Raw genomic sequence first — 230,686 nt, 5'->3', positions numbered from 1 at the left:
TCACCAACTTGCGCATCGTATCCGACATTACCAAATGGGTCGGTCAGAGTTTCGATAAACTCATGGGCATGCGCTTGCTTAGTGGCTTTCAGCAAATCTTCTTCTGTCGCATCTGGATTGCCATACAAAATATTGTCTCGAATTGAACGGTGTAGCAGAGAAGTATCTTGGGTCACCATACCGATCTTTGAACGCAAAGAGTCTTGTGTGACTTCTGAGATGTTCTGTCCATCGATCTTAATGCTGCCGTCTTCGACATCGTGGAAACGAAGTAACAAGTTCACCAAAGTCGATTTTCCGGCGCCGGAGCGCCCAACCAAGCCTACTTTCTCTCCTGGTTTGATGTTGAGATCGAGATGGCTAATTACGCCTTTGTTCTCACCGTAATGGAAGCTGACGTTATCAAAGTGAATGCCTCCTTCAGTGACAACCAAGTCTTTTGCACCTGGTTTATCTTTAATATCAATAGGCTTAGAGAGTGTTTTCATTCCATCGACAACGGTTCCCATGTTTTCAAAGAGGGCGCCAACTTCCCACATTATCCACATCGACATACCGTTTACGCGCAATGCAAGACTAACAGCAATCGCAATCGCGCCAACGCTAATGGCACTATCCAACCACAGGTAAATCGATAAAGCAGCAACGGAAAAGACCAAAATATAGTTTGAGATCTCTACAGCGACGTCGAAGCCGGTCACTAGGCGCATTTGACGATAGACCGTATTCAAAAATCCTTTCATGCCTTGCTCGGCATATTGGGTTTCGCGCTGGCTATGAGAAAACAGTTTGACGGTTTGAATATTGGTATAACTGTCGACGATGCGCCCTGTCATTGTCGAACGTGCATCGGCCTGTGCTGAAGCGACGTCTTTGAGCTTAGGGACAAAATAGATTTGGATAGCGATGTAAGCGAGTAGCCAGACAATCATTGGGATCATCAAACGCCAGTCTGCCGTCGCTAACATAATGATCATGCTGGTGAAGTAAACCGTAACGTAAACAAACACATCCATAGCTTTCATCACGGTTTCGCGCACAGCTAATGAGGTTTGCATGACTTTCGTTGCGACTCGACCTGCAAAATCATCTTGATAGAAGTTCAAGCTTTGATTGAGCAAATACCGGTGTGCAAGCCAGCGGATAGACATTGGGTAGTTGCCCAATAACGTTTGATGAACGAGCAACGAGTACAAGATCACCAATATAGGCATGACAACCAGCAATAAGGCTCCGTAGAAAATCAAATCCGATTTGTTGTCTTGTAAGAACGTTTCTGGATTGCTGGTAGACAACCAATCAACCAATTGTCCCATGGCGCCAAACAACATTACCTCAACAACAGCCACAATTGTGGCCATCAAAGACATGATGATCAAAGGCTTTTCATAACCACGAGTGTAATAACGCAGAAAAGCGAACATCCCTGAAGGAGGCTGATCCGGTGTAGATTTGGGGAACGGCTCTGTAAAGCCTTCAAATCGTTTAAACATAACTCATCCTAAAGTTAAAACAGTGCCATTTGGGGTGGCTAAATCCATCGATTCACGCTGCTTTGGACGAAACCGCGTGTATGAGAGTTTCTTGCCTGCTCCTCGATAAAGCAGACCGATTGACGAGAGGGGCGAAAAAATAGTCTAACCGATTGTGTCTTAAATGTAACTAGTTGGTTATGAGTGTGATTGTCTATGGTTCTGATTCTTATGATGAATTCTTATCATGTTCATCACGGTGCAATAAAAGCTTAAACCTGCAAAGTGACAATAAAATTTAGGGAAAAATGAACTTAATGCAGCAAAAATTACTTTTGGGCAATTAAATTAATTGTCAAAACAGCAAAACTGAAGTTAACAATAAATTTACAATCTCCTCATTCTAGTGATAAGGAATGTATTGGATGCTATTACACGAATCAGTGACCCAATTTGCTAATGGGAAAGAAGAAAGCACGCAAAGTGCTCAGCGCCAAACCGCGAACTGCGTAGTGATGGTGCCACCGAAAGAGTTTCGTTTTAATGAAGAAACCGCACAAGATAATGAGTTCCAACATAAAGTGTCACTCAGCCAAGAAGAAGTCTCACGTCGAGTAATGGCCGAGTTCGCGAGTATGGTTGCAACGCTGCGTCAAGAGGGCGTTCAAGTTGTTGAATTTGATTATCCAACTTCAGATGTTGCAACGCCAGACGCGGTATTTCCAAACAATTGGTTTAGCACTACGCCAGATGGCACGTTGTACACCTTTCCAATGGCCTGTGAAAACCGTCAAAAAGAAGTACGTCCCGATGCACTTGTGGCAGCACTAGCGCAAGCAGGGCGAGAAGTTCATCGACGCAGCAGTCTAACTGAATATCTTGACGAGCAAGCGTATTTAGAAAGCACGGGTGTGATGGTGTTTGACCACCTAAATAAAACGGTCTACGCCGCACTCTCACAACGTTGTGATCGTCTGGTTTTAGAAGATTACGCCGATCGTATTGGCTATGAACGAGTGATTTCTTTCCAAACTCGTTTGCCGTCTGGTGCGCCGATTTATCACACCAATGTGATGATGGCGGTTGGCGAACAGTTTTGCGTGATTTGTGACGAAGTGATCCCAGAATTTGAGCGTCGTTTTGTAATGAAGTCACTCGCCAAAGACAAGCAAGTCATCTCAATTTCGCTTGATCAGATGAACCAGTTCTGCGGTAACATTCTGCAACTAGAAACGATCAACGGCGACAAGGTGATTGCGATGTCGCAATCGGCGTACGATGCATTCTCACCTGCACAAAGAAAGCAATTGGCAACGCACGGTAAATTGCTGCCATTCGACGTTTCTACCATAGAATCTATTGGTGGTGGTTCGGTTCGTTGCATGTTGGGTGAAGTGTTCTTACCGAATCGTAAAGCTGTGCTTTAATAAACTGCACATTTCTTTTCAGCCGCAGTGAAAGGCTGACGAAGCGTTCTCTTCAAGGGTTTTTAGCCGTTAGCTCTGTGGCAGTACAGACTAACGGCTTTTTTGCGCTTTTTTGTTTTCTGAAGATTTGCATCGGCGCCGCTTGGTTTAAGCGCCTAAAATAGGATGGTTCACCTAACAGATTGTGGTAAAGTCCGCGCCTGCGTTTTACCGCATCTTCATTGTTTTTATTGCCTCTTCAACCAAAAGTACAAGGTTTCGCTAATGCCATTTTCTACTCTCTCATTGAGTTCTGAGCTGATTCACGCACTGCCAAAAGACTTCAAGAAACTGACCGATATTCAAGCGTTGGCCATTCCTGAGCTGTTGGCTGGTCAAGATCTATTGGCTTTGGCAAATACAGGCAGCGGCAAAACCCTTGCTTATGGTTTGCCTTTGTTGGAAAAGCTGGGTGTCAATCCAGAGCAAAAAGCGCTGATTCTTGTGCCAACTCGTGAGCTGGCAATGCAAGTGAGTGAAGCAATTAACCAAGTTGGTCAAGTTCTTGAACTCAACGCAGTGTGTTTGTGTGGCGGCGTTGATAAAGAGCAACAACAGCAGGCGCTAGCGACAAATCCTCATATCCTTGTCGCGACGACAGGTCGTTTGGTTGATCTGGCAAACAACGGTTTAGACTTAAGCAATATCCATTACCTAGTGTTGGATGAGGCCGATCGTCTGTTGGATATGGGCTTTTGGCCTGACGTGCAAAATATTGCGGGGCTGATTTCAAACCAGCGTCAAACCGCAATGTTCTCGGCGACGTTTTCAGATGATTTGAAGGGTAAAGCGAAGCTGCTTATGCAGGCACCAAAGCAAGTTGCAGCGCATCAAGAAAACAGCACGAATCAAGACATCGTTGAAACGTTGTACATGGTCAATAAAGGCAGTAAAACCAAGGCATTGATTGAACTGATTCAAAAAAACGCGTGGACTCAGGCGTTAGTCTTTATTGGTGCGAAAGAGAATGCTGATGGCTTAGCGAAAAAGCTAAACAAAGCGGGCATCTCAACCAATGCACTGCATGGTGACAAGAGCCAAGCAGAGCGAGAAGAAGCACTGGCGCAGTTTAAATCTGGGCAAATTCAGGTGTTGATTGCCACTGATCTACTAGCGCGCGGCATTCACATTGAGCAATTACCTGTAGTGATCAACTTTGAACTGCCAATGCATGCAGAAACTTATGTTCACCGAGTAGGACGTACCGCTCGCGCAGGCGAACAAGGTGTGGCGATGTCATTGGTATGTCATGGTGAAATGGACGCACTAAACGCGATTCGTCACCTGACTCAACGTGCATTGCCAGTGCAAGATCTGGTTGGTTTTCCAGTAACGGATAAGCCATCAACTGGCGAGAGCAAACGCGCGCCACGCGATAAAAAAGCCAACCGCCGAACTAATGCTAAGAAGAGCATTAAGCAGTTCCAAGGTAAGTCGAAACGCCCAGCCCCGAGTGCGAAGTAAACCAAAAAAACACGCTCTGACGGCATAGTCGGTTCAGAGCGTGGCTTAAATTTTACTTTGGGGTGTTAACCCACAGTTGGGCCAACCAAGCGCATTTCCCAATCTTCAACTTCGCCAGTTTCTAGGCGGCGCTCGACCAACTTGCCCCAAGACTCGACTAACGGCAGCTCAGACAGCTGAGTGAGTTCTTTTCTATCTAAACAGCCAGTGAAAACCGCGCCCATGATGCGAGCCAGTGGCCATTCTGGATAAGGTCTTTCGCACAGAATAATCTCGTCACCTGCACCGATATCACCTTCTTCCAACACTCGGAAATACCAGCCTGTTCGAAGCGTATCTTGCAGTTTTCTCGCCATGTCGTGTTGGTCAAAACGTACGTTAAGTTTCCAACAAGGCATGCGACCTTGCGACACTTCCAGTAGTGTTGAGCCGATGCGAATTTTATCTTTCAAGCAAATCATGGATTCGGTGACGCCTTCGGAGCTGATGTTTTCGCCAAAGCCGCCGGCGGATTGGAAAATTGGTCTTTTGCCTAATTCTTGTTGCCAGATTGGGTAGTGCTCGCTTGGGTAAAGATGAAGCGCTTTTTGAATGCCACCATGAAAGCGCGGATCGCCTTGCTCATCACTGGTAAAACCAAGCTCTGTTGCGTGCTGGCGCTCAGGCAGCACTTGTTTGTTGATTGCGCTTTGCGCTCCATGAGCATAAGGGACGGTTTTCCCTGCTAGCACAGCTTTTACGACGCCGATTTTCTTCATATAACCTCCTTATTATTTGAATGAGAGATAAAGTGTTTACCTTCATTCACGATGCGGAGCATGATAGCCTAGAGAACTTGTGTCGGAATAGGGATGAAAAGACAATAAACAATGCTAACTCGCCAAATTGATTCGAAGTCAGGCGTCATCACCTCCAATGAGATGATGGCCGCGAATCCCCATTCTCCTGTTTTGGTGAAAACTATCGACATGCCAAAAGGTTACATTGATGCGCTGCATCAACACACTTGGCATCAAATCATCTTTCCTATCAAAGGGTTATTGCAAACACAAACGGAGCATTATCAGCATTTGGTTCCGCACACTTCTGCGTTATTTGTTCCTGCGGGTGTTCAACACGAGTCGATTGCTCTAAGCAATACGATATTTGTTGGTATTTACCTCAACCCTGAGTTTGGTGCGACGTACGAGCCACAAGTGAGAACCATTGCTTTAACGTCGTTTTTAAATGAGCTTTTACAAGAGATCCGCAGACAGTGTGAAGGTGAGACAAGCCACGAAGAAGTGTTGCATTTGCTGGCGGTGCTGCATGATCAAATTTTGAAACGCAACGTGCAGACATTTCAGTTATTGCTGCCACAAGACAGACGACTAAAACTGATTTTCGAGCGACTGACTGACGAGCCAGCGTTGAGCTGTTCGCTAAAAGAGTGGGGGGAGAAAATTGGGGCATCGGAGCGTACTTTATCACGGTTGTTCGCCAAGGAATTCAACACTTCATTTCTGCTTTGGCGGCAACAAATTCGGCTAATTTACTCGCTTTCTTTGTTAGATGAATCGTTGTCAATCCAAGCCATTGCAGACCTAGTGGGTTATCAAAACGACTCATCCTACATCAAAGCATTTAAAGCCTATTTTGATATGACGCCACAACAGTTTAGAGTGAACGGCGCATCGCGCAGGTAGAAATACAGAGCTTCGACTTCACTTAATGCTTTTGAGTAGAAGTCGCGAAACTTCCTTTTTGAATTTCAATTACATGGTATGAATAACAATGGCACCAACGATAAATACTCGAGTGAATCAATTCTGTTTTGGTCAACCCAAAACATCGCTGTCGTTGGAAAAAGAGCCCCTCAATCCGCTTGTTCAGGGCAAGGTTCGGGTGAGACTCGAAGCTACAAACATTAACCCAAGTGACTTGCTTTCCATTCATGGTGTTGGGCAATACCGCCGCGTTCACGTACCACCTCGCGTGCCGGGATTTGAAGCGGTTGGGCGTGTGGTGGAAGTCAGTGCAGTCGGTCAAACTGACCTTCAAGTTGGGCAAAAAGTGTTGGTGGCGATGAGTGGTACTTGGCAATACTACATAGATGCTTCGCCTGAGAATCTTTTTCCGCTACCTGAGAGTTTGGAGAACGGCTATGCCTGCCAATTGTACATCAACGCGCTAACCGCGTGGGTTATCACCACTAAAGTGGCGAAGTTGAACAAAGGCGATGTGGTAATCATCAATGCGGCAGGGTCAGCGATCGGTAAGATATTCGCCCAGCTTGCTCACTCACTGGGTTTTACACTGATTGCTGTGACTTCAAAGCCAGAAAAGTATCCGTACGATACGATTCCAGTGTTGGACGCAAAACAAGACTTACACGCGCAGCTGCAAACGCGCCAACTGCCACAACCAACGGTCGCTTTGGATGCGATAGGCGGTGAGGCTGGCACGGATCTCATTCGTACCTTGAAAGAAAACGGCCAATACATCAACTACGGAACATTGTCGTTAACGCCTTATACGCCTGAGTTTTTTGAATCGATGAAGGCCAACAACATCGACTTTAGTACATTCTTTTTGCGGTATTGGGAAGAATCGGTAGGTAAAGGCGGGAGAAAGACGGTGTTCGCTGAAATGTTAGAACACTTTATTAGCAGCGACATAAAGTTAAACGTTGCATATGATCTGTCGTTAGAGGACTTTCAAACAGCGATTGAAATGGTTGAGCGACGCTCGTCAGCAGTGTCAGGTAAAATCATTTTGACGCTATGATTTACAGTGAGTCTGTTGAGAAAAGGGAGGATAAAATCCTCCCTTTTTTATGGGTTTATTTGTAATGATAGGGCTATTTTAGATGGAAGATTTGCTCTGTTTCGAGCGATGTCATCGCACGTACTTGACGCCAAATGTAATAAAAAATACCGAACATCATCAACATACTTGGGATGGCAATCATTGGGTAACTGTACAGCGTCATTTTGCCTAACTCTTCGTTAAAGGCAGCAGTACCAGAAGGGCTAGTCACAATCCAAGTCGCAAGGAAGTAGTTCATTGCAGATGAGAACGCAAAAGTACTTGCAAACAGGTAGTTAGAAGACATAAGGCAACGTTCGAACGCATCGGTTTTATCATTTTCTTTTAAACGTTGGTTAATCAACGCGAGGTTCAACACTGTGTCATTCAGTACTAACTTCTGCATCAGCGGGTAGCGGGTAAACGTTGAACCCAAAACCGCTAAACCGATCAGGCCAGGAATCAGGGCTTCTTTTAGTGCTAACCAGCGTGTATCAAGCTCTAACAAGCCGATGCCACCAGTTAGTAGAACACTGATAAAGCCCAGAGCAGAAATAAAGTTAAATTTCTTGTTACGGACAAGGTCCATACCGCCATAAATGATAGGAAATAGCAAAGCGACAACCAGCGCCATTGCTGTCCCTAGATGCTCATCGCCACTAAACTTCATCAAAATGAAGGAAGGGATAAATACGTTGAAAAGGATTTCAAATAAGGGATTCGGCTTTTTCGCCGTCGTGTTACTCATAATGTTTTACTGACTCTACTCTATGTCGGCTGTTATTGTACTTTGACAAGAAGTGTTCATCTAGTCGCGCTTGATGTAAAGCGTTAAAGCGTCGAGTTGTGTAACGACTTATGAAATAGACCGGAGCATAGCCAGTTAGTTTACATGGTTGACTACTTTTTGTGTCTTAATGATTCTCCTTCTGTGCGATGATCTGATTACGCGCTCTGAATAATCGAGTCGCCACTGTGTTGTGGTTGAGCCTCAAGGCTTGGGCAATTTCATCATGATTCAACCCAGCCACTAAGCTCAAGAGCAACGGCTCTCGGTATTTGGGTTCGAGAATCATCATTTGTTTTTGAAGCCAATCTTGGGCCATGTCGTAGTCACTGCCAGGGTAGGTTTTTGTCTGTATTGCACACTCATCAATGTCGACAAAATCGTACTGTTTTCTATCAAAGCGCCGAGCATTCTCACGACGCAAAATAGTAATGAGCCAAGACTTCGCGGCGTTGGGGTCATTTAATTTATCAAAGAATCGCCACGCTTTCAGAAAGGTTTCTTGCGCTAAATCTTGAGCAAGGTGGTGATCTTTGCATAACCAATACGCGAGACGGTAGATCTCTTGGTATCGATCTTTCGTCAGTGCTTCGTAACGTTTATGTTTTTCCATAGCATTAAGATAAAAAGTTTGGAGAGCACGTTGTGTCTGCCAGATGAACGACAACCCTTTTTATCGCTTTTACAGTGATAAAAAGGGTTGTTCGATTAGGAAGATAAATTCGAAGAGTTAACCTTCGAAATATCGAAGGGTGGCTCTGATTACTTTCTTACACGCTTAAAATGGTTGGTTGGAAAAACGTGAGTACTGGATGGCATCTGCGACTTCCTGAGCTTTAGACTCTGAAGTCATAAGGTGAAGTAGCTTAAGAGCAGCTTGATAGCTAACTAGGCTACCGTTCGAAGTGATAACGCCATCATCAATGACAAAATTCTGGTCGACTTGTACTTTGACTGCAGGGTAATCTCTTTGAAAGCCGTTTTCACCTCCGGCCCAAGTTGTTGCTTTTTTGCCGTTTAAAAGGCCAGCTTCGGCTAACAAATACGCGCCAGAGCAATTACTTGCCATCCAATCTGCCGCCTTTGAGGTAGTTTTAATAAAGTGAATGAGATCTTTATTTTCGATTAGTGCATCCATGTCATAGCTGGATGTTAAAACCAATACGTCGAGTTCCGGCTGATCGCCAATCCAAGCATCCACACCAATTTTTAATCCTTCTTCAGTGGTGATGGTTTTCTGATCGGAGACGGAAATGGTGAGCACGTCATAATCACTAAACCAAGTGAGACGACTTGCGACGCCAAAAACCTCTAAAGGAGCAGTAACATCAGAGGTCAGTACGCCATCGTAAACTAGAATACCAATTCGTTTATCTGCGGCATGTGCTGTTTGAAGCACCCCAAAGAATAGGACTAGTGTTGCTATCAATAGTTGTAGTGCATTCTTCAATCCGATTTTACCCATGGTTTTTTCCTCGCTAACAGAGCATCAAGTTATTGAGGTTCATTATATTTAGGCTAATTAGTGATTGAAGAGCCACTTGGTCTTTACTAAAGTGAATAAAATTCATGAATAGAGTTCATTGGTTATATGGATAAGATACGGTCCCTACGATTTTTTATTGCCACTTTAGATGGCGGTAGTTTTGCTGCGGCTGCCAAAGTGTATGGCACTGACCCTTCGACCGTGAGCAAAGCCATACATCGTCTTGAAAGCGATTTGGGTATACAGCTTTTTCAACGTTCTACGCGACAGAGCCGACTGACAGAAGCTGGTCGTCGGTACGCAAATACTGCTAGGTTTGTACTGGAAGAGCTGGCGGCATGTGAGGATTCATTAAAAAGTCACAATGATGCACTTTCAGGGCAGCTTAAGATTAATGTGCCAGTCTCGTACGGTCGCCTCTATATTCGTCCTTTATTAAAAGAGTTTTGTCGCCGCTACCCTAACATCACTATCGATATTCATTACGATGACGCCTACGTTGATATTATTGAGCAAGGTATTGATGTGTCGATTCGCTCTGGTATCGTTCACGATAGTCAATTGATTGTGCGTCAGCTCAGCCCTATCGATTTTATCATTTGTGCCAGTCAGGATTACTTAGCGCGCCATGGTGTTCCGAGTGGCTCGGATGTATTCAATGACCATTCTTGGGTTCGTTTTCGTTTTAAACAAACGGGGAAACTGTTGCCGATTCGGATGCCAGAACCAGACGGTGCGAGTGAATATGACCCCGAAAGAAACTACATTGTAAATGACGGTGAATCTATGGCAGAGCTTTGCGCAGAAGGCTTAGGATTAACTCAGATCCCTCATTTTATCGCGAGAGACTGGCTTAAAGCGGGGCGTTTAGTGCCGATATTTCCGAGCATGCGCCAAGCAGGAAATGGCGTGTATCTTCTCTATGCCAACCGGGAATATGTGCCTGCCCGAGTTAGGGTGTTCATCGATTTTATCACTCAAGCAATACAGGATATGGATGAAACGCCATTCCATACTTGGGCTGAAACGTTGCCGATTTATCGACCGAACCAAGGCGATTGAAAACTTCATGTGAGTCTTTGGTTAAAAACCCCTAAGATATATGGTGCTTTTATTGGTTTTTGTTAGTTTATTGGGCGTTATTATCGAAAAGCGCAGTTTGCTCTTCGTCACTCATAAAGGAAATACAATGCCAACTAAGATCTTAGTGCCTGCTTTGGCCCTACTTCTCAGCGCATGTGGCGGCGATGGGGAGTCGTCAGCCCCAGCAGAAAGCGGCTCACAAAACTCAGGTTCCACATCGTCACAAGGCACATTTGCCGAGCAGATGCTTGCAGCGGTCAACAGCGCCCGCTCTACTACACAACAGTGTGGTGCAACCACCATGCCACCTGTTGGGGCCCTGACTTGGAGCTACGATTTGGAAAGCGCCGCTTATCGACATTCAAGCGACATGGCGAACAGCGATTTCATGAGCCACACAGGCTCTGATGGCAGCAAGATGTCAGATCGAGTTAACGCAACGGGCTATGCTTGGAGCGCCATTGGTGAGAATGTCGCCGTAGGGCAAAGCAGCATTAACGCCGTCGTTAATGCTTGGTTATCGAGTGAAGGTCACTGCCTTAATATCATGAGTGCGGATTTTGATCAGATGGGCGCGTCGCTTGTCGAAAATCACTCTGCACGCTACGGATATTACTGGACTCAGGTTTTTGCCAAACAGCGCTAATGCGATAAAGAAGCCTGATAGATAAAATAAAACGCCAGCAGTCACTATCTGCTGGCGTTTTATTATTTACATCTCTTTTAGCTTGTCAGGTTACGAAGTTTTGGGTCATCCGCCAGGTATTCAACAAATTCAATCTCAAAACCGGCAGGGTCAACAAAATACACATTTTTGCGGTATGGTTCATCAGCACCAGGTTGGGCAATCGGATAACCTGCATCGGTTAGTCTTTTGATGATTGCATCGACGTTGTTGGTCACATAAGCAAAATGCGCTAGCCCAACTTGGTGCCCGCTCAACTCGCGGTTTTCTCCTTCGCCATGGTCACTCATGGCTATGTATTGATACTCGTCGCCAAAATGTAGCCAGTTTCTTGGTTTGCCACTCCATTCGCCTTTACCTTCATCACGCACGTACCAATGTGGAAATGCAGTTTGGTAAAACTTCAGCATTTCAGGGATATCTTTCACGACTAAGTTAATATGTTCTAGTTGGATCATGATGTGCTCCTTTTTGTCATTTTCTAGCCAACGATGAATATGCTAAAACCTCAAGTTAAGTTTAGGTAAAGGGCTTTTTTAAAATTTTTTAGGGTTGATATCTTTGGATCTGGATACATTGAGAGATTCGGTGGGTTTGGTGCTTTGAATCTGAGAGTTGGGTTAGGGGCTTGCAACCTTGTTTCACCTTTTGTTTGTTCGTGTTCTTGCTAATCATTTTCGATCGAGTTTACGGTGAGTAGATTCCCAGTCTCACCTAGGTTCGCGGGAATGACGGAAAGAGAGTGTTAAACGAAGAGCGTCATTCTGAACGAGCCTAAGCGAGTATTTAGAATCTATTTGCAGCGCGTTTTGATGCCGGTGGAGTGAATTGAATTATCTGTGACTGTAAAACTTGCCACCTGCACTCGGAATGCTGAGATCTTAAGAGTTTGATATAAGCGAAGGTTAGATGGGATTGGTGGTTTGAGGTTGAGAGGAGGATCATGTTCATGAACCCTCCAACCGTTGATGCGTCACGTGTATGTGTGTGAATGTCTTTCGTTCGAGCTTTAGGTAGGTAGATTCCCAGTCTCACCTAGGTTCGCGGGAATGACGGAAAGAGAGCTAAACGAGCAGCGTCATTCTGAAGGAGCCTAAGCGAGTATTCAGAATCTATTTGCAGCGCGTTTTGATGCCGGTGGAGTGAATTGAATTATCTGTGACTGTAAAACTTGCCACCTTGCGCTCGGAATGATGAGATCTTAAGAGTTTGATATAAGGGGGAGGTTAGGTGGGGTCGTTGGTTTGAGGCTGAATGTTGGGTTAGGTGTTTGCAACCTTCTTTCACCTTTTGTTTGTTCGTGTTCTTGCTAATCATTTTCGATCGAGTTTTTGGTGAGTAGATTCCCAGTCTCACCTAGGTTCGCGGGAATAACGGGAAGAGAACGCTAAACGGACAGCGTCATTCTGAAGGAGCCTAAGCGAGTATTCAGTATCTATTCGCAGCGCGTTGTGATGCTGGTGGAGTGAACTGAATTATCCGTGATTGTAGAGCCATTCCCTCCAGTTTGAACTCGGAGCGCTGAGGGATTTGCTTACACCTCTCCCCAAACCAAAAAAGCCAGCAGTTAATATCTGCTGGCAAAGTCTTTGGGCTTCTAGGTTTTTTGATTTTATTTCTTGTTACTCATCGCTGTCACGGTGCCCCGATTGGTTTTCCGGGGAAGAAAACACAGCACCGTGCGCTTTGTGTTCAAGAAATTGGAGATTAACCTTGCTTACGGATTAGGTAGTCAAATGCGCCTAAGCTTGCTTTTGCACCTTCACCCATCGCAATGATGATCTGTTTGTAAGGAACGGTTGTTGCGTCACCTGCTGCGAACACACCTTCTAGGCTAGTATCGCCACGGCTACCGACTTCAATCTCACCGCGCTCAGATAGCGCTACTTCTGAATCTTTTAGCCATTCTGTGTTCGGTACTAGACCGATTTGAACAAAGATACCTGACAGTTCAATCTCTTTGATTTCGTCTGTGTTGCGGTCTTTGTACTTCAAGCTTGTTACGCGAGTACCGTCGCCTACTACTTCTGTTGTTTGCGCCATCGTGATGATGTCTACGTTTGGTAGTGAGTTCGCTTTGTCGATAAGCACTTGGTCTGCGCGAAGTACGTCTGCGAATTCAAGAACCGTTACGTGTTCTACGATACCAGCAAGGTCGATAGCCGCTTCGATGCCTGAGTTACCACCACCAATAACTGCGGTTTTCTTGCCTTTGAACAGTGGGCCGTCACAGTGTGGGCAGTACGCGACGCCTTTGTTGCGGTACTCTTGCTCACCCGGAACGTTCATTTCACGCCAGCGTGCACCAGGGCTAAGGATGACACTCTTACTCTTCAGCGTTGCGCCGCTTTCAAGTTGGATGTGAATCAAACCATCTTCTGTGTGTGCTGCGCCCATTAGCTTCTCAGCTTGTTGCTCAGTCACGACATCTACGTCGTATTCTTTTAGGTGTTCTGCAAGATCAGTCGCCAGTTTTGGACCTTCAGTACGTTTTACCGAAATGAAGTTCTCAATTGCCATGGTGTCCATAACCTGACCACCAAAACGCTTAGCAACAACGCCAGTACGAATACCTTTACGAGCGGCGTACAGAGCAGCTGCGCTACCACCAGGACCACCGCCGACTACAAGCACGTCGTATGGGGCTTTTTCGCTCAGTGCTTTCGCGGCTTTCTCGCTCGCGCCGTCATCCACTTTGTTTAGGATTTCAGTCAGAGACATACGGCCTTGACCGAATAGCTCACCGTTTACGAATACGCTTGGTACTGCCATGATGTCGCGCTGTTTCACTTCATCTTGGAATAAACCACCATCGATCATGGTTGCTTTTACTTTCGGGTTGATCGCCGCCATCATGTTGAACGCTTGAACCACGTCCGGACAGTTTTGACACGACAGTGAAATGAAGATTTCTACGTCTAGATCTTTGTCTAGTGCTGCGATTTGCTCAATCACTTCTGGTTCTAGTTTGATTGGGTGACCGCCAGAATGAAGCAGTGCCAATACTAGAGAGGTAAATTCGTGACCCATTGGCAAGCCTGCAAAGCGTAGTGCTGTGCCTTTTGCTGGGTTAGTTACCGCCATCACTGGTTTACGTGCGCTTGCGTTGTCGTCACGTTCAACGGTGATTAGGTCGCTCATCTCTGCGATTTGGTTCGCTAGAGACAAAATGTCATTCGATGCTTTGCTTTCATCTAGACTAACCACTAAACGAACTTCTTCTTTTACATTAGCCAGATATTGTTTGAGTTGTTGTTGGATCGCTTGGTCTAACATAGTTGTTACTACCTTAATTAAATAGTTACCAATCAAAACAAGTATTTGTTCATTCTTGCTAGCTAAAATCGTTGATAACTGCGTTATAGATTTTGTAGTTAGAGGAACTAGCTATCGAAAATCTATGCCTGGTTCTAAACGATTTTTTCTACGCAATTACTGCACACCTACTTATTCAGATAGGTAATAAAAAGTGGTTACTGTAGATAAAACCTGAGGGGGAGAGAGCAAATCAGGCAGAAGGTCGTCAAGGTATCTAACCTGAAGTGCTCTCTAATTCAGTTCTAATCAGAAAAAGGAAATCGGGAACTGATTAGAACTTAAATTTCAGTGGCTTAGATTTTGCCAACTAGGTCTAGTGATGGAGCTAGAGTCTCTTCACCTTCTTTCCATTTAGCTGGGCAAACTTCGCCTGGGTGTGCTGCTACGTATTGAGCTGCTTTCACTTTGCGTAGTAGGTCTTCTGCGTCACGACCGATACCTTCAGCAGTGATTTCCATTGCTTGGATAGTACCTTCTGGGTCGATTAGGAACGTTGCACGGTCTGCAAGACCTTGACCTTCACGCATCACACCGAAGTTGTTTGTGATGTTGCCTGTTTGGTCGCCAAGCATGTAGTACTGAATCTTACCGATTGTGTCTGAGCTGTCGTGCCATGCTTTGTGAGTGAAGTGTGTGTCAGTTGATACTGAGTAAACTTCTACGCCACGTTTTTGTAGCTCTTCGTAGTGGTCTGCTAGGTCACCCAGTTCTGTTGGACATACAAACGTAAAGTCTGCTGGGTAGAAGAAGAATACTGCCCATTTACCTAGAACGTCTTGTTCTGTTACTTCAACGAATTCGCCGTTTTTGTACGCTGTAGCTGCAAATGGTTTGATTTGAGTATTAATCATAATTTACTTTCCTTTGAATGTTTTAAGCTGAGCTGTTGTTGCTTTCGGAAAGTATATTCTCATCGGAGTGTGTTTAAGGAAAATCGCTTGTAACTATCCTATTGATAGCCATTTCCTATTTCACTTGATAGGGAAATCCGATGTAAGTGAGTTTGCTTTGATAGGTTTTATTGAAGATGAAGGCGGATTAGCAATAGAGAATACCGATGATTACTTTGAGTAGATCTTCTCGATAAGATCGAAGGAGCCTGCATCTCGGCAGGCTCTTTCTAATAGGAAGTGGTGAAGCGGATGCTTCTATCTTGTTAGCTCAGATTGTCGAGCACTTTGCCACACAACTTCTTCAGCATGATCATTTCATCCAGCTCTAGGGTGATTTTACACATCATGGCGTTTGGCACCGACTTAGCTTGCTCTTTAAGGGCACGACCTTGCTCGGTTAGATTGAGTACGCGAACGCGCTCATCGGTTTCACTGCGACCACGCTCTACATAGCCTTTTGCTTCTAAACGTTTAAGCAGCGGTGTGAGTGTGCCTGAGTCCAAATGCAGTTGTGACCCCAATTCTTTCACACTGGCACCATCTTTCTCCCACAGCACCATCATCACTAAGTACTGCGAATAAGTCAGATCAAGCTCGTCCAGCAACGGGCGGTAAGCTCGGATCACTGCATTTGCTGCGCTGTAGAGCGGGAAGCAAACTTGGTTTTCGAGTAAGAGTTTATCGTCGTCGGTCATGGTGTTGTCGGTGTAACACTGGCTCATTGGTGTTGCCTACCTGCTTACAGAGAAAGAGAGTTATAAAATAAATTGTGCACAATATAGTTGCAAACTATCTTCACTTCGATATAAGATTGTAAGCAATTAAATTGTGCGCAACTTAAATTAAGAAGGACACTCGCATGACTACTCTATACAAAACTCAAGCTACCGCTTTGGCTGGTCGTAATGGTCAAGTAAAAACTGATGACGGTCTTCTCGACCTAGAGCTGTCATACCCGAAGGAAATGGGCGGCACAGGCGCAGCAACTAACCCAGAACAGCTTTTTGCAGCGGGCTATTCAGCATGTTTTTCTAACGCGATTCTGCACGTAGCGCGTGAAGGTAAAGTAGACCTGAAAAGTGCACCCGTAACAGCGCAAGTGGGCATCGGTCCTAACGATAACGGCGGTTTTGCACTGACAGTGAGCCTAGCGGTAGAGCTAGATATGCCACAAGAACAAGCATTAGAGCTAACGCGCATCGCACACCAAGTTTGCCCATATTCAAACGCAGTTCGTGGCAACATTGATGTCGCAGTAACGGTAAACGGCGAAGCAATTTAAGCGGTTCTTATCACTGCACAAAGACAAGAAAGCCTGCAAGTACGCAGGCTTTTTTGATTGGTATGAGTCGAGAATACTTAACGCGACTCTAGCGGGTAAGAGCGGTAGCTCCACATGCCGTATGTACGCAGTGCATCGCGGTAGATACCAAGCAGCTCGCTATCGCTGGCTTTGGCTAAGTCTTTCAGTGGTTTGTCTGGGTAGCTTACGGTGTCGAAAGTGATGCCTTGCGGGCCAGTTTGCCAGCTTGCGATTTCAAACAAGGTTTGACCACGACGTACGTGGCTCGCTGAGCTTATGATGGTCGCGTGTTTAATGTTATGACGCGCCAATGCGTAGCTGCTGAATAGGGCGTTACCTACCGTGCTGGTGGCGTAGTTTTCTTCAATGATGCGATCTTTGCTGATGCCTTTTTCAATCAGCCAATCCGCCATTAACTTGCCTTCGGTTTTGTGGTTCTTCGGTACACCACCCGTCAATACGATCAATGCGTCTGGATTTGCTTTCGCCATTGCTAACGTGGTTTCCAAACGCTCAACTAAGATCTGGTGCATAGAACCATCTGGGTTCAGCGCGTATCCCAATGTGACGATTGCGCCTTTGTCATCCAATTTGCCTTTGTCGGCTTTCTCTTTTAGTGGCGTAGCAAGTACGCGGTCTACGGTGTCGAAGATGCGTTGGATGTCTGCCGCTTTACCTGCATTGAGCTTAGTGAGCGTCGCCATGTGTTTCGCTGATTCCGCTTGGTTGCCCTCAAAGCGTTGCCATACCGCTAAGTAAGCGTGCAAATCCACATCGTCTGGCGCAACAGAAAGGGCTTGTTCGAACAGTTCAATCGCGCGGTCTGCATTCTTGTTGTAGATCTGCGCGTTTGCCGCAGAAATCAGTAGGTCAGTGCGGTACGGCTCAAGTTTGTAGGCTTCTAGCAAGCGGTCGGTAACAATCTCCATGTTGCTCGGCATTTTGGCGGTAAAACCCGCATGCGAAATACGCGCAGGAGATTTGAATGCTTGTACCGCGTCATTCAGCAGTTGGTCAACAACCTGACGTTTGGTGACGATCTGTGAATAGTCCGCTGAAGATTGGATAGCAGCATCGTTAGCCGCGATAGAGTATGGGGCAGCAGTCAGCGCAATTACGCTACCAAGAGCAATGGCAAGTAAGTTCTTCTTCATGGAATGTCCTAGAGGTGCTGTAGTACCTAGTTTTTATTGTGCCTAGCGTTGTAGGTCGAACGGGGTCGATAGAATTTTTTCAGTCTAGGTTCGCTTCATGAATAATCTGTGAAATGAATCCCAACTCAGCCGAGCGAATGAATGCGCGTGGTCAAAACGCGAAGTAGGATCACGAAAATATTGAGGTATTCGTTCGTGTTCTAAGTAATTGGATTAAAAGATAAACGGCGTTTGGAAGAACGGATTTAAGCAACCAGAGTAAGAAATGACAAAGCCTGCAACGATGCAGGCTTTTGGTTTATTTGATGGCAGTGCAGAAGCTAACGTCTGCATGGTGCGTTTGTGGGTCGAAGCTGTGGTAAAGCTCAAAGCAAGGGCGGTCGTCGTTCTCAATACCGGATTCAATTACCTTGCTCATGACATCATCCCACGCTTTTGAGTATTGGCTCGGGTCAGTAATGTGCTGGCGCATCACCGCATATTGACCGCCGGGGAAGTCTTGCAGCTCAATGCCTTTCGGAACTTCCGTGTCTTCTGGCACCATCAAGCAGATATCAGTACGGCACTTCTCGTCTGGCGTGATTTCAGGATTGTCATGGTAGATGAAGATGCAGGTATTGCCTGCCAAACCTTTCATTCCTGCCCATTGATACAAGCGACCTGATGGCTCTTCATAGCCTTGGCCGTAAGGGCCGTTTACGCGAATGTAAGCCAGTTTTGCTTTTTCAAAGTTTTGCGTTTCCATTGTCATGCTCCATTTGGTGAGTTCAGAGCCAGTATATGAATCGCTTGGTGTTACTTCGTTTCCATTCTTGCGCAACGTGTGTCCAATCTTGCTGTTTCGTGCTAATTCAGAAAACTGCTGGTAGTTTTCGCAGTCACGAAAGGCCGTAGGTGTGACACCATAATGTTGTTTGAAGGCTTTGGCTAAGCTCTGTGAGCTAGAAAATCCGTACTCTAGGGCAATGTTCAATACCGGTTGTTTGGATTTGAATAAGTCATCGGCGGCGGCTTCTAGACGTAAACGTCGAATGAAGTCGGCCAGTGTTTCGCCTTGCACGGCTTTGAAGGTGCGATGAAAGTGATAAGGGGAAAGGTTTGCCAGCGCGGCCACTTCTGGCAGGTTGAGTGGTTCATTAAAGTGTTGTTCTAAATAACGAATCACAGGAACCAGTCGTTGGTGGTAGTCGACGCGCATCGGGGTATTTCCTTGTTCTGTTCAGCTTGTTTTCTCTGCTCAAAGCCTACCGCAATCCAACAAGCTTGCAAGGGAGCAGGGTGAGAAATGCGTGGCGAGATGCGCGTCAATCAGTCACACTCAACTAACAGATGTTTAAGCAAAAACGTTGCGCTTATTATCTTTACTAACCGCTAGGACAATCATGATAGCTTGGAAACACACTCTGCCAGAGTACGAATGGCTCATTCATCAAGTTTGGTACTTGGAAGTGCCAGAGGGTGAAGTCATTGACCCCAAGCCGCACCTTATTCCAAACCCGCGTGCTCATTTACTCTTTACGCCACTAGAGCAAGGCTACAGCTACGACACGGGAGACACAAAGCTTGCTGGCAAAGGCTGCCACTTATTAACGGCTAACGAACACTTGCTGTTGTTGGAAGATACGGCTCCTATCAAGCGTATCGGCATCACCTTTCGCCCAGAGGGTTTGTATGCCATTGAATCACGGTTTAGTGATGCACCCCAAGTAGCTGCAATTAACCAATGCGAATGGTTTGATTGGCTTAACGCGGCCTTTGATGAGCCCTTTCAACAAGGTCTATGGCAGTTAGAGTTGCAGGATTCACCGCAATGTTTGCTGGACTATATCAAGCGACATTTAGATGCTTTAGATATCGAACCTTGCCGTACCAAACCGTTTTTGGCATCGCAAAAAGCAGTGTCCGTGATGGATGCTCAAGCGCTACGCTCACCTGAGTTAGCGATGGATATTGATGAGATAGCCAAACAGTGCGCTTGTTCTCGCAGAACGCTTGAGCGCAGTTTCAAACAAGTGGTGGGGTTGAGTGTTAAGCAGTATCAACAAATGGCACGTCTGGAGCAGATGATTATGACCCTCTACAAGCAACAAGAGGCGATTGATTGGGCGAGCTTCTCACAGCAATTTGGTTTCAGTGACCAATCGCATTTGATTCGTACCCTCAAACAGCAGCTAAGAAAAACGCCGAGCAAATACTTGAAAAAGCGCGATTTAACCATCGATATCTATGGCGACTTTGAGTCGTAATACATTGCTAATCAGCCCGAAAGTTGTCGCAAAAATCCAATTTTTCTCTTATCCGCTGGGCTACTATCTTCAGCAGATAACGAGGTAACACATGTCATATCAAAAACTAAAACAAGGCGAAGCCATCCCATTTAATGAATCGTTGACTATCCAACTGATTCAAGGCTCTGATTTACAAGATATTATCGAGATGTTGAACGACGATAAGGTCAATCAGTATCTGTTCTTCGCACCTGCTGACAACAGCCTATATGAGGGTTTCTTTGGCCCTATTATTGAAAATACGGCACAAGCGATCAAAGAAGGTGTTTGGCCAGACAGTCCAACGTTCGTGATTCGTGGCCAACAAGGTCAGTACATGGGAATGTGTGCAGTGACCGCAGTGATGTTCTTAACTGGCAACTACGAAGTAGGTTATCAATTACCAACTTGTGCATGGGGTAAAGGCGTTGCGACTCGCGCTTGCCAAATGATGACCGAGATTGGATTTACTGAGCTAAACGCTCATAAAGTCAGTGCCGATTGCTACGCTTCTAATGTTGGCTCTTACAAGACGTTAGAGAAAAATGGTTTTACTCAAGAAGGCCGTCAGAAAGACTACTACAAACTAGAGCAAGGCTTTGACGATAAACTTTACTACGGTATGACCGCAGAACAATTCGCGTCTTTAAATCGCTAATAATTAGCTAACAAAAAAGGCTGTTAACCCACATGTTCGGGGTAACGGCCTTTTCTATATTCAGCGCTAAATGGCTAAGACTTAGTTGCCTTGGTTTTGGCTTTGAAGCTTCTCTTTTGCTTCTTCAACCTTTGAGAAATCCAATCCCAACTCGTCTACGGCTTCTTTAATTAGCGCAGGGTTTTGCATCACTTGCGCCATCAGCATTTGTAGCTTGTCTTGTGGCAAACCTAGTTGGCTGATTGTTGCCATTGCCGCTAGAGGGTTTTGCGTCAGAGTCTGAAAAATCTCGTTGATTTGCTCATCGCTGATGTTGTTCTCTTTTAGCAGCGCAATAATCGGGTTCATCGCATTTCCTTTTAATCATTCATTGGATGACACTGAGGTGCAGTGTATCACTCGGTTACCTGTGTTTGTACTAGCTGAATAATTGGGGTAATCACTCAACTTTTCAATACCCCGTTAGTTCCATATAACCAGTCCCAGAATGAGAGCCCTTAATTCGCACTGGACCTTCCCAGTAAGGCACCGAAAGTGGCATTTTCGCGCTCGGGTTGAGTGCCGAAACCGTAAGCTCGATTTGCTGGTTAGGAATCGACACTTGCCACTGGGTTGGATACTTTCGCCCTTGGATTTCTGTTTGCTTGGTCGCCTTTAACTGAATGTCTTTTTGTGGGATAGCGATACCAGAGCCATCTTGCTGCATCAGCCTTGCGCTGGAGTAACCGGCTGCTCCGGTTTTAGAATCCCGCAATTGGAACACCACCAAACTGGTCTCGTCACTCAACCTTAAGGCAAACCAGTCCCAGCCTTGTTGTGAGTCGAGTAAGAATTGCGAGCTCCACTCTCGATCTATCCAACCTTTGCCGGATACTTGATGGGTTTCTCCGTCGATAGTGACCTCACCGGAGACTTCAATAAACGGTTGGCTGTAATAATACGAAGCCACCTGACCATCGGCACTTTTGGTGCTGTACCCTTGCTCGCCTTGCTTTTGATAAGGTGCGCTGCTGGTAAGGGTCAGCGCATAGCCAAACTGTTCGGAGTTCGCCTTCAATGTGGCAGGGAAGAGGTCGTTGGTTGAAGAGGTCCACTGCCAATCATCGAGATAAACTCGAAATGGTGAAGTGTCGACGCCAGCGAGGGATGTTTGATCGCGCGACCATTTTTCATCGGCGTAGTGTTTGTCCGCGGTCGTGACTGCGCTGTGCGCCATGTAGATTTGTTGAGCTTGCCACTCGGTTTTCTTCACGTCATCTTCGTCCGTTGGCGGCGCAGCAGCAAAGCGAAATTGTGTCCATTGAACGCCAAGTGGGTTGCCATCTTCATCAATTACGTTAGCGGTTAAGTACCACCATTCATGACGAAAGTTTGGGTGCGCTTGATGGTCTGCTGGGAAGGTGAGTTCAATCCCTTTTTCTACGGGAGTGAATAGGTTGCTCTCGCTTTGCGTATCTCCGCTTCCCAGCAACGTGCCCATATTTTTTTGTTGGGGGTCTTCACAACCGAACAGGAATAAGCTGCTTATAAGTAGAGTAAGTTTGCTTGCCAATCGAACCATCACAACACCTCGCTTTGCAAACTGGACACGACAGGCTTGCTGACCAATCGCCACAGTGGAATCAAGGTTGCGATCACTGCCACCAAGATGGTGATTGCCGCAATGCTCAGCGCATCACTCCAATTCCACAGATAATTTAAGCTCCAACCAAAAGCGCGTAGGGTGACGATGTCTGTCAGCACATAACCCACCATGGCTCCGAGGGGCAGGGCGATAACCAGAGTAAAACTGACCAAAGCAACGATCTGTCCGACCACCATGGTCATTAATTTGCGACGACTAACACCAAGTGCGTACAGCCTTGCAATGGCGGCTTTGCGCGCGTCGAGCAACATAAAACAAGCACTGAACAAGCCAATCACCGCGACCATCAACGTCACGCCGTTGAGCGCACGCGTAATGGCGAAGGTCTGCGAGAATATATCCAACGCGATGGATTTGATTTGCGCCTGATCGTAGAGCTGACTTGGATGCAGATTCAATTGCTCGCGCAGTTGCTCGTAGACGATTTGTGGGTCACCCGAGACTTTAATGCCGAGGCTTGTTGGCAGGTCGGTAAACCCGCTCTCTTGCCATAACTTTGGTGCTAATAAGACTTCACCGTTGGGTGAGCCGTAATCATGGAATACCGCGCCCACAAGTAGGTTCTTATTTGGAACGGCATCAAGCGTGAGCTCGCTACCCAGTGATAAACCCAGTTTGACCGCGGTTGGCTCACTGATAGCGACTAACTCACCTTGGTAAAAGCGCGGCCAGAAGTTCTCCAAATGCGATTTGAACACCATGGTTTGCTCTAAGGTGTCTTTGTCTTTGGTGCCAAGCAAAATCGGTAAGCCTTGCAGATTATCGTCGACGTAGTATTGCTTGTAGACGGTCTCAACCTTGTCGAACTGCCCTAATGTTCGCTCTACATCAGCGATTTCTCCTTGGGCAGGGCTGACGTAAATGTCGGCGTGTAGCCTTTGTTCTAACCACTGTTTTAGGGTGGATTCAAAGCTGCCAACTAGCGTGTTCATCCCCATATTGGCAGTAACGGCGAGTAGCAGCGCCATCATGGCGAGAGAAAGCGGAGAAATCAGCTCGCGCAGCTCAGCAAACAGATACTGCATCAAACCGGAATTGGTGCGCTTTTCACACCAATTGGCTAACACGCTGAGTGTTTTGGGTAGGTACAAAGGAATCGACACCACAAGCACGCCGAGCCACGCCATGGTGAAGCGGTGATGCTCACTCAGCCATAACCCTGCGAGTGCGAGAGTCGTCAACGCAGCACCTATCACGAACAATTGGTTTTCGTTAGAAGCTTCAGGTGCTTGATAAAATCCGCCATGAGAGGAGAGCGGCTGGCGCACTCGCTGTTTAAAGTGCTGCCAACACGCCAACAGGGTGGCGGCTAACGTGAGCAGCAGGGCTTGCGCCCACCATTGCCACTGCCAAGTGCCGGGCAGCAGTGTCGCGCCATAAAGTTGTTCTAATGTCAGCGCCACGGTCGGGTGCAACCAATGGCTAAGCTGCATGCCCAAGACAAAACCGAGGGAAGCACCGATGGTAACGAGAATAGTGAGTTCAACTAACAGCGCAGAGAACACAATGCTCGGCGCAACACCCGCTTGTTGAATTTGCACTAACAGCCGATTGCGTTTCAGCAAGCTGTACTTTACGCCGTTGTAAGCGATGAACAGCCCGACTAAAAACGCGAGTAAGCTCATTGCGGTGAGGTTGAGGTGAAAGCTGTCGGTCAGCGAACCAAGGTCTGTACTTTGGTTATTGGAAATCCATTGCCCTTGATCGCTAATCAGCTTCTGCCAATTTGCCTGCGTGTCTTTATCCCCTTTATCACCCGAATGGAAAACTGCAATGTAACTGAGCTGCCCTTGTTTATTGAGCAGTTGCTGGGCAAAGCCAATGTCCATCAACATTCGGCTACCTAACTGCCATTCGTCTGGTAGCACCACCACTTGGGTTGGAATGTCATCCAGAGTTAGGGTTTCTACTTCCCCTAAGTTTTGATGTTGAGATTGGCTCATCATCACGATCGGCTTACCGGCCAAAAGCTCAGGTAAAGGTAAAGCACTGTCGAACAAAGACACGTTCTGTTGGTTATCTGATGACTTTTGCTTGTTATCCGTTGAGTAGCGCGAACGTGAAGAGATGGCAGCAATTAACTCGCTACCTTGTACTGACCAACGACGACCTTGTTCGTCTCTCACTCGCCCTTCGATTACAGGTAGTGCTGCACTGAGCCCGTTTTGTCTAAGGGTGAAATAAAGAGACTCGGGCAGATAGTTTTGCCCTGCTGGTGGAATAATTAAGTTCTGAGCTTGTGCGCTAAGCTGCTCGGTAGATTCCGCATAACTTCGTTTGGCATTGAGGTTGATGGCTTGCACCGCAACAAATAAGGTCACAGCCAACACGATACCGATCAGAATCGCGGCGGCTTGCAGTGGTGCTTGTCGATAATGTGCCGCAAACAGATCCAGGGCGAGTCGAGTATGCGTGAATCTGGTGGTTGATAGCTTAGCTTGCTTCATGGCGAAGCTCATGTTTGTTTACTTGATGACTGTTCTGTAGCTGACTGTTATCCAATCGCAGCCGTGCTTTCATAAATTCAGCGCATTCATGGCTGTGTGTTACCAATAGCACCGCCGTATTGCCCTGGGTGGTGATTTCACTGAGCAGTTTCATCACTTCCAAGCCTGCTTTTTGGTCGAGGTTACCTGTGGGTTCATCAGCAAGTAGCAGTTTAGGTTTGTGTGCTAAAGCGCGCGCAATCGCGACTCGTTGTTGTTGACCACCGGAAAGGGCAGAAACATGTCTATCAAGCAGTTGGCTGATGCCTAGAGTCTCGACCAAATAATCGCACCAGTCATTCCATTTTTGTTGATTCAAATGTAGAGGGAAGGCGATGTTTTGCTGCACGTTGAGCGGCATTAATAGGTTGAATTGCTGAAAAATAACACCGAGTTTTTGGTGTCGAAATCGGCTCCATTGCGGGTCTTTCCAAGCCGCCGTGTTATCACCATCTAACCACAACTCACCTTCGGAAAGTGGCTCAAAGCCAGCGATGACATTGAGTAAGGTACTTTTGCCGCTGCCACTTGCGCCTGTCAGCGCAACACTCGCTCCTGTGTTCAACGTAAAGTCGACGCCTTCCAACACGCGATGTGTCTCTTTGCCATCGACAAAGCTTTTGCTGGCGTGTTTGAGTGTGACAAGTGGGCTTTCCATTTCCTCTCCCTGTATTCAAAAGGTGTCGTTTCTTTTGGCAATGGCTATTGCAGTTAGTTCTCTAGAAACTTTAGACAACAATTAGATAAAAACAGCGATTTACATCGAGTTTAAGGTCTGTTGACCTTTCGAGCTGATTTTTGCAGCGAATTGTTGGGTATTTGTGCAAGGCAGAAGCTTTGATGTGTAGTTAGCCTACATGAAAAAGCTGATAACGCAGGAGAAATGACCAACAAACGCTGCCCAAAGGGTTCGGCTAAAATCGTTCTATGCCTTGTTAAGGAGTATTTACTTAGGATGCTAGGCTACACACTCCTTGCCTCGCCTAAAACGATTTTACCTCGAACAAAACTTAATCTCGAAAGATAAACAGACCCTACTTTGTACTGAAAAGAAGAGGGAAGAGATTAAATGAGGAAGGGATATGACAGGCATTAAAAAAGCCCGAGTCAGACTCGAGCTTTCAAAGATATTAAGCGTGGTCAGCTTACACGTAGTACGCTTCAACTTCGCCTTTAAGCTTGATTAGCATTGGGTTACCGAAACGGTCTTTTGCTTTAGGAGAAGCAATTTTTACCCAACCTTCGCTGATGCAGTATTCTTCTACGTCAGTACGCTCTTGGCCGTTGATACGAATACCGATTTGGTGCTCGAAGCATTCTTTGATGAAGAATGGGCTACGTGGGTTACCCGCTAGGCGATCTGGTAGAGCTGGTTTAGCTGTATCTGTCATTTTGTGTGACCTAAATTCCGTAAAAAGTGCGCTATTGTAGTCAGTGCACTGTGTGTGTTCAAGATATGTTGAGAGTGGATGCGTTGTTTAACTTTCAAGTACCGCCTACAACCCCTTCAAATACTGCGCGTTGGCTGTTGGTTGAATCATGTCATTCAGCGTTTGGACGGCTTGTTCACTGTGATCTTCAAGTAGAGCTAAGAACGCGTCAATCAACTCAGGTTTGCTTGCTGAGACTTTCGTTTCTGTCTGGATATCACGCAGATCGATCAACACATCGGTAAACAATTGCGGCAGATCGTGCAGCACTTGCAGGTTTAAGACGTTGTGCTCGCTGTAGATTGAATTGTGGCTGCCTTTTTGTTTTTGTACCACGTAAGGATTGTCTTTTAAGTTGATGATAGACGTGCGTTTATCACAGCGTTTCAAACAACCTTTGTTGACCTTCACCTTACGGCATCCTTCGGTTTGTTGGAACAAACATTGGCGGCTCGTGAGTAGGGTATTTGGATGATAAATGCTGTAGAAGCTGCGCATGTTTTTCGGACGCTTTATGTGACGCATCTGCTTCATATTCAGCTCGTTAGAAACAAACGCGCCACTTGCCGCGAACTCGTCTTGAAGGCATTTAAACGCGTATGAGTTCACCGTGTTCATTTGTGGGCCTGCCACCCAGCCTAAGCCGAGCTCTTTTGCGATCATGCCGACGCCTGAGTTGTTGGTGATCAACAACTCAGGTTGGATGGTTTCCAAAAATACGCGCGCGGCGTGGTAGTCTTCGCCAATCAAAATGGCCGGGAGCCATGGTTTGAGCATTGGATTGGCTTGGAATAACTCAATCATCGCGCTCAGTTCGCCAGACAATCCCATTGGCAATTGATAGTAAACATCAACGTCGTGGTATTCGCACAGCATAGCTTCTTGTGCTGACGAGATCAGAACCGATAATTTTGGCGCACTTTGGCGAGTTTCTGGTTGAGGTAACGCTGGCAGAGTTGGCACATCAATCGCCCCTTTCAAGCTGCTGCCGGATACTTGTTTCGAAGCGACATCGAACGACTTAGTTTGCTCTGCCACTTTCTCAATGATCGCGGTTTTGTCGTCGTAGAGTTTCTTTTTCACCGCTTGCACATCATCAGCAGACTGGCATTGATAAACCTTCGAAAAATGTTTTACAGCGTGGTCGCGCGGGTTGTCGATGTACATCGCCTTGCCGAAATCACCTTGCAAAAATGCGTTGGAGAAATCACGGTTGAACACCGTGTATAACTCTGTGGTGTCTTCAGAGAGTTCCAAACCCTCGCACATGCGATCGATTTGCTGACGCCAATTGTCGACCACGGCATAGACGTAGTGCGATTTCTTGATTCGCCCTTCTACTTTTAAAGAATACACGCCAGCATCGGCAAGCGCTTCCAAGTCCCCAAAGGCGGAGTTGTCTCTCATATTGAGTGGGTAGTTGTTGCCCGTTTTGGTCGTTTCGTACTGTTCGCGACAAGGTTGACTGCAACGTCCACGGTTACCTGATGCACCATTGCGAGCGGAACTGATATAGCAAATTCCGGAGAATCCGATGCAGTATGAGCCGTGGACAAACACTTCCATCATTACGTTGTGCTCGCGACCAAATTGCGCCAGATGTTTTATTTCATCGATGTTAAGTTCGCGAGATAAGTTTACTCGGCTTGCGGTGAGCTGGTTGAGAAAGAGGATCTGGCCTTCGTTATGCGTGTTCAGTTGTGTTGAAGCGTGCACATCCAAATCGGGAAAGTGATGTTTGAGAATGTAGGCCAGACCGAGATCTTGCACGATCACGCCATCGATTTTGGTGGTGTTCAGTTGGCTGAGTAAGCGAACAATCGCTGGAATTTCACTTTCTAAAATCAGCACATTCAACGTTAGGAAAATCTTACAGCTGTGCTGATGGGCTAACGTTAACACGCCATTTAAGTTATCTAAGGTGAGGTTGGTCGCTCGGTTACGAGCATTGAAGCGGTCGAGCCCACAGTAAATTGCATCGGCGCCAGCGGCAATGGCGGCTTTGATGGAATCTAAATCACCACCGGGTGCTAATAACTCAAATTGATCGCGTGTCACTACTTTTCTCTTTCTTACTAAAATAGGCTGCAAATGTTACGTATTTCACGCTTTTGATGCTCGGCTAGTTAATGCTTTATTAATCTGAATCAATTAATCCGTGTTACACGGTCGACTCTTGAGTGGGTAGAGTGCAATTCGCCATAGCGGAATCTGACTTCTATAGTTTTCCTACACTTGGTTTTTCTATATTTAGTTTTCTACTCAGAGAGAGGAAGGGACGACAAATGAAAAAAGTAATGATGGGGTTGGTAGTGGCGTTGGCGTCATTGAGTACGTTGGCTGGGGAGGGTGTGGTAACCGTTGCGAGCACGCATTCAGCAAAAGATACGGCGGATAAATTTGTCGCTATCGCGCAAGAAAAAGGGTTGAACGTCTTTGCGCGCATTAACCATCAAGAGAACGCCGTGAAAGTCGATATGACGTTGCGACCAACTGAAGTTATCGTGTTTGGGAACCCTAAAGTGGGCACACCACTGATGATCTGTGCGCAGGAGGTGGCGCTCGATTTACCCCAAAAAGTGTTGGTGTATGAAGATGCTGAAGGTAAAACGTGGTTAGCTTACAACGATCCGATGTATTTAAAACAGCGCCATCATATTGAAGGCTGCGACGAGGTATTGAACAAAATCAGCGGCGTGCTGGGCAATTTAACCAACGCGGCGGCGAAGTAGGGTGCAGTATTAGGGCTGCTTGTTATGTTGAAGAATAAAAAAGCCCCAATGATTGGGGCTTGAGTAAAGCGAAGTATGCTGTTTAAAAATAGTGGAAGATCGGCGGTTCATGCATCAAGAAGTTTTGATGGGAGATGTTCCACGCATAGGCGCCCGCTAAGGTAAACACAACATAATCACCAATATCGACGTGGGCGACGTGTTGATTGCGTGCCAGCACATCTTTGGGCGTACAAAGCTGACCGACAAAGGTCGCTTGTGTATGCTGAATTGGGTGAGAAATCTCATGGTGTTGCTCGCTTTTCAGGATGACGAATGGATGATCATGGCTCTGCGCTGCTGGCGTGCGGAAGTGGTGAGTTCCCCCGCGCGCGATGACAAAGCTTTCGCCAAGATTTTGCTTAATATCCAGCACTTCCATCACGTAATAACCGCATGCCGCCGTGATGAAACGTCCGCATTCAAAACGCAGTGTCCAATCTTGCACTTGCTCTTTGGCGATGAGGAATTCCAACTTGTCGCAAAACTCCATCCACGGAAAGTGTTGCTCAGGTTTTTGGTAGTTAATCCCCATGCCGCCGCCCAAGTTGATCATCAGCTCACCGAGTTCAAACTCTTGTTGCCACGCTTTCACGACTTGGAAATAGCGCTGCATTAACGCTAAGTGACGTTCAACATCGAGCTGATGCGACATCAAGTGAAAATGGAATCCTTTGAGTGACACTTGCGGGAAATCGCGCAGCAACATCAAAGCATTGCTCAGTTCGGACTCGTCAAAACCAAAAGGGGTCGGCTTGCCGCCCATCGCCAACTTGCTGAGCGTGATGTCGCCGATATCAATGTTCATACGCAAAAAGATCGAAGCAGGGCGGTTGAGGCGCTCGGTTAGTGCTCCAATGCGTTGTAGCTCGGTGAGGCTTTCGACGTGAATCGCATCGACATCAAGTTCAATCGCTTGTTGCAATTCACTTGGCATTTTTCCTGGGCCACCGAAGATCAACGGCTTATCGAGTTGTTGCTGGTGGAGGTGTGCCAACTCCCCGCCAGATGCCGCTTCAAAACCATCGACATACGGCGCGAGCGTTTTAAGAATCGGGCCCGATGGATTGGCTTTGGCTGCGTAAAATAGCTCGACATTTCTCGGCAAAACGTGACGCAGTTGTTTGATGTGTTCTTCTAAGGCGCTTAGGTCATACACGTACGCGCACAAGGGTTGATTTTGCTGCTGTGCGAGCGTGTGAACTTGTTGGCTAACGCGTGTCGGTAGAGAGAGTGAGTTAGGCATGTTGCGCTCCTTTTTCGTGTTGCTGCCAAGGCGCGGCGACTTGGGTATAGCCCGACTCTTTATCGGCTTTTTGCATCAAGCGCGTGGTGAAATTATTTTTGCTTGGGAAGTGACCGCCATTCAGCAACGCTTCTAGTTCCGGCTGTTTTCCATTCACGGATTGCCAACGCACAATGGCACTTTGCACCGCATTCCACAGCGTTTGCTCTAGTGGCTCATCACCTTCTGCGATGAAGAAAATCGCTTCGCTGATGTTGTTGATAAAGGTGCAGTATCCGATGCGATTCCAGCCTTGTTCGCGACTGTAGTAAACCGATTGTCGCGCGCGTTCAGACAAATCAGTTAATGTTTCTGCTGGCCAGAACTCCGGCAGTAATTTAGTGCCTTCCAAATCACGAATCCAAACACAACACGGCATCTCTTGCTCAAAGCCAATCAGGGTGTTTTGCAAATGCGGCTCAAACGCCACCCCGTGTTTGAAGTAGTAATTAAATACGCCCGGGATCAGGCAATGCAAATAGCGTTCAAACCAAAGTGTCGCGATGTCGGAATAGCGATTTTGCGTAGTACGCGCTTTGTTTTTAAGGCGTTGAGCAATGCAACTGTTGCCGTTATTGTCGTAAGCAAACAGAGCGCCAGCGAGGGTTGGTTTCAAGATGTCGACTTCGCTCAGCGAGAAATTTTCGCGATACAAAATCCCAAACGATTCGCGTGCTTTGGTGTTGTCGTCCCAGTTGTGCTCAGCGACACTTTCTAGATTCAACGTGGTGGCGTAAGGCTCTGTCATCACTTTAAATACGGGGTTGTGCAGCTGTTCGTTTTCTCTAATTGGTTTGAGAATCGACGTGAGTTGCACGGCGCTGTCGAGTTCGTACCACGCGTTTTTGCGCACGCAATTGGTTAATCGTACGTTGATGGAGAATTTCGCAAACCAGTCCATGTCAGGGTGGTAGAGAGTACGAACTGAAGAGGTCGGCTGCATCTTTTCACCACCTAAACCCAGTGGCGTGATCTTGCCTTGTTCAATGGCACGCTTCACGCTTGGGTTGCTCAAAATGGTGTAGCTTTCCCAAGGATGACAAGGGTAGAGGGTCTTCCCATCGCTGGTGGCGTGTTGTGGCGCGAGCTGTTGTAGCATGCGTTGCGCAGGGTTAGCTTCTCCGTCGGAACTCAGCACATCAAGTAAGGACGTATCCACTTCAAACCAGTACAGCGGGACTTGCGCGCCGACTTCTGGAGAAAACGCTAAGAGATCATCCATGGTGACGCCCGAACGACTTTTCGGGGTCGGATGGAAAGTATGCCCCCAAATCAGAGATTGTTCCGAAGCGATAAATTCGTTGTGATGCGATTTGGGCGCGACGTTGAGAAACTGCTCGGTAACCAGCACGCTATTTTCCAGTTGTTCGATCAGCTCATGGTTAAACGGGATAGCCAATACCTGCTTGAGATAGTTAAGCAAAAGCGTAAGAGTTTGCGTGGCATCCAATTTCGCCCAACCAGATCCCGGCATTTTCGCCCAAGGCAGTTCTGCCAATTTGATTTTGCCCAGTTTGCTCGCGTAGTGAATCGGCAAAACCAACACGCCATTTTGTTGAGAAAGATGAACGGCTATCCGCTGTTTAGCGGGATAGTTGCGTTTTAACGTTTGGGGTAGCGATGTCGATTGGTAGTGCCATTCCACTTGTTGATTCGGTAGCGCAAATTCACGTAAGTAACAATTAAGAACACCCATTATCGTGTTGAGTTGGGCTTTCTCACGGTTGAGCTGCACCTCATGCGCGCGCAACTCGCTAGTCTGAGAGGATTGAGTTTGTAACATGTTGATTTCCAAATTTTGAGTGGAGAACCAGCGCGATCAAGGTGATTACGCTGACTATCGCAGAAAGTAGGAAAGGAACCTCAAGTAGCCCCAAGCTGGAAATGAAAGAAGCGCAAAATCCCGCTGCCACGCCACCCCATTTGGACATGGCATCAAAGCGAGAAAATACTTTGCCACTGAGTTTGCGATCCAGATTGCTCGCAAGATGCTGATGCAATCCGTGATAACAACACACCATCGCGATGCCGAAGATAATTCTCGCAGCAATGAGTGCGGTTTCGGACGCAATCAAATGCAAGGCAGAGCTCACGGCAAGCAATGCAAACCCAAGCCACAACGTGCGCAGCGGTTGATGGCGATTCAACCCATCTGACAACACGTGAATTTTTCCTGCCAACAACAGATAGACGCCATGCGGCAGTGCGTACAAAAAACCGATCCATGCGTGGTTAGTGATGCCATATTGCTGCACAAACGGCGAGAAATAAGGAAAGGTCACCACCATAGAAAACGCAAACCCGAATTGAGCAAAGAAGATCCAACGAATGGCATGCATTGCGTTTTTCTGTGCAACCGGTTTTTCTTGCTGAGGTTCTGAGTTTGGCTTTTCGAGGTTTTGGTCGGCGGGTTTATCCGCTGGCAGTGTTAGCGTGATGCCCATCGCAATCAAAGGCAAAACGCATAACCAAAGGTACGCGTTGAGCGGGTTGGTCTCTGACAAGCTCCAGCCGAGCCCAATAGGCGCAACGATCAGCGCCAAGCGAGCAGATAGTTGGGTTTTATTGAGTGACTTGCCGAGTGTTTTGGCTTCTTTAATTTGACTAGATAAGTAGCTGTTCGAGGCGGCCATGGTGCCGCCAAAGGTTCCTTGAACAATAAGACCAAACACAAACATGGCGAGGTTGTCTGCCAAGCCGCACAGCGCAAACCCTGCTGCAAGGCCAAGTTGCGCACGCAAGAGTGAGCGGCGGCGACCGTAGCGATCGGCAAAGTTGCCCCAAAATCGCGCTGCCAACGCAGTACAAAACGTAGGTAGGATAAACAATACCCCTGCCCAGTCCGCATCAATGCTTGCGCCTAACGTTGGCAACACGACGGGTAGAAATAGCGGCATACCTAACGCGGCAAACGCAGCGATAAAGTGGCACAACAACACACTGTAGATGAGTTTGGTCATAATCGTTTAACGTACGCTTTTTTTGATGGCTTCTAAGTAGGCGCGCTGCGCTTCTTCGCTAGAAAGCAGTAAGAAGTTCGGGGCCGACAAACCATAGAACTTATTGATGTCACTCGCGCCGGAGGCTTCTTTCGAGAGCAAACTGCCAGAGCTCAACAAGTACTTGGCGTACAAATCAGGTGCCTCTTGCAGTAACTCGCGAGCCAGTTTTGTCTCTAACCCTTCGCCTTCCAATCGGTTGAGTTGCTCTGCAATGCTTTTGGCCACGATGGCGTAAAGCGATGCTGAAGAGGCAATGCCCTTCGCTGCCATGGCTTCTACAATCGCTGCGATATCCAATTGTAATGTGATGGTGGTAAACATCTGACCGAGCGCCAATTCATTGTCGACTTTGATGCGTTGATCGAGCAGTTCATCGCAATCCACTGGAAGTAGTTTTGCGCCGTGTTTTTGGGCAGCATGCTCTGTTGCAAAGTGGAAGCGCTCTGGCCAAATTCGCGCCGCGTCGTTGTCTTTCATCGCGAGCGTCATTTTGCCCTGTTGATCAAATGCAATGATGGCGTTTTGCTGGTTGGACTCCAATGCGATGCCATAACGAAGCCACAAGGTGAGGTGCACTTGGCATAATAGGTCGGCGTAATCTTGGAACCAAGCCAGCGTATCTTGTTGATAGTACTGCTCCGCCAAATGTTCTAAAAACAAGCGGTCGTCAGGCATTGGGCTTGCCAGTGCGGCAACCGGAACTAGCGCTTTGTCTTCGCAATGAATAAGTGGATACTCACGTACGATGTACGCAAAGGTCTTATCCTCGCCGACGTGTCCACCGTGTTTTTCGTTGCAATGGAACAAGCGACTGTTTAAATCGGCGTCCGTTTGTTCAAGGTGGCTGAGTAGGCGTTCAAACCAGTGGCCGTCATACAGTGTTGAAGGCTTGATTAAGCGAATATTTTTCGTGCCTAGCGATCGCATGATCAGCGGAACCTTGATGTGAATGTGCGGTGCCTCGTTGACGACCACAGTACGAACGGAAAGCGTCGGCGTCACGTCTAGATACGTTAAAGGCGCTTCTATCATACCTTCGGGTAAGGCTTCTAAAGATCGCAGGGTGAGCGGATGCGCAGGGAACAGTACGTGGCTCAGTGCAAAATCAGCAGGAAGCCCAACTTGCTCCATGGTTGGCCAGCAATCAGGTTGTTCGCTGGTTAATGTCACCAGTGATTTTTCAATCGCAATCCAATGCAGAGCAAAGCTTGGTGCAAACTCGGGCGCGTACTTAGCAAGGTCTTTATCGCTCAGACCAAACTTCGCCCGCGCAGTTGGATAGTACGGGTGGTCAAGGTAAGAAGCGATCTGGTCGGCTAGCAGCAGTTTTTGATGCCAAGAACCAAGCTCGGATATTGGTTGAGAAATGTGGTCTGCGTGATGATGAAACGCTTGGTCACACAGCGCTTTGTGTTTCTCTGCACATTCCAGTTCTTGAAGGTATCCCGCCAGCAACTCGTGAGAGCTCTCATGCGCCAGTGTCGTTAGTAGCGCAATCCACTCTTTGTAATGCTGTTGATGCTCGATTTGGCCATTTTTCTCCACCCACCAACCTGGTGGTGTTTCGTCATTGGCGTGACCGTAGCGCCAGTGCTGCATGTAATACGTTGGCGCAACAGGTAAATACAACGTGAAATCAGAGTTGGCAAATATCAGCCAGACTTGCTCGTCTTGAGGAACAATTACCCCTTTTGGCGCGTCTCTACTGAACTTGGCCTTCGACAAAATGCCAAACATGTCTTCGCGCAAGCAAGTGTCGATCAATCGTTGCGTTAGATACAAAGCGTTGTCATTCATGCTGCCACCTCACGAGTCGGAGCGAGATCGAAATTGCTAAGCGCGTTCTGCAGCGCTTGGTCGAGGTTTCGCCCTGATGGTGAGACAATCGAAATTCGGGCGAGATAATCCTTATTGGAATAACTCTGTTGGAAGTGTTCTCCAGCGGTTTTTAGTACCTGTTGCTGGGTGATGATATCGTCATCGTGTTGGATGAACGACGTCGAACCTCCGTCAATCACACCACTGTGTTCCGCAACTATGTAGTGCACGTGCGCTGACCCATGAATTTGGTAATCGCCGTCCAATCTTCGACCCAGATGCAGACCCAAAATCGTGCTAAACCAACCGAAGGGAGCGAGATTGTTGAGCAAGAATTCGCGGCCATCTCCAATACTGCGGTAGTTAATTTCCACCAGAACCGGGCCATTTTCCGTAATAATAAATTCGCTGTGGCAAACTCCAAAACCAACGCCGAACGCTTTCAGTTGAGCCAAGCAAGCTTCTCGGTGAGCAATGCCGTTTGGTCCGTTCCAGTCTGCGGCGGTTTCGATAAAGTAAGGCGGCTCAGAGAGCGACACATCAAAACCGCCCACGGCGATAAGTTGGTTACCGTCTCCTAAAGTTTCGAGCGTAACCAACGGTCCTTGAAGAAACTGCTCCACCAGAATGGCGGCGTTTGGGTGCTTTTGCCAAAACGCCTCGCAGTAAGCATCGAGCTCGCTTTGGGAGTCACAGCGCTGTACATCTAAACTTGCCACGCCTTCTTTGGGTTTTGCTACGACAGGGAAGGCCATGCCTAATGCCACATTCGAATGGCGATGCAGCAAACAGCTTTGTGTGTTGGGTAAGGATTTTTCATTTAACACTTGTCGAGTTAAGTGTTTGTTTTTGGCCTTTAACGTGACAGACCAATCTTTGGATGGGAGGCCAAAAAATTGCGCGCAGATGGCGGTGGAAGTTTGTAAGTGATCACTATTGCTGAAAATAGCGTCTGGCTTTAATTCATGCTCCGTGATGGTTTCGATGAGTTCTAATGGGTTGAAGACATCACATTCTAGAATGGTATCCGGATTAAAGTGACTATCATGACTCGCCAACTCTAAATGGCTGAGCTTATGGTCGGTGATAAGAACGACGTGAAGGTCCATCGCTTTAGCTGCAGGCACAAAGCCGTGAGTGACTGCATCGTTAACGACATGACTTACGATAATCATCGTAGATTTCATGAGCTTTCCTAATTTTCTAACATTTTCTTCTAACGTTGATAAAGTCGCTCACGGTCGTCTTCCAATGTGCCTCTCTCGAGACGGAGGGCAGAAGTTTTAGTATTTATTGTTATGATATTTGGTTTTTTTTGTTGTTAGTTGTGTTTTTAGGGTAAATAAATATAGAGCATAAAATTAATATTGCAAATAGAAATAATATTTGTTCTTATTTCCATCCGTTGGCTTTATAACAACTAAACGGAATTATGGAATGAATAAATTATTGACCCTGACCCCCTTGGCGGTCGCGATTGGTTCTTCATTAGTAGCACCAAGCGCAGTGGCTTCAGAAGAGACGAACTCAACCTCATCAGCAACTGAAACGATTCAAGTCTTCGGTCATCAGTACGAAGGTTATGCTGAACACATGCCTCAATCAGGCACCAAAACCGATGTGGAATGGCTTGATGTGCCACAAGCGGTATCCGTAGTAACGAAAACAGAAATGCAAGACCGAGGCGCGGTGCGTTTAGTGGATGCGCTAGATGGGGTAGCCGGGGTCAATAACACCTTGGGCGAAGGCAGCCGCGATCAGTTCATGATCCGTGGTTTTGATTCACTCAACGATATGTACCGTGATGGCTTGCGAGATGACGGTACGTTGCAGTCTTACCGCAGCTTAGCGAACGTTGAACGCGTTGAAATTGTGAAAGGCCCTGCGGGTGCTTTGTATGGCCGCGGTTCGGCTGGGGGCATCATCAACTTGGTGACGAAACGCGCTAACGGTGAGAATTTTACTCACGTAAACGGTAGTGTAGGCAGCAACAACCAGTATGTTGGTCAGGTCGACAGCTCAATGGCGTTTACAGATAAGGTCAACGGGCGTATTAACTTGGAATACCGTCAAGCCGACTCGTACGTTGATCATGTTGATTCAAACGATTTCTTCATTGCACCGACCATTCGTGTGTTACCAGCGGAAGGTCACACCATTGATATTGACGTGGAATACGCCCATCAAGAACTAGTGCCGTATCGTGGTGTGCCATCAAAAAATGGCAAGCCAGTTGATTTGCCAGTAAGCACTTACTTTGGCGGCACAAACGACTATCAGGAGTCAGACAGTCTCCGTATTGCGGTGGATTACGAATGGCGTCTGAATGATCAATGGGTATGGAACAACCGAGCGGCGTTCAACCATATCGAACTTGAGCAAAAAGGCACGCGTCAGGGCAAAGTGACGGGTAATGAAGTGTCTCAAACCGTCAACAACTTTGGTTACGATCCACGTACTACGACCACTTTACAATCTGAGTTGGTTTGGGAAACCAGGGACAATCAATTGATGGTGGGTGCAGATTTCAACCAGATCGATATCGACCTAACGTTGGCAAGTGACAAAACGCTTCCTCCGCAAAATATCTACGACCCAGTCGTTGGTCCAACGCCTGATCCGGGCTTTAAGCCATTTCGTGACAATACCACCACCACGACAGGTTTGTATGTGCAAGACGTCTATACGTGGGGTGACCTTTCTTTGATCGGTAACGTGCGTTACGACTCGATGGAACTCGAACAACAAAAAGCGGGCTCAGATAAGGAAAAATTGGATGATGACAAAGTCAGCTACCGTGCTGGTTTGGTATACCGCATCAATTCCGACACATCCGTATACGCCAGTTTAGCGCGCTCTTGGCAGTTACCGTACGCTGGTATCTACATCAATCCAAAATTGGCGGAATTCTTCCACACCGACTTAAAAGAGGTGGGTGCGAAAGCGTACCTTTTGGATAACGCATTAATGTTGAATGCGGCACTGTTCCAGATTGATCAAGAGCAACCACAAACTAACGTGGACGGCGATGTGATCGATAAAATTGAAGTGCGTCACCAAGGTATTGAATTAGAGGCTCGCGGTCAAATCACCAAACAGTGGGACATCTCTGTGGGTTACAGCTACTTAGATGCGGAAGACAAAGCCACAGGCAAAAAGCCTAACGATGTATCAGACCACTTGTTCTCTCTTTGGAGCACTTACCAATTGGATGACAACTGGCGTTTAGGCGGTGGTGTGAAGTACGTGGGCGACCGTTACGCAGGTAACGACGAAGCCGTCGCACTTGGCGATTACACAACGGTGGATTTGATGGCGGCGTACACCACTGGTCGTCACAAAATCCAAGCGAACGCTTACAACATTTTGGATGAGAAATACATTCTTGGCGCAACAAACGGCACGTCTGGCTTAAACCAGATTGGCTACGGCGCACCAGCCGAGTTCATGCTCAGCTACGGATATCAGTTCTAGGCTTTTTGTGCGTAGTTAGCGCCTGTTAGCCGATTTTTTCCTCATATTGAGGATGTTTAGCCCCGAGAGCCTACGGGATGTATTCTGCCCGAGGCTCAATTTCTCGCAAAGGAGATCTTAATGTCTTACCAGAATTTGGATGGTAAAGTGCGTGTACGTGCTGGTTTGTCTACCACTTACAGTGTGCTTGCGATTGCAATCGCTTCTGCCACATCCATGAGCGCGGTTGCCGCTCCTGCTAAAACAGAACAAACTACCGCGATGGAAACCGTCGTTGTCACTGGTAGCGTGATTGGTAAATCTGAAATTGAAGACGTCAAAGAGTACCCAGGTGCTCGTACCGTCATTACCCGCGATCAAATCGAGAAAACCGCCGCAGGCTCGATTGATAACGCGCTACAGCGCGTGCCGGGTATTAAAGTTCAGGATGAAAGCGGAACGGGCGTATTGCCCAACATTTCCGTACGTGGTTTGAAAGCAAGCCGTAGTGGTCATGCTCAGTTCTTGATGGATGGTGTACCGCTAACACTTGCGCCATATGGTCACACTGGTCAGTCTATCTTCCCAGCAACACTGTCGATGCTTGATCGTATTGACATTGTACGCGGTGGTGCTGCAGTACAGTACGGCCCAAACAACGTCGGTGGTGTGATCAACTTAGTGACCAAACCGATTCCACACACGTGGCAAACTGAAATCAGTAACCGCCTTACCGTGTTTGATGGCGGTGATGCGCCGCTGAATGATTTTTACCTACGCACGGGCGGCTGGTTAAGCGACACATTTGCACTACAGTTGGAAGGTAACTTCCTAAAAGGTGAAAGCTTCCGTGAACATTCCGATACGGACGTGAAGAACTTTCAAGCTAAAGCACAGTGGCTATTGAGTGACACTCAAGAGATTCAAGCATTCCTGCAACGTTACGATGCTGAAACGCAAATGCCGGGCGCACTTTCGCCACAAGACTACGAACAAGATCGTCACCAATCGAAACGTCCTTACGATGATTATGAAGGTAAGTCGACACGCTGGAGTGTTAAGTACATCCACGATTTGCCATTTGCCGACAGTGCCGAGCTAGAAGTGCTAACGTTTGGCCATAAGTCAGAGCGTCTTTTCAAGTGGGGCTTTAACAGCGCGGGTGGCCATTGGGCGGATCCGGCTCTGCCAGCGACGGACGTTCGTACCTCTCCACGTGAATTTACCGTGTATGGTATAGAGCCAAAAATGGCGATGTACTTTGGCGAAGGTAAATCCGTTACTCAAAACTGGATCGTGGGTACCCGTTATGTTAATGAAGACATTGACTACAAACTCACTCAGACTCCAATCGCCGGTGGTGCAACCAGCGTTCCGCGTGATTGGCATTTAGATACGGACGCGTTTGCTGGATACGTTAGCAACGAAATTGGTTTGTTCAATGATACATTGAAGGTAACGCCTGGGTTGCGTGTTGAGTCGGTTCGAATGACATTTACCGATCGTGGTAAAAAACAAACGGCAGACAACACCGTGACGGAATGGTTGCCAGGTTTGACGGTGGCATACAACTTAACTGAACAGTGGGTGACGTATGCGAACGCGCAAAAATCACTTCGTGCGCCACAAATTGCCTACATCCGAGGTTTGGGTGAAGAAGGTAGCGAACTGGCTTGGAACTACGAAGTCGGCGCGCGTTACACCCAAGATGCGACCAGCTTTAACGCTGCACTTTATCGCATCGACTTTGAAGATCAATTGCAATGGCAAAGCTCAACGCAGACCTTCGATAACATCGGAAAAACACTTCACCAAGGCATAGAGCTTTCTGCTCGTTACGTGCCTGAAGCACTACCTGCACTGAGTTTAGGCGCAAGCTACAACTATCTAGACGCTACGCTTGAAGAAGAAGGCACGAATAAAGGTAATCAACTGCCTTACACCTCTAAGCATCAGCTTGGTTGGGATGCAACCTACGCATTTTACGGCATGGACACCACGCTATCGGGCTTCTACTTTAGTGATTCGTATACCGATAACGCCAACACCAGTGCCGAAGATGCAACTGGCGCAACGGGTAAAGTACCATCTTACATGGTGTGGAATTTCAACTTGGGGACGGATTTATACAAAGACGACAAAGGCAAGTTACGCATGAATGTTGCGGTGAACAACTTGTTTGACGAGGAGTATTACTTCCGCGGGATTGATACAAGCCCAGTTGGTCGGTACCCAGCTCCGGGACGCTCTTACACACTGGATCTGAACTATCAGTTTTAAGCGTTTCGTTCACCGAGTTTGAAAAGAAAAGTCGCCAATTTACCTTGGCGACTTTGCCGATCTTAGGTAATGGAAAACTCTTAGCACTGGAAAAAAGCAAGATGAAAAATAAAAAACAATTTACGATCAAACACTTTTCAACCGTTTTGCTGATGCTACTGAGCTCAGCTTTGATGTCATTTAGCGCATTTTCTCAGGCGCGCAGCGTGCAAGATGAGCAAGGCACGTTTGAGCTAGAAGCGATACCTCAACGTATTGTGGTTTTAGAGTTTTCGTTTGTCGATGCATTAGCGGCAGTCGATGTCTCACCGGTAGGCGTCGCCGATGACAACGATGCCACACGAGTTATCCCTGCTGTTCGCGCTAAGATTGAACCTTGGCGATCGGTCGGCATGCGTTCACAACCGAGTTTAGAGGCGATTGCGGTGCTCAAGCCTGATTTGATCATTGCTGATGCAGAACGCCATCGCGCTATTTATCAGGATTTGCAGCGAATTGCGCCAACTTTGCTGTTAAAAAGCCGTGGTGAGACATATCAAGAAAATCTCGAATCCGCACACAAAATCGGCGTGGCAATTGGCAAACAAGCGAAAATGACACAACGAATTGAGCAGCACAAACAGACAATGGCGGAGTTCAAACAGCATTTTGCAACACAAGAAACCATTCAGTTTGGTGTGGTTTCTGACAAAGGGATGTGGCTGCATAGCCCGGTTTCTTACGCTGGGGGCGTTTTGAGTACGCTGGGCATCCAAAGCCCGCTGGCTCCATCTGAGCAAAAAGCGTATATCCCAACCAGTTTCGAACTTTTACTAAAAACCAACCCTGATTGGTTGTTAGTTGGACTTTACTCTCAACCAAATATTGTGGATGAGTGGCGCAAAAACCCATTATTTAAGCTGCTAACAGCTGCGAAAAAACAGCAACTTGTTGAGGTCTCTCCTGAACTGTGGTCGTTAAATCGCGGCATGTTGGCTGCGGAAGAAATTGCCCGCAATCTTGAAGCGTTATTGGAGCGCTCATGAGTGCGGCGATAAGCTCGGAAAGCGCGTCTTCGGTTAGCAAATCGCATTGGAAAGCGAGCTTGATTGTCTGTGCTATGGCGTTGTGTACGCTCTCAGGCTATGCAGCCTCAATGATTGGCTGGTCCAACTTTTCTTTGAGCGTTAATGATCTGACAAGCTATTGGTTTGCGTTTGATGAGGGTAATATGCTGCATCAAATCCTCGAGACGCTGCGTGCGCCTCGTACCTATGCTGGGTTACTAATTGGCGCTTCGCTTGCGGTATCTGGAGTGCTGATGCAAGGATTAACTCGTAACCCTTTGGCGTCGCCATCCATTCTCGGCATTAATGCTGGTGCGGCTTGTTTTATGGCCTTGGCGTCTATCGGCGTACCATTCTTTAGTCAATTGAACCCAATCATCAACGCAGTACTCGGCGCGCTACTAAGTGGTGGTGCGGTCATGTTGTTGGGCGGTTTTTTCTCCGCGCGTTCTCACCCATTGCGTTTAGTGCTAGCGGGCATTGCCATCAGTGCACTGCTGATAGGGTTAACTCGTGCGTCGGTAATTTTGGCGGATGACATGGCTTACAGCGTGTTGCATTGGTTAACGGGTTCACTCTCCGCGGTAGATTCTGAGCAGTGGCAGCAACTGTGGCCTTTTGCGACTTTAGGTTTGGTGCTCGCCATGGGCTTAGCGCGAAACTTAAATTTACTCGCGTTGGGGGACGAAGTTGCTGTTGGGCTAGGTGGTAACATTCGCCTTACGCGATTTATCAGTGGTTTATCGGTTGTGCTGTTGGCAGGAACTAGCGTAGCGATTGCTGGACCAATTGGCTTTGTCGGGTTGTTAGTGCCGCACTTGGTACGCCCGATTGTTGGTCACAACTATCACATTCTCATTCCGGTTTCCGCCTTGTGTGGCGCGGCATTAGTGACGTGGTCAGATGCTTTATCACGAGCGATTGCTTTTCCGGCTGAAACGCCAGTGGGCGTGATTACCGCGCTGTTGGGCACACCTTGCTTTATCGCGATTGCAATGAGGAAATCATCATGATGAATCAAACCAAACTGTTTGCATTAGTTGGATTGTTGCTGATTGCGTCTTCTCTCACGCTGTTTGTTGGCGCGGCGAACATGTCGGCTCAACAGGTTTTTGCATTGCTGTTTTCTTTCTCTGACTCGGACTTTGTGATTCACCAATATCGATTACCGAGAATGTTGCTCGCCATTGGCGTGGGCGCTGGGTTGGGGCTGTCAGGCGTTTTAGTTCAAGGCGTCATCCGTAATCCACTTGCCTCACCAGATTTAATGGGGATAAGCGCCGGAGCAGGACTGGCCGCTACCGCTTGTTTGGTGCTGTATCCGAATGCGCCAGTGGCAATGTTGCCGATGGTCGCCATGGCGGGAGGCTTGCTTGCTGCTGGCTTTATTGCTGTGCTGGCTTACTGGTCGAAACCAACACCAGCACGTTTGGCGCTGATTGGTGTTGCTGTCAGCGCATTTTTAGCCAGCGGTATCGATTTTCTTCTGATTGTGCACCCTATCGAAATCAACACGGCGATGGTATGGCTAACCGGCAGTTTGTGGGGACGAAATTGGCAACAAGTGCCGTTTATTTGGAGTGCTCTATTGCTGCTACTACCATTGGCGTTTTGGCTGGCTTGGCGGCTAGATGTTATGGGACTGGGAGAAGAAAGCGCCACTACACTTGGCACGAAACCAAGACAGATCCAAATTCTTGCGTTGATTGCTGCCGTGCTATTGGCGAGTATCAGTGTGTCTGTGGCAGGCACGATCAGCTTTGTTGGCCTGCTTGCGCCGCATCTTGCGCGTTTGCTGTTTGGCCACAACCACAAGTTGTTGATTCCAGCCGCTGCAACCCTTGGCGCTTTGTTGGTGATTTGCGCCGATGGTTTAGCGAGAGGCTTACAGCCACCAATTGAGCTACCAGCGGGAGTGCTGACATCTGTTATTGGCGCACCATATTTCATTTTTCTTTTGTATCGTTATAGAGGTTGGTAAGCATGTTACGAACGCAGAACTTATCCGTCGCGTACGGCAAACAGACCATCATTCCAGATCTCTCTTTGTCGATTCCTCAAGGTAAAATTACCGCGCTTGTTGGCCCAAATGGTTGCGGTAAATCGACACTATTAAAAACCTTGGTACGCATCAATAAACCCGCTTCTGGCCAAGTATTGTATGACGACAAACCTCTAAGCAACTACGGTGATAAACGCTTGGCGCGTTCGTTGTCTTTGCTGCCGCAGATTCTTGTCAGTCCTGAAGGTATTACAGTCAGAAAACTGGTCGAATATGGCCGCTCGCCTTATCTCTCTCATTGGGGCCGGTTAAGTCAACAAGACAAGACCTTAGTCGAGCAAGCAATGCAAGATACTGGCGTGATTGAGTTTGCTGACAAGCCAGTTGAATCGTTGTCTGGTGGCCAAAGACAAAGGGCGTGGATTGCGATGGTAATGGCGCAAGATACCGACGTAGTGATGCTTGATGAGCCAACCACTTACTTGGATCTCTCTCACCAAGTTGAGCTGATGAAACTCATGAGGCAGATGAACGACAAAGGCAAAACAGTGGTGGTAGTGCTGCACGATCTAAACCAAGCGTGCCGTTACTGCGATCATTTGGTGGTGTTGGAAAAAGGTCAGTTAGTCACGCAGGGAACACCGCAAGAGGTACTGACAGAAGGTATGTTGGCATCGGTGTTTGATTTACAAGCGAGAGTATTTAACGACCCAATCTCAGGCACGCCGATGTGTGTGGCGGTGTAGGTTTACGTCTTTCGAAAGCTATCTGCAATAAAAACGTCGATCCATAAAAACAAACCCCGCTAGTAACAAAGTCGCTAGCGGGGTTTGTTGTTTTTAAGAGCGTCCTTAATGTGGCGTTTAAGCCAGTTTAAACGTTGCCACTTTCGAGTTGAGATCCTCAGCTTGCGATTTCAGCTCAGCAGATTGATTCATCGATTCTTCGGCACCAACTACCAAGTGATCGGTCACATCTTTAATGGACGTGACGTTTTGCGTGATTTCATTGGTTACGTGCGTTTGCTCTTCGGCGGCTGTCGCAATTTGCGTTGCCATATCGCTGATCAGCGCAACGGCCGCGTTGATTTCATCCAGAGCCAGTGCTGCGCGATCAGCATCTTCCACCGAACCTTGCGCGAGCTGAGAGCTTGTATCCATGATAGTCACAGCGCGTTGTGTGGTTTGCTGCAAGGTCTCGATCGTCGAGCGAATTTCTTCGGTTGAGGTGTGTGTGCGTTGTGATAGCACGCGAACCTCGTCTGCAACAACGGCAAAACCGCGACCTTGTTCACCTGCACGCGCCGCTTCAATCGCCGCATTCAGAGCCAGTAAGTTGGTTTGCTCTGCGATGTCTCGAATCGTTGATAGCACGGTTGAGATGTCTTGCGCGTGCTGGTTGAGCTCACCGATGACAACGCTCGCTTGGTTGACTTCAGAAGACAAATTATTGATGGACGATTTGGAGTTGATCACCAACTCATGACCATTTTGTGTGCTTGCTGAAGAGTCTTGAGCGGCTTTAGCCGTCTGCTCTGCATGTGCGGCAATCTCTTGCGTTGCCGATGCCATTTCGGTCACAGCGGTCGCCACCATAGTGATTTCTTGTTGCTGATGGTTCAGATCAGAAACCGACTGATTCGCGCGAGTCGTGCTCAGTTCTGATTGCTGGCTTAGTTCTTCCGCTTGGTGACGAATATGACCAATAAGCTGCTGTAAACTTTCAACAAACTGGTTGAAGTTTTCAGCCAGTTCACCAACTTCGTCACGGTTTTCTACTTTGATGCGTTGAGTCAGATCGCCGCTACCGTTGGCGATTTGCGCAAGCGCATTCGAAACATTGTAGAGCGGACGGAACAAGATGTTACATAGCAGGTTAAACAAAGCCACACAGATAACGACGACGATAGTGGTTGCGATGATTTGATCCCAAACTGCATCGTAAAGTGGGGCAACCAACGAGTTTTGATCTAACACTGTGACCGTTGTGAGTTTGGTACCCTCTATGTGGCGCGCGTAAATCACATATTCGATGCCGTTAATAGAGACGCGACGTTCTGTACCTGAACGTGCGGCTGACGTAATGTCGTTGTTGTTGAGGCCTAGCTTGCTAACCGGTTGATTCAGCAGTTTACCGTTGTTATGAGTGAAAATATTGCCCTGTTCATTGGCAATAAACATATAACCTTCACCCGGTAGGATCACTTGGTTGAGGCTGTTCAGGATATCACCGATCTCTACGTCAGCACCCAGAACGACGGTTTGACCATGCAATTGCAGGGCTTTACCGAGCGACACCACATTCGCACCAGTTGCAGCAGCAACGGTCGGATTATCCATAAAGACTTTCGATGGATTGGCAATGGCGTTGGTGTACCAGCCCCACTTGCGAGGATCATTATTACCTGGTGGCAAAACCACCCCATTAGCGTTGTCTTGTGACCCGTCCGGGTAAGCGAGGAAAACGTTATCGAACGCGCCAGAGTCTCGGACTTGTTTCAAATGTGTAACCAGAGAACGTTTCTCTGAATCAGAAGAGAGTGAAGTCAGTGCGCGCTCTTTAGAGAGTAGCCAGTCCTTTACGTATTGATTGTAAGATGCGCTAGTGCTTTCTAGTCGCTGTGCGACTTCGACATCGAGCCTATTTAATGAATCTCGAAAAGACAGCCCCTCTACCAGCACTCCCCCTAGAATGATGGCGGCACTGGCAGAGATTGCCAGTTTGTTTTTTAATGATAGATTTTTGAACATAAAGCGAATAATAGATCTTTGAATAATAGTTGTTGTGTTTTTATTCTCATCAGTGCTCTCTGCGCTGTTGAATATGCAGCAGAAAGTCAGATTCGAATCTGTTCAATAATTATATTTTATTGCTCAAAATAAATACTGACTCCATGTCGCGAATTTGAGTTTTACATCAAATAAGCAAAAGCATTTGGGACGATATTATTTATGTATTTGTAAAGTAAGGATTTGTCGATTTTTGTAAATGAGAATTCATTTCAATAAATGGTGATCTTTATCACATTTGCGTATTTGATAATCCATTAAAAATGTGAAGGTTATAGCACCGGATATATATTGATTAGCTTAATCATTGTTATGGGCAATCGTTATGCGCAGTATATTGTTAGTCCCCGCGTTATTAGTGTCAGGGTGTGCTCTGATACAACAGTCGACGCCGATTCAACCTGACGCCAACTGGCACGTGGACCAGTTATCGAACGGTATGAAATACCATCTTTATCCAACAGAAGACCAAGAAGTCTCGGTCCGTTTGGTGATGAATATCGGCTCATTCCAAGAAACATCCTCTCAAAAGGGTTACGCTCACTTTGTTGAGCATATGGCGTTTAATGGTAGTGAGCATTTTACCGGTAACGACGTTGTCAAACTTTTCGAGCAATCTGGTGGTAGCTTTGGCGCTGATATCAACGCTTTTACCAGTTATCAGCAAACGTCTTACCAACTTGACCTTGCGAATAATACGAAGCTAGAAGATGCCCTGAAGTGGATGAGAGATATCGGTAACGGGCTTGAGTTTGCTCCTGAGCAAGTAGAGAAAGAAAAAGGGGTGATTCTCGGTGAATGGCGACGTGCTAATCCGGATGATAAGTCCTTTTCTATGCATGCTTACCAAGCCTCGATTGAAGGCACTATATATGGTGAGCATGACCCAATTGGTACTCGCGAAGCGATTCAAAATGCTTCCTCAAGTAAGTTAAAGGCGTTTTACGACAAATGGTACCAGCCACAAAATGCCGAGTTGATTGTGACTGGTAATATCGACGTAGATTCACTGTCCAAGATTATCAAAAGCAAGTTCTCGAACTGGGAAAGTACCTCGGATACGGTAATAGAGAAGCGCCGTATCCGAGTGAACAACGAAAACAGAATCTTGCCAAGTAACACGATGGAATCACCCAGTCTTCATTTAGTGATTGAGCGTGGTCTAAGTGGCGGCACGACGATTGAGCAACAACATGAAGTGTGGCGTGATGAAGTCGCAACACAACTCATTCAACAGCGTTTGATCCGTGTACTCAGTGATGCCGCTGAACCTTTTCAATACGCTTATGCAGAGCCCTATTACTCTAACTATCAGCGTATGATGTCGGCAGGGATTTCGTTTGCACCAGATCGCCGCGAACAAATGCACCAGACTTTCATTCGTACCTTGGCGTCGTTGAGAGATTATGGTGCGACTCAATCCGAGTTAGATAGCGTTATGTCAAATTGGCAAGGTGAACTTGCAAATATTGATTCAGATTGGAGTCAGCGTAAGCCAAACAGTTACGCAGAAGCACGTGTTTTTCAAATTGGACAAGACAGTGTCAGCCAATCAAAAGAGAATTATGCCCAGAGTTTGGCAGAATTCATCAACAACGAGAATTTAGAGAGCATTAACACACAATTGGCGGCTTTGTTATCTCAGCAGCCAAGCTTTTTTATTGGTTTGGGGAAAAGCGAAACGTCAGAACAGTTCAATGGTGTATTTGCCGCTCTAAACAGTGCCTATCTTCAAACTGGCGAAAAACCGTTAGAGATGTATGACAAAGTGGATGGATTCTTAAAGCCTACCCAGGAAGGCAGCATCACGAGCATGCGTCAGGAAGCGGGTGGTTTTCAAGTCTATACGCTATCAAACGGTGTCGAAGTGTGGTTCCAAAAAGATACTAAAGCGGGTGGTCGAGCGTATATTTACTATGCGAGCCAAGGTGGTAAAGCCGCTGTTGATCCGACGTTGTATGCCGCTTATGAAATCGCAGCAACAACGGCAATACGCAGTGGGTTAGGGGCATTTTCTGGTTCAGAGCTAGATAGCTACTTACGCAAAAACAACATTGCGCTTGGCGCGATGCTTGATGCGACCAGTCACGGAGCGCAAATTACGGCGCAAAATACGCACCTAACTGATGCTTTGAATGGACTATACAACCTAGCGACGGAGATTAAAGTCGACGAGCGCCAGATGGCAGCAGCGAAGCAAGAGTTTAAACAGCAGAGCGGCGCTTTTTTTGAATCACCGATGGGAAAACTGATTCAAAAAGCAAACGGCAATTCTTATTTGCCGGGTAGTCGTCATCGTATAGTGTCCAGTGATGATGTTGAACAAGTGACTTCCGAGCAGATACTAGCGGTGCATGAGCAACTTTTCAAAACCAATGATGGTTTTAAGATGGTTATTGTTGCAAACGTAGAGCCGGAAGAAATTACACCACTTTTGCGTAAATATGTGGCCTCTATCGAAATGAAACCGAGTCGTTCGATTGATTATCACGTTGCGTTTAACCCGGAAGTGCCGGAGCGAACTGTGGTTGCGGATGGGCATGAACCTTCATCGTTGTATGTAATGCGTTTGACTAATACGAGCGATTACCAACGTACGGCAAGAGACACGGTTATCGAAGATATTTTGCAACGTATTAGTAATGCACGTGTTTTGGATATTGTGCGAGAAGAGTCTAGCCTTGATTACAGCCCGAGCATTTACACCATGACACAAGATCGCGAACCCATCTCTGATTGGCTCTTGGAGTCTCAAGTTGAGCCCGAAGACGTGGCACTTTTAGAGAGTAAACTAGGCAAAGTGTTTGATGGTTTAGCGTCAAATATTACCCAAAAAGAAGTGGATACGGCCGCGAAACAACTGGCAGTCGCGATGCAAGGATTGGATGACAACCCAGCACAGAGATCATGGGCATATACTCGTTATTTGGTGCATGATTACGGCGTCGATGTGTTGCTTGACGTTGAGAAAGTGGCTAAGAGTGTGACGTTAGATGAAGTGAAAGCGCATGCAAAATCAGCTTTTGGTCCACAAGCAAAACGCTCGGTGATGGTTTTAAATCCGGCCGAATAATCACGTAGTTTCTGACGAAAATCGTGGCAATAGTAATAAAAAAGACGGCGTGAAAGCCGTCTTTTTTAAGCACTTTAATCAGAGCGTTTTATGCTGATTTACGCGCAAGTCGCTTTTCATTGTTGGTGTTGTTTTCTTTTGTGTTCGCACTGTCTTGAGCCTTACCCTTTAACGTTACCACTTCCTTTTCAGGTAATTCGGCTGCTTCACCAAAGAATTTGCCACCAGGTTCAATGCTGAGGTTATTGCTCCAGATCCTACCGCTTACGCGTCCCTTGGCAAGCACTTGAATGTGTTCTGCGTGACAGTTTCCGTCCATCATGCCGTTAATGATCAGCTGTTTAGCGTAGATTTCACCGTTTACTCGCCCGCTTTCTGCGACAACGAGAGTGCCTTCCACGTTAATTTGACCATCGACGATGCCATCAATCTGGACATCGTTTTCTACTTTGAGTTCTCCGCTAAGAGAACAGCCTTTGGCGATGAGAGTTGAAGCTGCTGAGCTACTCGTTGTTCCACTGTTTTGATTAAAGATTCCCATCGTATTCTTCGCTCCTTAGTAAAAATGTCTTCGAAATCATTAAGGCTCCAATCGACAAATGGTTTCGGATTCAGTGCTCGCCCAACAAATCGCACCTCGTAATGCAGGTGAGGGCCAGAAGAGAGCCCACTGTTGCCGGAAATTGCAATCAGCTGCCCTTTTTTGACGAACTGACCACTTTTTACTTTGAACGCTTTCAAGTGCGAATAAGAACTCGAAAAACCGAAAGAATGTTGCAGCCTGAGGAAGTTACCAGAGCCTTTATTACTGCGGCGGGTGACTTCCACTACCCCATCGGCAGGGGCATAAATTTTGGTGCCGATATTTACGGCAAAATCGAGCCCACGATGCATCTTGGCAACTTTTGTCACCGGATGGATACGCTTACCGAATCCGGAAGATAGTCGTACGTTGCCGACTGGAGAGCCACTTGGTATTTGGTTTAATAACACCATGCGAACGTTTGAGGTTATCGCTGCTGCATCGAGCCTAGCATCCAAGTTATTTGTCGAGGTATGTTCTCCAACCCCAAGCACTTTCTCTAATTCACCCAAACGTTCCGAAACAAGTTGTACCCGTTCTTCACGTTCTGAAAGGTCATTTTCTAGCTCTGATTTAAGTGTTTTCAGTGTGCTGAGCTCTTCACCCATGGTGCGTGAATGCTCTGTCAATTCAGCTTGTTTTAACGCTGCATTATCAACGCGAGTGTACAAGTGATGAATTAAGATTACGGTCGCGGCCAGAGCAACCACAAAAAAAACGAAAAACGTTTTTATGTTGCGTTGCATCCTTTTACTGAAGTACCAATGTCTTGAGCCATTGATAGTTGATATAGAGATCGTCAACTGGTCTTTCATCGTCTTCTATTGCTCGTATTTGGTATACGTCTCGTCACTGAGTTAGTAGGAATGTAAGGAAAACGAGTAGGGACCGCCAGAGGCAAATTGGAAAGAAGTGTCAGGTCGTGAGGCGTTTTCAGATATTAGATAAAAGACTCAATAAAGATTTAATATTCTGCTGATTTTGGTCGTAATTACTCCAAATCGCTTCATTTAACTGAATATTATGATTTTTAAGGCGGTTATCCGAGAAATTGGATTGTGAATATTGCCAATAGCATCCGCACGCAATTCAACTTACTTCACGGTTTGCCTTATAAATGTTGGATAATTTATCAAACCGACATTCATTACATCGATAACTTGTTTATGATAGCGGTTGATATAAAGCACTATTCATTGGCTTTAAACCTAAGCGTTACATTTCGTTTAGGAACACATAACTATGACAACGGAGTTGGTCGTGAAAAAACTACTATTGGCTACAGCAGTGGTCGCAGCAGCAGGGGGCGCTGGCTACCTGTACCAAAACAATACTACCGCGAGTGATGCAGGCTCACTGTTAACGCAAGTTCCTGCAGATTCACTTATGGTGACGTATCAGACAGAACCTTTTAACCATTATAAATACATGAACGCATTCGGTACGGCGAATCAAGGCTCGATTGCAGAACTTTTTGCCGATGAACCACTGTCTCCACAACAGCAGTTTGCAGTTAACTTATTCGATGGATACCTAGAGAGTGCTGCGTCGCCAGAAACATTAAAAGCTTATTTGGGCACCGGGGAAAACATTAATCCTGTGTTGTACACAATTGGTATGGTACCCGTGTACAAAGTGGATATTGAAGACCCTGCCGCGTTATGGAAAACACTGGATCATGAAGAGCAGATGAGCGGCGCTAAGCATGAGTTGGTTAAGCTTGGTGACGTCGAGTATCGTCGTTACGAGATGACTGATTCAATTGACCCGCAGGACGGTATTGGCTTGGTTGTAGCCGTGGTTGATAACGTGCTTACGTTAACGGTTGATGTTCCGCAACTGGGCGTTCAAAACCCGATTAAAATGGCATTAGGGCTTGAAGCACCAAGTCAAAATATTGCTGACAGTGGACGTCTTGAGGCGTTGCAAGCCAAATACGGTGAAAACAACAACTCTTTTGGTTACTTTGATCATCGCGAAGTGATTAAAGGTTTGACGACGAAAGATGGCAATATGTTTGCTCGTCAAATCAGCACGTTGGATGCAATAGATCCTGAACCAACGATTGAGGAAATGCGTTCACCAGCCTGCCATACTGAGCTTACTCAAGTTGCAGAAAACTGGCCTCAGTCCGTCGCGTTTGCAGAATACAAGATGAAAGGCGATCAGGCGTTCATTAAAGGTTCTTTTGTTGTTGAGTCCAACAATAAAGTGATTCTAGATGCGCTCAAGTCGATTCGTGGTGTATTGGCAGAGTCTAAAAGTGATAAGAGTTTCTTTAGTATGGCGCTTGGTTTAGACATTAATACGCTAGCGCCATCGATTGGTCAGATTTGGGCTGACTTGACCCAGCCTCAATACCAATGCTCTTTATTGACACAAATGCAGCAAGAGATGGGCGGCCAGAATCCAGCAGCCGCTGTAAGCATGGGGTCAGGCATGGTTAACGGCCTTAAAGGGTTAAGCCTGCAAATGTTTGATATCAAAGTAGATACTAATGCTCAGCATGGTGAAGTATTTAGCCAGCTAGATGGTATGTTGTCTCTTTCTGCCAATGATCCAATGATGCTTATTCAAACTGCGCAAATGTTCGTTCCTGAACTTGCTCAATTGCAAATTCAACCGGATAACCAACCTGTTAATGTCAGTGAGCTATTAGAAATGCATACTGGCATGAAGGTGGACGTGTTTGCTCGTCTAAACGAAAACCATTTCACCCTTTACAGTGGTGATAGTGCTGCGGAAGCAAGCAAAGAAGTGATGGCGCAATCACTTTCTCCAAATGGCTTGTTCAGCTTTGATTTTGATTCAGAGCGTATTTTGGAAGTGCTAGAGAGTGCGTCGTCAATCACAGGGGAGCCGGTTCCGGATGATGTTGTCAAAAGCTTACAAGGCGAGCTTGTTGGTGGTATGACGATGGACGTGACAGACCAAGGTATTGGTTTTGAGTTTGATTACCGCGGTGCAACTAAACCTGTAACGGTTGCACAGCAGTAACACATTGCGTAGAAAAAGGCGGCATATGCCGCCTTTTGTTATTATGTACCGCATTAAAAAGCGAGTGGGAAGAGCGACGCTTACTCATCTATTTGAGGATGAGAGTATTGCTGATATTCAGGTAACTCTTTTCTTAAGTTACTAAATGTCGCCCATGCACTTTCTTTTGAAAGTTTGTTGATCAGCCAGTTTGGCAATAGACCTCCGGGGTCAGCAAACGCCTTGTATTCCACGAGTGTTGTATCGTTTGTGAGTTTTTGTAACTCCCAAGTCGCATCAACCGAGCGAATTCGAACATAACCATTTTGTTCAGCAATATATGAGTCAGGTGCGCTTTTGATTTCTATCGTGAATCCCAGCTCATCGACCCAGTACTTTGAGTAGGTGACCATATCCCGATTTTTGGCAGGCCATGGTGCTTTAAACTGGGTGTAAACGATGTTCTCGGTGGCCGATATTTGATTTAAAACCCGGCTATGACTGGCATTGTCAATCCAGTTCGGGATATTGTCACTGTCTTCCAGTAGCGTTAAAAATGCACCATAGCTGGTGGGTGTGAACATCCGGGCACGGATCTCAACTAAACCGTCACTATGTTCTCGGGAGTAAATTGTGATTCCATTCTTGTCACTCTCGAACTGCCAGTTCTCGTTGGCGCTCGCATCAGTGCCAGCGGATATCAATGTGGCGAGTGTTAAGGCGCCCATTCTTAAATGCAACATCATGTTAGTATCCACCAACTTTTCCTAAATTTAAGTTTATACGATTTGTCGTAACTATAAGGACAATAGTATGTTTTTTGTTATCGTTCTGAAGGTTGCTCTGCACTGAAGCCACGTTGAATGTTGGTGAAGGTAAGCGATGCAAATATTACGATAACGATCGCTAGATGCCATGCTTGACTCAATCCAAGCTGCACCAGAGTTAAGCTGACCAATGAGGAGACGACCATTTGTCCACCACCAGACATTGCCGCTGCGGCACCTGCTTGCTTTTTATAAGGTTGCATTACCATCGCTTGTGCACAAGGTAGGGCAATACCATTACCCAAGATCATTAATAGCTGTCCTAGCATCAGAAATAGAGGCTCAACAGGACAGAAAAATAACCATATTGCGGCAGCGAGGTGAAGAAATGGGGTGCAGAGCAGCATTTTTTTATTGCCAATAATTGGCCTTACTCGGTTACAAATCGTGGTACCACATAACATACCCAAAGCGGGAATGAGCGCCCACATCGCGTATTGAGCGGAGGTCATGCCAATTTGATCTTGCATGATAAATGGCATCACAGAGACTGTCGTAATCATTAAGCTGAAGTTTAACCAACTGATACTGGCGAAACTCATAAAGTAACGAGACGTAAGTAAGCTCTTGTATTGGAGTAACATTTTTCGGGGTGACGGAATGACAGAACGTTTTGTGATGGTTTCTGTGAACTTAAAGGCGATGATTACCCAGGCCAGCGAGACATAGCCCAATAGAGAAATAAACACCATACTCCAACCGAAGTGGAAGTTGATAAAGCCGCCAATTACAGGTGCAATAAGTGGCGTGATTGAAGCCGCCATGGCGATGTAAGACATTGCCACAGGGAGTTCATCCCCGCTAAATCTATCTCGAGTCGACGCCCTAGCGAGTACCGCGCAGCATCCTGTACCTAACCCTTGTAAAAAGCGCCCCATCACCATCCCTGTAAATGTGTCACTGAAGAAAATAATCATCAGCAGACCAGACATCGCGATGAGTAAACCGGTAAGTAATACTCTTTTTCGTCCTAAAGCATCTGACACTGGCCCGTATATAAATTGAGAGGGGCCAAAGCCGAGCAAATAAATACTCACAAGTAGTTGAGCTTGGTCGAGGGAGATGGAAAAGTCTTTTGCTATCCATGGCAAAGAGGGCATAACTAGCCCCATGCTCAACTGGCCAACGCTAATAACAAGACAGGCGAGTATTATAGTATGAAAGTTGATTGGGCGACTCATGACTGGTCTCCATTCAAACAACCTTTTTGGCGTCGTGAGCTTAAGCCGCCTTCGTCATCCACTCCATTTAGCTTTGCTTTGACCCGCTTCACAGTGGATAGACTGACTTCGCATTGCTCTGCTACGTTTTGCAATGTGTAGCCTTCTAGCAGCAATGTTGCGATCTGTTGGTGTTTGGTTTTGTTTGCGGGGCGGCCGCGAAACTTCTGTTTCCATAATTCTGGCTGCTCTTTAATGGCCTGTCGCCCTTGCTCTGCGGCAAACAGGCGATGTTCAGTCTGCACTTTCCCATATCCAGATAACACTGTGAGTAGTGTTTGAGTTTGAACAGAACCTGGCTCAAAAGTTAGTGATTCACATACGGTTTTCAATGTTACCCCTTTATCGAGTAGCATTTTTATCGTGTTCAATGCTTGACTAAAGTCGCGACCAAATGCGGTCAGCCACCAGAGCACAATCGTATCCCCAGCTCTGACGGAATCGAGCAGTTGTAAGAATGCCTCTCTCTCGGTTGGAGGCATGCAACCACGAACCTTATCCTCAAAATGCTGAGCTTCGGGCGCAAAAGCTTTTAGAGTATTAAGGTGCTCTTGGTAAGCTCGATTTTTTGGCGAATAACGAGTGTAAAGATACGTGGTCATAAGGATTATGAGCCTTTTTTTGTTTGGTTCATATAGTGTAATGGCTCATAAATATACATGGGTTCATTAATGCTTACAACACTAAATGAGCCGTTTGGGAGTCAGAGGCAAATAAAAAAGCCAACCGAATGGCTGGCTATAGCTATTTAAGCTTTTGTTGTCTGTCGCTCGATTAACTTCACTGGCACCATCATTTTTACTAGGCTGCCGTTTTTCGTATTAATTTGATCAACAATGATCTTCACGCACTCGCGAGCGAGGCGACGGAAATCCTGGCGGAATGTGGTTAGTTGATAGCTCAACCATTCAGTCTGAGGAATATTATCAAAGCCAATGACTTGTAAGTCCTGAGGAATGCTCAACCCGCATTCTATACGAGCGATATCCATGACCGCCATCGCAAGGTTATCGGTTGCACAGAACACTGCTTCAGGCCGATTTTTGTCTGCCAGTATGGCACGGACTTTATCAAGTGAGCTCGCGTAGTCATAGCTGGCTTCAATGATGCGTGGCGTCTTGCCGGTTAGGTCTTCAAATTCAGAGCAGAAGCCGCTTTGGCGTTCGTCATTCGTAAAGGTTGGCACTTCTCCCGTCAAATAAACCGCGTTCTTCACGCCACTTTTGTGCAGAAGTTGCGCGGCTTGTTGGCCTGCTTCGTAGTTGTCACTGATAACGTAGCTACTCCTAGTACCTTCAACAACTCGTGCGTATTGAACAATTGGGATATTAAACTCTTCACATTCTTCATAAAGGGACTTATTGAAGGTTGCGGAAGCAGCAATGACACCATCGACGCGATACTGGAAGATATTTGGGATTGAGTGGCCCTCTTCTTCATCCACTTGCCATGGAATCAATACGGCAGAATAACCTTTTTTCTGTAACTCACTGGAAATTAACTGCAGTGTTTTCATATGGATAGGGTAATCCGCATCAGGAAACACCAAACCTATCAATTTCGATTCGTTTGTGGTCAGGCTACGTGCAAAGGCGTTAGGGCGGTAGTTAAGGGCTTTAGCCGCTTCAAAGACTTTTTGCTTGGTCTTTTCGGATACTGAGCTACCCGGAACAAACACGCGCGATACAGTAGATTGAGAGACGCCTGCCATCTTTGCCACATCTTTTGATGTGACTACGTGTTTAATTGATTTCATGAATAAAACTTAGTTGCCAGTAATTGAGGTCATAAGACTAGCATAAATAGGTACGTATTCATAAATGTTCTGACGGGGTATCCTAAGTAGAATAATGGCTTTGGAGTGTTAAAAAGCAAAATGTGGGTTAACCCATTCGATTTGATTTGAGCTAGCACTAGATCTAGAGCGTAGATACTGTCCGTTTGTTGGACGTACAGTATCTACGTAAAGAACATTAATTTGCTTGTTTGACTGCAACTTTACGTTTCGGGGAGAGGAGTGAATACCCCATGTATCCGATGCAAGCGGTAGCGACAAGAATAGAGCAGCCACGCATAAAGTTAATCAGCATAGGAGCGTTGTCGGTAAACGCGTTGATCCCCCAAAGCATCACGATCGAGAATACAAACATCACTAGTAAGCCATAACATGGAGCATCGATTTTGCCGGGAACGACATACCAACCATCTTCCTTGATTGGTTTATTTAGACGAGCATATTCCGCTTGCTGGCCTTTCACTGTGTAAAGATGCATTTCATCTTGTTTACCCGTCAGGAGAAGGCTAGCAATGTAAGCGACAACGGCATTCACAAGGACGCCAATCACGCAATACCAAGGCCACGCAATATCGGTCGCAACGGCTACATACCAGATCACCAAGAAGCTAGCAGCAACGCCAATTAACAAGCCTTTTTCCGTAATGTGTTTTGAGTAGAAACCAAGGACGAACATACAGAAGCTCGCACCGACAAAGTAAGAGCCTGCCTTACTCAGCACTTCCAGTACCGAGCCTGTGCTGGTGGCAAACATGATCGCTGGAATGATGACCAAAATCGCCCACGCCACCGTGAAGAAACGCGATACCTTTAAGTAATGCTCTTCCGACTCGTTTTGCTTGTAGAAGCGTTTGTAAAAGTCAGCCACAGAAACGGTCGCCATTGAGTTAAATGCGGAATCGAGACTCGACATACTTGCCGCCAGAATCGCAGCGGCAATGATGCCCATCAAGCCTGGCATTCCATATTCACTCGCATAATGAAGAATGATGGTGTTGCCGTTTTCAAACTCTTTACCGTCGTAATAAGCGTTGAACAGGACGCCAAGCAAGATAAAGACAAAGTAAATAAAGAAGGCCACGTAACCCATCATCAACATTGCCTTTTTCGCATCGCCCATGTTTTTCGCGGCCATACAACGTTGTACCATCATCTGGTTACCGCCATACACGGTGGTGTGGAACATCGTCATTGCGATAACGCCGGCCCATACAGTCGTTACTTGGCTTAGGTCAAAACTTGTCTGTAGGGCATCGGTCATTCCTTTCGCTTTGAGTTCTGCCATGACCTCCGTCATTGGAGCAGGCATGCCATTCCAAACGGCTTCAATGATGATGAATGCGCCAATAAATAAGATTACTGCTTGAATCACATCGGTCCAAATGACAGCCGCGATACCGCCCATTACGGTGTAGATAAGGGCAATTGCAGTGACGATCATGATGCAGTACATCACGTCGATACCAGTAATGAACTCTAAAATCATTGCTGTCGCGTAGAGTACGGCTGCCGAGCTCAATGCTTGTTTGATAAGGAAGATAAACGACAAAGTCAGTCGTGAAGCCTTGCCGAAGCGTCGTTCTTGATACTCGTAGATAGAGGTTAAACCGTTGTTGTAGAAAAACGGCATAAACACAGCCACGATGAAGAAGATCACCAGCGGATAATTGAGGTGAATCGCGATAACCGACAGGCCTTCTTTGTAAGACCAAGCTGGCCCGCCAAGGAAAGACATGGCACTCACGTAAGTACAAACGACAGAAATACCGATCGCCCACCAAGGGATGCTCTTATCACCCAAGGCGAATTGGCTAGCCGAAGTGACTCGCTTTCCGATTACTGCACCCAGTACTAGCGTGAGGGCGATGTATCCCCCAAGGATGCTCCAGTTAAGTGCGCCAAACTCATGCATAATTAGGTCCTTCTAACTGTTCTTTCATTTGTGCAAACACGTCATAGCCAAGTTGCAGCAGGATATGAACGATGTCGATCGCCACCCAGTTTTCTTTCAGTAAATCTCCTTCGCGTCGCCAAATGTCCATAACGCGAAGTTCGATGTGTTTTCCGGTTGGGGCAAGACCGAGCCAGCCACTGTGACCAGTGTGAGTACCATGCATATGTGGCCAACCACCTGTGGATACGTAGTCATTTTTGGCCAAAAAATTGACCTCAATATCGACACTTCGATCTGGGAACGCAAACACAAATGGCGCTTGGTGCTGGTTACGGAAACCTTTGATACCGCGCGTCGTGCCAATACCTGCTGGGCCGTACCACATGAAGTCATTGTGCCAGTAGTTTTCTAAATCCATCGAGAAAAGATCTTGACCATCAAAACGACCCAAGCAAGACAGCATATCTTCAACCAGCTGGGCGCTCTTTTCACTTTCTCCCAAAGACACAACAGATTGTTGAATACCGTCAGAAGTCGCAGGAGAAGGAACCAAGCCATCGTGACCTAAGCTTTTACGAAGAGGGTTGCAGCCTGCTTGATTCATCGCGTCGATGAAGTCTGGGATCATGTAAGATTCGGTGATTTGGTCGTTCTCCACACACACCATTTCGGTGTAACGCAAGTAGAGTGTTTTCCCTGTTGCTGGGATGCCAAACAGTGGTTGTTCAAATGTACCGATAAAGTAGCCGGTAGAGTTGTACCAAGTGCGGCCTTCGTATTCGCCGTGCATCACAATTATTGGTCGGCGCTCGGCGTCAGGCAAAGCATTCACAAGTGGTGAGAGGAAAGATTCGTGGGTTGCATCTGGGCCATTAAGATCGTTCACAGGGTGCGCCACGCACCATTTTACGTCAGGGTTCAAAGTTTGCAGAGCGGCCTGTTTTTGCTCGATGTCTGCGGCTTTGAAGTAGTTCTGGTAGAACTGTTCGATGATGTTGAGTGACATGTTGCTTCCTTACTGTCTGTGATTTTAATAAATAGTGTTTAGTCAGCCGTTAGCCTTGTTGTAGCAGGATTTGCTTCCAGATTGCGGTCTCGTCAAACAAAGTGAATTCGCGACGAAGACCCCAAGGGCCAAACTCAGCGTGGCTGATCCCCATGATGTAAACCTCTTTTCCTGAAGGCTTACCAAACATCCCGTATCCCTCATGCTTACCGTGCAAAGACCATCGAATTGCCGCGCGTGGTGACATCATGTCGTCATCTCGGCCAATACGATGGTGAACGGTAAATTGAGCATTTGGGAAAGACGCACGAAGTGCCATCCAAAAATGATCGACTTCCGAGTGTGATAGGGCAGTTTGACCGCCACTGTATTCGCCGATGCAAGCGCGGTCGTACTCTTTCGGTACTATAGAGAACTCGGCATTCATAAGGCTTCTGAGAATTGCTTCGTATCGCTGACCATATTCGTTGTCGTTGCCTACGCCCAAATAAGGTCCAGGAATGTCGACTTCAGGTGTGAACGGAAATGGGCTTGATTCCACGCCACCTTCAAATTCGATTTGTTGGCGTGCAAATGCTTCTGACGTCATGCCCAGTTGTTTCGCGATATCGGCTTGATCGCGAACCAACCATTCGTCATTGATTTGGTTATTGATGGCGTGGCAATCCGCGATGATACGGAAACGAAGTTTGCGGTTCGAGGCTTGCCCATAGAAGCCGTTGCCACTGTGTGTTGCAGTAGAGATGATTCGATGAGAAGAAAGCATGCCTTGTTCCGGGGTGCCTGACCAAATGACGTCTTCGCCATATAGCGTGCGATCGGGAAACTCGGCCAGTGTCGCCATTGTTGCACTGATCACCCCTTCGTTTCCTTGAACGATAGAGAGTGGAGTACGCACAACAATGTCGGGAGAGTAGTAGTGTTCTAAGGTGTTTACACCTCGGTCTTCCCAAATCTCTTTTGTGATACCAAGAATGTAGTCGGGAAAATCACGCCACTTTTCATCGAAGCCAACCATGGCCATAAATCACCTCCGTAATTGAATAATTATGTTTTGATTACGTATTCAAAATATATCATGTTGCCATTTTGTCAACGGATTGTTTTTCAATTGTTTAAATAGCGTGCTGATGATCAGATTTTTAACAATTGAGCGGAAAATAAACTAAAAAAGTACAGGAGAGATGGAAGCTATCTCTTATCGAGACGTGTTAATAAGAAAGGAGGTCAAAGTTTTTTGTATGAATTTCCTAATATCTTATTGTTTTTAATCGCTTAATTTATTTTTATCTGTTTGAATGGAAACAAATGATTAAGCCAAAACTGATAATCATGCAGATCAAGGCACCCAAATAGACTTTATCGCTAATATTCAGTTATTTTGGTGTCAATTATACTTATATCTTTCAAATTTTCCTTTTGCATACGAATGCTTAAGGGCTTTTTTATTAAATCGGAAGTAGATAAAGAATAAGCCACTAGAAAGGTGTTTATCTAGTGGCTATAACAGTCATAAGCGCTCTATGAGTGCAACGATCAGGATAAAAGCGCAGGTAACGATAGCGAGATGGCAGGGATGAAGGTAATCAACATCAAGGCCACTATCATTGCACCAATCCAACCCATGATGGCTTTAGAGAGCGACTCTATCGGTACTTTTCCTACCTGACTTGCCATAAACAGGTTAGCACCCAGAGGAGGCGTAACAAAGCCAATGGCTAAGTTCACGATCATCACGATACCAAAATGAACGGGGTCCATGCCGAGTGCTGACGTAATGGGTAACAGAATTGGTGTGAGAATAACAATCGCTGCCAGCGTTTCCATAAAGGTACCGACGAGCAACAACAGGACATTGATGCAAAGCAGTATCAGAAGTTTGTTTTCGGTAATCGATAGAATGAACTGAGCAATTTCAGTCGGCAGACGTTCTAGGGTCAATATGCGGCCAAACGTCACGGACGCACCCACAATGACGAGCACTGCGCCAACTAACAGTGACGACTCTAGAATGATTTTCACAACTTGCGCTGGTTTGAGCTCTTTATAAACAAACATGCCAAAGAATAAGCCATAGAGCACGCCAATCGCTGCGGATTCGGTAGGCGTGAAGATACCGGAATAGATACCGCCGAGAATGATTACGGGTAGTAGCATTGCCCAACTGGCTTCTTTTAGTGCATCAAGACGCTCTGACCAAGTGGCTTTGCGTTCGTTACCTGTGTAGCCCCGCATTTTTGAGACAATTAGACAATAGCCGATCAATACCATACCGACGACCAAGCCAGGAATGATGCCCGCCATGAACATCTTGGTGACCGAGACTTCAGCTGTGATCGCGTAGACGATCATCACCACAGAGGGTGGAATAATGACGCCAATTCCGCCGGAGGACGCGATTAAAGCACCTGCAAAGCTGCGGTCGTAGCCTTTCTTCACCATCGAAGGAATCATCGTCAAGCCGATAGCGGCAACAGTGGCAGACCCCGTACCAGAGATGGAAGCGAAGAACATGCACGCCACAATGGCGACGATGCCAAGCCCACCAGTAAAGTGGCCAAAGAAGACCTCCGCCACGTGTAATAATCGTTTTGAGATCCCTCCTTGGCTCATAAGGTTACCTGCCAAGGTAAATAGAACGACGGCGAGGAGAGGGAAGGAGTCGAGCCCTGTTACCATTCCTTGGACTAAAAACTCAATGTTAAGAAACGGCAGACTGAGTATCGCGACCATACTGGCTGCCGCCAGAGCAATACCGACCGGAACGCCAATGAGCAGAAGCAGACCAAAGCTGCCAAACAAAAGTGCAGACGTCATGCGTTAAACTCCAATAGTCGGTTAGAAGTACGGTACTTTGCTTTGATATGGCGATAGCGTTGGCGAGAAAAGCGAACTCGTTCATTGCTGGTGGAGCACGCGTTCACACGTTGATAAATGCTTGTCACTAGGCGCGCGCAGCTTAATAGTGCGCAAACTAAAACAGAGGCATACAAACACGCAATAGGAATTTCCATTGCGGGTGCAATCTGACCGAGTTGCAGGCTGCGATTGATCACCTTAAATCCAAACCAGGCGACAGTGGCACTAAAGGCAAGGTAGATAAGATCAGAAACAATCAAACTGAATTGCGTCCAATTGCCCGGAAGTTTATCGATGAACACACGAATGCGGATGTGTCGATCATCTCGGATACAATAGCTGATGCTCAGGTACATCGCCCATACGAATAAATAACGTGCCAGCTCTTCAGCCCACGCGATCGTTGCGTCAAATAGGCGTAGTGCGATTTGCAAGCACAGTAAAGTTGTCATCGTCGAGATCGCGATAACGATAAGGGTAGGTTCTAGGTATTTGTCTAGTAAGCGAAACCACTTCATGTTCACCTCCAAAACGAGAAAGCACGACCTGTTGCCAGATCGTGCAAAAGAGTGGGAGTTATAGGCGTTCTATCTCGGCAATCACGTTGTCAAACAAGTCTTCACCTGTCTTGCTACGCAGATCTTGGTACACGGCTGCATTCATTTTTTCTTTCATGATGCTGCGTACCTCGTCTGGGACGATGTTAACCGTCATGCCTTTTGCTTCGAGCTCTTTGATTACTTCTTGGTTTTGCTTAGCGGCGAGCTCACGCTGTTTTGCGATGGTTTCTTTGCTTACTTCACTGATCAGCGCTTGTTGTGCGGCCGGCAGTGAATCCCAAAACGATTTGTTCATGAACAACACGTAGTTGGTGTATATATGGTTAGTTAAAGAGAGGTACTTTTGTGCCTCGTAAAAACGTTCGGCATAAATAGAGTAGATAGCACTTTCTTGAGCGTTAATCAGGCCTTGTTGTAACGAGGTGAAAATTTCTCCCCAAGACAGAGGTGTTGGCGCAGTACCAATAGATTTCCACGCGCTTATTTGAGTGGGGTTAGATGCCGAGCGAATCTTTAGCCCTTTCAGGTCCTCAATACTATCAATTGGCTGTTTGTTGTTGGTCACGCTACGAAAGCCGACCTCCATAAAGCCAAGTCCATGAAAGCCTTTTGATTCCATAGCATTCAACAATGGTTGTCCGATCTTCTCACTGTCGAGCGCTTTGTGTGCTTGCTCTTCGCTATCAAAAAGGTAGAACACGTCGAGCACGTTAAACTCTGGGACGTAGGGAGAGAGTAAAACTGACGCACCAAACGTCATTTGTAAGTTGCCTTGCTGTACGAGTTCAGTCGTCTCACGCACATCGCCTAGTTGTCTCGCCGGATAGATTTCAACTTCTATCTCACCGTTTGAGCGAGCTTCCACTTCTTGTTCGAAATAGAGCATTGCTTTGTGTACGGGAGAGGTTTCTTGACTGTCATGAGCAAGACGAATAACACTGGTTGCAAACGTATTCATACTGCTAAATGCAAGCCCTAGTGCGGTAAGTGAAGTAAGGATTACTTTCTTCATCGTTCTTCCTTGTTTCTGGTATGACCTGCCATTGGCATTCGTCGGCAAGTCACACAACTTTTTATGTTTTTATAAACTAGTTGAGCAATTCATATCCATTTTGCATACGAATCCAAAATAAAACATTAAAGTAACAAGTCAATAACAAGATTGATGAATTGATGAGGAATTAAATAACGATTGGTGAAAATTTAATCGTGATCACAGAAAATGCCTTACTCGAAAGCAAGGCATTTTGTTTATGAAGAATGAATAAAAATGGATTTATTAAATGGTGCTACTACGTTCGATTAAGGTGCCTTGCTCGAAAAGGTATTCGCCAGTTGCATCCAGGTTGCCGTTGATTCGATTCATCAAATCTTCAACCGCTCGTTTAACAATTTTGTCGACTGGTTGAGCAATGGTGGTCAAATCATAGCTCGGCCATGCAGACATCGGAATGTTATCTACACCCATCACAGAGAAGTCTTGGGGGATCTTTGCTCCGGCTTGTCGCAAGCCATCCATCACACCCATGGCGAGGATGTCGTTTGCACAAAAAATTGCATCGGGTTTGCTAGTGTGCGACAAGATCGCTTTCGCCGCTTCTAAGCCTGCTTCAAAGCTGTACTTGGCTTGGATAAAGGTTGGTGACGGGGAGCCGAGTTCTTGCAATTTTGAAGAGAAACCTAGCCAACGCTCTTCACTGGTCATGGAGCCAGCATCGCCACTGATATAAGCACACTGTTTTGCGCCTTTCTGCGTTAAATACTCGGCTGCTTGTTGGCCCGCCAATCGGTTATCAATACCAGAGCTATTGGCATTAATACCCTCGGCGTAGCGGTTAATCAAGCTTAAATGAACGCCAAACTTTTCGCATTGGGCAAACGCGCGTGAGGTTAAACGGCTGGTGGCGATAACGAGTCCGTCCACTTGGTATTCAATGGCGCGTGAAATGGCGAGATCGAGGTCGTCCTTGTCGATAGGGCAAAGCACAACTTGTCCGCCTCGCTTTTGAATTTCGACAGCCAAAGCACGAGATTGCATGTCGTACATTGGGTTTGATTCGCTATCTAACGCAATCGCCACTAAGCCTGAACGATTCGAAATCAGACCTCGGGCGATGGCATTCGGTGTGTATCCGAGCTTAGCTGCGGCATCCATCACCATTTTGCGTTTCTTCTCGCTAATACTCGCAGTCGGGCTGAATGCTCTAGATACCGTCGATTGAGAGACGCCGAGCATCTTCGCGACGTCGATCGAAGTTACTTTCGCTTTAATGGTGATACTCCTTATTTAAGGCCATTGAACCTGCTCATACGTGCTGAGTGTATGGGCTAGGGGATTTCTGTGTCTAGAGCATTACATTGATAAGGCGTAAATATCAGAGAAAACTCAAGAATTCATCACATTTCTCTCTTGTTTGAAGCCATCAATGATCATTTTGTGTTCAGACCCAACACAAAAGAAGCTAACGCCGAGTTCACGCCATTCCCGAGCTTGTTGAGCCGTCGCGACAAACATGCCAACAGGTTTATTGGCGGCTCTGGCCGCTTCGATTACTCGCATACTTGCTTGTGCGACTTTCTCATCATGAACGCTATCAGCACCATAAGCGACAGTGAGATCAACTTGGCCAATGAAGAGCGCATCAATACCTTCAACATTGGCAATCGCTTCAACATTTTCGACCCCTTGAGGGTCTTCAATTTGTGCAATGACAATCGTATTCGCACGGCTGTCTTTTAAGTGTTCAACCATGGGCTTAGTGGCGTATTGCGCTGCTCGACTGGAACCAGCATACCCTCGGCCACCTTCTCCGTAATGGCAGATTTTCGCCAGTTGCGTCGCTTGCTCAGCAGTACAAACATGGGGAATTTGTACACCCGCCGCGCCACAGTCAAGCGCGTTCAAAATGGTTGAAGGAGCGCTGTCTTGTACTCGTACCACGCACGCGAGGCCATTCGCTCTGGCCGCCATGATGCACAGATCAAGCGAGGAACGATCGAAAGGTGCGTGCTCTGCATCCAGTACCACAAAAGGCAACTCTGCCAGTGCCAATACCTCGATAATGTGAGGATGAGGGGTTTTAACAAATGTACCTAATAGCGTTTCTTTAGTCAGACGTTGCTTAAAATTGCTCATAATTCTCTCCTTTGCAAAGGTATGCAAAAACTAACACGGTGAAATGTAAATGATGAGTAAAAATGATGTGATCTAAAACTCATTTTTGATTAAAAATTAAACTCAATCAAGGTCCTTATTACTTACTTTTATTTGTTTAAATTAATCAATACAAAGGCTTAAGGGTGGTTTTTTTGGTTTGTTGACTTAACTTGTCAAATGTTAATTAAGTGTTTAATCTGATTTTGCATTCGTATCCAAAAGCATAAAAATAACCGTTCGTCAGCCTCAATGTTCAAGGAGAAACCCAATGGCACGCATTTTAAAAAACGGAATCACTGAAGAAGCATCAGCATCAAACGACGCAAAAGTGCGTCAGATTGTTGAAAACATTCTTGCTGATATTGAATCGAAAGGTGATAGCGCTGTACGTGAGTTGTCTGAAAAGTTTGATAACTGGTCGCCGGAGCAATTCCGCCTGTCAGAAGAGCAAATCCAAGCCTGTGTGGATGCGCTTGATGAATCGACTCGTCATGATATCGAGTTCGCTCAGCAACAAGTTCGAAACTTTGCTCAAATTCAGCGTGACTCAATGAAAGACGTCGAAGTAGAAACCATGCCTGGTGTGGTACTGGGGCATAAAAATATTCCAGTCAACAGCGTGGGTTGTTACATCCCTGGCGGTAAATACCCATTGGTTGCATCCGCTCACATGAGTGTACTGACGGCGAAAGTCGCGGGCGTAAAACGTGTTATTGCTTGTGCGCCTCCGTTTAACGGCCAGCCGAACGTCGCGATTGTCGCTGCGATGGCAATGGCGGGTGCGGATGAAATCTACTGCTTCGGTGGTGTTCAGGCGGTAGGTGCAATGGCTCTTGGTACAGAGACTATTGCGCCAGTCGATATGATTGTAGGGCCGGGTAACGCATTTGTGGCAGAGGCAAAACGTCAGTTGTTTGGTCGCGTTGGTATCGATTTGTTTGCAGGGCCAACGGAAACCTTGGTCATTGCTGATGAGAAAGGCTGTGACCCGGAATTGGCAGCGGCAGACTTGCTTGGTCAGGCTGAGCATGGTTACAACTCTCCCGCTGTATTGTTGACCAATAGCGAAACATTTGCGCAAGAAACCATCAAAGAAATTGAACGTCAGTTAACCATTCTTCCAACGGCTGAAGTCGCGGGTAAAGCGTGGGCAGATTACGGACAAGTGATTGTGTGTGATAGCTACGAAGAAATGGTGGAAGTGGCAGACGATATTGCGTCTGAACACGTTCAAGTTATGACCGAAGATCCTAAATACTTCCTAGATAACATGACCAACTACGGTGCCTTGTTCCTAGGTCGTGAAACCAACGTTTCTTACGGCGATAAATGTATTGGTACCAACCATACACTGCCAACGAAGAAAGCGGCGCGATACACCGGTGGTCTTTGGGTAGGTAAATTTATCAAGACCTGTACTTACCAGCGTGTAACGGAAGCTGCGTCGCTAAAAGTCGGTGAGTACTGCTCTCGCTTGTGTGCACTCGAAGGTTTTGCTGGCCACAAAGAGCAAGCGGATATTCGTGTGCGCCGTTACAAAGGCAAAGTAGAAGAGGCGTAATATGTCGAAACTTGCCTTAGTCACAGGCGGCAGTGGCGGACTGGGTGCCGCCATTTGTCGCAAGCTGGCTCAATCTGGATATCGCGTAATTCTGACTTACAACAGTAATCAGAAAGCGGCCGAGGATGTGCTTTCTTCGCTGCCACGTAACGAGCATCTAGCATTCAAACTGAACGTGGCAGATTCTAGTGCGATTGAACAGCTTAAACATCAAGTCAGTGAAATAAGCGACAAGCTGGATTTGTTGGTCAACTGTGCGGGGATGACGAAATTCGTCGCGCACTCTGATTTGCAAAGCTTAGATGATCAACTGTTTGACCAAATTTTCCAAGTGAACGTCCGTGCGCCTTTTGCCATGGTTCGAGCGTTTGAGCCTTGGCTTAAGCAAGCCAATGGTTGTGTGGTGAACATTACTTCTATCGCGGCACAGACTGCGATGGGGAGCAACATTGCTTACTGTGCAAGTAAATCTGCCGCGGAGAACATGACCCGTTCTTTAGCTCGCGCTCTGTCTCCCGAGGTTCGCGTTTTGGCTGTTGCTCCAGGGCTTGTCGACACTGAGTTTGTCAAAGGCTTGGATGACGCATGGCGTAATCAACAAGAACAATCCACACCGCTTAAGCGTTTAGCCAATGATGAAGAAGTCGCTCAAGCCGTGTACGCCGCAGCAGAAGTTTTGACCTTCTCGACAGGCAATACCATCGCGGTTGATGGTGGGCGACCTTTAGGTCTGTAACACACTTTTGGTCTGTAACTAACTTTAGGCTTGTAACTAACAATTCAAAGGCTAGGTCCAAACAAGGACAACAAGGATTTACAATGACTCTACAATCTAAAATGAATAATAACCTGGTCCGCTACATGGAACTGATTCCGGGTACGAGTGCGTTTATTGATGCGCGCACGCCAGGCAGTGATCTCAAAGATAACTTTTGTATTATCGGTGCAGGGGTGGCAGAGAGCAGTCGTCAGCATGTTCATATTCGCGATACGGCGGGCTTTAATATTGGTGCTGCAGGCCAACCGCCGGGCATCAAAAATTCGTTACATTCTCATCGCACCGCTGAGCTTTTCTTGGTGTTCAAAGGTCAGTTCCGTTTTTATTGGGGGAACGATGGAGAGCATGAGGCGGTGTTGTCTCACGGTGACGTCATCTCGATTCCAACCAATCTCTTCCGTGGATTTGAAGTGGTTGGCCGCGATTACGGCTTTATGTTCTCGGTACTTGGCGGCGACGATTCAGGTGGCGGCGTTATTTGGCATCCAAACGTTATTAAAGACAGTCAAGGTTATGGTTTATACCTCAAAGCCGATGGCACACTCGTGGACACCATTAATGGCGACCCGGTGCCACAAGAATCAGAATTGATGCCGCTGCTTACCGAAGAAGAGCTCGCGACCTTCGATACCTACACCGCAGAAGAGATGATGCCATTTGTCGCTCTGCAAAAAGATTATCGTGAAATCAAAGGCGATTTCAGCGGAAGCAACGTGAAACAATACGCCTTAACGGGTCACCCTTTGGCGAGCTATGACTTCCAAGTAAAGAGTGAAGATGAAGTGAGCATCATGGCTTATGAGCTTTCTGAAGGTGGCTCGATTCCTCAACACTGCCGAGAAGAAAAACAAGTACTTATCAACTTTGATGGCGATACTGAAGTGGTCCTCACGCATCAAGGCGAACAAGCGAGTGTTGTTTTAACGCGCGGTGATGTGTTGAATGTTCCAGAAGGTGCGTCTTATTCACTGACGAACTTGCGTGGTAATAGTTTGACGTATTGTATTCTTGGGTCTGATCAACCAAAGCCGCTTGCAGGAGAATAAAATGACGCAACCCACCTCGTTAGTTTGGCTACCCGGACTACTTTGTGATGGCACATTGTTTGAGGATATTAACCGAGCGTTGCCAAGTTGGGTTGAGCCTTCATGCCCGACGCTGGCTTCATTGCCGTCAATGGAACAGCTGGCGCAGAGAGTGTTGCAAGACGCACCGCAGGAGTTTGTCTTGGGTGGCTTATCAATGGGTGGGATTCTTGCCTTTGAGGTGTACCGTCAAGCGCCAAACAGAGTCAAAGGCTTGATCCTCATGGATACCAATGCAGCAGATGAAAAGCCAGAGGTGACACAAAAGCGTGATGCACTGGTTAATCAGGCATTAAATGGTGAGTTTGAACGCATTACGCCTGACACTCTGATGCCTGTGCTGATTCATCCAAGCCGTTTGCAAGACAAAGCGTTAACTGAGCGTATAGAAGGCATGGCGGTCAATGTAGGTTTGGAGGCATTTGAAGCACATGCTAAAGCGTTAGCAACTCGCCCGGATGCTCGACCTTTATTGGCGGACATTCAAGCTCCTACGTTGGTGATAACAGGTAAAGAAGATAAGCTTTGTCCGCTAGACAATCATCTGCTCATGGAGAGATGCATCCCAAACGTCACGCTTCATGTTATCCCTGAGTGTGGGCATCTATCTACGCTTGAGCAGCCTTTAATTATTAGTGAAGTGATGACTACTTGGCTTCAAGATAACTTTGCTTTGTGTTGATAAGAACTTCATCACTCACCACCTTAAGGCTACTTGGGTATAGGTGGTGAGCGATGAGTATTATCAGAAGTAGTAGCGAATACCTGCCGCGAATTGATCATCACGGTTTTCGAATTTGCTGCCATCGTACTGATCTTTACCTAGGTCGAACTGGTATTCAGTCCAAACTAGGAATTTGTTCTTCTGGAAGTGGTATTCAAGACCAGGGATCAGCAAGTTACGCTCATAACCTTGTGTCTCGTCACCGCGATCTTCCATGTAGTTGTAGTTCAACGTTGGGCGTAGGCCGTTGTCGAAGTGGTAGTAAGTGTAGATTTCGCCACCTAGGGTATCGAACATTACGTCCGTACCGCCTTGGCTTACCGCTTCCCAGTTTTCGCCAACGTGGAAAGTCGCACCCGCGTAGAAGCCACCGTTGCTGTAGTTTGCGCCCAATAGCATGATGCGCATGTTGTCGCCGTTTTCTACGCCAACCACGCTTGCGTCTAGATCCGCAACTTCATTTTGATGGTAAGCCGCACCAAGTGTTACGCCATCAACGGGTTTGTAAGTGATAGACGCACCCATGCCGTTTTTCAGTGAGGCTGTCGCATTGCTTGCTAGAGCAACATCTTCACGCGTGGTTTGGTAAGTAAAGCCGTAGCTCACTTTGTCATTAATTGAATTACGGTACGTAATTGAGTTTTCTGCACGACCTGCACCTGATGCGATACCCCAGTCAGCTAGGTTGTAAACACCTGAGCCACGAGTACCGAATACACGACCTAAATCGGTGTACCATGCTACGTCGTAGAAGGTAGACCACTGCTTAGTACCCGCAGCAATCTTGCCGTATTTTTCGTGATCAACACCTGCGTATAGCAAGCGGTCGTAAATGTTGTCGCCGTTCGCGCCAGAGTTGTAGCCCCATTCCGCGTGACCGAAACCAGTCCAGCCGTTATCCAGACCCATTTGGCCTTTCAAACCGAAACGTGAGCTGCCGCTATTCCATTCGCCGTTGTCATCACCGCCACGGTCTTGGTAGCGAAGATCGAAACGGCCATCGATGGTTAAGCTGTCACCAGCGTCATTAACAAAAGTGTGTGCAGCAAAGGCTGAGCTAGAAGTAAGCGCTGCTAAAATCACTGCAGAAAGGGTCGACTTTTTCATCATCAATCTCATTATTCAGGGCGCAGAAAGCCACCGTGCGTTCATGCCCGTTGTGAATAAGGGTTCTATCTTGAGGTTGTGCCCCATCCTTGAGGCACGAGTTGGGAGCATGTCGCCTGAACCGAGAGGGGATTCAGGCAACATAAAGGCGGTTTGACAATCCGCCCCTAGGACTTCTTATAGAGAAGGGTTTAGGATCTGTTGAGTACGCTCGAACACGTCTAGACCTTGCTGTTTTAGCCAGTAAGGAAGGTCGATCAGTACCCAGTTCTCAGATAGCTTGTCGCCATCACGGTAGTAAACGTCAACCACTTGCATGTCTGCACGTACTTCACCACCTGTCATACCTAGGAAACCACCGATTGGCGTGTTAGATAGGTTTGGCCAGCCGAAGAAACAAGAGAAGTTACCTTCTGCGAAACGACATACGTGGCCGTTAAACTTCTTGTCTTTCAGGTTGTTACGGAACGGCAATTGGTGCTGCTGTTGGTAACGAGGAATTGTGTAAGACGCACCGATACCACATGGACCGTACCAGATCATGTCTTTAGACCAGCTCTTCTCAAGAACTTCTGGTGGGCAACCCATAGCGCCGCTGTCGTTCAGTGCAGATAGGTCATCAACCATCTTGTTCACTAGTGCTAGTGTTGCTACGCCTTCTTCTGGTGCTGCGTCTTCGAACAGTAGACCGTCGTGGTTACGAGGACCAGGGTATACGAAGTGCTTACCTGTTGATGGTGGTAGTGGGTAACAACCCGCTTGGTCCATCGCGCCTAGAAGGTCTAGGAATAGGCCAGTCTTAGTGATCTTGCCGTTTTCAACACAGTTAAATTCTGCGTAACGGATGTTCATGATTTTGCCAGTTGGGCGCATGCCTAGGTATTCAGCGTCGAATAGACCCATGAAGTGACCCATGCTCATTACCCAGATTTCACCTGATGTTACTTCGTTCTCACCACCGATGAAGATGTCTTGACGACGCTGCATGCGAGTCATTGATTTCATCAAAGGAGCCCAGAAAACGTCAGCCGCTGCTTGAGCGCCTTGTTGCTCACGGAATGGGTAAACACCACGCCATAGGTAATCTTCTGAAGTGTGTGCTTTTAGTACTTCTGCCACGTTCTCGTGAGTTGCGTTTTCCATTGCGCTGAAGTATTCACGTACAACGCGTTTCGCTTCTTGATATTTAGACATAATAAACTCTCTTATTTGCTGTCGAGTCGGCTTTGGGAACAGGACTCGAAATTAAGTTTTTTCATCCGGCCGGGGAGCCAGCCGGAGTTTTTGAAATTCAGTTACGCTTTTGCTGCTTCGGCTTTTTTGCTCTTATCGAACACGCCGCCTTTTAGTGTCTCTGGCAGTGATAGCCATAGAAGACCAGCAAGGATCCATACGATTGGTGAACCCCACATTGCGGTTTGTAGGTCGGTACGCTCTTGGATGAAGATAAGTACCATTGGTGCCCACATACCGAGGATACGACCACCGTGGAATAGCGCCGCGCCGTAGCTACGTAGGTGTGCTGGGAACAGTTCTGAGAAGTAACCACCCCATACCGCTGAAGAAGACAGGCCGAAGTTGTAAATCAGACCAAGTAGAGCCAGCATGTTTAGGCCGCCAATCACCATGTCGCCAGGTGCAACAAAGAAGATTGAAACCATGATGCCCGCTAGGATGAAGCCAAACGCGTTCACCTTACGACCGAATTTGTCAGCTACCCAACCCCAGAACCACGCACCAAACAGTGAACCAAATGCTGAGATAGAGAAGATGAGACCGATGGTTGCACCGTCGAACATACGTACATCACGTAGGTATGTGGTTACGAAGCCACCAAAGAATTGGAAACCGTAGAAGTTAAGGCCAGCCAGTAATAGACACGTTAGTGTGATCTTACGGTAAGGCTTGCTTAGCATTTCGCCCCAAGAGCCTTTTTTCGCTGGTGCATTTGATTCTTCTACTTTTGCTTGCTCTTCTTCACCGTAAGCGATCACTTTGCTGTCGCTAGGTAGTACAAAGATCATGACCACAGCGGCTGCCAATGGTGGGATACCACCTACAAGCATTAGGCTTTCCCATGGTGCATCAATGCTTGCAATAAATGCTGCATACGCACCCATTACCATCAGTGCTACAGAGAACATAGAAGACGCGAATGCCGTCAACTTACCACGTACCGTTGGCGTAAATAGGCCGATCATTAGGCTTACTGCCACGGTGAAGTAACCACCCAGTGACAAACCAATGATGAAACGCATTGCTGCCCATGTTGCGTAGTCGGTGAACATCATATTGATGATCGTTGCGCCACCGTTTAGGGCTGTGATGGTAATAAGAGTGGATTTCTTACCAAATTTTGTTGCGAACCAAGCACAGCTCAATGCACCGATAAGTGCACCAACCGACTGCCATGTATAGAACTGGGCAGTGTCTGACAGGCTAATACCATCATACGCTTCAACGATGTATGGGCGTACGTAGTCAATAATTACAAAGTTATAACAATAGAAAAAGTAACCAACCAGTATCGCTAGATAGGCAGCTACCCTTTGAATCATAGGAACTTCGCTCATGTGTCTTTTGGCATTCATGACCGATAAACCTCTATTTCACTTAGGATTTGTTGCTATTCAAACTTAATGAACACGATCTTATTTGGATCATCTTCGATTTCGTGTCGGGGTGAATCATAGTTTTTTTAAGGTTATTAGATCCGTGATCAAAATCAATTTTAAAATGAATGCGTACCCATTTTGTGGGTTTTAGTGACAAGGATCTCACTAATCGGCGTTTTTGGCGATTTTGAATACATTTTCGCCTATATTGGTGATAATAATCACACTTACAGTGGGATTGTCGTTTAAAAATGCCTTTTTACAGTAATATCTGGGCATAATAATTAGCTACCCAGAATTAGGAAAACCTTAAAATGGTTACGTACTCAAGTTTTGTGGTGATTGCGTTATATGTAGCAATTACCATACTAATCAGCTATTTAGTGAATAAGCGCTACAGCAATGGTGGCGACTTTTCCACGGGTGGAAAGCAATTTGGCTGGTTTACGGCGGGTGTTTCGATACTTGCGACTTACATTAGTGCGATGACGTTTGTAGGGATGCCTGGTTGGGTTTATAGCTCTGGCATGGAAGCGATGAGTATTCACCTTAACTATCCCATCGTTATCTTTTTCACTGTTATTTTCTTTGTGCCTGTTTTTTATAAGCTGGGTCTGACTTCGATTTATGAATACCTTGAGCACCGCTTTGGGGTGTATGCAAGAACCATCAACTCGATTGTGTTCATTGTGGTTCAATGTATCTCAGCGGGTGTGATTTTGTATGCCGTGGCGCTGATCTTAGTGCAAGTTCTGCCTATCAGTATTTCTGAAGCCATTATCTACATTAGTATTTTCACCGCTTGCTATACCTATGCGGGCGGGATCTCCACGGTTATCTGGACCGATATGTTGCAATCTGCAGTATTGGTGGCAGGCAGCATCGCTATCTTTGCCATTCTAATGACAGAGATTAATGCGGCAGATTACCTTTCTCGTGATCACTTGAATATCATCAACTTAGACTTTGATTTGGGCGTGGATACCACACTCTGGGCTGGCGTGGTTGCCGTGAGCTTTTTGCATTTGAGTGTGTACGGCACCAACCAATTGATCATCCAACGTACGTTAGCGACGAGATGTGAAAAGACGGCGCAGAAGTCGATGCTGTTGTGTGGTTACGGTGCGTTTTTCGTGTACTTGTTCTTCGCGGTACTCGGTGTTCTTTTGAGTGTTTTCTATCAAGATCAATCGTTTGAAAACAGCAACGAAGTGATTTTGGATTTTGTATTCAACCACACTAACCCTATTGTGGTTGGTTTGATCATTTCCGCATTGGCGGCGGCCGCAATGTCGACGCTGGACTCGACCTACAACTCGATGGCGACCGTCGCGACGTTCGATATCTACAAGCGTTTCGTTCGCAAGAGTGCCGATGATGAGCACTACGAAAAAGTCGCAAGAAAGATGAGTTTGCTCGCTGCGGCCATGGTGGTAGTGCCAGCTCTTCTGGCGGTATCGAATGAATCGGTACTCAAAACCATCGCTAGCCTGACTTCCATCTTTGTTGGTATCCGTTTGGGTTCATTCGTGCTTGGTTTATTCTGGGCGAAAGCCAATGAGAAAGGCGTGATCGTTGGCAGTATCATGAGTGTGATTGCGGTGTTTACTGCCATGTATCTCGACGTGGCTTGGCCATGGTTCGCGCCAATTGGTACGTTTGTCTTCCTTTTGTTTGGTGTGTTAGTAAGCCGTCGTTGGGGCGCTGTGACTGCCGAGCAACATATTTTTATCAATAATCAAAAACATCTTTTTGCAAAGCCAACCGCAAGCCATTACGGGCTATTGGTGTTCGCTGTGGCGACCATCGCTGCTTGTATGGTTCTCCCTGATTGGCTTTATGCTGCATTGTCGTAATAGGTAAGTTTATGCTGTCCATCTTTGATATTTACAAGATTGGTGTGGGCCCTTCTAGCTCTCACACCAATGGTCCAATGATCGCGGGTTACCACTTCACTCGTTTGATTGAATCGAACTTGGCAAAAGTGGTTCGTATTCAAGTCGATTTATACGGCTCACTCTCGTTAACGGGGATTGGTCACCATACTGACCGCGCAACGATTTTGGGTCTGTTGGGTAACAAACCAGATACCATCAAAATCGCTTCTGCGAATAAAGCGATGCGCAAGGCGATTGAAGAGGGCATGATGTCTGTCGATGGCCGTCATGAAATCGAATTCAACTACAAAACGGACATGTTGTTCCATGAAGAGAACCTTCCTCTGCATGAGAATGGCATGACGATTACTGCGTTAGATGCGCACGGCAATCAGGTTGGGTTTGAAACTTACTACTCAATCGGTGGTGGTTTCATCGCAACGGCGGATGAACTGCAAAATGGCAGTGCGACTGCTCCCGTTGAAGTTGAGTTTCCATTCTCCAGTGCGGACGAAATGTTGGCACAGGCAGAGAAGAACGGCATGAGCCTCGGCGGCATGATTCTGAAAAACGAACAAGCGTTTCAGGAAATGGAAGCCATCAATCAACGCGCAGAACAGATCTGGCGTGTGATGACGCGTTGCATGGAGCGTGGTTTCGAAACAGAAGGTATTTTGGATGGCGGTTTGAACGTGACCCGCCGTGCGCCAAACTTGTTGAAGAAGCTTGAAGCAAATGCAGCAATCGAAAACGATCCAATGGAAATTATGGATTGGATTAACCTGTTTGCTTTTGCTGTGAGTGAAGAAAACGCGGCTGGTGGACAAGTCGTAACGTCGCCAACTAATGGTGCGGCGGGTGTGATTCCGGCGGTATTGATGTACTACCATCGCTTCATCAAAGAGCTTGATACTAAACAGCTTAAAGACTTCCTTGCTGTGTCCGGTGCGATTGGCATTTTGTACAAAACTAATGCGTCTATTTCGGGTGCCGAAGTAGGTTGTCAGGGCGAAGTCGGTGTTTCTTCTTCTATGGCGGCAGCTGGCTTGACCGCGCTGCGTGGTGGTAGTAATGAGCAAATTTGTATTGCGGCCGAGATCGCCATGGAGCACTCACTAGGCATGACTTGTGACCCAATTGGTGGCTTAGTGCAAGTACCGTGTATTGAGCGTAATGCAATGGGTGCAATGAAAGCGATCAATGCATCTCGCATGGCACTAAAGCGTAATAGTAAATGTTTGATCTCGTTGGATAAGGTGATTGAAACCATGTACCAAACGGGCAAGGACATGAACAAGAAATACCGCGAGACGTCACAGGGTGGGTTAGCTTTGATTCACCTAGCGCCGCCTTGCGAATAATGAGTTAGGCACATCTAACCAACAAAAAAGCCGAAGCACTGAGATGCATCGGCTTTCCTTTTTTGGAGCGTTTATAACTTAGCTACGCGTTTGCTCACCTTTTGGTGTGCTTTGGATTGGTTGATAGTGCAAAATCACCATCGAGGTGGGTGACAGCAAGACTTCGCCTTCAGCATGTCCTGGGTTGAGGTTACGTACGTTTGTATCACAGATCGTCACCCATTCTTGCTTTCGCTCATTGGGGAGCTTAAAGCGCGCTGTGGCGTTAGTTTGGTTGATGAGGTAAACCAGCTCTTGCCCTTCTTTACCGATACCAAGGTGAAGTGCGACAGAGCTTAAACGGTTCCAATCATCGTGCTCCATTAAGCGACCGTCTGTACGGCGCCAGAAAATACGGTTGTTATTGCGGTTTTCGCCACTGAAAGCTCGGATAAATGGCACCATGTATTGATTTCGGTTGGCGACCATTTGTGACATCCATGCTTTGAAATGTTGCTTACGTTCTGTCTCTTCCCAGTTCAGCCAACTGGTTTCGTTGTCTTGGCAATAGGCATTATTGTTACCACCTTGGGTGTGAGACAACACGTCAGCAGTGAGAATGTGTGGGATACCGAAGGCAAACAGCAAGCTAGCAATAAGGTTGCGTTTTTGCTTCTCACGCGTGGCGATGATCATCAGATTTTCTGTCTCGCCCTCAACACCGTAGTTTTCTGAACGATTGTCACCGTGACCGTCGCGATTTTCTTCGCCATTGGCTTCGTTATGTTTGTGCTTGTAAGACACTAAATCTTGCAGTGTGAAGCCATCGTGATACGTGATGTAATTTACGGTGAGTTTGTATGGCCAGTTCGCTGCACTATAAATGTCACGAGAGCCCATTAATCGAGTGGCAAACTCTTTTAAATAGCCTTGATCACCGCGCCAAAAACTGCGGGAAATATCACGCAGTTTGTCATTACATTCGTTCCAACCAAATGGAAAGTTACCCACTTGGTAGCCATTTGGACCAATATCCCAAGGCTCGGCAATCAATTTGGTTTCACGCAAAATTGGGTCTTGCGCAACGGCTTTAAAGAAAGCTGCTTCTGGGTTGTAATCATCGCCCTGTCGACCTAACGTTGCAGCCAAGTCAAAACGGAAGCCATCGACTTTAAATTCGCTAACCCAGTAGCGTAATGTATCCATCACAAGGTTTAACGCTGGTTGGTAGGTGAGATCGACTGTATTTCCGCAGCCAGTGTAATTGGCGAAGTGGTTGCCATGTTTGATGTAAAAACAGGAATCGAGGGCCTTCAGGTTGAAGATTGTAGGCCCTTCACCACCTTCAGCAGTGTGGTTGTAAACCACGTCGAGAATCACTTCGATACCGTTTTTATGCAATTCGCGAATTGTTGTTTTTAATTCCGTAACGGCGTCTTGTTCTGCGTAGCGCGGATCGGGCACCATAAAGAGATAAGGGTTGTATCCCCAATAATTGACCTTTTCCATCTCTAGTAGGTGAGGCTCATGCATGCATGCTGCGACAGGTAGCAATTGCAGCGTGTTGATGTTTTGCTGTTTGTAAAAGGCCAGCATTTCAGGTGATGCAAGACCTAAGTAGCGCCCCTTCAGCTTGTCTTCAACCTCTGGGTGGCGTTGGGTAAGCCCTTTGACGTGCGTCTCAAACAACACCATCTCTTCTCTGGGTATACGCGGGTGATCCGTGTTTTGCCAGTCAAAATCATCTTCGATAACGACGCACTTCGGCATATCGAAACTTTTGGCTGGAGAGTAGGGAGGGTGATAGTGGAGGGCTTTATCTATTGATTTTGCGTACGGATCAGAAATTAACAGTGGCTCGTCCTTGTGGGAGACAAGATAACCGTATTTTTGCCCCGGCTTAATATCTGGAATAAAAGTATGACGTATGCCAGCGTATTCATTCGGTAAACCGCGAAGCTCGTAGCTGCCATCGTCTGCAAACAATGCCAGTTGAATGTCTTTTACGCCCGGAGCATGAATAGAGAAGTTACAGCCTTCTTTATTTAATGTTGCGCCCAGGGGGTAGGGGCGAGAGAGAAGTCGTGTCATCGGAGATACTTTATTTAATATTTATTGCTACCTTTAGGAAACTATAAGTTAAAAACTTTGTCTTACTAAGGTCAACCACCCTAAATATAAAAATATTCGTGTAATTTAATTACTTTATGTGACGGCTTAGAGTCAAAAATATGAAATGGCTATCACTTTGTAGCGGCTCAAAACCGAACAAACTTACTAATTCCTCCCTAGATTGGTGATCTGACTCGAAAAAACACCATTCGGTAAATTTTCTACTCCCTTCTCATCCCCCTTAAATTAGTTTAGGGCGGAGGAAGTCATCCTTGTACGCCTCGGGTAATCTCACAACTGTTGAAACAAACGGGGATTCGTTCCCATCTTACCTCTCTTTCTTTAGGTGTGTTTTTACTGCCTATATTCACCTAAAAGAGTGAGCAGGGAAGACAGAATTATAAATACCCTTAATGGAGTTAAGAATGAAAAAAGTAAGTGCAATTGCTGCTGCTGTAGCTGCAACTTTAGCTGCTGGTTCTGCATTCGCAGTGGATTTCCACGGTTACATGCGTGCTGGCGTTGGCGTGAACGCTGACGGTGGTCAACAATTAACATTCGAAAAGAACAAGATCGGTCGTCTAGGTAATGAAAGCGATATCTACGGCGAGATTCAACTAGGTAAAGAAGTTTACAACAACAACGGCAAAACGTTCTACGTAGACTCTATGGTTGCAATGACTTCTAACGGTTCAAACGACTGGGAAAGCACTTCTGCTAACTGTGGTTTGGATAACGGCGAAGTGAAATGTGTAGACGATGCACAATTCGCACTACGTCAGTTCAACGTTCAAGCTAAAGGCCTACTAAACTTTGCTCCTGAAGCAACGCTTTGGGCAGGTAAACGCTACTACCAACGTCACGACATTCATATCTCTGACTTCTACTACTGGAACATCTCTGGCGCGGGCGCTGGTGTTGAAGGTATCGAAGCTGGTCCTGGTAAAGTTTCTTTCGCTTGGGTTCGTAACGACCGCGGCGATATCGCAGACCCAGGCAACGATGGTGGCGCAACAAACGTAAACACTCTAGACGTACGTTACGCAGGTCTTCCTCTATGGGACAACGGCTCTCTAGAAATGGGCTTGAACTACGCAATTCTTAACGAAACTGACGCTGCGCCAAACGGCACTAAAGATGCGAAAAACGGCGTAATGTTCACAGCAGAATTGACTCAAGGTCTAGACGCTGGTTTCAACAAAACAGTGCTTCAGTACGGTACTGAAGGTTACTCTAAAACAATGGCATTCTACGGCGACGGTAGCTGGTACGGCGCAGAAGCTGACAACGGTGCATCTGGTTACCGCCTAATCAACTGGGGTGTAATCGGCATGGGCGACAGCTGGGAAATGGGTCACCAGTTAGTGTACGGTGTTGGTGAAGACATGTGGGCTGGCCAAGACAAGTGGGAAACAATGTCTGTTGTTGTTCGTCCAATGTACAAATGGGATGACAACCACAAAACTATTTTCGAAGCTGGTTACGCTATCGACGATAACGACGGCGAAGAAAACAAATACGGTAAGCTAACTGTTGCTCAAGCATGGTCTGCTGGCTCTAGCTTCTGGGCTCGTCCTGAGATCCGTGTTTACGCTTCTTACCTAACGGCTGACAAAGAAGACAACTCAAACACATTTGACAACGGTCGTTCAGACGATACGTTCCAGTTCGGTGTACAAGCTGAAGCTTGGTGGTAATCATCTAACCACTAAGTCCTAAATTGTCCTAGAATGATACAGCCAGAACTTATCTGGCTGTATTTATTTAAAAAACAATAAAGAGTCGAGGTAGACAGTAATGAAAAAATGGCTTGCTCCCGTACTGCTGGGCATGTTGGCTACTGGTTGTGCGTCTGTAGAACAAGTAGAGATGAGTCCAAAAGGTCAGCAACAAGTGATCACGCAATCGGGTGATATTCAATGGGTACCGCTTAACGTGCCTGTGGTTACTGAATTCGCTTTGACTGATAAAAGCCAAATGTTGTTGGATGGTAACAGTGCTGGCGCTATTGCAGCGTTTGCTCTTCCAGGTAACCGTGGCAGTCTCGATATCAAATTAGAGACATTCGTAAGTAAAGAACTTCAATTTTATGCTCCTAATGTCGCAGTGATGAACTCGGCAGGAGAAACCATTTACCAAGCAGATTTTTCAAAGTTTAAGTATGAACCAGCAAAACTGTTGGACAACGATAAATTCGTACTTGATCTCAATGTGATTCCAGACATGACAGGTAACGATCTGCATGTGTTGGTTTACACGACTTCCGCCGATCTAAAAGGAAGTACACAAGTTTTACACCCTGCAAAAGCCTTCGCCATGGCGCGTCACACTCAGCCGCCAGATATTGCAGACCCTCTAGCGAAACATAGCCCACTTGGTCAGTTCCGCTTTTCGGTATCCGCGAATGATATTGTGAATACTAAGATTGTTGCGAAAAACGATAACATTCCCCAAGGTACGGACCTTACTAGCTACTACTACAGCTCAATTGAAGCGGCAGTCGCAGCGAATGATATTCCGAAAGCGCTCACTTTGCTTGATGAAGCAAAAGAACTGGGTATCGAAGGTGCGCAACAAGTGTTTGTGAAAGCCGTAAATAGAAAATAATCAGATAAAAAAAGGTCAGCGAAATGCTGACCTTTTTCATAGAAAATAAACTAATAAAAATACCCCTACATAGAGTTACCTTATTCACATAATTATTTTTATTACTTTGTTTTTTATATAGGTTGGATCAATAATTAATGGCAGTTCCTAATTTATTTTGTGTACTTAGGAAATAAACAAACTTCTCAAAGTGATTTAAATTCGCAATCTGACGATATTTATTTGGCGTTTGATATTTCCATTTTAATAACGATTAATATTTCTTTTAACCGTTGAGTTTATTTTGCTTTGGATATACTAAAAAGGAATTACGTGAAATGAACATGATGAAGACCTCTCTTGCTGCTGCCCTACTTGTTGCCTTAGTAGGTTGTCAATCGACGGCAGAACCTGAAGCGGCCACAGAGCCAGTTGTTAATATGTCTCAAGACGAAGTGGTTGCTTTCATGAAAGCGTGTGACAACCCAGACAGCACGGCGAAAGGACCTATTTCTAAACCACTATTTGTGGTGGGTACTTTTGCGGATTCCGATTGGAAACACGTGCCTCAGCGTCAATACACCTACAAAGGGAATAATTTCTACCAAGCCGTGGTTCAAGAAAAAGTAGGCTCCTACAAAATGCAGTATGCGACCGAATTATGGTTCCCACAATTTACCGCAAAAGGTAATCGAATGAACGTTGGTGAATTAACACCATTAACATTTGGTGGTTACGGTACGGATACTTCGGTTGATATTAAAGAAGATGGTAAATATGTATGGAGTCTTCAGTTTGAAGGCAAAGGCAAACCTGTTCATGTCATGGTAAATAAGTGCCAATAATATTCCATTCAATTATTTAAAATCTATTTTTATTTATTAACCCCTGCATGAAACACATGTCGGGGTTAATTTTATTACTCAAATTTCCGTAGTTTATTTGAGTAAGTTAGGGAGAATAAAATGCGTAATATCCTACGTAACCATCGCCTGTCTCGATCGTTGCTTGCGTTAAGTGTGATTGGTGCTTTATCTGCGTGTAATTCTTCTGGTGGTGGCGACACTAATAGTAGCACTCCGCTACCGGATACCAGTTATGCTTGCCAAGCCAATGTCATGGCGCAAAGTAACCAACTTCGTACTTATCAAATCATGGTAGAGAGTTTTGTAGATGGTGATGCGAGCATTGGTCACGGTACAGGTTATGGCACCAGCCATCATAACGGCGATTTGCAAGGAGTGATTGATTCACTCGATTACATCCAAGATTTAGGGATGAACGCGATTTGGTTGACGCCAGTTTTTGAATCGGAAGCGATAGCGGGCCAAGAACACTGGGCCGATCGTCTGGATGCCACGGGCTACTTTGCTACGGATTACTTCACCATTGATCCACGTTTTGGTGATTTAGAAACGGCGAGAACCTTGGTCGAAGAAGCACACAAACGCGGTTTGTACGTGTTTTTTGATGGCGTATTTGGCCACCATAAGAATGGTTTGATCAAACCATCTCCCTCCGGTTTGTTGCCATCGGGATCGAGCAACCCCGTTGATTACCCAGCCAGTCTCGATTTCTACAAAGAAGTGGCAACGTATTGGATCAAAGAACTGAAGATTGACGGCTGGCGTTTAGATCAAGCCTATCAAGTTCCGACAGACGCTTGGACACAACTTCGTAAAGCCGTCGATGAAGCCTCACAAAGTGTGACGTACACCAATAGCAAAGGCGAACAAGTGAATCCGTTGGGTTACATGCTGGCAGAGATTTGGAAAGGGGAGTCTGAGATCGCGAATGAGGCGTATGGATCGAACAGCGATCCGGCATTGTGCTCTGCGTTTGACTTCCCTATGCGATATCGCCTCGTTGAAACTTTGGCCGTGAATGAGAGCGGCGTGGGTGGTCGCGGTGCGGATTGGTTAGACAACGGCTACAGCACACACAACCAATATCCAACACATGCGCAGCCGAATTTGATGATCGGCAACCATGATTTAGTGCGCTTTGGTGACTTGTTACAGCGCGGAAACTTGGCGGATGTGAATGATGCAGAATATTGGTTACGCCATAAAGCCGCGTTTGCTTTCCAAGCGGCGTACACCGGGCCAATCACGTTGTACTACGGTGATGAAATCGGGGATCAAGTGGATGGTTTTGCCGCAAAAGAAGACAACAGCACCTGCGCCATTCAAGGTTTGTGCGATGATCACGTTGCGCGCAGTAGTGCGAAAATTGAAGGCGTGACGGCGACGCTTGATGCAAACCAAGCCGATCTCAAATCTTATGTGACATCGCTGATGACAATGCGCGATGCGCATCCTGCACTTTATCAAGGGTCACGCACGAATTTAGTTGCGAGTAACGGCAGTTATGTGGACTTGAAACAATCTGGTTCGGACAAAGTCTTGTTTGCGCTAAATACCTTACAGAGCGCTAGAAGCGTCACTCTTACTCAGGAGAGTGTTGGTACTGGTGAGTTGGTGGATTTGCTCACGAATGAAAAAATTACTCCGAGTAATGGTCAATATCAGATTCTGATGTCGCCACTACAAGGACGATTCTTTGCGGTAAAACCTTAAGGAATTATCCAGAATTGATGCTCACCAGTTGAGCTGACCACAAGCTTTCTTATAAACAAGCCAAGTGTTGTTGCTGACCCCCATAGGCTCACACTTGGCTTTTTTCTGTCTGTTTTACTTTTCCCTTAATGGTTTTACGACGATGTAGCCAACAAGTTGCTTCGCTTTTTGTATTGGCATTTGTTTTCAGCAGATGGATATTTGTGAGATAAGCTGCACATTAAAAAGTAAATTAACACTTGTGCAACGTAAAAATGTGATTGAAGGATTACTTATGCCCCACTAATATGTTTATCGTGTTTGGGATTTATATAACTAATGGAAAAGTATAATGAAATCCATAACAAACTCCCTCTGTCTCCTTGCTGCTGTTAGCTCTCCGTTTGCATATAGCCAAATTATCAACGGTGACTTTGAGCAGTGGAATGGCAATGTACCTACGCAGTGGTCAGAGATTGACGCGGGCATTACAGTGTCGCCAAGCAGCGAGCAAATCAAATCGGGTGGTCTGGCTGCCCAGGTCGTCGTGAATACAGGTACCCAAAGTAACACCGACTTTTTGCAAACCATTAATGTGGAGCAAGGGAAAACCTATCCGTTTTCTGTCTCGGTTTATCATACCGAAGGAAATGTAAAAGCACGTCTGGTGGTTGATGGTTATCACAATTACTCGAACCCACAACAGATAAACCAGTGGCAAGAGCTCGCGCACAACTACACAGCGAGCTCGAACAAGACCATCAACGTCGGTTTGCGTTTTTACGATGAAGCCAGTTTTGATGGCTCAGAAGTTGTCTACGTCGATAATTTTCAACCGACCGAGACAAGTACACAACCTCCTGTAGAAAATTGTAGTGATCATGAGGTGGTTCTTACACTCACGACGGACAACTATGGCTCAGAAACTAGCTGGGAGTTGAAAAATAGCCAAGCGCAAGTGCTTTTCTCTGGTCAGGGGTATGAGTCGTCAACCTCTGTAGATAAGACCATGTGTTTGGCCGATGGTAACTACCAATTTACGATTCAAGACAGCTATGGCGACGGCATTTGCTGTGGCAATGGTTCGGGGTCTTACGCGTTGAAGGTGGGAGATAAGACTCTTGCTTCTGGCGCTGAATTCTCGAAAAGTGAAACCACCGATTTTAACTTAGGTGACACAACGACGACCCCACCAGTGGTTGATGGTTACTATCAAGCGGCATCTGGTAAGACGGGATACGCTCTAAAAACAGCGTTGTTTAACATTATCAATAATCACTCCAGCCGAGGTTATTCTGCGGTGTGGACCTTGGTAAAAGATGCCGATATTGATCGTTATTATGAAAATGATGGCTCTATTCTCGATATGTACTCTGAAAAGCCATCTGCTAGCGATACAGTAAGCTTTACCAAAGTCACAGACCAATGTGGCCAATACAAAACGGAAGGGGATTGCTACAACCGTGAGCACTCTTTTCCGAAAAGCTGGTTTGGCGGTAAGGTTGAGCCGATGAACTCAGACGGTCATCACTTGTTTGCAACTGATGGTTATGTAAACGCGAAGCGCAGTAATTGGCCATTTGGTGAAGTGGGCACCGCGACCTACGTGTCTAGTAATGGCTCTAAACTTGGCCAAGCAAGCACTAGTCTGGGCTACTCCGGTACGGTGTTTGAGCCGATCGATGAGTTTAAAGGCGACTTCGCCCGTGCTTATTTCTACATGGCAACCCGCTATGAAAATATTGTAGGTAACTGGGAAGGCAATTCAAGCAATGCGGATGCTGTCCTTGATGGTTCAAGTTCAACGGTTTTTGAACCTTGGATGTTAAACATGCTGAAACGTTGGCACAAAAATGATCCCGTTAGTGAAAAAGAACGAAACCGCAATCAACAAGTGTTTGATTTTCAGGGCAATCGTAATCCATTCATTGATCATCCTGAGTTTGTTGAACAGATTTGGGGAAACTAACACCTTTTTGATTTTGGTATCCACCATTTAGTGACGCCAACAAAACAAAGGGGAAGCGTGATGCTTCCCCTTTTTCATTACGGATGTTTTTAAATGAAACTAGTTTTTCGTTACCGTCACGATTGGCGCCGACTTGTCAGCCGCGTTGAAGTGGAAGTTGTAATTTCCTGCTTCTGCAATCGCAATTTTCAGGTTTGCACTACCGCCACCGACTTCCATCGTTAGCGCTTTACCAAGCTCAACACTGCCTTCGCCACCGAAGTTGGTGTCTGCTGCCCAGTCTGCGCTCGCAACTTTCATTTCGTAGTTGCCCGCCGCTAGGTCAATGTCTAGCGAATAAACGTCATTTGCAACATAGCTGAACTTCGCTGTTGAGTCTTGTGCTGGAGCATCCCATGTAGTGATAGTGCCACGTAAGTATAGTGCTGTTTCACCGAATGTTGGTGCATCTGCTGATTTGGTCACTGACACGACCGGTTTTTCTACGCTTTCATCTTGAACATGCAGCGCGTTCAGAGTGAAGTTGTACTTACCTGTTTCAGCAACAGACAGCTTACAGTTACCTTCTGAACCTAATTCTAGTGAACCAGAAGCTATATTCGCAGCATCACAACCGATGTTTGGATTTGCCCAACCAGAGTCCGCGAATTTGAATTCGTGCTCACCTGCTTCAAGAACGCCAGTTACAGAGTACATACCGTTGCCAATAAAGGTCATCGCCCAATCACTGCTATCAGACCACTCGTTCATCGTGCCTTTCACGTAAACAACGGTTTCGCCGTAAGGAGGAATACTCGATACGTCTTTGTTATCCGTGTTTACTGGTAGGCCAGCACCTTGTGCGCCGTTTTGTGGCTGCACGAATACCGCTGTTGTCAGTGCTGGTACTGTGAACGTTTCATTGGTGAAGCTTGCACCTTTCACGATGTCATCCGCAGAGTTTTGTTGAACTTCATGTAACTCGAAACTAGTTGCACCGGCAACTTTGAAAGATTTCTCAGTTGATGTTGAGTTCACAACCGCCACGATAGCATCGTAGTTCGAATCTAAATCGGCACCTGCTGATGTACCATCGTCGATAGACATCACAATCAAGCCTTCCATTTGGTTTTTCCCTACGTTGCGGAAGTCAACACGGTTCATCACTTCTTGCGCGGTATCTAGGCGGAACAGTTCGCTTGTGCTACGGATTTTTAGTAGCTCTAGGAATTGTTGCTTAGTCAGCTCGATGTCGGTTGAATCTGGTTTCGCAGTGCTGTCACCAACGATGGTTTTGATCAGCTCCCAGTTTGCCCCGTCTTTGTCTTCACGTGGTAGACCAACGTTCCAGTTATTGTCGCTTCCGTCGAAGAATACACGGTTGAACCAGTCACCAGAATCGTACGAGTCGCGCTGCATAGATTTAGAGCGCAATAGCTCAGAACCCATGTGGATGAATGGAATGCCTTGACCAAGCATCACCGTTGATAGGGACACAGACTGCATACGTGCACGCTCGGCAGATGAAGTGCCTGTCGCAATCTTGTAGGCGTTGTTATCCCACAATGTTTGGTTGTCGTGCTTAGACACGTAAGAGATGTTCTCTGATGGCACTTTTGTGTAGCCTGCAGGCGCACCATTGTAATCAACGTTCTTACCCAGCTTGGTTTCGCCTTTGTAATCAAGAAGGATGTAGTCAGCCAAGTTACCAGCCATACCTAGACGAACCAGATCTTGGTTGTGTAAACGACCATTCACCGACTCTGCGTCAGTTTTGGTTTCTTCGTTAGGGTAAGCGGCGTTACCAAAGCCTTGGTTAAAGCGAAGTGGGTGCTTACCTTCAGAATCTACACCGCCATCAAACGGGCTTCCGCCACGAACTGCGTCACGCAGACGATCAGAGAAAGTACCGATTTCTGTCCCCGCCATGTTGACTTGTGTCGCCTGATCGAAGCGAGCGTTTTGCGCGACTTCACCAAAGTCCCAACCTTCGCCGTAGAACAAGGTATTCGGGTCAATTTCACGGACTTTTTCAAGTGCGTAAACCATCACATCTTTCGGCTGGTGGCCCATAAGGTCAAAACGGAAACCATCGACTTTATAGTCATCCGCCCATACCATCAATGAGTCAACCATTAGTTTACCCATCATCAAGTTCTCGGTTGCGGTGTTATCACAACAGGTTGAGTTTTCGACGCCGCCAGTGTTGACGTTTAGGCGGTGGTAGTACCCAGGGACAATCTTATCCAGTACTGATTTTTCGTTCACACCAGATGCATTTGTGTGGTTGTACACGACGTCCATGACCAGTTTCAGATCCATTTTATGCGTCGCTTGAACCATTTCGCGGAACTCAAGAATACGCTTAGACCCGTTAGGATCGGTCGCATAACTGCCTTCTGGCACGGTGTAGTGGTAAGGGTCGTAACCCCAGTTGAAGCTGTCTAGCATGCGAAGATCGTTCATCAACGCTTGTGCTTTGCCCGTTGTTGGGTCGTAGCTATTTAATACCTCTTCAATCACTTTGCCGTCATCTTCGGTCTCACAAATGGAGGCTTCTGGCTTGATGCCACAAAGTTTACCCACGGTGTCGGTGATATCGACTCGCTTGTCAGCGTCTTCATCCACGGTTGCAATATCAAATGCTGGCAAGATATGTAGCGTTGTTAGGCCAGCATCTTTTAAAGCTTGTAAGTGAGATACAGACTCACGCTCAGGTTCTGTAAGCGCCAGATATTTGCCATCAAGACTTGGTGTGCCTTTGCTGTCGTTAAAGCTGAAATCACGAATGTGTGACTCGTAAAGGACGTGGTCTTCGTCTTTTTTAACCGTTGGGCGTGCGTAGTTTTTCCAATCTTGAGGCATTAAGCTTGGATCATCTAAATCAACCACTTGCGAGTATCGTGAGTTCTTAGACAAGCTCATTGAATATGGGTCTGTTACTAAACGCGTTTCAACGACGCCAGTTGTTGGGTGGTATACCTTAACTTGGTAGCGATAGTATTTGTTGACAACGTTGCTTTGTGCCTCAGAAACCCAGATACCTGTTGCTGGGTCTTCCGTCATGGCAACGGTCGCTTCTTCTGCTAAGTTTTCATCGTAGATTATCAGATCAACATCTTGGGCAGTTGGTGCCCATAGTTTGAAGGTTGCGGCACCGCCTTCCACAATCGCACCGAGTTCTTGACCGATCGCGTTACCTGCCTTGGAATCGGCAAACACCGCATCCAAAACGCCCGGTTTTTGCACTTCAGTTGCAGAAATGACGTCACCATTTGCGTTGTAAGCCACCATAACGATTTGTGACTTCAGGATCGTACGCAAGGTCGCGTCATCGACATCGATACCTGCAGCTTGAAGGCTAGCAAGGTGACGGAAGCGTGATTTCAGACCATCAGACAACTCACCAGCTTTTATCAGCTCAACCGCTGTACCGCCAGAGATTTGCTTATCTTCATCCATTTTGATGTCATTGCTAAGGCTGTAGAACAGCTTCATGGAATCCGCACTGGTCGCCGCTTCCCATGCAATGGTGTTGGCGTCTAACCAATGGGCTTTTTGACCATCAATATCAACAGGGCGCTCTTCTATTGGCTCGTAGTAAAGTTCACTGCTGCCGTGGAAGCCAAACAAACCTTTCGATTCGCCGATTTTCGTCAACTCTACTTTTGAGTTTGCGCTGCCGAACGCTTTCTCATCACCTTTGTGCAGAATGAAGTTCATGCATTCGTGTGGGTCAGAGGCGTCTGGGTTTATTTTCAGTACGTAGTAAGCACCGTAGGTGTCGTTGATGCCATCGAATGGGTGTGGCGCAGACCAATCCGTTCCTGTTCCCGGAATGCCCATTGCGTCTAAATCTGTGCTGGTACAGCCCTCACCGTTCCATAGGTGCAAGCCCCAACCTTCGTAGTCGCTTGCTGTTGAAGCTGATGCTACGTCACGTTTGTAATAAATGACGACTTCGTTCTCTCCCGCAGGGTACAAGCCTGAGCCAGGGTTCGTCGTATCTTCGTTCGTGCTATCACTACCACAACCGCTGATTACCGCGACGGAAATCAAAGGCAGTACGGTTTTGGCAATTGTTGATAATTTAAATGTCTTATTGTCCACGTTTACAAATCCATTGTTATTGAATTGATATTGAGCTGCGCGCTGCCTTCGCTGACTCAATCATCAAGAAGGTTTTGCACACGCTAGAAAGGCAGATGCCAAAAAAGGAAATGTTCAATTAGATGCTAATACACTGAATCATCAGCAAAATGTGAGAGCAGGCAGTTAAGTTTTTTACAAGTGAAAATTTTCTGTCACAGTCGATTTTGTTCACAAATTAAATAATAAAACAGACGCATAGTGAGAGGTTCTGCACATCATTAAAATGTAAATTTTTATGGGATGAGTAAGGGGGGATGATAGGGGATGAGAATGTCTCAGCCCCAAAACCGTGATTAAGTTCTATAAAAATGAGGGCTATATTTTTCTTTTAAAAATAAGTTGCAGTGATGTTGAGTAAAATACCGCCATTAAGTATTCGCAAGCTTCAGATTTTCGCTAAGTGGTCGTTATATAATGAAGGTAGTCGGCATTACGTCGGCGCGTAATCATAAGATTTCCCTGAAAGGGAGTTGAATTGGGCCCTGAAACCAAAAGAGGCTATTTATGAGTAGTATGGGCATTGCCATTGCGGCAACTGGCCTTTCACTCGTCCTGATATTTGTGTGGATGATCTCGTTGTCGATGCGGAAACAGAGACTCGAGGCAGAGAGGAAAGCTCGCGAAGCCGCTTATCGAAAGGCGATGCATAAAGCGCGAGAGCAAGAGCGTAAAGAGCGAGAGTTCAAAGCAGAAACCGGGCATATCCCCACCATTTTATTTCTAGCGAAAGAAGCCGAAAAGGACAACATTCGTCAAGCGCTGTATTGGTACGATAAAGCCGCTAAACTGGACAATGTGACGGGGATGTATGGCATTGTTCGCTTAAGTGAACGCATGCGCGAAGATGTGATTTTAAAAGAGCAGGCAAACTTCTGGCGTACCGCAATTGCGGGAATGGAAGGGGATACCGAAGCGAAATTTTCGACGGGCAAGGCCTTGGTCTTTGGTCGAGGAACTGAAAAAAATATCCCAAAAGGTAACCAACTGATTGAAACTGCCGCCGAAGAAGGCTGCATTGATGCCATGATTTATATGGGGGAATGGCAGCTTTCACCAGACAATAGTGCAGGACGCAGTGCAGATGCGCTTTACTGGTTTATGAAAGCGGCGGAAAAAGACAGTGCGGATGGCAAGATCCAAGTCGGCTTATGTTACCTAAATGGCATTGGTACAGAAAAAAGAGCATGGTTAAAGGTTGCTACTGGCTAGAACGGGCCGCGGAAGGTGGCAGTGCTAAAGCGATGTATCATGCTGGCGAAGCGTGGAAGGATAAAGGTAAAACGGGTAATGCAATTGCTTACGTTTGGCTGTTTCTTGCTGCCAATATGGGCTACCAACCTGCGCGTACGTTACGTGATGAAGTGGCAACCAATATTGGTGTTGATGTTGTCGTTGGATTGCAGTCCATAGCGAAGCCGTTGCAAAGAAAACTGGCCTCAGGAATGGTGAGAAAGCACTCTATTATTCGAGCCCTTAACAAAGTGTACAAACGCGAAGCGTATTTTCCTGCGGAAGAGGAGCTCAATGCGGTGTTGAATGATGAGAATAAAGACGCCTCCGAAGCTTGGGAGGAGACATCAACACTAGATTTTCAGCCTAAGATGACAACGGTAACAGCAGAAGACCAGGCAAGCACATCGCCCAACGAAAAAAAACTCTCTAAAGATGCGCTCGATTTCACTCAAAACTTCCTTCAACCATAACCTATCTTATCCAGAAGCCTCAAGATTGAGGCTTTTCTTTTGTCTTTAAAATGTTACGCCAATCCAAGTCAGCTCAACGTATTTGAGGCTAGACATCCAATGACGTGAAAACTCATTTTCGACATTTGGAGGACGAAAGATGATAAGTCAACCTGTTAAAATCGGTGACGACACCGCCGTAGTCATTCCAAGCGTAATCCTGGCTCAGCTCGGGATAAGGGAAGGAGATACCCTAGAAATCGCACTGAATAAAGACAAAATGGAAATTAAGAAGATGGTGTGAAAACCAACGCTCCAACTTACTCTGAAGATATTGAGGAGAATTGAGTTAGAGAATCTTGGTTTGTCGGATACACTACTGGTTTCGCAAAACTGGCGCTTGCCGCTGTCTTTGAACTATCGATAACTACAATAAGAGGTAAGGTACTATGCAAGGTATCCTCTCTATACAATCTCATGTTTCTTTTGGTCATGCTGGTAACAGCAGTGCTGTTTTCCCAATGCAACGCATGGGTTTCGAAGTATGGCCGATTCATACCGTTCAATTTTCTAACCACACGCAGTATCAAGAAGGCTGGACTGGGCGAGCGTTTGCGGCTGAAGACATCAGCGAGTTAGTTCGTGGACTTGGTAACATCGGCACGCTGGAAAAGTGCCAAGCGGTATTGACGGGCTACCAAGGTAGCGCAGAGCAGTGCCTTGCTGTTGAAGATACCGTGACGAAAGTGAAGAAAGCGAACCCGAACGCACTTTACGTTTGCGACCCTGTGATGGGCGCGCCAGACAAAGGCTGTATTGTGGCTCCGGGCATTGCTGAAAATCTTCTAACGCGTTTGATGCCAATGGCGGACGTGATCGTTCCGAACCAATTCGAGCTAAGTCAATTTGCTGAGATGGAAATCCACTCATTAGACGATGCGATCACCGCATGCCAACGTGCGCTAGAGAAAGGTCCAAAAGTGGTGCTAGTTAAGCACCTTTACTGCCTAGAAAATGGCAGCTTCAACATGCTATTGGCTACGCAAGAAGGCATTTACCTTGCGAAGCGTCCTCAATTTGAGTTTGCTAAACAACCTGTTGGCGTGGGCGATCTTATTTCAGCTATCTTTACCGCGGGACTCTTAAAAGGCTGGTCTCCTAAACAAGCTTTCCAACATTGTCACGACGCGTGTTACGGGGTGTTGAGTGCAACGTACCATGCGGGTGAGTGGGAACTGCAAACTATTGCTGCGCAGCAAGAGTTTGTTGAACCAAGCAAACACTTCCTGATTGAAGAAGTGGCTTTGGTCACCGCGTAATTGAGCGCAGTTAAACAAACAAGGGGAGCCATCATCGGCTCCCCTTTCTATTTGTTCTGTCAGTCTTACTGAGCTTTTTGCTGCTCTGATTTACAAACTGCTGCTGTAAAGACAACGTCTGTTGAGCTGTTTAGCGCAGTTTCTGCAGAGTCTTGAATCACACCGATAATGAAGCCAACTGCTACAACCTGCATTGCTACGTCGTTTGAGATACCAAACAGGCCACACGCAAGTGGGATAAGTAGTAGAGAGCCGCCTGCAACACCTGATGCGCCGCATGCAGAAACCGCAGCTACAATACTTAGAAGTAGCGCAGTCAGTAGATCAACTTCGATACCCATAGTGTGCACAGCTGCAAGCGTTAGCGTTGTGATAGTGATTGCAGCACCAGCCATGTTGATGGTCGCACCTAGAGGGATAGATACTGAGTATGTATCCTCGTCCAGTTTTAGCTTCTCACATAGTGCCATGTTTACTGGAATATTCGCCGCACTTGAACGAGTGAAGAACGCTGTTACACCACTTTCACGTAGACAACGGAATACAAGTGGGTAAGGGTTTTGTTTGGTTTTAACGAACACGATCGCCGGGTTTACAACGAGTGCGATGATCATCATTGCGCCAAGAAGAACCGCCAGAAGGTGTGCGTAGCTTGCTAGCGCGCTAAAGCCCGTTGTCGCAAACGTTGAAGCAACCAAGCCAAAGATACCAAATGGTGCAAGACGAATGATAAAGCGCACAATGTGAGACACGCTGTGGCTTAGATCTTCAAATACGGCCTTCGTTGTCGCCGATGCGTGGTGTAGTGCAAGACCCAGACCCACACCCCAAGCAAGAATGCCGATGTAGTTTGCTTCTACTAGTGCATTTACTGGGTTGTCGACCAGTTTAAACAACAATGTGCGTAGAATTTCAGCAATACCTTGAGGAGGCGTTGCACCTTCAGCGCCGGTGACAAGCGTTAAATTGGTCGGGAAAAGGAAGCTTAGAACCACTGCTGATAGCGCCGCGAAGAATGTACCCATCAGGTACAGTACAACGATTGGGCGCATGTAAGTGTGTTGGTTTTTCTTTTGGTTTGCAATTGAAGCGGCAACCAAAATAAACACAAGAATTGGCGCGATCGCTTTAAGCGCACCGACAAAAAGGCTACCAATTAATCCCGCGCTTTCGGCATGGCTTGGAGAAACTGTCGCGAGCAAAATACCAAAGACGATACCGACAAGGATCTGGACGACGAGGTTACCACGAGCATATCGGGCAACGAGGCTGTTGTGTTGCATACATCATTCCTGCAATTTTATGCCAGAGTGGCAGGGCAATAGTCCATCATTACACGGCGATAATGCCCTTGTATTGCAAGGGGTGAGCATTGCTTCTGGTCACTAAGACACATGATTATCAATTATCCTGTTTTTATAAATTCAGCCATTTTCTTGCTGAATATCACATATCTTAGCTTGGTAATATTTTGTGTCTAGTTTTAGTTTGTTTTTGGATTAAATGTTTGCTCAATGTTATTTAAATAAGATTTTTATGTTGAAAATTATCATTAGTTATGAGTAATGGTTTTTAATAAAGTTGTTAAAAAGGAGACTTTCGTCTCCTTTGATTTTATTGACAACTCAAACGCAACAAATTAATAACTTTGTTGGCGCCTGCGCTTATCACTCATGGCATTTCGAGTGAGTTTCCCGAACTGTCGACTTTGAGCTCGTTGCTCTGCCAAAGTCGCACCGTTAAAGGCTTGTTCTCGCAATAGTTTTTGATAGTTATTGAAACGACGAACTTCCAGTTTGCCATTTTCAATCGCAGTTTGAATTGCGCAACCCGGCTCAGTTTGATGCTGGCAATCACCAAAGCGACAACGCTGAGCGAGAGCCTCAATGTCAGAAAATGCCTCACTGACCCCCGATTCACAATCTGCTAGTTGAAGCTCGCGCATTCCCGGAGTATCAATCAAGATGCCGCCATCAGGTAATAGATGGATAGAGCGCGATGTAGTTGTATGTCGCCCTTTGCTATCGTCTTCACGAATATGCCCAGTTGCCTGTTCTTGTTGCCCGAGTAATGCATTAACAAGAGTTGATTTGCCAACGCCTGAAGAACCGATAAAAGCGAGGGTTAGTCCTTCTTTGCACCAGGTCATGAGTTTAGAAGCACTCTCTATTTCTAAGCCGTTGACTGCCTCTATAGCTAATAGAGGGTCGAGCTTCTGTACTTGGCTTTTTAGTTCATCAGTATTGTCACACAAATCGGCTTTGGAAAGCACGATGACGGGTTCGACTTCGGCTTCATGAGCCAAGGCAAGATAACGTTCAATACGACTTAAATTGAAGTCGTCGTTAAGGGAACAGACGATAAACACTGTATCCACATTGGCTGCGATGAGTTGCTCTGCCACTTTGCTGCCAGCGGCTTTGCGGCTAAAGAGGCTCAAGCGATCCAGTAAGCGAACAAATTGCTGATCTTCATTTAAGATTACCCAGTCTCCGACGGTCATGTTGGGTAAAGAATGGTGGGCATTAAGATGAACTTGCCCAGTTTCTGTTGCCAATAAATAACCACTTCGGTGGTGCGTAATCACACGAGCAAAGATAGTGTTGTCGTAATCGTCTAATGTCAGTTGTTGCTGAAAAAATGGTTTCCAACCCAATTGTTTTAGAGGGTTTGAAGTTGAAACTAATGTGTCACAAAAAGTATGTGTTTGATTCATTATTGAATTATCCCAGACGCAACAAAGCGCCTTAATACAAATCGCATTAGGGTCTAATTCGGATAGAGTTGACCCCGGTGAAGACCGGGCAGAGAAGGGGAAGTTGTGGTTATGCCACAGAGTTGGTGCTGTTGGGGTTACCCTTGCGATGCCCAGTTAGTGTTATTCAATACAATCATCTTGTGTCCTCTTCGTTGGTTAATAAATAAGTGAGTTAATTAAGCCAAAAGAGTATAGCCGCCGTTTTTTAAAGAGGGTAGCTATACTGCAAAAATATTAACTTTGTTTTGTGATGCGCTCTTCCATAATTTGCGAATACGTGTTGGCTTTTAAGCCGTATATGATTTGGACATGACGATCATCCAATATCACGACGCCATGCGCGCCATGATTTTTGAGTGCGTTCTTATCGATGACGGACGTCGCTCTGAGGGTAAGACGCAGCCGAGTCGCACATGCACCAGTTTCTATCAGGTTCTCTATGCCCCCAATGGCGTCAATGATCGTATCGACGTCTTGTTCGACATTGGGGTTGGTATGAGTTAGGAAATTGAAAAATTGCTTCAGCACTGACTTAACCGTCATTTGAAGAGCCTTCGGTCGTTAGTTTTGAAATGGCTTCAACAATCGGTGCCGGCGAGAGCGTATGCGGTACTTTAGTGATTAACGTGCCATCCGGCTTCAAGAAGTAAAAGTAAGAGCTATGATCCAGCGTGTACTTTAGTTCCGAGCCTTCCAATTCTGTCTTACGGAAAATGACACCATAGTTGTGTGCCAAAGGTGTCGTTACATCAAGTGGTGCCGATAGGCCTTCAATCATTGGATGGAAGTAATGGGCATATTTTGCTGATGCATCGGCCTCATCACGCTCTGGGTCTAAAGAAATGAACATCGGGCGTAGTTGTGCTTTTTGCGCGTCGTCAATTTGATTCAGTGCTCCTGCCAGCATTGCAAGAGAAGTTGGGCAAACGTCTGGGCAGCGAGTAAAGCCAAAATAGACGACTCGGATGCGAGGGTCATTCACATCGAAGATATTGACGGCTTGGTTATTTTCCCCAAACAATACCGTTTGTTGAGAGGTGGAACTGTCCACTTGCTCTGGCTTCGTTTTCTGGTTATCTAAATAGCTCTTTACGCCAAACCCGAGTGCGAAAGCAGCTACGAGAAATAGGGACCAATTGCGGCTCATAACGATTCCTTATCTTTGCATTTTTATAGCAGGGTAAACGGTATTCTCTCCATCACTGAGTTCACCAACCCAAGTCATTGCATCCTCCGTGCAAACCGGGAGAATGATGTCACCTTGATATTGGCCAGGAGCGATTTGCTTCAGCAAAAACTTAGGCTCACCCATCTCCATTTCTCTTCCTGAAAGACTTAGGATGAGTTGCTTAGCATCGCTTGTATGCCACTCAACATTTAGAGTGGTAGGAACCAAGGGTTGAGCAGTTTCTGAGTTTAGCGTCATCATAACATTTTCTTGGACGCAAGAGGTTGTAGAGAGAAAGCAGTATTCATCTATTGACTTGCTTTGAGTGGAAGAAGAAAAGCTTTTTATTAGAGTCGGGGCATAAAATCCCGCAACTAATGCGGCTGAAACAGCGGCGATTTGTAACAGTTTCATTAAGGTTCAGCATTTATCACTTAACATTACGAGCATCGTAGCACAGATGCGCCGCTCGCCAACTCGTGACCTCGGTAAATTGTGCGTTATACCTCGGTGACCAGCTTCTTAGTAACGCGACGGACTTTATTGCATCAAATACAGCAGAGTTTTCAATTGAGATGTTTTGCCCTTAGCCAATAGATAAAAACGGAGCCAATTGGCTCCGTTTTTATTTGGTTCAGTATGTGTTTGATACCAAAGTTATTTATCTGAATCTGCGAATTTCTCTAGACCCAAAACCAGAGCAATGGCTGCAAGCATCATTACGACAGCAAGTACTAACTGAGAAGGTTGTGATGTCACGTGTTCAAATTCAAATGGTGATAGGTTGTGCTGTAGCAATGGCACTTGTTCGCCCTTCGAATTGGTGCGCCAAGTGATGGTTTCTTTCCATGGCCAAATCTTTGGCAACGTACCAATCATTAATCCAGTCAAAAACATCAGGGTGAAATCACGGAACTTGCGTAGTAACCACGACAATAAGTGAGAGAAGGACAGTAAACCGATCACGCAGCCAGACAAAAATAGCGCTAATGTATCGACTTGAAAACCTTTCACTGCGGCTAATACAGGAGCATACATGCCAATCAGCAGCAAAATAAAACTGCCAGAGATACCCGGCAAGATCATCGCACAAATCGCGATAGCTCCAGCGAATAAGGTGTTAATGGCCGTTGGTTCCATGTGTAAAGGTTTGAGCACAGTAATACTATAAGCAAACCCGACACCAACGAGCAGAATGACAAAGCGGACAAGATCGCGTTGCTCAACCTGACGAATAATGTGATACACAGAGACCAAAATCAAACCAAAGAAAAATGACCAAAGTGGGATCGGGTGTGTGTCAAGAAGCCAAGTAATCAACTTTGCTAGCGTTGCAATACTGGTGAAAATGCCGGCAAACAGAGCGATAAGGAAGAATCCGTTGATGTGATTAAACGCGGCTTTAACCCCTTCTTTTCGCCAGATAGAGAAAAGTGAGGGGTTAATGCGTCGAATGCTTTCAAGCAGCGTATCGTAAATACCAGTGATAAACGCGATGGTGCCGCCAGATACACCAGGTACCACATCTGCTGCACCCATGGCGATTCCCTTGAAGAAAGTAATTAAGTAGTTCATTGCTCTAATGCTAAGTCGTTTCGATGGCAGAGAGTATACAAACATTGCGATGAAAAAAGTATGAAATAGTGCTGTAACTACTTGGTTTTATATCCAATCTATTGCCTATCTTTATTACCCGCCAAGAGACAATGCCGCCGTAACGAGCTTTTAATGCTTGGTTTACATTTTTGAGATGATTAACTCTACTATCAATTATCAATCTTGGTTGCATTATGCAATTGCAATTTGCGTTATGGAATTGCATTTTGATAATTTTCGCGTGAATAAATCCAACTTATATGAGATCTTGTGCCCAAAAATAAGTCTTTGCATTTTGGCATGATTAATGCATAATACTGCTCGACCCTTCTTAAGCCGAGGGTCACCTAGCCAACTGACGTTGTTAGTGAATACAATTTGTTCACACTAAATATAAGCCAATCGCGATTATTGCGGTTGGCTATTTTTTTATATGAACAACGTTACTTACGTGCTTTGCAAATTGCACTTCTCTTACTTTCAGTCATAAAAAAGGGCTGACGTGTTACGCCAACCCTTGTGTTTTACTTTACGTTTTAACCCGTTTATCTAGCAGTTCAGTATCCCATCAACTGCAGCAAATTTTCAGCTGTCACAATGGCTTCTTTACGATTAGCAATATTAAGCTTTTGGTACAGGTTGCGAATGTGGGTTTTAATTGTCGTACCTGCCACATCCAGCTCTTGTGCGATTTGCTCGTTACTAAAGCCTGAATAAATCAGTCCCAGAACCTGCCATTCGCGTTGTGTTAATGGGCTGGTACGTACTAGCTCTGGCACATTAGGGTGATTCACCAACTTTTCAATAAAGTCTTCATCAAAGTGAATCGACCGGCTACGTTGATTCGATGAAATGTCCTTCATTAACTGTTGAGCACGGTGACGCTCAAGATCGCCCAGTTCATGGCGGAGGCTCAACTTCTCCAGCAGACCGCCAATGGTTGCACCATCAATCAGGAAGTTTCCGACCATGCCAGTTTGGTTCGTCATTACTAATGCTTCTTTTAACAGAGCCTTGGCTTGCTCCTCATCTTTTTGGCGAGCAGAAAGGACCGCTTCAACCACTAAGTTGCGATTAGTATCTGTGATTAGGTTAGTGCGACGAGCTTCACCTTGGAGAAAATCTAACGCAGCACGAGCGTCGGTATATTGGCCTAAGTTAATGTGGGCGCGAGCAATGTTACGCCATTGCAATTGAGAAAAGTGGTTGCATGCCGATTCAGGACGAACCGCAGTGTTGAGCCATTCTTGCATTGCATCGGTATTCCCGCGCGCTTGCCAAAATAGAATCAACGATAGTGAAGCGTTTGCAGTCCAATCTACGTGGTAAGTCGACTGTTTCATCAAGTGCTGTATATGCTCAATGAATTTACCGGCTTTGTCTAATTCACCGCGTCCAATCGCAATACGCGCCAACATCGAATAGCTATGTAAGTGCTTGCTTGGTGAATGGTTTTCGAGAATTTGCAGACCTTTGTACGCGCATTCTTCCGCTTCATCAAGTCGGTTCCAGCACCAAAGTACTTGCGCGCGAATACGCAGCAAAAATTCATGAAGAGGAACATGCTGAAGCTGCTGATCTTCAATCAGACGGAATGCGGAATCTTGTAGTTCAAAGGCAGCTTGCACGTAACCTTGTGCAATTAAAATCTCGCTTTGCTGCAATATTGCCCATAACGCTTGGTGATATACCTGATACTGACGAGCTAGCTTTTCAGTTTGTTGCATCATCGGCAAAGCACGGTCTAGTTTACCTAGCACGTGGTTAACTTCACCAACAACCGAAGTCGCCACAATTCGGCTACGGTAAATTGTGTTATCAAGTTGGCTAAGCGCTAACTCCGCTAATTCGAGAGCTTTTTCTGGTTGGTTACTGTTGATAGCCACTTGAGCAAGCAACGCGTTTGCTTGACCTTGATAATGAATATCTAACGCAATGTTACGCTTTTTGTGTTCCTCTTCCGCTTCTTCAAGCAGGTGGCCCACTTGGTTATAACGATGCTGACTTTGAGCCAACCATGCTCGGAGCATCGTAAGTTTTGGGTGGCTGAACAACAGATCATCGTCCAACTTGTTAATTGAGCTTTCCAGTGTGCTGAGTTCGCCTTGGTTAAACATCTTCCAGCCGAATTCGTTTAGGATCTCTACCACTAAGTCCTTATCATTCGATTTTTGTGCATGATGAATCGCTTGGTGTGGTGCTTTTTGTTGTAACCAAGCGATAGCAGCATTGCGGTGGAGATCTTTTTCTTGCTGAGGAATACGAGCTTGGCGCTCATGCGATAAAAACTCGCCAAATAAGTTATGGAACCGGAACCAGTTCTGTTCCCCTTCGAGCGGGTAAATGAATAAGCCGTAACGGTTAAGCGATTCAATCATTCCCAGTGCATCTTCGCGTTGGGTAAGGGCAAACACTAACTCATCATTGAAGTGGTCAAGCACGGATACTTGCATTAAAAAGTGACGAGTTTCGTGATCGAGTAAGTCAAACACTTCTTCGACCAAGTAATCCCACAAGTGCGCGTGATTGAACTGCGATACCGACTCTACAGTTTGTGCCAATGTGCGGTTTTGATGTTGGGCTTGTAATGCGATTAACTGCATCGCCGATGGCCAACCTTCAACATAGGTTCTTAGGCTGTTCGCCATGTCTTCATCAATACCATCGGCGATACGCTGGTTAAAGAAGCGAGTGGTTTCTTCGGTATCAAACGCCAACATCTCGTTGCCGATTTCGATCATTAAATCACGAACACGTAAGTTTGCAGTGCCCAGAGGCGGCGCTGCACGACTGGTTACCACAACGGTGAGGTTGTCTGGCATGTGCTTTAAGAAGAAACGCATGGATTCATGGATTTCATCATTCGTGATTAAATGGTAGTCATCAAGTACCACGTAGCACTCTTGATGAAAGTCAGCCATTTCAGCGAATACTTCGCTAAATAGGGAGCGTAAAGACGAGATCTGACGTTTTTCCGCCAGTTTTTGTGCGTTAGCGCAACTGAAGTTGGTGGCTTTGTTTAATGCTTGAAGCAGATAGTTTACAAAGCGAAAGCCGTCGTTATCGCTGTCATCAATGCTGTACCAACCGACGTTTGGCTTATCGGATAGCCACTGCGCTGCCATTGTTGTTTTTCCGTAACCTGCTGGGGAGCGGAATAAAACCAATTTGTAGTAAGGCGCTTGCTGTAGTAAGTCCAACACTCGTGGGCGCACGATGGCATTGTGCAGGCGTCCTGGTCGAGTAAGCTTAGATGGAATCCACATTAGTAGTTATGTCCTTATTTATGTATACCCAAATGACAGCAACGTGATCATTCTAGTAAAGCCCCCTTGAAAGCCGTCTTACTGAATGATGTCATCAGCATCAAAAACACTGTTTGAATGCCGGATAATGTCGCTACTGTTGGGGCTTGCGTCCGTCTGAAAAACCATTCCATACGGTCACTTAGATATAAAAGCTAGCGAAAACTAGAAATAACTCACATCGCCTAATTCTAGTTTGTATAAAAAGCGTACAATCCTGTGAGCTGAGTGGGATGTTACGACATCAGAAATGTTCGTTACTTTGATCCACTTCCTAATTCTCAAGGGTTGATGGATTTACCATCAACTACGCCCTTTATTTGTGATTGTCGTCACTTAAATATCGTTTGTTTCGTTAGCGTTAAGATCGCGTTGCACATAGATTACGAAAAGTTCTTCTACGCTGACCGAGTTAATGTGACCGATATTACAATTTTCACATCATCAGATGAGTGGACTATAAAAAGCGTCATGAACGGGTTTTAACCTTTCTCACATTCCATTGTGATCAAAATCACTAAGAACTGGTGCAAAGTTCACTTTGTTGAGATTTGGATCACTAACCTAGCAATGGTACCCCCTCTACGCCCTCAGCCCTCCTCCTTCAAAGGATGAGAATTAGGAGGATGTTTATTCACAGAGGTAAATGCACGATGTATGGCAGATGAATTACCAAAAGACGTGAGAATTTCGTAATGAAACCTACTCAACAAAAACAATTTGACAAGAAGTCGTTCCAAGAAAGCGTAAAGAAACACCTATCTGTAACTTACGCTCATACGATTGAAAACGCAGACAGCCGCGCATGGTACCTAGCAATGGGGCATGCTCTGGCTGAATTTACTACTCTAGATTTGCTTGCGACAGAAGAAGATCCACGCATTAAAAGTGCGAAGAGCGTTAACTACCTTTCGCTAGAATTCCTTATCGGTCGTTTGACTGGTAACAACCTAATCAGCATGGGTCTGTACGAACAAGTAACAGAAGCAATGGCTGAACTAGGTTACAACCTAACTGATCTGCTAGAAGAAGAGCGCGACCCATCATTGGGTAACGGTGGCCTTGGTCGTCTGGCTGCGTGTTTCATGGATTCATGTGCGGCACAAGAATTCCCAACTGTCGGCTATGGTTTACATTACGAATACGGTCTATTTAAACAGTCATTCAAAGATGGTCGCCAGCAAGAAGCACCTGACGCTTGGCGCGGTGTAGAAGGCTACCCTTGGGAAATTGCGCGTCCAGAACTTGCGCAAGAGATCGGTTTCTACGGTCACGTTGAAGTGATTAACGAGAACGGTAAAGAAGTTCGCAAATGGGTACCAGGCATGACAGTAAGAGCAATGCCTTGGGATCTTCCAATTGTGGGTTACGAATCAGACACGGTTTACCCGCTACGTCTTTGGGAATGTCAGGCGATTGCACCATTCTCACTAGCAAGCTTTAACAATGGTGATTACTTCGAAGCTCAGCACGCACTGATCGACGCAGGTAACATCACTAAAGTGCTTTACCCGAACGACAACCACGAGAAAGGTAAAACACTGCGTCTAATGCAGCAGTACTTCCACTCAGCAGCGTCTGTACGTGACATCCTACGTCGCCACGAAGCTGCGGGCTACTCGCTAGCGGATCTACCTAAGCAAGAGACTATCCAGCTTAACGATACGCACCCAACGATTGCGATTCCTGAACTAATGCGCATCCTGATGGATGAAAAAGGTTTAGCTTGGGAAGCTGCTTGGGAAATCAGCTCTAAGACATTTGCTTACACCAACCACACGCTACTTCCAGAAGCACTAGAGACATGGCCAGAGTCGCTAATCCAGCACCTGCTACCACGTCATATGGAGATCATTTACGAGATCAACCACCGCTTCCTACAAGACGTACGTGCAATGTGGCCGGGTGATGTCGCGAAACAACAGAAGCTTTCTATCATCGAAGAAGGTTTCCACCGCATGGTTCGCATGGCAAACCTATGTGTAATCGGCTCTTACGCAGTAAACGGTGTAGCAGCACTTCACTCTGAATTGGTTAAGAAAGACCTATTCCCAGAGTTCCACGAAATGTACCCGACACGTCTACACAACGTAACGAACGGTATTACGCCACGTCGCTGGTTGAAGTTCTGTAACCCAGGTCTGTCTCAGCTTATCACTGAGAAAGTCGGCCCAGAATGGCCAGCGAAACTAGAGCAACTTGAAGGTATTGCGAAGTACGCTACTGACGCGACATTCCAAAAAGAATTCATGGCAGTGAAGAAAGAGAACAAAGAACGCCTAGCAACTTGGGTGAAAGAGAACATGGGTATCGAGCTCGATACTAATGCAATCTTCGATGTTCAAATCAAGCGTCTGCACGAGTACAAACGTCAGCATCTAGACTTGCTACACGTACTGTCTCTGTACCACCGTATTCTTAATGAACCAGGTTTTGAGTGTACGCCACGCGTTGTGTTCTTCGCAGCAAAAGCAGCACCGGGTTACCACCTAGCGAAAGAAATCATCTTCGCAATCAACAAGATTGCAGACAAGGTGAACAACGATCCTCGCATCGGTAACAAGCTGAAAGTGGTATTCATCCCTGACTACCGCGTGAGCATGGCTGAAATCATTATCCCTGCGGCTGACGTTTCTCAACAAATCTCGCTAGCGGGTAAAGAAGCATCAGGTACAGGTAACATGAAGATGGCGCTAAACGGTGCGCTAACTATCGGTACAATGGATGGTGCAAACGTTGAGATTCGTGAGGAAGTAGGCGATGAGAACATCTATATCTTCGGTCTAGATGTTGAAGGTGTGAAAGCGCTGAAAGCTCAAGGTTATAACCCATTTGATTACTACAATGCGGATCACTTACTCAAAGCGTCCATGGACCTACTACTGGGTGAAGAATTCACTCCAGGTCAACCGGGCTTACTGCGTGCCACATACGACAGCCTACTAGACGGCGGTGACCCGTACTTATGTCTTGCGGACTTTGCATCTTACGTGAAAGCGCACGAAGACATGAGCGAACAATATAAAGATCAAGCTGGCTGGGCGAAGAAGGCCATTCTTAATACCGCCCTTGTTGGCAAGTTCACGTCAGACCGCTCAATCCGAGACTACGTGAACAATATCTGGAAACTTGAAGCGGTGAAACGCTAATAGAACCTAGTTAAGACCAAGGTAGCCAAGCGCTACCTTTGGTCATTTTCCAAAAGAAGTTATTGATAACAATAAAACCCTACATGGAAGGTGTTGGTATTACCTTCGGAGAAAGCGATGAAAGAACAAACAGCATTAAAGAAAGTCGCGGAAATGGCGAGATTGGCTGATAGCTATGTCAGTGCTTGGGGAGATGAGGCTAAAGTGTCTGAGGAGACGCTACGCCGCTTGCTCGCTTCGCTTGGCTACGATACTAGCAGTGATGAAAAACTACTGGCTTCTGCTGAAAAGAAACATAAAAAAGACGTACTAGCCCCTGTTCTTGTTTTACGCGACGGCGAACCAGTCGAAGTGGAACTAAACCTAGGTACGAGTGCTCGTGAGAGTGAATTCAGCTGGCGTTTAGAAACAGAACAAGGAGAGGTACTTGAAGGCTATCTTCAGTCCCAAATTGTTCGTGATGAGCGTGCTGAGGGTGGCCCTCTAGTGTTTGCATTGCCAAAGAACTTGGCTTGGGGTTATCACAAACTGATCATCAGTCGTAAGCGTCGTAAAACACCTTACGAGATGTCATTGATCATTACGCCGAAAGCGTGTTTCAAACAAGACGATCTAAACCAACACAAAAAGCTATGGGGTCCTAGTATCCAGCTTTACACACTGCGTACTCAGCATAACTGGGGCATCGGTGATTTTGGCGACCTAAAACAACTGGTGAGTGATATTGCCTCTCGTGGCGGTGACTTCATTGGCTTGAACCCTATTCACTCGCTGTTCCCTGCGAATCCAGAAGGGGCAAGCCCATACAGCCCGTCTTCTCGTCGTTGGTTGAACATCATGTACATCGACGTAAGCTCTGTACCTGAATTCGCGCTAAGTGCAGAAGCACAACAGCGAGTGGGTAGTGCAGAGTTCCAACAACGTCTACAAAAAGCGCGAGACTCTCATTGGGTGAATTACACCGAAGTTTCGCAACTAAAAATGAGCGTTCTTCCGCTGCTATTCAGTGAGTTTAAAGCTCGCCATTTAGACAAGAACACCGATCGCGCTCGTGCCTTCTTGGACTTTGTTGAAAAAGGCGGCGACAGCTTGCTACATCAAGCTGCATTCGATGCACTTCATGCTGATTTACATGCAGAAGATGCAAACATGTGGGGTTGGCCTGTATTCCCTGAGAAATACCGCACATTCGACGCAGCTGGTACTCAGAAGTACATCAAGGATAACCAAGATCGTGTTCACTTGTACATGTACCTGCAATGGATCGCAGACGATCAAATCAAAGAAGCACAAGCGCTAGCCGAAGAAAAAGGCATGGCTGTGGGTTTGTACCGCGACCTTGCGGTTGGTGTTGCAGATTCAGGCAGCGAAACATGGGCAGACGAAGGCGCGCTAGTATTGGATGCAAGCATCGGTGCGCCGCCGGATGTACTTGGTCCACTAGGCCAAAACTGGGGTCTGCCTCCGCTTAACCCTCAGGTTTTAGAAGCGACTGGCTACGACGCTTATATCAAATTGCTACGTGCTAACATGAAGCATTGTGGTGCATTGCGTATCGACCACGTACTTGGCCTGCTTCGCCTTTGGTGGATTCCAAAAGGCGAGAAAGCGACAGAAGGCGCATACCTGTACTACCCAGTTGAAGACATGCTAGCAATCCTAGCGTTGGAATCTCACCGTCATCAGTGTTCTGTAATCGGTGAAGACTTGGGTACTGTACCTGATGAAATCGTTGATATCCTTCGTGATGCGGGTGTGCATTCGTACAAAGTCTTCTTCTTCGAAACATCAAAAGACGACGGTGGTTTTATTTCTCCGAAGCATTACGCAGAGCAGTCTATGGCGGCATTGTGTACGCACGATATGCCAACACTACGCGGTTTCTGGCACTGTGATGACTTGAAGATGGGGCGTGAGATTGGTTTGTACCCTGATGAACAGCAGTTGGAAGGCCTATTCGCTGACCGCTTGAAGTGCAAACAAGGTATTCTAGACAGCGTTCGCTGGCATGGCTATCTGCCAGAAGGCATTGGTCATGATGCTCAGTACGTGCCAATGGATTCATACCTAAGCGAAGCGCTGCAACTGCACGTAGCTGCGGGTGACTCTGCACTGCTTAGCGTTCAGCTTGAAGACTGGCTAGAAATGGATCAACCGGTCAACATTCCTGGCACGGTGGATGAGTATCCAAACTGGCGTCGTAAATTGTCGATGAACCTAGATGAAATCTTCAGCCGTGAAGATGTGAATCGTATTTCTAAACGCCTTACTGAAGTTCGCGCACAGGCGAGTAAGTAAGATGCCTAGAGTGGCGTAGATGGACGAGCTGATTACCAATTTTGTTAGCTCAGAGGTACGAAAGTTCCGTCTAGGTCACTCATTCCTAAAACACAATCCGTTAGGATGAAGTACCGTTATTATGCCCGCGACAATAGCGGGCATTTTTGTATTTTGACGCCGTTTACGCAACGAACGTGAGAAGCGGAGTCTTTTTGTGAGTTCACAACGTTGGCTGTGGAGAAACCGATGTTTGATTCAGATCTCTGGTCTTGAAAAGGATGTTGGCTCTAGGGAGAAAGATTTGAAAACCACCAAAACCAAGAAAATAAAGAAACAACACGAACGCGCATACGAACTGCTTGCTGAGGCGGCTTACTCAGATCCATTTGCGGCGCTGGGTCCATTCATTGACGACGAAGCTTCGCTGAGAGTTTGGATGCCGGGCGCAAACAAGGTTGAACTGCTTGTTAATGGTGAACCTCGCGTGGCGCTTGAGCGTGATGGCGACAGCGGTTTCATCTTAAAAGAACAACGCGATTTACACCTGACCCACTACCGTTTAGCGGTCGATTGGAATGGTGTTGAACAAATTATTGATGACCCGTACCAGTACCACAATATCTACCAAGAGTACGAGCATCTGCATACGCCAAAAGACATGTATCACTACATGGGCGCACACTTTGTCACGCTAGAACGTGGCGGTGAAAACATCTCTGGTGTGCGTTTCCTTGTTTATGCACCACATGCATCGGCTGTTAGCCTTGTGGGTTGCTTCAACCAATGGGATGGCCGTCGTCATCCAATGCAACGCCTAGACTACGGTATCTGGGGCCTATTCATTCCTGGTCTGGAAGAGGGGGTACAATACAAATTTGAGCTCAAAGGGCCAAATGGGGAAGGGCTTCCTCATAAACAAGACCCTTGGGGTTTCTACTCTGAGCAATACCCATCGTTCGCGTCCATTACTTACGATCACAAGCGTTACCAATGGCAAGATGCGAAATGGCAAAACCGTGCAGTGACGCAAAAGCGTGATGAAGCGTTATCGTTTTACGAGCTACATGCTGGATCATGGAAGCGCGACGAGAAAGGTGATTTCCTGAACTACCGCGAACTCGCGGAGCAGTTGGTGCCATACCTTGTGGATATGGGCTACACCCACGTTGAACTGATGCCTGTGTCTGAGCATCCATTCTATGGTTCATGGGGCTATCAACCTGTTGGCTTGTTTGCACCAACTAGCCGCTTTGGCTCCCCTGATGATTTCAAATTCTTCGTGGATGCGTGTCACCAAGCTGGTATCGGTGTTGTGCTGGATTGGGTACCGGCGCACTTCCCATCGGATGATCATGGTTTAGCGAACTTTGATGGTACGCCTCTGTTCCATGATCCAGATCCGCGTCGCGGTTGGCACCAAGACTGGAACTCATACATCTATGATTTAGGCCGTGAACATGTGCGTCGCTTCCTTGTATCGAATGCGCTGTACTGGTTTGAACAATTCCATATCGATGGCATTCGCGTGGACGCTGTCGCGTCGATGCTCTATCTCGATTATTCACGTAGTCACGATCAGTGGGTACCAAACGTCGACGGTGGCAACGAAAACTACGACGCAATCGCAACCTTAAAATGGATGAACGAAGAAGTGTACAAGCACTTCCCGAATGCGATGACGATTGCGGAAGAGTCAACGGCGTTTCCGGGCGTGTCTGCGCCAACCTTTATGGGTGGTTTAGGTTTTGGCTTCAAGTGGAATATGGGGTGGATGCACGACAGTCTTTCATACATCAAAGAAGATCCTGTTCACCGCAAATACCACCACAATACCATCACATTCCCGCTGGTTTATGCGCACAGCGAGAACTACGTCTTGTCTCTCTCTCACGATGAGGTGGTGTACGGCAAAGGCTCTATCCATAACAAGATGCCGGGTGATGAATGGCAGCAAACCGCAAACCTACGAGCATACTACGGTTATATGTATGGTCAACCGGGCAAAAAGCTGAACTTTATGGGCGCGGAAATTGGCCAAACGGCGGAGTGGAACCACGATGATCAGTTGCAATGGTTCTTACTGGAATATCAGCGTCATCAAGGTGTCCAAAAGCTGATGCGAGATTTGAACCACTTATACCGAAATGAAGCGGCGATGCACGATCAAGATTGTGTTCCTGCTGGTTTTGAGTGGCGTCTACAAGACGAAGCGGATGCGAGCATCCTAGCGCACGAGCGTATTAGTAAAGAAGGTGAGCGTATTCTGATCATCACCAACTTTACGCCCGTACCACACGAGCGTTTCCGTTTAGGTGTTCCAAATGCAGGTCAATACGAACTGCTACTGAATACAGACGACAGCAAATACGGCGGCAGCGATTTTAAAGTGCTGACCAGTGTGAAAACGGAAAAAGTTGAAAGTGAATCACTGCCTCAATCACTTGAGCTTCGTTTGCCTCCACTTTCAACCGTGTTCTACAAGCTGCACAAATAATTTAGTCTAATCAAATTCTAAGCCCGTTTTACATTGTAAATCGGGCTTTTTTTGACCAAGTTTTCACTAACGATAAACAGACTGCATACTCTATACTTGCATCATATTGTTTTGTTAAATCAGGCTAGGTCGGACTTTGAGAAAGATTAAATCCCTTCTGTTCAATATCTTATTGGTGCTTTTGCTTTTACCAGTGATGCTCGTTGGCATAGTGAAATACATCGATCCACCAATTTGGGGATGGAAGATCAGCCGCATGATTTCTCCTCCTGAAGGATTTCCTGAAGAGAGTCAAAATGAATGGGTGCCTTTGAGTGATATTTCTAAACACATTCAACTGGCCGTGATTGCGACAGAAGATCAAAAGTTCCCGACCCATTACGGAGTGGATTTTGATTCCTTGTTTAAAGTGATCTCAGAGTCTGGCGAGAACGGTCCCTCTCGCGGTGCGAGCACGATTACTCAGCAAACTGCAAAGAACGTGTTTCTGTTTCCTTCACACTCTTATGTGCGCAAAGCGTATGAACTTTATTTTGCTCTGCTGATGGAAGCAATGTGGAGTAAAGAACGCATTCTCGAAGTGTATTTGAATGTGGTGGAGTTTGGGCCGGGTATTTATGGGGCGGAAGCCGCTGCACAAAACTACTTTGGTATTCCAGCTAAACAACTTTCAACACGCCAAGCAGCAAGGCTTGCGGTGGTGCTGCCAAATCCGTATCGCATCAAAGTCTACCCTCAGACTTCTTACACCATCAGCCGCGTCAATTGGGCGATGAGACAAATGCGCAACCTAGGCAGCGTGCAGCTTTAAACTCCCTTTTATCCTGCTCGTAAATAGAACTACGCCCCAATAAAAGCAAAATGTGAAGCGTCACAAGCTTTAGGGCGTAGCCTTTCAGAATGATGTGCTCAGTTTTTCATCCATTTACTATTAGTGTGAATAAAACTACAACACGAATACTGCGCCTATGCGCAACCAATGGACTGAACGATGAAACTGAATCTGATTACGACGACCTTATTGCTTGCATCGGCAAGTGCCATCGCCGAGCCAAACATCACCATTTCTACCACGACCAACAGCCGTGACTTTCCTTTAAGTGCAGAGCAACCTTTGGTTGTGCCCTTAACCAAAGACGGATACACGCTCAAAATCACGGGTGTTGAAGGCGACTGTGTCGCGCCTGATGGTCAGAAGGTCAAATTCAACAAACCTATCGCGCTGAACTGCGGAAAACCAACAGAACTGCCGTTAAAAATCCGTTTTACTGGCGATTACTCTTTTGCTTTTGATGCGGAAGCCAAAACTCTACGCTTCAAGCGTGAACCTAAGAAAGCTGCCAAGACAGAATTCAAACGCCCAATCCCACAAGTGCAATGTGAGGTTTACCGAGGCGGCGAAGTCACCATCGCGCTGGGTGACAGTTTCCCCGATGGCACCAAGTTGCGTGATGCCTATTCTGGTCAAATGGTCGAAGTAAAAGATCAGCAAGTATCGCTGACACCAAGCAAAGATTCCGGCGGTTTGGTGCTACTAGAGCCAGTGAAGAAAACCAAAGAAGCAGTACCGTTTGATTACCGTAATGCCAACATTTACTTCGTGATGGTCGACCGTTTTAACAATGCCGATACCAGCAATGATAACAGCTATGGGCGAAAGAAAGACGGCAAAGAAGAGATTGGTACCTTCCACGGTGGTGACCTAAAAGGCGTGATCGAAAAGCTAGATTACATCAAGAGCCTAGGTACAGATGCAATTTGGCTGTCGCCAATTGTTGAGCAAGTGCATGGTTTTGTGGGCGGCGGCGATAGCGGCTCATTCCCATTTTACGCTTACCACGGTTACTGGACGCGTGATTTCACCAAGATTGATGAGAACTTCGGTAACGAAGATGACCTGAAAAAGCTGGTGGAAGAGGCACACAAACGTGGCCTTAAAGTATTGATGGACGCAGTAATCAACCACACCGGTTACTCAACGTTAGCCGATTTGCAATTTGATGGTATTGAGGTGTTAAAACCAAACGCTGAACTACCTAAGAAGTGGGGGGATTGGCAACCAAAAGCGGGTAAAAATTGGCATAGCTACCACCAGAATATTGATTACCAGAGTCCAAACTGGGCGAAATGGTGGGGCGGTGACTGGATAAGAACAGGTCTACCGGGATACCCAGTTCCGGGCAGCAGTGATATCACCATGTCATTGGCGGGTTTGCCTGACTTTATCACTGAATCAGACAAAGCCGTGAAGCCAGCTCAATGGCTATTGGATAACCCTGGCACTCGCGTTGAGGCGCGTGATAATTACACCGTCTCGGACTACCTAATTGAGTGGCAAACTGATTGGGTGAAACGCTTTGGTATTGATGGTTACCGTGTCGACACGGTGAAGCACGTTGAAGGCGATGTGTGGAAACGCTTGAAAGAAGAGGCATCAAGCAGCCTTGAGCAATGGCGTAAAGAGAACGGTAAGTCAGGTCAGCCATTCTGGATGATGGGTGAAGTATGGGGACATACCGCTTATCGCAGCCCTTACTTTGACGATGGCTTTGACGCGTTGATTAACTTCGACATGCAGAAGAAGTTAGACAAAGGCGCGGCGTGTTTCAGCCAAATGGCAGACACTTACCAAAGTTACGCAGATACTATCGCCAATGAGAAAGACTTTAACCCTGTGAGCTACATGTCTTCTCACGATACCGAGCTGTTCTTCTCTCGCTTCAAAGATTACGGTATGCAGCGTAACGCCGCGAATGCACTGCTTCTGAGTCCTGGTGCTGTTCAGGTTTATTATGGTGATGAAGTTGGTCGTAACATTGGTCCTTACGCGGATGATTTCCACCAAGGCACACGTTCTGACATGGTGTGGAAGCTATCGGATGAGAAGCAAGCGCTACTCAAACACTGGCAAACCCTTGGTCAGTTCCGTAAAGCGCACCCAGCGATTGGTGCAGGTCAACATCAAGTGATTGAACAAGAAGGTGCGTATGTGTTCTCTCGCTCGCTTGGCAATGACAAAGTCGTTGTGGCGTTTGTGGGTCGCGAAAAGTAGTTAGAACTTCGTTTTAAGCCTAGATAGAAAAAGCCCTTCCTTGAGTTATCAGGGAAGGGCTTTGTTGTTTTAGTTCGCCAGTTCTTGGTCGATGACTTGTTCTAGCTCGTCAAACGGCACATAGCCAGGAATGACTTGATCATTAATGATCAACGCAGGCGTGCCGCGTAAACCAAGTTGCGTGAAATACTGATAGTTTTTATCAAGCAACGCCTTGGTCTCTTTGTCGTCGACAAGCTGCGCTTCTGTCCCCGTTTTTTTCGCGATTTGATTTAAGGAACGTGCGTCATGTGCGCCCGGTTTTTTCACCAATAACTCATGCACTTGTTCGTACTTATCTCGCTGGTTTTGCCAAACATTTAATGCGTAACTTGCCGAGTTGTAGCCGTTTTTCTCGTATTGTTCTTTAAAAGAGACATTGAGGTTAAGCACTTTTACCTGCGGATATTCCTTACCAACTTTGACCAGCTCTCCTTCTAAACGTTTACAAAAAGGGCAGCTGTAGTCTGTTACGTTAATAATGGTTAACTCAGGGTTTTCAGCACCAAAAGAGGAATGTTTGCCATCACTTAGATATTGACGAACCTCCTTCAAGGTGTCGCCAAATGACTGTTGATACGCAATGTACTCTTGAAGGTTTTGGTGCAATGAATCAAGAATTTGAGGGTTATCTTTTAGTATCTGATTAACTTCCTCTAGCTTTTGTTCTGCGGTCTTTTCTGATGCGAAAGATACGGCAGATACGATAGCCATCGTTAACGCCAAAAGTGTACGAGTGAATGTCATAATATTTCCTAAAACTTTTAAATTTCGTTGTTTGTTATGTGAAGTGAATAAAATATGCACAAAAGTCAGGCAGAAAGGTCTCTCGCCTTGCTGGCTTTATTCTCTAAACACGCAAAGTTTTAGGTGAACCCGATACTTTTCCGGTATCGGTTCTGTGTATTCCAGATAACGAATTGCTGTGGTTGTCATCGGCAGCGCCACAATCAAAGCAAACAGAAAAAATGGAATAAGAATATGATCAAACTGATGTTGGTACGCTTGAACCAGCTTTTCTGAAAGGTCGCAAGATGGTGATAAATTCACACTCTCATCTTGCTGACTCTGTATTTGGTGAGCCTTCGGGCAGTTTTTCGAGAAACCAGAATTTTGGCTTAAGCATATCATCACCACCCAAAGCACGAGGGCGAGTGTCCATTTGGCTATTTTATATTGTGAGCGTAACAATGGGTCGTATAGTCCTGTTAATTCTGGTTTATGCCGTTTACATATGACCGGGCCATCCTAACCTAAATTTCGTGGCTGAATGTTACTTTCGAGTTAATCGATGTTGCCTCAATGCCAAAGTATGAAGTACGTCATGCATGTTGTAGAAAGCAATATTCGTCAGAATCATTTGTTGAGTTGATGAAGAAGTCGTGAACTATCAACATAGATTAATATACCTAATTGTTAGCACAAATTTTTATTATCTTTCAATTGTGATTGGAATCATAAAATAAAACTTCATAACTGAGTCGCGATAATGTTCGGCAGACGGATTGATTTTGATCATCTCTCTAGCACATTATTCAGGTGAACATATGTGTTAAGGTCCACATGTGTAGGTAATGTTATGAAAATTCCTGTTCAAACTGAGCGTAAAGTTACACTGGGGTGCTACGTTGCTCTGGCGTTTGCGGTTGTGTTCTTTTCTGGTCTGATGCAATCCAACGAATGGTACGGTGTATTCGACTTTACAACGCTTAATGGCTCTTTCGGTAAAGTGGCTTACGGCGTAACGGAAGGTGCGGATGGCGAGGTACAAGCTGCGACCACATCTTTCCGTGGTACTGGCGGTAGCGGTGCTCGTGACGGTTTCATTTTCGCACTTACTTTGATTCCAACCGTTATGTTCGCATTAGGTATGATCAACGTACTTGAGCACTACGGTGCACTTGAAGCAGCTCGTAAGCTTCTTACTCCTCTTCTACGTCCTCTAATGGGCATCCCTGGTAACTCTGGTCTGGCTTTAATTGCTTCTCTACAAAGTACCGATGCAGGTGCGGCAATGACGCGTCAGCTAAAAGATGAAGGTCACCTAACTAAGCGTGAAACGGACGTATTTACCATGTTCCAGTTCACTGCAGGTGCAACCATCGTGAACTTCTTCTCATCGGGTGCTGTGCTGTTCACACTGACGATGGCTGACGGCTCTCTAGCAGTAACGTCTTCTATTGGTTTAGCAGTTGTGGTGATGTTCGCATTTAAGATCATCGGCGCGAACCTGTTCCGTATCTACCTGAACATGACGGAAGGTAAAGAAGACAAGCAAGACCAAAACAAATCAGAGAACCTAAAAGAGGAGACGGCATAATGGGTGACGTTAAAGCGAAAAAACCAATGGTGACGGATATCTTCGTCGAGGGTGCTAAGAAAGGCTGGGTAATTGCGACTACCTCTACGGTGCCTAACGTATTGATGGCGTTCGTTATCATCAAAGCGCTTCAAATCACTGGCGCGTTGGATCTGATGGGCACGGTGTTTTCTCCAATCATGGCAGTGTTTGGTCTTCCGGGTGAAGCAGCAGCGGTATTGATCGGTGCTTGGATGTCGATGGGCGGTGCGGTTGGCGTAGTGATTACGCTGTTTGACCAAGGTATCCTGAACGGTACGCACATTGCGATTCTTGCGCCTGCTATCTACCTAATGGGCTCTCAAGTTCAGTACATGGGTCGTATCATGGGTCCAATTGGTACTGAAGGTCGTTACATCCCAGTTATGATTGCAATCTCAGTATTGAACGCGTTTGGCGCAATGCTGGTGATGAATCTGTTTGTCTAGGAGTGAGTCATGCAATTCTCTCTAAATGAATATCTAGAAGAGCTACGTCCGCTGATTAATGTGGATTGTGGCACTTACACGACTGATGGTATCGAGTTTATCGCTTCTCAATTTGAAGAGAAGTACCAAGCGATGTCAGGTTGGAGCGTAAAACGCATCGACTGTGGCAGAGCGGGCATCGGTCTTGAAGTTCGAAACAAGCCGGAAGCTGAGCAAATCGACGTAATGCTGATTGGTCACATGGATACCGTGTTCCCTGTGGGTACTGCTGAGCTTCGTCCAATGTCTCAAGATGCAGAGAAAGCCTACGGTCCGGGCGTCTCGGACATGAAATCTGGCTTGCTGAACATCGTATACGCGATGCGCAATCTAGACCAAGCGGTGTTGGATAAGTTGTCTATCGCTATCTGCATGAACCCAGATGAAGAGACGGGCTCTCTGGACTCTGTGGATTGGATTCAATCAGTTGCGAAAAACGCTAAGAATGTGCTGGTTGCAGAAGCAGCACGTGCAGACGGTGGTTTAGTGAAAGCGCGCAAAGGCATGGCTCGCTACAAAATGACCTTTAATGGCGTTGCTGCTCACGCAGGTAACGAGCCAGAAAACGGCCGCAGCGCAATCACTGAGATGGCGAATTGGATTCTGGCTGTCAATGCAATGACCAACTTTGAATCTGGTACCACATTGAACGTCGGCATTGTTTCTGGCGGCAACGGTGCGAACATCGTCCCTGAGCACGCGGAAGCGATCGTGGATGTGCGTTTCTGGAGCAACGAAGAATACGATGATGTCGATAGCAAGCTAAATGGCATGCTGGAAACACCATTCGTTGGTGGCGTGAGAATTGAGTTGGTTCGTGAAGCTTATAAGCCTTCTATGGTGCCAAGCCCACAAACAGAAAGCCTGATGATGCTAGTTGAAGAAGCCGCAAGTGAACTGGCGATCGAAATCAACTGGAAAGAAGTAGGTGGTGGCTCTGATGCAAACAACACGGCGATTCTTGGTGTTCCAACTTTGGATGGTCTAGGACCTATCGGTGCGGGCTTCCACAGCGATCAAGAGTACTTGTTGCTTGAGTCTATTGAACCACGTATCAAAATGTTGATACGTGTACTGGAGAAGATTGTTCAATAAGGCATTCTGCTTCTAAAGCTTGGCTCCCAAAGCTTTTGGTTTCAAAACTTTTGTTTTCCAAGACTTTTTGTTTCCAAGGCAATAATCCCCGGACTTCGGTTTGGGGATTTTTCTATCTGTGTTTCACTTTACTATCATTTCTTGTTATTAATCTTGCGTTCAGGTTCGATTTATTAATATGTTGGACATAGTCATAAATTTCGGAGGCAACGATGACCACAACAATGTCTGTAAAATCGGCGCCGAAAGACGCCAAAGATCAAACGATGCAAGCGCCAGATGAGAAAACATTCTGGCGAAAAATGAAAGGGTCGGTTAAGAAAGCGGGTGAAGAAATTGCCGTAATGGGCATAAAATCATGGCTCGCGATGGCAGATTCCAACACCTCTGTTCGCCACAAGGCTATTTTAGGTGGCGCGCTGGCTTACTTCGTCCTACCAACAGATATGGTGCCAGACGTACTAGCTGGCGTCGGTTTTACCGATGATATGGCGGCACTTACCTTAGCCGCGAACTCAGTCGGTAATGCCATCACTAAAGAACACGAAGCACAAGCTAGAGAAAAACTGAATTCGATGGTGGAGTAGGTATGGCCCATCAAACATGTTCTATGTTTGGTTTAGCGCAAACAAGAAATTGTTATTTTTAACATTTACTCAAAGCACACGAGCTCGTCACAATACGTTTTTCCGTAGTAGATTTGCTCGATTTGAAAGGGTACTTTCAGATTCAAGTTTTTATCTAAGAGAAACCTTTCATGTACAGGTATACGCCAGATATTATTGGTATGCTAACTTTGAACGGAAAACCGTTGTCATCTCAATTAGTGGTCCTCCGAGTCGGTGTGCGTGGAACCATTCATGAGTTTCAAACTATTACTGATGCTAACGGATCGTTTGCCTTCCCTGCATTTGAAGAGCATGAGTCTCAAGACTTATTGAACTTAGATCAGAAATACGTGCTCGTTTTCCTGAAGACTCATCTAGCAAATGGAGAAGAGGTGACGATATGGGAGTCTTCAATTGATGGTTATGAGACTTATGAGTTTGCTAGAGAAAATATGGGAAATTTGAATTGTGAAGTAACCAATGAAGTTTACTACTTCGCTTTTTCTTATTTTGGAAATGGTGAAGATGATACTTATGTGTACAGTCAGTGCAAACTAACTGGTTATGTAGAATCAGGAGTATACGAAAGTTAAGTAGTGAATTACTTTAGAGAAATATTCTGCGAATTAGCACTTTGATTGATATGTTTAAACTTGATTGAGGCGTGCAGGTATAGCTTTTTCTTTTAAAGAACTTTGAGTTTAATAATCATCACAATCATAAACTCTATGAAAAATGTCTTTTATATAAAAATCCATTTAAATTGCAGTTGCTAATAACCATTAGATCTCCAGCATTTTCTAGATTGATATTCTTGAAAAAGTATCGAAACTCGGTATCTTCAAGCTCACAGTAAAGATTACTTAAGTTGTCCTCTATAAATATAGGTGGTGAAACGTAGTTTAACTGAGACTCCCAAATATATTTCTTTTCTTCATTTATATAGGTATATATTCCGATATATGAATATGTTTGATTCAAAGCTGATTCTTTGAACCTTTGAGCATGTATGACTGGTTTAAAGTGAAATTCACCTAACTCATTAGTACTTGAACTCCTTTTGTAATTATTTTTTAAAAAATTAGCTTCTAAGTAAACCGTTACATTTTCTAGAGGTCTTTGATCAAGAACTAAAGTACCTTTTACCTCTGGGCTTAATGTATATTTAAATTTCTTAAAAAAATCGAACATACTTTCGTTGAAACCTAATGCAAGTATTGGAAATGAGAAAATGAATAAAAAAGACTATTTTTAAACATGAAATTATGATGTATGTATCTTAGTACCAACTTAATTATCAGACTACTATCTATCGCGATTTGGTTTTGAACTTTAATTTGATAATGGAATTTGTATCTCTATATGATGAAAATGTTCCTTATATCATTTTCAAAGTGATAAACATAGGCGAGTTATCTTAACCCTCTAGATGAACTAATATAGAATCTAACTACTTACCGATTAGTAATTGAAACAACCTCGGGGGACGAGAAATTTATCTAAACCTTTTTGACTTCGGGTTAATTGGAAATAAAAAACCACCTTAGAGTAAGGTGGTTTTTGCTTAGACAGGATAATTTAACTTGGAAGGGTTTAAGCTTCCGCGCGTTTCAGGTGCACTTCTTCTTCGGCTACGCCTGCCATTGGGTCGTTGAAGCGAGCTTCATCCAATGCACCTTCTGATTTCGCAACGATGACGGTCACAGCACTATCACCAGTGATATTTACCGCGGTACGAATCATATCAAGAAGACGGTCAACACCCATGATAAGTGCGATACCTTCAAGCGGCAGACCAACTTGGTTCAATACCATTGCCAACATTACTAGACCCACACCAGGAACACCTGCGGTACCGATAGACGCCAGAGTTGCCGTCATGATAACCATTAGGTAATCGCCCATAGTTAAATCAATATTGAAAGCTTGAGCAATAAACGCAGTTGCTACGCCCTGCATGATCGCCGTACCGTCCATGTTCACGGTTGCACCAAGTGGTACTGTGAACGATGATACACGGTTCTCAACACCCATGCGGTGCTTTGCTGTTTCCATTGTCACTGGAATCGTCGCGTTCGATGATGCTGTAGAAAAAGCAAACATGATTGCGTCTTCCATCTTACGTAGGAACGTAATTGGGTTTAGACCTGTGAAACCTTTTAACATTAAGCTGTAAGTAACTAGACCGTGTAGGACAAGCGTACCAGCCAGTACTAAGAAGTACTCTGCCAGATTGACGATCGCGCCCAGACCAAGACCAGTAAATAGCTTCGCCATTAAGAAGAACACACCATAAGGTGCCAAGTTCATCAAAATCGCGACCAGTTTCATGATCACTTCATTCAGATCAGAGAAGAATGCTGCGATGCGTTCGCCTGGTTTACCCGCTGCACTGATCGCGATACCGAATAGCACGGCGAACACGATAACTTGCAGAGTTTTACCTTCTGCCATTGCGCTGATTGGGTTGGTCGGGAACATATCGATGATCACCTGACCTAAAGATGGCGCTTCGGCTGATTTGAATGAACTTGCTGCCGTTAGATCTGCCCCTGCCCCTGGCTGGAATAGAGTACCCATAGTTAGAGCAAGCGTAATCGCGATAGCCGTTGTCGTAACGTAGAAAGCGAGGGTTTTACCGCCCATGCGACCCAGTGTAGAGAGGTCTTTGAGAGAGCTAGTACCACAAACTAACGAAACAAATACTAGCGGTACAACAAGCATTTTTAAGCTGGCAACGAAGATCTGTCCACCAACTTCGAATAATCCATTAACAATGTATGCGTCGACAAATCCGTTGTCGGCAAAAAGTGTGCGAATTGCAAATCCTGTCAAGATACCCGCAACCATACCTAAAATTACGCGGCTGGTAAGCGACATCGGTTTCTTGGTATTCATGAGAACACTCCTTATAGTTATGCACCTTGAGTTCACTTCAAAGCGGCGAGCAGATTAGCAGCGGAGTGAGAAAATACGAAAGAATAATCCTCTAAATGGTTAATAGATGTGAACTTTATCACTAATAAAAATGGGATTTTAACCAAATATTAACGAATTGGCCGGATGAAAAGTTTGTATTTTAACAATTTTATCGAATATACAACCGATAACAAAGAGGATTTACAATAAATTTTAATAAGAGATAGAGTGCATACTCTCTTGGAGTGGATGCATTTCTGCATAACTATTTAAGTTATATTCAGGCTAGCGGTCGCTTCTTTAGGGATAATTTAGTATTGAGTGTTCATCAGAGCCAACGAACCCGTTATGCTTTCATATTTGTCAACTCAATGATGGTTGGCAAGTGTAGTTAGTTGGAGGTGATCCCAGCTCCAATAACTTTGACTGGTATTTTTAATCCCTCCAACCCAATAGCATTGTTTCGCTCGTATTAAGCCTTCCAAACACTGCTTGCCAGCCTCAGTGATACGGACGCTTTGTTCCCACCAGTGCCTTTCACGTGACTCAATCGTGATCAAAGGTGTTTGACACTGTGCTAGAGGGAGGAGTAACGCGTAAAACATCACGTCTCCTAGGTAAGGAAGAGGTTCTAGTTGTTGATATTGCTCAAACCAATCTTTGATGGGAATTGAACGATTTTGCGAGTTCAAAACCTTTAGTGCGAGGTGTTGTGTCAAGCTCAATCCAGTTTGTGAATTAGGTAACTCTTGCAAATGGCGTTTAAGCACGTTGAGTATATTGGGCAAGCAATCCAGGTTATGCAGCTGAATCAAATTAACTATGGAAATAGGTGTCGGTGATGTAATAGCGTGCCAACACCGTTTAGCCTGACTGAATAATTTTGCTGTCACAGGTTTACGGTATCGCCAACAAGAACGAATAGCTTCTTCAGGCAACGGCCCAAAGCCGATGAATCGCTCAGTACCCGGAAACTGGTTCAACTCAATGATCTCTATCACTTTGTTCTCTACATTCTCTAACAGTGTTAGAGCACGAATTAGCATCAATTGATCATAGCTGTCATGTTCGACCCAAAAGACGATTCGTTCAAATACATCACTTTGCAACAGATCGAGGTTTGATTGTTCCAATGTGACTATATCTTGAACCGAGTCTTCACGCTTCATCACAGGCAGCAGAGTCTCTACGACATATTGGGCACGAATGGCAAGGAAGTTCTGTGGTGTTGCTGGTATGGGGCCAATACAAAGCGGATCGATCAGGGCTAAAAATGTCCCTTCAAATCCGCTGGCTTTAAGTTGTTGTTGAATGTCGTGGCCACAACGAACGTGTAGCGTTTTTACTTTCGCATCTAGGGGCGGTTTTTGTTCTTTGATGGCTCGTTTGTGCGCTTCTAGCTCTTCGACATGAGCTTTTAGTTTACTCCAACTGGATAAGCCCAGTTCTCTTGCGAGTGCATGTTGAACGTCAGCCAATTGAATTGTATTGGGAGTCAATGACTCTGGTTTGGAGTGACATCGCTTAACTAACTCCAACGTAGTGTCATCGTATAGGCGGATAGCTTTGAGCCTTTTTTTAGCAATGGATTTTTGCTGATTGATATTGATCGAGAAGCTATTTGTAGAGTTCATATTTCACCTTTCTTATTTCTTCCACACTCGCCTAAATAGAAGCTAAAAAGAAGGTAAAAACAGATTGTGCCTGCTAAACCAAGCAGGTGAGGATATTGCCGTGAACCGAGTTCTTTCCGCGAGTGTTGGGTGCTTTAGGCATGAGCAGAGTGATAGTAGGTGGTCGCTATCCTTCGTGCAACCTTTTGTGAGAGTGTAGCGTCACAAAATGGCCGTTTCTCTATATTTAGGGAGAATCAATAGGCGATAACACTAGCGATTCAACTCAATACCACTGTCGCTAGGCTCGAGTTTCTACACTTTTGAGTAAAGTACGATAAAGCGCTTGAGTCGCAGGACCACTTTTGGCTCCTTTGGGCAAAGTGAGGTGCAGCGCAACTTGATATTGATGGGAGTGTTCGATCTCCAATACTTTAATTTTATCGCTCTTGCGGGCTGCGACTAAGTGCGCTGGTAGCCGACAAAATCCAGCGCCTTGCTCTACGGCGTGAAAAGCGTGGTCGAAGTTATCGACGGTAATACGCTGACGTGCGCGTAACCAACCCACATCTCTTTTCGTTTTGTCTGAATTGCCTAAGTCACGGATGACAATTTGGCTGGTGGTTGCAAAATCGTCGATGGAAACATGCGGCTTTTTAGCGAGTGGATGGTGTGCTGCGATTACAGGCAGCATGGTTGTTACGCCAAATGCTTCGGCAGGGTAGTTGGTTATCGGTAAGTTGATGATTGCGATGTCAGCGAGCTCATTTACGACCATTTCGGTTGTTTTGCTCAGTGACGTTTCAACCACTTGAACGGAGGTCGTGTTGTTGTCCTCCAAAAATTGACTGAGTGGTGCATAAAGCCAACAAGGGTCACAAAGATGATCTACTGCGACCGTGATTTGAGATTCCACCCCACTTTTTAACTGCTCGCTGATGACTTCCAGTTCCCGCGCTTGTTCAAGCATGGATTGTGCACGACGCAGTATGGTTTTACCGTGCTCAGTCAAACCTGCTTTGCGTCCTCGTACTTCTATAAGTTGAATACCAAGTTGGTCTTCTAACTTCCTCACCGAGTAGATCAATGTGGTATGGCTCTTGTTGAGCAGCAAAGCTGCGGATTGAATGCTGCCTTCTTGATCAATCGCTTGTAGCGTTTGCCATTGTTCTAAGGTCGTTTTTAGTCTCATGAGTCAATTTTTTAGACAGTTAATGGCAAAATTATGAACTTTTTTGTCAGTTTTATAAAGGTAATAATCTTGTCATCGAAAGCGAGTCAGTAAGAAGAGGAGACTCAAGATGGCGAAATTATTGCAAGTTGATTTTGAATTTCATGGTCCGTTTGGTGAAGAGATGTCGAATGCTTTGGTCGACTTAGCTAAGTCGATTAACCAAGAGCCGGGCATGATTTGGAAAATTTGGACGGAAAGCGAAAAAGACAAACTCGGTGGTGGTATCTATCTTTTTGAAGATGAAGCCACGGCGCAAGCTTATCTCGAAATGCATGCCGCACGCTTACGAAAAATGGGCGTAGTCGAAGTACGAGGTCAAATCTTCGATATCAATGTGCCGTTAACGACGATCAATCAAGGGCCTATTGGAGGATAAGGAGATGAGGACCAACCGCACTTTTCTAACCGTTCATGGTGTCATATATACGGTATTCGCTTTTGCGTTGTTTTTTGTACCAACCATGATGTGGCCGATGTATGGCGTACAAATTAACGACCAATACGCGCTGTTTTTATCGCAACATACGTCGATCTTTTTAGGTGGAATCGCTGCGGTGAGTTTGATGCTACGTGATGTGGAATCTGGTAAGACTGCGAAACAGCTGTTTAAGGCATTATTGATTACTAATGGGTTAGGGGCTGTGATTACTACCTATGCCAGCATTACAGGAGTATTTGTCGGTTTTGGTTGGAGTGACCCAATATTCTTTGTCTCGCTCAGTTTGTTGACGTACAAGCAATTAAGAGTGCAATAGAAAAAGCCCTGCTGTTTCTAGCAGGGCTTTGTAATATTTGGTCAAATTAGCGATCTAGATTAATTCATGATTCGCTTTTGTACGCGTAGTTGTAGTAGCCGTATCCATAGCCGTATGAGTTAGATGCTTTTTTCTCAACCGCATTGAGAATCACACCTTTAACTTCTACACCTGATTGCTCGAAGCGACCACGTGCTACCTCAATTTCTTTCAATGTCGTTTGGTCGAAGCGAGCTACCATCAATGTGGTGCCAGCAAGTGCACCAACGATGCTTGGATCCGTTACTGCAAGTACAGGCGGTGTATCGATGATGACTAGATCGTATTGTGCAGACATCTCGTCAACAAAGCTCTTGAAGCGAGGGTGCATAAGAAGTTCTGACGGATTTGGTGGTACTTGGCCGCGAGTCACAACATCTAAATTATCAATGGATGTAGATTTAATGATGTTGCTAAGGGATGTCTTACCGCTCAAGTAATCAGAAAGACCGTTGTCCCAACGTAGACCGAAGCATTGCTGCAAATAACCTTTACGCATATCCGCATCAATAAGCAGCACTTTCTGACCGGTTTTCGCAGCGACGGCCGCAAAGTTGGTCGATACAAATGTTTTGCCGATAGATGGTGCAGGACCTGAAATCATAAGAACGTTATTCTTCGCTTCCATCATTGCAAAGTGCAAGCTAGTGCGAAGACTACGTAGAGCCTCAATGGAAAGATCGGCTGGGTTAGCTTCCGCTAGAAGGACTAGCTCATTGTTGCTGCCTTTGTTGCGCTTAAGCTTGTTTGCAAATTCCAGTTGTTGAATAGATTTTGGAACGCTTGCGTAAACTGGCATGCCAATCTGTTCAATTTGATCTGGTGTTTCCACACCACGGTGGAATGCTGCACGAATTAATACGAAAGCAACGCCTGCCATACCGCCAAGCAGTGTTGCTAGCACAACGATAAGCGCTTTTTTCGGCTTAATTGGCTTAGAGAAAGATTGAGCGTTATCTAAGATTCGAACGTTGCCAACTGTTCCGGCTTTAATAATGTTGAGCTCTTGAACCTTGTTCAATAGTTGGATGTAGATTTGTTGGTTTACTTCTACATCGCGTGTCATACGTAGAACTTCACGCTGTGTTTTCGGTAACTTTTGAACTTGTTTATTAAGACGTTCTTTCTCTTTTAATAGTGTTTCACGTTTATCAAGTAGCGACTTATAAGCTGGGTGATCCTGTGTGAAGCGTTGGCTGATCTCACTTTCTTTGAATGTAAGCTCATTTAGCTGTGCTTCTAACTCAACCATTACTTTCAGCGTTGACTGAGCTTCAAGGCCTAAGTCGATAGATTCATTTTCTTGACGGAACCGATTTAAAACGTCTTCAGAAGCGGTCAGTTTTGTTTTGATGTCTGGGAGGTGACCTTTCAAGAACTCGAGGCTTTGCTCTGCCTCTGCAGAATTTCTTTGAACGTTTTGTAAGAAGTAGTTTTGGCTAATGTCGTTCAAGATATCTTGAATCTTAGCGCGGTCTTCACCAGAGAAGCTTAAAGATATAATCCCGGTTTGCTTACCACGTTCGCTAATCGATAAGTTTTCTTGAAGTTTATTAATTGCATCTAATTTACTGATTTTGCTGACCGTGAATGAGTCACCAGTTTGAGCCACAAGTTCAGTCGCCAAAAACTGGTATCCATTCTTCTCAAGCAGTTCACCAACTTTACCTTCTAGAATGACGTTATTGTCATCTTCTAAGAGCCTGAACGTCTGTTTTTCAGAATCAATAACTTCAAGAGTTAAAGGAACGCCAACTGCGTAAGAAGGAGCATTAAATCGTGAAACGCTCAGACTGATTTGCTCACCTTGTAGTCGAGCTAGGCCTTTACCAATAATTGGCATGTAGTTTGGAGAAACGACAGTCGTTAAGTTGAACTTATCAACAGTACCGCCCAAGATCATACGAGATTTGATGATCTCTATTTCTGTTGTCGCTGATGATTCTGCTGAAAACAGCTCTCCCATATCACCAACCATCGCTGAAATACCACCTGAACTCTTACTTTCGATTTGGATAAGAGCGTCAGCTTTATAGATAGGTGTTGATAGAATGGCAACGCCGACGCCTATAATCGAAAATAGGACTACGGTACATAGAATGAGCCATTTGGCATCGAGAATGATCCCAAATAACTTTCCCAAATCGATCTCATCGTCGGCTTGACGTGATTGCTTAATAGTTTGTGTTGTCATTACTTTAACTTCTTAAATACCTTGCCATTGGCGTTTATTTAGCCTTGCGGCTTATAGTTTTTGAGACCACGCTTTTGCTGCTTTTTCTATAAGCGTATATGCATGTTCGAAAGCTTCTCTACTTTGTCTGTATGGATCAGGGATGTTTTGTTCATTTATCCACTGTCCAAACAGCATCGTTTTACCTCGTGCCTCAGGAGCGATTTTGGTTAAGGCTTCTAAATGACCTTTTTCCATAACCAATATCAGATCGTATTGAGCGCAAAGCTCAGGTGTTAATTGTCGTGCTTCGTGTCCATCTAAGCTTACGCCACGTTCGTTCGCGATAGTGGTTGCCATCTCGTCAGCTGCTTTTCCCGTTAGATGGCTCTTATCTACTGCGATTCCTGCTGATGCGACATGTTTGTTTGGTAGTAAAGACTGCAAAAGCCGCTCTCCTGTTGGAGAGCGGCAAATATTACCGACACAGACGACAAGAATATTAGAAAACAAATGCTTACCCTACTTTAAATTGTATGCTTATGATCTCAACTGAATTGCTGGCTTCTTTACATTGCGCAATTGAGCTGAGTAGCTATCGATTACGTGCCGCAAGAGATAATTTTCTTGCGGCACGCTGTTTTTACGGCCAAGTGCGTACTCGTAGTACACCTTCGGTTAGTTCATTAAAGCCGGAAATGGTTGGAACGAGTTGAGCAATCACACGATTCCAACGACTAACAGGTGCAGCCGTCACATAGACTATGTCGTAAGGGTTGAGATCAAACTCAGTACCAATCACCAAAGCAGAAGCGTCAGAAACATCTAGCTGATAAATGTCCGCCATTTTAGCTTCTTCTTTTGAACGTCTGATGACAAACACACCGGTAGCATCTGCGGAGATTTCACTGATACCACCAACGCTGCTAAGAGCCTCAGTAAGGCTCATGCCGCTACGATCAATTTTGAGTAATTTCGGATCGTTAACCTCGCCCATAACAAATACTTTTTGCGCATCGTTTCGAGGAATATGAACAATATCACCAGGCTTTAGAAGGCGGTTTTGAGTTAAATCGCCTTGTTGCATCAGAGCATACAAAGAGACGTTTTCAACAACGCCATTGCGTGTCAGTGTCGCATTACGCCAATCAGCCTCGGCAGCCAGTCCGCCAGCTCTATTCACAGCATCTAGAAGTGTAAGGGGGATGTTTGTAATTGGTTGTTGTCCTGGCTTGTTAACTTCGCCAGTTACATAAGTCTTTTTAGAGCGAAATGCCGCAACGCTTACATCGACCTGTGGGCTCTCAATGTATTTTGCAAGGCGGCTTGCAATGTCTGCACGAATCTGACGTACGTTTTTGCCTTCAACATGTACGACACCTATGTAAGGGTAGAAGATCGTGCCATCCGAATGCACCCAGTTACCCGCTTCGGCTGAGCTTCGGTATGAGCCCGCTGGGATCGTTAGCTCTGGGTGATCCCAAATAGTGATATTTAGGATATCGCCAGGTCCTACTTCGTATTCATATTTTGCGATTTCAATATCTAACTCTGGGTTTGGTTTTGAAAAAGGGTCCACTGAATTTAAAGACGTTACGCGCTCCAAAGTTAAGGGATAAACGGTAACCTGAGACTCTATATCACTCGATTCAGTGCTCATGACTGTTTTGTCACTGACCGAAAGGTGGCTACCAGGCAAAGTACACCCTGTAAGAAGGATAGGAAGTACTGATATCCCCAAAAATTTATTAAATGTGTTCATTGGTTTATAACTACCGAAAGAAAGTTTGCCGACTGAAATTGATTCATTCTAATTGAACTGCATTTCATCAATATTGATGATTTACTGCAGTTTTAAGCCTTTAGAAAGCGAGTCCATTCAGAATTATTTGTGTAATAAACACTCCAAATGGCTGCTAGCGACTTAGAGCTCTTAGTTTCATTAATGAAGGTGTGAAAATCCGACCCACAAAAAATAGTCAACTATTATCCATCTGGTTGCAATAAAGGCAACAAGTTACTTGAAAAAATACTGACGAATACATGACAAAATTGTGTCTATTTAACGTTATTGAGATGAATGCATGATTTTGCACAAGCAAACAGGCAGTAATGTGAAAAAACTCATGCCAAAGTTGTATGCATCCTATTTACACTATATGCAACTGCCGTTATGCTTCGTGTTGCGGTCGGATATAACAACAAATATTGGAGCTAATTTTGAAAATCAAACTTTTAACGGCAAGTGTGGCTGCTGTTCTACTAGCAGGTTGTGGTAGTGACAGCGATCCTGAGGTAAAAACATACTCAGTACAGGCTTATGACCCAGCTGTTATCGGCATGGAAGTATCTTATGACTGTGGTGGAGACTTAAAAGGTCAGGCTGATGAGCTAACAACAAACTATGAAGGCATGGTTGGTAAAGCTCGCATTAGCCATATCGACGTAGTGAGTGCACCAGGTGAATGTACTTTCACATTGAAGCATACTGATAAGAGTGTAGATGCATCTAACGGAAAACCTATTACGTCTGATTACAAGATTCCTAAAGGTCTTGCCCAAGCTGACTCTTTAGTTACAGGTTCTCCATTTACAACGTTGGTAGCTAACTCTCTAGATGACGGAGAGGTATACTCATCAGATACTGCTGAAAAAGTATTTGCCAATTTAGGTATCGATATCAATGCAAGTGGTAAAACAGTTGACGAAATCCTTCGTGATACAGAGTCTGTAGTTGCTAACCTTCAAAGTGAAGGCGGCAATAGTGAACTTGCTACGAAGCTAGTTGCTACGGCAAATATCGTGTCTGATATCATTAAAGCGGACCCAACAGCTGCACCTGAAGCCGTGGCTGTAGCTGCAAAATCAATGGCAGAAGAAGTGATTGCGAAATACCCGCATTACCCTAAAGCAGGCGCGGATTCTGAAGAAGTGATTTACGTAGAAATCTCTGAAGAAGATACGAAGAACGTTGTTGAGCAGGTTGAAAAAGACATTGCTGCAGGTAAGCCTGTAGACCAAATCAAACCTACCGTTCCACCAGTTCCAGATGCGAAGCCTGGTAAGCCAGTTGATCCGGTTGCTCCACCATCAGGCGGTTCAGGCGGTAACTAAGCAAGTTTTTGCTGATAAATTCTAAAGGCCTCTTCAGAGGCCTTTTTTGATCCTATCGTACTGTAGTCATCACCTTTTAGTGAGCCCTTTTCTGTTTAAGTAAGGCAGGATGTGCGGACGTGATTCGCCAGCCAGTTTACTGGTGACTTCTTGTGACCAAGTACTCTGTTTTTGATTGCTCGAACGGTTTGCATAGTAGTTTTGCATAGTTTGGTCATACGTCTGAATATCATCCAAGCTTAGGTCTTGATACTGATTTTCATGCACCACGACATGCTTAGGTAGGCGAGGTTTTACTTCAGGGGCTTGATCTGGATGACCAAGACACATACCAAATAAAATGGCGGTATTTTTAGGTAAACCTAATAATTCGTCTACTTTTTGGGCATTGTTTCGTAAACCACCAATATACACACCTCCTAGTCCCATCGACTCCGCCGCAAGCAAGCAATTTTGTGCCATGATGCCCGAGTCTACAGCGCCTATTAGCGTTAACTCGGTAAAATCAGCTTGAACATCTGGGTTGATACTGGCGTGGCGCTGGTAATCAATACAAAACACCAAAAACTCAGCCGCGCTTTCAACGTACCCTTGATTTCCGGCATATTGAGCTAATAGCGTACGTTTTTCTTTGTCGGTCACGCGGATAATTGAAACGACTTGCAACATGCTTGATGAGGACGCCGCAAGGCCGGCTTGAAGAATGGCATCTAATTGTTCGCTCTCAATCGGTTGTGAGGTGAATTTTCGAATTGAGCGGTGATTGAGAATTGTTTGAATCGTGCTGTTCATGGTGACTTAACATCCCCTGTTACGTGTAAAGGCTGAAGACTCACCTTAGCGACATTTGATGAGTCGGTAAACTATCTCAAAAGAAAAACAATGCTTGGCGCATAAGTGTGAAGACGAATCGAGAATACACCACTCGTTCTGTTTGAGAGCGTATATACTGTTTTTAGAATCAATAATTTAAATGCAGTGGAAAATATGAAAGAACTCATTGTTCATACAGTTACGGTGTTTATGGGCTTCTTTGCCATCATGAACCCTATCGCCAATATTCCCATCTTTTTGAGTTTAACTGCTGATGAAGATAAAGAAACCATCCGTTCTATTGCGCTCCGCTCGGTTTTTATTGCATTTATTATCATCGCGATATTTTCTATTGCCGGTAAGTTAATTTTTGATTTGTTTGGTATCACGCTTTATGCATTGCGAATAACAGGCGGCATTTTGGTGTTTTTGATAGGTTTTAACATGCTTCAAGGTGATTCGACGCATCAGAAAACCAAAGAGAAGGCGTATTCACCAGCTCAGCAACGGGCGGCATTGAGTATTGCAGTGTCTCCACTGGCGATGCCAATATTAGCTGGGCCTGGAACGATTGCTACCGCGATGAACTTTGCGACAGCGGGTGGTTTCGATCAAACCATTATTACTATCGTTTCTTTCGCTGTCCTGTGTGTGATCACCTATGTACTGTTTTTATTTGGAGACAAATTGGTCAAAGCGGTTGGGCCAAGTGCTCTAAATGTTGTGACGAAAATGATGGGCTTAATTCTAGCGGTTATTGGTACTCAAATGTTCATTGATGGCGCGGGCGAAGCCTATAAAACGGTTTTCTCCTAGATTTCTCTTAGGCATTGCCACCTTGGTTCAACCCGCAATTACATTTCTAACGGGTACGGATTTTTTGAACTTTAGTTTTCATTTTCTAAGAGAGAAATAAATAGACTTCACCTATTTCAATAATAAGAATATTCAATTGTTGTGATTGCACGAATTTCATTACTCTTTTGGCAAGGAGAATGGGGGAAATATGGCAACAAAAGCAATTGTAGTAGAAGGTGGCGCGATGCGAGGCGTCTTCGCAAGCGGAGTGTTAGATGCGTTTTTAGAGCAGAGTTATAAACCGTTTGATTTTGCAATCGGTGTATCTGCTGGTGCATCAAATTTGATTGGGTATTTGACCGACTACCCGCATCGCAGTATTAACGTCATTACTAAGCTGGCCACAAGCAAACGCTTTTTTGACCCGACTCGCTTCGTTAAAGGTGGGGACCTCATCGATGTGAAGTGGCTGTTTGAAGAATCTAATCGCTTGTATCCCGTCGATGAAAATAAACTGTTTAATGGCGTTCCTTTTCTCGCAGCGACAACAAATGTAGATACAGGGCAGGCAGATTATTACCGCGTGACACGTGATAATTTTCACCATGCGATTGAAGCGACAACAGCATTACCGATTGCCTACAAGCATACCCCTTGTTTTTCTGGCGGTTGTTATACCGATGGTGGGGTCGCTGATTCTATCCCAGTGCGTGAGGCTTATCGTCGAGGGGCTCGCGACATAACCGTAGTACTCTCTCACCCACTGAATTATGCCAAAAAGCCAGTTAAGACCACATGGCTGATGAAGAAACTTTTTGCGGAGCACCCCAAAATGGCGGATGCGATGTTAAGACGTGCAGATAACTATAATCAATCATTAGAGTTTATTCGTAACCCTCCACCAGGAACACATGTTAGGGTGATTGCCCCACCAGATAATTTTCATGTTCAGCGCTTATCAATGCGACAATCCGTTTTACTAGAAGGGTATGAAATGGGGCTGATTGAGGGGCGAGCGCATCTCACTAGTTTATCTGGTGTTCATGGTTTAGACCGAGAAAGCTGTCATTTTTGCGTTTGATTGTAAAAGAGCCTCATCGTGAGGCTCTTTTTACGTAACGTTCAAAGGGTGATTTAGTTGACTTTATCCCAAGCCATCTCCCAGTGTGAACCTATTCCAGGCTCGTAATGGTTTGCGCTTTCTTTCCACTGCATACAGTAACCAGAGTATGGGAAAGGTTTACATTGATAAATGCCCCCGTCGCTGGCAAGCACTTTTGTGCCCGCCGTGTAGCTAGATAGTCCTTCAGGGAAGACAAAATCGTACTCATCAGATGGTGGTGGAGTAACTGACTCTTCTTTTAAGTGAAAGTCGAGTGTTTGCTGATCCACCAAGTTGCCATCTTTATCCTTAATACGTGTTACGAGCATATGGTGACCCGGCTCCGATTTACTTAAAGCGAGCGATATCGCCTCTACCGAGCCGTCTTTCATTTCGTTTGCCCAACTTGCAAGTGGTTCGCGATGGTGATTGTAAACGGTGAGTTCTGCATTTAAATCGCCTTCAGCAGTTAGTGTCAGATCCAACGTTGTCGGTGTTGACTCAATGATATACTCGTCTGCTAAGCCATCTACTGTGAGTGAGTATTCTGGAACAGGAGTTTCAATGTTATAGCCGATCTCTACTCGCTCAAGGCCGCTATTTGCTTGCAGATACACCGGATTAGTACCATAAACAGGAGTGAATTTATCCTCTGCATACTGCCCGGCTTGCAGTTTTGCTTGTTCTTGGTTTAGCTTAGTCGCGAGTGCGTAAGACCAGTTTTTCGCTTGGCCCATTGCTGCATCGGTAATTTCTAGTTCAGTTCTATACGCCACGTTTTCACCTGCTTGATCAAATACGCGTGTATAAACCGAATCCCCAATATTTAAATCCATTGTAGGAATAATTTGACCGCCTTGCTTCCAATCTGGAATAACGGGACTGTCACCATCAAATTTCACATCGATCACGTTATAAAATGAGGCTGCAGTGTCGCCAACATCCCATACTGCCAGGATGACATGGTATCCCTCGCGAGTAGGCACATTACATTGATGGCTTACCTGTTTCGGGGGTTGAACCATATTGCCGTCGACGACACAGAAAGGAGTTAGATCAAAAGAGTCTCGTGATAGTGAAGCGTTTGGGTTCCAATCAGGCTTGGTGATGTAATATTTCCAGTCGCGCGTCACGTGGTTAGCGGTAAATGTCCATTCAAAAGTTTGTGTACCTGCTTGAATAGGGCGTTTTACCCAACGGTCGGCAGTTTGCTCATCAAGGGCAGCTGCTAAAGCGGTTTCGGCACTCGCTATTTTACCATCGCGAGGCCCTGTTTCGGGAAAGCCATCAGGGCCTTCAACGCTTTGCGGTTCATATTGAATCGCACCGCAGTTATTATTTTTTTCGTTAGTATCTGGCGTTGGATACTTACATAGTGCCGAGCGACTTGCAGCGACACCACCATTGGTTTCTGATACATAACCGTGAGCCGCAGCACCTGAGCTAATGCTCGCAAGTGCTAACGCGAGTACGGATTTGGTTGGAAATGATTTCATCACATGTCCTCTGTTATGGCTGACAAACTAATGTCACACCCCGGCGCATGCTGAGCATAAAGCAACGCTACAGCAATTGGACTTCTGTAACACTGCGTTATGGTAACCCCGCTATCATGAGCATTCTTTTAGATTTTTAAATGCTGACAGACCGGAAGCTTTGCGTCCCACCCTTTCGAATGGTTTGCCGAAATGTGATTGAGCAGCCAAAATTTAGCTTAAGAATTTACATGTGGAAAAGTAAACGTCACTGACATGGAATCCTGTTCTCAAATTGAAAGATAACGATATCTTAACCTCGTCAATATTGTGCAGTGTCGTCTTGCAAGATATTGATTTTAATTTTGTTTTTATATTTTTTATAGCCACAGTGAATGAATGGAGGTTTGTTGGGGATAAGTGGAGAGGAACCGTGCTAAGGGTGGAAGAAGTTCTGTCTAAAGGGCGGAGTGTCCCGCCCTCTGAATGGTGTTATTTCGGCATGATGACAGTATCAATCACGTGAATGACACCGTTTTTAGCTTTCACATCGGTTGCAATGACATTTGCATCGTTAACCATGACTTTATCGCCCATGGTTTTAATCATCACATCTTGCCCCTGAACCGTAGTCGCTTTGTCTAGCTTAACAACATCGGCAGCCATCACTTTCCCTGGGACGACGTGATAAGTCAAAACAGATACTAACTTGTCTTTGTTTTCCGGCATTAAGAGCATGTCGACTGTGCCGTCTGGCAGTTTTGCAAAAGCGTCATCCGTTGGTGCAAAAACAGTAAATGGGCCTTCCCCTTTGAGAGTGTCAACCAAGCCCGCTGCTTTCACCGCAGCAACAAGCGTATTGAAAGAGCCGTTTTCAGCGGCAACGTCGACAATATCGGCTTTCATCATGCCATGCTCATGAGCCTTGACGGGAAGCATAAAAGATAATGTCGCCATCAGTGTAGCCGCGATAACTAAGATACGTTTGAACATAGTGTGTTCCTTACTAGTTGAGGGTACAGCGGGTTCCCTTGAGTGTGTTTGCATTTGTACGCATCGTGATTGAAAGATGATCATCGCGTCCTACTTTCTTTTGAGGGCCTAACATGTCGCGCAAGAATTCGTCTGCCTTCTTGTTTCACATCGGCTCGTTTCCGCCACGCCCATAAGCGCTCTCTTGCTGCCTTAGCTGTGTTGTCTGGTGCGATAATAGGTGCAAGGTAACGGCTATCTGGCTGCAACTGATACATGACAGCTTCCATCTGGGTCATTGTCCAGGGCTCGAATAAAAGAGGGGGAGGAACCATTTGTAACTCAGGCACCCACTTGTAGATGAACGTACCGTTAGGATCATGTTCTTGGGCTTGCTTGATCGGATTATAAATACGGATTGTGTTAGTCCCGGTTACTCCTGCTTGCATTTGGAATTGTGGGTAATGAATTCCAGGCTCAAAGTCGAGAAATAGTTGCGCTAAATGCGTTACACCTACTCGCCAATCCATGTTCATGTGGTGAGTAAGAAAGCTAACCAGCATGGCACGCATGCGAAAGTTAATGTAACCAGTGTGGTGCAAACAGCGCATGCAGGCATCAATCAAAGGTACGCCAGTATGCCCGGATTTCCATGCTGCTAACTTTTCTTCATCGAAAGTACTACTTTGTCTAATCAATGGTTCGTAAGCCCGATTAACGCAGTAAAACTCCATGTCGTATTCCGATTCGAATTTTTGGATGAAGTGACAGTGCCAATGAAGCCGTGAAGACAATGCAATTAAGCTGCGACGAAATCCAGCGACTTGCCAGTGTTTCAAAAGGTATTGATAAACTTCACGCAAGGATATGTTACCCCAAGCGAGGTATGGAGAAAGTCGAGTACAGGCTGTGCGTGAGGCTGTGGGACTAGAAATGCTTCGATAGTAATCACGACCTCGACGATGAAAAAAGTCCTCTAGTGTTTTCCAAGCGAGCCGGCTTCCTCCCGTTTGCATTCCTTTGCATTTTGATAGCCAGGATGATGGTGGCGAAAACGAACAGCCGAGAGCTTCTGCATCCAATGAATGCAATAAGTCGGTTTGGAGCTCAATAGGGCTTATTGAGGCTCTCATGACAGAGTCCCAATGTTTGTCCCAACCTTGCCGGCTTTTTGCACCTCTGATAACAGCACCGTGTTCGAACTCAAACCAGTCGATGTTCTGCTCATACAGCCAAGCGGCAACTTGTTTGTCGCGCTCAAAGGTGCAGTTGAGTCCTATTTCTTGGTGAGAAAAAACAGCGTTGATTTGATATTGCGCTTGAATTGATTGGAAACATGCTAAGGCATCGTCATACAGCACCGTGATTCGATGCCCATAGGCTTTGAGCGTCTCATCCATGTCTTGCAGTGATTGCCAAACAAATCGCCAGTGGCGCTCAGAATAGTGTGGGTTATTCAATAGCAATGGTTCAACAATATATAAAAGCACAGTTGGGTGCTTTGTTGATAATGCTTGAGTTAGTGGTTGATGGTCAGTCAGCCTTAAATCTCGTTTTAACCACACGACATTGATTGTTTGCATCGGAATCCTCTTTGTTTCCGATGTTGTACGCAAGTAAACCGAAGAAATCTCATCCAATGATCGGTTTTATTCCACAAAACGTAGAGGTAACTTTTAGGGAGGTGACACATGGCAATACCATTGAGTAAGTTACAAAAATACTTCTATGTAGACAAATTGGTCATTCATTCGCTTGATCTCGCATTGTACCAGGCATCTGTCGTGATTGATGGAGAAGCGCAATTTATCACTAATGACAACGGTACCTTTTTGAGGGCTCATTCCCTGATCGAGATGCAAAAGAAGTGCAGGAATATCAAAGCAAATAAGCAGGTTTTAGTGCATCAAAGTGCTTATGATGAAATGGTGGGGTTACCCGAAGGTAAAAGAGGCAATCAACTAGAAGTATTGGTGAGGGATACAAAATTGTATTGAAAGAGTATTGGTGCGTAGTAAAAGCGAGCCACCTTACGGCAGCTCGCTAAATATAAGGAGAGTTGGGCTTAGTCTTGTTTACGCTGCGCTTCTTTTTGCGCGTACTTAGCGGCACGTCGAGCTTCTCTTTGCTTGGCACTTTCACCACCAACATGCTGCTCGCCTCGCTGCTCTGCAAGAACAATTTGTTTTTCACGCTCGCGGAATCGAGCAATTTGTTCTTCTGAGTGTGTGCCGTGACATTTTGGACAGCTCACGCCTTGCTCGAACAATTCTGACTGTTTGTCTTCTTCAGTTATCGGTAGACGACAAGCGTTGCATAAATCATAATCTGCTTTTTCTAGCTGGTGGTTCACTGCAACACGCCCGTCAAATACGTAACAATCGCCTTCCCACATGCTCTCTTCTTGAGGAACTTCTTCAAGATATTTAAGAATGCCGCCTTCTAGGTGGTAGACCTCATCAAAGCCCTGTTCTTTCATGTAAGCCGTTGATTTTTCGCAGCGGATACCACCGGTACAGAACATCGCAACTTTCTTGTGTTTTGCCGGGTCCATGTTTTCTTTTACATAGTCTGGGAATTCACGAAAGGTTTCAGTATTTGGGTTTACAGCGCCTTTGAATGTCCCGATCTCGATTTCGTAATCATTACGTGTATCGACAACAAACACTTCAGGATCAGCAATAAGATCGTTCCACTCTTGAGGTTTCACGTAAGTCCCCACTACGTGGCGAGGGTCTATACCTTCAACACCTAATGTTACGATCTCTTTTTTCAATTTCACTTTGGTGCGATTGAATGGCTGGGTCTCAGAATACGACTCTTTGTATACGGTGCCAGTCAAACGAGGTTCGTTGTTTAGCCACTCCAGTAGCGTATCAATACCTGCACGATCAGATGCAACAGTACCGTTGATACCTTCACTTGCCAGTAGTAATGTTCCGCGAATATGGTGTTTTTCCATCAACGCAAGTAATGGCTCGCGTAGCTCTTGATAGTTATTCAGCTCAACAAACTTGTACAGCGCACAAACTACATACTGACTCATGAGGTTTCCTTTAAAAATACAGGTGGTCAACGACCTTAAAATTTTAGCGGCACGAAGTATACCTGACTAAACTAGTCGGAAATACGGACAAATTATACGGATATTATGAGTAGGCGGGGCCTGGCGGTCTTTGATAGGGGGGGCATGTCCGCAGGTGAAGCCGCTATGTGTTCAAATTATAAGCATTAATTATAGTGAGTCAGGTAGGTTGGGGCCGATACTTTTGGTTTAAATTTATGTTGTTATTCTGTTTTAGGCCCTTCAAAAAAGTTAGGCGCAAGAAGCACCAAATAATCACCGGAGTCATTGACAAGGAAAGGACATGTCGCAGTTTTATACATGAGGTGGTGAGGGATAAAGGTTTAGGGACAAAGAGTGAATGACTGATCGCCATTGTTCATAAACCGCTATAAACGCCTTTTCACCACATACTGAAAAGGCGTATTTCTAATTTCTGCCGTGCTTATTTCAACGTAGCTGCGGTCTGTTTGCCCATGGCTATGAGCCTATCGAGAATACGTTCACCGTCGGCACGTAAACCGTTGTGCTCGTACTCATTGGTGATCCACGCTTTTGAATTTGGTATTAACGCGAGCGTCTCTCGACTGATATCCATTTCAACAAACATATCATCGGCGTAAACGGCGCAACTGACAGGCACTTTGTTCTGAGCCAGTTGTGTTTGATCGTACAGCGTTGTCCAATCTTCTTTCGCTGCCAATATTTCTGCGGTGTCTTTTAGTGGCTTGAGGTTAACGTATTGGTCGAACATCCATGGGAAGACCATTTCCCCCGTAAAGTAAAATGGCTTGCCAGATTCATAATTAAACTCTGATCGGGTTTGGCGAACGCGGTGCGCACTCCAATTCGACGCGAAGCTTTGACAGTAAATCGATTCATGCAAAATGGCGTAGATCGGGTTGGTTTGGAAGTTTTGCTGCGCCAACATATCGTTTAAGAACTCATAACGAAGTTGTGGTTTGCCGTTCACTTCAATCAACGCGCTTTCTAGCCAATAGTAAGTTGGTAAGAAAGTATCACTCACACCAAAGTTGATGCCGATTTGTTGAAATTGCTCCACCGTGAAGCGTTGACCATTTGGTAGGTACTCTTCATTTTCCAGCAAGTGATTCGCAATGTTTTGGCAAAGTTGTTGCGCACTTGGAAATTGTTGGAAGAACGCTTGGTTTTTCTCCATGGTGCGTTTGAAAGTGGCTTCATACACATCGTCGGCATGACGTGAGACTGATGGCACGCCACCTGTGATGTAGCTTTGTAGCAAGCTATCTGGGAACAAAGACAAATAGGTGAGGGAGCAAAACCCACCAAAGCTTTGACCTAAGATCGCCCATTTTTCGACGCCAAATTGCTCACGAATGTATTCCGCGTCGCGCACGATGTTATCCGCTCGGAAGTGGCTCAAGTAGTCTGCTTGTTGCTCTGGCGTGAGGTGAGCAAGCGTCTGGTGATTAATTACGCTGCTGTTGCCCGTACCGCGCTGGTCGAGAAGCAAAACTCGGTACTCTTGCAGGGCGCGTTTTACCCAGCCGTTATTGCCGTTTTGACGTGGAGAGGGAAAGCCAGGCCCGCCCTGAAAGTAAACCAACCAAGGTTTGGTCGATTCTTCATCGCCAACTAGGCAAACCGAACGGGCGAAGACTTCAATGGTGCCTTTGCTCGCGTCTTGGTAATCCAGAGGAACGGTAAAACTGTGGGGAGTGTAATGCAATCCTGCGTCGATAAATGATTGAGCGTTCATTGTTATCTTTATTTCCTTATTGAGGGGTAGCGCTACTTTACTGCGAATGGCGCGAAGAACCAACGCTATTTCCCAATTGCCTCTTCAGTTCTATACCTTGGTCAAATCAATGTAAGTTCAAGAAAATGAAACGATTAGCGACTGGTGCAACTGGTTGAGTGAGCTATGCTCAATAGAGTTGCGACAAAGTAAGAGCATGGAGGAAGTCGGATGAAAGTGTCACTGGCTCGATGGACAATTGTGACTTGTTTAATAAGCGTACCTACTTTTGCCGTTGTTACGCCCAACCCACCTCAGTTACAGGCAAAAGGCTACGTATTAATGGACTTTCAATCCGGTGCCATTATTGCCGAGCATAACGGGCGAGCAGGCCTTGCTCCGGCGAGTTTAACCAAGTTGATGACCGCTTATGTAGTTGGACAAGAAATCAAAGCGGGGCGTTTGAAATGGGATGATGTTGTCACCGTGAGCGAAAATGCGTGGTCGGCCAAGTTTCCCGGTTCTTCTAAAATGTTCATCAAACCGAAAGATGAAATTAGTGTTGCGAACTTAATGCGCGGCGTGATCATCCAATCAGGAAATGACGCGTGCGTTGCACTGGCTGAGCACGTTGCAGGCAGTGAACGCGGCTTTGTCGCCTTGATGAATGGTTGGGCGGAGAAATTAGGACTGCAAGACACCTATTTTGTGAACTCCCATGGTCTTGATAGTGATGGCATCCAAACCTCACCAACCGATATGGCAAAACTCATGCAGTCGATCATCAGCGATGTTCCTGATGTGTATGCGCTATACAGCGAGAAAGTCTTCAAGTGGAACGACATTACACAGTACAACCGCAATAAATTGCTGTGGGACAATTCCATTGATGTCGACGGGGGAAAAACCGGCTACACCAGCAATGCCGGATACAGCTTGGTGAGCTCGGCCAAAGAAGGAAGAATGCGCCTTATTTCGGTGGTGATGGGCACGCCGAGTAAACAGGCTCGGATCAGCCAATCGAAGAATCTACTCAGCTATGGTTTTCGTTTTTATGACACCAAGCAAGTTGCTAAGCAAGGCCAAGTTGAGTCTAAAGTTCGTGTTTGGAAGGGAAATACCAATCAAGTTGAGGCGATCTTTGCTAAAGATGCCTATCTCACTCTGCCTCGTTCAATGACGGCTGGGCTTGATAAGAGTGTGGTGTTAAATGAACCGTTGATTGCGCCGATCGCGCAAGGAGATGAGATTGGTAAGGTCGTTTGGAAAAGCGATGACAGTACCGTGGCGAGTTATCCCTTGGTCAGCAGCCAAGCGGTAGAAGAGGGCTCGTGGTTCGGTCAGCTTTGGGACAGTCTGGTGCTGTGGGTGAAATCGTTCTTTAACTAGAATAAAAACGAGCAGAAGTGTCTTTCTGCATTTTTTTGTTGATGGCCGCCCAGCTAAACGCTGGGCGGTGTTTTATTTAACGGTTTATTCCGACAAGGTGATGATTGGTAAATCGTCCCAAATCTTACTTTCATCCGATGCGCCACCGGAGAAGTTCCAAGGGCCTTTGTCTTGTTCTAGCGGACGGTAAGTTGCCGAAAGGCCGTCTAAGTCCCAAGTCGTGACATAGAAGCGGATACCATCGAGCGAATCTGGGCGGCCTAGTGCATCGCTAGTAAAGTCCATCGAAATGGTGTTGTTGGCTTTGTCTACCGTGACCATTGGTGCTGGTGTTACGGCTTCTCCCCATGTCGTCGCATTTGCTCCTTTGGTGTTGTAAATCGAGCTTTGCCAGCCAAAAACAACCGCATTGCGACTCCAGGTTCCGTTTGGCATAGAAGCGTTGATCTTCGGTAGCTCAGACAAGTTGGTTGCGGCTTCTTCCGGTAAATCAATAAAGATGGTGAAACCCACGTGGTCGAAGCCGTTTGGTGGCAACCAAGTGTCGGTGATTTTGTCCATAGTGAAGGTCAAACGTACGTTACTGCCAACGGTAAACACTTCTGCTTTGTTGATCGCGAGTTGGCTGTTGTCTTTGTCGAACGTTGGATCGGTTGGTAATGAGTAGTTGCCGTTTGGGCCGCCCACGCCGTCTTGTGCATCGCCCGCATCATCAATGGTGTCGTCCGGCGTGTTTGACCAGCTTAGGTTGGAGACAAAATTCACGTCCTCGATGCCTGCTTTTTTCTCGGTGGAATAAATCGCGAAGCGGTGCTGTTGCTCGCCAATCGCAAAATGACGAGTCGACAGCGTGACACTAAACTGACCATCAGCACCTACAGTAATGGTTTGCGCTGTTTCCAAGTTACCATCGACGACAAGGTTCAACTTCTCGTTGGCGTTCGCACTACCCGCGATAACAATATCACCAGTGATGGTTTTTCCTTCCCAATCCTGCGCCAGTTGTATGTTGAGGTCTGGGGTATCTACCGATTGGGTATCGTTAGTTTTTGAGTAAATCACGGCAGATTTGGCTGGTAGCTCAAGGGTTACGTGACCGTTTTCATCTGCGATTAACTGCTCTGGAGCGTCTACCCAGTTCGACATGATTTGTTGTTTGAAGACGGTGCCACCAACTTGTTCTACATCGAGTTGGTTCATCAACATTGGAGAGTTAGATGTGTTCATTACCACTAAGACTTCGTCGTTATCCAAAGTGCGGGTAAAGGCGAACACACCTGCACCAGCTTTATCGCTGCCAATGACTTTCATTTCGCCGCGTGTCATGACTTTGTTTTCGGTACGTAACTTAGCAAGCTCTTGGATGAACAAGTACATCTCGCTGTTTTGGTCGAATGAATCTACGTAGTCGCCGTCTTCACGGTAACCGCCAGCAAACATCGCATCGCGCGCTGCTGGCATCGCTTGCTCTGTACCTTGGTAAATCACAGGAATACCGGGTACGCTCATCATGGTGATCAGAGCTTGCTTCATATCGTTGACACTGCCTTGCGATAGAAAACGCGGCATATCGTGGTTATCAATGAAGTTCGGCATGATGTATGGATTCGGGAACATCTCCATCATTTTCTCAAGACGGAAACGCAAATAGTCGGTCGGTTGCCCTGCTGCAAATACGCGCGTCATGGTCGCTTGCAATGGGAAGTTCAGTACCGAGGTTAACTGCTCCGGCGAGCCGCTTTCGCCGATGTAAGTCAGCATCTTCTCTTCGCCTTCTGTGTTGTAAGGCGTAGATGTTTCGAAGACTTCACCAAAGGTCAGGAAGTTATCGCGACCAGTATCAACCGCTTGAGTCATCACACCATCGTCGGCGTGCAGGAAGTCGTTCCAGAAGTCGTGTTCAACAAACTTCACCGTATCGATACGGAATCCGTCGACGCCGACTTCGCGAATCCATTTTCGGTAGCTCTCTTTTAGATAAGCGCGTACTTCAGGATCGGACGTATTAAGGTCATCCAAATCAGAGAGCTGCCAGGTTTTTTCTTGTACCGGATCGTTGTGGTCGGTGATGCTTGGCGTCCAGTGGTAGCTGCCTGTGCCATCTTCTTTACACTCATTCTTGTTGAGCGGGTAAGGCAGTTCTTGTCCTGCTGGTAGCGCATTTTCAATCAAACGGAAACCTTGGCAAGGTAGGCTAGGATCGTAATTGTATGGGTCATCGTAAGTGAAGAAGTTACCTACGTGGTTGGTCACGATGTCTTGAATCAAGAACATGTTACGAGCGTGCACTTCTCGCGCTAACGCTTGGTAGCTTTCCATGTCACCAAAGTGCTCATCCACTTTTTGGAAGTCACGCGCCCAGTAACCGTGGTAGCCACCATAGTTTTGTTCTGCATCCCACCATTGGTTTGCCACTGGCGGAGTAATCCAGATCGATGTGGCACCGAGAGTTTCGATGTAGCTTAACTTATCACTCACGCCAACGAGGTCGCCGCCGCTGAACTTTTTATCCGAAGTCGGATCGAATTCGTTCTGCCCTTGATCATTAAGAGCGCTGTCGCCGTCGTTAAAACGGTCGATCATCAGGAAGTAAATGATTTGATCTTGCCAATCAGGAGATGCCACGTGGCTTCCTGTATCGGTTGGCGTAGTTTCATCGCTACCACAGCCAGAAAGAGCTAAGGCGATCGCTAAAGGTAGTATTTTTATTTTATTCATAGGGTTAGGTAAGTTTTCAAACACGGTTTTTGTCTCCGTTATGCAGCAATGCGGAAACGATAAATCAAAGGTTTGAAATTGAGAGTGTCATTTCACGCCAAAAAAGACGTGAAATGATGTCACGAAGAGACGATTTTGATCTGACCGACAGTTTTAATTGAGCGGTTGCACAATAGGATATTGTATCGGGTAATGATCTTTCGCGAGCTCGTTGTCGGATTCATCATAAAGGCGGAAACGGCACTGCTTTGCAGTTTGAGTGAGCGATAATTGCAGCACCCAACAAGCATAATGTAGCGAGTGTTGGGTCAAGCGCATTGCGTGAGGTGTGGGGTCATCATCGACGTAACAGTCAATCCTCGAAACGTTTTCAAGTCGGCATGCCAGTTCGATAAAGAGCGTGTATTGCGCCCCAATATTAATAAGCTGCCGAGTCGGGACAATGTATTCCGTTGCGCCAATTAAAAGCCCCTTAGAAACCACATAGTCACGCTGGTGGTTATTCTCAATGTAACGTTCCCCATCGACTTCATAACAAAGGCGAAAGGTAAGGGGGTGCGCTACCGGAAGTTCGGTCGTTGCCCAGAGTTCGGTGCCATGACTTAAAAAACGCTCGAAGAAGGCGGGGTAGCGCCGCCATGCGCCATCACGGTCACGGCATTCTACCGAGACCACTTTTTCAAACGCAATATTGTCCACTTCCATCCAGATTTTGCCGACAGGTTGGTCGATGTGGTTATCGTCGAAGGTATTGGCTTTGGCGTAGTATAAGCGGATCGGTTGTTGATTTAGTTGAGTTCGGTTATCCAAACATTGTTGGCGATACTGCATGGGTGAAAACGGATACCAACGACGAAAAGTGCGGTGAAAGTTCGATGGTTCTTCGTAACCAAGTTGATAGGCGATTTGCTGCGTTGTGAGTTGGGTGTCGGCAAGCAAAGTGAGTGCTTGCTTTCTTTTAGCGAAATCAACGCATTGAGAGTAGCTCATTTGCTTCTCTTGCAGTCGACGTTGCAAGGTGCGTTTGGAGACGCCCAGTTGCCTTGCCGCTTGCTCTAACTTGAGCGCGTAATTGCTGTTTTTGATGAACAAGGCGTTCAAAACACTCAGTAATTCTGGTTGCTCAATGGGCTGGTGAGAAAGCAGCAAATAAACATGTTTCACCAGGTCAAACACGCTTGAACTCGTTTTAGAATCTCGCGTTTCCCCTAGAAAAATATCGGCCGCGAGTGGATTGCTGGCTTGAATTTGTACCTGTATTGATTCGCTTAGCTCAAGCATTTCCAATTGCATTTTGAGCAAGCCAAACACCGACTCCGCCCAATTTGGCATATCGGCTGTTCTGCATTCGACTTGCAGATGGATTTGGGCATCACCATGTTGCAATGTGACGTACAAACGGCGGTCGAATAATGAGACACTTTTACTCCACCAAAGCAGCCCTTCTTGGAGGTTAGGCGCTTCTTTCAACATCATGCATTGCAAGGCCACCAACTTCTCAATGTGCCAATATTCGCCGGCAATTCGAAGGTGATTGTGACCGAGCTTTTTGCACAGAAAGGATGTAATAACGTTATCTTGAGGCAGCATGAGTTGAGTTTGGTTGCGAGCAAACATGCATTATTGCTGAAAAGATGAAGAAGTTCAGTGAGAACGTTCAAAGCCTTTCTTATCTTTTATTTTCAAATTTATTTTGAAAATGTTTTTAATCGAAATCGGTTTTTCCCTTTATCTCATGAGGTTATGCTGTTACACAGCTTAAATTCATTAATTGGAGAACCTCATGGATATCGTACAAGCTGCAAAATCTCGTTACTCAACGAAAGTGTTTGACCCAACGCGCAAGCTACCTCAAGAAAAAATCGATGCAGTTAAAGAGCTGATTCGTTTTAGTCCATCGAGTGTGAACTCCCAGCCTTGGCATTTCATTCTGGCAAGCACAGAAGAAGGCAAACAGCGCATCGCTAAAGCGGCGCAAGAGAACTACGCGTTTAACGCGGCGAAGATTCTCAACGCTTCTCACGTATTGGTGTTTTGTGCGAAAACAGGCATTGATAACGACTACATTGAAGCGCTAATGGCGCAAGAAGAAAAAGATGGCCGATTCCCAACCGAAGAAGCGAAAGCGGCTGTGCGTGGTGGTCGTAGCTACTTTGTGAACATGCACCGCTTTGATCTGAAAGATGCGAATCATTGGATGGAGAAACAAGTTTACCTCAACGTGGGTACGTTGTTGTTGGGTGCTTCGACGCTAGAAATTGATGCAGTGCCAATTGAAGGGTTTGATCCCAAAGTGCTGGATGAAGAATTTGGCTTGCGTGAAAAAGGTTACACCAGCGTTGTGATCGTGCCGCTGGGCTACCACGCGGAAGATGACTTCAACGCGAAAACGCCAAAGTCTCGCTGGGACGCAGAAACCGTATTCACCGAGATATAATTCGAGCTTACTTGCTGGTTACGTAGAACCCTGTAATCAATATATAAATCGCAAAAGAGTGATAAAACGATGATCCACTTAGTTGCAGAAGTGAAAGCCTATCCAGACAGCAAGGATCAGGTGGTGAATTTGCTTGCTGGTTTACTAGAGCCAACTCGTCAAGAAGAAGGCTGTTGCCAATACGAGTTGTATCTCGACGAAAAAGTTGATGGCCTATTTATGTTCCAAGAAATTTGGGCATCGCAAGAGGCCTTGGATAAGCATTTGCAAAGCCCGCACATGGCGGCGTTTCTTGAAACATTGGAAGAGAACGATTGGGTTGAGTATACCCAGATTCGTCCTCTTCGATTTATCGCCTAATGACAGAAGGTTGCCAGCACGTTGGCGCGTTGTTGGCAGCATTTTTGTTGGATAAAGTCGCGGAAAGTCCGAATCGTTGGCGTCAGTAAGCGACGATCGGCACACACCATGTAGAGTGGCACTGGGCCGCAATCCCACTCTGGTAACACTCGCACCAATCTTCCCTCGATTAAGTCTCGGCTGATGTCCATCAACGATTTATTCGCAATGCCTTTGCCTTTAATCGCTAATCGATGTGGCAAGTCACTATCGTTGCTCATCAAGTTACCGCTGACCACGACTTGTTCTTTCTCGCCGTCACGCGTGAGCGTCCATTTGTTGTAGACCGAATCCGCGACCATATAGCACAAACAATTGTGTTGCGTTAAATCGGCAGGAGAGGTGAGTTCTGGATGTGTGGCTACGTACTCTGGCGATGCACATAAGATCCGTTCGTTTGCCCCACACAAAGCCAACACGACCAGATTGGAGTCGGCTGGCTCGCCGTAGCGAATCGCAATATCGACAGGCTTGGTGTACATATCCGTCAAGCTATCGGATAGCTCTAGTTTTATGGAAACATTTGGGTAGAGATCGATGAACTCATCCACCCAATCGAGCAACATATTGCGACCAAAATCGGAGGGCGCAGTAATGTGCAGTTGACCAGATAACTCGCCACGCGCACTTGAGATCTGATCCAACCCCTCTTGCAATGTTGCCAACGCTTGCGTGGTTTTGTCTAAAAACAGTTCGCCCTCTGAGGTTAAACGCAGGCTTCGGGTAGAACGCACAAACAGCGGGAAACCGATTTGCCCTTCAAGACGCTTAATCGATGCGCTAATGGCGGCAGGTGTCATGTCCATGCTGTTAGCGGCTTTTGAAAAGCTGCCTTGGCGCGCGGTTTCGACAAAAATATTGAGGTCGTTGAGGGCTTTCATCGTGAAAAGGGCTTTTATGAAGTTTGGGCTACTATAGGGGAGAGTCGTAGGCCAATTCAAGGTTAAAACATTAGGTTGCACGGCGAGTTTGAGTTAAATTAGCGCGCAACTTCACTTTACCGGATCAATAGCATGAGCCAACAGCAGCCGAATAACCCACTTCACGGGTTGAGTTTAGAGAAAATCGTCACCCGACTAGTTGAACACTTTGGTTGGAATGGCATGTATGAGCGCGTTCGTGTGAACTGTTTCAAGAAAGATCCGTCGATCAAATCTTCTCTGAAGTTTTTGCGTAAAACGCAATGGGCAAGAGACAAAGTCGAAGCGCTGTACATCGAGACATTCTGCTAACCGCTCTATAGTCTGCAGCAAGCGGCAAGTAGATTCTTAGTCTCGCTATGGCTCGCTAGAATGACGTAGCTTTTCTTATCGCGTAGGCTAGAAGAGTCGCTCTGCTGTTACGTTTAAAGCGTGATTCAGAATCTACCCTCAGGCTTGTATTGAGTCTATTCATAGCTCTATGGGCCTACAGCAGCGGTAAGTAGATTCTTAGTCTCGCTATGGCTCGCTAGAATGACGTAGCTTTTCTTATCGCGTAGGCTAGAAGAGTCGCCCTACTGATGCGTCTAAAGCGAGATTCCGGATGGTCACATAGGTTTATCTGGAATCGCTTTTTTAGATGGTTTTGTAGAGGTCAGAGCCAAACTCGAACCGTCATTCTGAACCGCGAGGAACGAGCGTGATTCAGAATCTACCCTCAGATTGTATTGAGTTTATTCATAGCTCTATGGCCTGCAGCAAGCGGTAAGTAGATTCTTAGTCTCGCTATGGCTCGCTAGAATGACGCAGCTTTTCTTATCGCGTCGGCTGGAAGAGTCGCGCTGCTGATGCGTCTCAAGCGAGATTTCGGATGGTCACTTAGGCTTGTCTGGAATCGCTTTTTTAGATGGTTTTGTAGAGGTCAGAGCCAAACTCGAACCGTCATTCTGAACCGCGAGGAACGAGCGTGATTCAGAATCTACCCTCAGATTGTATTGAGTTTATTCATAGCTCTATGGTCTGCAGCAAGCAGCAAGTAGATTCTTAGTCTCGCTTTGGCTCGTTAGAATGACGTAGCTTTTCTTATCGCGTGGGCTGAAAGAGTCGCTCTGCTGATACGTCTAAAGCGAGATTCCGAGTGACTCACTTAGGTTCTTCTGGAATCGCTTTTTTAGATGGTTTTGTAGAGCTCAGAGCCAAACTCGAACCGTCATTCTGAACCGCGAGGAACGAGCGTGATTCAGAATCTACCCTCAGATTGTATTGAGTTTATTCATAGCTCTATGGTCTGCAGCAAGCAGCAAGTAGATTCTTAGTCTCGCTTTGGCTCGTTAGAATGACGTAGCTTTTCTTATCGCGTGGGCTGAAAGAGTCGCTCTGCTGATACGTCTAAAGCGAGATTCCGAGTGACTCACTTAGGTTCTTCTGGAATCGCTTTTTTAGATGGTTTTGTAGAGATCAGAGCCAAACTCGAACCGTCATTCTGAACCGCGAGGAACGAGCGTGATTCAGAATCTACTCTCAGATTGTATTGAGTTTATTCATAGCTTTATGGTCTGCAGCAAGCGGTATGTAGATTCTTAGTCTTGCTTTGGTTCGCTAGAATGACGCAGCTTTTCTTATCGCGTAGGCTGGAAGAGTCGCTCTACTGTTACGTTTAGCGAGGTTTCGAATGATTCACTTTAGGCTCATTAGAATGACGCTAGTTTTCTTATCACGCGGGCTGGAATGGTACCTCAGCATCATTCCCGATAGCTATGAAGAAGCGCTGTCGGGAACCTCGCCTTTAATCTCTCGTTTCTTGCTACTCCAAATGATGCGTACTACCCACGGTTCCTTCCAAGTCTAAAATCGACTGGCGAACGTGATCTGGAATCGCAGCTTTAACGTTGTTCTTAAAATCAAACATCACACCAGTGGCGGTCGCGATGGTCGCAATTTTACCCCACTTCTTACTCAGCACTTGGTACTCCATTGTGATGCGATCTTCTTGCATGTCGATTACGCGAGAACCGACTAATAGCGTGTCTGGGTAAGTAACAGGCAATTTGTAGCGGCATTGAGTCTCGCTCAGTACTGGCCCAATTTGCGAGGTCTGCAGGTCGACCAGCAGGTTAATTTTGTTGAAGTAATCTAAACGTGCGGTCTCGAAGTAGCGAAAATAGACCACGTTATTAACGTGTTGCAGAGCATCCATTTCACCCCATGCGACTTTTATCTCTGTGATAACGGGAAAGTCCTTTAACAGTGTGTCCATTTTTATTGCTCCTTTTTCATCTGCTTTGCCACAAATTGCGACGCGACTTATCACTTTGAGCATTTATTCTAGATGTAATCATTTAATATGTAATAAAATTGTTTTTAAAATGTGAAATGAAATAGTGGTTTGATTATGTAAACTAGAAACTTTACATAATCGAGTTGAAGGCGTAAGTTTAACTAAGAGTAACCAGATAGGAGGTGTCTCATGATTGAACTCAAAGGTTTCAACCTCGCAAGAGTTGAGAAACGCATTGATTGGACAGGTGAGCTGTTCAGTTTGAGAATATCTGGCGCGCCTCTTTCCTTTAAAGCTGGCCAATTCACCAAGCTTGCTTTGCTTGATGATGAAGGTAAGCCGATCAGCCGTGCTTACTCTGTGGTTAATGCGCCAAGCGAGCAATTCGATTGGTTGGAATTTCTAATAGTAGCCGACCCTCAAGGACAACTTTCTCCACGGCTCCAAAAGCTTAAATCTGGTGATAGCATTTATGTCGGTGCCACCGCACATGGCGATTTAATCCATGATTCTATTCCTAAACAGGCTCATGACCTGTGGCTGCTATCTACAGGTACGGGGATTGGACCGTTTTTATCGCTGCTGGATGATATAAACTTACCGCCTCACAATGAGCGCATTGTGCTGGTTCATGCCGTTCGTTTCGAAAAAGATCTGGTTTATAAATACCTAATTGAACAGCTTCAGCAACGATATGAAGGCAGATTAAAGTATATACCGATAGTCAGCAGGGAAGTGGTTGATGGTAAATTACAAGGCCGAATTCCTGAACTCATCGAATCGGGTTTACTGTCCAACGCCGCTGATGCGCCATTCTCAGCTCAGCGTAGCTTTGTCATGATGTGTGGGAATCCACAAATGATCAAAGATACCGTGCCCGTTTTACAAGAGCTAGGCTTGGAAAAGTATCGCCATCAAACTGGGGGAAATATCATTTACGAACGTTACTGGTAGCGTTTTGTTAAATTGATACGGTTATGCTCAAGATGTAATGATTACTTTTGAGATACGACCGCGATTTAGTATGTTCTTAGTTGAATATTATGTTGGCAATACCTAAACTGCGCTCACCATTGCGCGTCTGTACACTCAGTCATTCTCGCTTAACCAATTACATTGAGGTGACTGAAGTCCATGTATGCTTTTATCGCGAGCAAGCAACAGAGAATCATTGCTGGTTTTATCGACCTGCTCTTTACGATGGTGGTCGTGTTAATAATTGCATTGAGTATTAACTCTTTTCTTAACGACTTTCAGCTCTCTTTAGCAGATAACCTCACGCTTGTTCGTGAAACTCAGGCGTTTTACTTGCTTTCTTTACCAACGGTTTTAATGATCAACTGGAATGCATTGAGTCATGGGCAAACCATTGGTATGCGCATGATTGGTATTAAAGTTGTAATGAAAAATGATAGTAAGGCAACGAAAGTTACAGCAGGGTTAAGGCTTGTTATTAGCTACTTACTGGAGATGCTCATTCCGGGGATCCCGTTGGTAAATTTGGCATTGTTGTTCTTTCATCCGGAGCGACGTTTGTTGCATGACTTGATCGCCAATACTAAAGTTGTCCAAGTTTCCTAATTTTTTGATCGAAAAAGCCACGTGAAGTGGCTTTTTTAATATCGATAAAGTTAACCAGATTTACTGTTGATTAACATATTTCTTAAAGCGAGCTTTGGTTTCTGCGTCTGCTTTTTGGTACCAGAAGTGCAGCATCTCTTCAGCTGTCGAATCCGCTTTAACCGCAGTTGCTCTCACTTGCTTCATATCCGCAGGAACCTTTGCAGGAAGCGTGACTGGCTGCATGGTTGCTGCGCCAGCAAAAGCCACGGCTGCTGCACCGCCAGCTTGGTTATAATCTTCGATTTCACGCACGTAATCACGACCGATTTGCATACCCGGTTTGAGCAACTTGTCCTGGTCAACCGCGATTGCGTTGCCAGAATCATCAACCAGTTTCCAATCTAAGTCTTTGATCTTCTCTTCCGCATCACGTAGGTTGCGGTATTCTGGCATTTGTAGAGTGAGTTCGGCATTGGTCGCGTCAAATCGTGTAACGATAACATCGCTTTCAACACTTAAACGGTCATTACCTTGGTTGAAGTAAGGGGCGAAACGAAATACGACTTGGTTAAGGCCATCAGGTAACGTCAGTGTTCTTTCAGAGGCGAAAAAACCACCCGAAAGATCTGCTTTTTCACCGTTAGCCGCTAATACTGAAACGTTGTCAGGAACACTCACGGTTACATCTGCGAATGCCATGCCACTCATTGCGAGAGCAAGCGCACAAGTTAAAGGCTTGATCAATTTCATTGTTTTTATCCTAAGCAAATTAGTGGTCATCGAGAGTGCATCGTTCATTGCCCGATTGCAACTCCCAAGTGTAATAAGTATGAAAATTTAACAAGAACGTCATTTTTATCGCATTTATTACGACGAAACTGTGATCCAAATAGAATCAAACCGCTGAAATGCAGCGGTTTGATATCATAAGTTATAGATTAAATTTCTTTCTAACTTATTGATTTATTATATGCCTGCACCGTGTCCAGGTACTGATTGGTCATTAGAAGCGTCTTGTTGTTCTGCCATTTCTTCTTGCTGTTGTGCTTTCTCAATGCTTAACCACCAAACAAATAACTCATACCAAATTGCTAGGATAACGGCACCTAAGAACAGACCAACGATGCCGTAGAAAAGCATACCACCGATGGCACCGAGCAGAATCACAGGCATTGGCACGTCGACGCCACGTCCCATTAACATTGGTTTGAACAGGTTTTCAGAAAGAGCCGCAACTACGACCCAAACAGTAAACATGGTTGCTGTTGAGGTGTCTTGGGTCATGTACATGAAGCCAATCACAGGTAGCACTGCGAGCAGCGCCGGGAGCTGAGCGATACATAAAATCATTAGAAGCAGTGTGAGTAAACCTGCTGCCGGAACGCCAAATACGAAGAAACCAGCACCGATCAACAGTGCTTGAATCGCCGCTACACCGACTACGCCAAGCAGTACGCTTTTAATTGTCGCAGCGATAAGCGTGGTCCAGCTTTTTGCGTTTTCACCAGCGGTTCGAATCGCGATGGTTCTTAAGCCTGATGCTGCAGATTCAGAGTACGTCATGAAACCTGCTGCAATCGCAAGTGACAAGATTGAAAGCAGTAAACTTCCCAATACGCCCCCAAGTGTACCCAGTAAAGATGTGAGTCCTGCCTTTATTTGTGGCATAAAGGTTTGAATCGCTTGCTCAAGATTAGTAGCGAATAGGGTCCACACTTCGTAGAGCTTATCACCCACGATAGGCCAATCCGCTACGGAAGGTTTTGGCCCTGGTATTTTCACTTGTCCATTTTGTAGTACTTCAAGCGCGTGCGTTGCACCATCCACAATGGAGCCTGATACCATAACAAGTGGCGTGACAAGGAGGGCAATACCAAGTAAAGCAATGGTTGTGGCTGCCAGACCTCTGCGACCACCATATACACGCTGCAATTTTTGGGTAAGCGGCATTAAAGCGACGGCTATAATAGCGCCCCAAATAACCGGAAGGATGAAGGGTTTGATGATGTCGTACGTAAACATCAGCAAGACAAAGATCAAGCCAATGCGTATTGCCGATTCCACCATATTACTGATGAAAAGCTTACTGTCGATTTTTACCGATTGTTTATCCATTTTTGTTTACCTGATGATCAATGTTAGAACTGACGAGACTTGAAACAACAATCGCCATATAAAAAACACCTGTGATGGCCTCTAAATACACCACGACTTGAGCCAATGGTGTTAGAGGACTAATGTCGCCATAACCGAGCGTGGTTAAGGTAACGAAACTGAAATACGCTGCATTGGATAAGTTCTGCCCCCAAGAAATCGCTTCCATACCGGTAAAGGCTTCAGGCGAAAACTCAAGCAGAATGAGGTAGGCAATCGCCCACATCAGACCAAGCAGCAAGAAAAGCGCTACCGAGCCAATGACTTTGTTGCTGTTGACATGGCCGGTGAAAAGAATCTGTCTTGCGATGGATTTAAAAGTGCCGAAAAAGAACGCAAAGGTGAGGGCAAGCATCACCACATTCATCTCTCTGATGTCGAAAACGGTCTTGATCACAATCACAAGAACCCAAACACCAAACAGGCTGTAGAGGAAACGAGACCAGGTTTTGTCAAAGCGAAGGCTCGCAAAACAGACGATAAACGTCAGAACCGTGAAAGCCTGAAGTATGTGTTCAATCGTCCCTTCACCTACGACTTGTGCCATCGCACTCCCTAGCAACAAAATCACTAGTGCTAAGGTTAGATAGAAGAAGTTGTTTTCTTCATTAATATTTTTGAGGTTTTTACCAATGACCATGGCTCTTCTCACTTAGTTATTGTTCACTTTCTGCGGATGACTCTTTCATCACCATGATGGACGCAGAAAGCCCGAATCGAAGATCAACATCTTCAGGAAGTTCTTGTAGGGAGATTCGCACCGGAATACGTTGTGCTAAGCGAATCCACTGAAAAACAGGGTTTACGTTTGGCAGAAGGTTGTAGCCGACCGTGCCGTCTTTGGGCGCAATACCCCAACCAATCGAGTCAACCGTCGCGTCAATTGGCGTGTCTGGGTGAGACATCAAAGTGACACGCGCTTGGCTGCCAGGTTCGATTTGCGCAAGTTGGTTTTCACGGAAGAAACCAAATACCCAAAAGCTGTTTTTGTCGATCAGTGCGAGCAGTGGTTGGTTTGCGACCGCTTGCGTACCGTTTCTAATATCGAGGTTAGATACAAAACCATCGACGGTCGCATAAACTTTGGTAAAGCTGAGATTAAGGCGTGCTGATTTTAGTTGCTCTTCTGCAGATTTGATTTGCAGTAGCGACTCTTCGTAAGCGATTTCACGACGAATCAGATCCTTATGAGAAACTGCGCCACGGTCTTTGGCACGAATGTCTTTTAAGCGGTCATACTCGATTTTTTTACCGCGAGAGCTAACAATGGAGCGCTCCAGTGCTACTTCGGCTTGAGATAACGCAACCTGGTAAGTCGCAGGGTCGATTTCAAACAGTAAATCCCCCGTTTTTACTTCTTGGTTGTCTTGCACCGCGACATTTACAATTGGGCCTGATACGCGAGGAGCCACTTTGATGACGTTAGCACGCACTTGCCCATCTCGTGTCCATGGGTTATTAAAGTATTCCTCAAACTTTTGATAGCCGAGCCAAGCTGCGCCACCAAGAATGACAAGATTGAGTGCGATTACGAATAGTTTTTTCATCTTGTTTGGCACCTAAAATTGAATATAAAAGCTGTCGATGGCCACCACATAACCGACCATGATGGCAATAAACGTCAGAGACGGAAAAGCGATGAAGCGAGACAAACGTGTCTTGTTCAATATCATCACCGTTATCCACGTGGCCGTGACGGCGAGAAAGAGCACGAGTAGCGTAGGAGAAAAGTAAACGTCTCCCCAAGAGAGTTCATGAGGCATTACCGATCCTCCGTTTTGTTTTCATCACTGGTCTCAGCCGGAGTTTCGAGTCGCAAAGGCGGCAATACGCGGTTTTCTTCATTTAAATAACTTCCCCAGTCAGTGCGCTCTGTCATCTGCGTGGCAATCGATTCACTGATGAAAGGTTTGCCTGTTTGGGTTTGCCAGCCTCCACCGAGGGCTTTGTAGAGCGCGACAACTTGGTTCGCAACATTACCTTTGATCGTTGCGTAGCTGTCTTCTGCGCGGGTCATTTTTTCTACCGAGTTAAGCAGACGTTCGAATGAAATTTGTCCGTTTTCGTACTGTGTCATGGATATGTTGAACGCACGAATGGAAGAGTTGACCGATTGCAAGCGTAAATCTTTTTGCTGCAAATACAGGTCATATGCTTCGATTGCATTGGTGACTTCATTAACGGCTTGCAGTACCTTTTTGTTGTAGTTCGTCAGCGTTTCTTGGAAGCGAGCATCTTCGAAACGAATGTTATTTTTCACGCGTCCGTATTGGAAAATGTTCCAACTGAACGTTGGGCCAACCACCATGGTGAGCGAATCGCTAAAACTGAAACTGCTGCCATCGGGAACCGTACTGTCGATACCGATGGAACCGAACAGCGAAAAGCTTGGGTACAGAGCGGTTTCTGCCACGCCAATCTGCGCACTTTGCGCGCGAGCTTGCATCTCAGAGACTTGCAAATCCGGACGTCGCATCACTAAGTTAGCATCCACTTGCGTATCCAAAAGCGGTGGACGTGGCACAATGGAGCGCTCGTCGGTGCCCGATAGCGCCGATTTTCTGCCCGTTGATTTGAACTGGGCTTCGTACTCAGCGATTTGCTTGTGCATCCCATCCGACTGTAGCAGTCCATCTACTTCTTCTGGTAACAGACCCAGTAGCAAAGCCAACACAGTACGTGATTGCTTCATTGCCACTTCGAGGCTCGGTAGCGCTGCTTTGGTGGTGTAGAGTTGGTTTTTAGCTTGTTGAACGTCCAATTCTGTAACGTTGCCAGAGTCGAACTGCACCTGAGTAATACGTACGACACGCTCTTGAATCTCGATATTGCGGCGAGACAGCAAAATACGCTCTTGGAATGTGCGATAGTTGATGTAATTGCGCGCCACTTCGGCGGTTATGGTAACCATGATGTCGTGATACGATGCGATGGATGCGTAGTAACCCGCTTCTGCCGACTCAATACCGCGAGCATACTTGCCCCAAACATCCATTTCCCAAGCAGCATCAAACGACAAAGTGGCGTTATTCACGCCCTGATCATTTACGTAGGCACGCGCTAGGTTTCCTGACACGGTTTGAACTTGTGGGTATTGCAAGCCAGTCGAAATACCAAGCAATGAACGTGCTTGTACAATTCGTAGCCCTGCGGCTTCTAAATCGAGGTTTTGTTTGCTCGCCAACTCAACCAGCTGATTAAGAGTCGAGTCATTAAATTGCTGCCACCATTGTTGTAGCTGTTGCTCTGATTGCTGCGTATCTTTGGCTGCTTTTTGCACCGACCAGTCACTTGGCAGTGGCGCCTGCTTTGGATGAACATAATCTGGTCCTACCGTGGTACACGCACTGAGTCCGAGCAAAGAAAGTATGGCGAGGCTTGGTTTGGTTAGTTTTGGAAGCATCATATCCCCACCTTTAAAAACGCTTCTGTTGTAAGTTCACCCAATCGATATCCTCGTAGGTTTGCTTGCAATGCTTGATTGCTTCGAACACGTTCCGTTTTAAATTCAGCAAGATATAAAAACCGGCTATCTCTGAATAAGCGTAGTCAGATAAATCCAACTCACTAAAAAAATCTTCCAGTTTATCTTCGAATGTTTGGTAATCCTGACTGTATTGGTCGAATACGGAGTCGAGTTCTTGTGTTGCTTGATGGCTAGCTAAAGCGCCCGCCATCAAAGGAATGATGGAATCGCGGTGCTGTTGGCGAAGCTTAGTAATCAGCGGATTGGTCATCAACTTTTTCTCGGCGGCCATTAAGATGTTGATGTGATTACTGAGTACATCACACGCTTTGCTGAACGCGCCAATCGCTTCTGGCGTGGTTTTATCAAAGTGTTTGTGGTTGATTTTCGAACCCCAGACTTTGAGCTTTTTCGATGAGACATTGAGCGTCACCAAGTGTAAGGCCCGTTTGGGCGGCGTAATAACCGAGCTAGACTGCTGTTGATAGGTAGTGAACAGCTCTCGGGTATGTCGGAAGTAGCGTTCTTTTATGGTCAAAAAGAGGTGTTCTGGTCGTGAGCTAAACGGGAAGTAGTGCGCGAAAATAATCATGAACACCACCATGTAGAACAACAGCATGATCGTCATGAGGATCCCGAAGTGATAAAACATGTTGTTGTCTAAACCGAGAACAAACAAGCCAATCATATAGAAAATCGTCACTGGCCCGTTAAACAGATAAAAACCGATAAAGGTGTAGATAAAGATGAACAGGCCAAGTTCTAACCCGAGATCCAATTGCGGAAGAATGAAGACGTAAGAAGGCACCGCGAACAAGAAGCCGAAAGTGAACAGCACAAGCAACAAAATTGGGTGCACAGGCACGAACGACAGCAAAGACATAAACATGGTCGAGAAGACCACGAACGAGTAGCCGCCTGGTGGATTGAAATAAATCCAAATCAGTCCAGCAACCCAATAAGTGACAAAGGTTTTGACCGCGGTTTTAAAGTTTTCTGCGTCCCACCATAGAAACTTGCCTTTCGGTTTCGGCAGTGGCACGTCAAAGGAGACATTGTTCGTCACAGAGTCAATACAGCTAATGCTCTCCGCTAAACGCGACAAGTTTTGATGCATCAGTTCCAACAGGTGACCAAGCGTAAGCGCAGAGCCTTTCTCTAGGTGAGCTGCGTCTTCTAGCAACGCTTGGTTGTATTTGACTTTGAATTCCTGAGCACGATAAGCGGGTTCTTTTTTTTCCCAGACTTGTTGGCAGGTATCAAATAGCGCGTCAATTTCCGCCACGGCTTGATCAAAGTTGCTGATGCTTTCACGGTCTTGCTGGTGGCTAAAGTGGCTGTGCGCCGCGACGGTCAATTGTTGCGTTACCTGCTTGTTCAAATGAACTGCCAAGCGCCACTCTTTCATGTAGGCCGACACGTCGCTGCATTCCACACTGACCGTGGCAAAGCGCTGTTCGAGTGCATTTTGAGCGGCAAACATCTGTTCGATGAGAGTGTCCACGCTAGGTTGTGGCTCTTCCGCTTCTGGATTTTCTTCTCCGTCTTCTTGAGGAGAGATTTGCCCTGCCGATTTTTGCTCGAAATTTTGCAAGATAGCGGAGAACAACGCGCGTTGTGCTTGGTTGAGTTGTTCGATGAGCTGCCTTAGGTTTTGTTCTGTTTTGGTCGGGAATAAGAAAGTCCCCACGAGTGTGTAAACCACCACCCCAAACACCGTCATATAGGCGCGGTCAACGCCATAAAGGAACGCACCTTCTGCGTCACCGCCATTGGACATCATCAACGTCATCACACCGGTCAGCATGAGTAGCGTTGGATCTTTTTGATAGGCATTACGGAAGTAAAAAATGAATGAGACCACAACCGACACGCTCAGCATGTACAACAAGCGGTCTTGAGCAAACAATCCCACCAGTAACAAGCCAACGACGGCGCCAACCAACGTACCAAACACGCGTAAGGTACCTTTGGCGAGTGATTCTCGACGACTGCCTGTGGATGCAATCAGCATCACTGTGGTTGCGGCCGTCGATGCTTGCGGCCAACCCATGGCAAACGGGATCAGATAAGCCAGAGTTAGGCTAAGCGATACTTTAATAGCGAATTTTATTTTGTCGTTCATAGTGTCAAAGTTTGCTCAGGCTTATCGTTATAAGTTGATGAATTTCTTATATGAATAATCAGAATCTTGTTCTGAATAAATTAGGGGGGAGGAATATAGCGGGTGAAAAAGTGTGCTTTGTAAACCCTTTGTCAAAACAAAAAGTGCGTATTTGGCTTGATCTCGTGCTAGCCCTTGGCGTTATTGGCGAAACGCCTAAAACGAGCAAATTCGCGATCTGTGATGATTCTCACTTTTGAAACAAAATCGTTGCATTGTGTGAGCCAATTCTCACCTTATATTCTTCGCCTGGTACCAAAGCAGACCACTTGTACCATCTGCAATGAGCTTTACTGCTTTAAAAAGCATAGATGATGAATGGGTACTTGAGAGGGAAAGTTATTACTTTTTATCGGCTTGCCGATTGTTCGTTTGTTTTTTTGGATCGAGATAAAAAAACCAAAGCGATGCCACCAAGAATGATGCCGCTGGTTAAAAGAATATGCAGTGAAAGAGGCTCGTGGAGTACGACGGTGCCGAGTAGCAAAGCAATGGCTGGCACGGAAAGTTGGCTGACGGCGGCTTGAAGCAAAGAGAGCTTACGCATTACTTGATACCAAAGCGTATAACCAAGGCCAGAGGCAATGGCACCAGATGCGATAGCGAGCAACACTCCGCTCCAAGAAAGGTGGATTGAGGACAAGATTAATGGCGAAAGGAGCACGCCAATTATTGATGCAGCGATGAATCCCCACGTGATGCCACTACTTGGAGAAGGCGCTTGTTTACCGAGCGCAGTAAACGCAGCCCAACAAACGCCAGAAATCAACATAAGAAGTGCAGAGCTAATATCGGGACGAGTGGCAGATGGCAACATCAACCAAACAAATCCAACAATTGAAAGGCCGATACCGATGATTTCGAGAAACTGAAAGCGCTCACCTTGCCACCAATAGATTGCCAGTAACGTAAGTTGCACGGCACCAAACAAAAGCAAAGCACCTGTTCCTGTCGCCAGTTGTAAGTACGCGAAAGAGAAAAGGGCAGCGTAACCAAATAACGCCACGCCAGCAAAAAAGCGAAAGCGAGAAGTTGGCCGATCGGTTTTCCACTGACCTCTCACGACAAGCATTGCGATTAAGATAACAGCGCCGGATATCAATCGAACGAGCGTGAAGCTTCCTGCATCAATTAACCCTTCTGCCAAGGCAATTCGACACAATAATGAATTGGCAGCGAACGCCAGCATTGCAATAGCAGTGAGTAAGAAGGTCGACATCCTTGATCCTTAGCGTGTAAATGAACAGCTAGTGTAGATCCAAAAGAACATTTTTATTAGTTGATAAAGTGATTAGTTATAGCTATCAGAGCAAGAAAGTCATTAAAAATAACCAGAGAAAACCTGACCTTAGCCTGAGTCTTACTGTGGTTGGGAAGGTTGTTTGTACAATGACTTAATGGTGTTTTTCAACCATAGCAATTTGGGATTGTACGCATTGCGTTTATGCCAAATCATGGTAAATGGAATCAGTAACTTGTCTTGTTGAGCTTGGTCTAATGGAATTGGCAAGCACACCAAATCGAGATGCAGCTTTTCTGTGTAACTTTTGCAATAGTGCGGCGCGGTGGTGATCATGTCATGCGTCGGCTGCGCTGCCATAAAAAGGGATTGCTCAAAGTTGGACATCGTCAGCCCGATAGAGCGCTGTAGCCCTAGTTCCGTTAATACTTCATCCAACGCCCAAGTTTCACTTTTTTCCCAAACAATATTGATGTGTTGGTAGCTCAGAAAGGTCTCGAGATTCCACTCTTGCTGTAATGCCGGATGATCTTTATATAAATACACCATCGGCAGGTCATAAAATAGAATCTCAAAATCCAAGAAATACGGCAGAAGATCCAACGACTCTTTCGATCTCGGGTGACTCTCTCGGCCGGTAAAACCGATATCCGCCTCGCCTCGAATGATGGCGTCGAGTGAGTCGTAATCCCAGTTACTGGTTTTTACTTTCGCTTCAGGGTATCGCTGGTGGATAGCGACGATGAGTCTGTCCAGCATTGTGAGCACTAATGGCGACTCAATCGTGATATCAAAACGCACTCCTTTAGGCGTAATATCGCTGCGTTTTTCTGCAATCTGGCAGCCAATTTGCAGCCATTCTGCAAGATCTTGCTCCATGCTTTGCGCCAAGGGCGTTGGCGCAAGACCTTTAGGTGTTTTGACAAACAAAGGATCATCGAACCAATGACGAAGTTTGTTGAGCGACTTACTTACGGTAGAGGGCGTAACGTTCAGCTTTTTCGAGGCTTTCGAGACGCTTTGCTCTTGCAACAATAATTGCAGAGTGAACAGTAAGTTTAAATCAAGTCGCGCTAGGGATTTCTTCATAATGGGTATCGTGAACAGGCTTTGGAATCAATAGTATTAGAGCAAGGCTGATTACGCTACCTAACAATAAGATAAACACCAACATATTCAGTGCACTAACGCCGATGAAACCCATAAACCAAATATAGAACGCTGAACTACAAACTTGAGCAATGCCCAGTAACGAGCTAGCCACGCCAGCTTGTTGAGAGAATGGGCTGAGCGCTTGGCTCATGGCCACGCCAAAGCCACAAGCGAAACCAGCGCAAATCAGCCCAAGTCCGAATACATAGTAAAGAGATTGTCCATCATGGAAATGGGCAGCACTGAGCACGATGCCTGCACAAGCGAGCAATACTTGAGAGGTGATCATTAAGGTTCGCTGCTTAAAAATCCCCAATGCCAATGGCGCCGAGAACGAAATCAACATACTGATCGTCGCAGTCCCTGCCATGATGGAAGAATAGCCGCCGCGATCAAAACCAAGCATGCTCATCACGACAATTGGTGAAGCGTTAACAAAGGTCAGAATGGTGGTCACTCCAAGTGCAGTAATGATCAGCCTACTGATAAAAAATCGCTCGAAGAAAGTCTCTTGATGGCTCTCTGGCGCTGTCTGTTCTTCACCTTGTTGGCTGGGTAGTGATTCCTTGAGAACAAAAATGGCCAATACACTGACGAGAATGCCCATTCCTGCCATTGTGGTAAACAAACTCGGCCAAGGAAATTTCAGCATAATCAAGTGACCAATCACGGGTGCGATCACTGGAATGATACAGGTGATGCCATTGAGCATCGACAACACTTTCGCGCGGCGTTCATCGTCTAACGTGTCGCGTAAAATCGCGAACGCGACGACATAGCAAGATCCAGCACCGACGCCTTGGCAAAAGCGAGCAATCAAGAAAGTGTTTGGTTGTTCAGCCATCCCGCCGAGAAAAGATGCGAGCACGAAGATCATCGCGCCGACGACGGCAACAGGCTTTCGTCCCACAGAGTCTGCAATTTTTCCCGCGAATAACATCGTGGTAGCCATGCCAGCTAAATAGATCGAAAACGCAATATGCAACTGAGATTCACTGGCGTTGAGATCTGACGCAATTTGAGGCAAACCAACAAGATACAAATCAATGGCAGTAGGGTAGAGTAAGACGAGTGCAAAACTGCAAAGTAAAAAACGGGACATGGAAACCTCTCTATCGAATGGCGAGGATAATAGAGTGCTAAACGTTTGCCTGCGAGTGGGAAATACGACACCAGGTATTTCTATTTACGACATACCCTGTATGAATTGAGCATAAAAACAACAAGGAAGATTATGATTACCATTGAAAAGTATTCGCCTGAGCGACATGAACAAACTTGCGAACTTAGTGTGCTAGAAGAGCAATCGCAGTTTACGGTCGCGGATGTGGGTGAAATGCTTACGCGTCTTGAACCTACAGAACTTCCGCATCTGATTTTGACAGACGATGATGTGGTTGGCTTTTTTCTATTTGATGCTGCTTACAGCGAGAAATACGATTTTTGCCCGAAAAACAGTTTAGGCGTACGTGCTTTGCTGGTGGATCACCGTCATCAAGGCAAAGGCATCGCCAAGCAAGCCATTCAACAGTTTGCCGATTTCGCCAAACGCCATTATCCCGAGTTTGATGCGCTTTATCTCACTGTGAATTGCCGCAACATACCCGCTTATCAGTGCTATTTAAAATCAGGGTTTGAAGATACCAATGAGCTTTACCACGGCGGCCCCGTTGGACCGCAACACATTATGAGACAGCCGCTTTAGCTAGGAAAAACCAAGGATGGAAAGATGAGGATTGAAATCGACAATTTAGAACGGCTGCAAGTGATAGCGCTGTTGGAAGGACATTTACAGGACATGTACGCCACGTCACCACCAGAAAGCGTGCATGCGTTAGATTTAGATAAGCTCAAAGCGCCAGAAGTGACATTTTGGACCGGATGGAAAGGTGAGCAACTGCTTGGGTGTGCAGCGATTAAAGAGTTGGATGACCAACACGCGGAGCTGAAATCCATGCGCACCACGCTTACGGCAAGAAACCAAGGTGTGGCATCTCAATTATTGATTCATGTGATTGAGCAAGCGAAGCAAAAAGGTTTGCAGCGCTTGAGTTTAGAAACGGGCTCGATGGAGTTTTTTAAACCAGCGCGCCTGTTGTATGAAAAGCATGGCTTTGTGTACTGCGAGCCGTTCGGGGATTACGAACTCGATCCGAACAGTCAATTCATGACCCTAGAACTGAGTTAGGGCCATGAATTTTTAGAAGCTAAATCCAATCGATTTAGAAATTCAGATTCAAGTTGATGGTTGGCGACAAGAGGCTTGAACGCTCGTCAGCCAATCGCTTTCTCTTCTCTTTCAGTCTCTTGGCATTATCTTTGTCTGGATTGCCATCAAGCTGATTATCGATGACCGAGATTTCAGTATCGATTTGTTGGATGCGTTGCTGGCGTTGATATTCTTGATGACCTAACTGGTAGTTCTCAATAAACTCTTTGCTGCTGCATACACCGTAATATTCTTTGCCTTCGATACCGACAGTGTACCCATTGTCTGGTGAGCAATATTGGATAGTGCCTTTATCAAAGCCTTCTTTCCATTTCGCTCGGTCGGGTGTCACACCCGCTTCACCACAGTCTTCGGTATAGCTATTGATAATGTTTGGATCGTTGCCATCTCGGCCATCTTGATAACCTACGTTGTACCAGTTTGCCGTTTTGCACTCATCCGGAGACATGCTGGCGCAACCTGAGAGCAAAGTCAGTAAAGCCAGGGGGATTAGCGCTCTTTTCATCAGTGACTGTCCTTTAAATAAAATCGAATTGATAACTTGAGTTTAAAATGAACACTGTTCATATCAATGGTTGAAATCATTGTATTCACAATTGTGGTGACCCATTAATCTAAGTGATAAATTTATTATGCTGAATAGAAGTGTGTTTGATTAGTATTATCCACGAACTGCGCCTTTGCTGCATCAATCCACTAGCCTTGGTTCCAAATTAAGTGATAATACCAACATAAAGATAAACACCGTCAATGAGGCTAAGACATTGAGCGAACAACCCACCGTCCTTATTATCGAGGATGAATCTGCTATCGCAGAGAACCTGATTCATGTATTAGAGATGGATGGCTACCACGCAGAGTGGTTTACAACAGCAGGAGAGGGCTTAGCTTTTTTGCAGCACAACTCCGCAGCGTTACTTGTCTTAGACGTAGGCTTACCGGATGGCAATGGTTTTGAATTATGCAAAACCATCCGTGAGTTTTCTGATATTCCCATAATCTTTCTCACCGCAAGAAGCGATGAAATTGATCGCGTAGTCGGTTTGGAAATTGGCGCGGATGATTACGTGACTAAGCCATTTAGCCCGCGCGAAATGTTGGCTCGCATTAAACTTCGAATCAAAGCTAAAGCGCCAATGATGGAGGACAAACCAGAGCCTGTAACTGTTCCAGAACAACCTCAATTTAGTCAAGATTTGGTTGCGCAGAACTTCGACTACGGTGTCGGTGGACAAATGCTTGGGTTAACTGCGGTGGAATTTAAGATCCTCGATAGGCTGATTTCCGTCTCTTCCAATGTATTGAGTCGAGAGCAACTTATGATCGCTGCTGACATGGCGCCGGAAGCTGCGTACGAGCGCAATATCGATACCCACATCAAAGCCATTCGCCATAAGTTGAAGCCGTTTGAGATGTCTGAACGCATCTGTACCAAGCGTGGCTTTGGTTACTTTTACTGCATAAAAGGTGAATGATGAATCGCTGGCCGAAGATCCCGCTTGGACTCAGACTGTTTTTTCTCTACTTCATCTTAGTCGGGATGACGGCTTACATGGTGAGCAAAACGGTTGTCCAAGAACTTAAGCCAACCGTGCGCCAAACCACCGAAGAGACGCTAGTGGATATGGCGAACTTACTCGCGGTATTGGCGGAAGAAGACGTCGCGAATGACAAGTTGTCTGAGAGTCGCTTCTCCAAACTATTAACGGCTTATGGACAGCGAGAGCCTCAAGCGCGCATTTGGGAAATCGGTAAAAAAGCGATTAACCATCGAATTTACATCACCGATAAACAAGGCATTGTGATTGCGGATTCTTGGCAGCAAGACGTAGGCAAAGACTACTCGCAATGGAACGATGTTTATCTCACGTTGCGTGGTCAATACGGCGCGCGCAGTACCATCGAAGACCCGAAAGATCCGCTCTCAACCGTTATGCACGTGGCTGCGCCCATTTACCACAAAGGTGAAATCATTGGCAGCGTGACGGTAGCCAAATCCAATCGCTCAGTACAACCCTTCATCGATCTTTCTAAACGCAATGTGTTGTTTTGGATGGTGTGGATGAGTGGGTTAGTGCTGCTAGCAGGGGCATTGTTTGCTTGGCGAATTCACTCAGCACTGAACAAGCTAGAAGACTACGCGACCAAAATGGGTGAAGGTGAAAAGGTTTCTAAGCCGACATTTCGTATCTTTTATGAGTACGGCACGCTAAGTGATGCATTAGAGAAAATGCGCAATCAGCTCGATGGTAAGCAGTATGTGGAAGAGTACGTACAGACGCTGACTCATGAGCTGAAAAGCCCGTTATCAGCGATTAAAGGCGCGAGTGAAATATTGCAAATGCCGTTGCCTGAAGAAAAGGTCACGCGCTTTGCTGGCAACATTGAACGAGAAAGCGACCGCATGCAGTCATTGATTGATAAGTTGCTAGAACTTGCTCGTCTTGAAAAGCGCCCTGAGCTAGAGCAAGTCGAAGCTATCTCGCTAAAACAAATGGTCAATGAAGTGGTTGAATCGGCGGATGCGCGTTTGAGTGCTAAGTCGGTCACTGCCAAAATCCAAATTGATGACCATCTCTCCGTACTTGGTGATGCCTTCTTACTGAAACAAGCCGTTTTTAACCTGATGGACAATGCGCTGGATTTTGTTCATTCAGAGGGATGCATTGAATGGAAAACTGAGGTCACGAAAGAAAAGGTGTGCCTGTCGATTTTCAATTCAGGTCCTCACATTCCCGACTATGCAATGCCTCGTTTAACCGAGCGCTTCTACTCCCTCGCTCGGGAAAATGGTGTTAAGAGCACTGGGCTCGGGCTTAATTTTGTTGAGCAAGTGATCAAGCTGCACAAAGGTCAGTTGCAAGTCGAAAACGTCGATGCTGGCGTGAAAGTGACCCTGATTTTACCAACTCCATAGAAACTCCACATTAGCTCCATTCGTTCTCCAAATTGCTGATTTAGATTACTCCCATCAGCAAATGGAGAATGAAACATGAAAAAGATCCTCAATAACCAACTCGGCACGAAGTTCGCCTTCGTGCTGTTTTTGTTTGTCTTACTGCAAATCCCGCTTTCAATGGTCACAGGGCTGATCTCAGAACGCTCATATCGCCAAGATGAAGTCAGAAACGACATCGCACGCAGCAGCAGCGGCGAACAGCGCATCATTGGTCCATTCATCATGGTTAATTACACCGAAACCAGTTACCGAGATGACAAAGTACAGATTAAAGAGCGTCGTAAATTTCTTTTACCTAGCACTTTTGATATGAGCGCGAATCTGGACAGTTTTGAAAAGTACCGAGGCATTTACCGCGCGCGTTTATACAAAGCACAAGTGGCACTGAAAGGCACTTTTGATGCAGACGAACTCGCGGCGTTGCAGGGGCTTGATATTGACAACATGAGCCTAGTCGTTGGCATTGAAGACAGCCGTGGATTGATTCGTTTGGATGACATGACCATGGCGAGCTCTGAAATCGAAGTCGCACCGGGAACGGGGTTAGATCCGTTACCACAAGGCTTCCACAGTGCTCTGACACTCGCAGACCTAAACCCAGCACAACCTTTGGCATTCGATCTTAACTTCTTGTTGCAAGGGATGGGGCAGCTTCAAGTCACACCAATCGGCAGTCAAACAACGGTTGAACTCTCTTCAACTTGGGCGCATCCAAGCTTTATTGGTGATTATTTACCAGTGTCATCAGAAGTATCTGAAGATGGATTTAAAGCACAGTGGGCGAGCAATAACTTCTCTACCAATATCGCGCAGCTGTTCCAAAGCTGTTTGTCGTCGAATCACGCTTGTCACGAGCTTGAACAGCGACAAATGGGCGTAGATTTGATTGACCCCGTTGACCACTATTTGAAGTCTCACCGAGCTGTGAACTATTCACTGTTGGTTATCACATTAGTATTTGCGAGTTTCTTCTTACTGGAGCTGTTCCAAGCGCGTCCGGTTCACCCAGTGCAATACGGCTTTATTGGTCTGGCTTTAGCGCTTTTCTATCTGTTGTTGATTTCGATGAGTGAACACCTCGGCTTTAACTGGGCGTATGTGGTGTCGGCAATCGCCTCGACGGGACTTTTAAGTGTGTACGTGAGCGGTATGTTGAGCAACACCAAGCACGGCGCGGTATTCGGAGCGTGTTTGCTCACTCTCTACGGATTACTGTTTGGCTTGCTACAAGCAGAAAGCTACGCATTGGTTATGGGGACATTGCTGTGTTTCGCGATTTTGAGCTTCACTATGGTTATTACACGCAACATCGACTGGTACGCACGAAATAAGAAAGCGGAAGAAAGCGCAAAGGCGAATCATGAAGATGTTTAAACGAGCAATTCTCACTGGGCAGCCAAGCAATATGGTGGAAGAAACGTCTGCTATCCGCCTGCAATTTTCTGCAAAAAATGGACTCAAAAGCTTGGTGTGTTTTATCGCATTGGTCGTTATCGCGCTCTATGTTCGAGACAGCTTTATTCGTCCGACAGTTGGTGATGTTCTCGTTGTGGTTTGGCTCTACTACTTTCTTGCAAGCTTGTTCTCCATGCCCGTTAACTGGCTGGTTTCACTGGTGGTGTTGATTGCGTTTGCTGTTGAGTTAGGGCAATTGTTACAGGTCGCGGTTTGGCTTTGTATCGAATCTTCATCGCCTCTGGCTGTGATTTTGGGCGCCACATTTGATTGGAAAGATCTGCTGGCTTACTGCATCGGGGGTCTACTGTGTTGGTGGATGGAAAAGAAATGAAAACCGAGATGAAAGCCATTGCGCTACCAAACCGACTCCGCCATTCCAAACGAGGTATTCGTAAAAGGATCAAAATCAGTTTACTAAAGCGCGTGTACCTTTGGTCACTGACCAATAGAGAACTACTGTAGCGCTACTTCTCTATCTGAAATACAAAAGGGAATCTTAACTCACCGGCGCACAGGGTGAGTTAAGATTCCCTTTATTAATAGGGTCTATTGAGCTTTCAAGCTGATTTTTGCAGCTGTTTGTGGGTAATTTATATGAGGCAGAGACATTTGAAATGTAGTTGGTGTAACTGATAAGCCGGTAATGAAGTAGAAATGAACCACAAACGCTGCCCGAAGGGTTCGGCTAAAAGCGTTTTACTCTTTGTTGAGAGGTAATTGCTTAGAATGACTAGGCGGCAAACCTCTCGCCGCGATTAAAACGCTTTTATCTCGAACAAAATTTAACCATGAAAGTTCAATAGACCCTAACTAAGACATCTAGCTGCTACTTTTAATTAGCTTTCAAATGAAAGTTTCTCGCCGAACGTCTCTTTCCAGTCTTTATCGAACTGTTCAACCGCCGGTTTTACTGCTGGATGTGCGAACATTTGTGCCGCCACATCAGTTGGCAATGTAATGGCTTCGATGCCCAGTTTCATCACCTCCATCGCTTGTTGAGTATTCTTGAAACTGGCTGCCAAAATCTTCGCTGGTAGTTGGTTTTGATCGAGCAACAATTGAAGATCCGCGACCACTTCAACACCGTTGCCGTTCATCGTATCAATGCGGTTTACGTAAGGTGCTAGGTAGTCTGCACCGCACAGTGCTGCAAGGAAACCTTGTTGAGCTGAATAGATAGCGGTAGCAAGAACCTGAATTCCCTGTTTTTTCATTAGCTTAATTGCAGCTAAGCCTGTTTCTGTTGCTGGCACTTTTACCACCATGTCGTAAGGCAATTCATTCAATTGGCGTGCTTCTGCCACCATGCCTTCGACGGTTGAACTCACTACTTGAGCGTGAAAGCGAGGTGTCCCGCCAAGTGCTTCTTGCATGCCTGCTAGGGTTTCATTCAGTCCCTGTTTTGACTTCGCCAAAATGCTTGGGTTTGTCGTCACGCCTTTTAGCGGTAGGCATTGGTTAAAGCGTTTTACTTCTGCCACATCAGCAGTATCTAAATAAAGTTCGATCATGGTTTCTACCTTAAACAAAATCTTCGTTTTGATGATGGGATCACTATAGATCTGACAATCGAACGAGATCTTGATTTTGATCAATTGAAATTTCATTTGAAACTATAATAATTTCATTAAATGAAAGCTGAGTGAAACTTGTAAACGCTCAAATGAAGCTTTCAGTTCGAACAAAGAAAAACCGCTCATAAGACTTAACCAGTAAGAAAGAAACGAATTAGGTACACAGCGGTAGCACAGACCAAGAGGCAAGCAGAGATGTATTTCAATATCCAACGATTCTCTACCCATGATGGCGATGGCATTCGTTCCATTCTTTTTCTTAAAGGATGCAGCTTGTCTTGCCCTTGGTGTCAAAACCCAGAAAGCCGCAGCGAAAAGCATTCACTGTTGTTTGATCAGCGAAGCTGCATGGAAGATTGCCAGCTGTGCGTTTCTGCTTATCAAGCTACAACTCAAACCACGGCGGGTAGTGAAACGGTGAGCGATGGTATTCAACGTATCGACAACCAGATCATCATTAATCGCAAAGCCATCAAAGAAGACCAACTGATCGCGCTGCGAGACGTCTGTCCTACGCAAGCACTGACTGTCTGCGGTGAAGAGGCAAAATCAGACATGCTGTTCGACACCTTAATGAAAGACAAACCTTTCTATGACCAAAGCCAAGGTGGTGTGACCTTCTCCGGTGGTGAGCCACTCATGCAAGCGGATTTGGTGGCAGAACTCGCACAGCGTCTGCATGACAACCAAGTCTCTACCGCTATTGAATCGTGCATGCATGTGCCGTGGAAGAACGTCGAAAAAGCCGCGCCGCATATTGATTGCTGGTTGGCGGATTTAAAACACACCGACGAAGAAAAGTTTCTTAGCTGGGCGAAAGGTTCACTAAAACGCATCAAAGACAATTTCCGAAAACTGGCACCTATCGCGAAACGCATTGTGATTCGCGTTCCCGTTGTGCCGGGGTTCAATGACACCATCGAAGAGTTGAAAGACATCATCGATTTTGCGGCTTCACTAGAAAGCTGCCAAGAACTTCACTTGCTGCCGTACCACACGCTCGGCATCAATAAATACCGTTTGCTCGATATGCCTTACGAGTGTTCTGATAAGCCATTAAACAAACCAGAACTGCTAGAAAGCGCCATGCAATACGCAAGCGAAAACACCCAACTTAACGTGATTGTAAGAGGTTAACTATGGACCTGAATTACCTTCCTGAGCGTATCAAAGCGCACAAATCGGCACTGGTAAATATCGTAACGCCACCTGTCTGTACCGAGCGTGCAGAGGCATACACTCGTGCTTATCAAGCGAACGAAGACAAACCTGTAATTGTCCAACGTGCGCTAGCACTGCAAGAGCACTTACGCACTCGTACGATTTGGATTAAGCACGATGAGTTAATCGTCGGTAACCAAGCGAGCAAAGTGCGCGCTGCGCCTATTTTCCCAGAATACACTGTACGTTGGATTGAAGCAGAAATTGATGAGCTAGCTGACCGTCCTGGTGCAGGCTTTGCGGTTACTGAAGAAGATAAGCAAAGCATTCACAGCATCACACCGTATTGGCGCGGCAAAACCGTACAAGACCGTTGTTATGGCTTGTTCACTGATGAGCAGCAAGAAATCTTAGCCAGCACCATCATTAAAGCCGAAGGCAACATGACTTCGGGTGACGCACACCTAGCGGTGGATAACGAGAAAATCTTGAAGCTAGGCATGAACGGCTTGTTAGAGGATGTTCGTCAGCACCGTGCTAACAATGATGTTTCGACCTTTGAAGGCTTGAAGAAAGAGCAGTTCTACAAATCGGTCGAAATTGTACTGCTTGCCATTCAAGACCACATGGTGAGCTACGCTGAATTGGCGGCAAAAATGGCGTTAGAAGAGACGCGCCCGCTGCGCAAAGCTGAGTTAGAAAGCATTGCGGCAAACTGTCGTCATGTCGCGAGCCACGCTCCAGAAAACTTCTGGCAAGCACTGCAATTGAGCTACTTCGTTCAGTTGATGTTACAAATCGAATCGAACGGTCACTCGGTTTCTTTTGGTCGTATGGACCAGTTCCTAAACGAATTTTATGTTCGCGATATCGAAAACGGCGCGATCGAAAAAGACTTTGCACTAGAGCTTTTACAAAGCTGCTGGTTGAAGCTGCTTGAAGTAAACAAGATTCGCTCTGGCGCGCACTCAAAAGCATCCGCAGGTTCTCCGTTGTATCAAAACGTGTGTATCGGCGGTCAGAAGTTGAATGAAAAGGGTGAGCCTGAAGACGCAGTGAATCCCCTTTCTTGGGCGATTCTGGAATCTTGTGGTCAGTTACGTTCGACGCAACCTAACTTGAGTGTGCGTTACCATGAAGGTTTAAACCAAGAATTCCTGATGGGCTGTGTTGAAGTGATTAAATGTGGCTTCGGCATGCCTGCTTTCAACAACGATGAGATTGTCATTCCTGAATTCATCAAGCTTGGCGTAGAGAAAGAAGACGCGTACAACTACGCATCTATCGGTTGTATCGAGACGGCGGTTCCGGGCAAATGGGGTTACCGTTGTACGGGCATGAGCTTCATTAACTTTGCTCGTATCCTGCTCGCTTCATTGAACGAAGGTGTGGATGCAACAACGGGTAAAGCTTTCTTGCCGCACGATAAGTCATTAGCAAAAGGCAACTTTGAGAACTTTGAGCAAGTAATGGCTTCTTGGGCAGAGCAAATCCGCTACTACACCCGCAAATCGATTGAGATTGATACAGTCGTCGACAGCGTACTTGAACAGCAAGCTCAAGACATCTTCTGTTCAACGCTAGTGGATGACTGTTTGGCTCGCGGTAAAACCGTGAAAGAGGGTGGTGCGAAATACGATTGGGTATCTGGCTTACAAGTCGGTATCGCAAACTTAGGTAATAGCCTAGCAGCCATCAAGCACCTTGTTTTCGATGATGCGCAAATCACCCAACCAGAGTTGGCAAAAGCATTGGCAGAAGATTTCGACGGCATGGAGAACGAGCAGCTTCGCCAACGTCTTATCAACTTTGCACCAAAATACGGTAATGATGATGACGCGGTAGACCAACTACTGGCAGACGCGTACCAAGTGTACATTGATGAGCTAGAACAGTTTGTTAATACGCGTCATGGGCGTGGTCCAATTGGCAGCGGTTACTACGCAGGTACATCAAGTATCTCGGCAAACGTCCCATTTGGTGCTTCAACCATGGCAACGCCAGACGGCCGCAAAGCGAAAACGCCATTGGCAGAAGGTGCAAGCCCGTCATCTGGCTCAGACCGTTTAGGCCCAACGGCAGTGTACAACTCGGTCGGTAAGATCCAAGCTAACAAGATTCTTGGTGGCGTGTTGCTTAACCAGAAGTTAAGCCCGGCAGCGGTTGAGTCTGAAGGGGATAAGCTCAAGCTCTCTATGCTGATTCGCACCTTCTTCAACCACCACAAAGGTTGGCACGTGCAATACAACATCGTCTCTCGTGAGACCTTGCTAGCTGCGAAGAAGAACCCTGAACAATATCGTGATCTTGTCGTGCGAGTGGCAGGCTACTCAGCGTTTTTCACCGCGCTATCACCAGACGCGCAAGACGACATCATCGCACGTACCGAGCACGAGCTGTAAGTACACTGACTAAGTAAAACAAAAGGCACCGATTGGTGCCTTTCGTTTGAATACTTAATCCGCAAATGACTATACCTGAACGCATTAAAGCTTGTGCAAAATGGTCACGCATTTCTTCGTGATGTTGTCGTACTCTTTCGTCATGTAAGCGGTAGTGATCGCGCCCTCTTTCATGATGCAAATGGCATCGAGTAATGCAGCGTTGTCTGATTTGAGATAGTGTTGAATTAGCTCTCTGACTTGCTGCTTATGGTAGCGGCAATACGTTGCGATCTCGCCACTGTCGTCACTGAATTCCGCGGACGTATTGATGAAAAAGCAACCGCGAAACTCGCCCAACTTTTCTTCAGAGCCATGAAACCAGCCGTTGAGTGCTGTAAATAACTGATCGATCACCTCCGCGCACGTTTGTGCTGAAGAAAGCTTTTCCTCCAACCATTCCATAAATACTTGGTGGCGTTGTTCTAATGCGGCGATGATAAGCGCTTCTTTGCTCTCAAAATGGTTATATAGCGTGCGTTTAGCCACGCCGGAAACATTGAGGACTTCATTGATGCCAATAGAGTTGATGCCTTGTTTATAAAACAGTGACAAAGCTGTGTCGATCAATAACTGTTTCTTTTTGTTCATAACTACGTCCTCAAAAAGTTCCATAAACACATATTGACAAAGGTAGACAGATTTGTCTATTTTATTTTGTAGACAATTCGGTCTACTTTGAGGTGTTTATGAATAATTTAATTTTATCGTTGGTTGCCGGGCTTGGCGCTACGTTGGCTATTGGCGTATTGTCCTACGCTGAGGTATCACTGACGGAGGTTGTACTCCTAATGGCACCATTTGGTGCTACCGCAGTACTGGTGTTTGGGGTACCTAGCAGCCCTCTCGCTCAACCAAAAAACGTGATCATTGGTCACTTCATTACGGCATCTATCGGTATTGCGTTTAGCCAGTATGTTGACTTCACGCCGGTCACGCTCGCGATTGCGACGGGGCTAGGTGTGTCTGCGATGCTGATTACGAAGACCACTCATCCACCTGCGGGGGCAAATCCAATTTTGATCATGGCGTCTGGGCAGGGATGGAGTTTTCTCTTCACGCCTGTCCTGATTGGCGCGGTAGTGATTGTTCTGGTCGGTAAAGGGTTACAGTTGCTACAAAGTCAGTACTTAAACCCTCGACTGAATGGTCAGAAGACCTAGTCGGATTGTAGTTAGAGCCGCGAAAGGGAGTGATCTCTTTTGCGGTTTTATCTTTTGTCGGTTTGCAAAAACAAAATCTGATTCTCTCTTGGTATTCAGTCGTATACATCAACATGGTAGTTAAATTGGTACAATGCGATGAACAGAATCCACCCTAAGAAACTATTGCACAGTAAATGGACGGCAATTTCACCTAAAAACAAAGAGAAGCATTTTGTCGTGACGGAAATGGAACTAGATGAAGATGGTAACGTTGTGAGATGTGTCATCGAGGCAGTCATGAGTAAACGCGACCGAGAGATGAACTGGCAAGACCTAAAAGACTCTGAGCAATGGATGCAAGGGTGGAAGTGAGTGACGCTTCGTTGTTGGGCGAATCAAGCAGAAACGTGCGTTGCGAGTAGGCAAAAGTGGTGCTATCTGATACGTTGATAATTCGTTCTAACGCCCACTCAAAGGATTAATTATGATTGATTTCGACAATTCCTCTGTATTTAAGCTTAAGCCGATTGACGTTTCTAATGCCAGAGAAGACTTCCTTAAGTTCTTGATTGATGGTGAGACTATTTTCGCTACTTTTAAAACAGTTCGTGACCAAGTGGTGTTTACGAACAAGCGAGTGATAGCGGCAAATGTGCAAGGGATTACCGGCTCAAAAGTGGATTACACTTCTTTGCCTTACAGTAAGATCAATGCATTTTCTATCGAGACCTCTGGTACTTTTGATTTGGATTGTGAAATCGAGTTCTTCATGAGTGAGGTGGGAAGAGTGCGTTTTGAAATTAAAGGCTCGTTTGATTTGATTTCTTTCAACCGTATGGTTAGTGAGTATGTACTAGGTTAAGGGATTAGAAATGAGAGCTTCGCTGAGAGACAAAATTATAGAGGTCTGTGACAAAAAGATCGCGAGTAAAGGTGAATTGGTTGGTCTCTCATTTTATGCGTTTTTCGCTAATAAAAATGACGACCCAGAGCTGTTGATGGAAGCGGCTACGTGGTGGGTTCAGACTCATCAGCTCGACCACTTCGAAAAAGCAGTAAAAATAAAATCAATGGTCGAGTCGGGGAGCTAAATTAAAAAAAAGAAGTAAAGAAAGCAGACAAATGCTAATAACGTTGCGGACAAAACAGGGTAGATAATGTAAGAGTCCTGCTTGTTGGTTCGTTGAAAACATAGCGAAACAAGTAAGACGTTATAAACAACAAGTAACAAGCTGATCATGGTTCCGCTGTTTAGTGTCATACTTGATAGCTGAGTTAAGAAAAACGCCAATAAAAGGTAATCGAAGACAATGAGCCATAAAAAGGCTTTCTTTAGTAAGTCGCTTTTTCTTTTTTCGGATGATGTTATGTGCATATAGAACTCAACTAAAAAGTCACAGTAACAGAGGCTTTGGTTAGAGAGGTCACCATCAGAGTGGTGACCTTTTAAGATTATAATTCTTGAATTTTTACTTCGCTGGTGGCGGTATCGCCGGAGTAATTGATGACTTCTTGACGAATGACTGGTTGGTTGAATTCAGCCTTATCTTTCGCTTTTTGCAGTTCGCTTTCTTGGTGGTTGCCAAAAAGGGTCTCAAGCATTTTAGCGGCAGGAGTCGTTAAAACAAACAGCTCAATACGACGGTTTTCGCTAGAATCTGGCTCATCAGGATTAAGCAGCGCTCTATCTGACATACCCGTTACCTGCATTACTCTATCATCCGGCATACCGCCTTCAACTAACGTATTTCTTGCTACGTCTGCTCGAGAGGCTGATAACGCCCAGTTAGATTGACGACCAAAACGCTTTTTAAATGGAATTGCATCTGTGTGTCCGCTGATGATCAGAGGGTTGTTAACACGATGAAATACAGGTGCTAGTGCGAGCAGTAAATCTTCAAAAAAAGGAGTAAGTTCTGCACCACCACGGCTGAACATATGCTGTTTGTAATCATCTTGAAGGACGATACGCAAACCTTGTGGTGTCACCGTGACGTTTACATTTCCCTGCGCATTAATTTGGGCAGTCATTTGCTCAATTACTTTCGCTAGTGCGGCAAGTTGCTCTTGAGTATCGAAGTTACCAGGAATCAAAGAATCAATTTCTGGTCCATCCCCATCACCTTTAAAGTAAGAGCTTACTACATGGTTGGAGTTGTGTTTACTTGGCACAGAAGAGTCCTGTGCCAAGTCGATAGGAGAAATACTTTGTGACGTATCAAATGGGTTGCCGTAACTCTTGTCGAATACGCTTGAACTATGCAAGTGGGCAACAATCGCTTTACGCTCTTCTTTGTCTACCACCTGCATAACCCAAAGTACAAGAAACAGCGCCATTAGGGCGATCATGAAGTCAGCAAACGCGACTTTCCACGCGCCGCCATGAGACGACTCATCATGGCTGTATACTTTGGCACGTTTGAACACTACATGCTCTTGTTTTTGCATTATCCCTCCTGTTCAGCTAACCACTTCTCCATTTGGTTGAATGTTGGTTTGATGTCTAGCTGAATATGTTTACGACCAGCGTCAATGGCGAGCAATGTCGGCTTTTTCGCTACGTAGGCAACCAAGGTTGCACGAACGCACTCAAAAGCAGTCATATTACGTTTTACTCGCTGAGCCATGGCGTTACTTAGTGGATCTAAGCCACAGTAACAACCGAAAATACCAATGAATGTACCAACGAGAGCTGCCGCAACGTGATAACCAATCATAGCGATTGAGCCATCAATAGCTTGCATGGTGATAATGATGCCACCAACTGCTGCAAGAATACCGAAGCCAGGTAGTGCTTCTGCTGTACGCTGTAGTGAGCGTGAAGGTAAAAGCATTTCGTTCTGTATTGCTTCGATTTCTTGCTCTAGCAGTCCCTCTAATTCATGAGGCGACATCTGTCCCATTGCCATTAAACGTAAATTGTCAGTAATGAAAGAAATTAGGCGATGATCTTCTGCGATCGTCGGGTAAGCGAGGAACATAGAGCTTTGCTCCGGAGCCTCAATATGAGAATCCAGAAACTTGTATCCGCGGTTTCTCGCTGTCTCTAGCAAGTTGTTGAGTAGTGCCATTAATTCCATGTAGTACTCATGCTCTTCTGTTGGACCTTTAATGGTCGCTGGCACTTGGCGACGCATTTCTTTCAGTACATGAGGCGGATTACCGATGATCAGAGAACCAGCAGCGGCGCCAATAATGATAAGGAATTCGGCTGGCTGCCAGATAGCACCTAAGCTACCACCGGCCCACATATATCCACCGAAGACGCACACCAGGATAGTGAGCACTCCAAAAAACTTTTGCATCTTGTGACTCCTAAGAGGACATTAATTGGTTGAGTTGTTTCAGCGCTTGTTTGTGAAGCTGACATATACGAGGTGGTGTCAGATCCAATACCAGAGCTATTTCGTGTAAGTTGAGTTCATGTTGATAGAACAGAGTCAGGAGCAGTTGATCGCGCTTAGGTAACTTACCCAAAGCACTGTCTAAACTACGACGAATATGTTCATGTTCCATGCCATCGTATTGCCCGCCAATGTAGCTATCACCGCTGCTCTCCATCAGTTGGTCAAGGCTTTGCATCTCGCCTGCGAGAGCGGCATTTTGGCGGTTGTAATAATCTTGCTCATTCGTCCCTAAAGCCTGGATGATTTCGGCATCCGTTGGCATTCGACCTAACGTTCGAGTGAGATCTCGAGTCACGTCGTTGAGCTCGTGGGCTTGTTGACGAGTCTTACGTGAACGCCAATCTAGTCGGCGTAATTCGTCTAAAATAGCTCCCCGAACTCGACAAACGGCGAAAGCAGGAAAGTGAGGATCGTCAACATCGCCATATCGGCGTCCAGCCTCGACTAGAGCGATAAGGCCTATCTGCTGCATATCTTCAATACTACAGTGAGAAGTGGCATGAACGCGCAGCTGGTTAACTACGCGTTTTACCATGACCTGATGACGTTGTAGCAATGCGTTTTCATCAATTGGTCGTGACGGTGTTGTCACTTCCTCTTCTGTGGTGTAAGTGTCTTGTACATTCATGTCTAACATGGTTGTGCTCCGTTATTGCACAACATATTTAGTCAACAAAACATCGTCGATTTCTCGGACGATGTCTGTTTTAGCAAAAGCGAGTAGAAGCGTTTGCTTCACTTCGTCTTGCAGAATATCGATGGCACCCGCTTGCTGTAACTGATCAAACGTTTTGTCGCTAAACAGTTTTAATAGAGAGTTTTGTACCATAGGCATGTATTCATCGATCTCTTTGATACGCTCTGGACGGCGTGTCTCAATTGCCAGTTCTAGCATCACAAAGTGAGTCTGTTTCTTGCCTTTAACGGTCAAAACGACTTTGTCCAAAGGATGGAAGCTAGGACCTTTACTTGTCGGTTGTTCTGTGACCAAAAAAGACAGTGGAGAGTCTTCGATCAGTGAACCAGAGTCAGGTGACTCTTGAGCGTGTTTGTTTAAGTACCAGATTCCGCCCATAATTGTGACGGCCGAAACGAGGGCACTGGTGATGATCATGGCGATAAACAGGGCGATCATTTGTTGTTTGGTCATAACCTTTTTCCTCGAAGATTCACTAAGCTTGAGTGCTTAGCCAGTGTTCTGAATAGTTAGTTGTTGTCGTGGTTTGGAATGCACCAGATTCTCGTGCGGCGAAAATATTGGCGTCTTCTTCGTTTGCATGTGGGTCATTTCGACCTTGGTTTTGATCAGAGCCAACATTGACATCGACATGAACGAAGTTTTGCTCTTGTAACTCAGTACGCAATCGTTCCGAAACTTGCATTAAAGCTTCTCGTGTTGCTGCGGCATTGGCGTTGATGTGGACACTCAATCGGTCACCTTCAACACGTACAAGTAAATCCAATTTCCCTAAGTCTGGTGGGTCTAGGCGGATTTTTGCTTCTTGTACATTTTGTTGAGCTTGGAGCGTCACGCGATCATGTAATACTTGCATCATTTGCTCCCCCCACTTTCCTGCAGTGGTATCAACACGCACCGCTGCCCACTCAGAGCCTTGAGCTTGAACATGACTCGTCGCAACCGGTGAATGTGCAGGTTGTGTTGTAGGAGCTTGTGCTTGAAGTAGAGAGGCGGTTGGTTGCCCTTGAACAGGTTGATTCAAAAGAGTTTGAAACTCAGCACCGGAGATAGGCAAACGCGAACTCGATGAAGTCGGCAGACTTTGCTTCACATCTTGTTTTGATGATGTGTTTAACATAGCGTTAGACGAATCTTGAGTAACAGACTTAACTTCGCTCGCAGTCATTAAAGATGACGCTTTTCCTAGTTTCTCAGCCTGCTTCTCTGCCATGGTAATCATACCCTGGGTTAAAGCTTGAGCTTGCGCTGCAAGATCAGTCGATTCTGTTAACCCTAGTGTACTGGTCAAGTTGGCATCCGGATCTGAAGCTGAGCGGTCATCAGTATCAAAACCATGACTTTGTACTTTGTTTGCGCTGTTCAAAGTAGAGGCCGTAAGGTGAAAACTCGGTACCGCTGACGCAGAGTTAAAGTCTTGCTCACCATTCTGCTTGTTCCCTGATTTAAAACCATGAGAAAAGCCGTGTACCGAGTTCGCTTGCTTGATGTGACCCTCATTGTTAGCTGGCGAATTACCCGAGTGCTGAGTTGAAGAAGGTATGATCATTGAGTTAGCTCCATGGTCATTGCTAATTGATAGGCCATAGCGCGTTCTTGATGGTCATTGACCATGTTCATCTCTTTTTTCAACTCGTTGGTCGACTTCTCTAATACTGCGAAGGCATTAGCGTGCACTGTTTTCGCTCGCTGGATTTCAGGTGCAAGCTTAGGATCTTTCAAAAAAGGCTTGTGACTGATCAAAAGCTCTCGCAACTGCAAGTCGTACCGCTTGAGCGCATGCCAATCGGCCGTTTTTGCGGCGAACTGGATGAGCTGAGATAAATGACGGAATCGCTCTGGCGATACTTTATGCTTGTTGTCCAAAATTCATCCAACCTTCACGAATGTTACCCATTACACGCTCAACGTTAACCAAGCGATTTGCATCGTTTTGCACGCTAGCGTAATAAAGTTCGACTTGGCAGAAGTCATACAGCTGGCGTAGGTTTTCCGCAATTTCACCGCCGTTTTCATCATCTAAAGCACTTGTTAGTCCAATCAAGATGTTCATGCATTTGTTGATTCCATTCCCTTTCTCAGCCAAACGATTTGCGGCTAGGTGGCCGCGAATACGTTCAACTTCATCGAGTAGGCCATCGATTAACATGATGACTAATTGGTGTGGATTTGCTGCTGCCGCTTGAGCGTCGAGATCGACTTGTTGGTACGAATCGTAACCAGAATCCATAAGCATGAATATTTCTCCTAAATTTGGAACCAAATGTCTTATTTTTGAGCATTAAACATGGACATGGTTTGGTTCATTTGGGTCATAATTGAATTCATTTGAGTGAATTGTTTGAGATAGCGGTTGTACGACATTTCGTACTTACGCTCTAAATTGGTTTGTTTATCTTTGATTCGGTCTAAGCTTGACTGTATTGCGTCTTTACGCGTGCTGAAGGTTCCTGATGAGAACTTCAAGAAAGGCTCTACCATCGCGTCAAGAGAATCTAGCAAAGCGTCATCCCCATTAAACAACGCCTCTAAGCCTGCGCTGTTTGTTTGTTGAGCTTCTTTGAACTTTTCTTGATCAACTTTCATTTTACCGTTGCGGTCTAGGCTCACGCCGATTTCGCTTAGGCGCATACCATTGTGTTCACCTCGGATTAACCCCGTTAACTGACTCTCAATAGAACGCAATGTCGAGTCGCTAGCGAGCACGCCGCGTTTCTGATCTTCACCGCCAATTTGGGTGTACTGATCGATAGTAGAAACAAGGGCATTGTAGGTTTCCACAAACTTATCTAGTTGTTCTTTAGTGCCTTCGCTATCAGCTCCAATTTTTAAACCGATTGGCGAATCTCCCGCGGCTTGCGGTTTAGATACGGTAATGTCAACACCGTCGATGACACCTTCAAAAGTATTACTTGCGTTGGTTAGTTTCAGGCCTGAGTCTTTTGCACCTAGCCACATAACCGCATCTTGCGGAGCGTTGATTTGCTTGAGGTTGGTGAAGGCGTCTTCAAACCACGCTTGGCCAGTACCCGATGCAGATACGTTGATCTTATTTTCGACACCAGTCTCAGTGCTCGATAGCATAAAGTGTGTTTGACCATTCGAGCGAACTAGAGTGGCGTTAACGCCAGGGTTATCCGTGTGATTGTTAATCGCACTGGCTAAATCACTGATCGTTGCAGTGCCGTCACCATTAACATCAACGGAGGACAAGTCTAGAGTCATTGTTTCACCGTTGATGGTGAATTCTAAAGATCCAGTTGTTGGTACTTCTGTCGTCGCCTCAAGGTCTGCAGGCATTCCTGTAGATACTTGATGCGCCGTTGCCACTTTTTCTACAAAAATCTGATAGTTACCCGTTAGCGCTTTAGCATCCGCGTTTGCAGTAAAGTTACCTTCTTGAGAGAGTGTCGCACTGTTTTTGATGATGCTGTTTGTGCTGTTATTCATCTCTTTCATTGCAGTACGAAAATCACGTAGTGCGCTTTCAACTTTATTAAAAGCTGACAGTTGTGACTGGTACACATTAGCTTGCGCTTGGTAACGGTTTTTGAATGGGTTTGTGTCCAATTGTGCGAATTGGGTTGCCATTTTTACTGGGTCTAAAGAACTCATGAGGTGTGCTCCTCTCATCTCTTATTGGCTTGAATACTTTGAATGCTACGCCTTAGTTTAATTATCAGTGGCAAGATGCGTGCCGTATATTAAATTCAATTAAAACAAAGGTTTAAAGCTATTTTGTTTTCTTGGGAGGAAGTGGTGTTTCCACCTTGTTTGTTCCGCCTTCCTCCATGGAAAAAGTAATTTCCTTATAAGAAAAGGCGACCTAAACAAAGAAAATATTTAATTGTATTGACGGTTCTAATTAGGAGAGATGTTTTAATTAGACGTTATATTCAGCCTTTACTTCAGCTTGATTCAGATAATTCTTACAGAGTGCATTAATTGCGTTCTGATATTATTTTTGATAGTGCGATGTGCAAGTGTTCTCACTAAAAATTAAATTTTTTACGTTTCAAAGAATGTCAGTTATGAATGAATTTGCGTTACGATTGATGAAATGTGCTCGTGCATATGAAGAGTTCATTAACAAAAAACTATTAAGTAAACAGAGCATCAATTCTGATGAGATAGCTAGTATCTTAAAGGAAGCTAAGTTCAATTTTCCTGAACTTAGAGATAGTAAAATAGGAAGTAAATTAGAGACGATAGAATTAGAACTGTTTAATAAGGTTTTATTCAATATTATGTTGAAGTTCGGATTCAGAGTGCCTGAACCTCACAAAGATAATACGAGCTCTATTTATATTCGTAGATAAAAATAAAGCCTTCCATAGGAAGGCTTTATAATTAAGACGATTTAAATTAAGCGCACTATTAACTAAGTAATTAGCGTAGTAGTGACATTGCCATGCTTGGAAGCTGGTTAGTTTGAGACAGAACAGTTGTACCTGCTTGCATCAACATTTGGTTCTTAGTCATGTTTGAAGACTCTACTGCAAAGTCTGTATCCATGATACGACCTTTAGATGCTGTAACGTTTTCTACCATGTTACCAAGGTTAGCCATAGTGTGCTCAAGACGGTTGATGTTCGCACCGAAGTCTGCACGAGAGCTACCAATTTTTTCTACTAGACCGTCAGCGCCGCTGATTTTGTCTAGTGCTGCTTTTGCTTTAGTCGCGTCATCGATACCATCTGTAATTGCTGCATCAGCAAGGATAGTAGTGATTTCACCGATACCTGCGCTTGCGCTTACAGTCAATGTTTCAGCAGAAGATGCACCGATTTGGAATGTTACGTCACCTGCACCGAAGCCGCCGCCTTTAAGAAGGTTTTGACCACCGAACTTAGTGTTGTCTACGATGTTGTTTAGTTCTGCAGTAAGCTGTGTGAACTCTTTGTTAAGAGACGCACGGTCTGTTGCACTGTTTGAACCGTTCAACGATTGTGTAGCAAGGTCGTTCATACGGTAAACGATGTTTGTCATTTCATCCATCGCACCTTCAGCAGTTTGCATCATAGAGATGCCGTCTTGTGCGTTACGCATTGCTACTGACATGCCGCGTGTTTGCGCTTCTAGACGGTTAGCAATTTGAAGACCAGCAGCGTCATCAGCAGCTGAGTTCACACGGTAGCCTGTGCTTAGACGTTCCATTGCTGTGTTTAGAAGTCCGCTTGTTGTGTTCATTGTGTTTTGAGTTACAAGCGAAGCGTAGTTAGTGTGCATTGATAAAGCCATCTTAGTCTCCTTAGTTAGTCACTATATCTTTCAGGCCTCGGGATATTCCCTTGTCACTAACTAGAGGCGGTCGGTCGGCTTTAATGATTAATTTTAAAATTAAAAAATTTCTAAAAAAGATAAAAATTGATGATTTTTAGTGATTTGTATTCCATGAAAACCGGGGAAATCATCATATAAGCCTAAATTTTTTAGTTAAGTTAAAGAAACTATTGCCCAATGATCTTGTGGTTATCCGTTATAAATAAAAAAACAGCACGAATAAATCGTGCTGTTTTAAATATAAATGGTTGAGTTTCAACTATTCCTCATCAAAAGACTGAAAGGAGAGAGAGGTTGGGATATCGCTGAAATAACCAAAATAATAACTGGCACCCAATAAACGATAACGGTTAAGTTCCGTTTGACTCGCTACACGTCCGGCAACCCAAGTATATTTATGCTTTCTTAAGAACTTAGCAATAGGTAGGAAAGCGTGTCTTTCTTCTTTATCTTCTAGTGTGACTGACAATTTGATCATATCGGGACTAAAGTCTGCGACGCGCTCGAAGTTCACTTGCGATGTCGCGACTTCAAACCAAAGTGAATATGCATTCTCTTTTAACTTTTTGGTGAGTGTGGCGACTTTATCACGATCACATAACGTTTCATCAGCTTGAAGAGAAGGAATCACATGTTGAAAAGCAGAAGAGTGGAATTGAATCGTCTGTTCGAGAAAATAAACCCCAGGCTCCCACAGTAATGCATCAACGCGAATCGGCACGACAACATTACTAATCAAGTCGTGGTGAAAGGCTTCTAACTGAAATTGTGTTTGTCTTAGTGCAAGGTAAAGACTGAACAAATCCAGGCAGTACTGCATTTGTTCAGAGAGTTTGAATTGATAGACACTTTGTTCTCCACGCATACCAAATCTCAACGTCAGGTGTTGGAATTCTACTTCCCCTGATTGAGCTTCCCTAATTGCTTGGCATGCGTGTTGGACATCATTGTGTTTTAAAGCATCAAAGACTAATTGATCGTCATCCGTGACGATATGTTGTACTGCGAGACCAACCAAATGTTCGTACATCGCATGTGTTGAAATAAGATTAACCAAGGTTTCCTACCACATTGATTTGTTTGTTTTCTGGGATTTCGTTGTAAGACAATACTGCCAGCCCTTGTGTAAATGTACGAGCGTAACGCGCTAGAAGAGGGCGCAGCTGTGGCATAACGAGAAGGATCGGAGGTAGCCCCTGTTGCTTAAGTTGTTGTCTGATCAATGGCAAGTTTTGTTGGAACTGACCAAGAATGTTTGGCTCAATTGGGAAGCTATCTAGTGTTACCGTACCAGAAGATTGTGCTTGTTGCAGTGAAGTTAGTAGCATTTGTTCTAGCTCATCAGACAGTGCGTAGACATTTAACTCGTTCTTTTGTCCTGCAATTAAGTTAACAAGCGTACGCTTTAGTGCACAGCGTACATCAGATGCAAGTAGGATCGGGTCCTTTGTATTTTCCGCGGATTCCAACATTGTGTTGGCAATCGTGCGAATATCTTTTAGTGGCACTTGGTCCAATAAAAGCTGACGATATACTTTCAGCTGCTGCGCTGGATTAAGTGCTGCTGCTAATGCTTCTGCTAGTTTCGGGGCTTGTTGTGTCAAACGCTGGGTTATTGCTTCCACATCGTCGTGCGTAAACAATTCTGCAAGGTTTGTCTTCATGATTTTACTAATATGAGTGGCAATAACAGTGCCATCATCGACAACTTGGTAACCCATATTAAGTGCTTTTGCTTTATCTTGATGCTCAATCCACACAGCTGGCAACTGATAAGCAGGATCGCTACCCAAAATGCCATCTACCTCACCGTAAGTTTCGCCAACCGCTATCGCCATTAAACGCTCTGGTTCAATAAAACCTTGCTCAATGACTTCGCCATTTAGAGAAATTGTGTATTGGTTTGGCTTGAGGCTCAGGTTGTCACGAATACGAACTTCAGGTAATAAAAAGCCAACTTGTTCAGAAAGGTTTCGACGCACACCGCGGATACGTTGTGATAAAGGAGCCCCTTGTTCTTTGTTGACTAGATGGACGAGTCGATAACCAAGCGCAAGTGATAATGTTTGGACGTGAGGAATATCATCCCATGTCAGCGGTGTATCATCGTCTTGCATTGCTTGTGAAAGTGCTTCGACCTCTTCAATCTGGGAGTCTTGCACTGGCTTCTTGGTTTGACGCCACCCTGCGAACGCTAATGCGCCAGCAAACGCAAAAAAGGCTAGGTGTGGCATACCCGGTACCATACCGATTACCGCCATAATACCTGCGACAGTAAATAGCGTTGCAGGAGTTGCCAGTAATTGCTTTTGCATGGTTTCCGACATGCCATTATCGCTATCATTAATTCGCGTAACGATAATCGCGGCAGCCGTTGCCAATAGTAGTGAAGGAATTTGAGCAACTAGACCATCACCGATTGTGAGTAGGGCATAAGTTTTAAAGGCGTCAGACGCAGCGAGTCCATGCTCGAAGACACCAATACTGATACCACCAATGATATTGATAAACAGAATCAACAAACCTGCGATGGCATCGCCACGCACAAACTTTGATGCACCATCCATCGAACCATGAAAATCGGCTTCGTTGGCGACTTCTTTACGGCGTAATCGAGCCGTTTCCTGATCGATAAGGCCAGCGTTTAAGTCGGCATCAATTGCCATTTGTTTGCCTGGTAAAGCATCCAACGTAAAGCGGGCTGAAACCTCAGAAATACGTTCACCACCTTTGGTGATTACGACGAAGTTGATGATCATCAAGATGACGAACACCACCATACCAACGACGTAGTTACCGCCAATGACGACTTCACCGAATGCTTGAATGACCTTACCCGCTGCGTCACCACCATTATGTCCTTCTAGGAGTACAATTCGCGTAGAAGCCACGTTCAATGTGAGACGTAATAATGTTGCGACCAGCAAAATAGTTGGAAAAACAGAGAAATCTAATGGTCGCTTTGCGGTTGTGCTGACCAGCAATACTAGGATTGCTAAGACGATATTAAAGGTAAACAGCGCATCCAGTAGCAGAGGAGGCAAAGGAAGAATCACCATTGCTAATATCATTAGCAAGACGATTGGAATGCCAACGTAGCCTTTGGTTGATGTTTGAAGTTGTTTTAACCGGTTAAGCATACTTTCGTGTCCTTGGATAAACGCGGGTTAATCAGTGCTGCAAATGTTTTGGAATCGAAAAATGAGGTAAAGGAATTGGCTCTTTTCCCTCACCTTTACGAAAGGCTTTCAATTGCAAAACGTAAGTAAGAATATGTGCCACTGCGATGTACAGTTGGCTTGGGATTGCTTGTTCAATCGCCGTCGTGTGATAAATCGAACGGGTAAGTGGCGGGGAGTTAATGATTTCCACTTTGTTTTCTCGGGCGATACGTTGAATGTGCATAGCAGTTTCGTCTACGCCTTTTGCGACGACAAAGGGCGCGTCAGAAAGCGAAGGCTCGTATTTCAGTGCGACTGCGTAGTGCGTTGGGTTTGTGATGATCACGTCAGCCGTCGGCACCATTTTATCGATCTTACGGCGCGCAAACTGTTGCTGTATTTGACGAATACGTTGTTTTACTTCCGGACGACCTTCATTATTTTTAAATTCCTCTTTCAATTCTTGTTTCGTCATGCGGAGTTCTTTTAGGTGTTCCCAACGCTGATAAGGAATGTCGATAACCCCAAATAACAACAAGGCGAAGCCCATTAAGAGTAAGCCTTCAAACAGAATGGACATTACTAGAGAAAAACCTTGGCTGAGTGGGAGGTTTTGCATGCCAAGTAATGGCTGTAAGTGGTTGTCTAAATAGCCATATAAGATGCCGAAGATCACGGCTACTTTGAACGTCGACTTTAAGAGCTCAACCACTGAGCGGGTCGAAAAAATGCGCTTTATCCCGCTCAAAGGATTAATTTTGCTGAGCTTTGGCATCACGTTCCCGGGACGGAACATCCAGCCGCCTAGCACAAGGCTACTACCACAGGTCACGATAATAATGACGGTAAACAATGGTAATAGCATGTCGATGATGACTGCTAAACTTTGTCCCAATTGCTCGACAAGTTGTTTAGGATTTTCTAGGTCGGCTCGCGTCAGCATCATGTTGTAGCGAAAGATACCCGACATGCCTTCCCAAATACTATTAAGCTGAGAGTAAAAGTAGAGCGCCACCGCTAGAAATATAACCGCAGTAGTAAACTCTTTCGCGCGAGGAATTTGTCCTTCCTGACGGGCTTTCTTTACCTTCTGCGGTGAGGCTTTTTCAGTTTTGTCTTGAGAAGATTGATCGCTCATGCTCCCCCCAACATAAAGTTACTCAAGTGTCTAATGGTGTCGTGAACGAGCGCCGTGTAGCGACCAGGAACACCAGAAACTGAGATTAATACGCTGAATAGACCCAGCAGCATCGTCATAGGAAAACCTAACGCATAGACATTAAGTGATGGTGCGGCTCGGTTCATTACACCAAAACTGATGTTGGCTAGAAGCATGGAAACAATAGCGGGTAAAGCCAAAGCTAGTGAAGAGGCAAACATCCAACCGAAAATATTGACAACACCTTGCAGAGAAAGCGATGTGATACCAGATCCGACTGGCCAAACAACAAAGCTTTGAATCACGATATCTATGACGAGTAAGTGTCCTTCTAGCGCAAGAAACAACAAGGTTGAGAAAATCAGAAATATGCGTCCCAAAATGGCGACAGAAAGCCCGTTAATAGGATCATTCATCATCGCCATACCTAAGCCCATTTGCAGAGAAATCACCTGACCAAGCATGGTGAAAACGTTAAAGAGCATGTGCAAAATTAACCCAAACATTACCCCCCAAATAGCTTGCTCAAAAGCAAGGAACAGGGAAGTCATAGAGAATAATTCGACTTGTGGCATGGGTGGCATTAACGGTCCAGTAATGACAACGATCGAGAGGGCCAGTAAAGTACGAACCCAAACAGGAATAATTGCATCACCAAAGAAAGGCATTGAAATAAATACGGCTCCCACACGAAAAAACGGCCACCAGAGTTGACCGAGTATCGCCGAGAGCTCTGCAAATGTGATGGCCATTAGCCAATCATCCCTGGTATGTTGTGGAACAAGAAATCAAACAGTTCCATGATCTTACGGAGCATCCAGTGACCTGCAAAAATCACCATTAATAAGGTAACGAGCAAACGTGGCAAAAAGCTGAGTGTTTGCTCGTTGATTTGTGTGGCAGCCTGAAATACGGCGATACACAAACCGACAATTAAGCCTGGAACAACCAATACGGCAACCATCAAAATGATCAGCCATACTGCATCGGAAAATAACGTTACGGTTAGTTCTGGGGTCATAACTGCTCCTAGTTAACCGAAGCTGGCAGATAAGGTGCCAACTGTCATTGCCCAACCATCCACGAGTACAAATACCACCAACTTAAAGGGAAGTGAGACAATTAAAGGTGATAGCATCATCATACCCATTGCCATCAGGACACTGGCGACAACCAAGTCGATGACCAAAAACGGGATGAAAAGCATAAAACCAATTTGGAAGGCGGTTTTCAGTTCACTAATGACAAATGCAGGCAAGACAACGGCAAATGAAATATCCTCAACGTTTTGGTCGAGAGGCTCATTGGCAATACGTAACATTTGTTCAAGAGAGCTTTGGTGCGTCTGTGCCAACATGAACTCTCTCACTGGTTTCTCTGCAACAGAAAAAGCCTGTATTAGCGTGATTTCGCCGTTGTCGTATGGCTGAAACGCATTTTCATAAATATCGCTCCAGACAGGGCGCATAATCAGTAACGTCAATGCGAGAGCGATCCCGACCAACACTCTGTTAGGTGGGCTTTGTTGAAGACCAAGAGCTTGGCGCAAAATCGCAAGGACAACGACAATTCGAGTAAAGCTCGTCGCCATCAAAATAAATGCTGGAAGAAAACTGAGCGCCGTCATCAACAACAGAATTTGCAGTTTAACGCTGTATTCTTGTTGTGTGTCGCCATCAGAAACGGACAAGATAGTTAAGCCGTTGTCAGCCGCCATTGTTGGGAAAGCAAACAAAAGTGACACCAATACCAAAAGAGGTAACCAACGGTGCCAAGCGCTCAGATTTTTCATTGTGATGCCTACCTAAGATTATTGACCAACGACACTCAATGCAGAGTCATGTACATCGATCAGACGAAGTCCATACTTATCATTGACAACGACAACTTCAGCGTGGCCCATAAGAGAACCGTTTACTTTCACGTCTAAAGGCTCGCCATTGAGCTTTTCCAACTCGATAACCGTGCCTTCACCCGCTTTCATTAAGTCCCCAAGTGGGATCTCCTTACTCGCAACTTCCAGCGTGACTGTGACAGGAATGCTTTTGAAAAAGCTAAGGTCACGTTCCGCAGTGGCTGGTTCTTGTTGGAGCGTATCTTCGGCTTCAAAGTCTTCTAATTGAAAATCATCAAAGTTCAGTTCTTCTGCGTCGAATGCATTAGTTTCTAGCGCTTCGCTCATCGCTGCGGTTCCTTATCAGGGTTAAAGATCAAAACAAGTTGGCCGTCTTGCTCGGCAATACGACCTGTAAATAGAGATTGGTTGCCAATGCTTACTGGAACCGTGTTAAGAAGCTCAATAGGTAAAATATCGTTAGGTTGTAAGCCAACCACATCACTTAAAGGCATCTTCTTTTTACTTAGAACAACGTTCAGTCGAACGGGGGTCGTCTCTAAAGAACGACAGAAAGGTTGAAACAAATCGGTATCAGGTTGCAGTTCAAGCTGCTCGATCAGCGTTTGAATAAGATGACCATCTAGCTTGAGATGAATTGAACCTTGATGATCGTCAAACGCAATGTTTAATTGAACGTTAATGCCAATTCCTCTAGGGGTCTCATACTCACCCGTGTCCCACATTTCACCAGGAGCAAGCCAACCGATGATGATTCGACTGATGCGCTCTTGTAAACGTAAGTCACTGGCCGTCAGAGTAGCGGCTGAACGCTCTGCACTTGCACCATAAAATCTATCAGCCAACTTTATTAGCGTGTGAGGGTTACCATGGATGAATACCATGCCGCCTTCCTGATGTTGATAGGTCGACGTTTGCTCTTTGTCCATCTCAACCGATGTAAAGCGGTGCAAGTCTACTGAGGTTAAGCTAGCTTCCACTTTTCCTGTGCTGAGCCAATTTTGTAATTCAGTCGTAAGGTTTGAGCAAGATTCTGAAATTAAATTATCGAGCTTCTCACGAATGATATGAATAGGTTTGCCTAATAATTCTACATCAAGTAGTTGACTATCAGAAATAGGCTCGCTAACTCTATTTTCCATTTATATTTTACCGTGCGTTAACAATCGAAAGTGTTTTAACTTAATGGCGTGTAGTCTACACAGAAATTTTAATGATCTTTTAGCTCCAAACTCTAAGATTGTGACTTTAGTTCACATGTTGCTTTGTTCATATAGTCATAATCTTTTAATGAAATTTAAAAAGAGTTAGTTTTCTTTATAAATCGCTTAATAAATAAAATAACAATGTTGAGCGTTTTAGTTGTTATAGATTTTTTAAATTGCCTTTATGGCGTAACAACAACTTCAAATAAATAAATTATAAGATACTGTTTTTTATGCTTAAAGCTTCCGTTGGAGGCTAAGCGTGCTCTCTTGAGCGTTTTGTAACCAATTTTAATATTCAGAATAGGTAATTAAAATGATTAGCTATGCCAGTTCTCTCGGCTTGGTGGCATATTTAATTAAACGGTTTAAGTCATGGGAATGTAAGATATACATGAATCATGTCCGTTTGATAATTTGTAACACAATTATTGTTATCAGTTTTATTTTTTCAAAAGTGTCATATTCAGAAGAAGTCTTAACAATCCCTATGGACCTCTCTAAATGGACATATGAGGGAAATAAATTCAAATGCAACTTGTTGCAATCAAATAATGACTATGGGAAGTTTTATTTCCTAGCGGAACCTAATAATAAATTCTATTTTATTTCCGATATAGAATATGAAAACAATAAATGGAAAACGATTGCTTTAACAACTCAAAATGCTCCTTGGAGTGATGAGCTTTATAGAAAAGAATTTGGCTCCCTTGAATTTACTAAGCCGTCTCAGCGTTTTATCTTTAATAAAGGCGCTGAAGAATTCATGGATTCAATTGCTTCGGGTAGTTGGGTGACGCTGTCACTTAAAGGAAGTAATGCTTCCTCTGTTTCAGAGATTGTGATTCCTACTCTTCAAATTCAAAACGCATTGAAATCATTTAATGCGTGTCGCGCGCGATTGCCTAAATTGTCTTTTTCAGAGACAAGGGATATGGCGCTCTCATTTGAGTTTGGTCAGAAGACGTTAAGTCGTGGACAGAAAGCAACACTAGAAGCGCTGTATAGCTATGTATCTGTGGATGATCGAGTGACCAAAATCCTCATCGACGGTCACACCGATAACGTTGGTTCAAGTTTAACGAACCTTTCTGTGTCACGTACTCGAGCAGAGCAAGTCACCAACGCTTTGATTGAGCTTGGGGTCGACGAGTCGATGATCGAAACACGAGCTCATGGTTCGCGTTACCCGATTGCCAGCAATAACTCGGTTAATGGCCAAGCAAAAAACCGACGTGTCACCCTGCGTTTAGTGAGGGACAACGAGTATACGGCTACGAAACACCACCCAGATCTACAATCACAAAATCAACAAACGAAAGTTAAGGTTCAATGATGACGAAAACGAAAATTTTGTTGGTTGAGCCAAATGAAGCTCTTGCTCAACCAGTATTGGATGTGTTGCAAAATGCAGGTTACACCGCGAAACACACTCGTACTGGTCGAGGCGCTTTGCTTGAAGAGCGAGCAGAAATCACTTTAGTGAGCTCTACGCTGCCGGATATGTGTGTTCGTGAGTTTGTCGCGTGTCACCAAAAGCAGCGAAATTCGGGTGTTGTTATTGCGATTGTCGACCAAGAACAAGGCATCTTGGCTGCTGAGACGATGAAAGCGGGCGCTACTGATTATCTATTACGCCCATTTGAATCTAATCAGTTGGTTAATCTGCTTAAACGTGTTGAAGCGTTAGGTAAGCCAATGGCCAACATTGTTGCGGAGTCTTGGAGAAGCAAACAAGTTCTGCAATTGGCGCATCGTGCAGCATGTACTAACGCGAGTGTGCTTATTACAGGTGAATCGGGAACGGGTAAAGAAGTGCTGGCGCGATATGTGCATGAGCACTCTCCGCGTATCAATGGTCCATTTGTGGCGGTTAACTGTGCCGCCATTCCAGAGTCAATGTTAGAGGCTGTGCTATTCGGTCATGTAAAAGGCGCGTTCACCGGAGCGACAAATTCTCAAAGCGGTAAGTTTGAAGAAGCAAATGGCGGGACGATTCTGCTTGACGAGATTGGTGAAATGTCACCTGCGGTTCAAGCGAAATTGTTACGCGTCCTTCAAGAGCGTGAAGTAGAACGTGTTGGTAGCCATAAAGCCGTTCAGCTCGATATTCGTGTTATTGCGGCAACCAACAAAGACTTACGTGAGGAAGTTCAAAAAGGCACGTTCCGTGAAGATCTTTATTATCGATTAGATGTGCTGCCTCTGCACTGGCCGCCTTTGCGTGAAAGAAAAGAGGACATTCTACCGATTAGCCAATTCTTTATTGAAAAGTATCAAGATAGCAGCCGCTGTCACCTATCCCAAGATGCGATTAGTGCGCTGAGTCAGTATCACTGGCCGGGCAATATTCGTGAGTTGGAAAATGTCATTCAACGCGCTTTGGTCATGCGTCATGGTGATTACATTACAGCCCATGACCTGATGCTGCCTATTGAGCTTGTCGCGTCAGTTCCTACAGCAGAGCCAACTTCAAGTTTTGGTCATGTAGAAGCGAAGAAGCAAGCTGAATATCAGTTTATTTTGGAAAAGTTACGTCAGTTTGGTGGAAACCGAACGAAAACCGCAAACGCGCTTGGAGTCTCTACTCGAGCGCTACGCTACAAGCTCGCAGCAATGCGAGAACATGGTATTGATTTACAGTCGGCACTAGGCTCGGCTGCCTAATAGGAGAAAAAATAGATGGCAAGTCAACCTACTCATGCGGTCTCGGCAGAGCAACTTATGTTGTCAAAAATGCAGGCGATGCAGGCACAAGTGCAGCCGCCAGAGTTTATCGTGAGTGCAAATCCTTTAGATCAACAATCACTAAACGCACCTTTATCGTTCTCACAAGCGATGACAAATGTGTTGGATACAGTGAATCAACATCAATCAGTGGCTAGTCAAAAAATGACGGCCGTAGAAACAGGAAAAAGTGATGACCTAGTTGGTGCAATGGTCGCGAGCCAAAAAGCCAGCTTGTCCTTTAATGCTTTGATGCAAGTGCGCAACAAAGTCGTGACCTCATTTGAAGATATTATGAAGATGCCGGTGTAATTCATGTCAGAACTAACCCCCCAAGTCGCCGGAAACACAGCTATGGCTACCGGCACAGCACAGACATTTTCTACTGCCAACGGCATGGACGATGTGACAACGAAGCTGAAGCAAATCTGGTCTAGCAGTCAGAGAAACTTAGTGCTATCTGCGGTGTTAGCTGCGATTGTTGCAGCGATTATTGTGGTTGCACTATGGAGTTCCTCGCAGAGCTTTCGTCCGCTTTATAGCCAACAAGAGCGTTTTGATATCGGCGAAATTGTGTCGGTATTAGAAAGCGAAGGCGTAAGCTACCGCATGCAAGAGCAAAATGGACAAGTTCTTGTACCAGAAGGTGAGGTTGCGAAGGTGCGCATGTTGCTTGCATCAAAAGGTGTTAAAGCTAAGCTGCCGACAGGTTTGGATTCGCTCAAGGAAGATAGCTCTCTTGGTACGAGCCAATTTATGGAAACGGCGCGTTATCGTCATGGTTTAGAAGGTGAGTTAGTACGTACTATCATGTCTTTGAACTCAGTAGCGAACGCGCGTGTTCATTTAGCAATACCTCGTCAAACTCTATTCGTCCGCCAAAACAGTGAGAATCCATCAGCATCTGTCATGCTTGAGCTCAAACCTGGTGAAGACTTAAAGCCTGAACAAGTTGAAGCGATCATTAACCTAGTGGTCGGTAGTGTCACGGCAATGAAGCCAGAATTTGTTTCTGTCATTGACCAGTACGGCCGTCTTCTTAGTGCGGATGTCGCTTCTGCGGAAGCCGGTAAAGTAAACGCGAAATATCTTGAATACCAGAAGAGTGTTGAAAAACAGATCATCCAACGCGCAGCAGACATGCTTACGCCGATTGTGGGGCCGAGTAACTTCCGAGTACAAGTCGCTGCCGATCTGGACTTTAGCCAAGTTGAAGAAACACAAGAAATTTTGGATAACGCACCGGTTGTGCGTAATGAGCACACCATTCATAACAACTCGGTTGATCAAATTGCGTTGGGTGTTCCTGGTTCTCTAAGTAACCAACCGCCAGTGACAGGATCTGGTGAAGTGGAAACGAACGATAGCCAAAACACGAATGCGCGATCTGAAGTGAATCGTCAATATGCTGTAGGGAGCAGTGTTCGTCGTACTCAATACCAACAAGGCCAAATAGAAAAGCTTAGTGTCTCGGTTCTGTTGAACTCCAAAGCTTCGCCAGATGGTGTCGCGTGGAGTGAAGCCGATAAAGAGCAAATCTCAAACATGATCATGGATGCTGTTGGTATCTCTGCCACACGAGGTGACAGCTTAAGTTTAATGAGTTTCAACTTCACCCCAATCGAAATTGATGCTCCTCCTGCACTGCCGTGGTGGCAAGACCCTACAGTACAGCAGCCAATACGCTACGTTATTGGTGGCTTGTTAGGCTTGGCGATGATCTTCTTCGTACTGCGTCCATTAATCATGCACCTAACTGGCGTTGATAAACCTGTGCCTGAGCTAAATTTTGCTGAGCCTCAGGAAGAACCTGACTACGAAAACTTGCAAACGCGTGAAGAACGCGAGCATGAAGAAGTACTTGATCGCCGCCTATCTGAAAAAGGCATCTCAGCCTCTTCAGGTTTAGATGTAAACAGCGACATGCTACCACCAGCAGGTTCGCCATTAGAAATTCAATTGAAACACCTACAGCTTATTGCTAATGAAGAGCCAGAGCGCGTAGCCGAAATACTGAAACAATGGGTAAACATCAATGAACACAGTTCTATCAAAGCAGACGCTTAGTTATGTTGAACAAACCGCGCTCGTGCTATTAGGCATGGGCGAGGATGCCGCAGCGAAGGTTTTGCAACACTTTAGCCGTGATGAAACCCAGCGTGTGACTCGTGCAATGGCGAAGTTAAATGGCATTAAGAGCGATTCTGCTCGTGGTGTTATTCAAACTTTCTTTGAAGATTTCCGTGAGCACAGCGGTATTCGAGGAGCCTCTAAGGAATACCTATCTAATACATTGCGTAAAGCATTGGGTAACGATTTGGCAAAAGGGTTATTAAATACCTTATATGGCGATGAAATTCGCAACAATATGCAGCGCTTACAGTGGGTGGAAGCAGAAACTCTCGCTCGTTTCATTGTGAACGAGCACCCACAAATGCAAGCAATTTTTCTAGCGTATTTGCCAGCAGACAGCTCTTCAGCGGTATTGAAGCACTTGCCACAAGATTACCATGACGAAATCTTGTTCCGTATTGCTCAATTGCAAGATATCGATCATCAAGTTGCTGTTGATTTGCATGAACTCGTTGAGCGTTGCATCGAAAAAGTATCCGCAAGTCAAAGCACGCCGTTATCAGGTGTTAAGCAAGCTGCAGATATCATTAACCGCTTTGAAGGTGACCGTGGTTCATTGATGGAAATGCTGAAGTTGCATGATGAAGATGTTGTTAATGCAATCGAAGAAAACATGTTCGACTTTATGGTTCTTGGCCGACAACGCGAAGAAACCATGGACATGTTGGTGCAGCAAATCCCGCTAGAGTTGTGGGCAGTCGCGCTAAAAGGTTCCGATATTACCTTACAGCAAGCTATTAAGCGTTCAATGCCGCAACGTATGGTGAAAGCGCTAGAAGATGACATGGACGCACGCGGCGCTGTTGCGTTAAGTCGAGTTCAAAAAGCACGTCAAGACATCATGCAAATGGTACGTGAGCTGGATGAATCTGGTGAAGTTCAGCTGCTTCTCTATGAAGAGCCAACGGTGGAGTAAGGTCATGCTAGAGACAAAATCAAGTACTATGCGATTGCCTCCGAACGGGTATCGTTTACACCGTTTTCCGCCTTTAGCGCAACCTAAGACTATCGAAGACGAATTCGGGCTAGATAACCAAGGCTGGCAAGAACCTCAAATTGATATCCAACAGCAACTTGAAGAAGGTTTTCAACAAGGTTTGCAACAAGGACATGAGGAAGGCTTACGCCAAGGTATCGAACAGGGCAAGCAACAAGGTCTGTTGGAAGGCCAAAAAGAAGGTTTCCAAAAAGGCTTTGTTTCCGGTGAGCAGTCTGGAAAGCAAGGCTTTTTGGAGGCGGCGAAGCCTGTCAATGAACTTTTTCACGCCCTTTCTCGTTGGCAAGATGAAAAAGAACAGCAACAACGCCATATGATTTGTGAACTGGTACAAAAGGTAGCTCAGCAAGTGATTCGTGCCGAGCTCACTTTAATGCCTCAGCAGATCCTAGCTTTGGTGGATGAGACATTGTCTGCCATGCCTGGTAAAGCGGAAACAGTAACTGTGCATTTAAATCCGCAAGATTTAGAGCGTATTACTCACATCAATGCTGATTTGCCGCAATCTTGGAAACTGGTCCCTAATACGGAGCTTCCTATTGGTGGCTGTCAGTTAGTGACTGATGACGCAGAAGCGGATGCGAGCTGCGACTCTCGCTTGGAAGCCTGTATGGACAATGTAAAGCAACACCTTTTGGATGAAGTCAGTATTCCACAGGTAGAGTCTGAGCATGAGTAATACCCTAAGCCATGAACTATTAAGTGAGCGTTTGAGCGAAGCCTTGGCTTCGCTTGATTCAATCCCTGTTGCTCGCGTAACAGGGCGATTGATAAAAGTAAACGGCTTAATGTTACAAGCCGTAGGGTGTCGGTTTAAGCTTGAGCAGCGTTGTCTCGTAGAAACCGCGGAAGGCGATATGATCGAAGCGCAAGTTGTGGGCTTTGAACACACTATTGCTTACCTCATGCCTATCCGCCGTTTAGGCGGTCTGTTTGCAGGTGCAAAAGTCATCCCTCTTGATGGTGACAGTACCGTGCAGCTAAGCTCTCAGTGGTTAGGACGCGTACTGAATGGTTTAGGTGAGCCGTTAGATGACGGGGCACCGCTTAAGGGGGGAGAGCGAGTTTCACTTGAACCAAAACCGATTAACCCACTGAAGCGACGCCCAGTTGATACACCACTCAACGTAGGCGTGCGTGCGATTAATGGACTATTAACGGTAGGCAAAGGCCAACGTATTGGTTTGATGGCTGGCAGTGGCGTCGGTAAAAGTGTGTTAATGGGGATGATCACCAAAAACACGGAGGCCGATGTAATTGTGGTCGGGCTTATCGGTGAGCGAGGCAGAGAAGTACGTGAGTTTATCGAGAGAAACTTAACCCCAGAAGCGCGCAAGAAAGCGATCATTATCGCGGCTCCTGCTGATGAATCCCCGCTAATGAGGTTAAGAGCGACACTACTTTGTCATCGCGTTTCAGAGTATTTCCGAGACCAAGGCAAAGACGTTCTACTTCTGATGGACTCTCTAACCCGATACGCCATGGCACAGCGCGAAATCGCTCTTTCGCTCGGAGAGCCTCCAGCTTCTCGTGGTTATCCGCCCTCAGTCTTCAGCGTGTTACCTCAACTCCTAGAGCGAGCGGGTAACAGTGAAAATCAACATGGTAGCTTAACGGCAATTTATACCGTATTGGCAGAAGGGGACGACCAACAAGATCCTGTCGTGGATTCCGCGCGCGCCATCTTAGATGGGCATGTCGTTTTATCGCGTCAACTGGCTGAGCAAGGGCATTATCCCGCGATAGATATCAACGCGTCTATTAGCCGTTGTATGAATACTTGTACGCAGGACGCACACAGCACGATTGCGAATAACTTCCGTCAAATGTACTCCAACTACCTTCAGGTTAAAGAGTTACTGCCATTAGGGGGTTATCAACCAGGACAAGATCCTGAGTTAGATCAATCTGTTGCTATGTATCCAAATTTGCGTGCATATCTACAACAAGCTGCCAGCGAGTCTGTAGATTACCCAACCAGTTTGACCGAGCTCGCGCAGCTTTTTCAAAGTGCTTAATCAAATGGGAGTGACAAGGCTGAAATGAAATCCAAGTTAAAAGCCGTAGGCAAGTTACAGCAAATAGAAGAAAAACAGCGTGACCGTGTGGGTCAACAACTTGATGCCATGCGTCAGCGTCACTCCCATCTTTCAATGCAATTGGAACAGTTGTCGGCGTTGAAAGGCCACGCTGGACAATCAACCCGAACCGGCCCGACGCTGACGAGCGCGGCTTTGATGAACTTTAATCGTGTTGACCAAATGCTACAAAGAATGCTTCGTCACCACGAGCAAGAGCAAGCCGTTATGCAAGCGGAATGTGCATCTGTACAGAAAACGCTAGAACACAAGCACGCACGCGTTCAAGGGTTAGAAAAAGTGCTTGAACGTTGGCGTACTAAGCAGAACTATGAAAAAGCGAAAAAAGAGCAAAAGATGATTGAAGACATCATTAACTCTCGCGTTAAGCGCAAGATATTATGATGTCTTGTTGACGCTACTAGGAGCGCGAATAATTTCTGCGGTGTCTTAGCCAACCAAACCAGCCTCCAAGCATGATCAACCCTGATCCGAGAGCACCGCCGCCACTGCTGCCGTTGTTACCAAAGCCAGATGTGTTGGTATCGACAGGCTCAAAGCCAGAGTCCCCTTCGCTATGATAATCTTCCGAACTTGCTAAGAGGGCGTTATAACTGGTTTTTACACCTGAGCTGGTTTGGGTCTCAATCCATGTTGCATAGTTCAAAATCTCGGTAAACACACTTGGAATCGCAGCGGATTCGCAAACTGAAGAACCGTAGCTCACAATGCCAATTTGCTGATACATGCCATTATTGTCTTGATAGGTGAGAGGACCGCCTGAGTCACCACGACAGATGCCAGTGTAGCTTCGTTCAGGAAATCCATTCGCACATAAACTTTCCTGAGCGTTAAACCCTGTTACCAACGAAACGCATTGGGTGTCGGTAAGGGGTTTTACTTCTGCCCAGCGTAAATAGTTAGGGGGGCTTTCATCATTGGTTGAGGTCTGACCTAAACCGAATATCTGATAAACTGACTTGCTGCTGTAGTCTCCAAAGTCTTGCGGTAAAGTGATGGATTGGACGTTATCGGTGATAGGTCTAGTCAATTCAAGGACAGCGATGTCATTAATCCATAAATCGCTAGGCACATAATCAGGATGAATCGTGATAGAGCGAACATCTTTGAATTCTTCAACAAACACGTCATTCATCGTAGGGTTTTTGACTAACACTCGTAGGTCGTTGATTGTCCAGCCGTCAGTAAAAACGCTTGGTTCTACGCAGTGGGCCGCAGTTAAAATGAAGCGGTCGTTTACAATGGTTCCCCCACAAATATTGGCAAACTGATTCGCGCCAGTTTTATGTAGAATAAGACGTGCAAAAAAAGGAAGTTGGTTTTGGGTAGCCTGCTGACCCCCAATAATTGCCGTGGAGATCCCTTGTTCTGAAAGGCGGTTATCATTTTCTACTTCAGCGGTCGTACTCAAAGATACTGCAAAACAGAGTGCGCTTAGCCATATTTGATACTGCTTCATAAACCATCCTTGGATGAAAAGTGCTCTTCTAACTTTATACTAGTTTTTCAGTGAATGCGCTTAACAAAAGTTTCTAATAGTTGAATGATTGTTGTAGCCAAGATCGCAACAGATGAAACGATTCAAGCTTTAGCTTGTGTGGCGGGCATACAAAGTAAAGCTGTTGATGAGGATTAATGACGGGTTCACCCAGCTCGATTAGCTGACCATATTTGATGTCATCCTTCACAAACAAGCGATGAGTGACCAATAACCCCAAACGACGAGTTGTGGCCTGGACGGCTTGTATCGACATGTTAAAAGTGATTGGTTTTTTATTTTTAGGTCGCTGGATACCCGTCGCGTCCAGCCACACGTTCCAGTCATTTTTTCTTCGTTCGTTAGTAACTTCAATGATGGGATACTGCTTTAAGAGTTGAGTGATGTTTGAGTCCTTTGTCTTCGCTATCAATTCAGGACTGCACACCAAAACCAGTTCATCTTCACTGAGCTTTTCGCAGTAGTAATCCTGCCATTCTTCGGGATTTCCATGCACCAAAGCCGCGTCGATACCTTCTTGTTCTAAATTGAATCTGCCAGACAGGTTTGATAAACGAACGTCTAATTGAGGAGCAAACCCTTGTAAATCTGACATTCGAGGAATCCACCAGTGAAGAGCCAATGAATTCACCATATTGAGCGTAACACGTTGCAAATTCTGATCTTGGATGAGTGCTTCCGTTGCATCGACAATTTGCTCTAAAGCGGGTGCCACCTTTCTGTAATACTTTTTACCGTCCGCATTGAGTTGAACTTGTCTGCCTATGCGATCAAACAGAGGCTTGTTGACTTGACTCTCCAGCGATTTAATTGCCTGACTTACGGCTGAGTGGCTCACACTTAATATCTGTGCTGCTTCTGTCATGCTGCCAGACTCAGCTACTGCAACAAATGCGTAGATGGACTTTAAGGGGACTAGTTTCCGCATAATTTAAAAACCGTAGCTGGTGATAGATAAGTTAAACTGTAAGTTTTTCTTACATCAATGGTTAATATTACTCGCTATTTACGATAAGTGATGTCTTTTAAAATGCTCCATATATTAAGGAGTATTGAATGAATGCTGTAAATAAATCTATCCTTTTCATGTTGATGTCTACGTTAAGCTTATCTGTTACTGGACTGTTAGCAAAGCAGTTGTCAGGCGAACTTTCCGTCACACTATTTAGCTTCTTACGTTTTTTGGTGCCTGCGCTTATCTTACTTATCTTACTTCGTGTGAAAAACCTTACCTTTCCTAAAGCGGGCACGCTAAAGCCTATTTTATTGCGTGCTCTTTGTATCGGTTTGTCACAACTTTGCTTTATCGCGTCATTACAAACGTTAACGCTCGTTGAAGGGGTTGTGTTGTTTGCTACTGGCCCATTATTTATTCCCTTGGTTGAAAAGCTGTTCATGAGGGGGCGCATTCGTGTTTCAACATTGGCGGCTTTAGCAATGGCGTTCACTGGTGTGGTTATGTTGGCGGGCGGTGGAAGTGAGATTACATGGCGAGCGGATTTATTGCTCGGCTTGGCTGGTGGACTCTTCAATTCTGGTTCTCAGCTTACGTTATATAAAGTGAGTAAAACAAATATGTCGCCGCTAGAAATCAACTTTTGGGCGTTTGGTTTTGCTGCCGTATTTCTGTTGCCGCTAACTTTGTTTAATGACTTCGACGCGTTACTTAATATGAGTGTTATGGCGCCTGAGATTTCTTCAAATACGCTGTGGATCGGTATGATGTCTCTGATGATCATTAACACCCAAGTTTTTCGCTCCAAAGCATATAAACTGGCAAGCAGTGGCTCTCAACTTGCGCCACTCATTTTTACTAACTTATTGTTCACTGCGGTTTGGCAGAGCCTGTTTTTTGAAGACCGAATGAGTCAAAGTCAAATTGTTGGGATGAGTTTAATAGTGCTCGCAATCATACTGAACACATGTTGGGTTCGTTTTACGGCGCATCGCAGTGGCGGTTTACAAGCGAGAACTTCTTAGTCTGTCGGAAAATGAAGGGGGCAGGTAGATAAATTGGTCGTGTGGTTTGATTTTTCCTGAGTATGGGCTAGCGTCAAGAAAGGTTCAGGGAGAGAAATCATGCTTACGCTAAATTATTACGTCGAAATTTCGGCGACACCGCAACGAGTGTGGGAAGTGCTAACCGATGTTGAGTTGTATAAACGTTGGGCACAAGCCTTTTCACCGCAGTCTCAATTTGAAGGAGCTTGGGAAGAAGGAGGTGGCATCACTTTTTTTGATCCAGATATGGGCGGGACAAGGGCGATCATAGATACGGTGCTACCGCTTCAAAAACTTGAATTTCATCATGTTGCCATTTTTAATCCGGATAATCGTCAACAACTCGATGCTGACCTAGCATCTAGGTGGATCGGATCGCGAGAGATCTACCAGATCGATACCAACAACGATCGTTTACTACTCAATGTTACCATTCATACTCACAACGACTTTGTTTCCATGTTTAATCACGGATGGGAAAAAGCTTTACCCTTGATAAAAGCCATTAGTGAAGAGCAAGCTTAGGGTTCTTGCTTATCTTGGGCTGACGATGCGTTGCCTGAAGGTATACAATAGCACGCAAGATAGCGCACCTAAGAGAGTGGATGATGGAATTTAAAGTTGATACCCATACACATACGTACGCAAGTGGTCACGCGTACAGTACCTTGATTGAAAATGCAAAGTTGGCAAAAGAGAACGGGCTGGATATGTTCTGCACGACCGATCACGCAGAATCAATGCCGGGTGCGCCTCATTACTGGTTCTTCTCTAACCAGAAAATTCTGCCTCGCTTTCTTGAAGGCGTTGCGATTATTCGTGGCGTTGAATCTAACATTATGAATACCGAAGGCGACATTGATATTCCACTGAGTGTGGACCGCAACTTAGATTGGGTGATCGCGAGTTTTCATGAACCCGTTTTTCGTCCTGCAAACAAGCAAACTCACACGGAAGCACTTGTTAATGTCATTCAGAGTGGTCGTATTGATGCGCTCGGTCATCTTGGTAATCCAAATTTCGACTTTGATTTTCAGACCGTTTTAGCGTGCGCGAAAGAGCACAATGTCGCGATTGAAATTAATAACACCACGCTGAAAGGCAACAGCCGAGTAGGCAGCGTAGACCGTTGCCACGAGATTGCACAAATCGGGAAAGATCTCGGTGTTTTCTTCACCACGGGCAGTGACGCGCATTTCTGTCACGATGTTGGTAATCTGGATTTGGTTGGAGAGTTAATGGACAAAGTGGGTATTGATAGCAAGAAAGTGATTACTCACACCGCTCAGCAGTTTTTGTCTTTCTTAGCTTTGAGAGGCCGTAAACCAATTGCAGAATATGACAGCATTCTCAACGCATAAACTTGATTACATTTAAGGTATGCACCCGACGCCAGATTGCTTTACACTGCGACCCGGAAATACTCAACTAAGCTAGTTTTTCGCCTCTTATGGCGTAGGTTGTTTGGGTGAATAAAGCCGACACAGAATTCGGCACTATAAATGGAGAAGTGAAAAATGTTACGTCCTTTAGTCCTAGGGTGTGCGATTGCGTTTGGCTCAACATACGCAATGGCAGAAGCGGTTGATTTAAAACAAAACATGAAACAGATGAAGATGGAATTCAAACAGGCGGCGGAAGCGTCTGATGTTGAAACCATGAAATCTGCGATTGATAGCTTGCAAGCGATTGTTGAACAATCTAAGCGTGGTAATTACCCACCAGAGAAGTTTGATACTTACTTAGAAGGCTTTAACAAGCTGACGGTAACGCTAGATAAGATTGAAGCGGATCTTGATGCAGGCAAGCTACAAGAAGCAAAAGCTCAACTGCGTGAAATCGATAGTCTTCGTGAAGAGTACCACGACAAGCGCAATCCAAGTATTTGGAGCAAGTTGTTCGGCTAATTATCTACTGAGCGGAGCATTTGCTCGTGGCAGTGGATTACGCGTTATCTCTAAGTAATGAATGAACACATTATTAGCCTGCCATTTCGGCGGGCTTTTTTGCGCCTGTCAATCGATGCATTCAAGAAAACTTGTGAGGTAGCAACCACTTATTGATCCTGTTTTTGAGCTACCACTCAGAATTGGTTACGCTGTGTGAAATTTGTTAAGTCACCGTTATGCGTAGATTAATTCCTTTTTACCGCTCGATGTTATTTGCTAGTGCTCTCAGTTGGGTGCTAGTGACGCTGATGCCTGTTATCAATGCTCATGGTAACAGCATGGGTGTGTGGGCGACGCTATGTACGCTTAACGGATTTGAGTTGGTCCAAATAGAAGAGGGCGACAATTCGGTCAGCCACAAAGGCAAGCCTTGTCCGTTTAGCCACTTCTCGACTTTTCATCACGATACACTTCCAACGACACCGATACTTTCAAGACAGAGCTTGGTGACTTCTGACAGCTACGCTTATTTGGCTCTAAGTGTGCGATTTGAAACACCAGTTCCTAGAGCGCCGCCAGTTTCCCTTTTCTCATAACGAAAACAATTACAAGTAAATAAAGCCAACAACACTGCCACTTCGAGCAGTGGTACTCCCAAATCTAAGTCAATTAGCGCTGCATACGAATGCGTATGTGCAGGATGCGTTTGGCTCAATTTGGGTGTTCAACAATGAAAAAAGGAAAATACACATGTTGAGAAACTCGGCAAAGCCTCAACTCAAGGAAGCCTCACGCGCAAAATCCATCTACTTTATGACGTGGCGATGGCACTTCTACGCAGGTTTGTTCGTCATTCCATTTATGCTGATACTTTCCCTCACGGGGTTAGTGATGTTGTTTGATGATGAAATCGAACTGGCTCGATACGAAGCGACATTACAAGTTTCACCACAAGAGCAAATGGTTCCCGTCTCTGCACAATTAGAAACCGTAAAGCAGGCGTATCCCGATTTTAATGTCACTCAATTTGTACCTGCTAAAACGGCCGATATTGCCAACCGATTCTCGATTCAAAACCAAGAAGGCAGCTCGTTGATTGTTGCAGTAAATCCTTATACAGGAGACGTACAGGGCACCATTAATCGTGGTGACAGCATCTATGAACTGATGAACAGCATTCACGGCACGTTGCTCATCGGCGACCTAGGCGACCGTTTAATTGAAATCGCCGCAAGTTTGGGGATTTTGCTGTTGGTGTCTGGTTTGTACCTTTGGGTACCTAGAGACAACGCAAGCCGCGCTGGCTTTTTGAAAATTCGCCTTAACAATGGCCCTCGGATTTTGATGCGTGACCTACATGCGAATTTAGGTGGTGTGCTGTCGATTGTACTGTTGTTCTTTTTGATTTCAGGATTGTCGTGGGCAGGGATCTGGGGAGCGAAAATGGTGCAAGCTTGGAATACCTTCCCAACCTATTACACATGGGGTGAGAAACCGGAATCTACACTGACACACAAAGATCTTAACCACGGTGCTTCAGAAGAGATGCCATGGAACTTAGAGCTCGCTGCTGTGCCAGAATCGAAAGATAAGCCCGCTCATGATCATGCCAACATGAAGGAAGAGATGGCATACGCAGGCAGCCATGATGCGCTCTCTATTGATGATATCATCCTCAAGGCTGAAATGATGGGCTTCACTGGCTATAAGCTGTTTTTACCACGCTCTGAGACGGGCGTTTACACCGTTGCAGCTAACTCTATGGGCGGCGATATTTCCGACCCAAGACAAGATCGCACCAGCCACTTTGACCAATATTCCGGTCGCTTGTTGGTGGACGTCACATGGCAAGATTACAGTTTGTTTGCCAAGTTCATGGCGGCAGGTGTGTCATTGCATCAAGGTGATGTGAGTATATTGAACAAAGTACTCAACGTAGTGTTCTGTTTGATGTTCATCTTAATCTCAATCACAGGCGTGGTGATGTGGTGGATTCGTAGACCAAGTCGCAGTGCCGCATTGGGCGCACCACCTAAGTTTCAGCAAGACGGTATTTGGAAGCTAGGCTTAGTAACGTTGGTTATATTGTGTCTGGCGTTTCCGATGGGCGGTTTGGCAATTGTTACGGTTCTCGCACTGGATTGGCTGTTGTTCAACCGCGTTGAGAAGCTGAAAACGGCGTTGAATTAGTAACAGACAAAGAATGAAATAGTAAAAGAGCCAGCGAAGTGCTGGCTCTTTTTATTTCTGGTAAATCTCCAGCGGCAAGCCATCTGGGTCTTGGAAGAAGGTAAAGGCTTTGCCTGTGAATTCGTCAATACGAATTGGCTCAACTTCAACGTCATTCGATTCTAGGTAGGTTTTCACCTGTTCAACATCATCAACCAAAAAAGCGAGATGCCTTAGCCCTTGTGCTTCAGGAAAGCTCGGTCTCTCTGGTGCGCCCGGAAAGCTAAACAGTTCCACTTGGCTGCCGTCAGGTAAAGCGAGGTCAAGCTTGTATGAGTCTCTGGCTTCACGATAGTTTTCAGCAATGACTTTCAATCCCAACACTTCAGTGTAAAAGCGTTTTGACCTTGGGTAATCGCTGCAAATGATCGCGACGTGATGAATGGCATTAAACATGGTTAGCCTCTTCAAGCATGGTTAGTATCGTCGGAGACTAAATGCTCCTTAACGAAGTCGATAAACACGCGCAGACGAGCAGGCATGTATTTAGTTTGTGCATACTGCATCGCGATAGCGCCGTGGTAGTTACTCTTGATCATCCAATCTGGCAGAACCTCCACCACTTCACCTTGCTCTAACGCGTCTTTGATCACGAAGTCATGGAAGATCCCAATTCCCAAGCCAGACTTAACCCCGTTCAAGCGCATTTGAGAATGGTTGACGGCGTAGCGCCCACTCACGGCAATCGAATGAAAGGCTTCCTCTTTAAAGAACGACCAGATGTTGTCTTTGTCGTTCTCGGCAAGGTAAATGCAGTCGTGCTGTTCAAGCTCAGTGGGGTGCTCAGGCATACCGTGTTTGGTGAGGTAATCTGGAGAGGCACATAAAACGAGATTGGTCTTGCTGATCTCTTTGAGTACCAGATTCTCATCGGGTTTGTCGGTGAGCTTAAACGCGACATCAATACCTTGGCGGAACAGATCGATCTCACCGTCTGCTGCACGCAGCTTAAGCTGTATATTTGGATAACGCTCTAGGAATGGCAACACAAACGGTTGAAGCACCGAATTAAGAAACGCTTCAGGGGCTGCAACTGTGAGCGCACCTGTTGGCTCGGTATGATCTTCTGCAGATAACTCAACGGCTTGCTGCGCGGCATTCACCATTGCAATGCTTTGGTCATAAACCTTTTGTCCTGCTTGAGTGATGATCAACTTACGAGTCGTGCGCTCAAACAGTTTCACCGAGAGGGCTTGTTCCAACCGTGTGATCAACTTACTTAAAGCCGATGGCGTCACGCCGAGTTGTTTGGCTGCAGCGGTAAAACTGCCTTCGTTTACCACTAAGATAAACGAAGCAAGATCAGGAAGTAGGGCAATGAGTTTTGGATTAACCATAATTGTTCAGTTCTGCGCAGCGGAATAACGACATTGTCTGGTACGGTTTCACGAGGTTCAAGTGTCACCGTCTCGCTTTAACGATATTTTGCCAAAAATGCATTGAGCGCAGGCAAGCCAGATTCACCAGTATGGTATTGCTGCCAACAGTGATAAATGGCCGTTTCGTGGTCTGCAATTAACTCGATAGCTTCTCGCTCAGCGATTGAATACTGCTGTGAAGCTTTCACTTCTTCATGCCACTCTCGATACTTAACCTCATAAGGTTCTACCCACTTCAAAAGAGTCGCTACCAACTCTTGCCATGGTAAACCAATCCACTTGGTTGCGTCTGCCAAGCCTTTATCTAGCATCTCTTGGTGTCGACTTTCGATATCCATGCCATTTGTCAGCAGTACCGATTTGAGCTTTTCTGCGGTGAGTTCTTCCACTTCAATCAAGGTTTTCCACAGCGTTTGTTGTTCACTTTGGGTGTAATGGCTCAAGTAGTGGTTGAAAAAAGCGATGCCGTAGATTTCGCCATAGTAGGCAGACAGAACGTTATGAATCATGGTGAGAATCGTGATTTAAACAGGGAATATCGCATTGTAGGAGGGGAAAGTGCGAAGTGTAAATACCAAAATATACTCAAGTGACTTCAAGATACATGGTTCAGAGCGTTGTCACTGATTCCCTATTTATCGAAAGCAAGCAAGGAAAACAACGAAGCGTAATAGCGAGCTCTTTCCAAGTTGTTTGACGAAGAAATTGCTTCAGTGGCACGCTCCCGAAGGGCGAGTTGCCTTGGTTCGCATGCTTCGTTAACAATTTTCGATTTAGAACCACTAGATTTTCAAATTGTTGCCTCGCCTTCAAACCAAGTCATCCTCGCTGAACCAAGCATCTCGAGGTTACTTGAGTATAAATAAAAAAGTGCTGCTGACAGAATTCGAACAGAACTTGTGAGAATTTTATGAGAATTCGATGAAGTTGCTGATAGATTTGCTCGTCATTCTTAGAGGCAAGAACGCAAAACGTTCGAAACGTAATGCTTAACCTACTCAAGTCACGAACAAAGAAGTAAAGCCGTACACATGGGCTTGGGTAGTTCAACCCTCATTAAAGGATGGAATCACAATGAAAAAACGTACCCAACTCGGACTCGTCATGACTTCAGTCGCAATGGCATTAGGCTCTGCATCAGTGAATGCGGCGGAATTGGAAATCACCGTGACAAACGCAACCAAAGGCATCTACTTTACGCCACTTATTGTTGCTGCACATGGCTCTGATCTTCAAATGTTCAGAACGGGTCAAGCAGCAACGCCAGAACTAGAAGCAATGGCAGAAGGCGGTAATATCTCTGGGCTTGCTAGTGTGATTGGTAACGCTGGTGGTGCGGTGGTTGAGAACCCTGCTGGTGGCATTTTGAATCCAGGCGTTGCAACCACCTTCACCTTGGACAGTGGCGACCACGGTTATCTTTCTCTGAGCGCGATGTTGTTGCCAACCAACGATGGCTTTGTCGGTCTAGACAGCTGGAAGATTCCAACGGAAGCGGGTACATACCGAGCAACGCTAAGAAGTTACGATGCCGGAACAGAAGCGAACGATGAACTTGCGTCTAGCATGCCAAACCCACCTTTCATTACCTTTGGTACTGGCGGCACAGGCGTTGAAGCAACAGTAACTAACGATAAAGTTCACGTGCATCCGGGTAACCTTGGTGATAGCGATCCAACTGGCGGCATCAGTGACTTAGACAGCAGTAGTCATCGTTGGTTAAACCCAGTCGCAACCATCACAATCGTTGTGAAGTAAGGGGGGTGTATGAAATACAGAATCTTACTAGTAGCAGCTTCAGTCGGCTTGCTCGCCGGTTGTCCAAGCGATGATGATAATGACGTAGTGAAATCGTACCGCTACACCGTCAACGTTGCGAACTTGACTGCGAATCAACCTATGTCTCCGCTTGCTGTACTCACTCACAATGGTGACTACCAATTGTTTGAAATTGGACAAGCCGCATCCGTTGAACTTGAGCACCTTGCCGAAGGCGGGAGTAACAATGAGCTGATTGAGTTGATGAACAGCAATGACAGTGTTTACCAAGGTATTTCGGGCAATGGATTGGTGTTGCCGGGTGCATCGGACGAAGTCACCATCACGGTTGACCCTAGTCGTTACGGTTACTTGTCTGTGGCGTCTATGTTTGTGAATACCAATGATGCCTTTGTTGGCGAAACGGGGCTATCGCTCAAATCGCTCGCGGTGGGTGAAAGCTATGAAATGAGCATGAACGTTTGGGATTCCGGCACGGAACTGAATGATGAGCTTGCCGAAACCATTCCGGGCCCAGCAGGTGGCGGTGAGGGCTTCAATGCCGCTCGTAATGACAGCAGTGACGTTGTTGCATTCCATGCGGGTGTTGTTAGCCAAGATGATGGATTAGCAAACTCAGCACTCTCTGCGAACCATCGTTTCTTGAACCCAGGTGCGAAAGTCACCATCACTCGAGTCGAGTAACACAGGCTCCGATGACGTCTCCTTTCCAAAGCGCTTGTAGCCGAGCGCTTTATCCCTCATGGCGTCATCGGAACCTTTTTTGAAAGAATTTCTAATTTGTTCCGGTCATGTGCAAAGTGAGGATACTCGAAGGCAAGGAAAGGACCATGGAACAACAGGCAATCAATTTAGTCGCGAACATCTTGTTGGTGGAAGATGACGATGATTTGGCAGAACTGGTTCAGATGCATCTCAAGTTTCAAGGACACCAAGTGTCGCGAGCCACAAATGTCGCCGATGCTAAAACGCAATACCAGCAACAACCCTTTGATTTATTGATCCTTGACCGAGGTTTACCAGATGGTGATGGTCTAGACATTTGCCATTATTTGCGTCAGCAACAAGATTGGAGCCCAGTGCTCATGCTGACAGCCAGAGACGGTGAAATGGACAAGGTTGACGGTTTAGAAGCGGGCGTTGATGACTACATCACTAAGCCATTTAGCGTATTAGAATTCCAAGCACGAGTGCGAAACGTGCTACGCAGAGTCAGCCAAACCGCAGAAGCAAAGGTGGTAAATGAAGTCCTCGACGATGCGATGGATTTTGGTCCGCTGAGAATCATTCCGGAGTTGCACCAAGTATCCCTAAACGACAAAGACGTCACTCTTACCGCGACAGAGTTTACTTTGCTGCAGTTTCTCGCGACTCGTCCGGGCAGAGTCTACAGTAAAGATGAATTGCTCGATCACGTTTGGAACACCAGTCATTCTGGTTATCACCACACTGTGTGTAGCACCATTAACCGTTTACGCAGCAAGTTGTCGTTGTCTGATTCTGATCATCACTTCATTCAAACTGTTTGGGGTGTTGGATATAAGTTTCAGCCAAGACACTAATGCAAGAAAGTAAGTCAAAACATCAAACCAGACAGTAAGTCGGCAGTTGTTTTCACCGTCATTTTTCAATCATCACGGGTGTTGCAAAAACACCGCTGTTTAAGGAGGCGATAGGATGAGCTTCAAATCTCGCTTGGTAGTATTTACTAGCTTGTGGTTCTGCTTCGCGGCGGTGGTGATTGCACTGACTTACAATTGGCAAAAAGAAACCATTGAGTTACGCACTAAGCAAAGCCTGCATAAAGAGCTAGCTAGCCACATGCGTGACGATAATCCGCTGATGATCGGGACGGATTACAACCCTAAAGCACTCAAGTCGATCTTTCACACGCTCATGCTGATCGGCCCTGATTTTGAAATCTACTTCCTCGATAGCCAAGGCAATATCACCACCCATGCAGCACCGGAAGGGGCGGAGATCATGGGGAAGGTGGATCTCAATCCCATTAAGCAATTCTTAAATGACCAACCTTTTCCTATTTTGGGTGAAGACCCACGTAATCGTGGTGAGCACAAAGTCTTTTCTGTCGCTGCGATAGAAGAATTAGGCTCTACGATCGGTTATCTCTACGTGGTGATTGGCAGTACCCGACATGACGCCATTGCCAATGCTCAAGTCGATACTCCTTACATCGCGCTGGCAGGATTGGTCTTAGTGTCCATTTTAGGCTTTGCTCTTGGAGCTTATGTGCTGGTCAAACGTAGCCTATTGAATCCGATTGAGCGCGTGACCAAGCAACTTCAACAGCAAGCTGAACATGATTTCCGCCTGCAACCTGATTTTACTCACCAAGTGCCAGAGCTTGTGCCGATTGCGCACTCTTATCAGATGATGGCGAAGCACATTCAGCAGCAGTTTTTACAGTTGGAGTATCAATCGTCTCATCGTCGTCAAAGCTTGTTGCAGCTTAGTCATGATTTAAAAACGCCGTTATCGAGTGTGCTTGGCTATTTGGAAACGTGGCGTTTGCAACATCCGGAATCTGATCCTTTGATTGATGTCGCTTTCCGAAATTGTGAGAAGCTCTCAACTCAATTACATTCTTTGTTAGACGCCGCGCGCAAAGAAGCTCCAATGCCAAATTACGAGTACCGCCCCGTAGATCTTGGCGTGTTGATGGCAGAATGTGCCGAAACGATGCAGAGCCAGTTTTCTCGTAAAGAAGTGGTGTTGAAAGTGGATATCGATAGCGAAATCCAAACCGTGGGTGATAAAGGTCTTTTAGAGCGGTTGGTGCTTAACTTGCTTGAAAATGCATTGCGCCACAGCCCAATCGGCTCGGAAGTGCATTGCCAAGCGCATTTGAGTGAGGATAAGTCACGTATCCACTTTACCTTCGTCAATCACATCGAGGAAGAAGCGGAGGGCGGTTTTTTGGGGATCGGGACGAAGATTGTTCAATCGATCTTAATGCTTCACCACAGCTATCTTGAGACCAATGCAACCTCCTCTCAGTATCAACAGAAGTTCACACTTCTCGCAATTTAAAGAGAAGTGTGAGACATAAAGTTAATGTTTATTCAATAACACCACATACGACGCGAGCGCCACCACCACCTAGCTTATTTGGGTGATCGGAGTGATTGTCACCACCTGCATGGATCATTAACGCTCGACCTTTTAAATCCGATAATTTTAGGCGAGGAGCGACAACGGGCTGATTGGCATTGCCGTCCATGTCCACATAGAGTGGAGGCAAGTCGCCTAAATGATTGTCATCGGTCCAAGGATAGCCATGCTTCCCTGTGTTGTTAGGATCATAATGGCCACCTGCTGCGCCGCCTAATACGGTTTTGTCATCCTTTTCTATGCTATCGCAAGATGGATTAGTGTGAACATGGAAACCGTGCACACCTGCTGACAAACCTGATAATTGAGGCGTAAAAACAACGCCATAATCACTTTGTGAAATCTCAATGGTACCCGCACTCTCATTGGTGTTGAGAGCAGTCATTTCTACCGTTTTTGCTAGCGCGTTAGGGGCGGCGACAAGAGCGGATGCAACTGAAATGCATAGCAATCCTTTTAACATGGGACCTCCTTCTTTTAGGGTGTACGCTCAAGCACATATTAGTGAAAACCTGTTTTACTTATGTATGTTGAGCGGTGAGTTTATGTCATAGAGTGATGTGTATCACTTTATGGTCTTAAACTGATATCTCGATCCGAAATCAGCTTTCTTTTATTTAGTCTTAACATATTGAGATCGTTAAGATATAAAAAGAATAGACGCCAATCTTAAAATAGCCTGAATATTTTTAAATTAACGCAAAGTTAAATTTTTAATGACTTTATAACAAAGCTCATAATTGTTTTATAAAGAATTTGGTGGAATTGTCCGCAATAAAGAATAGTCAAATTAACGAATATATTAATGTGAACATTGTTGTTTATAGATTTGTGGTCAAACTGTTGCTTATATCATCAAATAAGATAAAAAATTGGAACTAAAGTCACTTAATGGCAGAGGAAAAAATTAAACTCTGATTGTAATGGGTAATAATGTTTTAGTAACAGATAGTTACGCACTTAAAATTAATAATATGGCTAATTTCCGACAAGGATTGAAAAAGATGAAAGACAAGGAATCTATTCAGACTAATAGCAGCCGCCGTAATTTTCTGAAAGGCGCAACAGGAGCTGTTGTTGCTGGTGTGAGTGCTTCCGCTTTCTCAGGCGTAGCTCAAGCACGAGAACAGAAAATTGATTGGAGCAGCCGCGGGCTAGGTAGAAAACACGATAAGCGCTTCTGGCGTAAAGTGCGAAGGCAGTTCGTTTTGGACAAACGAACCACTTACATGAACATTGGTACAACAGGTTCAATGCCAAAACATGTTCTTGAAGATTACGAGCATAACAACAAGCTGGTGGCTAAATATCCTTGGGATATGAAAGGCAAATTTGGCTCTTGGCCGTATGTTTCTGAGATGGTTAAAGACGTCGCACCAGGTTTTGGTGCTAACCCAGAAGAGATCATTCTCAGCCGCAACACTACTGATGGCTTATGCTCGATCATTAATGGCTTACACTTTGAACCAGGTGATGTGATTCTAACGACACACCATGAACATATTGCTGCAACATCACCTATGAACGTAGCGAAACATCGTTTTGGTGTGGATGTGGTAGAAATTCAACTACCAGTATTTACTGGTACTGAAAACGTTTCTGAGCAAGATTACATTCAAGCGTTCCGAGACGCGCTTGATGCGAATCAAAACGTTCGCCTAATTGTTTTCTCTCATATCACATACAAAACAGGAACCGCGCTACCAGCAAAAGCCATTTGTGCTTTAGCAAAAGAGTATGGTGTGCCTACTCTTGTTGATGGCGCGCATACGGTCGGTATGTTTGACCTTGATTTCCACGATATGGATTGTGATTTCTATGCAGGATCTGGTCATAAGTGGCAGTGTGGTCCGGGCGCGACAGGTATTCTGTATGTTCGTGATAATGGTAACCGTTTGAATGAGTATTGGAGTGACCGAGAGAACCCGTTATGGTTGATCAACTCCTCACTTTCTCATGCTGATTACCTGGGTAAACAGCTGCAAATGCAATACATTGGTAACGATAACTATCCTGCGAAACAAGCACTAGTTGATAGTTGCAAAATGTGGGATGAGATTGGTCGAGACCGTATCGAAGAGCGAGTTGTAAGCCTTGGTAGTTTATGTAAAACCTTGCTTCAAGAGTACTTACCACAAGCCAAAATGTATTCACCAAACGTGGAAGGCTTAACCAGTGGCTTAACGACGGTTAATCCGTTCTCCGATGTAACTAATGAAGAGATACTGACGGAATTCCGAGATCGTTTACGTGAAGAGTATGGTTACATCATCCGTACGACTAGCTTTAAGCTGCATAAGGATGATGACTTTGATACTTACGCGCTGCGTATCTCTACACATTTGTTCCATGACGAACAAGATGTGGAAGGGCTCGTAGTGGCGATGACGAATTTGTATTACTCGTCGTTCTAACATCGTTGTTTATCACTCAAGCGCCCATTATTGGGCGCTTTGTGAAAGGTAAGGATATTATTATGTCAGTCATAACATTCAAAAGAACTTTAGCGACGGTGGCGCTCATGGTTACCTCTGTTGCGTCGTCTGCCGCTTGGTCAGACGATTTACAACAAATCCGTGAACGCGGTGTACTGCGTCACATTGGTGTCCCGTACGCTAACTTTGTCTCCTATATTGAACAAGGTGAAGTGGAAACTTTGACTGGCTTGGATGTAGAGATAATAAAAGGTTTTGCCAAGTCGTTAGGTGTTCAGTACCAGTATGTTCCAGCACAGTGGAGCGACGTGGTTGGTAAGTTGACAGGGCAAAATGTGCAATATCACAACAAGCAGGCTGTTGTCGGAGAAAGTGTTCCAATTGAAGGCGATTTGATCGCAAATGGCGTTACTATTCTTGATTGGCGCTCTGAGGTTGTCGATTTTTCACAAGATTATTTTCCTTCAGGTGTATGGTTGGTTTCCAGATCCGACTCTAGTCTGAGCCCGATTAAACCAAGTGGGTCGGTCGATGAAGATGTTAAAAACGTCAAGCAGCTGATCGATGGTCGCGAAGTGTTAGCTTTAGAACATTCTTGCTTGGATCCTAACCTTTATGACTTATATGACACAGGTGCAAAAGTTATATTACCTGATGGGGCGCGTCTCCTTAATGAGATGGTTCCAGCGATAATGAAAAATGATGCGGAAAGCACATTATTAGATGTTGCGGATACGCTAATTGCCCTCGAAAAATGGCCGGGTGAAATAAAAGTCATTGGCCCTATATCTGAAAATCAAAAAATGGCTGTTGCATTTCGTAAAAATTCCCCTGAATTACGCAAAGCATTTGATCGTTATTTAGACTCGATAAAAAAAGACGGTTCATACGAAAAACTAGTAAAAAAATACTATCCATCTATTTACTACTTTTATAACGATTACTTTATAGAAGATAAAAAGAAAGTCCGATGAATAAGGCCGTTAAAAAATTTTCCAGTAAAAGATTTATTACAATAAGCGCAATATTAGTTTCAATTTACTTAGCTATGCTTATTACTGTGACTAGCGTAGGTCAAAATAAATTAAAAGAATCTCAATACAGAGAACTAGATTTAAAAGTAAAAAGTTATGCAAGCACACTCGATAATTTATTTACCATAGCGAGTGAAGATGTTGATAATCTAGCTACAGATAAAACAATACAAACATTCTTTGGTAATTTAGCTTCTGGCATGTCAATGGAGTATGGATTAGGTGCCAGTCTAATTAATTTAAAGCGTCGCTTCGATGAGAAGATAGACAGTAAGCTAATTAATAGCAGCCAAATCTATAAGAAGCTCACGCTGGTAGGCAGTGATGGAGTCACCATTGTCACCACTGGATCTGAAAACCTTGCCGAGCACAAAATGGACATACAAACCTTAATGACTCAACACGGGCATCCCGAAGAGGTTTGTGCGACGCGATACAATGATGACGTTCGCATTCAAGTCATTAAGCAAGTTAAGTTCTCCGGAAAGCCTGTTGCCTTTTTAATTGCCGATCTTAATAAGAATATTGTTATTGACCAACTTACTAACCAAGAACACGAAGATAGTTATAGCCGAATGGTGCTAAAAATAAAAGACGTGGAAATGGTTGTATGGGATACCATAAATAAAACCCCTTCTCACAATAAGGATGAGAACTATTTCGTTTCTGAGGCTATAGACGGAAAAATTTACTTTGAAGTGCCTGTGGATAAACATCACTTCAAATTGATGGCGTGGTTCGAGCCTTTGAGTGAACGAGATATATTTACATCACGGCTCTTTATTATTGGTTTGAGTATTCTCGCCGTTATGATCGTCATTGCTTTATGTTATGCATTCATCACGAACAATAATAGGATTGAATTGAAAATTAAGCTTGAGGAAGAAAAAAAGCGTAAAGATATTCTTTCTAAACAGAATAAAAAATTAACGAACGAAATTGAACGTCGAAAAGCGTCTGAAAAAGAACTCGCCTTCCAAGCTAAATATGACACATTAACCAATTTACCTAATCGTAGTTATGGTTCCGAGCGATTGGCTTTGGAGTTAATTAGGGCATCGCGTAGTGGGTCTAAAGTTTTGGTGATGTTCATCGACTTAGACCACTTTAAGCAGATTAACGATTCAATGGGACACTTTGTTGGGGATGAAATCCTTAAACTCAGTGCTCAGCGACTGTATCAAGTCGCAAGAAAAACAGACTTATTGGCGAGAATTGGTGGGGATGAGTTTTTACTCGTCATCCCAGACTTGCCTGATAATGATACTGCAAAGCGAGTTGCTTCAAGTGTGCTTTCGGCGTTTAACGATCCGTTTGTTTGGAACAACCATGAATTCTTCTTGAGTAGCAGCGTTGGAATGTCTGTGTTCCCGGATGACGGAGACAACGCTGAGCAGCTCCTTGCATGTGCTGATATGGCAATGTATCGGGCGAAACAAGATGGGCGTGATGGCTTTTGTTTTTATAACCATAATATGAACCAAGATTTGCAACGCTATTTGGATCTGGAAAATCGTCTGAGAAGTGCGATCTCCAATCAGTTGTTAGAACTGTATTATCAGCCAATTATTGAGCTGAGTAGTGGTAAAATCGTAGGGGCAGAAGCGCTAATGCGTTGGAATGATGACAAGTACGGATTCGTAAACCCTGAAGAGTTTATCTCTATTGCAGAGAAAAATGGTTTAATTCATCAAATTGGTGAGTTTGCTATTCAACAAGCGTGTCGACAAGCGGCACAATGGCAAAGTCTGACTCCGTTGTTTGTTTCTGTAAACTTTTCTAGTGTTCAATTTAGGTACTGCGAGCGCTTACTTACGTTTATTAAACACAGCCTTGAGGAGTCTGGTCTTCCGTCAAATAAGTTCGATATTGAAGTGACAGAAAGTCTCCTCTTCAATCACGATTCTGAGCTATTAGACATGCTTAATAACTTACGAGCGTTAGACACCAAACTTACTATTGATGATTTTGGTACTGGTTATTCTGCGCTGAGTTACTTGCAGAAGTTTCCGTTCGACCGCTTAAAGATTGATCGTAGCTTTATGCAAAATATGTTCGAGAACGACTCAGACCGCGAGCTTGTCAACGTAATCATAGCAATGGCGAAAGCGCTGGATCTTAAGATCGTCGCAGAAGGCATCGAAGAACAGCGTCATGTGGATTACCTGAAAAACCTAAACTGTGAGTTCGGACAAGGTTTCCACTATAGCCGACCATTACCTGCTAAGGACTTTGAAGCACTTTTGGCTAAGCCTACCTGGCTATAATTCCTTTTATAACAACCTCATAGAAAAGCATTAATTGAATTTGTGCCTAGGATTCATTAATGCTTTTCCACCTTAAGGTATAATCCTTCCTCCTTCCTTGAATTACACTACAATTAATTGATGAGTGATAGCCCGTGACGCCCGTCACATAAAGGCTCAACCTAATTCTAAACGAGTAAATACTCGCCAAAATAACTAGGAAGGAATTTCAAATGTCTTCTGCATTCTACCAACAGATTCAGCAGCAAATCGAAGAAGTAAAGGCGGAAGGCCTTTACAAATCAGAGCGTGTCATTACGTCTCAACAGCAAGCGGCTGTTAAAATCTCTACTGGTGAAGAAGTACTAAACTTCTGTGCGAACAACTACCTTGGCCTTGCCAACCACCCGGCACTTATCGAAGCGGGTAAAGCAGGCATGGACGAGCACGGCTTTGGTATGGCTTCAGTACGTTTTATCTGTGGTACGCAAGACATCCACAAAGAGCTTGAGCAGAAGCTTTCTAAGTTCCTAGGTAAAGAAGATACGATTCTTTACACATCATGTTTCGACGCAAACGCGGGCCTATTTGAAACTATTCTAGGCAAAGAAGACGCAATCATCTCTGACGCTTTAAACCACGCGTCAATCATCGACGGTGTTCGTCTATGTAAAGCGATGCGTTTCCGCTACTCAAACAACAACATGGAAGAGCTAGAGCAACAACTGATCGCTGCGAAAGAAGCAGGTGCTCGCCACATTCTTATCGTAACGGACGGTGTGTTCTCAATGGACGGCGTAGTAGCAAACCTTCCGGCTATCTGTGACCTAGCAGAGAAGTACGGCGCATTGACTATGGTTGATGACTCTCACGCTGTTGGCTTCATGGGCAAAACAGGTGCAGGTACGCACGAGCACCACAACGTGGTTGACCGTATCGACATCATCACTGGTACGCTAGGCAAAGCAATGGGTGGCGCTTCAGGCGGTTACACATCTGGTAAAGCGGAAGTGATTGACTGGCTACGTCAGCGTTCTCGTCCATACCTATTCTCTAACTCTGTTGCACCAGCAATCGTAAGCGCTTCTATCCGCGTTCTAGATCTACTAGAAGAGAGCGGTGACCTACGTGATCGTCTATGGGAAAACGCAGCACACTTCCGTACTCGCATGGAAGACGCTGGTTTCACAATGGGTGGTGCGGACCACGCAATCATTCCAATCATGCTTGGTGACGCAAAAGTAGCAGCAGAATTCGCAGAGCGCGCTCTAGAGAAAGGCATCTACGTAATCGGCTTCTCATTCCCTGTTGTACCAAAAGGTCAAGCGCGTATCCGTACTCAAATGTCTGCGGCGCACTCTCGTGAGCAACTAGACCGTGCAATCGACGCGTTCATCCAAGTCGGTAAGGACATGGGTCTTATTTAAGATTCTAGGCCTTAGACAATAGGGCCTTTAATTAAGGTTACATTATGAAAATTAAAGCATTATCAAAGCTAAAGCCTGAAGAAGGCATCTGGATGACTGAGGTTGATAAACCTGAAGTTGGCCATAACGACATTCTGATCAAAATTAAGAAAACCGCTATCTGTGGTACAGACGTACACATCTACAATTGGGACGAATGGTCACAAAAGACAATTCCAGTGCCTATGGTTGTTGGTCACGAATACGTGGGTGAAGTGGTTGCGATTGGTCAGGAAGTTCGTGGCTTTGAAATCGGTGACCGCGTATCTGGCGAAGGTCACATCACGTGTGGTCATTGTCGTAACTGTCGTGGCGGCCGTACTCACCTATGCCGTAACACGATTGGTGTGGGCGTTAACCGCGAAGGTGCATTCGCAGAATACCTAGTTATCCCAGCGTTCAACGCGTTCAAGATCCCTGAAGGCATCTCTGACGATCTAGCGTCTATCTTTGACCCGTTTGGTAACGCAGTACACACAGCACTTTCTTTCGACCTAGTAGGCGAAGACGTGCTTATCACAGGTGCTGGCCCAATCGGTATCATGGCAGCAGCGGTTGCTAAACACGTTGGTGCTCGCCACGTAGTGATCACAGACGTGAACGAATACCGTCTAGAACTTGCTCGTAAGATGGGTGTAACACGCGCAGTAAACGTGGCTGAAGAGAAGCTAGAAGACGTAATGGCTGAGCTAGGCATGACAGAAGGCTTCGACGTTGGTCTAGAAATGTCTGGTAATCCAGCAGCATTCAACTCAATGCTAACCACAATGAACCACGGTGGTCGCATTGCACTACTAGGTATTCCACCGTCAGACATGGGTATCGACTGGAACCAAGTTATCTTCAAAGGCTTGGTGATCAAAGGTATCTACGGTCGCGAAATGTTCGAAACTTGGTACAAGATGGCTTCACTGATCCAATCTGGTCTGGATCTATCGCCAATCATCACGCACCACTACAAGATTGATGACTTCCAAGAAGGCTTCGATGTAATGCGCAGCGGTATGTCAGGCAAAGTTATTCTTGATTGGGAATAACTTATTAAAGTAAGAAATGCGCTCCTTTTTGGGGCGCATTTTTGTTTCATGAAGATTCTTGTTTCGGGAAGAAATGGTCGCCAATCTTTTCTAAACTTCTCGTGTCGTTCTGCTACTTTTTTTAGATTTTTTCCACTCAACTTCACCCTACCTTCTAACTCATTGTCGATTCTGTATTTGGAATAAGATAATAACCATTTGTTTTTAGTGGTTATTTTTTAGCATTACATGCTTAAAAATCGTCACTTTTAAGTTTAATATTTTTATTTGCTGTTCGTCTTTATCCTTATCCTGCTTCTTTTTATTGTTTTACATTTTATATGCATTTGGTTTGTCATAATTGAGCTATAACTAATAAAAAGGTTACCGATATACAGTGGAATGTAAAAATGGAGCTTTATATGAAAAGATTTTATCTGATGATGCCTCTGCTCTTAACCTCATTTAGTTGGCAAGCGAATGGAGCGTCAGTGAGCGGTACGATTGATGTTTCAATTAACCTTGTACAAGGTTGTGTGATTAATGGAAATAATGCGGTAGATGCAGCTTCTGGCGTTGGCTTTGGCTCACTCGCCTTTGGAGACGTGCCTGCAATCTTCAGTGAACAAGATGGTGTGGTAAATGGTGGTAGTGCGACGGGTATTGAAGTGCTTTGTAGTAATGGTGTGACACCGACGTTTACATTGGGCACCGGATTGTATGATGCAAGTGCGACCGTTGGTACCTACGCGATGTCAAATGGCGCGCAATTTATTGATTATACGTTGTTTACCGACTCAGACCGAAGCACACAAATTATACAAGGTGGGACGGTAGCTCTGTCTGAATTTACTAGTGCAACATCGCAAACTATTGAGCTTTTTGCGAAAGCTTACGGTACGAGCAGCATTGCCGGTACATACTCCGATACCATCAGTGTGACGCTAAGCTGGTAAAACGTGACGCTGGTTGTTAGGGGCTTTTCACTTGTCGCGATGAGTTTGTGTTCTTTAACTGTGCTGGCTGATGCGACACAAACTTTTCAGGTGTCTGCCACCGTAGATACAGGTTGTTTGATTAACGGCGCAGTACAAGAAGAAAGCGCAACCCAAGCCGGGCAAATAGGCACGTTAGATTTTGGTGAGCATTCTTCAGTTTACGTGACGGAAGTACAAGGCAGCATCACTTACAGTTCATCACTCACATTAAGTTGTACTCCGGGTATTACGATGAATGTTTCCGTAAATGGCGGGATGAATGCATCGGATGGTGTACGTAAGCTAAAGCACAGTGAAGAAGCGACAACGGTAGATTACTTTTTGTTTCAGGATCTAAATTATACGCAGGTGCTTGATATTGACACGCAATATTCCGTCGATACTGACCAAGACCCAGATAATATTCAGTTTCCTATCTGGGCAAAGGCGACAATAAATGGGAATGAAATGGCTGGAATTTATATGGATACGCTTACGCTGACATTAGAGTGGTAAGTGAACTTTGGAGGGGTGAAATGGAATTCATACTCAAAAAACTATTATTAATAACCTTCCTTTTTGTTTTTTTCTCAAATGCCAACGCTAACTCATTATTAATTTGGCCGATTTACCCCAAAATATCAGAGGAGAGTAATGCAACATCACTTTGGATGGTAAATAAAGGCAGTGTTGATTCTTATTTACAGGTGAGAATTTTTAAGTGGGAACAAAACGAAGGAGAAGATAGTTATTCAAGTCAAAGCCAGTTAATTGCAACCCCTCCGTTTGTCAAAATTGAACCAGGTGAAAAGCAGTTAATCCGCATCATCAACCAAGATGAAGCCTCTGCGGGTAAGGAGTATGCATACCGAGTGATCATAGATGAATTACCGCCAACTCAAAACCCTCAAACAGAATTGACGGAAAATGAACTCGCTGTAAAAGTCCGAATGCGTTACTCGATACCTTTGTTTATTTACGGGAAAGGGCTGACTGATACTCAAAAACCAAACCGTGACAGTGAATTATGGGATGATTTACAGGCACAGTTTATTAAGAAAAATAATCAGCGTTTTGTTCACATTAAAAATTCAGGAAAACACCATGTTCGCTTAGTGAATTTACAATTGAACCTACCAAATAAAGATCCTGTCGTTATTTCCGATGGACTAGCTGGCTATATTCTTCCTGAACAGTATAAGGTTTGGTCTATTCCCCATAGTAATGTCAGACCTATGAGTTTGAGCGCGAATATTGGAGGTAAACGTTACCAAATACCATTGAAGCAATAATGAATAGATTTAATACAATGAATGCTTTCTTTTGGTTGATATTACTTAGCGTAACGTGGAGCAGTATTGGTCTTTGTGCAAATTCAGCAAACCACTTCTCTGAGCTACCGAGTCCTGAAAATTTCTCTTTAGAAAAGTTTGAGAATATCAGCCTCAATCTGGAGTTGGTGATCAATCAAAGAGCAACAGGGCTTGTTGCGAAAGTTGAGCGAGTTGGCGATCAGTTCTTTTTGCTCCGGGAGGACCTCATTTCAGTTGGGGTTACCGCCAAGTCGTTGCCTGGAACCGAAGAGAGACTTGAGGTTACGTCTATCCCAGGTGTTAACGTGCGTTACTTGCAATCGTCATTGCAACTTGCAATTGACGTACCGCCTAATTGGTTACCGATGCAGAACTTATCAGCGCAGGATATGGGGCGATTTTCCCCGGCTCAGTTTGGGCGTGGTGGCCTGCTTAACTACAACGTATTTGGTGTGTACGAGAACGAAAGCCGACAAAAGGAGGTTTCTATAAATCATGAAGTCAGAGCCTTTTCTGAGTTTGGCGTTTTTTCTACTACCGGGATATTTAAATCTAACTTTCATCGCGATGTTCAGTCCCAGCAAAGCAGCCAGTACACTCGTTTTGATACGAGTTACGAGTACGTCAATCAAGAGAAGCGAATTCGTATGGAGGTAGGGGACTATATTGTTCGCCCTTTATCTTGGAGCCAACCAGTAAGACTGGCGGGTATTCAGTTGTCGCATGATTTCTCTATGCGTCCGGATGTCGTGACGACGCCGTTACCTGCATTTTACGGTGAGGTCACAGCGCCCACTACGTTAGATTTGTTTATCAATGGCTTTAAAACTGACTCAATGAATGTTGGGCCCGGTCCTTTCATTATTAACGATATTCCAATGCTCTCTGGTGCTGGGGAAGCAACGGTAATTGCAACGGATGCTCAAGGTAAGCAAACGGTCATGACCAGCCCATTTTTTCTCTCTTCCGATCTACTGAAGACCGGATTTACATCTTACAGTGCGAGTATTGGTGCGATCAGAGAAAATTTCGGTAATGCATCTAACGACTATGGAGACGGTGGCGTGGTTACCGCTCTGCGTCATGGCATGACTGATTGGTTAACATTAGAAGCTCAAGCTGAAGCAAAAGATGACCTGATCGTTGCGGGGTTGGGCTTTGTCACCAATGCTTTCAACTTGGGTACGGTGGATGCCTCGTTTCGTGTGAGTAATTTTCAGGATCAATCTACCTCATATGCGCTAGGTTATAGTTATCAGTCTCGGTTGTTTAGCTTCGCTGCTCGAACTCAAGTAGAACAAGCCGACTTTTATACCTTATCTCATTTACCAAATTACGAAATGCTCGATGAAGGCAAGGACGCTTCACTCGCGTCGCGCCATCTATCACAAATCAATATGGGAGTGCGTTTGGGAGATTGGGGCTCACTTTCTGGTGGGTACTTTGATATTCAACAATCCGACTCAGATTCACGTACCCTAAATCTTACTTATAGCTACGCTCTGCCTTTTAATATCAATATGTCCCTTTCTTACAACCATAGTATTGGTGGTCAGAGTGTTACGCTGGCGCAATTCTCTCTACCTTTCAGTTCTTTGGGGGGAAGTTCGGGGTTAACGCTGAAAAGAGAGGATGATGGCGATGTTAGAGGGCGAGTGGGTTACAGCCGCCTTGCGCCAATACGAGGTGGGTGGGGCGTCAATTTAGCGCATGATATTAACGAGGACCCAGAAAACCGTAAACAGGCCGATTTGACCTACCGTGCGTCATGGGCGCAGTTCAGAGCGGGGTTAAATGGCACCAGTGGCGACTATGATTATTTTGCGGAAATGGCAGGTTCAGTCTCTACGTTGGATGGAGAAATATTCCCAGCGAATGAAGTGTATGACAGCTTTGCGGTAGTGAGCACCAGTGGTTTTGAAGGTATTCCGGTTAAATATGAGAATCAAATTGTCGGAGTGACAGACGATGAAGGTTACTTACTTGTTCCTTGGGCTACGGCGTATTACACCGCCAAATATGAAATCGATCCACTTAATTTACCAGCCAATGCTGCGTTTTCTGAGACAGAGCAGTTTGCTTCGATACATTCGGGCTACGGCTACCTGTTAGAGTTCCCAATAGAGCTACAAATTGCACTGAGCATGACGGTGGTAGACGAAAATCATTTGTTCCTTCCGATTGGTACATATGGCCGCTCAGAAACGGGCTTAACAAGCCAAATTGGTTGGGATGGTTTTACGTACTTTGAAGGCGTTGACCTAGGCCGCTATATTCAGTTTTATCCTCAAGGACAGTCGCCATGTAAAGTGTTTATTGAGGGGTTGTATCAGCGTGACAGTCAAAAAATACAAACATTGCCTGAGCAGGTTTGTATCAAAGCCGAAGAAGAGACCGCACTATGATTTTGCGCAGCTGGTTTGCTAGCCTACTTCTCTTTTTCTCGTGCTCGACAATGGCTTGTCAGCTCACGGCGGCAACACCTTTAATCTTGTTTGGCAATGTTTCTTCGTTTACTGTTTCAAGCTCTCAGCAGCAAAGCTCAGCTCAGCCTCATGCGGGGATTACGTGTGACTTTTCTACACTTGTGTCTTTGTTAAGTGGCGACTACGTATCAGCAACGTTTAACAGTATAAATAATGGTTTGCTATTAAATGAGGATGATCCGAGTTCGGAGCTCAGCTATCAGATTTTTGGCGATCCAGGTCTTTCACAAGAGTATGTATTCGGCCAAACTTACAATTTTTTTGAAATCGGGTTACTCGATTTACTCGGGTTGTTTGGCACTCAAGCTGAGTTTCCGCTTTATGCTCGGACGGGAGTGGGTAGTAATCTTTCCGCTGGGACTTATAAAGACCAAATCACCGTATCCTGGATTTGGGATTACTGTAAGGGTATCGGGGTTCTAGGGGTATGCATTGGCCGCGCCAATGGCAGCGCTCAAAGCGTGATTACGGTTGAGTTAGAAGTGACCCCTGATTGTATGATCACGGCGCCAGATATTGACTTTGGTTCGTCCCCATTAGTGGCCGGTTTTGAACCAGTCAGTCAGGTTATATCGTTAACTTGTACCAAGAATAGTTCCTTCTCCATTGGCTTGAATGACGGCCTAAATGCGTCCGGCGGTCAGCGGCGAATGATTTCTAGTGGTCACTATTTGGAGTATGAAATCTATAAGTCATCAACGATGGAGCGCTGGGGAGGCACCAGTTCTGAACGTCGTGAACACGGTGACGTCGATACTGGCGGCTCCATTCCGGATGGTATCACTCCACAGAATTATAATTATCGCGCGCAGATACTAACCAGCCAAACGACCCCTCCTGCAGGTACTTACACCGATTCAATAATCGTTGACGTTCAATTTTGAGCATCATGTCAATTACATCATTAGAGGCTTCTATTCCAAAAATTTTTTGTAATCATAGTTTTCACTCTGTCACTGCTTAATTTTGTGAGATTAGTATGGCTTTATTCTCACGGAATTTAACTTTCAGAAATAAGGAAAATGATGAAGAAGTCACTAACAACATTAGGTTTGGCACTGGTATTTACAGGAACAGCTTATGCAGCAAGCTGGGGCTACGAGGGAAACCATGGGCCAGCTCATTGGGGTGAGTTTGCATCTGAGTGCGCAAAAGGTCAAAACCAGAGCCCAATCAACATTGAATCGGCGACCGAAGCGAAGCTAGAAAAATTGAATTTCGACTACGAAGGTAAGGCAATTTCACTGCTGAACAACGGTCACACTTTACAGACTGGTTTAGAAGGTAAAAACACACTCACCATTGATGGTAAAGAGTTTACGTTGAAACAGTTCCACTTCCATACGCCATCTGAAAACCATGTGGACGGTAAAGAATACCCTCTAGAAGCACACTTTGTGCATGCCGACAAAGTAGGTCATCTAGCTGTTGTCGCGGTGTTCTTTAAACTGGGTGACGCGAACCCAGATCTAGCTAAGATGCTAGCTAACATTCCAACTAAAGATCAAGATGTTACCATCAAGGTTCCATTTGATGCTGATGCCCTTATCCCAAGTGATAAAGACTACTACCGCTTTAACGGCTCACTAACGACACCGCCATGCTCTGAAGGTGTACGTTGGTTCGTGATGAAAGAAGCACAAACTATTTCTCCTGAGCAGATAAAATCTTTTTCGGAAGTAATGGGGAAAAACAATCGCCCAATCCAACCGCTGAATGCACGTATGGTGTTAACGCAACAATAACCACTTCATGCGAAGAAAAATAAAAAGCCCGCTTAAACACAGCGGGCTTGATTATTTGGGTATTGGTGAGAACTAGAAGCCGTGATCTTCTTGCTCTTCCGCTTTTACCATTTGTATAGGATCAAGCTTAAGCGTCTGAGTAGGGAACGCGATATCTGCATCGTGTTCTTTAATGATGTTGATTACCTTAAGCAGTATGTCCTGCTTAACCTCATGGTATCTCACCCAATTCACGGTTTTAGTAAAGGTATAGATAAAGAAGTGCAATGATGATGGACCGAATGTATCGAAGTTGACGATAAGTGTTTGGCGTGCATCAATGTCTTTGTGACTTTTCAGCATTTCTTTTACCGCGGTGATAATTTGCGGCATTTTTTCTGCATCGTCGTAACGAAGTCCAATTTTTTCGTAGATACGTCGGTTCAGCATGCGAGATGGGTTTTCTACGACAATGCTGCTAAACACTGAGTTTGGTACATACAGTGGACGCTTATCGAAAGTTCGGATAATGGTCATGCGCCAGCCAATGCGTTCTACTGTCCCCTCTATTTGTCGGTCTGGAGAACGGATCCAATCGCCAACTTTAAATGGACGATCGAAGTAGATCATAAGACCTCCAAAAAAGTTAGACAGCAAATCCTTCGCCGCTAAACCGACGATCAAACCACCAACACCACCGAAGGTAAGTAGGCCCGATAGTGACAGACCAAATGCCTGCATTACGGTTAGAATTCCGACGGTAATAAAGAACAGGCGCGCGACCTTAGCTATCGCTTGTACTGTTGTTTCATCTCGGTTCTTTTGTTCGAGAACATGCTCTTCAACATTGGTAATGAGCCGCATAACGGTCCATACGAAGATGCTGATGATTAAAATCAGTTTCAGCGTACTTAACCAGTTTATTTTATCGTTGAGCTCGCTCTCTAATATGATGCCGATAGAGACGGTTGCTGGCCAACACCAAATGAGTGTACTGACTGGCGCTTTTAGCGCATCAAGCAACATGTCATCCCAGTGGAAGGGCGTTTTCTCTACGAGCGCAGCGAGGCGAGAGCGGATCAGCCGCCAAGCTATCCAAGCTATAAAGCTAGCGAGCGTAATGAAAAGGACGCTCCCACTCCAATTTTGATGAGACGTTTCAATGTAGCTTTGTAATTCGGTAAACCACTGTGGCATATGTAACTTATTTCTAGTGAACCATGGAAGGAAAGGTAGCAGATATTACTCCTTCACCCCAGTGATTTCCTTTAAATCATTTACTTATGTCTAAACCGCCCGAGATGGACTTTTCCTTCCGATGAAAAGAGAGTCACCTCAATGTTCTGTTGAGCGACCGCCTCATGCATGTTCAGAGGTACGCTACCAATGATTGAGGGTTGATATTTGGACGATCAATTATAACTTCTCTGACTTATCGCTAACATTTATCTTAAGTAAGTGTGAGAGTGTATTGGCTCTTGAATTAGCGGAGGCAGATATGGAATTTACAGAGCTGGATCGAAACGCGCTCTACGACATCTGGATGTCACAAAAAGCCAAAATGCACATCACTCAAATGGAAATGGCGAAGCGCCTTGGTTTGAGTCTACACGAGTTTTCTGGCTTGTTACGTGGTAATTCTCCACTGACGCTAGGTTTTGTAAAACAGCTATGCGAGCAGCTACATGTACGTCCTGGTCAGGTGATTCCGTCTTTGACGGAGCGTGATCTATCTGCATCTGGTACCGTTTATTTACAAAATCGTGTGACGGTGGATGGCGATATCAGTAACGTGTTTATCGACGGAAACCAAGTCGTGATCGAGTACGTTCACCAAGTTAGCTAGCTTGCTCGTCAAATTATCGGGTTGAAGAGCAATAAAAAACGAGCCACTGTTGGCTCGTTTTTTCGTTTCTGTTTTGCTCGATTGCAAAGATTATGGGATTTTCACTAGCGAATCGCGTGAAAGATCCGCGATAGACTTAGCGCCAGTCAGCGTCATTGCTACACGCATTTCTTTATCGTACAGATCCAGTAGGTTTTCAACGCCTGCTCCGCCTTGTGCTGCCAATGCGTACACAAATGAACGGCCAAGAAGCGTACAGTCTGCACCAAGTGCGAGCATA

Annotated in this window: 202 protein-coding genes, 2 pseudogenes and 1 riboswitch (2 of these 205 running past the window's edge); of the genes and pseudogenes, 97 read left to right on the top strand and 107 right to left on the bottom strand. The window is 45.5% G+C overall.

Going from position 1 to position 230,686, the window contains the following annotated elements:
- A protein-coding gene (locus R7Z10_RS02310) for an ABC transporter ATP-binding protein (protein ID WP_005374597.1) crosses the window boundary here: on the bottom strand, positions 1 to 1,493 show its 5' portion. Its footprint begins 358 nt before the window's first position; the window shows 1,493 of its 1,851 coding nt (coding positions 1–1,493); the start codon lies at positions 1,491 to 1,493; its stop codon lies off the left edge, out of view.
- 404 nt (positions 1,494 to 1,897) lie between these two features.
- Here R7Z10_RS02310 and R7Z10_RS02305 point away from each other — a divergent pair, with 404 nt between their 5' ends.
- A complete protein-coding gene (locus R7Z10_RS02305; protein WP_033906610.1) occupies positions 1,898 to 2,899 on the top strand; it encodes an arginine deiminase-related protein in 1,002 nt (333 codons plus the stop codon).
- A gap of 264 nt (positions 2,900 to 3,163) precedes the next feature.
- Positions 3,164 to 4,402, top strand: a complete 1,239-nt coding sequence (locus R7Z10_RS02300; protein WP_318103824.1) for a DEAD/DEAH box helicase — start codon at positions 3,164 to 3,166, stop codon at positions 4,400 to 4,402.
- A 65-nt stretch (positions 4,403 to 4,467) separates the two neighbouring features.
- On the opposite strand, the gene R7Z10_RS02295 is transcribed toward R7Z10_RS02300, so the two are convergent.
- Positions 4,468 to 5,160, bottom strand: coding sequence for an MOSC domain-containing protein (locus R7Z10_RS02295; RefSeq protein WP_053350141.1), 693 nt, complete (start codon positions 5,158 to 5,160; stop codon positions 4,468 to 4,470).
- A 111-nt stretch (positions 5,161 to 5,271) separates the two neighbouring features.
- Here R7Z10_RS02295 and R7Z10_RS02290 point away from each other — a divergent pair, with 111 nt between their 5' ends.
- Together R7Z10_RS02290 and R7Z10_RS02285 are read left to right on the top strand one after the other, a co-directional pair.
- Positions 5,272 to 6,087 carry a helix-turn-helix transcriptional regulator gene (locus R7Z10_RS02290; protein WP_053350192.1) on the top strand — a complete coding sequence of 272 codons (816 nt, stop codon included), beginning with the start codon at positions 5,272 to 5,274 and terminating at the stop codon, positions 6,085 to 6,087.
- An 88-nt stretch (positions 6,088 to 6,175) separates the two neighbouring features.
- On the top strand, positions 6,176 to 7,168 hold the full coding sequence (locus R7Z10_RS02285) for a zinc-dependent alcohol dehydrogenase family protein (protein WP_318103820.1): 993 nt from the start codon (positions 6,176 to 6,178) through the stop codon (positions 7,166 to 7,168).
- Positions 7,169 to 7,241: 73 nt separating this feature from the next.
- Here the strand turns inward: R7Z10_RS02285 and R7Z10_RS02280 are convergent, their stop codons facing one another.
- The 3 genes from R7Z10_RS02280 to R7Z10_RS02270 all read right to left on the bottom strand — a co-directional run bounded on the left by R7Z10_RS02280 (position 7,242) and on the right by R7Z10_RS02270 (position 9,441).
- Positions 7,242 to 7,937, bottom strand: a complete 696-nt coding sequence (locus tag R7Z10_RS02280) for a VC0807 family protein (RefSeq protein ID WP_053303949.1) — start codon at positions 7,935 to 7,937, stop codon at positions 7,242 to 7,244.
- Positions 7,938 to 8,103: 166 nt separating this feature from the next.
- Entirely contained in the window at positions 8,104 to 8,634 is a 531-nt protein-coding gene (locus R7Z10_RS02275) for a sigma-70 family RNA polymerase sigma factor (protein ID WP_318103841.1), read from the bottom strand.
- Between the two features lie 120 nt (positions 8,635 to 8,754).
- Positions 8,755 to 9,441, bottom strand: coding sequence for a DJ-1/PfpI family protein (locus R7Z10_RS02270; RefSeq protein WP_213973042.1), 687 nt, complete (start codon positions 9,439 to 9,441; stop codon positions 8,755 to 8,757).
- A 126-nt stretch (positions 9,442 to 9,567) separates the two neighbouring features.
- On the opposite strand from R7Z10_RS02270, the gene R7Z10_RS02265 reads away from it, so the two are divergent.
- A complete protein-coding gene (locus R7Z10_RS02265; RefSeq protein WP_318103818.1) occupies positions 9,568 to 10,524 on the top strand; it encodes a LysR substrate-binding domain-containing protein in 957 nt (318 codons plus the stop codon).
- 127 nt (positions 10,525 to 10,651) lie between these two features.
- Positions 10,652 to 11,191, top strand: a complete 540-nt coding sequence (locus tag R7Z10_RS02260) for a CAP domain-containing protein (protein ID WP_025768695.1) — start codon at positions 10,652 to 10,654, stop codon at positions 11,189 to 11,191.
- A 77-nt stretch (positions 11,192 to 11,268) separates the two neighbouring features.
- Here the strand turns inward: R7Z10_RS02260 and R7Z10_RS02255 are convergent, their stop codons facing one another.
- The 4 genes from R7Z10_RS02255 to R7Z10_RS02240 all read right to left on the bottom strand — a co-directional run bounded on the left by R7Z10_RS02255 (position 11,269) and on the right by R7Z10_RS02240 (position 16,163).
- The gene (locus R7Z10_RS02255; RefSeq protein ID WP_005374615.1) at positions 11,269 to 11,688 is read right to left on the bottom strand and encodes a VOC family protein; all 420 of its coding nucleotides are present in this window, start codon (positions 11,686 to 11,688) and stop codon (positions 11,269 to 11,271) included.
- 1,249 nt (positions 11,689 to 12,937) lie between these two features.
- Positions 12,938 to 14,506 (bottom strand): alkyl hydroperoxide reductase subunit F, encoded by a 1,569-nt coding sequence (gene ahpF / locus R7Z10_RS02250; protein WP_186585578.1) that lies wholly within the window; start codon positions 14,504 to 14,506, stop codon positions 12,938 to 12,940.
- A gap of 335 nt (positions 14,507 to 14,841) precedes the next feature.
- A complete protein-coding gene (gene ahpC, locus R7Z10_RS02245) occupies positions 14,842 to 15,399 on the bottom strand; it encodes an alkyl hydroperoxide reductase subunit C (protein WP_005374632.1) in 558 nt (185 codons plus the stop codon).
- A 305-nt stretch (positions 15,400 to 15,704) separates the two neighbouring features.
- A complete protein-coding gene (locus tag R7Z10_RS02240) occupies positions 15,705 to 16,163 on the bottom strand; it encodes a MarR family winged helix-turn-helix transcriptional regulator (RefSeq protein WP_045484297.1) in 459 nt (152 codons plus the stop codon).
- Positions 16,164 to 16,300: 137 nt separating this feature from the next.
- On the opposite strand from R7Z10_RS02240, the gene R7Z10_RS02235 reads away from it, so the two are divergent.
- Positions 16,301 to 16,723 carry an organic hydroperoxide resistance protein gene (locus tag R7Z10_RS02235; RefSeq protein ID WP_041059168.1) on the top strand — a complete coding sequence of 141 codons (423 nt, stop codon included), beginning with the start codon at positions 16,301 to 16,303 and terminating at the stop codon, positions 16,721 to 16,723.
- Between the two features lie 77 nt (positions 16,724 to 16,800).
- Here the strand turns inward: R7Z10_RS02235 and R7Z10_RS02230 are convergent, their stop codons facing one another.
- Positions 16,801 to 17,898, bottom strand: coding sequence for a YdcF family protein (locus R7Z10_RS02230; RefSeq protein ID WP_136976784.1), 1,098 nt, complete (start codon positions 17,896 to 17,898; stop codon positions 16,801 to 16,803).
- Between the two features lie 298 nt (positions 17,899 to 18,196).
- Complete coding sequence (locus tag R7Z10_RS02225) at positions 18,197 to 19,096, bottom strand: GyrI-like domain-containing protein (RefSeq protein WP_009706616.1); 900 nt, start codon at positions 19,094 to 19,096, stop codon at positions 18,197 to 18,199.
- Between the two features lie 184 nt (positions 19,097 to 19,280).
- Here R7Z10_RS02225 and R7Z10_RS02220 point away from each other — a divergent pair, with 184 nt between their 5' ends.
- Both R7Z10_RS02220 and R7Z10_RS02215 read left to right on the top strand, forming a co-directional pair.
- The gene (locus R7Z10_RS02220) at positions 19,281 to 20,144 is read left to right on the top strand and encodes a helix-turn-helix transcriptional regulator (RefSeq protein WP_318103816.1); all 864 of its coding nucleotides are present in this window, start codon (positions 19,281 to 19,283) and stop codon (positions 20,142 to 20,144) included.
- A gap of 91 nt (positions 20,145 to 20,235) precedes the next feature.
- Positions 20,236 to 20,823, top strand: coding sequence for a GNAT family N-acetyltransferase (locus R7Z10_RS02215; protein ID WP_065275544.1), 588 nt, complete (start codon positions 20,236 to 20,238; stop codon positions 20,821 to 20,823).
- 81 nt (positions 20,824 to 20,904) lie between these two features.
- On the opposite strand, the gene R7Z10_RS02210 is transcribed toward R7Z10_RS02215, so the two are convergent.
- The 6 genes from R7Z10_RS02210 to R7Z10_RS02185 all read right to left on the bottom strand — a co-directional run bounded on the left by R7Z10_RS02210 (position 20,905) and on the right by R7Z10_RS02185 (position 28,442).
- Entirely contained in the window at positions 20,905 to 21,171 is a 267-nt protein-coding gene (locus R7Z10_RS02210) for a DUF2999 family protein (RefSeq protein ID WP_004746427.1), read from the bottom strand.
- Between the two features lie 103 nt (positions 21,172 to 21,274).
- Positions 21,275 to 22,384 (bottom strand): lipocalin-like domain-containing protein, encoded by a 1,110-nt coding sequence (locus tag R7Z10_RS02205; protein ID WP_065275543.1) that lies wholly within the window; start codon positions 22,382 to 22,384, stop codon positions 21,275 to 21,277.
- Positions 22,384 to 24,915 (bottom strand): ABC transporter permease, encoded by a 2,532-nt coding sequence (locus tag R7Z10_RS02200; protein WP_318103815.1) that lies wholly within the window; start codon positions 24,913 to 24,915, stop codon positions 22,384 to 22,386. Before R7Z10_RS02200 ends, R7Z10_RS02205 begins: the two co-directional genes overlap by 1 nt.
- Complete coding sequence (locus tag R7Z10_RS02195; protein ID WP_318103814.1) at positions 24,902 to 25,612, bottom strand: ABC transporter ATP-binding protein; 711 nt, start codon at positions 25,610 to 25,612, stop codon at positions 24,902 to 24,904. The genes R7Z10_RS02200 and R7Z10_RS02195 overlap by 14 nt, the downstream gene beginning before the upstream one ends.
- A 487-nt stretch (positions 25,613 to 26,099) precedes the next feature.
- Positions 26,100 to 26,345: a DUF3297 family protein gene (locus tag R7Z10_RS02190; protein ID WP_005374689.1), complete on the bottom strand. Its 246-nt coding sequence runs from the start codon at positions 26,343 to 26,345 to the stop codon at positions 26,100 to 26,102.
- A 105-nt stretch (positions 26,346 to 26,450) separates the two neighbouring features.
- Positions 26,451 to 28,442, bottom strand: a complete 1,992-nt coding sequence (locus R7Z10_RS02185) for a U32 family peptidase (RefSeq protein ID WP_047102440.1) — start codon at positions 28,440 to 28,442, stop codon at positions 26,451 to 26,453.
- Positions 28,443 to 28,669: 227 nt separating this feature from the next.
- Between R7Z10_RS02185 and R7Z10_RS02180 the strand changes: the two genes are divergently transcribed.
- Positions 28,670 to 29,116, top strand: a complete 447-nt coding sequence (locus R7Z10_RS02180; protein WP_047102439.1) for a DUF302 domain-containing protein — start codon at positions 28,670 to 28,672, stop codon at positions 29,114 to 29,116.
- An 82-nt stretch (positions 29,117 to 29,198) separates the two neighbouring features.
- Here R7Z10_RS02180 and R7Z10_RS02175 read toward each other — a convergent pair whose 3' ends face one another.
- From R7Z10_RS02175 to R7Z10_RS02155, 5 genes are read right to left on the bottom strand one after another with little or no spacing between them, the layout of a single operon-like run.
- The gene (locus R7Z10_RS02175) at positions 29,199 to 30,401 is read right to left on the bottom strand and encodes a type III PLP-dependent enzyme (protein WP_285334795.1); all 1,203 of its coding nucleotides are present in this window, start codon (positions 30,399 to 30,401) and stop codon (positions 29,199 to 29,201) included.
- The gene (locus tag R7Z10_RS02170; protein WP_285334794.1) at positions 30,394 to 32,223 is read right to left on the bottom strand and encodes an IucA/IucC family siderophore biosynthesis protein; all 1,830 of its coding nucleotides are present in this window, start codon (positions 32,221 to 32,223) and stop codon (positions 30,394 to 30,396) included. The genes R7Z10_RS02175 and R7Z10_RS02170 overlap by 8 nt, the downstream gene beginning before the upstream one ends.
- Positions 32,195 to 33,400 carry an MFS transporter gene (locus tag R7Z10_RS02165; RefSeq protein WP_053307987.1) on the bottom strand — a complete coding sequence of 402 codons (1,206 nt, stop codon included), beginning with the start codon at positions 33,398 to 33,400 and terminating at the stop codon, positions 32,195 to 32,197. The genes R7Z10_RS02170 and R7Z10_RS02165 overlap by 29 nt, the downstream gene beginning before the upstream one ends.
- A 6-nt stretch (positions 33,401 to 33,406) precedes the next feature.
- Positions 33,407 to 35,239 (bottom strand): IucA/IucC family protein, encoded by a 1,833-nt coding sequence (locus R7Z10_RS02160; RefSeq protein ID WP_318103811.1) that lies wholly within the window; start codon positions 35,237 to 35,239, stop codon positions 33,407 to 33,409.
- A complete protein-coding gene (locus R7Z10_RS02155) occupies positions 35,236 to 36,447 on the bottom strand; it encodes a hypothetical protein (protein WP_318103809.1) in 1,212 nt (403 codons plus the stop codon). Before R7Z10_RS02155 ends, R7Z10_RS02160 begins: the two co-directional genes overlap by 4 nt.
- A 250-nt stretch (positions 36,448 to 36,697) precedes the next feature.
- On the opposite strand from R7Z10_RS02155, the gene R7Z10_RS02150 reads away from it, so the two are divergent.
- The 6 genes from R7Z10_RS02150 to fecE all read left to right on the top strand — a co-directional run bounded on the left by R7Z10_RS02150 (position 36,698) and on the right by fecE (position 44,787).
- Complete coding sequence (locus tag R7Z10_RS02150; RefSeq protein ID WP_025768678.1) at positions 36,698 to 38,734, top strand: TonB-dependent siderophore receptor; 2,037 nt, start codon at positions 36,698 to 36,700, stop codon at positions 38,732 to 38,734.
- A gap of 120 nt (positions 38,735 to 38,854) precedes the next feature.
- On the top strand, positions 38,855 to 40,993 hold the full coding sequence (gene pvuA / locus R7Z10_RS02145; RefSeq protein ID WP_318103806.1) for a TonB-dependent siderophore vibrioferrin receptor PvuA: 2,139 nt from the start codon (positions 38,855 to 38,857) through the stop codon (positions 40,991 to 40,993).
- Between the two features lie 101 nt (positions 40,994 to 41,094).
- Positions 41,095 to 42,018: a Fe(3+) dicitrate ABC transporter substrate-binding protein FecB gene (locus R7Z10_RS02140; protein ID WP_169628466.1), complete on the top strand. Its 924-nt coding sequence runs from the start codon at positions 41,095 to 41,097 to the stop codon at positions 42,016 to 42,018.
- A gap of 74 nt (positions 42,019 to 42,092) precedes the next feature.
- Positions 42,093 to 43,052, top strand: coding sequence for an iron chelate uptake ABC transporter family permease subunit (locus tag R7Z10_RS02135; RefSeq protein WP_318103839.1), 960 nt, complete (start codon positions 42,093 to 42,095; stop codon positions 43,050 to 43,052).
- Positions 43,049 to 44,020 carry an iron ABC transporter permease gene (locus tag R7Z10_RS02130; protein WP_005383459.1) on the top strand — a complete coding sequence of 324 codons (972 nt, stop codon included), beginning with the start codon at positions 43,049 to 43,051 and terminating at the stop codon, positions 44,018 to 44,020. Before R7Z10_RS02135 ends, R7Z10_RS02130 begins: the two co-directional genes overlap by 4 nt.
- 2 nt (positions 44,021 to 44,022) lie before the next feature.
- Positions 44,023 to 44,787: a Fe(3+) dicitrate ABC transporter ATP-binding protein FecE gene (fecE, locus tag R7Z10_RS02125; protein WP_005383457.1), complete on the top strand. Its 765-nt coding sequence runs from the start codon at positions 44,023 to 44,025 to the stop codon at positions 44,785 to 44,787.
- A 117-nt stretch (positions 44,788 to 44,904) separates the two neighbouring features.
- On the opposite strand, the gene R7Z10_RS02120 is transcribed toward fecE, so the two are convergent.
- Entirely contained in the window at positions 44,905 to 46,791 is a 1,887-nt protein-coding gene (locus tag R7Z10_RS02120; RefSeq protein WP_005383451.1) for a methyl-accepting chemotaxis protein, read from the bottom strand.
- A gap of 364 nt (positions 46,792 to 47,155) precedes the next feature.
- Between R7Z10_RS02120 and R7Z10_RS02115 the strand changes: the two genes are divergently transcribed.
- The gene (locus R7Z10_RS02115) at positions 47,156 to 49,903 is read left to right on the top strand and encodes an insulinase family protein (RefSeq protein WP_318103805.1); all 2,748 of its coding nucleotides are present in this window, start codon (positions 47,156 to 47,158) and stop codon (positions 49,901 to 49,903) included.
- 88 nt (positions 49,904 to 49,991) lie between these two features.
- Here R7Z10_RS02115 and R7Z10_RS02110 read toward each other — a convergent pair whose 3' ends face one another.
- Entirely contained in the window at positions 49,992 to 50,444 is a 453-nt protein-coding gene (locus tag R7Z10_RS02110) for a polymer-forming cytoskeletal protein (RefSeq protein WP_080659230.1), read from the bottom strand.
- Positions 50,348 to 51,301 (bottom strand): M23 family metallopeptidase, encoded by a 954-nt coding sequence (locus R7Z10_RS02105; protein WP_005374721.1) that lies wholly within the window; start codon positions 51,299 to 51,301, stop codon positions 50,348 to 50,350. The genes R7Z10_RS02110 and R7Z10_RS02105 overlap by 97 nt, the downstream gene beginning before the upstream one ends.
- 427 nt (positions 51,302 to 51,728) lie before the next feature.
- Between R7Z10_RS02105 and R7Z10_RS02100 the strand changes: the two genes are divergently transcribed.
- Positions 51,729 to 53,483: a hypothetical protein gene (locus R7Z10_RS02100; protein WP_258479639.1), complete on the top strand. Its 1,755-nt coding sequence runs from the start codon at positions 51,729 to 51,731 to the stop codon at positions 53,481 to 53,483.
- 80 nt (positions 53,484 to 53,563) lie between these two features.
- On the opposite strand, the gene R7Z10_RS02095 is transcribed toward R7Z10_RS02100, so the two are convergent.
- From R7Z10_RS02095 to R7Z10_RS02040, 12 genes are all read right to left on the bottom strand, one after another.
- Positions 53,564 to 54,208 carry an START domain-containing protein gene (locus R7Z10_RS02095; RefSeq protein ID WP_170889931.1) on the bottom strand — a complete coding sequence of 215 codons (645 nt, stop codon included), beginning with the start codon at positions 54,206 to 54,208 and terminating at the stop codon, positions 53,564 to 53,566.
- A 77-nt stretch (positions 54,209 to 54,285) separates the two neighbouring features.
- A complete protein-coding gene (locus tag R7Z10_RS02090; protein WP_318103804.1) occupies positions 54,286 to 55,470 on the bottom strand; it encodes a multidrug effflux MFS transporter in 1,185 nt (394 codons plus the stop codon).
- Positions 55,467 to 56,111, bottom strand: coding sequence for a recombinase family protein (locus R7Z10_RS02085; RefSeq protein ID WP_318103802.1), 645 nt, complete (start codon positions 56,109 to 56,111; stop codon positions 55,467 to 55,469). The genes R7Z10_RS02090 and R7Z10_RS02085 overlap by 4 nt, the downstream gene beginning before the upstream one ends.
- 146 nt (positions 56,112 to 56,257) lie before the next feature.
- The gene (locus R7Z10_RS02080; protein WP_005374731.1) at positions 56,258 to 57,265 is read right to left on the bottom strand and encodes a LacI family DNA-binding transcriptional regulator; all 1,008 of its coding nucleotides are present in this window, start codon (positions 57,263 to 57,265) and stop codon (positions 56,258 to 56,260) included.
- A gap of 217 nt (positions 57,266 to 57,482) precedes the next feature.
- Positions 57,483 to 59,216, bottom strand: a complete 1,734-nt coding sequence (locus R7Z10_RS02075) for a sodium/solute symporter (protein WP_005374733.1) — start codon at positions 59,214 to 59,216, stop codon at positions 57,483 to 57,485.
- Positions 59,209 to 60,204 (bottom strand): ester cyclase, encoded by a 996-nt coding sequence (locus R7Z10_RS02070; protein ID WP_318103800.1) that lies wholly within the window; start codon positions 60,202 to 60,204, stop codon positions 59,209 to 59,211. The genes R7Z10_RS02075 and R7Z10_RS02070 overlap by 8 nt, the downstream gene beginning before the upstream one ends.
- Positions 60,205 to 60,253: 49 nt before the next feature.
- Entirely contained in the window at positions 60,254 to 61,228 is a 975-nt protein-coding gene (locus R7Z10_RS02065) for an ester cyclase (RefSeq protein WP_213966407.1), read from the bottom strand.
- A 512-nt stretch (positions 61,229 to 61,740) separates the two neighbouring features.
- The gene (locus R7Z10_RS02060) at positions 61,741 to 63,021 is read right to left on the bottom strand and encodes a TRAP transporter large permease (protein WP_033906641.1); all 1,281 of its coding nucleotides are present in this window, start codon (positions 63,019 to 63,021) and stop codon (positions 61,741 to 61,743) included.
- On the bottom strand, positions 63,018 to 63,581 hold the full coding sequence (locus tag R7Z10_RS02055; protein WP_025768663.1) for a TRAP transporter small permease: 564 nt from the start codon (positions 63,579 to 63,581) through the stop codon (positions 63,018 to 63,020). Before R7Z10_RS02055 ends, R7Z10_RS02060 begins: the two co-directional genes overlap by 4 nt.
- Positions 63,582 to 63,639: 58 nt before the next feature.
- Positions 63,640 to 64,635 carry a TRAP transporter substrate-binding protein gene (locus R7Z10_RS02050; RefSeq protein ID WP_213867924.1) on the bottom strand — a complete coding sequence of 332 codons (996 nt, stop codon included), beginning with the start codon at positions 64,633 to 64,635 and terminating at the stop codon, positions 63,640 to 63,642.
- Between the two features lie 267 nt (positions 64,636 to 64,902).
- Positions 64,903 to 65,859: a LacI family DNA-binding transcriptional regulator gene (locus tag R7Z10_RS02045; protein WP_025768661.1), complete on the bottom strand. Its 957-nt coding sequence runs from the start codon at positions 65,857 to 65,859 to the stop codon at positions 64,903 to 64,905.
- 150 nt (positions 65,860 to 66,009) lie between these two features.
- Positions 66,010 to 66,759, bottom strand: a complete 750-nt coding sequence (locus R7Z10_RS02040) for an HpcH/HpaI aldolase/citrate lyase family protein (RefSeq protein WP_258614457.1) — start codon at positions 66,757 to 66,759, stop codon at positions 66,010 to 66,012.
- 289 nt (positions 66,760 to 67,048) lie between these two features.
- On the opposite strand from R7Z10_RS02040, the gene hisD reads away from it, so the two are divergent.
- From hisD to R7Z10_RS02020, 4 genes are all read left to right on the top strand, one after another.
- Positions 67,049 to 68,341 carry a histidinol dehydrogenase gene (gene hisD, locus R7Z10_RS02035; protein WP_005374756.1) on the top strand — a complete coding sequence of 431 codons (1,293 nt, stop codon included), beginning with the start codon at positions 67,049 to 67,051 and terminating at the stop codon, positions 68,339 to 68,341.
- 1 nt (position 68,342) lies between these two features.
- Positions 68,343 to 69,077 carry an SDR family NAD(P)-dependent oxidoreductase gene (locus tag R7Z10_RS02030; protein ID WP_151515261.1) on the top strand — a complete coding sequence of 245 codons (735 nt, stop codon included), beginning with the start codon at positions 68,343 to 68,345 and terminating at the stop codon, positions 69,075 to 69,077.
- 83 nt (positions 69,078 to 69,160) lie between these two features.
- A complete protein-coding gene (locus R7Z10_RS02025; RefSeq protein ID WP_151515262.1) occupies positions 69,161 to 70,165 on the top strand; it encodes a cupin domain-containing protein in 1,005 nt (334 codons plus the stop codon).
- Position 70,166: 1 nt separating this feature from the next.
- Positions 70,167 to 70,886 (top strand): alpha/beta fold hydrolase, encoded by a 720-nt coding sequence (locus R7Z10_RS02020; protein WP_151515263.1) that lies wholly within the window; start codon positions 70,167 to 70,169, stop codon positions 70,884 to 70,886.
- Between the two features lie 63 nt (positions 70,887 to 70,949).
- On the opposite strand, the gene R7Z10_RS02015 is transcribed toward R7Z10_RS02020, so the two are convergent.
- From R7Z10_RS02015 to R7Z10_RS02005, 3 genes are all read right to left on the bottom strand, one after another.
- Positions 70,950 to 72,035: a porin gene (locus R7Z10_RS02015; protein ID WP_039974032.1), complete on the bottom strand. Its 1,086-nt coding sequence runs from the start codon at positions 72,033 to 72,035 to the stop codon at positions 70,950 to 70,952.
- A gap of 177 nt (positions 72,036 to 72,212) precedes the next feature.
- Positions 72,213 to 73,229 (bottom strand): nuclear transport factor 2 family protein, encoded by a 1,017-nt coding sequence (locus R7Z10_RS02010; RefSeq protein ID WP_005374772.1) that lies wholly within the window; start codon positions 73,227 to 73,229, stop codon positions 72,213 to 72,215.
- A 101-nt stretch (positions 73,230 to 73,330) separates the two neighbouring features.
- The gene (locus R7Z10_RS02005) at positions 73,331 to 74,626 is read right to left on the bottom strand and encodes an MFS transporter (protein ID WP_045390635.1); all 1,296 of its coding nucleotides are present in this window, start codon (positions 74,624 to 74,626) and stop codon (positions 73,331 to 73,333) included.
- A 338-nt stretch (positions 74,627 to 74,964) separates the two neighbouring features.
- Between R7Z10_RS02005 and R7Z10_RS02000 the strand changes: the two genes are divergently transcribed.
- Positions 74,965 to 76,506: a sodium:solute symporter gene (locus R7Z10_RS02000; RefSeq protein WP_318103794.1), complete on the top strand. Its 1,542-nt coding sequence runs from the start codon at positions 74,965 to 74,967 to the stop codon at positions 76,504 to 76,506.
- 11 nt (positions 76,507 to 76,517) lie between these two features.
- The gene (locus tag R7Z10_RS01995) at positions 76,518 to 77,888 is read left to right on the top strand and encodes an L-serine ammonia-lyase (RefSeq protein ID WP_318103791.1); all 1,371 of its coding nucleotides are present in this window, start codon (positions 76,518 to 76,520) and stop codon (positions 77,886 to 77,888) included.
- Between the two features lie 78 nt (positions 77,889 to 77,966).
- On the opposite strand, the gene glgX is transcribed toward R7Z10_RS01995, so the two are convergent.
- Positions 77,967 to 79,958 (bottom strand): glycogen debranching protein GlgX, encoded by a 1,992-nt coding sequence (gene glgX, locus R7Z10_RS01990; RefSeq protein WP_213906959.1) that lies wholly within the window; start codon positions 79,956 to 79,958, stop codon positions 77,967 to 77,969.
- Between the two features lie 446 nt (positions 79,959 to 80,404).
- Here glgX and R7Z10_RS01985 point away from each other — a divergent pair, with 446 nt between their 5' ends.
- From R7Z10_RS01985 to R7Z10_RS01965, 5 genes are all read left to right on the top strand, one after another.
- Complete coding sequence (locus tag R7Z10_RS01985) at positions 80,405 to 81,676, top strand: maltoporin (protein ID WP_005374784.1); 1,272 nt, start codon at positions 80,405 to 80,407, stop codon at positions 81,674 to 81,676.
- Positions 81,677 to 81,776: 100 nt separating this feature from the next.
- Positions 81,777 to 82,586: a MalM family protein gene (locus R7Z10_RS01980; protein WP_005374786.1), complete on the top strand. Its 810-nt coding sequence runs from the start codon at positions 81,777 to 81,779 to the stop codon at positions 82,584 to 82,586.
- Positions 82,587 to 82,903: 317 nt separating this feature from the next.
- Complete coding sequence (locus R7Z10_RS01975) at positions 82,904 to 83,410, top strand: hypothetical protein (protein WP_017634473.1); 507 nt, start codon at positions 82,904 to 82,906, stop codon at positions 83,408 to 83,410.
- A gap of 120 nt (positions 83,411 to 83,530) precedes the next feature.
- Entirely contained in the window at positions 83,531 to 85,144 is a 1,614-nt protein-coding gene (locus R7Z10_RS01970) for an alpha-amylase family glycosyl hydrolase (protein ID WP_318103788.1), read from the top strand.
- Between the two features lie 331 nt (positions 85,145 to 85,475).
- A complete protein-coding gene (locus R7Z10_RS01965; RefSeq protein ID WP_138939479.1) occupies positions 85,476 to 87,092 on the top strand; it encodes an endonuclease in 1,617 nt (538 codons plus the stop codon).
- A gap of 99 nt (positions 87,093 to 87,191) precedes the next feature.
- Here R7Z10_RS01965 and pulA read toward each other — a convergent pair whose 3' ends face one another.
- Positions 87,192 to 91,181, bottom strand: coding sequence for a pullulanase-type alpha-1,6-glucosidase (gene pulA / locus R7Z10_RS01960; RefSeq protein ID WP_318103785.1), 3,990 nt, complete (start codon positions 91,179 to 91,181; stop codon positions 87,192 to 87,194).
- 546 nt (positions 91,182 to 91,727) lie between these two features.
- On the opposite strand from pulA, the pseudogene R7Z10_RS01955 reads away from it, so the two are divergent.
- From R7Z10_RS01955 to pdxY, 3 genes and pseudogenes are all read left to right on the top strand, one after another.
- Positions 91,728 to 92,926 (top strand): annotated as a pseudogene (locus tag R7Z10_RS01955) (tetratricopeptide repeat protein).
- A gap of 139 nt (positions 92,927 to 93,065) precedes the next feature.
- Positions 93,066 to 93,253 (top strand): annotated as a pseudogene (locus R7Z10_RS01950) (AbrB/MazE/SpoVT family DNA-binding domain-containing protein).
- A 101-nt stretch (positions 93,254 to 93,354) separates the two neighbouring features.
- On the top strand, positions 93,355 to 94,224 hold the full coding sequence (pdxY, locus tag R7Z10_RS01945; RefSeq protein WP_318103783.1) for a pyridoxal kinase PdxY: 870 nt from the start codon (positions 93,355 to 93,357) through the stop codon (positions 94,222 to 94,224).
- A 65-nt stretch (positions 94,225 to 94,289) separates the two neighbouring features.
- On the opposite strand, the gene sstT is transcribed toward pdxY, so the two are convergent.
- From sstT to malT, 7 genes are all read right to left on the bottom strand, one after another.
- Positions 94,290 to 95,507, bottom strand: a complete 1,218-nt coding sequence (gene sstT, locus R7Z10_RS01940) for a serine/threonine transporter SstT (protein WP_104976399.1) — start codon at positions 95,505 to 95,507, stop codon at positions 94,290 to 94,292.
- Between the two features lie 356 nt (positions 95,508 to 95,863).
- Entirely contained in the window at positions 95,864 to 96,940 is a 1,077-nt protein-coding gene (gene rsgA / locus R7Z10_RS01935) for a ribosome small subunit-dependent GTPase A (protein ID WP_318103779.1), read from the bottom strand.
- A 276-nt stretch (positions 96,941 to 97,216) separates the two neighbouring features.
- The gene (locus R7Z10_RS01930; protein WP_104980204.1) at positions 97,217 to 97,525 is read right to left on the bottom strand and encodes a PTS transporter subunit EIIB; all 309 of its coding nucleotides are present in this window, start codon (positions 97,523 to 97,525) and stop codon (positions 97,217 to 97,219) included.
- Positions 97,515 to 98,129 carry an SCO family protein gene (locus tag R7Z10_RS01925; RefSeq protein ID WP_042522188.1) on the bottom strand — a complete coding sequence of 205 codons (615 nt, stop codon included), beginning with the start codon at positions 98,127 to 98,129 and terminating at the stop codon, positions 97,515 to 97,517. The genes R7Z10_RS01930 and R7Z10_RS01925 overlap by 11 nt, the downstream gene beginning before the upstream one ends.
- Before the next feature lie 9 nt (positions 98,130 to 98,138).
- Positions 98,139 to 98,564: a hypothetical protein gene (locus tag R7Z10_RS01920; RefSeq protein WP_104980202.1), complete on the bottom strand. Its 426-nt coding sequence runs from the start codon at positions 98,562 to 98,564 to the stop codon at positions 98,139 to 98,141.
- A gap of 243 nt (positions 98,565 to 98,807) precedes the next feature.
- On the bottom strand, positions 98,808 to 99,725 hold the full coding sequence (locus R7Z10_RS01915) for a DUF368 domain-containing protein (protein ID WP_031778872.1): 918 nt from the start codon (positions 99,723 to 99,725) through the stop codon (positions 98,808 to 98,810).
- A gap of 578 nt (positions 99,726 to 100,303) precedes the next feature.
- Positions 100,304 to 103,012: an HTH-type transcriptional regulator MalT gene (malT, locus tag R7Z10_RS01910; protein ID WP_005374834.1), complete on the bottom strand. Its 2,709-nt coding sequence runs from the start codon at positions 103,010 to 103,012 to the stop codon at positions 100,304 to 100,306.
- A 734-nt stretch (positions 103,013 to 103,746) separates the two neighbouring features.
- On the opposite strand from malT, the gene R7Z10_RS01905 reads away from it, so the two are divergent.
- The 5 genes from R7Z10_RS01905 (at position 103,747) to R7Z10_RS01885 (ending at position 114,026) form a co-directional block, all read left to right on the top strand.
- Positions 103,747 to 106,200 carry a glycogen/starch/alpha-glucan phosphorylase gene (locus tag R7Z10_RS01905; protein ID WP_005374836.1) on the top strand — a complete coding sequence of 818 codons (2,454 nt, stop codon included), beginning with the start codon at positions 103,747 to 103,749 and terminating at the stop codon, positions 106,198 to 106,200.
- A 117-nt stretch (positions 106,201 to 106,317) separates the two neighbouring features.
- Positions 106,318 to 108,498, top strand: a complete 2,181-nt coding sequence (gene malQ, locus R7Z10_RS01900) for a 4-alpha-glucanotransferase (RefSeq protein WP_005374838.1) — start codon at positions 106,318 to 106,320, stop codon at positions 108,496 to 108,498.
- A 283-nt stretch (positions 108,499 to 108,781) separates the two neighbouring features.
- Positions 108,782 to 110,974: a 1,4-alpha-glucan branching protein GlgB gene (gene glgB, locus R7Z10_RS01895; RefSeq protein WP_318103777.1), complete on the top strand. Its 2,193-nt coding sequence runs from the start codon at positions 108,782 to 108,784 to the stop codon at positions 110,972 to 110,974.
- 136 nt (positions 110,975 to 111,110) lie between these two features.
- Entirely contained in the window at positions 111,111 to 111,785 is a 675-nt protein-coding gene (mtgA, locus tag R7Z10_RS01890) for a monofunctional biosynthetic peptidoglycan transglycosylase (RefSeq protein ID WP_025998606.1), read from the top strand.
- Positions 111,786 to 111,965: 180 nt separating this feature from the next.
- Positions 111,966 to 114,026 carry an alpha-amylase gene (locus R7Z10_RS01885; protein ID WP_318103775.1) on the top strand — a complete coding sequence of 687 codons (2,061 nt, stop codon included), beginning with the start codon at positions 111,966 to 111,968 and terminating at the stop codon, positions 114,024 to 114,026.
- A 69-nt stretch (positions 114,027 to 114,095) separates the two neighbouring features.
- Here R7Z10_RS01885 and R7Z10_RS01880 read toward each other — a convergent pair whose 3' ends face one another.
- Together R7Z10_RS01880 and R7Z10_RS01875 are read right to left on the bottom strand one after the other, a co-directional pair.
- Positions 114,096 to 114,812: a DsbA family protein gene (locus R7Z10_RS01880; protein ID WP_053349997.1), complete on the bottom strand. Its 717-nt coding sequence runs from the start codon at positions 114,810 to 114,812 to the stop codon at positions 114,096 to 114,098.
- A 96-nt stretch (positions 114,813 to 114,908) separates the two neighbouring features.
- Positions 114,909 to 115,196: a hypothetical protein gene (locus R7Z10_RS01875; RefSeq protein WP_080996838.1), complete on the bottom strand. Its 288-nt coding sequence runs from the start codon at positions 115,194 to 115,196 to the stop codon at positions 114,909 to 114,911.
- A 448-nt stretch (positions 115,197 to 115,644) separates the two neighbouring features.
- Here R7Z10_RS01875 and R7Z10_RS01870 point away from each other — a divergent pair, with 448 nt between their 5' ends.
- From R7Z10_RS01870 to R7Z10_RS01850, 5 genes are all read left to right on the top strand, one after another.
- Positions 115,645 to 116,385: a nucleoside recognition domain-containing protein gene (locus R7Z10_RS01870; protein WP_213891063.1), complete on the top strand. Its 741-nt coding sequence runs from the start codon at positions 115,645 to 115,647 to the stop codon at positions 116,383 to 116,385.
- A complete protein-coding gene (locus tag R7Z10_RS01865) occupies positions 116,385 to 116,852 on the top strand; it encodes a YjiG family protein (RefSeq protein ID WP_005374849.1) in 468 nt (155 codons plus the stop codon). The genes R7Z10_RS01870 and R7Z10_RS01865 overlap by 1 nt, the downstream gene beginning before the upstream one ends.
- Positions 116,853 to 116,861: 9 nt before the next feature.
- Complete coding sequence (locus R7Z10_RS01860; RefSeq protein ID WP_025768633.1) at positions 116,862 to 117,986, top strand: M20 family metallopeptidase; 1,125 nt, start codon at positions 116,862 to 116,864, stop codon at positions 117,984 to 117,986.
- 212 nt (positions 117,987 to 118,198) lie between these two features.
- Positions 118,199 to 118,573 (top strand): YkvA family protein, encoded by a 375-nt coding sequence (locus R7Z10_RS01855; RefSeq protein WP_054700617.1) that lies wholly within the window; start codon positions 118,199 to 118,201, stop codon positions 118,571 to 118,573.
- Positions 118,574 to 118,743: 170 nt separating this feature from the next.
- Positions 118,744 to 119,187, top strand: a complete 444-nt coding sequence (locus tag R7Z10_RS01850) for a DUF6795 domain-containing protein (RefSeq protein ID WP_054576577.1) — start codon at positions 118,744 to 118,746, stop codon at positions 119,185 to 119,187.
- Positions 119,188 to 119,320: 133 nt separating this feature from the next.
- On the opposite strand, the gene R7Z10_RS01845 is transcribed toward R7Z10_RS01850, so the two are convergent.
- The 4 genes from R7Z10_RS01845 to R7Z10_RS01830 all read right to left on the bottom strand — a co-directional run bounded on the left by R7Z10_RS01845 (position 119,321) and on the right by R7Z10_RS01830 (position 124,318).
- A complete protein-coding gene (locus R7Z10_RS01845) occupies positions 119,321 to 119,785 on the bottom strand; it encodes a DUF6795 domain-containing protein (protein ID WP_225491615.1) in 465 nt (154 codons plus the stop codon).
- A gap of 402 nt (positions 119,786 to 120,187) precedes the next feature.
- Positions 120,188 to 121,492 carry a dicarboxylate/amino acid:cation symporter gene (locus tag R7Z10_RS01840; RefSeq protein WP_054576578.1) on the bottom strand — a complete coding sequence of 435 codons (1,305 nt, stop codon included), beginning with the start codon at positions 121,490 to 121,492 and terminating at the stop codon, positions 120,188 to 120,190.
- Positions 121,493 to 121,881: 389 nt separating this feature from the next.
- The gene (locus tag R7Z10_RS01835; protein WP_318103772.1) at positions 121,882 to 123,147 is read right to left on the bottom strand and encodes a DUF1835 domain-containing protein; all 1,266 of its coding nucleotides are present in this window, start codon (positions 123,145 to 123,147) and stop codon (positions 121,882 to 121,884) included.
- A 280-nt stretch (positions 123,148 to 123,427) separates the two neighbouring features.
- Complete coding sequence (locus tag R7Z10_RS01830; protein ID WP_021450521.1) at positions 123,428 to 124,318, bottom strand: LysR family transcriptional regulator; 891 nt, start codon at positions 124,316 to 124,318, stop codon at positions 123,428 to 123,430.
- A 109-nt stretch (positions 124,319 to 124,427) separates the two neighbouring features.
- Between R7Z10_RS01830 and R7Z10_RS01825 the strand changes: the two genes are divergently transcribed.
- Both R7Z10_RS01825 and R7Z10_RS01820 read left to right on the top strand, forming a co-directional pair.
- Positions 124,428 to 124,736: a monooxygenase gene (locus tag R7Z10_RS01825; protein ID WP_005499937.1), complete on the top strand. Its 309-nt coding sequence runs from the start codon at positions 124,428 to 124,430 to the stop codon at positions 124,734 to 124,736.
- 4 nt (positions 124,737 to 124,740) lie between these two features.
- The gene (locus tag R7Z10_RS01820; protein ID WP_318103769.1) at positions 124,741 to 125,115 is read left to right on the top strand and encodes a hypothetical protein; all 375 of its coding nucleotides are present in this window, start codon (positions 124,741 to 124,743) and stop codon (positions 125,113 to 125,115) included.
- A 64-nt stretch (positions 125,116 to 125,179) separates the two neighbouring features.
- On the opposite strand, the gene R7Z10_RS01815 is transcribed toward R7Z10_RS01820, so the two are convergent.
- From R7Z10_RS01815 to R7Z10_RS01805, 3 genes are all read right to left on the bottom strand, one after another.
- Positions 125,180 to 127,348: a polysaccharide biosynthesis tyrosine autokinase gene (locus R7Z10_RS01815; RefSeq protein ID WP_318103768.1), complete on the bottom strand. Its 2,169-nt coding sequence runs from the start codon at positions 127,346 to 127,348 to the stop codon at positions 125,180 to 125,182.
- A 51-nt stretch (positions 127,349 to 127,399) separates the two neighbouring features.
- On the bottom strand, positions 127,400 to 127,840 hold the full coding sequence (locus R7Z10_RS01810) for a low molecular weight phosphotyrosine protein phosphatase (RefSeq protein WP_154204039.1): 441 nt from the start codon (positions 127,838 to 127,840) through the stop codon (positions 127,400 to 127,402).
- Positions 127,841 to 127,970: 130 nt separating this feature from the next.
- Positions 127,971 to 129,089 carry a polysaccharide export protein gene (locus R7Z10_RS01805; RefSeq protein ID WP_017820139.1) on the bottom strand — a complete coding sequence of 373 codons (1,119 nt, stop codon included), beginning with the start codon at positions 129,087 to 129,089 and terminating at the stop codon, positions 127,971 to 127,973.
- 458 nt (positions 129,090 to 129,547) lie between these two features.
- Between R7Z10_RS01805 and R7Z10_RS01800 the strand changes: the two genes are divergently transcribed.
- Positions 129,548 to 130,441 (top strand): hypothetical protein, encoded by an 894-nt coding sequence (locus tag R7Z10_RS01800; protein WP_054700627.1) that lies wholly within the window; start codon positions 129,548 to 129,550, stop codon positions 130,439 to 130,441.
- Positions 130,442 to 130,510: 69 nt separating this feature from the next.
- On the opposite strand, the gene nfsA is transcribed toward R7Z10_RS01800, so the two are convergent.
- Entirely contained in the window at positions 130,511 to 131,233 is a 723-nt protein-coding gene (gene nfsA / locus R7Z10_RS01795; protein WP_170893944.1) for an oxygen-insensitive NADPH nitroreductase, read from the bottom strand.
- A gap of 195 nt (positions 131,234 to 131,428) precedes the next feature.
- Here nfsA and R7Z10_RS01790 point away from each other — a divergent pair, with 195 nt between their 5' ends.
- Together R7Z10_RS01790 and R7Z10_RS01785 are read left to right on the top strand one after the other, a co-directional pair.
- Positions 131,429 to 132,070: a MarC family protein gene (locus R7Z10_RS01790; protein WP_005374889.1), complete on the top strand. Its 642-nt coding sequence runs from the start codon at positions 131,429 to 131,431 to the stop codon at positions 132,068 to 132,070.
- 190 nt (positions 132,071 to 132,260) lie between these two features.
- Positions 132,261 to 133,133: a patatin family protein gene (locus tag R7Z10_RS01785; protein WP_005374891.1), complete on the top strand. Its 873-nt coding sequence runs from the start codon at positions 132,261 to 132,263 to the stop codon at positions 133,131 to 133,133.
- Between the two features lie 53 nt (positions 133,134 to 133,186).
- On the opposite strand, the gene gbpA is transcribed toward R7Z10_RS01785, so the two are convergent.
- The 3 genes from gbpA to R7Z10_RS01770 form a co-directional block, all read right to left on the bottom strand.
- Complete coding sequence (gbpA, locus tag R7Z10_RS01780) at positions 133,187 to 134,650, bottom strand: N-acetylglucosamine-binding protein GbpA (RefSeq protein ID WP_104976409.1); 1,464 nt, start codon at positions 134,648 to 134,650, stop codon at positions 133,187 to 133,189.
- 98 nt (positions 134,651 to 134,748) lie between these two features.
- A riboswitch (cyclic di-GMP riboswitch) is annotated at positions 134,749 to 134,849 on the bottom strand.
- A 272-nt stretch (positions 134,850 to 135,121) separates the two neighbouring features.
- The gene (locus tag R7Z10_RS01775) at positions 135,122 to 135,622 is read right to left on the bottom strand and encodes a fasciclin domain-containing protein (RefSeq protein ID WP_005384595.1); all 501 of its coding nucleotides are present in this window, start codon (positions 135,620 to 135,622) and stop codon (positions 135,122 to 135,124) included.
- A gap of 80 nt (positions 135,623 to 135,702) precedes the next feature.
- Positions 135,703 to 137,184: a deoxyribodipyrimidine photo-lyase gene (locus tag R7Z10_RS01770; protein ID WP_318103765.1), complete on the bottom strand. Its 1,482-nt coding sequence runs from the start codon at positions 137,182 to 137,184 to the stop codon at positions 135,703 to 135,705.
- A gap of 108 nt (positions 137,185 to 137,292) precedes the next feature.
- Between R7Z10_RS01770 and R7Z10_RS01765 the strand changes: the two genes are divergently transcribed.
- Positions 137,293 to 137,598: a DUF6482 family protein gene (locus R7Z10_RS01765; protein ID WP_054700633.1), complete on the top strand. Its 306-nt coding sequence runs from the start codon at positions 137,293 to 137,295 to the stop codon at positions 137,596 to 137,598.
- 68 nt (positions 137,599 to 137,666) lie between these two features.
- On the opposite strand, the gene R7Z10_RS01760 is transcribed toward R7Z10_RS01765, so the two are convergent.
- Both R7Z10_RS01760 and R7Z10_RS01755 read right to left on the bottom strand, forming a co-directional pair.
- The gene (locus R7Z10_RS01760) at positions 137,667 to 138,647 is read right to left on the bottom strand and encodes a rhodanese-related sulfurtransferase (protein ID WP_017634441.1); all 981 of its coding nucleotides are present in this window, start codon (positions 138,645 to 138,647) and stop codon (positions 137,667 to 137,669) included.
- A gap of 463 nt (positions 138,648 to 139,110) precedes the next feature.
- The gene (locus R7Z10_RS01755) at positions 139,111 to 140,406 is read right to left on the bottom strand and encodes an alpha/beta fold hydrolase (protein WP_017820146.1); all 1,296 of its coding nucleotides are present in this window, start codon (positions 140,404 to 140,406) and stop codon (positions 139,111 to 139,113) included.
- 210 nt (positions 140,407 to 140,616) lie between these two features.
- Here R7Z10_RS01755 and R7Z10_RS01750 point away from each other — a divergent pair, with 210 nt between their 5' ends.
- Positions 140,617 to 141,774, top strand: coding sequence for a D-alanyl-D-alanine carboxypeptidase family protein (locus R7Z10_RS01750; RefSeq protein ID WP_005462693.1), 1,158 nt, complete (start codon positions 140,617 to 140,619; stop codon positions 141,772 to 141,774).
- A gap of 84 nt (positions 141,775 to 141,858) precedes the next feature.
- Here R7Z10_RS01750 and R7Z10_RS01745 read toward each other — a convergent pair whose 3' ends face one another.
- Both R7Z10_RS01745 and R7Z10_RS01740 read right to left on the bottom strand, forming a co-directional pair.
- Complete coding sequence (locus R7Z10_RS01745) at positions 141,859 to 144,516, bottom strand: alpha-amylase family glycosyl hydrolase (protein WP_318103761.1); 2,658 nt, start codon at positions 144,514 to 144,516, stop codon at positions 141,859 to 141,861.
- 129 nt (positions 144,517 to 144,645) lie between these two features.
- Positions 144,646 to 146,109 (bottom strand): AraC family transcriptional regulator, encoded by a 1,464-nt coding sequence (locus tag R7Z10_RS01740; protein ID WP_318103759.1) that lies wholly within the window; start codon positions 146,107 to 146,109, stop codon positions 144,646 to 144,648.
- Between the two features lie 166 nt (positions 146,110 to 146,275).
- Between R7Z10_RS01740 and R7Z10_RS01735 the strand changes: the two genes are divergently transcribed.
- Positions 146,276 to 146,929: an oxygen-insensitive NAD(P)H-dependent nitroreductase NfsB gene (locus R7Z10_RS01735; RefSeq protein WP_005480118.1), complete on the top strand. Its 654-nt coding sequence runs from the start codon at positions 146,276 to 146,278 to the stop codon at positions 146,927 to 146,929.
- 69 nt (positions 146,930 to 146,998) lie between these two features.
- Positions 146,999 to 147,289, top strand: coding sequence for a putative quinol monooxygenase (locus R7Z10_RS01730; RefSeq protein WP_005499915.1), 291 nt, complete (start codon positions 146,999 to 147,001; stop codon positions 147,287 to 147,289).
- Here the strand turns inward: R7Z10_RS01730 and R7Z10_RS01725 are convergent.
- Positions 147,286 to 148,209: a LysR family transcriptional regulator gene (locus R7Z10_RS01725; protein ID WP_020838235.1), complete on the bottom strand. Its 924-nt coding sequence runs from the start codon at positions 148,207 to 148,209 to the stop codon at positions 147,286 to 147,288. The genes R7Z10_RS01730 and R7Z10_RS01725 overlap by 4 nt on opposite strands.
- 132 nt (positions 148,210 to 148,341) lie before the next feature.
- On the opposite strand from R7Z10_RS01725, the gene R7Z10_RS01720 reads away from it, so the two are divergent.
- Positions 148,342 to 148,560, top strand: coding sequence for a VF530 family DNA-binding protein (locus R7Z10_RS01720; RefSeq protein ID WP_005374929.1), 219 nt, complete (start codon positions 148,342 to 148,344; stop codon positions 148,558 to 148,560).
- A gap of 1,492 nt (positions 148,561 to 150,052) precedes the next feature.
- On the opposite strand, the gene R7Z10_RS01715 is transcribed toward R7Z10_RS01720, so the two are convergent.
- A complete protein-coding gene (locus R7Z10_RS01715; RefSeq protein ID WP_005374933.1) occupies positions 150,053 to 150,505 on the bottom strand; it encodes a thioesterase family protein in 453 nt (150 codons plus the stop codon).
- Positions 150,506 to 150,715: 210 nt separating this feature from the next.
- Here R7Z10_RS01715 and R7Z10_RS01710 point away from each other — a divergent pair, with 210 nt between their 5' ends.
- Positions 150,716 to 151,480 (top strand): ferredoxin--NADP reductase, encoded by a 765-nt coding sequence (locus R7Z10_RS01710; RefSeq protein ID WP_005374935.1) that lies wholly within the window; start codon positions 150,716 to 150,718, stop codon positions 151,478 to 151,480.
- A gap of 180 nt (positions 151,481 to 151,660) precedes the next feature.
- Positions 151,661 to 152,107, top strand: a complete 447-nt coding sequence (locus tag R7Z10_RS01705; protein ID WP_025768614.1) for an RDD family protein — start codon at positions 151,661 to 151,663, stop codon at positions 152,105 to 152,107.
- A 60-nt stretch (positions 152,108 to 152,167) separates the two neighbouring features.
- On the opposite strand, the gene R7Z10_RS01700 is transcribed toward R7Z10_RS01705, so the two are convergent.
- From R7Z10_RS01700 to R7Z10_RS01655, 10 genes are all read right to left on the bottom strand, one after another.
- Complete coding sequence (locus R7Z10_RS01700; protein ID WP_017634411.1) at positions 152,168 to 152,839, bottom strand: DUF2057 domain-containing protein; 672 nt, start codon at positions 152,837 to 152,839, stop codon at positions 152,168 to 152,170.
- A gap of 216 nt (positions 152,840 to 153,055) precedes the next feature.
- On the bottom strand, positions 153,056 to 154,204 hold the full coding sequence (locus R7Z10_RS01695) for an AI-2E family transporter (protein WP_318103757.1): 1,149 nt from the start codon (positions 154,202 to 154,204) through the stop codon (positions 153,056 to 153,058).
- Positions 154,197 to 154,883, bottom strand: a complete 687-nt coding sequence (locus R7Z10_RS01690; protein ID WP_318103756.1) for a potassium channel family protein — start codon at positions 154,881 to 154,883, stop codon at positions 154,197 to 154,199. The genes R7Z10_RS01695 and R7Z10_RS01690 overlap by 8 nt, the downstream gene beginning before the upstream one ends.
- A 16-nt stretch (positions 154,884 to 154,899) precedes the next feature.
- Positions 154,900 to 155,790: an HlyD family secretion protein gene (locus R7Z10_RS01685; RefSeq protein ID WP_033906681.1), complete on the bottom strand. Its 891-nt coding sequence runs from the start codon at positions 155,788 to 155,790 to the stop codon at positions 154,900 to 154,902.
- Between the two features lie 12 nt (positions 155,791 to 155,802).
- Positions 155,803 to 156,006 (bottom strand): DUF1656 domain-containing protein, encoded by a 204-nt coding sequence (locus tag R7Z10_RS01680; protein ID WP_005374946.1) that lies wholly within the window; start codon positions 156,004 to 156,006, stop codon positions 155,803 to 155,805.
- The gene (locus R7Z10_RS01675; protein ID WP_017820551.1) at positions 156,006 to 157,649 is read right to left on the bottom strand and encodes a TolC family protein; all 1,644 of its coding nucleotides are present in this window, start codon (positions 157,647 to 157,649) and stop codon (positions 156,006 to 156,008) included. The genes R7Z10_RS01680 and R7Z10_RS01675 overlap by 1 nt, the downstream gene beginning before the upstream one ends.
- Before the next feature lie 10 nt (positions 157,650 to 157,659).
- Positions 157,660 to 159,834, bottom strand: a complete 2,175-nt coding sequence (locus tag R7Z10_RS01670; RefSeq protein ID WP_213867899.1) for an FUSC family protein — start codon at positions 159,832 to 159,834, stop codon at positions 157,660 to 157,662.
- Between the two features lie 388 nt (positions 159,835 to 160,222).
- Positions 160,223 to 161,092, bottom strand: a complete 870-nt coding sequence (locus R7Z10_RS01665) for a DMT family transporter (RefSeq protein ID WP_213961678.1) — start codon at positions 161,090 to 161,092, stop codon at positions 160,223 to 160,225.
- 141 nt (positions 161,093 to 161,233) lie between these two features.
- Entirely contained in the window at positions 161,234 to 162,202 is a 969-nt protein-coding gene (gene yidZ, locus R7Z10_RS01660) for an HTH-type transcriptional regulator YidZ (RefSeq protein WP_318103753.1), read from the bottom strand.
- Positions 162,177 to 163,367, bottom strand: a complete 1,191-nt coding sequence (locus R7Z10_RS01655) for an MFS transporter (protein WP_170893952.1) — start codon at positions 163,365 to 163,367, stop codon at positions 162,177 to 162,179. Before R7Z10_RS01655 ends, yidZ begins: the two co-directional genes overlap by 26 nt.
- A 132-nt stretch (positions 163,368 to 163,499) precedes the next feature.
- Here R7Z10_RS01655 and R7Z10_RS01650 point away from each other — a divergent pair, with 132 nt between their 5' ends.
- Together R7Z10_RS01650 and R7Z10_RS01645 are read left to right on the top strand one after the other, a co-directional pair.
- Positions 163,500 to 163,970, top strand: a complete 471-nt coding sequence (locus R7Z10_RS01650; RefSeq protein ID WP_005386917.1) for a GNAT family N-acetyltransferase — start codon at positions 163,500 to 163,502, stop codon at positions 163,968 to 163,970.
- A 24-nt stretch (positions 163,971 to 163,994) separates the two neighbouring features.
- The gene (locus R7Z10_RS01645; protein ID WP_206957654.1) at positions 163,995 to 164,453 is read left to right on the top strand and encodes a GNAT family N-acetyltransferase; all 459 of its coding nucleotides are present in this window, start codon (positions 163,995 to 163,997) and stop codon (positions 164,451 to 164,453) included.
- A gap of 34 nt (positions 164,454 to 164,487) precedes the next feature.
- On the opposite strand, the gene R7Z10_RS01640 is transcribed toward R7Z10_RS01645, so the two are convergent.
- Entirely contained in the window at positions 164,488 to 165,000 is a 513-nt protein-coding gene (locus R7Z10_RS01640; protein ID WP_005374970.1) for a DUF2799 domain-containing protein, read from the bottom strand.
- 259 nt (positions 165,001 to 165,259) lie between these two features.
- Here R7Z10_RS01640 and R7Z10_RS01635 point away from each other — a divergent pair, with 259 nt between their 5' ends.
- The 4 genes from R7Z10_RS01635 to R7Z10_RS01620 all read left to right on the top strand — a co-directional run bounded on the left by R7Z10_RS01635 (position 165,260) and on the right by R7Z10_RS01620 (position 169,243).
- On the top strand, positions 165,260 to 165,970 hold the full coding sequence (locus R7Z10_RS01635) for a response regulator (RefSeq protein ID WP_318103751.1): 711 nt from the start codon (positions 165,260 to 165,262) through the stop codon (positions 165,968 to 165,970).
- Positions 165,970 to 167,412 carry a two-component system sensor histidine kinase CreC gene (gene creC / locus R7Z10_RS01630; protein WP_318103837.1) on the top strand — a complete coding sequence of 481 codons (1,443 nt, stop codon included), beginning with the start codon at positions 165,970 to 165,972 and terminating at the stop codon, positions 167,410 to 167,412. The genes R7Z10_RS01635 and creC overlap by 1 nt, the downstream gene beginning before the upstream one ends.
- A 75-nt stretch (positions 167,413 to 167,487) precedes the next feature.
- Positions 167,488 to 168,828: a cell envelope integrity protein CreD gene (creD, locus tag R7Z10_RS01625; protein ID WP_318103749.1), complete on the top strand. Its 1,341-nt coding sequence runs from the start codon at positions 167,488 to 167,490 to the stop codon at positions 168,826 to 168,828.
- A complete protein-coding gene (locus R7Z10_RS01620) occupies positions 168,815 to 169,243 on the top strand; it encodes a DUF2809 domain-containing protein (protein WP_318103747.1) in 429 nt (142 codons plus the stop codon). Before creD ends, R7Z10_RS01620 begins: the two co-directional genes overlap by 14 nt.
- A gap of 505 nt (positions 169,244 to 169,748) precedes the next feature.
- Here the strand turns inward: R7Z10_RS01620 and R7Z10_RS01615 are convergent.
- Positions 169,749 to 170,423, bottom strand: coding sequence for a fructose-6-phosphate aldolase (locus R7Z10_RS01615; protein WP_318103746.1), 675 nt, complete (start codon positions 170,421 to 170,423; stop codon positions 169,749 to 169,751).
- A gap of 258 nt (positions 170,424 to 170,681) precedes the next feature.
- Here R7Z10_RS01615 and R7Z10_RS01610 point away from each other — a divergent pair, with 258 nt between their 5' ends.
- Together R7Z10_RS01610 and R7Z10_RS01605 are read left to right on the top strand one after the other, a co-directional pair.
- Entirely contained in the window at positions 170,682 to 171,623 is a 942-nt protein-coding gene (locus tag R7Z10_RS01610; RefSeq protein ID WP_158173242.1) for a glycyl-radical enzyme activating protein, read from the top strand.
- 2 nt (positions 171,624 to 171,625) lie between these two features.
- Positions 171,626 to 174,049 (top strand): formate C-acetyltransferase/glycerol dehydratase family glycyl radical enzyme, encoded by a 2,424-nt coding sequence (locus R7Z10_RS01605; RefSeq protein WP_318103745.1) that lies wholly within the window; start codon positions 171,626 to 171,628, stop codon positions 174,047 to 174,049.
- 84 nt (positions 174,050 to 174,133) lie between these two features.
- On the opposite strand, the gene R7Z10_RS01600 is transcribed toward R7Z10_RS01605, so the two are convergent.
- Positions 174,134 to 174,679: a TetR/AcrR family transcriptional regulator gene (locus R7Z10_RS01600; protein WP_115386815.1), complete on the bottom strand. Its 546-nt coding sequence runs from the start codon at positions 174,677 to 174,679 to the stop codon at positions 174,134 to 174,136.
- Between the two features lie 98 nt (positions 174,680 to 174,777).
- On the opposite strand from R7Z10_RS01600, the gene R7Z10_RS01595 reads away from it, so the two are divergent.
- The 4 genes from R7Z10_RS01595 to R7Z10_RS01580 all read left to right on the top strand — a co-directional run bounded on the left by R7Z10_RS01595 (position 174,778) and on the right by R7Z10_RS01580 (position 176,324).
- Entirely contained in the window at positions 174,778 to 175,251 is a 474-nt protein-coding gene (locus tag R7Z10_RS01595; RefSeq protein ID WP_318103744.1) for an HPP family protein, read from the top strand.
- Positions 175,252 to 175,389: 138 nt separating this feature from the next.
- Complete coding sequence (locus tag R7Z10_RS01590; protein ID WP_005374999.1) at positions 175,390 to 175,605, top strand: TIGR02450 family Trp-rich protein; 216 nt, start codon at positions 175,390 to 175,392, stop codon at positions 175,603 to 175,605.
- A 112-nt stretch (positions 175,606 to 175,717) separates the two neighbouring features.
- Positions 175,718 to 176,095: a PH domain-containing protein gene (locus R7Z10_RS01585; protein WP_318103742.1), complete on the top strand. Its 378-nt coding sequence runs from the start codon at positions 175,718 to 175,720 to the stop codon at positions 176,093 to 176,095.
- Between the two features lie 10 nt (positions 176,096 to 176,105).
- A complete protein-coding gene (locus R7Z10_RS01580; protein WP_213904638.1) occupies positions 176,106 to 176,324 on the top strand; it encodes a DUF6500 family protein in 219 nt (72 codons plus the stop codon).
- Here the strand turns inward: R7Z10_RS01580 and R7Z10_RS01575 are convergent.
- The 9 genes from R7Z10_RS01575 to fliD all read right to left on the bottom strand — a co-directional run bounded on the left by R7Z10_RS01575 (position 176,321) and on the right by fliD (position 182,952).
- On the bottom strand, positions 176,321 to 176,608 hold the full coding sequence (locus R7Z10_RS01575; RefSeq protein ID WP_005375002.1) for a hypothetical protein: 288 nt from the start codon (positions 176,606 to 176,608) through the stop codon (positions 176,321 to 176,323). The two genes, R7Z10_RS01580 and R7Z10_RS01575, sit on opposite strands and share 4 nt — an antisense overlap.
- Positions 176,609 to 176,685: 77 nt before the next feature.
- Entirely contained in the window at positions 176,686 to 177,681 is a 996-nt protein-coding gene (locus R7Z10_RS01570; protein WP_318103741.1) for a flagellar motor protein MotB, read from the bottom strand.
- A complete protein-coding gene (gene motA, locus R7Z10_RS01565) occupies positions 177,681 to 178,538 on the bottom strand; it encodes a flagellar motor stator protein MotA (RefSeq protein ID WP_005375006.1) in 858 nt (285 codons plus the stop codon). The genes R7Z10_RS01570 and motA overlap by 1 nt, the downstream gene beginning before the upstream one ends.
- A gap of 10 nt (positions 178,539 to 178,548) precedes the next feature.
- A complete protein-coding gene (locus R7Z10_RS01560; protein ID WP_005375008.1) occupies positions 178,549 to 179,277 on the bottom strand; it encodes a FliA/WhiG family RNA polymerase sigma factor in 729 nt (242 codons plus the stop codon).
- Between the two features lie 12 nt (positions 179,278 to 179,289).
- Positions 179,290 to 179,790 carry a flagellar basal body-associated protein FliL gene (fliL, locus tag R7Z10_RS01555; RefSeq protein WP_005375011.1) on the bottom strand — a complete coding sequence of 167 codons (501 nt, stop codon included), beginning with the start codon at positions 179,788 to 179,790 and terminating at the stop codon, positions 179,290 to 179,292.
- A 22-nt stretch (positions 179,791 to 179,812) separates the two neighbouring features.
- The gene (locus R7Z10_RS01550) at positions 179,813 to 180,886 is read right to left on the bottom strand and encodes a flagellar hook-length control protein FliK (RefSeq protein WP_005375012.1); all 1,074 of its coding nucleotides are present in this window, start codon (positions 180,884 to 180,886) and stop codon (positions 179,813 to 179,815) included.
- Positions 180,883 to 181,203 carry a hypothetical protein gene (locus R7Z10_RS01545; RefSeq protein WP_005375013.1) on the bottom strand — a complete coding sequence of 107 codons (321 nt, stop codon included), beginning with the start codon at positions 181,201 to 181,203 and terminating at the stop codon, positions 180,883 to 180,885. The genes R7Z10_RS01550 and R7Z10_RS01545 overlap by 4 nt, the downstream gene beginning before the upstream one ends.
- Positions 181,187 to 181,573, bottom strand: coding sequence for a flagellar export chaperone FliS (gene fliS / locus R7Z10_RS01540; RefSeq protein ID WP_005375014.1), 387 nt, complete (start codon positions 181,571 to 181,573; stop codon positions 181,187 to 181,189). The genes R7Z10_RS01545 and fliS overlap by 17 nt, the downstream gene beginning before the upstream one ends.
- A 32-nt stretch (positions 181,574 to 181,605) precedes the next feature.
- Positions 181,606 to 182,952 (bottom strand): flagellar filament capping protein FliD, encoded by a 1,347-nt coding sequence (gene fliD, locus R7Z10_RS01535; protein ID WP_005375015.1) that lies wholly within the window; start codon positions 182,950 to 182,952, stop codon positions 181,606 to 181,608.
- A 416-nt stretch (positions 182,953 to 183,368) separates the two neighbouring features.
- On the opposite strand from fliD, the gene R7Z10_RS01530 reads away from it, so the two are divergent.
- Positions 183,369 to 183,656: a hypothetical protein gene (locus tag R7Z10_RS01530; protein WP_025768597.1), complete on the top strand. Its 288-nt coding sequence runs from the start codon at positions 183,369 to 183,371 to the stop codon at positions 183,654 to 183,656.
- A gap of 70 nt (positions 183,657 to 183,726) precedes the next feature.
- Here R7Z10_RS01530 and lafA read toward each other — a convergent pair whose 3' ends face one another.
- The 9 genes from lafA to R7Z10_RS01485 all read right to left on the bottom strand — a co-directional run bounded on the left by lafA (position 183,727) and on the right by R7Z10_RS01485 (position 191,937).
- Complete coding sequence (gene lafA, locus R7Z10_RS01525) at positions 183,727 to 184,578, bottom strand: lateral flagellin LafA (protein WP_005375019.1); 852 nt, start codon at positions 184,576 to 184,578, stop codon at positions 183,727 to 183,729.
- A gap of 301 nt (positions 184,579 to 184,879) precedes the next feature.
- Positions 184,880 to 185,650, bottom strand: a complete 771-nt coding sequence (locus R7Z10_RS01520; RefSeq protein ID WP_005375023.1) for an EAL domain-containing protein — start codon at positions 185,648 to 185,650, stop codon at positions 184,880 to 184,882.
- 19 nt (positions 185,651 to 185,669) lie between these two features.
- Positions 185,670 to 187,760, bottom strand: a complete 2,091-nt coding sequence (flhA, locus tag R7Z10_RS01515; RefSeq protein WP_005375024.1) for a flagellar biosynthesis protein FlhA — start codon at positions 187,758 to 187,760, stop codon at positions 185,670 to 185,672.
- 31 nt (positions 187,761 to 187,791) lie between these two features.
- Positions 187,792 to 188,919, bottom strand: coding sequence for a flagellar biosynthesis protein FlhB (gene flhB / locus R7Z10_RS01510; protein WP_318103739.1), 1,128 nt, complete (start codon positions 188,917 to 188,919; stop codon positions 187,792 to 187,794).
- The gene (gene fliR / locus R7Z10_RS01505; RefSeq protein ID WP_005375027.1) at positions 188,916 to 189,692 is read right to left on the bottom strand and encodes a flagellar biosynthetic protein FliR; all 777 of its coding nucleotides are present in this window, start codon (positions 189,690 to 189,692) and stop codon (positions 188,916 to 188,918) included. Before fliR ends, flhB begins: the two co-directional genes overlap by 4 nt.
- Entirely contained in the window at positions 189,692 to 189,961 is a 270-nt protein-coding gene (gene fliQ / locus R7Z10_RS01500) for a flagellar biosynthesis protein FliQ (RefSeq protein WP_005375036.1), read from the bottom strand. Before fliQ ends, fliR begins: the two co-directional genes overlap by 1 nt.
- A gap of 12 nt (positions 189,962 to 189,973) precedes the next feature.
- The gene (fliP, locus tag R7Z10_RS01495; protein ID WP_005375037.1) at positions 189,974 to 190,732 is read right to left on the bottom strand and encodes a flagellar type III secretion system pore protein FliP; all 759 of its coding nucleotides are present in this window, start codon (positions 190,730 to 190,732) and stop codon (positions 189,974 to 189,976) included.
- An 18-nt stretch (positions 190,733 to 190,750) separates the two neighbouring features.
- A complete protein-coding gene (fliN, locus tag R7Z10_RS01490; RefSeq protein ID WP_318103737.1) occupies positions 190,751 to 191,122 on the bottom strand; it encodes a flagellar motor switch protein FliN in 372 nt (123 codons plus the stop codon).
- Positions 191,119 to 191,937, bottom strand: a complete 819-nt coding sequence (locus R7Z10_RS01485) for a FliM/FliN family flagellar motor switch protein (RefSeq protein WP_005375039.1) — start codon at positions 191,935 to 191,937, stop codon at positions 191,119 to 191,121. The genes fliN and R7Z10_RS01485 overlap by 4 nt, the downstream gene beginning before the upstream one ends.
- A gap of 379 nt (positions 191,938 to 192,316) precedes the next feature.
- Here R7Z10_RS01485 and R7Z10_RS01480 point away from each other — a divergent pair, with 379 nt between their 5' ends.
- The 8 genes from R7Z10_RS01480 to fliJ are packed head-to-tail and all read left to right on the top strand — an operon-like array spanning position 192,317 to position 200,340.
- On the top strand, positions 192,317 to 193,336 hold the full coding sequence (locus R7Z10_RS01480) for an OmpA family protein (RefSeq protein ID WP_318103735.1): 1,020 nt from the start codon (positions 192,317 to 192,319) through the stop codon (positions 193,334 to 193,336).
- A complete protein-coding gene (locus R7Z10_RS01475) occupies positions 193,336 to 194,667 on the top strand; it encodes a sigma-54-dependent Fis family transcriptional regulator (protein ID WP_031778880.1) in 1,332 nt (443 codons plus the stop codon). Before R7Z10_RS01480 ends, R7Z10_RS01475 begins: the two co-directional genes overlap by 1 nt.
- Before the next feature lie 15 nt (positions 194,668 to 194,682).
- Complete coding sequence (fliE, locus tag R7Z10_RS01470) at positions 194,683 to 195,039, top strand: flagellar hook-basal body complex protein FliE (RefSeq protein ID WP_005375045.1); 357 nt, start codon at positions 194,683 to 194,685, stop codon at positions 195,037 to 195,039.
- A 3-nt stretch (positions 195,040 to 195,042) separates the two neighbouring features.
- Positions 195,043 to 196,794, top strand: coding sequence for a flagellar basal-body MS-ring/collar protein FliF (gene fliF / locus R7Z10_RS01465; protein ID WP_005384024.1), 1,752 nt, complete (start codon positions 195,043 to 195,045; stop codon positions 196,792 to 196,794).
- On the top strand, positions 196,763 to 197,776 hold the full coding sequence (locus R7Z10_RS01460) for a flagellar motor switch protein FliG (RefSeq protein WP_005375048.1): 1,014 nt from the start codon (positions 196,763 to 196,765) through the stop codon (positions 197,774 to 197,776). The genes fliF and R7Z10_RS01460 overlap by 32 nt, the downstream gene beginning before the upstream one ends.
- 4 nt (positions 197,777 to 197,780) lie before the next feature.
- Positions 197,781 to 198,536 carry a flagellar assembly protein FliH gene (gene fliH, locus R7Z10_RS01455; RefSeq protein WP_017820534.1) on the top strand — a complete coding sequence of 252 codons (756 nt, stop codon included), beginning with the start codon at positions 197,781 to 197,783 and terminating at the stop codon, positions 198,534 to 198,536.
- Positions 198,529 to 199,875, top strand: coding sequence for a flagellar protein export ATPase FliI (gene fliI / locus R7Z10_RS01450; RefSeq protein WP_318103734.1), 1,347 nt, complete (start codon positions 198,529 to 198,531; stop codon positions 199,873 to 199,875). Before fliH ends, fliI begins: the two co-directional genes overlap by 8 nt.
- Positions 199,876 to 199,899: 24 nt before the next feature.
- A complete protein-coding gene (gene fliJ / locus R7Z10_RS01445; protein ID WP_318103732.1) occupies positions 199,900 to 200,340 on the top strand; it encodes a flagellar export protein FliJ in 441 nt (146 codons plus the stop codon).
- Positions 200,341 to 200,356: 16 nt separating this feature from the next.
- Here fliJ and R7Z10_RS01440 read toward each other — a convergent pair whose 3' ends face one another.
- Both R7Z10_RS01440 and R7Z10_RS01435 read right to left on the bottom strand, forming a co-directional pair.
- Positions 200,357 to 201,415, bottom strand: a complete 1,059-nt coding sequence (locus R7Z10_RS01440; RefSeq protein ID WP_017634716.1) for a trypsin-like serine protease — start codon at positions 201,413 to 201,415, stop codon at positions 200,357 to 200,359.
- Positions 201,416 to 201,488: 73 nt separating this feature from the next.
- Positions 201,489 to 202,382 carry a LysR substrate-binding domain-containing protein gene (locus R7Z10_RS01435; protein ID WP_033906699.1) on the bottom strand — a complete coding sequence of 298 codons (894 nt, stop codon included), beginning with the start codon at positions 202,380 to 202,382 and terminating at the stop codon, positions 201,489 to 201,491.
- Positions 202,383 to 202,510: 128 nt separating this feature from the next.
- On the opposite strand from R7Z10_RS01435, the gene R7Z10_RS01430 reads away from it, so the two are divergent.
- The 6 genes from R7Z10_RS01430 (at position 202,511) to R7Z10_RS01405 (ending at position 207,534) form a co-directional block, all read left to right on the top strand.
- On the top strand, positions 202,511 to 203,434 hold the full coding sequence (locus tag R7Z10_RS01430) for a DMT family transporter (protein ID WP_053307934.1): 924 nt from the start codon (positions 202,511 to 202,513) through the stop codon (positions 203,432 to 203,434).
- Between the two features lie 99 nt (positions 203,435 to 203,533).
- On the top strand, positions 203,534 to 203,980 hold the full coding sequence (locus R7Z10_RS01425; protein ID WP_005375065.1) for an SRPBCC domain-containing protein: 447 nt from the start codon (positions 203,534 to 203,536) through the stop codon (positions 203,978 to 203,980).
- Positions 203,981 to 204,063: 83 nt separating this feature from the next.
- The gene (locus R7Z10_RS01420; RefSeq protein ID WP_005375066.1) at positions 204,064 to 204,816 is read left to right on the top strand and encodes a phosphatase; all 753 of its coding nucleotides are present in this window, start codon (positions 204,064 to 204,066) and stop codon (positions 204,814 to 204,816) included.
- Positions 204,817 to 204,972: 156 nt separating this feature from the next.
- The gene (locus R7Z10_RS01415; protein ID WP_021035869.1) at positions 204,973 to 205,362 is read left to right on the top strand and encodes a cytochrome b562; all 390 of its coding nucleotides are present in this window, start codon (positions 204,973 to 204,975) and stop codon (positions 205,360 to 205,362) included.
- Positions 205,363 to 205,580: 218 nt separating this feature from the next.
- Positions 205,581 to 205,940 (top strand): hypothetical protein, encoded by a 360-nt coding sequence (locus R7Z10_RS01410; RefSeq protein ID WP_080276971.1) that lies wholly within the window; start codon positions 205,581 to 205,583, stop codon positions 205,938 to 205,940.
- 154 nt (positions 205,941 to 206,094) lie between these two features.
- Positions 206,095 to 207,534, top strand: a complete 1,440-nt coding sequence (locus tag R7Z10_RS01405; RefSeq protein WP_318103730.1) for a PepSY domain-containing protein — start codon at positions 206,095 to 206,097, stop codon at positions 207,532 to 207,534.
- A 51-nt stretch (positions 207,535 to 207,585) separates the two neighbouring features.
- On the opposite strand, the gene R7Z10_RS01400 is transcribed toward R7Z10_RS01405, so the two are convergent.
- The 3 genes from R7Z10_RS01400 to R7Z10_RS01390 all read right to left on the bottom strand — a co-directional run bounded on the left by R7Z10_RS01400 (position 207,586) and on the right by R7Z10_RS01390 (position 209,461).
- On the bottom strand, positions 207,586 to 207,969 hold the full coding sequence (locus R7Z10_RS01400) for a VOC family protein (protein ID WP_020195776.1): 384 nt from the start codon (positions 207,967 to 207,969) through the stop codon (positions 207,586 to 207,588).
- Between the two features lie 11 nt (positions 207,970 to 207,980).
- The gene (locus R7Z10_RS01395) at positions 207,981 to 208,910 is read right to left on the bottom strand and encodes a LysR family transcriptional regulator (RefSeq protein ID WP_318103726.1); all 930 of its coding nucleotides are present in this window, start codon (positions 208,908 to 208,910) and stop codon (positions 207,981 to 207,983) included.
- 77 nt (positions 208,911 to 208,987) lie between these two features.
- Entirely contained in the window at positions 208,988 to 209,461 is a 474-nt protein-coding gene (locus tag R7Z10_RS01390) for a hypothetical protein (protein WP_161445705.1), read from the bottom strand.
- Between the two features lie 565 nt (positions 209,462 to 210,026).
- Here R7Z10_RS01390 and R7Z10_RS01385 point away from each other — a divergent pair.
- The 4 genes from R7Z10_RS01385 to R7Z10_RS01370 all read left to right on the top strand — a co-directional run bounded on the left by R7Z10_RS01385 (position 210,027) and on the right by R7Z10_RS01370 (position 213,782).
- A complete protein-coding gene (locus tag R7Z10_RS01385; RefSeq protein WP_318103722.1) occupies positions 210,027 to 210,710 on the top strand; it encodes a spondin domain-containing protein in 684 nt (227 codons plus the stop codon).
- Positions 210,711 to 210,719: 9 nt separating this feature from the next.
- Positions 210,720 to 211,415, top strand: coding sequence for a spondin domain-containing protein (locus R7Z10_RS01380; RefSeq protein ID WP_213910492.1), 696 nt, complete (start codon positions 210,720 to 210,722; stop codon positions 211,413 to 211,415).
- A gap of 146 nt (positions 211,416 to 211,561) precedes the next feature.
- Positions 211,562 to 212,293 carry a response regulator transcription factor gene (locus tag R7Z10_RS01375; RefSeq protein WP_171344182.1) on the top strand — a complete coding sequence of 244 codons (732 nt, stop codon included), beginning with the start codon at positions 211,562 to 211,564 and terminating at the stop codon, positions 212,291 to 212,293.
- Between the two features lie 115 nt (positions 212,294 to 212,408).
- Positions 212,409 to 213,782 carry a HAMP domain-containing sensor histidine kinase gene (locus tag R7Z10_RS01370; protein ID WP_318103719.1) on the top strand — a complete coding sequence of 458 codons (1,374 nt, stop codon included), beginning with the start codon at positions 212,409 to 212,411 and terminating at the stop codon, positions 213,780 to 213,782.
- A 28-nt stretch (positions 213,783 to 213,810) separates the two neighbouring features.
- On the opposite strand, the gene R7Z10_RS01365 is transcribed toward R7Z10_RS01370, so the two are convergent.
- Positions 213,811 to 214,326 carry a superoxide dismutase family protein gene (locus tag R7Z10_RS01365; RefSeq protein ID WP_017635497.1) on the bottom strand — a complete coding sequence of 172 codons (516 nt, stop codon included), beginning with the start codon at positions 214,324 to 214,326 and terminating at the stop codon, positions 213,811 to 213,813.
- 541 nt (positions 214,327 to 214,867) lie between these two features.
- On the opposite strand from R7Z10_RS01365, the gene R7Z10_RS01360 reads away from it, so the two are divergent.
- From R7Z10_RS01360 to R7Z10_RS01310, 11 genes are all read left to right on the top strand, one after another.
- Positions 214,868 to 216,277, top strand: coding sequence for an aminotransferase class V-fold PLP-dependent enzyme (locus tag R7Z10_RS01360; protein ID WP_005375092.1), 1,410 nt, complete (start codon positions 214,868 to 214,870; stop codon positions 216,275 to 216,277).
- 62 nt (positions 216,278 to 216,339) lie between these two features.
- Positions 216,340 to 217,272 (top strand): transporter substrate-binding domain-containing protein, encoded by a 933-nt coding sequence (locus R7Z10_RS01355; RefSeq protein WP_005375093.1) that lies wholly within the window; start codon positions 216,340 to 216,342, stop codon positions 217,270 to 217,272.
- The gene (locus R7Z10_RS01350; RefSeq protein WP_318103717.1) at positions 217,269 to 219,599 is read left to right on the top strand and encodes an EAL domain-containing protein; all 2,331 of its coding nucleotides are present in this window, start codon (positions 217,269 to 217,271) and stop codon (positions 219,597 to 219,599) included. The genes R7Z10_RS01355 and R7Z10_RS01350 overlap by 4 nt, the downstream gene beginning before the upstream one ends.
- 212 nt (positions 219,600 to 219,811) lie before the next feature.
- Positions 219,812 to 221,005, top strand: a complete 1,194-nt coding sequence (locus tag R7Z10_RS01345; protein ID WP_005375095.1) for a glycine C-acetyltransferase — start codon at positions 219,812 to 219,814, stop codon at positions 221,003 to 221,005.
- Positions 221,006 to 221,049: 44 nt separating this feature from the next.
- Positions 221,050 to 222,081 (top strand): L-threonine 3-dehydrogenase, encoded by a 1,032-nt coding sequence (gene tdh / locus R7Z10_RS01340; RefSeq protein ID WP_005383983.1) that lies wholly within the window; start codon positions 221,050 to 221,052, stop codon positions 222,079 to 222,081.
- A 389-nt stretch (positions 222,082 to 222,470) separates the two neighbouring features.
- On the top strand, positions 222,471 to 223,016 hold the full coding sequence (locus R7Z10_RS01335; protein ID WP_021035866.1) for a spore coat U domain-containing protein: 546 nt from the start codon (positions 222,471 to 222,473) through the stop codon (positions 223,014 to 223,016).
- Between the two features lie 39 nt (positions 223,017 to 223,055).
- Entirely contained in the window at positions 223,056 to 223,553 is a 498-nt protein-coding gene (locus tag R7Z10_RS01330; RefSeq protein WP_005383978.1) for a spore coat U domain-containing protein, read from the top strand.
- Between the two features lie 20 nt (positions 223,554 to 223,573).
- The gene (locus R7Z10_RS01325; RefSeq protein WP_170889972.1) at positions 223,574 to 224,329 is read left to right on the top strand and encodes a molecular chaperone; all 756 of its coding nucleotides are present in this window, start codon (positions 223,574 to 223,576) and stop codon (positions 224,327 to 224,329) included.
- Between the two features lie 17 nt (positions 224,330 to 224,346).
- The gene (locus tag R7Z10_RS01320; protein ID WP_318103834.1) at positions 224,347 to 226,755 is read left to right on the top strand and encodes a fimbria/pilus outer membrane usher protein; all 2,409 of its coding nucleotides are present in this window, start codon (positions 224,347 to 224,349) and stop codon (positions 226,753 to 226,755) included.
- Positions 226,752 to 227,720, top strand: coding sequence for a spore coat protein U domain-containing protein (locus tag R7Z10_RS01315; protein ID WP_158173227.1), 969 nt, complete (start codon positions 226,752 to 226,754; stop codon positions 227,718 to 227,720). The genes R7Z10_RS01320 and R7Z10_RS01315 overlap by 4 nt, the downstream gene beginning before the upstream one ends.
- 141 nt (positions 227,721 to 227,861) lie before the next feature.
- Entirely contained in the window at positions 227,862 to 228,581 is a 720-nt protein-coding gene (locus R7Z10_RS01310; protein WP_042521660.1) for a carbonic anhydrase, read from the top strand.
- Positions 228,582 to 228,653: 72 nt separating this feature from the next.
- Here the strand turns inward: R7Z10_RS01310 and R7Z10_RS01305 are convergent, their stop codons facing one another.
- Positions 228,654 to 229,757, bottom strand: a complete 1,104-nt coding sequence (locus R7Z10_RS01305) for a mechanosensitive ion channel family protein (RefSeq protein ID WP_318103713.1) — start codon at positions 229,755 to 229,757, stop codon at positions 228,654 to 228,656.
- Positions 229,758 to 230,058: 301 nt separating this feature from the next.
- Between R7Z10_RS01305 and R7Z10_RS01300 the strand changes: the two genes are divergently transcribed.
- Complete coding sequence (locus R7Z10_RS01300) at positions 230,059 to 230,406, top strand: helix-turn-helix transcriptional regulator (protein ID WP_005375109.1); 348 nt, start codon at positions 230,059 to 230,061, stop codon at positions 230,404 to 230,406.
- A 90-nt stretch (positions 230,407 to 230,496) separates the two neighbouring features.
- On the opposite strand, the gene lldD is transcribed toward R7Z10_RS01300, so the two are convergent.
- On the bottom strand, positions 230,497 to 230,686 hold the end of the coding sequence (gene lldD / locus R7Z10_RS01295) for an FMN-dependent L-lactate dehydrogenase LldD (RefSeq protein ID WP_005383962.1). The gene runs 950 nt beyond the window's last position; the window shows 190 of its 1,140 coding nt (coding positions 951–1,140); its start codon lies beyond the right edge, outside the window — the gene reads right to left on this strand; its stop codon occupies positions 230,497 to 230,499.

This window comes from Vibrio sp. Vb1018, from assembly GCF_033338775.1.
GTDB classification, from domain to species: domain Bacteria; phylum Pseudomonadota; class Gammaproteobacteria; order Enterobacterales; family Vibrionaceae; genus Vibrio; species Vibrio alginolyticus.
The sequence above is the reverse complement of the archived record's forward strand: the minus strand, read 5'-3'. Positions and strand labels throughout refer to the sequence as shown.

Coding starts and splice junctions, on each gene's coding strand:
- R7Z10_RS02305 (WP_033906610.1), top strand. CDS start 1,898: ATGCTATTACACGAATCAGTGACCCAATTTGCTAATGGGAAAGAAGAA.
- R7Z10_RS02300 (WP_318103824.1), top strand. CDS start 3,164: ATGCCATTTTCTACTCTCTCATTGAGTTCTGAGCTGATTCACGCACTG.
- R7Z10_RS02295 (WP_053350141.1), bottom strand. CDS start 5,160: ATGAAGAAAATCGGCGTCGTAAAAGCTGTGCTAGCAGGGAAAACCGTC.
- R7Z10_RS02290 (WP_053350192.1), top strand. CDS start 5,272: ATGCTAACTCGCCAAATTGATTCGAAGTCAGGCGTCATCACCTCCAAT.
- R7Z10_RS02285 (WP_318103820.1), top strand. CDS start 6,176: ATGGCACCAACGATAAATACTCGAGTGAATCAATTCTGTTTTGGTCAA.
- R7Z10_RS02280 (WP_053303949.1), bottom strand. CDS start 7,937: ATGAGTAACACGACGGCGAAAAAGCCGAATCCCTTATTTGAAATCCTT.
- R7Z10_RS02270 (WP_213973042.1), bottom strand. CDS start 9,441: ATGGGTAAAATCGGATTGAAGAATGCACTACAACTATTGATAGCAACA.
- R7Z10_RS02265 (WP_318103818.1), top strand. CDS start 9,568: ATGGATAAGATACGGTCCCTACGATTTTTTATTGCCACTTTAGATGGC.
- R7Z10_RS02260 (WP_025768695.1), top strand. CDS start 10,652: ATGCCAACTAAGATCTTAGTGCCTGCTTTGGCCCTACTTCTCAGCGCA.
- R7Z10_RS02255 (WP_005374615.1), bottom strand. CDS start 11,688: ATGATCCAACTAGAACATATTAACTTAGTCGTGAAAGATATCCCTGAA.
- ahpF (WP_186585578.1), bottom strand. CDS start 14,506: ATGTTAGACCAAGCGATCCAACAACAACTCAAACAATATCTGGCTAAT.
- ahpC (WP_005374632.1), bottom strand. CDS start 15,399: ATGATTAATACTCAAATCAAACCATTTGCAGCTACAGCGTACAAAAAC.
- R7Z10_RS02240 (WP_045484297.1), bottom strand. CDS start 16,163: ATGAGCCAGTGTTACACCGACAACACCATGACCGACGACGATAAACTC.
- R7Z10_RS02235 (WP_041059168.1), top strand. CDS start 16,301: ATGACTACTCTATACAAAACTCAAGCTACCGCTTTGGCTGGTCGTAAT.
- R7Z10_RS02230 (WP_136976784.1), bottom strand. CDS start 17,898: ATGAAGAAGAACTTACTTGCCATTGCTCTTGGTAGCGTAATTGCGCTG.
- R7Z10_RS02225 (WP_009706616.1), bottom strand. CDS start 19,096: ATGCGCGTCGACTACCACCAACGACTGGTTCCTGTGATTCGTTATTTA.
- R7Z10_RS02220 (WP_318103816.1), top strand. CDS start 19,281: ATGATAGCTTGGAAACACACTCTGCCAGAGTACGAATGGCTCATTCAT.
- R7Z10_RS02215 (WP_065275544.1), top strand. CDS start 20,236: ATGTCATATCAAAAACTAAAACAAGGCGAAGCCATCCCATTTAATGAA.
- R7Z10_RS02210 (WP_004746427.1), bottom strand. CDS start 21,171: ATGAACCCGATTATTGCGCTGCTAAAAGAGAACAACATCAGCGATGAG.
- R7Z10_RS02205 (WP_065275543.1), bottom strand. CDS start 22,384: ATGGTTCGATTGGCAAGCAAACTTACTCTACTTATAAGCAGCTTATTC.
- R7Z10_RS02200 (WP_318103815.1), bottom strand. CDS start 24,915: ATGAAGCAAGCTAAGCTATCAACCACCAGATTCACGCATACTCGACTC.
- R7Z10_RS02195 (WP_318103814.1), bottom strand. CDS start 25,612: ATGGAAAGCCCACTTGTCACACTCAAACACGCCAGCAAAAGCTTTGTC.
- R7Z10_RS02190 (WP_005374689.1), bottom strand. CDS start 26,345: ATGACAGATACAGCTAAACCAGCTCTACCAGATCGCCTAGCGGGTAAC.
- R7Z10_RS02180 (WP_047102439.1), top strand. CDS start 28,670: ATGAAAAAAGTAATGATGGGGTTGGTAGTGGCGTTGGCGTCATTGAGT.
- R7Z10_RS02175 (WP_285334795.1), bottom strand. CDS start 30,401: ATGCCTAACTCACTCTCTCTACCGACACGCGTTAGCCAACAAGTTCAC.
- R7Z10_RS02170 (WP_285334794.1), bottom strand. CDS start 32,223: ATGTTACAAACTCAATCCTCTCAGACTAGCGAGTTGCGCGCGCATGAG.
- R7Z10_RS02165 (WP_053307987.1), bottom strand. CDS start 33,400: ATGACCAAACTCATCTACAGTGTGTTGTTGTGCCACTTTATCGCTGCG.
- R7Z10_RS02160 (WP_318103811.1), bottom strand. CDS start 35,239: ATGAATGACAACGCTTTGTATCTAACGCAACGATTGATCGACACTTGC.
- R7Z10_RS02155 (WP_318103809.1), bottom strand. CDS start 36,447: ATGAAATCTACGATGATTATCGTAAGTCATGTCGTTAACGATGCAGTC.
- R7Z10_RS02150 (WP_025768678.1), top strand. CDS start 36,698: ATGAATAAATTATTGACCCTGACCCCCTTGGCGGTCGCGATTGGTTCT.
- pvuA (WP_318103806.1), top strand. CDS start 38,855: ATGTCTTACCAGAATTTGGATGGTAAAGTGCGTGTACGTGCTGGTTTG.
- R7Z10_RS02140 (WP_169628466.1), top strand. CDS start 41,095: ATGAAAAATAAAAAACAATTTACGATCAAACACTTTTCAACCGTTTTG.
- R7Z10_RS02135 (WP_318103839.1), top strand. CDS start 42,093: ATGGCGTTGTGTACGCTCTCAGGCTATGCAGCCTCAATGATTGGCTGG.
- R7Z10_RS02130 (WP_005383459.1), top strand. CDS start 43,049: ATGATGAATCAAACCAAACTGTTTGCATTAGTTGGATTGTTGCTGATT.
- fecE (WP_005383457.1), top strand. CDS start 44,023: ATGTTACGAACGCAGAACTTATCCGTCGCGTACGGCAAACAGACCATC.
- R7Z10_RS02120 (WP_005383451.1), bottom strand. CDS start 46,791: ATGTTCAAAAATCTATCATTAAAAAACAAACTGGCAATCTCTGCCAGT.
- R7Z10_RS02115 (WP_318103805.1), top strand. CDS start 47,156: ATGCGCAGTATATTGTTAGTCCCCGCGTTATTAGTGTCAGGGTGTGCT.
- R7Z10_RS02110 (WP_080659230.1), bottom strand. CDS start 50,444: ATGGGAATCTTTAATCAAAACAGTGGAACAACGAGTAGCTCAGCAGCT.
- R7Z10_RS02105 (WP_005374721.1), bottom strand. CDS start 51,301: ATGAAAGACCAGTTGACGATCTCTATATCAACTATCAATGGCTCAAGA.
- R7Z10_RS02100 (WP_258479639.1), top strand. CDS start 51,729: ATGACAACGGAGTTGGTCGTGAAAAAACTACTATTGGCTACAGCAGTG.
- R7Z10_RS02095 (WP_170889931.1), bottom strand. CDS start 54,208: ATGATGTTGCATTTAAGAATGGGCGCCTTAACACTCGCCACATTGATA.
- R7Z10_RS02090 (WP_318103804.1), bottom strand. CDS start 55,470: ATGAGTCGCCCAATCAACTTTCATACTATAATACTCGCCTGTCTTGTT.
- R7Z10_RS02085 (WP_318103802.1), bottom strand. CDS start 56,111: ATGACCACGTATCTTTACACTCGTTATTCGCCAAAAAATCGAGCTTAC.
- R7Z10_RS02080 (WP_005374731.1), bottom strand. CDS start 57,265: ATGAAATCAATTAAACACGTAGTCACATCAAAAGATGTGGCAAAGATG.
- R7Z10_RS02075 (WP_005374733.1), bottom strand. CDS start 59,216: ATGCATGAGTTTGGCGCACTTAACTGGAGCATCCTTGGGGGATACATC.
- R7Z10_RS02070 (WP_318103800.1), bottom strand. CDS start 60,204: ATGTCACTCAACATCATCGAACAGTTCTACCAGAACTACTTCAAAGCC.
- R7Z10_RS02065 (WP_213966407.1), bottom strand. CDS start 61,228: ATGGCCATGGTTGGCTTCGATGAAAAGTGGCGTGATTTTCCCGACTAC.
- R7Z10_RS02060 (WP_033906641.1), bottom strand. CDS start 63,021: ATGACGTCTGCACTTTTGTTTGGCAGCTTTGGTCTGCTTCTGCTCATT.
- R7Z10_RS02055 (WP_025768663.1), bottom strand. CDS start 63,581: ATGAAGTGGTTTCGCTTACTAGACAAATACCTAGAACCTACCCTTATC.
- R7Z10_RS02050 (WP_213867924.1), bottom strand. CDS start 64,635: ATGAAGAAAGTAATCCTTACTTCACTTACCGCACTAGGGCTTGCATTT.
- R7Z10_RS02045 (WP_025768661.1), bottom strand. CDS start 65,859: ATGCTCGGCGTCTCTCAATCGACGGTATCTAGAGCATTCAGCCCGACT.
- R7Z10_RS02040 (WP_258614457.1), bottom strand. CDS start 66,759: ATGAGCAATTTTAAGCAACGTCTGACTAAAGAAACGCTATTAGGTACA.
- hisD (WP_005374756.1), top strand. CDS start 67,049: ATGGCACGCATTTTAAAAAACGGAATCACTGAAGAAGCATCAGCATCA.
- R7Z10_RS02030 (WP_151515261.1), top strand. CDS start 68,343: ATGTCGAAACTTGCCTTAGTCACAGGCGGCAGTGGCGGACTGGGTGCC.
- R7Z10_RS02025 (WP_151515262.1), top strand. CDS start 69,161: ATGACTCTACAATCTAAAATGAATAATAACCTGGTCCGCTACATGGAA.
- R7Z10_RS02020 (WP_151515263.1), top strand. CDS start 70,167: ATGACGCAACCCACCTCGTTAGTTTGGCTACCCGGACTACTTTGTGAT.
- R7Z10_RS02015 (WP_039974032.1), bottom strand. CDS start 72,035: ATGAAAAAGTCGACCCTTTCTGCAGTGATTTTAGCAGCGCTTACTTCT.
- R7Z10_RS02010 (WP_005374772.1), bottom strand. CDS start 73,229: ATGTCTAAATATCAAGAAGCGAAACGCGTTGTACGTGAATACTTCAGC.
- R7Z10_RS02005 (WP_045390635.1), bottom strand. CDS start 74,626: ATGAATGCCAAAAGACACATGAGCGAAGTTCCTATGATTCAAAGGGTA.
- R7Z10_RS02000 (WP_318103794.1), top strand. CDS start 74,965: ATGGTTACGTACTCAAGTTTTGTGGTGATTGCGTTATATGTAGCAATT.
- R7Z10_RS01995 (WP_318103791.1), top strand. CDS start 76,518: ATGCTGTCCATCTTTGATATTTACAAGATTGGTGTGGGCCCTTCTAGC.
- glgX (WP_213906959.1), bottom strand. CDS start 79,958: ATGACACGACTTCTCTCTCGCCCCTACCCCCTGGGCGCAACATTAAAT.
- R7Z10_RS01985 (WP_005374784.1), top strand. CDS start 80,405: ATGAAAAAAGTAAGTGCAATTGCTGCTGCTGTAGCTGCAACTTTAGCT.
- R7Z10_RS01980 (WP_005374786.1), top strand. CDS start 81,777: ATGAAAAAATGGCTTGCTCCCGTACTGCTGGGCATGTTGGCTACTGGT.
- R7Z10_RS01975 (WP_017634473.1), top strand. CDS start 82,904: ATGAACATGATGAAGACCTCTCTTGCTGCTGCCCTACTTGTTGCCTTA.
- R7Z10_RS01970 (WP_318103788.1), top strand. CDS start 83,531: ATGCGTAATATCCTACGTAACCATCGCCTGTCTCGATCGTTGCTTGCG.
- R7Z10_RS01965 (WP_138939479.1), top strand. CDS start 85,476: ATGAAATCCATAACAAACTCCCTCTGTCTCCTTGCTGCTGTTAGCTCT.
- pdxY (WP_318103783.1), top strand. CDS start 93,355: ATGCAAGGTATCCTCTCTATACAATCTCATGTTTCTTTTGGTCATGCT.
- sstT (WP_104976399.1), bottom strand. CDS start 95,507: ATGCAACACAACAGCCTCGTTGCCCGATATGCTCGTGGTAACCTCGTC.
- rsgA (WP_318103779.1), bottom strand. CDS start 96,940: ATGAATCAAACACATACTTTTTGTGACACATTAGTTTCAACTTCAAAC.
- R7Z10_RS01930 (WP_104980204.1), bottom strand. CDS start 97,525: ATGACGGTTAAGTCAGTGCTGAAGCAATTTTTCAATTTCCTAACTCAT.
- R7Z10_RS01925 (WP_042522188.1), bottom strand. CDS start 98,129: ATGAGCCGCAATTGGTCCCTATTTCTCGTAGCTGCTTTCGCACTCGGG.
- R7Z10_RS01920 (WP_104980202.1), bottom strand. CDS start 98,564: ATGAAACTGTTACAAATCGCCGCTGTTTCAGCCGCATTAGTTGCGGGA.
- R7Z10_RS01915 (WP_031778872.1), bottom strand. CDS start 99,725: ATGAACTACTTAATTACTTTCTTCAAGGGAATCGCCATGGGTGCAGCA.
- malT (WP_005374834.1), bottom strand. CDS start 103,012: ATGTGGATTCCATCTAAGCTTACTCGACCAGGACGCCTGCACAATGCC.
- R7Z10_RS01905 (WP_005374836.1), top strand. CDS start 103,747: ATGAAACCTACTCAACAAAAACAATTTGACAAGAAGTCGTTCCAAGAA.
- malQ (WP_005374838.1), top strand. CDS start 106,318: ATGAAAGAACAAACAGCATTAAAGAAAGTCGCGGAAATGGCGAGATTG.
- R7Z10_RS01885 (WP_318103775.1), top strand. CDS start 111,966: ATGAAACTGAATCTGATTACGACGACCTTATTGCTTGCATCGGCAAGT.
- R7Z10_RS01880 (WP_053349997.1), bottom strand. CDS start 114,812: ATGACATTCACTCGTACACTTTTGGCGTTAACGATGGCTATCGTATCT.
- R7Z10_RS01875 (WP_080996838.1), bottom strand. CDS start 115,196: ATGATATGCTTAAGCCAAAATTCTGGTTTCTCGAAAAACTGCCCGAAG.
- R7Z10_RS01870 (WP_213891063.1), top strand. CDS start 115,645: ATGAAAATTCCTGTTCAAACTGAGCGTAAAGTTACACTGGGGTGCTAC.
- R7Z10_RS01865 (WP_005374849.1), top strand. CDS start 116,385: ATGGGTGACGTTAAAGCGAAAAAACCAATGGTGACGGATATCTTCGTC.
- R7Z10_RS01860 (WP_025768633.1), top strand. CDS start 116,862: ATGCAATTCTCTCTAAATGAATATCTAGAAGAGCTACGTCCGCTGATT.
- R7Z10_RS01855 (WP_054700617.1), top strand. CDS start 118,199: ATGACCACAACAATGTCTGTAAAATCGGCGCCGAAAGACGCCAAAGAT.
- R7Z10_RS01850 (WP_054576577.1), top strand. CDS start 118,744: ATGTACAGGTATACGCCAGATATTATTGGTATGCTAACTTTGAACGGA.
- R7Z10_RS01845 (WP_225491615.1), bottom strand. CDS start 119,785: ATGTTCGATTTTTTTAAGAAATTTAAATATACATTAAGCCCAGAGGTA.
- R7Z10_RS01840 (WP_054576578.1), bottom strand. CDS start 121,492: ATGAATACCAAGAAACCGATGTCGCTTACCAGCCGCGTAATTTTAGGT.
- R7Z10_RS01835 (WP_318103772.1), bottom strand. CDS start 123,147: ATGAACTCTACAAATAGCTTCTCGATCAATATCAATCAGCAAAAATCC.
- R7Z10_RS01830 (WP_021450521.1), bottom strand. CDS start 124,318: ATGAGACTAAAAACGACCTTAGAACAATGGCAAACGCTACAAGCGATT.
- R7Z10_RS01825 (WP_005499937.1), top strand. CDS start 124,428: ATGGCGAAATTATTGCAAGTTGATTTTGAATTTCATGGTCCGTTTGGT.
- R7Z10_RS01820 (WP_318103769.1), top strand. CDS start 124,741: ATGAGGACCAACCGCACTTTTCTAACCGTTCATGGTGTCATATATACG.
- R7Z10_RS01815 (WP_318103768.1), bottom strand. CDS start 127,348: ATGACAACACAAACTATTAAGCAATCACGTCAAGCCGACGATGAGATC.
- R7Z10_RS01805 (WP_017820139.1), bottom strand. CDS start 129,089: ATGAACACATTTAATAAATTTTTGGGGATATCAGTACTTCCTATCCTT.
- nfsA (WP_170893944.1), bottom strand. CDS start 131,233: ATGAACAGCACGATTCAAACAATTCTCAATCACCGCTCAATTCGAAAA.
- R7Z10_RS01790 (WP_005374889.1), top strand. CDS start 131,429: ATGAAAGAACTCATTGTTCATACAGTTACGGTGTTTATGGGCTTCTTT.
- R7Z10_RS01785 (WP_005374891.1), top strand. CDS start 132,261: ATGGCAACAAAAGCAATTGTAGTAGAAGGTGGCGCGATGCGAGGCGTC.
- gbpA (WP_104976409.1), bottom strand. CDS start 134,650: ATGAAATCATTTCCAACCAAATCCGTACTCGCGTTAGCACTTGCGAGC.
- R7Z10_RS01775 (WP_005384595.1), bottom strand. CDS start 135,622: ATGTTCAAACGTATCTTAGTTATCGCGGCTACACTGATGGCGACATTA.
- R7Z10_RS01770 (WP_318103765.1), bottom strand. CDS start 137,184: ATGCAAACAATCAATGTCGTGTGGTTAAAACGAGATTTAAGGCTGACT.
- R7Z10_RS01765 (WP_054700633.1), top strand. CDS start 137,293: ATGGCAATACCATTGAGTAAGTTACAAAAATACTTCTATGTAGACAAA.
- R7Z10_RS01760 (WP_017634441.1), bottom strand. CDS start 138,647: ATGAGTCAGTATGTAGTTTGTGCGCTGTACAAGTTTGTTGAGCTGAAT.
- R7Z10_RS01755 (WP_017820146.1), bottom strand. CDS start 140,406: ATGAACGCTCAATCATTTATCGACGCAGGATTGCATTACACTCCCCAC.
- R7Z10_RS01750 (WP_005462693.1), top strand. CDS start 140,617: ATGAAAGTGTCACTGGCTCGATGGACAATTGTGACTTGTTTAATAAGC.
- R7Z10_RS01740 (WP_318103759.1), bottom strand. CDS start 146,109: ATGTTTGCTCGCAACCAAACTCAACTCATGCTGCCTCAAGATAACGTT.
- R7Z10_RS01735 (WP_005480118.1), top strand. CDS start 146,276: ATGGATATCGTACAAGCTGCAAAATCTCGTTACTCAACGAAAGTGTTT.
- R7Z10_RS01730 (WP_005499915.1), top strand. CDS start 146,999: ATGATCCACTTAGTTGCAGAAGTGAAAGCCTATCCAGACAGCAAGGAT.
- R7Z10_RS01725 (WP_020838235.1), bottom strand. CDS start 148,209: ATGAAAGCCCTCAACGACCTCAATATTTTTGTCGAAACCGCGCGCCAA.
- R7Z10_RS01720 (WP_005374929.1), top strand. CDS start 148,342: ATGAGCCAACAGCAGCCGAATAACCCACTTCACGGGTTGAGTTTAGAG.
- R7Z10_RS01715 (WP_005374933.1), bottom strand. CDS start 150,505: ATGGACACACTGTTAAAGGACTTTCCCGTTATCACAGAGATAAAAGTC.
- R7Z10_RS01710 (WP_005374935.1), top strand. CDS start 150,716: ATGATTGAACTCAAAGGTTTCAACCTCGCAAGAGTTGAGAAACGCATT.
- R7Z10_RS01705 (WP_025768614.1), top strand. CDS start 151,661: ATGTATGCTTTTATCGCGAGCAAGCAACAGAGAATCATTGCTGGTTTT.
- R7Z10_RS01700 (WP_017634411.1), bottom strand. CDS start 152,839: ATGAAATTGATCAAGCCTTTAACTTGTGCGCTTGCTCTCGCAATGAGT.
- R7Z10_RS01695 (WP_318103757.1), bottom strand. CDS start 154,204: ATGGATAAACAATCGGTAAAAATCGACAGTAAGCTTTTCATCAGTAAT.
- R7Z10_RS01690 (WP_318103756.1), bottom strand. CDS start 154,883: ATGGTCATTGGTAAAAACCTCAAAAATATTAATGAAGAAAACAACTTC.
- R7Z10_RS01685 (WP_033906681.1), bottom strand. CDS start 155,790: ATGAAAAAACTATTCGTAATCGCACTCAATCTTGTCATTCTTGGTGGC.
- R7Z10_RS01680 (WP_005374946.1), bottom strand. CDS start 156,006: ATGCCTCATGAACTCTCTTGGGGAGACGTTTACTTTTCTCCTACGCTA.
- R7Z10_RS01675 (WP_017820551.1), bottom strand. CDS start 157,649: ATGATGCTTCCAAAACTAACCAAACCAAGCCTCGCCATACTTTCTTTG.
- R7Z10_RS01670 (WP_213867899.1), bottom strand. CDS start 159,834: ATGAACGACAAAATAAAATTCGCTATTAAAGTATCGCTTAGCCTAACT.
- R7Z10_RS01665 (WP_213961678.1), bottom strand. CDS start 161,092: ATGTCGACCTTCTTACTCACTGCTATTGCAATGCTGGCGTTCGCTGCC.
- yidZ (WP_318103753.1), bottom strand. CDS start 162,202: ATGAAGAAATCCCTAGCGCGACTTGATTTAAACTTACTGTTCACTCTG.
- R7Z10_RS01655 (WP_170893952.1), bottom strand. CDS start 163,367: ATGTCCCGTTTTTTACTTTGCAGTTTTGCACTCGTCTTACTCTACCCT.
- R7Z10_RS01650 (WP_005386917.1), top strand. CDS start 163,500: ATGATTACCATTGAAAAGTATTCGCCTGAGCGACATGAACAAACTTGC.
- R7Z10_RS01645 (WP_206957654.1), top strand. CDS start 163,995: ATGAGGATTGAAATCGACAATTTAGAACGGCTGCAAGTGATAGCGCTG.
- R7Z10_RS01640 (WP_005374970.1), bottom strand. CDS start 165,000: ATGAAAAGAGCGCTAATCCCCCTGGCTTTACTGACTTTGCTCTCAGGT.
- creC (WP_318103837.1), top strand. CDS start 165,970: ATGAATCGCTGGCCGAAGATCCCGCTTGGACTCAGACTGTTTTTTCTC.
- creD (WP_318103749.1), top strand. CDS start 167,488: ATGAAAAAGATCCTCAATAACCAACTCGGCACGAAGTTCGCCTTCGTG.
- R7Z10_RS01620 (WP_318103747.1), top strand. CDS start 168,815: ATGAAGATGTTTAAACGAGCAATTCTCACTGGGCAGCCAAGCAATATG.
- R7Z10_RS01615 (WP_318103746.1), bottom strand. CDS start 170,423: ATGATCGAACTTTATTTAGATACTGCTGATGTGGCAGAAGTAAAACGC.
- R7Z10_RS01610 (WP_158173242.1), top strand. CDS start 170,682: ATGTATTTCAATATCCAACGATTCTCTACCCATGATGGCGATGGCATT.
- R7Z10_RS01605 (WP_318103745.1), top strand. CDS start 171,626: ATGGACCTGAATTACCTTCCTGAGCGTATCAAAGCGCACAAATCGGCA.
- R7Z10_RS01600 (WP_115386815.1), bottom strand. CDS start 174,679: ATGAACAAAAAGAAACAGTTATTGATCGACACAGCTTTGTCACTGTTT.
- R7Z10_RS01595 (WP_318103744.1), top strand. CDS start 174,778: ATGAATAATTTAATTTTATCGTTGGTTGCCGGGCTTGGCGCTACGTTG.
- R7Z10_RS01590 (WP_005374999.1), top strand. CDS start 175,390: ATGAACAGAATCCACCCTAAGAAACTATTGCACAGTAAATGGACGGCA.
- R7Z10_RS01585 (WP_318103742.1), top strand. CDS start 175,718: ATGATTGATTTCGACAATTCCTCTGTATTTAAGCTTAAGCCGATTGAC.
- R7Z10_RS01580 (WP_213904638.1), top strand. CDS start 176,106: ATGAGAGCTTCGCTGAGAGACAAAATTATAGAGGTCTGTGACAAAAAG.
- R7Z10_RS01575 (WP_005375002.1), bottom strand. CDS start 176,608: ATGCACATAACATCATCCGAAAAAAGAAAAAGCGACTTACTAAAGAAA.
- R7Z10_RS01570 (WP_318103741.1), bottom strand. CDS start 177,681: ATGCAAAAACAAGAGCATGTAGTGTTCAAACGTGCCAAAGTATACAGC.
- motA (WP_005375006.1), bottom strand. CDS start 178,538: ATGCAAAAGTTTTTTGGAGTGCTCACTATCCTGGTGTGCGTCTTCGGT.
- R7Z10_RS01560 (WP_005375008.1), bottom strand. CDS start 179,277: ATGTTAGACATGAATGTACAAGACACTTACACCACAGAAGAGGAAGTG.
- fliL (WP_005375011.1), bottom strand. CDS start 179,790: ATGACCAAACAACAAATGATCGCCCTGTTTATCGCCATGATCATCACC.
- R7Z10_RS01550 (WP_005375012.1), bottom strand. CDS start 180,886: ATGATCATACCTTCTTCAACTCAGCACTCGGGTAATTCGCCAGCTAAC.
- fliS (WP_005375014.1), bottom strand. CDS start 181,573: ATGCTTATGGATTCTGGTTACGATTCGTACCAACAAGTCGATCTCGAC.
- fliD (WP_005375015.1), bottom strand. CDS start 182,952: ATGAGTTCTTTAGACCCAGTAAAAATGGCAACCCAATTCGCACAATTG.
- R7Z10_RS01530 (WP_025768597.1), top strand. CDS start 183,369: ATGAATGAATTTGCGTTACGATTGATGAAATGTGCTCGTGCATATGAA.
- lafA (WP_005375019.1), bottom strand. CDS start 184,578: ATGGCTTTATCAATGCACACTAACTACGCTTCGCTTGTAACTCAAAAC.
- R7Z10_RS01520 (WP_005375023.1), bottom strand. CDS start 185,650: ATGTACGAACATTTGGTTGGTCTCGCAGTACAACATATCGTCACGGAT.
- flhA (WP_005375024.1), bottom strand. CDS start 187,760: ATGCTTAACCGGTTAAAACAACTTCAAACATCAACCAAAGGCTACGTT.
- flhB (WP_318103739.1), bottom strand. CDS start 188,919: ATGAGCGATCAATCTTCTCAAGACAAAACTGAAAAAGCCTCACCGCAG.
- fliR (WP_005375027.1), bottom strand. CDS start 189,692: ATGGCCATCACATTTGCAGAGCTCTCGGCGATACTCGGTCAACTCTGG.
- fliQ (WP_005375036.1), bottom strand. CDS start 189,961: ATGACCCCAGAACTAACCGTAACGTTATTTTCCGATGCAGTATGGCTG.
- fliP (WP_005375037.1), bottom strand. CDS start 190,732: ATGAAAAATCTGAGCGCTTGGCACCGTTGGTTACCTCTTTTGGTATTG.
- fliN (WP_318103737.1), bottom strand. CDS start 191,122: ATGAGCGAAGCGCTAGAAACTAATGCATTCGACGCAGAAGAACTGAAC.
- R7Z10_RS01485 (WP_005375039.1), bottom strand. CDS start 191,937: ATGGAAAATAGAGTTAGCGAGCCTATTTCTGATAGTCAACTACTTGAT.
- R7Z10_RS01480 (WP_318103735.1), top strand. CDS start 192,317: ATGATTAGCTATGCCAGTTCTCTCGGCTTGGTGGCATATTTAATTAAA.
- R7Z10_RS01475 (WP_031778880.1), top strand. CDS start 193,336: ATGACGAAAACGAAAATTTTGTTGGTTGAGCCAAATGAAGCTCTTGCT.
- fliE (WP_005375045.1), top strand. CDS start 194,683: ATGGCAAGTCAACCTACTCATGCGGTCTCGGCAGAGCAACTTATGTTG.
- fliF (WP_005384024.1), top strand. CDS start 195,043: ATGTCAGAACTAACCCCCCAAGTCGCCGGAAACACAGCTATGGCTACC.
- R7Z10_RS01460 (WP_005375048.1), top strand. CDS start 196,763: ATGAACACAGTTCTATCAAAGCAGACGCTTAGTTATGTTGAACAAACC.
- fliH (WP_017820534.1), top strand. CDS start 197,781: ATGCTAGAGACAAAATCAAGTACTATGCGATTGCCTCCGAACGGGTAT.
- fliI (WP_318103734.1), top strand. CDS start 198,529: ATGAGTAATACCCTAAGCCATGAACTATTAAGTGAGCGTTTGAGCGAA.
- fliJ (WP_318103732.1), top strand. CDS start 199,900: ATGAAATCCAAGTTAAAAGCCGTAGGCAAGTTACAGCAAATAGAAGAA.
- R7Z10_RS01440 (WP_017634716.1), bottom strand. CDS start 201,415: ATGAAGCAGTATCAAATATGGCTAAGCGCACTCTGTTTTGCAGTATCT.
- R7Z10_RS01435 (WP_033906699.1), bottom strand. CDS start 202,382: ATGCGGAAACTAGTCCCCTTAAAGTCCATCTACGCATTTGTTGCAGTA.
- R7Z10_RS01430 (WP_053307934.1), top strand. CDS start 202,511: ATGAATGCTGTAAATAAATCTATCCTTTTCATGTTGATGTCTACGTTA.
- R7Z10_RS01425 (WP_005375065.1), top strand. CDS start 203,534: ATGCTTACGCTAAATTATTACGTCGAAATTTCGGCGACACCGCAACGA.
- R7Z10_RS01420 (WP_005375066.1), top strand. CDS start 204,064: ATGGAATTTAAAGTTGATACCCATACACATACGTACGCAAGTGGTCAC.
- R7Z10_RS01415 (WP_021035869.1), top strand. CDS start 204,973: ATGTTACGTCCTTTAGTCCTAGGGTGTGCGATTGCGTTTGGCTCAACA.
- R7Z10_RS01410 (WP_080276971.1), top strand. CDS start 205,581: ATGCGTAGATTAATTCCTTTTTACCGCTCGATGTTATTTGCTAGTGCT.
- R7Z10_RS01405 (WP_318103730.1), top strand. CDS start 206,095: ATGTTGAGAAACTCGGCAAAGCCTCAACTCAAGGAAGCCTCACGCGCA.
- R7Z10_RS01400 (WP_020195776.1), bottom strand. CDS start 207,969: ATGTTTAATGCCATTCATCACGTCGCGATCATTTGCAGCGATTACCCA.
- R7Z10_RS01395 (WP_318103726.1), bottom strand. CDS start 208,910: ATGGTTAATCCAAAACTCATTGCCCTACTTCCTGATCTTGCTTCGTTT.
- R7Z10_RS01390 (WP_161445705.1), bottom strand. CDS start 209,461: ATGATTCATAACGTTCTGTCTGCCTACTATGGCGAAATCTACGGCATC.
- R7Z10_RS01385 (WP_318103722.1), top strand. CDS start 210,027: ATGAAAAAACGTACCCAACTCGGACTCGTCATGACTTCAGTCGCAATG.
- R7Z10_RS01380 (WP_213910492.1), top strand. CDS start 210,720: ATGAAATACAGAATCTTACTAGTAGCAGCTTCAGTCGGCTTGCTCGCC.
- R7Z10_RS01375 (WP_171344182.1), top strand. CDS start 211,562: ATGGAACAACAGGCAATCAATTTAGTCGCGAACATCTTGTTGGTGGAA.
- R7Z10_RS01370 (WP_318103719.1), top strand. CDS start 212,409: ATGAGCTTCAAATCTCGCTTGGTAGTATTTACTAGCTTGTGGTTCTGC.
- R7Z10_RS01365 (WP_017635497.1), bottom strand. CDS start 214,326: ATGTTAAAAGGATTGCTATGCATTTCAGTTGCATCCGCTCTTGTCGCC.
- R7Z10_RS01360 (WP_005375092.1), top strand. CDS start 214,868: ATGAAAGACAAGGAATCTATTCAGACTAATAGCAGCCGCCGTAATTTT.
- R7Z10_RS01355 (WP_005375093.1), top strand. CDS start 216,340: ATGTCAGTCATAACATTCAAAAGAACTTTAGCGACGGTGGCGCTCATG.
- R7Z10_RS01350 (WP_318103717.1), top strand. CDS start 217,269: ATGAATAAGGCCGTTAAAAAATTTTCCAGTAAAAGATTTATTACAATA.
- R7Z10_RS01345 (WP_005375095.1), top strand. CDS start 219,812: ATGTCTTCTGCATTCTACCAACAGATTCAGCAGCAAATCGAAGAAGTA.
- tdh (WP_005383983.1), top strand. CDS start 221,050: ATGAAAATTAAAGCATTATCAAAGCTAAAGCCTGAAGAAGGCATCTGG.
- R7Z10_RS01335 (WP_021035866.1), top strand. CDS start 222,471: ATGGAGCTTTATATGAAAAGATTTTATCTGATGATGCCTCTGCTCTTA.
- R7Z10_RS01330 (WP_005383978.1), top strand. CDS start 223,056: ATGAGTTTGTGTTCTTTAACTGTGCTGGCTGATGCGACACAAACTTTT.
- R7Z10_RS01325 (WP_170889972.1), top strand. CDS start 223,574: ATGGAATTCATACTCAAAAAACTATTATTAATAACCTTCCTTTTTGTT.
- R7Z10_RS01320 (WP_318103834.1), top strand. CDS start 224,347: ATGAATGCTTTCTTTTGGTTGATATTACTTAGCGTAACGTGGAGCAGT.
- R7Z10_RS01315 (WP_158173227.1), top strand. CDS start 226,752: ATGATTTTGCGCAGCTGGTTTGCTAGCCTACTTCTCTTTTTCTCGTGC.
- R7Z10_RS01310 (WP_042521660.1), top strand. CDS start 227,862: ATGAAGAAGTCACTAACAACATTAGGTTTGGCACTGGTATTTACAGGA.
- R7Z10_RS01305 (WP_318103713.1), bottom strand. CDS start 229,757: ATGCCACAGTGGTTTACCGAATTACAAAGCTACATTGAAACGTCTCAT.
- R7Z10_RS01300 (WP_005375109.1), top strand. CDS start 230,059: ATGGAATTTACAGAGCTGGATCGAAACGCGCTCTACGACATCTGGATG.